Source organism: Exiguobacterium sp. SL-10 (assembly GCF_004337025.1).
Classification (GTDB): Bacteria; Bacillota; Bacilli; order Exiguobacteriales; family Exiguobacteriaceae; genus Exiguobacterium.
Window position 1 is genome coordinate 57,672 of the sequence record NZ_SJUP01000002.1, and the last position, 227,304, is coordinate 284,975.

The 227,304-nt window shown below is 51.9% G+C and carries 226 protein-coding genes, 1 pseudogene, 2 riboswitches and 2 other annotated features (2 of these 231 running past the window's edge); of the genes and pseudogenes, 118 read left to right on the forward strand and 109 right to left on the reverse strand.

From position 1 onward, the window contains the following. A protein-coding gene (locus tag EVJ33_RS03240) for a carbohydrate binding domain-containing protein (RefSeq protein ID WP_131434406.1) crosses the window boundary here: on the forward strand, positions 1–1,354 show its 3' portion. It extends 1,037 nt beyond the left edge of the window; 1,354 of the gene's 2,391 nt are visible here — the last part of the coding sequence; its start codon lies off the left edge, out of view; its stop codon occupies positions 1,352–1,354. Between the two features lie 49 nt (positions 1,355–1,403). Here EVJ33_RS03240 and mprF read toward each other — a convergent pair whose 3' ends face one another. Beyond that, the gene (gene mprF, locus EVJ33_RS03245; protein WP_131434408.1) at positions 1,404–3,902 is read right to left on the reverse strand and encodes a bifunctional lysylphosphatidylglycerol flippase/synthetase MprF; all 2,499 of its coding nucleotides are present in this window, start codon (positions 3,900–3,902) and stop codon (positions 1,404–1,406) included. Between the two features lie 208 nt (positions 3,903–4,110). Between mprF and EVJ33_RS03250 the strand changes: the two genes are divergently transcribed. The 4 genes from EVJ33_RS03250 (at position 4,111) to EVJ33_RS03265 (ending at position 7,007) form a co-directional block, all read left to right on the forward strand. Continuing rightward, positions 4,111–4,698, forward strand: coding sequence for a bifunctional transcriptional activator/DNA repair enzyme AdaA (locus tag EVJ33_RS03250; protein ID WP_131434410.1), 588 nt, complete (start codon positions 4,111–4,113; stop codon positions 4,696–4,698). Then, positions 4,655–5,554: a DNA-3-methyladenine glycosylase family protein gene (locus EVJ33_RS03255; RefSeq protein WP_131434412.1), complete on the forward strand. Its 900-nt coding sequence runs from the start codon at positions 4,655–4,657 to the stop codon at positions 5,552–5,554. The genes EVJ33_RS03250 and EVJ33_RS03255 overlap by 44 nt, the downstream gene beginning before the upstream one ends. Next, entirely contained in the window at positions 5,541–6,053 is a 513-nt protein-coding gene (locus EVJ33_RS03260) for a methylated-DNA--[protein]-cysteine S-methyltransferase (protein WP_131434414.1), read from the forward strand. Before EVJ33_RS03255 ends, EVJ33_RS03260 begins: the two co-directional genes overlap by 14 nt. 90 nt (positions 6,054–6,143) lie before the next feature. Continuing rightward, entirely contained in the window at positions 6,144–7,007 is an 864-nt protein-coding gene (locus EVJ33_RS03265; protein WP_131434416.1) for a DegV family protein, read from the forward strand. A gap of 48 nt (positions 7,008–7,055) precedes the next feature. On the opposite strand, the gene EVJ33_RS03270 is transcribed toward EVJ33_RS03265, so the two are convergent. Then, complete coding sequence (locus EVJ33_RS03270; protein ID WP_131434418.1) at positions 7,056–7,607, reverse strand: histidine phosphatase family protein; 552 nt, start codon at positions 7,605–7,607, stop codon at positions 7,056–7,058. Between the two features lie 111 nt (positions 7,608–7,718). Here EVJ33_RS03270 and EVJ33_RS03275 point away from each other — a divergent pair, with 111 nt between their 5' ends. Next, the gene (locus EVJ33_RS03275; RefSeq protein ID WP_131434420.1) at positions 7,719–10,598 is read left to right on the forward strand and encodes a DEAD/DEAH box helicase; all 2,880 of its coding nucleotides are present in this window, start codon (positions 7,719–7,721) and stop codon (positions 10,596–10,598) included. 22 nt (positions 10,599–10,620) lie between these two features. On the opposite strand, the gene EVJ33_RS03280 is transcribed toward EVJ33_RS03275, so the two are convergent. Further along, positions 10,621–11,034 carry a (deoxy)nucleoside triphosphate pyrophosphohydrolase gene (locus EVJ33_RS03280; RefSeq protein WP_131434422.1) on the reverse strand — a complete coding sequence of 138 codons (414 nt, stop codon included), beginning with the start codon at positions 11,032–11,034 and terminating at the stop codon, positions 10,621–10,623. 227 nt (positions 11,035–11,261) lie between these two features. On the opposite strand from EVJ33_RS03280, the gene mqo reads away from it, so the two are divergent. Further along, positions 11,262–12,761: a malate dehydrogenase (quinone) gene (gene mqo / locus EVJ33_RS03285; RefSeq protein WP_131434424.1), complete on the forward strand. Its 1,500-nt coding sequence runs from the start codon at positions 11,262–11,264 to the stop codon at positions 12,759–12,761. A gap of 88 nt (positions 12,762–12,849) precedes the next feature. Here the strand turns inward: mqo and EVJ33_RS03290 are convergent, their stop codons facing one another. Next, complete coding sequence (locus tag EVJ33_RS03290; RefSeq protein WP_131434426.1) at positions 12,850–13,374, reverse strand: CarD family transcriptional regulator; 525 nt, start codon at positions 13,372–13,374, stop codon at positions 12,850–12,852. A 106-nt stretch (positions 13,375–13,480) separates the two neighbouring features. Next, positions 13,481–13,909 carry a MarR family winged helix-turn-helix transcriptional regulator gene (locus EVJ33_RS03295; protein ID WP_131434428.1) on the reverse strand — a complete coding sequence of 143 codons (429 nt, stop codon included), beginning with the start codon at positions 13,907–13,909 and terminating at the stop codon, positions 13,481–13,483. 136 nt (positions 13,910–14,045) lie between these two features. Between EVJ33_RS03295 and EVJ33_RS03300 the strand changes: the two genes are divergently transcribed. The 4 genes from EVJ33_RS03300 (at position 14,046) to EVJ33_RS03315 (ending at position 17,153) form a co-directional block, all read left to right on the forward strand. Continuing rightward, a complete protein-coding gene (locus EVJ33_RS03300; RefSeq protein ID WP_131434430.1) occupies positions 14,046–14,792 on the forward strand; it encodes a hypothetical protein in 747 nt (248 codons plus the stop codon). Positions 14,793–14,907: 115 nt separating this feature from the next. Next, the gene (locus tag EVJ33_RS03305; protein WP_131434432.1) at positions 14,908–15,654 is read left to right on the forward strand and encodes a methionine ABC transporter ATP-binding protein; all 747 of its coding nucleotides are present in this window, start codon (positions 14,908–14,910) and stop codon (positions 15,652–15,654) included. Beyond that, positions 15,647–16,309 carry a methionine ABC transporter permease gene (locus tag EVJ33_RS03310; protein WP_131434434.1) on the forward strand — a complete coding sequence of 221 codons (663 nt, stop codon included), beginning with the start codon at positions 15,647–15,649 and terminating at the stop codon, positions 16,307–16,309. Before EVJ33_RS03305 ends, EVJ33_RS03310 begins: the two co-directional genes overlap by 8 nt. Before the next feature lie 25 nt (positions 16,310–16,334). Next, a complete protein-coding gene (locus EVJ33_RS03315) occupies positions 16,335–17,153 on the forward strand; it encodes a MetQ/NlpA family ABC transporter substrate-binding protein (RefSeq protein WP_131434436.1) in 819 nt (272 codons plus the stop codon). 34 nt (positions 17,154–17,187) lie between these two features. On the opposite strand, the gene EVJ33_RS03320 is transcribed toward EVJ33_RS03315, so the two are convergent. After that, positions 17,188–18,024, reverse strand: coding sequence for an aldo/keto reductase (locus tag EVJ33_RS03320; protein WP_131434438.1), 837 nt, complete (start codon positions 18,022–18,024; stop codon positions 17,188–17,190). 142 nt (positions 18,025–18,166) lie between these two features. Between EVJ33_RS03320 and EVJ33_RS03325 the strand changes: the two genes are divergently transcribed. Beyond that, a complete protein-coding gene (locus tag EVJ33_RS03325; protein WP_131434440.1) occupies positions 18,167–18,568 on the forward strand; it encodes a hypothetical protein in 402 nt (133 codons plus the stop codon). 35 nt (positions 18,569–18,603) lie between these two features. Here the strand turns inward: EVJ33_RS03325 and ahpF are convergent, their stop codons facing one another. The 4 genes from ahpF to htpG all read right to left on the reverse strand — a co-directional run bounded on the left by ahpF (position 18,604) and on the right by htpG (position 23,797). Further along, positions 18,604–20,127, reverse strand: a complete 1,524-nt coding sequence (ahpF, locus tag EVJ33_RS03330) for an alkyl hydroperoxide reductase subunit F (protein WP_131434442.1) — start codon at positions 20,125–20,127, stop codon at positions 18,604–18,606. A gap of 12 nt (positions 20,128–20,139) precedes the next feature. Then, the gene (gene ahpC, locus EVJ33_RS03335) at positions 20,140–20,703 is read right to left on the reverse strand and encodes an alkyl hydroperoxide reductase subunit C (RefSeq protein WP_034803599.1); all 564 of its coding nucleotides are present in this window, start codon (positions 20,701–20,703) and stop codon (positions 20,140–20,142) included. Positions 20,704–21,035: 332 nt separating this feature from the next. Further along, positions 21,036–21,833 (reverse strand): SRA domain-containing endonuclease, encoded by a 798-nt coding sequence (locus tag EVJ33_RS03340; protein ID WP_161566887.1) that lies wholly within the window; start codon positions 21,831–21,833, stop codon positions 21,036–21,038. Between the two features lie 95 nt (positions 21,834–21,928). After that, a complete protein-coding gene (gene htpG / locus EVJ33_RS03345) occupies positions 21,929–23,797 on the reverse strand; it encodes a molecular chaperone HtpG (RefSeq protein WP_131434446.1) in 1,869 nt (622 codons plus the stop codon). A 278-nt stretch (positions 23,798–24,075) separates the two neighbouring features. Here htpG and gloA2 point away from each other — a divergent pair, with 278 nt between their 5' ends. Then, positions 24,076–24,456 (forward strand): SMU1112c/YaeR family gloxylase I-like metalloprotein, encoded by a 381-nt coding sequence (gene gloA2 / locus EVJ33_RS03350; RefSeq protein WP_131434448.1) that lies wholly within the window; start codon positions 24,076–24,078, stop codon positions 24,454–24,456. A 26-nt stretch (positions 24,457–24,482) separates the two neighbouring features. Here gloA2 and EVJ33_RS03355 read toward each other — a convergent pair whose 3' ends face one another. Next, on the reverse strand, positions 24,483–25,109 hold the full coding sequence (locus EVJ33_RS03355; RefSeq protein WP_131434450.1) for a TetR/AcrR family transcriptional regulator: 627 nt from the start codon (positions 25,107–25,109) through the stop codon (positions 24,483–24,485). Positions 25,110–25,231: 122 nt separating this feature from the next. Here EVJ33_RS03355 and EVJ33_RS03360 point away from each other — a divergent pair, with 122 nt between their 5' ends. Then, positions 25,232–25,981 (forward strand): SDR family NAD(P)-dependent oxidoreductase, encoded by a 750-nt coding sequence (locus EVJ33_RS03360; RefSeq protein ID WP_131434452.1) that lies wholly within the window; start codon positions 25,232–25,234, stop codon positions 25,979–25,981. 220 nt (positions 25,982–26,201) lie between these two features. Next, entirely contained in the window at positions 26,202–28,823 is a 2,622-nt protein-coding gene (locus EVJ33_RS03365; RefSeq protein WP_131434454.1) for a S8 family peptidase, read from the forward strand. Between the two features lie 48 nt (positions 28,824–28,871). Here EVJ33_RS03365 and EVJ33_RS03370 read toward each other — a convergent pair whose 3' ends face one another. Beyond that, positions 28,872–29,198: a hypothetical protein gene (locus EVJ33_RS03370; RefSeq protein WP_131434456.1), complete on the reverse strand. Its 327-nt coding sequence runs from the start codon at positions 29,196–29,198 to the stop codon at positions 28,872–28,874. 113 nt (positions 29,199–29,311) lie between these two features. On the opposite strand from EVJ33_RS03370, the gene EVJ33_RS03375 reads away from it, so the two are divergent. Together EVJ33_RS03375 and EVJ33_RS03380 are read left to right on the forward strand one after the other, a co-directional pair. Beyond that, positions 29,312–29,731 (forward strand): hypothetical protein, encoded by a 420-nt coding sequence (locus tag EVJ33_RS03375; protein ID WP_131434458.1) that lies wholly within the window; start codon positions 29,312–29,314, stop codon positions 29,729–29,731. Positions 29,732–29,765: 34 nt separating this feature from the next. Continuing rightward, positions 29,766–30,200, forward strand: coding sequence for a hypothetical protein (locus tag EVJ33_RS03380; protein WP_131434460.1), 435 nt, complete (start codon positions 29,766–29,768; stop codon positions 30,198–30,200). Positions 30,201–30,230: 30 nt separating this feature from the next. Here EVJ33_RS03380 and rluF read toward each other — a convergent pair whose 3' ends face one another. Then, positions 30,231–30,941, reverse strand: coding sequence for a 23S rRNA pseudouridine(2604) synthase RluF (rluF, locus tag EVJ33_RS03385; protein WP_131434462.1), 711 nt, complete (start codon positions 30,939–30,941; stop codon positions 30,231–30,233). A 96-nt stretch (positions 30,942–31,037) separates the two neighbouring features. Between rluF and EVJ33_RS03390 the strand changes: the two genes are divergently transcribed. After that, positions 31,038–31,847: a hypothetical protein gene (locus EVJ33_RS03390; RefSeq protein WP_131434464.1), complete on the forward strand. Its 810-nt coding sequence runs from the start codon at positions 31,038–31,040 to the stop codon at positions 31,845–31,847. On the opposite strand, the gene EVJ33_RS03395 is transcribed toward EVJ33_RS03390, so the two are convergent. Next, positions 31,835–32,494: a C39 family peptidase gene (locus EVJ33_RS03395; protein ID WP_131434467.1), complete on the reverse strand. Its 660-nt coding sequence runs from the start codon at positions 32,492–32,494 to the stop codon at positions 31,835–31,837. The genes EVJ33_RS03390 and EVJ33_RS03395 overlap by 13 nt on opposite strands. Before the next feature lie 73 nt (positions 32,495–32,567). Next, positions 32,568–33,944 (reverse strand): YjiH family protein, encoded by a 1,377-nt coding sequence (locus EVJ33_RS03400; protein ID WP_236634519.1) that lies wholly within the window; start codon positions 33,942–33,944, stop codon positions 32,568–32,570. A 275-nt stretch (positions 33,945–34,219) separates the two neighbouring features. Between EVJ33_RS03400 and EVJ33_RS03405 the strand changes: the two genes are divergently transcribed. After that, positions 34,220–35,212 carry an LLM class flavin-dependent oxidoreductase gene (locus tag EVJ33_RS03405; protein ID WP_131434469.1) on the forward strand — a complete coding sequence of 331 codons (993 nt, stop codon included), beginning with the start codon at positions 34,220–34,222 and terminating at the stop codon, positions 35,210–35,212. A gap of 41 nt (positions 35,213–35,253) precedes the next feature. Here the strand turns inward: EVJ33_RS03405 and EVJ33_RS03410 are convergent, their stop codons facing one another. Next, entirely contained in the window at positions 35,254–35,565 is a 312-nt protein-coding gene (locus tag EVJ33_RS03410; RefSeq protein WP_131434471.1) for a hypothetical protein, read from the reverse strand. Positions 35,566–35,717: 152 nt separating this feature from the next. Here EVJ33_RS03410 and EVJ33_RS03415 point away from each other — a divergent pair, with 152 nt between their 5' ends. From EVJ33_RS03415 to EVJ33_RS03425, 3 genes are all read left to right on the forward strand, one after another. Next, the gene (locus EVJ33_RS03415) at positions 35,718–38,900 is read left to right on the forward strand and encodes an EAL domain-containing protein (RefSeq protein WP_131434473.1); all 3,183 of its coding nucleotides are present in this window, start codon (positions 35,718–35,720) and stop codon (positions 38,898–38,900) included. Positions 38,901–39,044: 144 nt separating this feature from the next. Further along, a complete protein-coding gene (locus tag EVJ33_RS03420; RefSeq protein WP_131434474.1) occupies positions 39,045–39,905 on the forward strand; it encodes an MBL fold metallo-hydrolase in 861 nt (286 codons plus the stop codon). Then, positions 39,905–40,333: a GNAT family N-acetyltransferase gene (locus tag EVJ33_RS03425; RefSeq protein WP_201739658.1), complete on the forward strand. Its 429-nt coding sequence runs from the start codon at positions 39,905–39,907 to the stop codon at positions 40,331–40,333. The genes EVJ33_RS03420 and EVJ33_RS03425 overlap by 1 nt, the downstream gene beginning before the upstream one ends. A 28-nt stretch (positions 40,334–40,361) precedes the next feature. Here the strand turns inward: EVJ33_RS03425 and guaC are convergent, their stop codons facing one another. The 8 genes from guaC to EVJ33_RS03465 form a co-directional block, all read right to left on the reverse strand. Then, a complete protein-coding gene (gene guaC / locus EVJ33_RS03430) occupies positions 40,362–41,345 on the reverse strand; it encodes a GMP reductase (RefSeq protein ID WP_131434477.1) in 984 nt (327 codons plus the stop codon). 202 nt (positions 41,346–41,547) lie between these two features. After that, positions 41,548–43,602: a PAS domain S-box protein gene (locus tag EVJ33_RS03435; protein WP_131434479.1), complete on the reverse strand. Its 2,055-nt coding sequence runs from the start codon at positions 43,600–43,602 to the stop codon at positions 41,548–41,550. 108 nt (positions 43,603–43,710) lie between these two features. Then, positions 43,711–44,895 carry an MFS transporter gene (locus EVJ33_RS03440; RefSeq protein ID WP_131434481.1) on the reverse strand — a complete coding sequence of 395 codons (1,185 nt, stop codon included), beginning with the start codon at positions 44,893–44,895 and terminating at the stop codon, positions 43,711–43,713. Between the two features lie 137 nt (positions 44,896–45,032). Further along, a complete protein-coding gene (locus EVJ33_RS03445) occupies positions 45,033–46,289 on the reverse strand; it encodes an MFS transporter (protein WP_131434483.1) in 1,257 nt (418 codons plus the stop codon). A gap of 125 nt (positions 46,290–46,414) precedes the next feature. Beyond that, entirely contained in the window at positions 46,415–48,424 is a 2,010-nt protein-coding gene (locus tag EVJ33_RS03450) for a catalase (protein WP_131434485.1), read from the reverse strand. Positions 48,425–48,558: 134 nt separating this feature from the next. Beyond that, a complete protein-coding gene (locus EVJ33_RS03455; RefSeq protein WP_131434487.1) occupies positions 48,559–49,221 on the reverse strand; it encodes a hypothetical protein in 663 nt (220 codons plus the stop codon). Between the two features lie 50 nt (positions 49,222–49,271). After that, positions 49,272–50,477 carry an NAD(P)/FAD-dependent oxidoreductase gene (locus EVJ33_RS03460; RefSeq protein ID WP_131434489.1) on the reverse strand — a complete coding sequence of 402 codons (1,206 nt, stop codon included), beginning with the start codon at positions 50,475–50,477 and terminating at the stop codon, positions 49,272–49,274. A 113-nt stretch (positions 50,478–50,590) separates the two neighbouring features. Next, positions 50,591–54,097 carry a chitobiase/beta-hexosaminidase C-terminal domain-containing protein gene (locus tag EVJ33_RS03465; protein WP_131434491.1) on the reverse strand — a complete coding sequence of 1,169 codons (3,507 nt, stop codon included), beginning with the start codon at positions 54,095–54,097 and terminating at the stop codon, positions 50,591–50,593. A gap of 383 nt (positions 54,098–54,480) precedes the next feature. Here EVJ33_RS03465 and EVJ33_RS03470 point away from each other — a divergent pair, with 383 nt between their 5' ends. The 6 genes from EVJ33_RS03470 to EVJ33_RS03490 all read left to right on the forward strand — a co-directional run bounded on the left by EVJ33_RS03470 (position 54,481) and on the right by EVJ33_RS03490 (position 59,710). Next, positions 54,481–55,236 (forward strand): alpha/beta hydrolase, encoded by a 756-nt coding sequence (locus tag EVJ33_RS03470; protein ID WP_131434493.1) that lies wholly within the window; start codon positions 54,481–54,483, stop codon positions 55,234–55,236. A 141-nt stretch (positions 55,237–55,377) separates the two neighbouring features. Next, entirely contained in the window at positions 55,378–57,075 is a 1,698-nt protein-coding gene (locus EVJ33_RS03475; protein ID WP_483297298.1) for a glycoside hydrolase family 13 protein, read from the forward strand. 47 nt (positions 57,076–57,122) lie between these two features. Then, positions 57,123–57,455, forward strand: coding sequence for a hypothetical protein (locus tag EVJ33_RS03480; protein WP_131434495.1), 333 nt, complete (start codon positions 57,123–57,125; stop codon positions 57,453–57,455). A 64-nt stretch (positions 57,456–57,519) separates the two neighbouring features. Next, positions 57,520–57,723, forward strand: a complete 204-nt coding sequence (locus tag EVJ33_RS03485) for a YwbE family protein (protein ID WP_131434498.1) — start codon at positions 57,520–57,522, stop codon at positions 57,721–57,723. Between the two features lies 1 nt (position 57,724). Then, on the forward strand, positions 57,725–57,892 hold the full coding sequence (locus tag EVJ33_RS15500; protein ID WP_198662215.1) for a hypothetical protein: 168 nt from the start codon (positions 57,725–57,727) through the stop codon (positions 57,890–57,892). A gap of 357 nt (positions 57,893–58,249) precedes the next feature. Then, a complete protein-coding gene (locus tag EVJ33_RS03490) occupies positions 58,250–59,710 on the forward strand; it encodes an alanine/glycine:cation symporter family protein (protein WP_131434500.1) in 1,461 nt (486 codons plus the stop codon). 46 nt (positions 59,711–59,756) lie between these two features. Here the strand turns inward: EVJ33_RS03490 and EVJ33_RS03495 are convergent, their stop codons facing one another. Both EVJ33_RS03495 and EVJ33_RS03500 read right to left on the reverse strand, forming a co-directional pair. Next, positions 59,757–60,557 carry a formate/nitrite transporter family protein gene (locus tag EVJ33_RS03495; RefSeq protein WP_131434502.1) on the reverse strand — a complete coding sequence of 267 codons (801 nt, stop codon included), beginning with the start codon at positions 60,555–60,557 and terminating at the stop codon, positions 59,757–59,759. A gap of 96 nt (positions 60,558–60,653) precedes the next feature. Further along, entirely contained in the window at positions 60,654–61,040 is a 387-nt protein-coding gene (locus EVJ33_RS03500) for a VOC family protein (protein ID WP_131434504.1), read from the reverse strand. 81 nt (positions 61,041–61,121) lie between these two features. On the opposite strand from EVJ33_RS03500, the gene EVJ33_RS03505 reads away from it, so the two are divergent. The 3 genes from EVJ33_RS03505 to EVJ33_RS03515 are packed head-to-tail and all read left to right on the forward strand — an operon-like array spanning position 61,122 to position 64,407. Beyond that, complete coding sequence (locus EVJ33_RS03505) at positions 61,122–62,240, forward strand: GTPase (RefSeq protein WP_131434506.1); 1,119 nt, start codon at positions 61,122–61,124, stop codon at positions 62,238–62,240. Positions 62,241–62,252: 12 nt separating this feature from the next. Then, positions 62,253–63,395: a YcjF family protein gene (locus EVJ33_RS03510; protein ID WP_131434508.1), complete on the forward strand. Its 1,143-nt coding sequence runs from the start codon at positions 62,253–62,255 to the stop codon at positions 63,393–63,395. Between the two features lie 49 nt (positions 63,396–63,444). After that, positions 63,445–64,407 carry a 2-hydroxyacid dehydrogenase gene (locus tag EVJ33_RS03515; protein WP_131434510.1) on the forward strand — a complete coding sequence of 321 codons (963 nt, stop codon included), beginning with the start codon at positions 63,445–63,447 and terminating at the stop codon, positions 64,405–64,407. A 40-nt stretch (positions 64,408–64,447) separates the two neighbouring features. On the opposite strand, the gene EVJ33_RS03520 is transcribed toward EVJ33_RS03515, so the two are convergent. From EVJ33_RS03520 to mgsA, 4 genes are all read right to left on the reverse strand, one after another. Continuing rightward, on the reverse strand, positions 64,448–65,215 hold the full coding sequence (locus EVJ33_RS03520) for a YflT domain-containing protein (protein WP_131434512.1): 768 nt from the start codon (positions 65,213–65,215) through the stop codon (positions 64,448–64,450). A 13-nt stretch (positions 65,216–65,228) separates the two neighbouring features. Further along, positions 65,229–65,744: a YflT domain-containing protein gene (locus EVJ33_RS03525; protein ID WP_131434513.1), complete on the reverse strand. Its 516-nt coding sequence runs from the start codon at positions 65,742–65,744 to the stop codon at positions 65,229–65,231. 112 nt (positions 65,745–65,856) lie between these two features. Next, on the reverse strand, positions 65,857–66,666 hold the full coding sequence (locus EVJ33_RS03530) for a hypothetical protein (RefSeq protein ID WP_236634520.1): 810 nt from the start codon (positions 66,664–66,666) through the stop codon (positions 65,857–65,859). A 94-nt stretch (positions 66,667–66,760) separates the two neighbouring features. Next, positions 66,761–67,174: a methylglyoxal synthase gene (gene mgsA, locus EVJ33_RS03535; RefSeq protein WP_131434515.1), complete on the reverse strand. Its 414-nt coding sequence runs from the start codon at positions 67,172–67,174 to the stop codon at positions 66,761–66,763. Between the two features lie 228 nt (positions 67,175–67,402). Here mgsA and EVJ33_RS03540 point away from each other — a divergent pair, with 228 nt between their 5' ends. Beyond that, entirely contained in the window at positions 67,403–69,190 is a 1,788-nt protein-coding gene (locus tag EVJ33_RS03540; RefSeq protein WP_131434517.1) for a mechanosensitive ion channel, read from the forward strand. A gap of 114 nt (positions 69,191–69,304) precedes the next feature. Then, positions 69,305–70,783: an HD domain-containing phosphohydrolase gene (locus tag EVJ33_RS03545; protein WP_131434519.1), complete on the forward strand. Its 1,479-nt coding sequence runs from the start codon at positions 69,305–69,307 to the stop codon at positions 70,781–70,783. Between the two features lie 36 nt (positions 70,784–70,819). Here the strand turns inward: EVJ33_RS03545 and EVJ33_RS03550 are convergent, their stop codons facing one another. Both EVJ33_RS03550 and EVJ33_RS03555 read right to left on the reverse strand, forming a co-directional pair. Next, positions 70,820–71,122 carry an AzlD domain-containing protein gene (locus tag EVJ33_RS03550; protein ID WP_131434520.1) on the reverse strand — a complete coding sequence of 101 codons (303 nt, stop codon included), beginning with the start codon at positions 71,120–71,122 and terminating at the stop codon, positions 70,820–70,822. Beyond that, complete coding sequence (locus tag EVJ33_RS03555) at positions 71,119–71,847, reverse strand: AzlC family ABC transporter permease (RefSeq protein WP_131434521.1); 729 nt, start codon at positions 71,845–71,847, stop codon at positions 71,119–71,121. The genes EVJ33_RS03550 and EVJ33_RS03555 overlap by 4 nt, the downstream gene beginning before the upstream one ends. Before the next feature lie 111 nt (positions 71,848–71,958). On the opposite strand from EVJ33_RS03555, the gene EVJ33_RS03560 reads away from it, so the two are divergent. Further along, positions 71,959–72,660, forward strand: coding sequence for a CBS domain-containing protein (locus tag EVJ33_RS03560; RefSeq protein WP_131434522.1), 702 nt, complete (start codon positions 71,959–71,961; stop codon positions 72,658–72,660). Here EVJ33_RS03560 and EVJ33_RS03565 read toward each other — a convergent pair. Both EVJ33_RS03565 and EVJ33_RS15405 read right to left on the reverse strand, forming a co-directional pair. Then, a complete protein-coding gene (locus EVJ33_RS03565; protein ID WP_131434523.1) occupies positions 72,643–72,978 on the reverse strand; it encodes an antibiotic biosynthesis monooxygenase in 336 nt (111 codons plus the stop codon). The genes EVJ33_RS03560 and EVJ33_RS03565 overlap by 18 nt on opposite strands. Before the next feature lie 35 nt (positions 72,979–73,013). Then, positions 73,014–73,175 carry a hypothetical protein gene (locus tag EVJ33_RS15405; protein WP_161566888.1) on the reverse strand — a complete coding sequence of 54 codons (162 nt, stop codon included), beginning with the start codon at positions 73,173–73,175 and terminating at the stop codon, positions 73,014–73,016. A 199-nt stretch (positions 73,176–73,374) separates the two neighbouring features. On the opposite strand from EVJ33_RS15405, the gene EVJ33_RS03570 reads away from it, so the two are divergent. Together EVJ33_RS03570 and EVJ33_RS03575 are read left to right on the forward strand one after the other, a co-directional pair. Further along, entirely contained in the window at positions 73,375–73,593 is a 219-nt protein-coding gene (locus EVJ33_RS03570) for a hypothetical protein (protein WP_131434524.1), read from the forward strand. A gap of 61 nt (positions 73,594–73,654) precedes the next feature. Then, positions 73,655–74,107 carry a hypothetical protein gene (locus tag EVJ33_RS03575; protein ID WP_131434525.1) on the forward strand — a complete coding sequence of 151 codons (453 nt, stop codon included), beginning with the start codon at positions 73,655–73,657 and terminating at the stop codon, positions 74,105–74,107. Between the two features lie 35 nt (positions 74,108–74,142). Here EVJ33_RS03575 and EVJ33_RS03580 read toward each other — a convergent pair whose 3' ends face one another. Then, positions 74,143–75,249: a glycerol dehydrogenase gene (locus EVJ33_RS03580; protein ID WP_131434526.1), complete on the reverse strand. Its 1,107-nt coding sequence runs from the start codon at positions 75,247–75,249 to the stop codon at positions 74,143–74,145. Between the two features lie 373 nt (positions 75,250–75,622). Between EVJ33_RS03580 and EVJ33_RS03585 the strand changes: the two genes are divergently transcribed. The 5 genes from EVJ33_RS03585 to EVJ33_RS03605 all read left to right on the forward strand — a co-directional run bounded on the left by EVJ33_RS03585 (position 75,623) and on the right by EVJ33_RS03605 (position 79,403). Then, a complete protein-coding gene (locus tag EVJ33_RS03585; protein ID WP_131434527.1) occupies positions 75,623–76,282 on the forward strand; it encodes a type 1 glutamine amidotransferase domain-containing protein in 660 nt (219 codons plus the stop codon). Between the two features lie 110 nt (positions 76,283–76,392). After that, the gene (locus EVJ33_RS03590) at positions 76,393–76,818 is read left to right on the forward strand and encodes a DMT family transporter (RefSeq protein ID WP_131434528.1); all 426 of its coding nucleotides are present in this window, start codon (positions 76,393–76,395) and stop codon (positions 76,816–76,818) included. 11 nt (positions 76,819–76,829) lie between these two features. Beyond that, positions 76,830–77,501 (forward strand): Crp/Fnr family transcriptional regulator, encoded by a 672-nt coding sequence (locus EVJ33_RS03595; RefSeq protein ID WP_236634521.1) that lies wholly within the window; start codon positions 76,830–76,832, stop codon positions 77,499–77,501. A gap of 11 nt (positions 77,502–77,512) precedes the next feature. Then, a complete protein-coding gene (locus EVJ33_RS03600; protein ID WP_131434530.1) occupies positions 77,513–77,989 on the forward strand; it encodes a DMT family transporter in 477 nt (158 codons plus the stop codon). Between the two features lie 88 nt (positions 77,990–78,077). Beyond that, positions 78,078–79,403: a hemolysin family protein gene (locus EVJ33_RS03605; protein WP_131434828.1), complete on the forward strand. Its 1,326-nt coding sequence runs from the start codon at positions 78,078–78,080 to the stop codon at positions 79,401–79,403. A gap of 10 nt (positions 79,404–79,413) precedes the next feature. Here EVJ33_RS03605 and EVJ33_RS03610 read toward each other — a convergent pair whose 3' ends face one another. Next, positions 79,414–80,598: a M20 metallopeptidase family protein gene (locus tag EVJ33_RS03610; protein WP_131434532.1), complete on the reverse strand. Its 1,185-nt coding sequence runs from the start codon at positions 80,596–80,598 to the stop codon at positions 79,414–79,416. A 203-nt stretch (positions 80,599–80,801) separates the two neighbouring features. Between EVJ33_RS03610 and EVJ33_RS03615 the strand changes: the two genes are divergently transcribed. The 3 genes from EVJ33_RS03615 (at position 80,802) to EVJ33_RS03625 (ending at position 82,800) form a co-directional block, all read left to right on the forward strand. Continuing rightward, positions 80,802–81,350 (forward strand): LemA family protein, encoded by a 549-nt coding sequence (locus EVJ33_RS03615; RefSeq protein ID WP_131434534.1) that lies wholly within the window; start codon positions 80,802–80,804, stop codon positions 81,348–81,350. 21 nt (positions 81,351–81,371) lie between these two features. Beyond that, the gene (gene htpX, locus EVJ33_RS03620) at positions 81,372–82,253 is read left to right on the forward strand and encodes a zinc metalloprotease HtpX (protein WP_236634531.1); all 882 of its coding nucleotides are present in this window, start codon (positions 81,372–81,374) and stop codon (positions 82,251–82,253) included. A 349-nt stretch (positions 82,254–82,602) separates the two neighbouring features. After that, a complete protein-coding gene (locus EVJ33_RS03625) occupies positions 82,603–82,800 on the forward strand; it encodes a hypothetical protein (RefSeq protein WP_131434538.1) in 198 nt (65 codons plus the stop codon). A gap of 35 nt (positions 82,801–82,835) precedes the next feature. Here the strand turns inward: EVJ33_RS03625 and nagE are convergent, their stop codons facing one another. Genes nagE through EVJ33_RS03640 form a run of 3 tightly spaced genes read right to left on the reverse strand, consistent with a single transcriptional unit; the run spans position 82,836 to position 85,676 of the window. Beyond that, positions 82,836–84,323, reverse strand: coding sequence for an N-acetylglucosamine-specific PTS transporter subunit IIBC (gene nagE / locus EVJ33_RS03630; protein WP_131434540.1), 1,488 nt, complete (start codon positions 84,321–84,323; stop codon positions 82,836–82,838). Further along, the gene (locus EVJ33_RS03635; protein ID WP_131434542.1) at positions 84,320–85,168 is read right to left on the reverse strand and encodes a PRD domain-containing protein; all 849 of its coding nucleotides are present in this window, start codon (positions 85,166–85,168) and stop codon (positions 84,320–84,322) included. Before EVJ33_RS03635 ends, nagE begins: the two co-directional genes overlap by 4 nt. Positions 85,169–85,187: 19 nt before the next feature. Continuing rightward, positions 85,188–85,676, reverse strand: a complete 489-nt coding sequence (locus EVJ33_RS03640; protein WP_236634522.1) for a PTS sugar transporter subunit IIA — start codon at positions 85,674–85,676, stop codon at positions 85,188–85,190. Positions 85,677–86,136: 460 nt separating this feature from the next. On the opposite strand from EVJ33_RS03640, the gene EVJ33_RS03645 reads away from it, so the two are divergent. Together EVJ33_RS03645 and EVJ33_RS03650 are read left to right on the forward strand one after the other, a co-directional pair. Continuing rightward, entirely contained in the window at positions 86,137–88,047 is a 1,911-nt protein-coding gene (locus EVJ33_RS03645) for an endonuclease MutS2 (protein WP_131434544.1), read from the forward strand. A 90-nt stretch (positions 88,048–88,137) separates the two neighbouring features. After that, positions 88,138–88,845: a hypothetical protein gene (locus EVJ33_RS03650; protein WP_131434546.1), complete on the forward strand. Its 708-nt coding sequence runs from the start codon at positions 88,138–88,140 to the stop codon at positions 88,843–88,845. Positions 88,846–88,873: 28 nt separating this feature from the next. Here the strand turns inward: EVJ33_RS03650 and EVJ33_RS03655 are convergent, their stop codons facing one another. After that, a complete protein-coding gene (locus EVJ33_RS03655; protein ID WP_131434548.1) occupies positions 88,874–89,443 on the reverse strand; it encodes a hypothetical protein in 570 nt (189 codons plus the stop codon). A 142-nt stretch (positions 89,444–89,585) separates the two neighbouring features. On the opposite strand from EVJ33_RS03655, the gene EVJ33_RS03660 reads away from it, so the two are divergent. The 7 genes and pseudogenes from EVJ33_RS03660 to EVJ33_RS03690 all read left to right on the forward strand — a co-directional run. Next, on the forward strand, positions 89,586–90,236 hold the full coding sequence (locus EVJ33_RS03660) for a response regulator transcription factor (RefSeq protein WP_131434550.1): 651 nt from the start codon (positions 89,586–89,588) through the stop codon (positions 90,234–90,236). Then, complete coding sequence (locus tag EVJ33_RS03665) at positions 90,233–91,501, forward strand: HAMP domain-containing sensor histidine kinase (protein WP_131434552.1); 1,269 nt, start codon at positions 90,233–90,235, stop codon at positions 91,499–91,501. The genes EVJ33_RS03660 and EVJ33_RS03665 overlap by 4 nt, the downstream gene beginning before the upstream one ends. Continuing rightward, on the forward strand, positions 91,492–92,232 hold the full coding sequence (locus EVJ33_RS03670) for an AAA family ATPase (RefSeq protein WP_131434832.1): 741 nt from the start codon (positions 91,492–91,494) through the stop codon (positions 92,230–92,232). Before EVJ33_RS03665 ends, EVJ33_RS03670 begins: the two co-directional genes overlap by 10 nt. Before the next feature lie 210 nt (positions 92,233–92,442). Then, the gene (licT, locus tag EVJ33_RS03675) at positions 92,443–93,294 is read left to right on the forward strand and encodes a BglG family transcription antiterminator LicT (RefSeq protein ID WP_131434554.1); all 852 of its coding nucleotides are present in this window, start codon (positions 92,443–92,445) and stop codon (positions 93,292–93,294) included. 99 nt (positions 93,295–93,393) lie between these two features. Continuing rightward, a complete protein-coding gene (locus EVJ33_RS03680) occupies positions 93,394–95,244 on the forward strand; it encodes a beta-glucoside-specific PTS transporter subunit IIABC (RefSeq protein WP_131434556.1) in 1,851 nt (616 codons plus the stop codon). A gap of 9 nt (positions 95,245–95,253) precedes the next feature. Beyond that, positions 95,254–96,705, forward strand: a complete 1,452-nt coding sequence (locus EVJ33_RS03685; protein ID WP_483297299.1) for a glycoside hydrolase family 1 protein — start codon at positions 95,254–95,256, stop codon at positions 96,703–96,705. A 320-nt stretch (positions 96,706–97,025) separates the two neighbouring features. Then, positions 97,026–98,371: pseudogene (locus tag EVJ33_RS03690) on the forward strand (IS1182 family transposase); the annotation flags it as partial. Between the two features lie 231 nt (positions 98,372–98,602). Here EVJ33_RS03690 and EVJ33_RS03695 read toward each other — a convergent pair. Further along, positions 98,603–99,037, reverse strand: a complete 435-nt coding sequence (locus EVJ33_RS03695; protein ID WP_131434560.1) for a DUF6188 family protein — start codon at positions 99,035–99,037, stop codon at positions 98,603–98,605. A gap of 236 nt (positions 99,038–99,273) precedes the next feature. Between EVJ33_RS03695 and EVJ33_RS03700 the strand changes: the two genes are divergently transcribed. Further along, a complete protein-coding gene (locus EVJ33_RS03700) occupies positions 99,274–100,791 on the forward strand; it encodes a sensor domain-containing diguanylate cyclase (protein ID WP_161566889.1) in 1,518 nt (505 codons plus the stop codon). Further along, the gene (locus EVJ33_RS03705) at positions 100,788–101,306 is read left to right on the forward strand and encodes a hypothetical protein (RefSeq protein WP_131434564.1); all 519 of its coding nucleotides are present in this window, start codon (positions 100,788–100,790) and stop codon (positions 101,304–101,306) included. The genes EVJ33_RS03700 and EVJ33_RS03705 overlap by 4 nt, the downstream gene beginning before the upstream one ends. A 13-nt stretch (positions 101,307–101,319) precedes the next feature. Here the strand turns inward: EVJ33_RS03705 and EVJ33_RS03710 are convergent, their stop codons facing one another. Further along, positions 101,320–102,192 carry an ROK family protein gene (locus tag EVJ33_RS03710; RefSeq protein WP_161566890.1) on the reverse strand — a complete coding sequence of 291 codons (873 nt, stop codon included), beginning with the start codon at positions 102,190–102,192 and terminating at the stop codon, positions 101,320–101,322. Positions 102,193–102,342: 150 nt separating this feature from the next. On the opposite strand from EVJ33_RS03710, the gene EVJ33_RS03715 reads away from it, so the two are divergent. Together EVJ33_RS03715 and EVJ33_RS03720 are read left to right on the forward strand one after the other, a co-directional pair. After that, complete coding sequence (locus tag EVJ33_RS03715) at positions 102,343–102,954, forward strand: class I SAM-dependent methyltransferase (protein ID WP_131434568.1); 612 nt, start codon at positions 102,343–102,345, stop codon at positions 102,952–102,954. Between the two features lie 17 nt (positions 102,955–102,971). After that, a complete protein-coding gene (locus EVJ33_RS03720; RefSeq protein WP_131434570.1) occupies positions 102,972–103,634 on the forward strand; it encodes an NAD(P)H-dependent oxidoreductase in 663 nt (220 codons plus the stop codon). A gap of 37 nt (positions 103,635–103,671) precedes the next feature. On the opposite strand, the gene EVJ33_RS03725 is transcribed toward EVJ33_RS03720, so the two are convergent. Together EVJ33_RS03725 and EVJ33_RS03730 are read right to left on the reverse strand one after the other, a co-directional pair. Further along, positions 103,672–104,301, reverse strand: coding sequence for a nitroreductase family protein (locus tag EVJ33_RS03725; RefSeq protein ID WP_483297301.1), 630 nt, complete (start codon positions 104,299–104,301; stop codon positions 103,672–103,674). A 2-nt stretch (positions 104,302–104,303) separates the two neighbouring features. Continuing rightward, the gene (locus EVJ33_RS03730; protein WP_131434574.1) at positions 104,304–104,750 is read right to left on the reverse strand and encodes a MarR family winged helix-turn-helix transcriptional regulator; all 447 of its coding nucleotides are present in this window, start codon (positions 104,748–104,750) and stop codon (positions 104,304–104,306) included. A gap of 183 nt (positions 104,751–104,933) precedes the next feature. Between EVJ33_RS03730 and EVJ33_RS03735 the strand changes: the two genes are divergently transcribed. The 3 genes from EVJ33_RS03735 to aceA all read left to right on the forward strand — a co-directional run bounded on the left by EVJ33_RS03735 (position 104,934) and on the right by aceA (position 108,760). After that, the gene (locus EVJ33_RS03735) at positions 104,934–107,126 is read left to right on the forward strand and encodes a malate synthase G (RefSeq protein ID WP_131434576.1); all 2,193 of its coding nucleotides are present in this window, start codon (positions 104,934–104,936) and stop codon (positions 107,124–107,126) included. Beyond that, positions 107,123–107,419: a hypothetical protein gene (locus EVJ33_RS03740; protein WP_131434578.1), complete on the forward strand. Its 297-nt coding sequence runs from the start codon at positions 107,123–107,125 to the stop codon at positions 107,417–107,419. The genes EVJ33_RS03735 and EVJ33_RS03740 overlap by 4 nt, the downstream gene beginning before the upstream one ends. Before the next feature lie 66 nt (positions 107,420–107,485). Further along, a complete protein-coding gene (gene aceA, locus EVJ33_RS03745; protein WP_131434580.1) occupies positions 107,486–108,760 on the forward strand; it encodes an isocitrate lyase in 1,275 nt (424 codons plus the stop codon). A 41-nt stretch (positions 108,761–108,801) separates the two neighbouring features. Here the strand turns inward: aceA and EVJ33_RS03750 are convergent, their stop codons facing one another. Beyond that, positions 108,802–109,998 (reverse strand): LysM peptidoglycan-binding domain-containing protein, encoded by a 1,197-nt coding sequence (locus EVJ33_RS03750; protein WP_131434582.1) that lies wholly within the window; start codon positions 109,996–109,998, stop codon positions 108,802–108,804. 278 nt (positions 109,999–110,276) lie between these two features. Here EVJ33_RS03750 and EVJ33_RS03755 point away from each other — a divergent pair, with 278 nt between their 5' ends. Beyond that, complete coding sequence (locus EVJ33_RS03755) at positions 110,277–111,026, forward strand: FixH family protein (RefSeq protein ID WP_131434584.1); 750 nt, start codon at positions 110,277–110,279, stop codon at positions 111,024–111,026. Positions 111,027–111,059: 33 nt separating this feature from the next. Here the strand turns inward: EVJ33_RS03755 and EVJ33_RS03760 are convergent, their stop codons facing one another. Next, positions 111,060–112,685, reverse strand: coding sequence for an ABC-F family ATP-binding cassette domain-containing protein (locus EVJ33_RS03760; RefSeq protein ID WP_131434586.1), 1,626 nt, complete (start codon positions 112,683–112,685; stop codon positions 111,060–111,062). A gap of 132 nt (positions 112,686–112,817) precedes the next feature. On the opposite strand from EVJ33_RS03760, the gene EVJ33_RS03765 reads away from it, so the two are divergent. After that, positions 112,818–113,429 (forward strand): stage II sporulation protein M, encoded by a 612-nt coding sequence (locus EVJ33_RS03765; RefSeq protein ID WP_131434588.1) that lies wholly within the window; start codon positions 112,818–112,820, stop codon positions 113,427–113,429. Between the two features lie 23 nt (positions 113,430–113,452). Here the strand turns inward: EVJ33_RS03765 and EVJ33_RS03770 are convergent, their stop codons facing one another. From EVJ33_RS03770 to EVJ33_RS03795, 6 genes are all read right to left on the reverse strand, one after another. After that, the gene (locus EVJ33_RS03770) at positions 113,453–114,136 is read right to left on the reverse strand and encodes a DNA/RNA nuclease SfsA (RefSeq protein WP_161566891.1); all 684 of its coding nucleotides are present in this window, start codon (positions 114,134–114,136) and stop codon (positions 113,453–113,455) included. A 41-nt stretch (positions 114,137–114,177) separates the two neighbouring features. Beyond that, positions 114,178–114,624 carry an OsmC family protein gene (locus tag EVJ33_RS03775; RefSeq protein WP_131434592.1) on the reverse strand — a complete coding sequence of 149 codons (447 nt, stop codon included), beginning with the start codon at positions 114,622–114,624 and terminating at the stop codon, positions 114,178–114,180. A 56-nt stretch (positions 114,625–114,680) separates the two neighbouring features. Beyond that, positions 114,681–115,919 (reverse strand): peptidase T, encoded by a 1,239-nt coding sequence (gene pepT / locus EVJ33_RS03780; RefSeq protein ID WP_131434594.1) that lies wholly within the window; start codon positions 115,917–115,919, stop codon positions 114,681–114,683. A gap of 111 nt (positions 115,920–116,030) precedes the next feature. Beyond that, positions 116,031–116,768, reverse strand: coding sequence for a glucose 1-dehydrogenase (locus tag EVJ33_RS03785; RefSeq protein ID WP_131434596.1), 738 nt, complete (start codon positions 116,766–116,768; stop codon positions 116,031–116,033). A gap of 92 nt (positions 116,769–116,860) precedes the next feature. Next, on the reverse strand, positions 116,861–117,535 hold the full coding sequence (locus EVJ33_RS03790) for an LrgB family protein (protein ID WP_131434599.1): 675 nt from the start codon (positions 117,533–117,535) through the stop codon (positions 116,861–116,863). Continuing rightward, a complete protein-coding gene (locus tag EVJ33_RS03795; protein ID WP_131434601.1) occupies positions 117,532–117,888 on the reverse strand; it encodes a CidA/LrgA family protein in 357 nt (118 codons plus the stop codon). The genes EVJ33_RS03790 and EVJ33_RS03795 overlap by 4 nt, the downstream gene beginning before the upstream one ends. A gap of 151 nt (positions 117,889–118,039) precedes the next feature. Here EVJ33_RS03795 and EVJ33_RS03800 point away from each other — a divergent pair, with 151 nt between their 5' ends. Further along, a complete protein-coding gene (locus EVJ33_RS03800) occupies positions 118,040–118,777 on the forward strand; it encodes a YwqG family protein (RefSeq protein ID WP_131434603.1) in 738 nt (245 codons plus the stop codon). A 43-nt stretch (positions 118,778–118,820) separates the two neighbouring features. Here EVJ33_RS03800 and EVJ33_RS03805 read toward each other — a convergent pair whose 3' ends face one another. After that, the gene (locus tag EVJ33_RS03805; RefSeq protein ID WP_131434605.1) at positions 118,821–121,964 is read right to left on the reverse strand and encodes an efflux RND transporter permease subunit; all 3,144 of its coding nucleotides are present in this window, start codon (positions 121,962–121,964) and stop codon (positions 118,821–118,823) included. A 24-nt stretch (positions 121,965–121,988) separates the two neighbouring features. Further along, complete coding sequence (locus EVJ33_RS03810; RefSeq protein WP_131434607.1) at positions 121,989–122,561, reverse strand: TetR/AcrR family transcriptional regulator; 573 nt, start codon at positions 122,559–122,561, stop codon at positions 121,989–121,991. Positions 122,562–122,789: 228 nt separating this feature from the next. On the opposite strand from EVJ33_RS03810, the gene EVJ33_RS03815 reads away from it, so the two are divergent. From EVJ33_RS03815 to EVJ33_RS03825, 3 genes are all read left to right on the forward strand, one after another. Continuing rightward, on the forward strand, positions 122,790–123,860 hold the full coding sequence (locus EVJ33_RS03815; RefSeq protein WP_131434609.1) for a Fe(3+) ABC transporter substrate-binding protein: 1,071 nt from the start codon (positions 122,790–122,792) through the stop codon (positions 123,858–123,860). 134 nt (positions 123,861–123,994) lie between these two features. Then, entirely contained in the window at positions 123,995–125,632 is a 1,638-nt protein-coding gene (locus tag EVJ33_RS03820; RefSeq protein ID WP_131434611.1) for an ABC transporter permease, read from the forward strand. Beyond that, positions 125,632–126,339 (forward strand): ABC transporter ATP-binding protein, encoded by a 708-nt coding sequence (locus EVJ33_RS03825; RefSeq protein ID WP_021068048.1) that lies wholly within the window; start codon positions 125,632–125,634, stop codon positions 126,337–126,339. The genes EVJ33_RS03820 and EVJ33_RS03825 overlap by 1 nt, the downstream gene beginning before the upstream one ends. Before the next feature lie 97 nt (positions 126,340–126,436). Here EVJ33_RS03825 and EVJ33_RS03830 read toward each other — a convergent pair whose 3' ends face one another. The 3 genes from EVJ33_RS03830 to EVJ33_RS03840 all read right to left on the reverse strand — a co-directional run bounded on the left by EVJ33_RS03830 (position 126,437) and on the right by EVJ33_RS03840 (position 129,601). Beyond that, positions 126,437–127,333: a class F sortase gene (locus tag EVJ33_RS03830; RefSeq protein WP_131434613.1), complete on the reverse strand. Its 897-nt coding sequence runs from the start codon at positions 127,331–127,333 to the stop codon at positions 126,437–126,439. A 20-nt stretch (positions 127,334–127,353) separates the two neighbouring features. After that, the gene (locus tag EVJ33_RS03835; protein WP_131434615.1) at positions 127,354–128,694 is read right to left on the reverse strand and encodes a globin family protein; all 1,341 of its coding nucleotides are present in this window, start codon (positions 128,692–128,694) and stop codon (positions 127,354–127,356) included. Between the two features lie 82 nt (positions 128,695–128,776). Next, complete coding sequence (locus tag EVJ33_RS03840; protein ID WP_330857557.1) at positions 128,777–129,601, reverse strand: helix-turn-helix domain-containing protein; 825 nt, start codon at positions 129,599–129,601, stop codon at positions 128,777–128,779. A gap of 69 nt (positions 129,602–129,670) precedes the next feature. Here EVJ33_RS03840 and EVJ33_RS03845 point away from each other — a divergent pair, with 69 nt between their 5' ends. Next, positions 129,671–131,320, forward strand: a complete 1,650-nt coding sequence (locus EVJ33_RS03845) for a glycoside hydrolase family 13 protein (RefSeq protein WP_131434619.1) — start codon at positions 129,671–129,673, stop codon at positions 131,318–131,320. Between the two features lie 102 nt (positions 131,321–131,422). Continuing rightward, the gene (locus tag EVJ33_RS03850; protein ID WP_131434621.1) at positions 131,423–131,929 is read left to right on the forward strand and encodes a flavodoxin domain-containing protein; all 507 of its coding nucleotides are present in this window, start codon (positions 131,423–131,425) and stop codon (positions 131,927–131,929) included. Here the strand turns inward: EVJ33_RS03850 and EVJ33_RS03855 are convergent. Continuing rightward, positions 131,893–133,491 (reverse strand): glycoside hydrolase family 55 protein, encoded by a 1,599-nt coding sequence (locus EVJ33_RS03855; RefSeq protein WP_131434623.1) that lies wholly within the window; start codon positions 133,489–133,491, stop codon positions 131,893–131,895. The genes EVJ33_RS03850 and EVJ33_RS03855 overlap by 37 nt on opposite strands. Positions 133,492–133,758: 267 nt before the next feature. On the opposite strand from EVJ33_RS03855, the gene EVJ33_RS03860 reads away from it, so the two are divergent. From EVJ33_RS03860 to EVJ33_RS03875, 4 genes are all read left to right on the forward strand, one after another. Then, positions 133,759–133,959 (forward strand): cold-shock protein, encoded by a 201-nt coding sequence (locus tag EVJ33_RS03860; protein ID WP_016507985.1) that lies wholly within the window; start codon positions 133,759–133,761, stop codon positions 133,957–133,959. A gap of 128 nt (positions 133,960–134,087) precedes the next feature. Then, a complete protein-coding gene (locus tag EVJ33_RS03865) occupies positions 134,088–134,501 on the forward strand; it encodes a pyridoxamine 5'-phosphate oxidase family protein (protein WP_131434625.1) in 414 nt (137 codons plus the stop codon). Positions 134,502–134,692: 191 nt separating this feature from the next. Continuing rightward, positions 134,693–135,196, forward strand: coding sequence for a DoxX family membrane protein (locus EVJ33_RS03870; protein ID WP_131434627.1), 504 nt, complete (start codon positions 134,693–134,695; stop codon positions 135,194–135,196). A gap of 82 nt (positions 135,197–135,278) precedes the next feature. After that, positions 135,279–135,575 carry a DUF3817 domain-containing protein gene (locus tag EVJ33_RS03875; protein ID WP_131434629.1) on the forward strand — a complete coding sequence of 99 codons (297 nt, stop codon included), beginning with the start codon at positions 135,279–135,281 and terminating at the stop codon, positions 135,573–135,575. 22 nt (positions 135,576–135,597) lie between these two features. Here the strand turns inward: EVJ33_RS03875 and EVJ33_RS03880 are convergent, their stop codons facing one another. Beyond that, complete coding sequence (locus EVJ33_RS03880; protein ID WP_131434631.1) at positions 135,598–136,863, reverse strand: MFS transporter; 1,266 nt, start codon at positions 136,861–136,863, stop codon at positions 135,598–135,600. A 111-nt stretch (positions 136,864–136,974) separates the two neighbouring features. Between EVJ33_RS03880 and EVJ33_RS03885 the strand changes: the two genes are divergently transcribed. After that, positions 136,975–138,165, forward strand: coding sequence for a helix-turn-helix domain-containing protein (locus EVJ33_RS03885; protein WP_131434633.1), 1,191 nt, complete (start codon positions 136,975–136,977; stop codon positions 138,163–138,165). Positions 138,166–138,169: 4 nt separating this feature from the next. Here the strand turns inward: EVJ33_RS03885 and EVJ33_RS03890 are convergent, their stop codons facing one another. Together EVJ33_RS03890 and EVJ33_RS03895 are read right to left on the reverse strand one after the other, a co-directional pair. After that, positions 138,170–139,177, reverse strand: a complete 1,008-nt coding sequence (locus EVJ33_RS03890) for a S66 family peptidase (RefSeq protein ID WP_131434635.1) — start codon at positions 139,175–139,177, stop codon at positions 138,170–138,172. Between the two features lie 63 nt (positions 139,178–139,240). Further along, a complete protein-coding gene (locus EVJ33_RS03895) occupies positions 139,241–139,567 on the reverse strand; it encodes a winged helix-turn-helix transcriptional regulator (RefSeq protein ID WP_034780682.1) in 327 nt (108 codons plus the stop codon). A 107-nt stretch (positions 139,568–139,674) separates the two neighbouring features. Here EVJ33_RS03895 and EVJ33_RS03900 point away from each other — a divergent pair, with 107 nt between their 5' ends. Then, on the forward strand, positions 139,675–140,475 hold the full coding sequence (locus tag EVJ33_RS03900) for a VOC family protein (protein WP_131434637.1): 801 nt from the start codon (positions 139,675–139,677) through the stop codon (positions 140,473–140,475). Positions 140,476–140,489: 14 nt separating this feature from the next. On the opposite strand, the gene EVJ33_RS03905 is transcribed toward EVJ33_RS03900, so the two are convergent. Next, entirely contained in the window at positions 140,490–141,482 is a 993-nt protein-coding gene (locus EVJ33_RS03905; protein WP_021068063.1) for a 5'-3' exonuclease, read from the reverse strand. Between the two features lie 192 nt (positions 141,483–141,674). Next, positions 141,675–142,997: a hemolysin family protein gene (locus tag EVJ33_RS03910; protein WP_236634523.1), complete on the reverse strand. Its 1,323-nt coding sequence runs from the start codon at positions 142,995–142,997 to the stop codon at positions 141,675–141,677. A 190-nt stretch (positions 142,998–143,187) separates the two neighbouring features. Between EVJ33_RS03910 and EVJ33_RS03915 the strand changes: the two genes are divergently transcribed. Next, complete coding sequence (locus EVJ33_RS03915; RefSeq protein ID WP_131434639.1) at positions 143,188–143,985, forward strand: glucose 1-dehydrogenase; 798 nt, start codon at positions 143,188–143,190, stop codon at positions 143,983–143,985. A 41-nt stretch (positions 143,986–144,026) separates the two neighbouring features. Here EVJ33_RS03915 and EVJ33_RS03920 read toward each other — a convergent pair whose 3' ends face one another. Beyond that, positions 144,027–145,982: a HAMP domain-containing sensor histidine kinase gene (locus EVJ33_RS03920; RefSeq protein ID WP_131434641.1), complete on the reverse strand. Its 1,956-nt coding sequence runs from the start codon at positions 145,980–145,982 to the stop codon at positions 144,027–144,029. Positions 145,983–146,172: 190 nt separating this feature from the next. Here EVJ33_RS03920 and EVJ33_RS03925 point away from each other — a divergent pair, with 190 nt between their 5' ends. Further along, entirely contained in the window at positions 146,173–146,493 is a 321-nt protein-coding gene (locus EVJ33_RS03925) for a PadR family transcriptional regulator (protein WP_131434643.1), read from the forward strand. Beyond that, complete coding sequence (locus EVJ33_RS03930) at positions 146,490–147,515, forward strand: DUF4097 family beta strand repeat-containing protein (protein WP_131434645.1); 1,026 nt, start codon at positions 146,490–146,492, stop codon at positions 147,513–147,515. Before EVJ33_RS03925 ends, EVJ33_RS03930 begins: the two co-directional genes overlap by 4 nt. A 48-nt stretch (positions 147,516–147,563) precedes the next feature. On the opposite strand, the gene EVJ33_RS03935 is transcribed toward EVJ33_RS03930, so the two are convergent. The 4 genes from EVJ33_RS03935 to EVJ33_RS03950 form a co-directional block, all read right to left on the reverse strand. After that, a complete protein-coding gene (locus EVJ33_RS03935) occupies positions 147,564–148,259 on the reverse strand; it encodes a LutC/YkgG family protein (protein ID WP_131434647.1) in 696 nt (231 codons plus the stop codon). Beyond that, a complete protein-coding gene (locus tag EVJ33_RS03940; protein ID WP_483297302.1) occupies positions 148,256–149,659 on the reverse strand; it encodes a LutB/LldF family L-lactate oxidation iron-sulfur protein in 1,404 nt (467 codons plus the stop codon). Before EVJ33_RS03940 ends, EVJ33_RS03935 begins: the two co-directional genes overlap by 4 nt. Before the next feature lie 2 nt (positions 149,660–149,661). Next, positions 149,662–150,399 carry a (Fe-S)-binding protein gene (locus EVJ33_RS03945; protein WP_131434836.1) on the reverse strand — a complete coding sequence of 246 codons (738 nt, stop codon included), beginning with the start codon at positions 150,397–150,399 and terminating at the stop codon, positions 149,662–149,664. Positions 150,400–150,638: 239 nt separating this feature from the next. After that, on the reverse strand, positions 150,639–151,928 hold the full coding sequence (locus tag EVJ33_RS03950) for an NCS2 family permease (RefSeq protein ID WP_131434651.1): 1,290 nt from the start codon (positions 151,926–151,928) through the stop codon (positions 150,639–150,641). A 236-nt stretch (positions 151,929–152,164) separates the two neighbouring features. Here EVJ33_RS03950 and EVJ33_RS03955 point away from each other — a divergent pair, with 236 nt between their 5' ends. The 5 genes from EVJ33_RS03955 to EVJ33_RS03970 all read left to right on the forward strand — a co-directional run bounded on the left by EVJ33_RS03955 (position 152,165) and on the right by EVJ33_RS03970 (position 154,981). Further along, complete coding sequence (locus EVJ33_RS03955) at positions 152,165–152,398, forward strand: hypothetical protein (protein WP_131434653.1); 234 nt, start codon at positions 152,165–152,167, stop codon at positions 152,396–152,398. A gap of 11 nt (positions 152,399–152,409) precedes the next feature. Continuing rightward, on the forward strand, positions 152,410–153,369 hold the full coding sequence (locus EVJ33_RS03960) for a LacI family DNA-binding transcriptional regulator (RefSeq protein WP_131434654.1): 960 nt from the start codon (positions 152,410–152,412) through the stop codon (positions 153,367–153,369). 67 nt (positions 153,370–153,436) lie between these two features. Continuing rightward, positions 153,437–153,721, forward strand: coding sequence for a HesB/YadR/YfhF family protein (locus EVJ33_RS03965; protein WP_131434656.1), 285 nt, complete (start codon positions 153,437–153,439; stop codon positions 153,719–153,721). Between the two features lie 96 nt (positions 153,722–153,817). Beyond that, positions 153,818–153,955: a hypothetical protein gene (locus EVJ33_RS15505; protein WP_021068076.1), complete on the forward strand. Its 138-nt coding sequence runs from the start codon at positions 153,818–153,820 to the stop codon at positions 153,953–153,955. Positions 153,956–154,051: 96 nt separating this feature from the next. Then, positions 154,052–154,981, forward strand: a complete 930-nt coding sequence (locus tag EVJ33_RS03970) for a manganese-dependent inorganic pyrophosphatase (RefSeq protein ID WP_131434658.1) — start codon at positions 154,052–154,054, stop codon at positions 154,979–154,981. A 46-nt stretch (positions 154,982–155,027) separates the two neighbouring features. On the opposite strand, the gene EVJ33_RS03975 is transcribed toward EVJ33_RS03970, so the two are convergent. Genes EVJ33_RS03975 through EVJ33_RS03985 form a run of 3 tightly spaced genes read right to left on the reverse strand, consistent with a single transcriptional unit; the run spans position 155,028 to position 158,396 of the window. Then, complete coding sequence (locus EVJ33_RS03975) at positions 155,028–156,152, reverse strand: DUF418 domain-containing protein (RefSeq protein WP_131434659.1); 1,125 nt, start codon at positions 156,150–156,152, stop codon at positions 155,028–155,030. Between the two features lie 21 nt (positions 156,153–156,173). Next, the gene (locus EVJ33_RS03980; protein WP_021068083.1) at positions 156,174–157,727 is read right to left on the reverse strand and encodes an ABC-F family ATP-binding cassette domain-containing protein; all 1,554 of its coding nucleotides are present in this window, start codon (positions 157,725–157,727) and stop codon (positions 156,174–156,176) included. A gap of 60 nt (positions 157,728–157,787) precedes the next feature. Then, positions 157,788–158,396 carry an NAD(P)-dependent oxidoreductase gene (locus EVJ33_RS03985; RefSeq protein WP_131434661.1) on the reverse strand — a complete coding sequence of 203 codons (609 nt, stop codon included), beginning with the start codon at positions 158,394–158,396 and terminating at the stop codon, positions 157,788–157,790. 131 nt (positions 158,397–158,527) lie between these two features. Then, positions 158,528–158,629: riboswitch (purine riboswitch) on the forward strand. A 77-nt stretch (positions 158,630–158,706) separates the two neighbouring features. Here EVJ33_RS03985 and EVJ33_RS03990 point away from each other — a divergent pair. Genes EVJ33_RS03990 through EVJ33_RS04005 form a run of 4 tightly spaced genes read left to right on the forward strand, consistent with a single transcriptional unit; the run spans position 158,707 to position 161,659 of the window. Beyond that, positions 158,707–159,288 carry a xanthine phosphoribosyltransferase gene (locus EVJ33_RS03990; protein ID WP_131434663.1) on the forward strand — a complete coding sequence of 194 codons (582 nt, stop codon included), beginning with the start codon at positions 158,707–158,709 and terminating at the stop codon, positions 159,286–159,288. After that, a complete protein-coding gene (locus EVJ33_RS03995) occupies positions 159,285–160,589 on the forward strand; it encodes a nucleobase:cation symporter-2 family protein (RefSeq protein ID WP_131434665.1) in 1,305 nt (434 codons plus the stop codon). Before EVJ33_RS03990 ends, EVJ33_RS03995 begins: the two co-directional genes overlap by 4 nt. Positions 160,590–160,622: 33 nt before the next feature. After that, on the forward strand, positions 160,623–161,270 hold the full coding sequence (locus EVJ33_RS04000; RefSeq protein WP_131434667.1) for an NAD(P)H-binding protein: 648 nt from the start codon (positions 160,623–160,625) through the stop codon (positions 161,268–161,270). Continuing rightward, positions 161,267–161,659 carry an RDD family protein gene (locus EVJ33_RS04005; RefSeq protein ID WP_131434669.1) on the forward strand — a complete coding sequence of 131 codons (393 nt, stop codon included), beginning with the start codon at positions 161,267–161,269 and terminating at the stop codon, positions 161,657–161,659. The genes EVJ33_RS04000 and EVJ33_RS04005 overlap by 4 nt, the downstream gene beginning before the upstream one ends. A gap of 19 nt (positions 161,660–161,678) precedes the next feature. Here the strand turns inward: EVJ33_RS04005 and EVJ33_RS04010 are convergent, their stop codons facing one another. Continuing rightward, on the reverse strand, positions 161,679–162,944 hold the full coding sequence (locus EVJ33_RS04010) for a purine/pyrimidine permease (RefSeq protein WP_131434671.1): 1,266 nt from the start codon (positions 162,942–162,944) through the stop codon (positions 161,679–161,681). Between the two features lie 76 nt (positions 162,945–163,020). Between EVJ33_RS04010 and EVJ33_RS04015 the strand changes: the two genes are divergently transcribed. Further along, on the forward strand, positions 163,021–163,725 hold the full coding sequence (locus tag EVJ33_RS04015; protein WP_131434673.1) for an alpha/beta family hydrolase: 705 nt from the start codon (positions 163,021–163,023) through the stop codon (positions 163,723–163,725). Positions 163,726–163,758: 33 nt separating this feature from the next. On the opposite strand, the gene EVJ33_RS04020 is transcribed toward EVJ33_RS04015, so the two are convergent. The 3 genes from EVJ33_RS04020 to EVJ33_RS04030 form a co-directional block, all read right to left on the reverse strand. Then, positions 163,759–164,943 carry an MFS transporter gene (locus tag EVJ33_RS04020; protein ID WP_131434675.1) on the reverse strand — a complete coding sequence of 395 codons (1,185 nt, stop codon included), beginning with the start codon at positions 164,941–164,943 and terminating at the stop codon, positions 163,759–163,761. Positions 164,944–165,055: 112 nt separating this feature from the next. After that, a complete protein-coding gene (locus EVJ33_RS04025; RefSeq protein WP_131434677.1) occupies positions 165,056–165,847 on the reverse strand; it encodes an endonuclease/exonuclease/phosphatase family protein in 792 nt (263 codons plus the stop codon). A 52-nt stretch (positions 165,848–165,899) separates the two neighbouring features. Further along, positions 165,900–167,528 carry a PTS transporter subunit IIBC gene (locus EVJ33_RS04030; protein WP_131434679.1) on the reverse strand — a complete coding sequence of 543 codons (1,629 nt, stop codon included), beginning with the start codon at positions 167,526–167,528 and terminating at the stop codon, positions 165,900–165,902. Positions 167,529–167,749: 221 nt separating this feature from the next. Here EVJ33_RS04030 and EVJ33_RS04035 point away from each other — a divergent pair, with 221 nt between their 5' ends. From EVJ33_RS04035 to EVJ33_RS04045, 3 genes are all read left to right on the forward strand, one after another. Beyond that, a complete protein-coding gene (locus tag EVJ33_RS04035) occupies positions 167,750–168,514 on the forward strand; it encodes a TrmH family RNA methyltransferase (protein WP_131434682.1) in 765 nt (254 codons plus the stop codon). Positions 168,515–168,572: 58 nt separating this feature from the next. Beyond that, positions 168,573–169,028 carry a GNAT family N-acetyltransferase gene (locus EVJ33_RS04040; RefSeq protein WP_021068095.1) on the forward strand — a complete coding sequence of 152 codons (456 nt, stop codon included), beginning with the start codon at positions 168,573–168,575 and terminating at the stop codon, positions 169,026–169,028. Between the two features lie 87 nt (positions 169,029–169,115). After that, positions 169,116–169,604: a hypothetical protein gene (locus EVJ33_RS04045; RefSeq protein WP_131434684.1), complete on the forward strand. Its 489-nt coding sequence runs from the start codon at positions 169,116–169,118 to the stop codon at positions 169,602–169,604. A 33-nt stretch (positions 169,605–169,637) separates the two neighbouring features. Here EVJ33_RS04045 and EVJ33_RS04050 read toward each other — a convergent pair whose 3' ends face one another. Then, entirely contained in the window at positions 169,638–170,147 is a 510-nt protein-coding gene (locus tag EVJ33_RS04050; protein ID WP_131434686.1) for a hypothetical protein, read from the reverse strand. A 115-nt stretch (positions 170,148–170,262) separates the two neighbouring features. Here EVJ33_RS04050 and EVJ33_RS04055 point away from each other — a divergent pair, with 115 nt between their 5' ends. After that, positions 170,263–170,919: a TVP38/TMEM64 family protein gene (locus tag EVJ33_RS04055; protein WP_131434688.1), complete on the forward strand. Its 657-nt coding sequence runs from the start codon at positions 170,263–170,265 to the stop codon at positions 170,917–170,919. 27 nt (positions 170,920–170,946) lie between these two features. On the opposite strand, the gene queF is transcribed toward EVJ33_RS04055, so the two are convergent. Genes queF through queC form a run of 4 tightly spaced genes read right to left on the reverse strand, consistent with a single transcriptional unit; the run spans position 170,947 to position 173,238 of the window. After that, positions 170,947–171,435, reverse strand: a complete 489-nt coding sequence (queF, locus tag EVJ33_RS04060; protein WP_021068099.1) for a preQ(1) synthase — start codon at positions 171,433–171,435, stop codon at positions 170,947–170,949. A gap of 11 nt (positions 171,436–171,446) precedes the next feature. Further along, positions 171,447–172,142, reverse strand: coding sequence for a 7-carboxy-7-deazaguanine synthase QueE (queE, locus tag EVJ33_RS04065; RefSeq protein ID WP_236634524.1), 696 nt, complete (start codon positions 172,140–172,142; stop codon positions 171,447–171,449). Then, positions 172,142–172,597, reverse strand: a complete 456-nt coding sequence (gene queD / locus EVJ33_RS04070; RefSeq protein ID WP_021068101.1) for a 6-carboxytetrahydropterin synthase QueD — start codon at positions 172,595–172,597, stop codon at positions 172,142–172,144. Before queD ends, queE begins: the two co-directional genes overlap by 1 nt. After that, positions 172,594–173,238, reverse strand: a complete 645-nt coding sequence (gene queC, locus EVJ33_RS04075) for a 7-cyano-7-deazaguanine synthase QueC (protein ID WP_131434692.1) — start codon at positions 173,236–173,238, stop codon at positions 172,594–172,596. The genes queD and queC overlap by 4 nt, the downstream gene beginning before the upstream one ends. Positions 173,239–173,446: 208 nt before the next feature. Between queC and nhaC the strand changes: the two genes are divergently transcribed. Then, positions 173,447–174,823 (forward strand): Na+/H+ antiporter NhaC, encoded by a 1,377-nt coding sequence (nhaC, locus tag EVJ33_RS04080; RefSeq protein WP_131434694.1) that lies wholly within the window; start codon positions 173,447–173,449, stop codon positions 174,821–174,823. 62 nt (positions 174,824–174,885) lie between these two features. On the opposite strand, the gene EVJ33_RS04085 is transcribed toward nhaC, so the two are convergent. Next, the gene (locus tag EVJ33_RS04085; protein ID WP_131434696.1) at positions 174,886–175,359 is read right to left on the reverse strand and encodes an NUDIX hydrolase; all 474 of its coding nucleotides are present in this window, start codon (positions 175,357–175,359) and stop codon (positions 174,886–174,888) included. Positions 175,360–175,493: 134 nt separating this feature from the next. Between EVJ33_RS04085 and EVJ33_RS04090 the strand changes: the two genes are divergently transcribed. The 4 genes from EVJ33_RS04090 (at position 175,494) to EVJ33_RS04105 (ending at position 178,851) form a co-directional block, all read left to right on the forward strand. After that, on the forward strand, positions 175,494–176,084 hold the full coding sequence (locus tag EVJ33_RS04090) for a DNA-3-methyladenine glycosylase (protein ID WP_131434698.1): 591 nt from the start codon (positions 175,494–175,496) through the stop codon (positions 176,082–176,084). Between the two features lie 72 nt (positions 176,085–176,156). Beyond that, a complete protein-coding gene (locus tag EVJ33_RS04095) occupies positions 176,157–176,669 on the forward strand; it encodes a type 1 glutamine amidotransferase domain-containing protein (protein WP_131434701.1) in 513 nt (170 codons plus the stop codon). 114 nt (positions 176,670–176,783) lie between these two features. Next, positions 176,784–177,926: an MFS transporter gene (locus EVJ33_RS04100; protein WP_236634525.1), complete on the forward strand. Its 1,143-nt coding sequence runs from the start codon at positions 176,784–176,786 to the stop codon at positions 177,924–177,926. A gap of 91 nt (positions 177,927–178,017) precedes the next feature. After that, positions 178,018–178,851: an undecaprenyl-diphosphate phosphatase gene (locus EVJ33_RS04105; RefSeq protein ID WP_131434703.1), complete on the forward strand. Its 834-nt coding sequence runs from the start codon at positions 178,018–178,020 to the stop codon at positions 178,849–178,851. 165 nt (positions 178,852–179,016) lie between these two features. Here EVJ33_RS04105 and bshB2 read toward each other — a convergent pair whose 3' ends face one another. The 3 genes from bshB2 to pdxK are packed head-to-tail and all read right to left on the reverse strand — an operon-like array spanning position 179,017 to position 180,916. Further along, a complete protein-coding gene (gene bshB2 / locus EVJ33_RS04110) occupies positions 179,017–179,670 on the reverse strand; it encodes a bacillithiol biosynthesis deacetylase BshB2 (protein ID WP_131434705.1) in 654 nt (217 codons plus the stop codon). Then, positions 179,667–180,038: a YojF family protein gene (locus EVJ33_RS04115; protein ID WP_034780768.1), complete on the reverse strand. Its 372-nt coding sequence runs from the start codon at positions 180,036–180,038 to the stop codon at positions 179,667–179,669. Before EVJ33_RS04115 ends, bshB2 begins: the two co-directional genes overlap by 4 nt. Before the next feature lie 53 nt (positions 180,039–180,091). Then, positions 180,092–180,916 (reverse strand): pyridoxine/pyridoxal/pyridoxamine kinase, encoded by an 825-nt coding sequence (gene pdxK, locus EVJ33_RS04120; protein ID WP_131434707.1) that lies wholly within the window; start codon positions 180,914–180,916, stop codon positions 180,092–180,094. Between the two features lie 187 nt (positions 180,917–181,103). On the opposite strand from pdxK, the gene cbpA reads away from it, so the two are divergent. Continuing rightward, the gene (gene cbpA, locus EVJ33_RS04125; protein ID WP_021068112.1) at positions 181,104–181,739 is read left to right on the forward strand and encodes a cyclic di-AMP binding protein CbpA; all 636 of its coding nucleotides are present in this window, start codon (positions 181,104–181,106) and stop codon (positions 181,737–181,739) included. Positions 181,740–181,773: 34 nt separating this feature from the next. Here the strand turns inward: cbpA and EVJ33_RS04130 are convergent, their stop codons facing one another. The 3 genes from EVJ33_RS04130 to EVJ33_RS04140 form a co-directional block, all read right to left on the reverse strand. Beyond that, on the reverse strand, positions 181,774–182,298 hold the full coding sequence (locus tag EVJ33_RS04130; RefSeq protein WP_131434709.1) for a GNAT family N-acetyltransferase: 525 nt from the start codon (positions 182,296–182,298) through the stop codon (positions 181,774–181,776). A gap of 55 nt (positions 182,299–182,353) precedes the next feature. Next, positions 182,354–183,241, reverse strand: a complete 888-nt coding sequence (locus EVJ33_RS04135) for a diacylglycerol/lipid kinase family protein (protein ID WP_131434711.1) — start codon at positions 183,239–183,241, stop codon at positions 182,354–182,356. A 92-nt stretch (positions 183,242–183,333) separates the two neighbouring features. After that, positions 183,334–183,708: a hypothetical protein gene (locus EVJ33_RS04140; RefSeq protein ID WP_131434713.1), complete on the reverse strand. Its 375-nt coding sequence runs from the start codon at positions 183,706–183,708 to the stop codon at positions 183,334–183,336. Positions 183,709–183,867: 159 nt separating this feature from the next. Here EVJ33_RS04140 and EVJ33_RS04145 point away from each other — a divergent pair, with 159 nt between their 5' ends. The 4 genes from EVJ33_RS04145 (at position 183,868) to EVJ33_RS04160 (ending at position 187,746) form a co-directional block, all read left to right on the forward strand. Beyond that, positions 183,868–184,299, forward strand: a complete 432-nt coding sequence (locus EVJ33_RS04145; RefSeq protein ID WP_131434715.1) for a MarR family winged helix-turn-helix transcriptional regulator — start codon at positions 183,868–183,870, stop codon at positions 184,297–184,299. Positions 184,300–184,418: 119 nt separating this feature from the next. Further along, positions 184,419–185,054: an FMN-dependent NADH-azoreductase gene (locus EVJ33_RS04150; RefSeq protein WP_131434717.1), complete on the forward strand. Its 636-nt coding sequence runs from the start codon at positions 184,419–184,421 to the stop codon at positions 185,052–185,054. A gap of 80 nt (positions 185,055–185,134) precedes the next feature. Continuing rightward, positions 185,135–185,812: a uracil-DNA glycosylase gene (locus EVJ33_RS04155; protein ID WP_236634526.1), complete on the forward strand. Its 678-nt coding sequence runs from the start codon at positions 185,135–185,137 to the stop codon at positions 185,810–185,812. A 122-nt stretch (positions 185,813–185,934) separates the two neighbouring features. Further along, positions 185,935–186,130, forward strand: a binding site (T-box leader). Between the two features lie 53 nt (positions 186,131–186,183). Beyond that, positions 186,184–187,746, forward strand: a complete 1,563-nt coding sequence (locus EVJ33_RS04160; RefSeq protein ID WP_131434721.1) for an aromatic amino acid hydroxylase — start codon at positions 186,184–186,186, stop codon at positions 187,744–187,746. 41 nt (positions 187,747–187,787) lie between these two features. Here the strand turns inward: EVJ33_RS04160 and EVJ33_RS04165 are convergent, their stop codons facing one another. Both EVJ33_RS04165 and EVJ33_RS04170 read right to left on the reverse strand, forming a co-directional pair. Continuing rightward, positions 187,788–188,777 carry an alpha/beta hydrolase gene (locus tag EVJ33_RS04165; protein ID WP_131434723.1) on the reverse strand — a complete coding sequence of 330 codons (990 nt, stop codon included), beginning with the start codon at positions 188,775–188,777 and terminating at the stop codon, positions 187,788–187,790. Positions 188,778–188,813: 36 nt separating this feature from the next. After that, a complete protein-coding gene (locus EVJ33_RS04170; protein ID WP_131434725.1) occupies positions 188,814–189,635 on the reverse strand; it encodes a Cof-type HAD-IIB family hydrolase in 822 nt (273 codons plus the stop codon). 123 nt (positions 189,636–189,758) lie between these two features. Here EVJ33_RS04170 and EVJ33_RS04175 point away from each other — a divergent pair, with 123 nt between their 5' ends. From EVJ33_RS04175 to EVJ33_RS04190, 4 genes are all read left to right on the forward strand, one after another. Beyond that, on the forward strand, positions 189,759–190,451 hold the full coding sequence (locus tag EVJ33_RS04175; RefSeq protein WP_131434727.1) for a response regulator transcription factor: 693 nt from the start codon (positions 189,759–189,761) through the stop codon (positions 190,449–190,451). Continuing rightward, positions 190,448–191,827, forward strand: coding sequence for a sensor histidine kinase (locus EVJ33_RS04180; protein ID WP_131434729.1), 1,380 nt, complete (start codon positions 190,448–190,450; stop codon positions 191,825–191,827). Before EVJ33_RS04175 ends, EVJ33_RS04180 begins: the two co-directional genes overlap by 4 nt. A 63-nt stretch (positions 191,828–191,890) precedes the next feature. After that, positions 191,891–192,256: a DUF1499 domain-containing protein gene (locus tag EVJ33_RS04185; RefSeq protein WP_131434730.1), complete on the forward strand. Its 366-nt coding sequence runs from the start codon at positions 191,891–191,893 to the stop codon at positions 192,254–192,256. Beyond that, positions 192,253–193,677, forward strand: a complete 1,425-nt coding sequence (locus EVJ33_RS04190; protein WP_131434731.1) for a dihydrolipoyl dehydrogenase family protein — start codon at positions 192,253–192,255, stop codon at positions 193,675–193,677. Before EVJ33_RS04185 ends, EVJ33_RS04190 begins: the two co-directional genes overlap by 4 nt. A gap of 34 nt (positions 193,678–193,711) precedes the next feature. Here EVJ33_RS04190 and EVJ33_RS04195 read toward each other — a convergent pair whose 3' ends face one another. The 3 genes from EVJ33_RS04195 to EVJ33_RS04205 all read right to left on the reverse strand — a co-directional run bounded on the left by EVJ33_RS04195 (position 193,712) and on the right by EVJ33_RS04205 (position 195,574). Beyond that, positions 193,712–194,488 carry a flagellar motor protein MotB gene (locus tag EVJ33_RS04195; protein WP_131434732.1) on the reverse strand — a complete coding sequence of 259 codons (777 nt, stop codon included), beginning with the start codon at positions 194,486–194,488 and terminating at the stop codon, positions 193,712–193,714. Then, complete coding sequence (gene motA, locus EVJ33_RS04200) at positions 194,466–195,248, reverse strand: flagellar motor stator protein MotA (protein ID WP_131434733.1); 783 nt, start codon at positions 195,246–195,248, stop codon at positions 194,466–194,468. Before motA ends, EVJ33_RS04195 begins: the two co-directional genes overlap by 23 nt. A gap of 86 nt (positions 195,249–195,334) precedes the next feature. Beyond that, positions 195,335–195,574: a hypothetical protein gene (locus tag EVJ33_RS04205; RefSeq protein WP_131434840.1), complete on the reverse strand. Its 240-nt coding sequence runs from the start codon at positions 195,572–195,574 to the stop codon at positions 195,335–195,337. 153 nt (positions 195,575–195,727) lie between these two features. Between EVJ33_RS04205 and EVJ33_RS04210 the strand changes: the two genes are divergently transcribed. Next, on the forward strand, positions 195,728–197,107 hold the full coding sequence (locus tag EVJ33_RS04210) for a TrkH family potassium uptake protein (protein WP_131434734.1): 1,380 nt from the start codon (positions 195,728–195,730) through the stop codon (positions 197,105–197,107). Positions 197,108–197,123: 16 nt separating this feature from the next. Here EVJ33_RS04210 and EVJ33_RS04215 read toward each other — a convergent pair whose 3' ends face one another. Together EVJ33_RS04215 and EVJ33_RS04220 are read right to left on the reverse strand one after the other, a co-directional pair. Beyond that, complete coding sequence (locus EVJ33_RS04215) at positions 197,124–198,194, reverse strand: SDR family oxidoreductase (protein WP_131434735.1); 1,071 nt, start codon at positions 198,192–198,194, stop codon at positions 197,124–197,126. Further along, complete coding sequence (locus EVJ33_RS04220; RefSeq protein WP_161566892.1) at positions 198,191–200,365, reverse strand: PAS domain-containing sensor histidine kinase; 2,175 nt, start codon at positions 200,363–200,365, stop codon at positions 198,191–198,193. The genes EVJ33_RS04215 and EVJ33_RS04220 overlap by 4 nt, the downstream gene beginning before the upstream one ends. A 119-nt stretch (positions 200,366–200,484) precedes the next feature. On the opposite strand from EVJ33_RS04220, the gene EVJ33_RS04225 reads away from it, so the two are divergent. Then, positions 200,485–200,985 carry a restriction endonuclease gene (locus EVJ33_RS04225; protein WP_236634527.1) on the forward strand — a complete coding sequence of 167 codons (501 nt, stop codon included), beginning with the start codon at positions 200,485–200,487 and terminating at the stop codon, positions 200,983–200,985. Positions 200,986–201,202: 217 nt separating this feature from the next. Then, a complete protein-coding gene (locus tag EVJ33_RS04230) occupies positions 201,203–201,682 on the forward strand; it encodes an LURP-one-related family protein (protein WP_034780813.1) in 480 nt (159 codons plus the stop codon). 66 nt (positions 201,683–201,748) lie between these two features. Here EVJ33_RS04230 and EVJ33_RS04235 read toward each other — a convergent pair whose 3' ends face one another. Continuing rightward, the gene (locus tag EVJ33_RS04235; RefSeq protein ID WP_131434737.1) at positions 201,749–202,372 is read right to left on the reverse strand and encodes a DUF1836 domain-containing protein; all 624 of its coding nucleotides are present in this window, start codon (positions 202,370–202,372) and stop codon (positions 201,749–201,751) included. 149 nt (positions 202,373–202,521) lie between these two features. Between EVJ33_RS04235 and EVJ33_RS04240 the strand changes: the two genes are divergently transcribed. Both EVJ33_RS04240 and murB read left to right on the forward strand, forming a co-directional pair. Beyond that, positions 202,522–203,172 carry a diacylglycerol/polyprenol kinase family protein gene (locus EVJ33_RS04240; protein WP_131434738.1) on the forward strand — a complete coding sequence of 217 codons (651 nt, stop codon included), beginning with the start codon at positions 202,522–202,524 and terminating at the stop codon, positions 203,170–203,172. A 155-nt stretch (positions 203,173–203,327) separates the two neighbouring features. Further along, positions 203,328–204,248 carry a UDP-N-acetylmuramate dehydrogenase gene (gene murB, locus EVJ33_RS04245; RefSeq protein ID WP_131434740.1) on the forward strand — a complete coding sequence of 307 codons (921 nt, stop codon included), beginning with the start codon at positions 203,328–203,330 and terminating at the stop codon, positions 204,246–204,248. 92 nt (positions 204,249–204,340) lie between these two features. On the opposite strand, the gene ald is transcribed toward murB, so the two are convergent. From ald to trhO, 4 genes are all read right to left on the reverse strand, one after another. After that, complete coding sequence (gene ald / locus EVJ33_RS04250) at positions 204,341–205,471, reverse strand: alanine dehydrogenase (protein WP_131434741.1); 1,131 nt, start codon at positions 205,469–205,471, stop codon at positions 204,341–204,343. Positions 205,472–205,602: 131 nt separating this feature from the next. Next, a complete protein-coding gene (locus EVJ33_RS04255) occupies positions 205,603–206,826 on the reverse strand; it encodes a PucR family transcriptional regulator (RefSeq protein ID WP_131434742.1) in 1,224 nt (407 codons plus the stop codon). Between the two features lie 101 nt (positions 206,827–206,927). Then, positions 206,928–207,353, reverse strand: a complete 426-nt coding sequence (locus tag EVJ33_RS04260) for a divergent PAP2 family protein (protein WP_131434844.1) — start codon at positions 207,351–207,353, stop codon at positions 206,928–206,930. A 117-nt stretch (positions 207,354–207,470) separates the two neighbouring features. Beyond that, the gene (trhO, locus tag EVJ33_RS04265; RefSeq protein ID WP_131434744.1) at positions 207,471–208,412 is read right to left on the reverse strand and encodes an oxygen-dependent tRNA uridine(34) hydroxylase TrhO; all 942 of its coding nucleotides are present in this window, start codon (positions 208,410–208,412) and stop codon (positions 207,471–207,473) included. Positions 208,413–208,636: 224 nt separating this feature from the next. Between trhO and EVJ33_RS04270 the strand changes: the two genes are divergently transcribed. Further along, a complete protein-coding gene (locus tag EVJ33_RS04270) occupies positions 208,637–209,287 on the forward strand; it encodes a TVP38/TMEM64 family protein (RefSeq protein ID WP_131434746.1) in 651 nt (216 codons plus the stop codon). A gap of 21 nt (positions 209,288–209,308) precedes the next feature. On the opposite strand, the gene EVJ33_RS04275 is transcribed toward EVJ33_RS04270, so the two are convergent. After that, positions 209,309–210,592, reverse strand: a complete 1,284-nt coding sequence (locus tag EVJ33_RS04275; protein WP_131434747.1) for a Na+/H+ antiporter NhaC family protein — start codon at positions 210,590–210,592, stop codon at positions 209,309–209,311. A gap of 72 nt (positions 210,593–210,664) precedes the next feature. Continuing rightward, positions 210,665–210,760: riboswitch (SAM riboswitch) on the reverse strand. A gap of 97 nt (positions 210,761–210,857) precedes the next feature. Continuing rightward, positions 210,858–212,537: a GGDEF domain-containing protein gene (locus tag EVJ33_RS04280; RefSeq protein ID WP_236634528.1), complete on the reverse strand. Its 1,680-nt coding sequence runs from the start codon at positions 212,535–212,537 to the stop codon at positions 210,858–210,860. 154 nt (positions 212,538–212,691) lie between these two features. Beyond that, positions 212,692–212,903, forward strand: a binding site (T-box leader). Positions 212,904–212,956: 53 nt separating this feature from the next. Here EVJ33_RS04280 and argS point away from each other — a divergent pair. After that, the gene (gene argS / locus EVJ33_RS04285; RefSeq protein ID WP_131434748.1) at positions 212,957–214,639 is read left to right on the forward strand and encodes an arginine--tRNA ligase; all 1,683 of its coding nucleotides are present in this window, start codon (positions 212,957–212,959) and stop codon (positions 214,637–214,639) included. Positions 214,640–214,676: 37 nt separating this feature from the next. Here the strand turns inward: argS and EVJ33_RS04290 are convergent, their stop codons facing one another. Beyond that, entirely contained in the window at positions 214,677–215,255 is a 579-nt protein-coding gene (locus EVJ33_RS04290; RefSeq protein ID WP_131434751.1) for a metallophosphoesterase family protein, read from the reverse strand. Beyond that, positions 215,252–215,743, reverse strand: a complete 492-nt coding sequence (locus EVJ33_RS04295; protein WP_021068146.1) for a YajQ family cyclic di-GMP-binding protein — start codon at positions 215,741–215,743, stop codon at positions 215,252–215,254. Before EVJ33_RS04295 ends, EVJ33_RS04290 begins: the two co-directional genes overlap by 4 nt. A 70-nt stretch (positions 215,744–215,813) precedes the next feature. On the opposite strand from EVJ33_RS04295, the gene pulA reads away from it, so the two are divergent. Continuing rightward, positions 215,814–217,808 (forward strand): type I pullulanase, encoded by a 1,995-nt coding sequence (pulA, locus tag EVJ33_RS04300; RefSeq protein WP_131434753.1) that lies wholly within the window; start codon positions 215,814–215,816, stop codon positions 217,806–217,808. 15 nt (positions 217,809–217,823) lie between these two features. Here the strand turns inward: pulA and EVJ33_RS04305 are convergent, their stop codons facing one another. Continuing rightward, positions 217,824–217,988 (reverse strand): YycC family protein, encoded by a 165-nt coding sequence (locus EVJ33_RS04305; RefSeq protein ID WP_131434755.1) that lies wholly within the window; start codon positions 217,986–217,988, stop codon positions 217,824–217,826. Between the two features lie 140 nt (positions 217,989–218,128). Here EVJ33_RS04305 and EVJ33_RS04310 point away from each other — a divergent pair, with 140 nt between their 5' ends. The 3 genes from EVJ33_RS04310 (at position 218,129) to EVJ33_RS04320 (ending at position 222,043) form a co-directional block, all read left to right on the forward strand. After that, on the forward strand, positions 218,129–218,920 hold the full coding sequence (locus EVJ33_RS04310; protein WP_131434757.1) for a hypothetical protein: 792 nt from the start codon (positions 218,129–218,131) through the stop codon (positions 218,918–218,920). Between the two features lie 102 nt (positions 218,921–219,022). Continuing rightward, positions 219,023–221,146, forward strand: coding sequence for an MMPL family transporter (locus EVJ33_RS04315; RefSeq protein WP_131434759.1), 2,124 nt, complete (start codon positions 219,023–219,025; stop codon positions 221,144–221,146). Positions 221,147–221,401: 255 nt separating this feature from the next. Further along, complete coding sequence (locus EVJ33_RS04320; RefSeq protein WP_131434761.1) at positions 221,402–222,043, forward strand: YitT family protein; 642 nt, start codon at positions 221,402–221,404, stop codon at positions 222,041–222,043. A gap of 42 nt (positions 222,044–222,085) precedes the next feature. Here EVJ33_RS04320 and EVJ33_RS04325 read toward each other — a convergent pair whose 3' ends face one another. Beyond that, the gene (locus tag EVJ33_RS04325; RefSeq protein WP_161566893.1) at positions 222,086–222,481 is read right to left on the reverse strand and encodes a DUF4367 domain-containing protein; all 396 of its coding nucleotides are present in this window, start codon (positions 222,479–222,481) and stop codon (positions 222,086–222,088) included. A gap of 230 nt (positions 222,482–222,711) precedes the next feature. On the opposite strand from EVJ33_RS04325, the gene EVJ33_RS04330 reads away from it, so the two are divergent. Next, entirely contained in the window at positions 222,712–223,434 is a 723-nt protein-coding gene (locus EVJ33_RS04330; protein WP_131434765.1) for a YwiC-like family protein, read from the forward strand. 21 nt (positions 223,435–223,455) lie between these two features. Here EVJ33_RS04330 and EVJ33_RS04335 read toward each other — a convergent pair whose 3' ends face one another. From EVJ33_RS04335 to EVJ33_RS04350, 4 genes are all read right to left on the reverse strand, one after another. Next, entirely contained in the window at positions 223,456–224,400 is a 945-nt protein-coding gene (locus EVJ33_RS04335) for a DUF4003 family protein (protein ID WP_236634529.1), read from the reverse strand. A 119-nt stretch (positions 224,401–224,519) separates the two neighbouring features. Continuing rightward, positions 224,520–226,090 (reverse strand): IS3 family transposase gene (locus EVJ33_RS04340; protein ID WP_131434767.1). Its coding sequence is split into 2 segments (ribosomal slippage): positions 224,520–225,451 and positions 225,451–226,090, totalling 1,572 coding nucleotides; the frame shifts between segments, so codons are not numbered across the junction. A gap of 91 nt (positions 226,091–226,181) precedes the next feature. Further along, positions 226,182–226,613, reverse strand: coding sequence for a type III secretion system chaperone family protein (locus tag EVJ33_RS04345; RefSeq protein WP_016509669.1), 432 nt, complete (start codon positions 226,611–226,613; stop codon positions 226,182–226,184). A 66-nt stretch (positions 226,614–226,679) separates the two neighbouring features. After that, the gene (locus EVJ33_RS04350) at positions 226,680–226,946 is read right to left on the reverse strand and encodes a metal-sensitive transcriptional regulator (RefSeq protein ID WP_021068154.1); all 267 of its coding nucleotides are present in this window, start codon (positions 226,944–226,946) and stop codon (positions 226,680–226,682) included. Positions 226,947–227,231: 285 nt separating this feature from the next. Between EVJ33_RS04350 and EVJ33_RS04355 the strand changes: the two genes are divergently transcribed. Continuing rightward, positions 227,232–227,304: the beginning of a rhodanese-like domain-containing protein gene (locus EVJ33_RS04355; protein WP_131434769.1), read on the forward strand. 233 nt of this gene lie beyond the right edge of the window; 73 of the gene's 306 nt are visible here — the first part of the coding sequence; it begins with the start codon at positions 227,232–227,234; its stop codon lies off the right edge, out of view.

Here is a 227,304-nt window from a genome sequence, read left to right on the forward strand (position 1 = left end):
CCCGGTGAATTGGAACTATGTGGCGCTACCGGACTTCGGTGGAGCCGGATCCATCGACGTGATGGAGCAAGCGGGTTCACGCTTCGCGGATATCTCGATCACGCAAGCGGGTAGTCAGCCGTACTCGCACCAATTGATTCAAAACGTGTCACTCGGCAAAGGCGGTCACTACAAAGTGACGTTCGACGCGAGTGCGGACTCGGCCCGCTCGATCGCTGTCAAAGTCGGCGGCGGACCAGACCGCGGTTACGCGAAGTATTCGGATGAAGGCTCGTTCGATTTGACGACCGACGTCCAAACGTATTCGATGACGTTCGACATGGCAGAAGACACAGACCTTGCGGCACGTCTCGAGTTCAACGTCGGTCTCAGCACGGCAGGCGTCCAAATCGGGAACGTCCGCGTCGAACAGACACCGCGTGAAGCGCTTGACCCGAACGCGACGAAGCCGGCGCTCGGAGACGGCAACCATGTCTATAACGCCACGTTCGATCAAGGGGCAATGGACCGTTTGACGTACTGGCAGTTCGACCCAGGCGCAACGAAAGGCACAGGCACGGTTGATGAGGAAGCTCGTCATTTCGAGTTCGTGACGAACGCGAAGAAAGGGCAACCGGCAACGCTCGTCCAAAACGGCATTCAATTGACAGAAGGCCGTGAGTACGTGCTTCGCTTCAACGCGAAATCGGAACGCATCAAATCGCTTCAAGTCGGCCTGAACGGATTGGACGGACAAGCGTATCTCCCGCTCCAAGACGTGGCGTTGACGCGCGACTTCCAATCAATTGAAATCCCGTTCACGATGGAGCAAGAGTCGGACTTGTTGAGCCAACTCCAATTCGTGCTTGGTTCGGCCAAAGGCAAAATCACACTCGATGATGTGCAATTATTCGATGTGACACCGGTCGAGGTTGATCCATCGCCACTCAAGAACGGTTCGTTCACTGAAGGATTGACGCATTGGGGCTCATACGTCCACTTTGACGCCCAAGCGGCGGTCGAAGCGGTGAACGAGGCGGCTCAGTTGTCAATCACGCAAGAAGGGCAAGAGCCGTGGAGCGTGCTCATGGAGCAAGGCGGCCTCGAGTTGCATGAAGGTCAAACGTACGTCGTGCGGTTTGACGCTAAATCGACAGTCTCCCGCAACATGGAAGTGACGATTGAGAACGCGGCGTACACGCGTTACTTGAGCGAAATCGTCCAAGTTACTCCTGAGACGAGCACGTATGAATTCGAGTTTGTCATGGGACAGACGGACATGACAGCGATGAAATTCTTGCTCGGCCGCACGGACGGCTCGCCGCTCGGCGCGCACGATGTGACGATTGATAACGTCAGCGTGACAACGAAATAACGGAACAAAAGGAGCGCCTCGATTATGTGGAGACGCTCCTTTCTTAATATCATTGTCCTTTTTTCCGGCTGATCAACCGCGCCGTCCGAAGCAAGGACGGGAGCAGTTTCCGACGCTTGCGGATGGCCAAATATCTGGCTTCCCACGTCGGTGTGAACTTACGTTTGAATTGACGGAGCCCGCTGAACGGATAGATGTAACTGATGTTCTCGAAGATGTCGGCCGCAATCCGTTCCGGCCAGTACGCGAACGTGTGCTCACCGACCGAGGCGAGCGGTGCCATGCCGAGGCCGACATGGGCGTAGTCATTTGACCGTGCCCACTCAATCACGTACAGAATCAGCACCTCGATCGATCCGGGCGGAGCCTCACCATGGGAACGCATCAAATCGATGGAGACGGTATCATTGCCGCGGAGCAACGTGATGAAGGCGACGACTTGTCCGGTCTCGTCACGAAGGAGGGCGACCGGATAGTGGACCAAAGCCTGCTCATTGAAAAAGCCGAGCGAGAAGCCTTTCTCGCTTCGATTGCCAAGCCAGTCGTCCGAGATGCCGCGCAGCGACGCCATCAACTCGGATGACGGGTTCATGACGATGTCGGTCGTATAGCCCCGCTTCGTGAATTGGTTATGGAGCGAGCGCATGTTGGCGCGCTTTTTTCCGGTGAGCGAGAACGTGGAGACGTCGACCGTCGCCTCTTCACCGAGCTTGAAGAATGTGAACCCGGCATCGTGCAGGCGCGGCATCCAGTCCGGGGTGACTTGATAAAAGAGCGGGATATAGCCGAGCCGGTCCGTCTCTTCGATAAAGGCGAGCAACAGCTGTGACGCGGCGTCTCTCACTCCTTGCACGTCACCGAGGACGATGGCGTGATTGCCGGATAAGGCGAACAACAGACACGCCTCGTCATCTGCTCCATAATAGATAAATTTGTCGTTCATATAGGCCAAATCGAACGCGCTCGTCGTCGCATGCGTGGCTTGAAACGCCGCGAAGCGGGACGGTTCGAACGACGAGCCGAGCTTCGGACGTTTCAACCGGTTGAACAGCGTGAATATGCCGATCAACAGCAGCCCGGACAAGACGACGGCGGTGAGGCTCAATGCAAAGGCCGCGTCCGGGTCAAAGAAAATCGTGTCGGTCTGACTGAACGACTGCAGCAAGAACGCATGCGTGCCGACGTATAGACTGACATAGGCGACGTTCCGGACGAAGCGGCTGACAGTCACGATCGAGCGATAGCGTTTATGCTGGGTCCGGGTCAACCAGACGAACAAGGCGAACGCGCCGACAACGAACGCTTCAAATAGATTGAAACCGCGCGCGATGACACCGATACTGGCAATGAAAACTGCGACGCCGACGAGCCAGAGTACGCGTTTCGTCCGGATATACATGCCGAACGTGGTCAGTAGCGTCAATAGACCAGCCGTGAACAGCGCGAGTGAGCCGATCCACTGCAACCAAAGGGCAGTCGAATAGAGCGGTGACACGCTCGGTAACAGTGTTTGGAACCAAAGGACGAGACTCGTCATCAACGCGATTAAGCTACCAGCAAGCCGTCCGGTCTTGGCGAGTGTGCGCGACACGATGCGCCAGACGACGGTCCCGATTTCATAGGACGACCCGATAATCGGTTTATATTCGATCTGTTTGACGACCTGGTCCCCGAAGACGAGCGCCGCCAAGAACAGGCCAATCATGAATGGGACGATGAAGTAGACGAAGCGATAGACGATCAAGGAAGACAAGACAATCTCTTGATCGATCCCAATCTGGGTCATCCCAACGAGGTATAATAAATCAAACGAACCGACACCTCCCGGGACGAGCGAGACGACTCCAACGATGGTCGCGACGATGAAGACACCCATCATGGCTGCGAGCGGTGCTTCGCCTCCAAGTAAATGCAGGGCATACAAGGCGACGAGTCCGGCCGTCACCCATTCGGCGAGCGACGTCGCGATATAGCCGAGCAATGTCGGCCAATCCAAGTTCGACCGCTTCCGCGTCACATATATGTAGAGCGGCAAGACGGCGAGTGTCGCGAAGAGAACCGGCCAAATCCACTGTTTCGTTTCGGTGAGCGCATCGGCCGGGAAGAGCCCGAGCAGCACCCCTGCAGCAAGCAGAGACAAGCCGCTGATGAGCGTCGGGGTCATCCACCCGATGGCCCGGAGCAACCGCTTCGTATCCGTATACGGCCGATACAGCGATGTCCGGAGCGCGATACCGATGACGCCGCCGAACCCGATCATGCCGTTCATCGAGTTTGTGATCCATGCCGCGCGAAGCAGTTTCGAGAGCGGGATATGGACGTCAAGCGAACGCAATAAAAAGTAGTCGTATCCGGTCATCGACAAGACCGCAATGAGGCCGAGGCTGATCAAGGCGATCTGTTCGAAGCCCGTCAACGCCTCTAACGTTTGAAACGCTGCGGCGAGCGACAAGTTTTGGAGCTCTTGACCGCTCTGATAAAGAATCAATCCAATCAATAGGAATGGAAGCAACCATTTCAGTTGTTTCCAGGAAAATCGCTTTTGCATCGTATGTGCTCCTTCTGAAAAACTATCGAAATCTTGATTAGCTAAAGTGTACTCAATCGAGTCGTGTAATCATAGTACGAGTCAGAAGCGAAGACGGATTCAAAATCAATGAGATTCGTGAATCGCGGGAATGTAGACTGTAAGCGCAAGAAACAGGACGAGTGAACGAAAATCAATCTGATACAGTAAAACAAAAGGGGGGACTGAGATGCTGACGTTTGAAGAGAAGTGGGAGAAAGTGCTCGCGTGTGACGCGGCGTATGACGGACAATTCTATACCGCGGTCAAGACGACCGGGATTTACTGTCGGCCCTCGTGCCGCTCACGGAAACCGAAACGGGAGAACGTCGATTTTTATGAGACGAAAGCGGAAGCGGAGTCGTTCGGTTTTCGGCCGTGCAAGCGATGTCAGCCCGAGGTTGACCGTAGTCCGGCGAGTGCGCTCGTCCATGACGTGACGGCGTTCGTGCTCACGCATTACAAACGGCCGCTCAAGCTCGAGGAAATTGCCGAGCATGTCAACTTGAGCCCGTTCTACGTCGAGCGGACGTTCACGCAAGCGACGGGCGAGACGCCGCGCCGTCTGCTCGAAAAGGTTCGCATCGACAAGGCGGCCCATTTGTTGCGGACGACGGACATGAGCAATCTCGCCATCTGTTATGAGGTCGGATTTCAAACCCCATCCAACTTTTATCGCGTCTTCCGACAGCTAAAGGGATGTTCACCGAGCCTATATCGAAAGGGGGGATCCGATGAGTCGCGCATCGTTCGAGATTCACGTCACCGCTCCGTTTGACTTTCAACAATGTCTGCAGTTTTTACGACGCTCAAACGATGAAGTGATGCATGTCGCCCGCGAAACGTCCGTCTTAAAGCTGTTCGATGTCGACGGACGATTGCTGCTAGGGGACATCAGGGAGACGTCCCAAGGGCTCGTCATCGTGTTCCCGGAAGACATCATCACGAGCGCGGAACAAGAACATGTGGAGCGATACGTCCGTGACTGGTTCGACCTCGACCAAGACGTCGCCGCGTTCGTGCGAATGGCTGAGACGGATGAACTGTTGCGTCCGCTCGTCCGAGAGTACGAGGGGCTACGCCTGATCGGGTTCCCGGACTTGTTCGAGGCGCTCGCGTGGGCCGTCATTGGCCAACAGATCACACTGTCGTTCGCCTATACGCTGAAACGACGGTTCGTCGAGCAATATGGACCATCCCGTAAGGTGGACGGCGTGACGTACTGGGCTTTCCCCAATCCTGAGACGATTGCGCTCCTCGATCCGAGTGAACTGAGACCACTTCAATTCAGCACCCGGAAAGCAGAATATATCATCGGCATCGCCCAGGAGATGACGGACGGACGATTGTCGAAACAGCAGTTACGGAACAAGTCATCCGACGTGATGCATGAACGGTTGCTGAGCTTACGCGGTGTCGGGGAGTGGACGGCCGCGTATGTAAGGATGAAGTGTTTCCAAGATCCGACGGCGTTTCCGGCTGCGGACGCTGGTTTGCATCAAGCGTTGAAGCATCACCTCGGGCGAAGCGACAAGTTGACGGCAGACGAAGTGAGGCAGTACGGGGAACGCTTTGCCGGATGGGAAGCGTACGCCACATTCTATCTATGGAGGTCCTTATATGGAGACGTATAGACTGGACTACGTGAGTCCGATTGGGATTCTGGAGATTGTCGGGACAGAGACGGCCATCCGCTCCATCCTGTTCGTCGAACGTGATGACGTCTGCTTTGAAGCGGAGGAGATGACGCCGGACGTGTTGAATACGTGCTACCGAGAAATCGAGGAGTATTTCAGCGGACGTCGCCGCGCGTTCACATTCCCGTATGAGGTGCAGGGGACGGTGTTTCAACAGGACGTGTGGCAGGCGCTGGTCATGATTCCATACGCCGAGACGACCTCGTATCGCGAACTGGCCGTGACACTCGGACGGGCCCGTGCCGTGCGGGCCGTCGGCAGCGCCAACGGGCGCAACCGATTGAGCATCGTCATCCCGTGCCATCGCGTCATCGGATCGAACGGGACGTTGACGGGTTATGCGGGCGGCCTCTGGCGGAAGGAATGGCTGCTTCGACACGAGCAAACAAGCGCATATTCGGGCCTGGCAAAAAAACATCTCCCCCTCCATATCTGATACAATGGAGAAGTCCTATCGTGACGTCTGAATCGACGTAGTGGTCTAGGACGATTCTCGTCATTTAAGGGCGATTATTTGGAGGGTACCATGATAAAATTACTAGCAGATTCAACTTGTGATTTATCCGATGACATTTTAGCAAAATATGAGATTGGCGTCGCACCGCTCATCATCACGATTGACAATAAATCGTATGAGGACCGTGTCGACATCCAGCCCGATGAGTTTTACGGAATGTTGGAAGCGCTACCGGAATTCCCGACGACGGGGATGCCGAGTCCGGCGACGTTCATGAGATTGATGGAAGAGGCCGTCGAGAGCGGACATGACGAGATTTTATGCATCTGTATGTCGAGTGGAACGAGCGGGTCGTATCAATCGGCCGTGCTCGGTAAAGAATATTTCGAAGAGGCGCATCCCGATTCGACGGTGAAGATTCATATCGTCGACTCACGTTCGATGAGCCACGGGAGCGGCTGGCTTTTGATGAAGAGTGCTCAGATGCGTGAAGCTGGGGCGACGTTCGAGGAACTTGTCGATTTCAACGAGAAGTACAAAATGAAAGTGAAGCACTTCTTGTCGGTCGACGACTTGGATCACTTGATCAAAAGCGGCCGCATCTCGAACGCGAGCGCGATCATCGGCAAGCTGTTGATGGTCAAACCGATCATGAGCATGAAGAACGGAAAAGGGGCCATCGTCGCCAAAGAGCGGGGAACGCGTAAAGTGCTCAAGCACTATACGGACGAGTTCATCAAACGCTGCGACAACGACATTACCAACTTCGTCATCATCGGCTATACGTCAGATCAAAAGATTGCCGAGAACTTGAAGGCGAAGATTCAAGCCGAATCCGACTTCAAAGGCGAGATTTATCTCATGCAGATGGGCGTCTCGGTCGGGACGCACGTCGGCCTCGGAGCCATCTCGATGTTCTTTGTGGAGAAATGAAAAACGAAAGCCGTCTCATTCACGAGGCGGCTTTTTCTGTGGATAACGTTATCCACAGGCAGGGACAGACCAGACACGATTCACGGACCAAGAGTTATCCACAATCTCGAGGCGATAGACGTCAGGATTGCTGAGATTACGCCACGTGTCGAAGTCATAGCGGTTATCCACATGTTGAAGAAGCAACGCGAGCAGGTTGCCGTGCGTCACGAGGACGGTCGCGCCGTTTACGTCGTCGAGTGGATCGATGACGCTCAAAATCCGGTCCGTCGCGTCTTGACCCGATTCGGCACCCGGCAAACGGAACGAGGTGTCGGTGAACGAATGACGGAGCAACTCGAACCAATCGTCTCGAGGTTCAAGCGAGAGGATGCGTTCGCGCAACTTCGGCTCCGTCTCGATGGTTAGCTGCTTGGACGTGGCGAGCGGTGTGATTGAGGCGAGGGCTCGCGTGTAGTCGCTCGAGATGATGCGATTGACGGGAGCGTCTTGAAAAAATTCAGCGAGTGCGAGTGCTTGCTGTTCGCCGGCCTCGGTAAGTAAGGCGTCCGGCTCTTGGCCGATGGCCGAGCAATGACGGATGAGATAGAACGTAGACATGAAGTTCCTCCTTGATCATTTTTATGCAGAAGCTAATAATGAAATATATGTAAAATGAAATCTTAGTATTGGAATTATTTGAATTCAGTATAAATCATGTTGGAGGTACGTATGACCCATTTTGCAGAACAACTTAAAAATTCGTTAGAAAAGGGTTTCATTGATAAGCATCATCATCACGTGAGTCCATTTAAACCTGAGTTATTAATGAATGAAAAGCATAAGCGACAAGATGTACTCACTTCGCTTCTAGATGAACTGAAGGGATGCCAATCTTTCTTATTCTCTGTTGCGTTTATTACGGAGGCTGGCTTAGCTACGTTAAAATCTACGCTTTCCGACTTACATAACAAAGGTATCCGGGGAAAAGTCATGACTTCGACGTACCAATACTTTAATCAACCTAAAGTCTTCAAAGAACTATTAAAACTGAAAAATGTAGATATTCGCATTTCAGAAGTTGAGGCATTCCACTCTAAGGGATACATTTTCCAACACAAGGAGTATTACTCATTAATTGTTGGAAGTTCTAATTTGACGTCTGGAGCGTTAAAGACAAATTACGAGTGGAATTTGAAGTTAACCTCTCACGAGAATGGCGAAATTGTCGGACACTTCCTCAATCAATTTGAAGAAATGTGGAATGTTGCAGTCCCGTTGACACCTGAATGGATATCAGCTTACGAACGTTCGTATCGCCCCGTCTTCGGAGAACGTGTAGCTGAGTTTCCAGACTCGTACGGAGTAAATCGATTAAAAGAAGCGTTACAAGTAGAACCTAATTCGATGCAACTCGCAGCTTTAAATGGAATTGAGGCCGTTCGTGCAAATGGAAATACAAGAGCGCTCGTCGTGTCAGCGACTGGTACAGGTAAAACATATTTAGCCGCGTTTGACGTTCGTCGCTATCGACCGAAGCGAATGCTATTTATCGTTCATCGGGAGCAAATTCTGCAAAAGGCAAAACAGGATTTCCAGCGAGTAGTCGGGGGGAAAGAAGAAGATTTTGGAGTTCTTTCTGGAACGAGTAGAGCTATACATGCTAAATACGTGTTTGCGACCATTCAAACGATTTCTAAACAAGAAACCCTAAATCAGTTTGACCAAAACGCATTCGATTATATCCTAATTGATGAAAGTCATCGGGCAGGAGCGACTACGTATCAACGAATTATTGAGCACTTTACGCCAGAATTTTTACTAGGAATGACGGCAACTCCTGAACGTTCAGACGGATATGATTTATTTAAGCTGTTTGATTACAACATTGCATATGAGATTCGATTGCAAGAAGCGCTTGAAGAAGATATGTTATGCCCTTTTCACTACTTTGGGGTGACAGATCTTGAGGTGAGTGGAGATCAAGTTGAGATTGATGTATTCAATCAGCTCGTGTCAGAGGAACGAGTGACAAGAATTATAGAAAAGATTGATTACTATGGTTTTTCGGGGGAGCGTTTGTGTGGTTTGATGTTCTGTAGTTCAAAACGAGAAGCGAAACGACTTTCTGAAGAATTGAATCGTCGAGGTTTTAGAACATGTGCTTTAACCGGAGATGATTCGCAAGAAAAAAGACAAGTAGAAGTGACTAACTTGGAAGAAGGTCGCTTAGATTACATTTTAACAGTTGATATATTCAACGAAGGAATTGATATTCCGAGCATCAATCAAGTTGTCATGTTACGTCAGACTGAATCTAGTATTATTTTTATTCAACAACTAGGACGAGGATTACGAAAGCATAGTTCAAAACAATACGTGACAGTTGTTGATTTTATTGCGAACTATAAGAATAACTATTTGATTCCAGTCGCCTTATCTGGAGACCGGTCTCAAAATAAAGATTCGATTCGGAGAAAAGTGATCGATCGTAGCTATATTTCTGGCACGTCGACTATTAATTTTGAAGCCATCGCAAAAGAGCGCATTTACGAATCGATAAATCAAGCAAAACTAACTGACTTAAAAGTGTTAAAAGAGGCTTATCACAATCTGAAAAATCGTTTAGGCAGACCTCCGATGCTAAGCGATTTTGTTGAACATTATTCAATGGATCCAATTGTTATTGGAACAAAGAAGGGTCATTACGGTGCATTTTTGAATATAGTGGAGCATGATCTCCCTGATCTTCCCTCCGTTCACTCTAAAATTCTGTTGATGGTGAGCCAAGAGTTATTATCAGGAAAACGAGTACATGAGACATTGTTAATGCAACTTCTATTGGAGCAGGAGAGCTTGAATAAAGAAGACTTTATTCATCATTTGCGTAAACATGAAATACGGAGTGACAAAGCTACCATTCACTCTTTAGAGAACGTATTGTCATTAAACTTTTTTAAAGATGCTGATCGCTTAAAGTATGGTGGAGAAACTCTAATTTCATGGGAGAATGAAATATATAAATTTTCATCTCATATGCAATTTTTATTAAAAAATGAGTGGTTTACTCAGCTGTTTAAAGATGTATTAACCGCCTCCTTAGCTAGAGGTCAACGATACGACCAAACAAAACCATTAACCCGACTTGAAAAGTACACGAGGAAAGATGCTTGCCGCTTGTTGAATTGGGATAAAGAAGAACAATCAACGATTTATGGCTATAAAATAAAACATCAAACTTGTCCAATTTTTGTCACGTACCATAAGGGTGAAGACATTGAAGCTAGCATCAATTACGGAGACTCCTTTATTAATCCAGAGGTATTTCATTGGTATACGAGAAGTAGAAGAACGACAAAATCGGAAGAAGTACGTAAAATCATTGAGGCACAGGAAAGAGAGATCGATATTCATCTCTTTGTGAAAAAGGATGATGATGAAGGCGGAGATTTCTACTATTTGGGTGAAGTCAAACCGGATCGCGAATCTGTTCAAGATACGACAATGCTGAATCAAGACGGACAAGAGTTATCGGTTGTCACGATGAACCTACTTCTTCAAGAAAGCGTTGACCAACAAATTTATGACTACTTACATGAACAAACGCATTAATAAAAGCCGAGACGTGAGGGGATTACACGTTCTCGGCTTTTGTCGTTTGCTTGATGACGTCGTTGACAGCGGGAATATCTGCCGGGGCCCAAACGAGGGAATGTAAGTTATCGCGTTTTAACCAAATTAACGCATCGTGTTCTGTTGCGGTAGGCGTTCCTGATTTTAACTCAGCACGCAATGAAATCAATTGAATGATGAACGTTTCATATTCATGTACATGTTCATTAATCACTTCGTGCGCAGTGATTTCACAAGCTAACTCTTCAGAAATCTCACGTTCGAGTGCTTCTTGCAAATTCTCACCGTCTTCAACTTTTCCACCAGGGAACTCCCACATATTTGGAATCAACATATTCGTTGAGCGAAGAGCGCAGAGAATTTCTTGATTTTCGTTTTCGATCACTGCTGCAACTACTTTAACTTTCTTTTTCATCATAGCTACCTCATTCTCTTTCATATTCATAGTTTTCATCATAACATCCCTAGTTAAGTAGAGCTGACTATACAAGAATCTCTAAAAAAGTTTTTCCGTACTTAACCCTTATCAAACATCACAAAAGCGTTATAATCAATATAACAATTATAAACGGGGCGAGTCGGCGAATGGGGATTTACCGAATCGTCTCATACACAAATCCAGGGGAGAAGGATGGGGTTTTCATGAGCAGTGTTCAAAAGAAAACAGACGTCATTTTGATTGGGGCAGGGATCATGAGTGCGACGCTCGGGTCGCTCTTTAAAGAGCTCGTACCAGAGTGGGAAGTCAAAGTGTTTGAGAAGCTCGAAAGTGCAGGGGAAGAGAGTTCGAACGAATGGAACAACGCCGGGACGGGGCATGCCGCTCTCTGCGAGTTGAACTATACGACCGAGAAGCCGGATGGCACGCTCGACATCTCGAAAGCGATCAACGTCAATGAGCAGTTCCAAATCTCGCGTCAGTTTTGGGCGCATCTCGTCAATAAAGGTTTGATTCAAAATCCGGAAGCGTTCATCCGTTCGATTCCACATATGAGTATGGTCCAAGGCGAGAACGATGTCCGCTTCTTGAAAAAACGTTTGGAAGCGCTAACAAATAATCCGTTGTTCGAAGGGATGGTTTTATCGGATGACCCGGAACAGCTCCGTGACTGGATGCCGATCGTCATGGAAGGGCGTTCCGTCGATGAGCCGATCGCGGCGACGAAAATCGATTCAGGCACCGACGTCAATTTCGGCGCGCTCACACGGATGCTGTTCGATCATTTGACCGGCCAAGGCGTCGAGGTCAATTACAAGCATAGTGTCGAAGACGTCAAACGGTTGGACAACGGATTATGGGAAGTGAAAGTAAGGGATATTCAGGCGAACACGATTGAAACGCACACAGCACCATTCCTGTTTATCGGTGGCGGTGGCGGCAGCCTGCCGCTCCTTCAGAAGACGGGCATCCCCGAATCGAAGCATATCGGTGGCTTCCCGGTGAGCGGTTTGTTCCTCGTCTGTAAGAACCGTGACGTCATCGAACAACACAACGCGAAAGTATATGGCAAAGCGAAAGTCGGCGCACCGCCGATGTCGGTGCCGCACCTCGACACGCGGTTCATCGAAGGGCGCAAAGAGTTGTTGTTCGGCCCGTTTGCCGGCTTTACGCCGAAGTTCTTGAAGACGGGCTCGAACCTCGACCTCATCCAATCGGTCAAACCATACAACGTCGTGACGATGCTCGCGGCCGGGGCGAAAGAGATGCCGCTCACGAAATATTTGATTGAGCAGGTGCTCTTGTCGCATGACAAACGAATGGACGAGCTCCGTGAGTTCATCCCGACTGCGAAGAACGAGGACTGGGAAATCGTCGTCGCCGGACAACGGGTCCAAGTCATCAAAGACACACCCGACGGCAAAGGGACACTCCAGTTCGGAACGGAAGTTGTCAGCGCGAAAGATGGATCGGTCGCAGCGTTGCTCGGTGCGTCACCGGGCGCCTCAACGGCCGTGCACGTCATGTTAAAAGTACTCGAGCAGTGCTTCCCAAGCCGGATGCCGGAATGGGAACCGAAAATCAAAGAGATGGTGCCGTCTTATGGCGTCTCGCTCTCGGATCACCCGGAACTATTCAAGACGATTCATGAATCGACAGCGATGGCGCTCGGTCTGAAAGAGAAAGGCGTCGTCCATAATTAAGCGAGTACAGGCGAGGATATGTTTATATTCTCGCTTTTTCTTTGTGATTTTTGCATAAAAAAAGACCTCTTCGCACGGAAGGGGCCAATCAAGTAGTGGCGACAGGTTCTTCGCTCAAATAAGCAACAATTTGTTGATCGATGATTTCTTCCGATAATTCAAGCGCGAGCGAAAGTTCTTTCACGAGGATCGTTTTAGCGTTCTCTAAAATCTTACGGTCCTGTTCATATAACTTTTTGTTCAACAAGAGAGCTTCGCTTTGGCGGCGGGCAAGCGTGTTGATGACTTGAGCGATGTCGTGGCGGTTACCCGAGTGCACGACGTTCAAGAATTCGCGATTGCGGTTGTTCGGATGGGGATTCCATTCGACACCTGGCGAGCGGAACGATTCGAGGATCTCTTTTGCTTCTTTCGCTTCGAGGAGCGTCAACATCATCACTTTGTCACTATCGACAGGGATACTGATTTGCAACTTCTGTGCGTTGTTGATGGGATGGAGCGTGTAGTACGACTTCGTCTCACCCGCGACCGTCATGTCGGAAATGTCGTCAATGCGGCAGACTCCGTGGGTCGAATAGATGATTAAATCACCAGTTTTGAACAAATCGATCACCTCTTCCTTTTATCAAGTATAGTAGTTCATGACACGAAATGTCAACTCGGTTGACATTTGAGGTGAGATATGACACAAAAAAATCCCTCCCAATCGTTAGGAGAGATTACAGATTCCAGTCGGCTTTCAACAACATTTTCAGTTGTCGGAACGCGTCGTCACCAAGTGAATCGGCTATTTTTTGTTCGAGTTCGGCTTTCAACGCCTCGTTCTGTTCATAACAACGAACACCGAGTTCGGTCAAGGCGATACATTTGTCTTTCCGGCTCGTTGGGTGATCGGTCACCGTGACGAGTTCTTTCGCTTTCAAGTTCTTGATGAGCTTATGGATCGCTTGACGGGAGATGTGGACGTTGCGCGTCACTTCGGCAATGGTCGGCTTCGTTTGATAAATCCGGGCGAGCACGTACCATTCGGAGTTGGAGATGTAGATATCGTGTTGCTCGTTCCAAGCCCGTTCACTGATACGGCGGATTTGGTCGTGTCGCTCACTGAGGAGGTCGAGGAGTCGTGTCGTCGGTTCTGTTGGAGTCAAAGTGGTCACTCCTATTCGTTTTTGTCGTTCCTAACTATACAAAAGCGGATGTGCCGCGTCAATGCGCGAGATGAGTTCGTGAAGCTTCGATAAGATCGACCGATTTAGGGAACAGAAAAACAGAGGAGGGACTTGCATGCCGACACGCACCGATTTGTTTCGACGCTATAAACAACATATTCTCGATCTACCCGATTTGGAAGAGGCGACACTGAAGAGTGAACCGTTCTTACTCGAGGAGGACTCGAACAAGCAACTCACGATTTATTATGCGCCGTTCGAATACATCAACCCGAACGCCAAAGTCGTCATCACCGGAATCACACCGGGACTGTACCAAATGCGGCAATCGTTCGAGGCGATTCGTGATTTAGCGGACGCGCCCGACGAGGAGGCGCTCCGAGCCGTCAAACAACGAGGCAGCTTCTCCGGACCGATTCGTAAGAACTTGGTGACGATGCTTGACGACTTGGAGTTGCATCACCACCTCGGTCTCCCGACGACGCTTGACCTGTTCGGCGAGGCGAACCATCTTGTGCAGAACACGGCGGTGTTGCCGTATCCGGTCTTCTATAAAGGGAAGAACTATAACGGATCGAGCCCAGACATGTTGAAGACGAACTTGTTCCGATCTTATGTCGAAGGTAGCTTCGCTGACGAAATGGCTGTCCTCGAGGACGCCCTTATCTTACCGATGGGGATTAACGTGCGCCGTGCCGTCGAGACGCTCGTCGACAAGCGGATCATCGCGCCGGAACGTGTCGTGAGCGGATTTCCCCATCCATCCGGAGGGAATGGACACCGGCATCGCATCTTTGCCGAAAATCGTGAATCGATGCGACGCCATATCGCCGAACATTTCAAACAGCACCCGCTGAAGTGAACCGCCCCGTGCGGTTCTTTTTTGTGAAGCACCTCAACTGACAAGTTTGCTTTAGTTCGCTAAAATGGAAAACGGTTATCATCCACTTTTTCATCACGAAAGAAAGGAACCGTCTATGATCACGTTAACGAATGTCAGCAAACAGTTTGGCCGTGATAAAGCCGTCCAAGACGTCTCACTTGAAATCAATCGCGGCGAGATTTATGGCGTCATTGGGGCGAGCGGGGCCGGCAAGTCGACGTTGCTCCGCTTGATGAACTTGCTCGAGACACCAGACGCGGGTCAAGTCACGGTCGATGGCGATGAGTTGACGGGCCTATCGAGTCGACAGCTGCGCGAGAAGCGCCACGTCATCGGCATGATTTTCCAACAGTTCAATCTCGTTGCGAACAAGACCGTCTATGACAATGTGGCCGCCTCGTTGAAACTGGCCGGCCGACCGCGCGCGACACATGAGGCTCGAGTGCTCGAGTGCCTTCGTTTCGTCGGGCTCGAGTCGTTCAAAGACAAGTACCCGGCGCAGCTCAGCGGTGGTCAAAAGCAACGCGTCGCCATCGCGCGGGCGCTCGCGAACGAACCGCACGTCTTGTTGTGCGACGAGCCGACGTCGTCGCTCGACCCGAACACGACGGCCGAAGTGCTCGGCGTGTTGAAGTCGATTAACGAGCGGCTCGGCGTCACGATTGTCATCGTCACACATGAGATGGACGTCATCAAGCAAGTGTGTGACCGCGTGACCGTCATGGCGGACGGCTCGGTGTATGAGACGATTGACGTCATTCCGAGCGGGGTCGCAGACATCGACGACAATCCGGCCTGGTTCGTCAATCAACTGAAGAAGGCGGGTGAGCCGAATGCCTGAGGTGCTCCTGCAATATCAGACCGAGATCTGGCAATCGATCGGGGAAACGTTCATCATGGTCGGCGTGTCGATTCTCGCGGCCGTCCTCCTCGGTCTGCCGCTCGGGACGTGGCTCTACTTGTCACGAAAAGGACAGCTGCTCGAGAATCGGGCCGTCTTCTCCGTGCTCAACTTGGTCGTCAATATCGTCCGCTCGTTCCCGTTCCTGTTACTCGTCGTGTTTTTGATTCCATTTACGCGGCTCATCATCGGAACGGCCATCGGGACGGCGGCGGCAACCGTGCCACTCGCCATCATCGCCATCGCCCATTACTCGCGTCTCGTCGAGCAGTCGCTCCTTGACGTCCCGCGCGGCGTCGTCGAAGCGGCCGTGTCGATGGGGGCGTCCATCAAAGACGTCATCTTCAAGTTCCTATACGTCGAGGCCCGTTCCGGTCTCGTCCTTGGGCTCACGACGTCGATCATCAGCTTCATCTCGTACTCGACCATCATGGGGGTGGTCGGGGGCGGCGGCATCGGAGACTTTGCTATCCGCTACGGCTATCAACAGTTCAAGACGGAGCTGATGATGTACATGATTCTCATCATGCTCGTCTTCGTCCAGATGATTCAGTTCACCGGTACGACGGTGGCCCGACTCATCGACAAACGCTAATCATCTACAGAAAGAAGGAGAACTTATGAAAAAATTAATGGCGCTTTTCGCCTCACTCACACTCGTCCTCGCGGCATGCGGGAACGACTCGGAAACATCTACGACGGAAGCCCCGTCAAACGAGCCACAGACACTCAAGGTCGCATCGCTCATCCCACCGATGACCGATATGCTTGAAATCGCGAAAGAACAGCTCGCAGAAGATAACATCGAGCTCGAAATCGTCGTCCTCGGCGACAACGTCCAACCGAACACGGCGCTCGCAGCGAAAGAAGTCGATGCGAACTTCTTCCAACACGTCCCGTACATGGAAGAGTTCAACCGCAGCAATGACGCCAACCTCGTCCCGATCGAACCGATTTACTTCGCCAACTACGGCGTCTACTCGAAAGAGTATGACAATATGGACGATATCCCGGAAGGCGCGACGCTCGCCATCGCCAATGACGTCTCAAACATCGACCGCTCGCTCTCGTTGCTCGCCCAACACGATGTGATTGAGCTCGGTGAGAAGAACGGTTCGTACTACACGCAAGCCGATATCACGGAAAACCCGAAGAACCTCAAGTTCGAGGAAGTCGATTTGCTTATGCTCGCGCGTGCGTATGACGACGTCGATGCGGTTCTCATGACGCCGGCTTATGCGGCTCCACTCGGCTTGACACCGAAGAGCGATGCGCTCTTGACGGAAGGTGTCGAGAACGACTTCGCGATCACGCTCGTGGCCCGTGAAGACAATAAAGACGAAGAAGCGATCCAGAAACTCGGCGAAGCGCTCACAAGTGACGAAGTCCGAGCGTTCTTGGAAGAGAATTACGAAGAAACGGCGATTCCGGCGTTTTAACGAAAAAAGATTGAGCCACGCGGCTCAATCTTTTTTAGTATTCCTCGTATTCTCTCGGGTCTTGGTTGTCGATGCGGCCGTCTAGCTTCGTGAGTGCGCTGAGCGTCTCCATCTCGTCCTCGGTCAGTTCGAAGTTGAAGACGTCGAGATTCTCCTTTTGGTGCAACTCGCTCGATGAACGCGGGAGCGGGATGACACCGAGTTGGACGTGCCAACGCAAGATGACTTGGGACACAGTCTTGCCTTTTTGTCGCGCTAACTCGGCGATTGTCTCGTCATGCGTGACGGTCCGGACTCGGCTCAAAGGGCTCCATGCTTCGGTGATGATGCCGCGCTCTTTGTCGGCCTGACGCTGCTCGACTTGGGAGAAGTAGGGGTGCATCTCGATTTGGTTGATGACCGGTGTCTCACCCGTCTCCTCGATCAAACGATCGAGGTGCTCGGGCATGAAGTTCGAGACGCCGATGGAGCGGATCCATCCGTTCTCTTTCGCTTGGATGAGGGCGCGCCACGCCTCGACGTACTTGTCTTGTTTCGGGTTCGGCCAATGCAACAGGAACAAGTCCCAATAGTCGAGATTCGCCCGATAGAGCGACTCGCGAATCATTTCCAGCGCGGCATCGTAGTCGAAGTATTGTGCGCGGAGCTTCGACGTCAAGAACAGCTGCTCGCGCGGGATGCCGGATTGACGGACAGCCTCGCCGACTGCCCCTTCATTGTCATAACGAATCGCTGAGTCGATGAGCCGATAGCCGTTGCGAATGGCGCTCGTGATGGCGTCGACGCCCGGTTCGCCTCGTAAATAGACGGTGCCGAGCCCGATAGACGGAATCTCGTAGCCGTCATGCAGTTTGATGGTTGGGATATTCATAAAATGCCTCCTCATTCAAAATCCGTTCTCTTGTCCGCTATTCCACTTTCCGGGGAAATGAAACGTTTGAAGCGGTTGGTTTGGATTAAAATGAAGTTGCCTATTTTCCTGTTTTTGGGATAATTGAAGTGAGGTGATAGGGATGAAGTGGTGGTGGATGAGTGGGTTGATTGTGGCGATTGCTTTGTTTTATGTGAATGACAGGTGGTACGGACAGGCAGCGACGTTTTGGGTGCCGATTAGTTGGATGGTTTCAATATTGATCTTAGTGAGAATCACGTATCCGAAACGCAAATGGTGGTCTGGTTTTGTTGCGATATTTTTAGTCGGTGCGTCGATTGTCCTTTCAATTCCGACTTACTCAGTCGCTGCAGCGGAACAAGAACTATTTACAACGTATGGGAACGTTACTTATACGGAAAGTGTACGCACAAGCGGAGATGATTGGAATCCGTTTATTCCAAGTGTGGCTTATGTATTTAAAACTGAAACCGGTCAATCGATTTTGTTCATCCCGGACTCCGGAAAAACATTCGAAATCTAAAAAACGCGTCCTCGAAGCTGAGGACGCGTTCTCTATTAGTTGCGAATCATATAATCGAAAGCACCAAGTGCGGCAGTCGCACCAGAACCCATCGAGATGATGATCTGTTTGTAGGCGCTGTTCGTGCAGTCGCCTGCTGCGAACACGCCTGGAATATTTGTCGAGCCGTGACGGTCGACGACGATCTCACCGAAGTTGTTGCGTTCGACCGAGTCGAGCCAGTCCGTGTTCGGGACGAGGCCGATTTGGACGAAGACGCCTTCGAGTTCGACGTGATGTGTTTCGTTCGTCTCACGCGACAAGTACGAGATGCCGTTCACTTTGTCCGTACCCGTGATTTCTGTCGTCTGAGCGTTCGTGACGACGGTCACGTTCGGGAGGCTGTGGAGACGGTCTTGAAGCACTTGGTCGGCTTTGAGTTCAGAAGCGAACTCGAGCACCGTCACGTGTTTGACGATCCCAGCGAGGTCGATGGCTGCTTCAATCCCAGAGTTACCGCCACCGATGACCGCGACGCGCTTGCCTTCGAAGAGAGGGCCATCACAGTGCGGGCAGTAGGCGACACCTTTGTTTTTGAACTCGGCTTCCCCTGGTACGTTGACGTTGCGCCAGCGTGCACCTGTCGAGAGGATGACGCTCTTACTCTTCAAGACGGCACCGTTCTCAAGTTCGACTTCGACGAGGTCTTTCTTCTCGAGGCGCTTCGCGCGTTGGAGGTTCATGACGTCGATGCCGTACTCTTTCACGTGCTCTTCCAAGCTCGCAACGAGTTTCGGGCCTTCCGTGTAAGAGGTGCCGATGAAGTTCTCAATCCCCATCGTATCCATCACTTGACCACCGAAGCGTTCTGCGACGATGCCGGTCCGGATGCCTTTACGAGCCGCGTAAACTGCTGCGCTTGAACCGGCCGGGCCACCACCGATAACAAGGACGTCATACGGCTCTTTGTTTTCAAACGCTGAAGCGTCCGGGCCAGTACCGAGTTTCGCCAAAATCTCTTCAAGTGACATGCGTCCGTTGCCGAACGCCTCACCGTTCAAGAAGACGGTCGGGACAGCCATAATTTCTTTCGCTTCCACCTCTGCCTTGAACGCGCCACCGTCGATCATCGTGTGTGAGATGTTCGGGTTGAGAACGCTCATGACGTTGAGTGCTTGGACGACGTCCGGGCAGTTGTGGCAGCTGAGGCTGATATACGATTCGAAGTGGTACGTGCCTTGAATGTTTTGAATCTGTTTGATCGCATCCGCGTCCACTTTCGGCGCCCGGCCGCTCACTTGGAGCAACGCGAGGACGAGTGAGGTGAACTCATGACCGAGCGGAATCCCTGCGAAGACAATCCCTGTCTCTTCAGACGGACGGCTCACACTGAAGCTCGGTGTGCGTTCGAGCGTGACGTTCTCGACTGAGATGCGTGACGACATGCTTGCGAGTTCGTTCACGAGGTCGAGCATCTCTTTTGAGACCGCGTCGTCTCCAGCGCTGACACGGAGGACGACATCGCCCTCCATGAGCTGGAGATATTGATCCAACTGTTGCTTAATATCTGCTTCTAACATGTAATCCGCTCCTTACAACTTGCCGACGAGGTCGAGGCTCGGGCGAAGTGTTTCAGAACCTTCTTCCCATTTCGCCGGGCAAACTTCGCCTGGGTTGTTGCGGACGTATTGTGCCGCTTTGACTTTGTTGACGAGTGTGCTCGCGTCACGGCCGATGCCGCCTGCGTTGATTTCAACAGTTTGGATGACGCCGTCTGGGTCGATGATGAACGTACCGCGGTCAGCAAGGCCATCTTCTTCGTTCAAGACGTCGAAGTTACGTGAGATTGTGTGTGATGGGTCACCAATCATGATGTACTCGATTTTGCCGATTTTCTCTGATGTTTCGTGCCATGCTTTGTGCGTGAAGTGTGTGTCCGTCGATACAGAGTAGACTTCAACACCGAGATTTTTCAATGTAGCGTATTCGTTTTGAAGGTCTTCAAGTTCAGTCGGGCAGACGAATGTGAAGTCAGCTGGGTAGAAGCAAACGACGCTCCATTGACCTTTGAAGTCGTTGTCTGATACTTCGAGGAATTCACCTGTTTGGAATGCTTGTGCTTTGAAAGGTAAGATTTCTTTGCCGATTAATGACATGGGATATGTCCTCCTTGGTTTTTTACTCTAGTGGACTTTCGTCTCTACTAGAATAATTATAATGTAATACTAACTTCATATAACCCGCCAAAAATGTCAAGGCGTTTGCATGTCTGGTAAAATGTTGATATATCAACGTTAAATGGGTAAATCGCTTGATGAAAGGAAAGAAAACGATTACAAAACAAATGTGTTTTTGTTTTCAATAACCTATGCGAAAAAAATAAAACCTAATTCATCGGCATGGGTTTGATGAAAAAATGAATCTATGATTCTCGTCATAAATCACTAGATTATCAATTACAAATAAAGAAACCTCGATCTGAAGTAGATCAAGGTTGCTGACTTGTATTTATAATGTGTTGATTAAATTCTGCTCGGTCTTTTCCTTTATGAAGGCGAGCGTGGCAGTTTGGACAAACCGCTACAACTTGATCAGGTCGTGACAAACCGTCATCTGATTCTTTATAAAGTGAGTGGAGTTCGAGGTAGGGACCTTCTTCTGTTTCAAAAGGAGCCGGTTGCCCACAGGCTTCACAGCAATCATTGGCACGAGCTAGCACATAATAATGAAGTGCCGCTGTTTGTTCGCGAACTTGTAACTTTCGTGCCGACATACTTAAACCAGTAGCTCGTTTTGGATCACGAGAAGCGATTTCTTCTAAGTCTTCAATCGTTTTATAGCGCATCGTCGATGAGAATTGATGAGCTTCTTCCTGAATCACGTGTAATGGTTCAAAAGCAAAGACGATGACTTCGCGCTGGTTATGATGTTTATCGATTCCAAATTGAATATCGTAGCCAATTAAAATGAGTTGATCGACAAAGCGGTAGGTCCCTCGTCCGAGCGATTCGAATAAATAAACGTCTTCGCCATTCTCTATATGATTGAGGAGTGCTTTATTCCCAAACGAAAACGATTGATTTCCTTCCTGTCCCTCACCACTGTAATAGTAGAGACCGTCATCTTCGTTCCAACCATTTTTATATCCAAACTCTTCATCCATCCCACTATCGAACATAAAAATGAGTTTATGTTTATTTGGGGTACTAATTCCACGTTGACGGCTCCCACCGTAATGGTCATGGAGTTCAGAACGCTTGTATAATTTATTCTTTTCGAACAGCATACGACACCTCATTCCTAAGAATTTCATCTACATAAATTGTATCACGTCTCTCACTGAATAAATGAAAAAGACAGAGGTCGCCCTCTGTCTTTCCATTATTCAGCCATCAACGCACACACCGCATTCGAATAGGCGACTGGATCTTCAATCGGTAGCCCTTCGATAAGGAGCGCTTGCTGATAGAGCAAATCGGTATACTGTTTCGCTTTCGCTTCATCTTCCTTATAGGTGCGCTGTAACGTCTGGAAGATGGCGTGATCGGCGTTCACTTCAAGCACTTTCTCGGCTTTCATGCCGCCGCCATTCGGCATCGTGTTCAAAATCTTCTCCATCTCGATCGAGACGTCGCCGGCGACCGTCAAGCAAACCGGATGTGACTTGAGGCGTGTCGACGCGCGCACTTCTTTGACGCGGTCCCCGAGTTCATCCTTCATGAAGGCGAACAAGTCCTTGTTTTCCTCGTTGAGCGACTTGGCCGCCTCGTCATCAAGCCCGAGGTCACCGCTCGCGATCGACTTGAACTCTTTGTCGTCATACGACTGGAGCATCTTGATCGCGAACTCGTCGATTTCTTCAGTGAAGTAGAGAATCTCAAATCCTTCTTCTTTCAAGCGCTCCGCCTGTGGCAACAGGTCGATTCGATGAATCGATTCGCCCGTCGCGTAATAGATGTACTTCTGGTCGTCTTTCATGCGCTCGACGTACTCTTTGAGCGTGACGAGCTTGTTCTCGTTCGATGAGTGGAACAAGAGCAAGTCTTTCAACTCGTCCTTGGCGGCGCCGAATTGGTCGTAGACGCCGAACTTGATTTGACGGCCGAATGACTCGAAGAACTTCTCGTAATTCTCACGCTCGTTTTGGAGCATCTTCTCGAGCATGCCTTTGATTTTCGACTTCACGTTCTTCGCGATGACGCGAAGTTGGCGGTCTTGTTGCAACATTTCCCGGGAAATGTTGAGCGATAGGTCTTCCGAGTCGACCATTCCTTTGACGAAACCGAAATAGTCCGGAAGCAGGTCAGGCGACTTCTCCATGATCAAGACGCCGTTCGAATACAGCTCGAGTCCTTTCTCGAACTCTTTCGTGTAATAGTCAAACGGGACCGTTGATGGGATGTAGAGGATCGACTGATACCGGATCGTGCCGTCGACGTTCAAGTGGAGGTGCTTGAGCGGCTCGTCGAAGCCGTAGCGTTTCTCATGATAGAACGCCTTGTAGTCTTCGTCCGAGAGCTCGCTCTTCCGTTTGCGCCAAATCGGCACCATGCTGTTGATTGTCTCTTCTTCGATATAGTCCTCGTACTCTTCTGAATCGTCTTTTTGACGGTGCTTCGTCACATCGAGCTTGATCGGATAGCGGATGAAATCCGAGTGCTTCTTGATGAGCGAGCGAATCTCGTACTCCTCGAGGAATGATGAGTACGTCTCGTCGTCCGTATCGGCTTTCACGTGCAACGTGATCTCGGTCCCGATGTCGGTCTTGTCCGTCGGCTCGATTGTATAGCCGTCCGTGCCTTCTGATTCCCACAAGTAACCTTGTTCGCTGTCGACCGAGCGGGTACGGACCGTCACGCGGTCGGCGACCATGAACGCCGAGTAGAACCCGACACCGAACTGACCGATGAGGCTGTGATCTTCTTCCATCTTCGTCGCCTGCTTCATCGCGAGCGAGCCACTCTTGGCGATGATCCCAAGGTTCGATTCGAGCTCGTCGGCCGTCATCCCGATTCCGGTGTCGCGGATGGTGATCGTACGAGCGTCCTTGTCGAGCTCGACTTTGACGAAGTAATCATCTTTGTTGAAGTCAATTGCCTCGTCCGACAGGGCCCGGTAATACATCTTGTCGATGGCGTCACTCGCGTTCGAGATGAGCTCACGGAGGAAGATGTCCTTATGCGTATAGATTGAGTGGACCATCAACTCTAAAATTCGTTTCGATTCGGCTTGAAACTGTTTCTTTGTCATGATCGTTCTCCTTTTTTTTGTTCATTTTTGGCACTCTGGTTACAAGAGTGCTAACACTATTGATTATCCTAATTTTTAGGAAGATGTCAACCCGATTCAAACAAAAGATTGACGCGGGGTCCGGATTCGCCTATAGTTGAGTACATGCGATGAGCTGGTCTATGTAAGACGGCGGACATTCCTTCGGGAGCACGTTGTGGAGCGTGGTTCGACGCGGTAGACTTTTCGAGAGCACCTCTAGTGAGAGGTGCTCATTTTTTTGTATATGGGGGATTTTTATGGAATTACATACAATCCATCACGTGGCGATTATCGCCTCGAACTATGACCAGGCAAAGCGGTTCTACATCGACATCCTCGGTTTCGGTGTCATCCGCGAGCATCATCGTCCGGACAAGGGCGACCACAAGATCGACCTGCGGCTCGGTACGTATGAGCTCGAGCTGTTTATCAAACCGGATAGCCCGAAACGGCCGAGCTTCCCGGAGGCGTGCGGATTGCGTCATCTCGCCTTCAAAGTCGACGACATCGAGTCGGTCGTCGCCGAACTGAATACGCACGGTGTCACGACAGAACCGATCCGGGTTGATACGTTCACGGGCGAGAAGATGACGTTCTTCTTTGACCCGGACGGTCTGCCGCTCGAACTGCACGAATAAAGCCCCTTCACGCGAAGGGGCTTTCGTTATGGGCGCACATACGACAAGAGCATCTCTCGCAACACCCGTTGTTGGATCAATGGCTCGATATCGTCTTCTAAATAACTGATGTGGGACTTCAAAATGATATTGTTGCCGAACGTCCCGAACGCGTTGATGATGGTGACGACGGTCGTTTTCACGTCGATGTCGCCTCGAAGCGAGCCGTCCGTCTTCCCGGCTTCGATGAGCGGTTCGAGCGTCTCCATGATCTCGCGTTGTAACTCGATGTAATCGTCAATCCCTGGTAGGGGAGTTGGAACGAACGACGCGTAACTCTCGAACGCTTCACGGAAACGAGAATGGCTCGTCCGTTTCATTTGTTGGTCGAGCAAATAGTCTACGATCGCCTTGAGTCGCGAGTAGGCGTCTCCCGACTGACTCGTTAGCTCCTTGAATGCGTCGAGCGTCGGTGTCAAGTTGCGGACAGCCGCGGCGACGATCAATTGGTCTTTTTTCGGGAAATAGCGAAACAGTGTCGCGACACCGATTTCGGCGGCATCAGCGATGTCCTGCATTTGGACGCGCTCGAACCCGTCTTTCAGAAACAGGATTTCAGCTTGGCTGATAATGCGATTTAACCGTTCTTCTTTGTTTTGTTGACGTTTACTCATGTCATCACCTCTTTGTTCTCTTGTCATTATAACGCGTTGAAGCAGTTTCGTTGAGAATCGAATGTGCATCGACTATTATTATGATAGTTAGACTATCATGATATAAGATTGGAGCTGGAACAATGCGGTTAACGGGGAAAGTAGCGGTCATTACGGGGGCAGGAAGTGGTATGGGTGAGGAGACAGCCAAGCTGTTCGCACGCGAAGGGGCGACTGTTGTCGCGACCGACATTAATTTACAGGCCGTGACGAACGTCGTCGAAACGATTCGGTCAAGCGGGGGCGAGGCGCTCGCGCTTCAGCACGACGTCACCTCGCGTGGTGACTGGGAAAGAATTTACGATGAAGTCCAATCCGTGTGCGGCAAACTCGATGTGCTCGTCAACAATGCGGGCATCGCGCTCGCGAAGCCGTTCTTAGACCAGACGGAGGAAGACTGGGCCCGGACGTACCGGATCAACATCGATGGTGTCATGCTCGGTACGCAATATGCGATCCCGCTCATGGAACAAAATGGTGGGGGTTCAATCGTCAATATCTCGTCAATCTCGGCATTAACCGGTATGGCAGGTGCCGGTGCCTATACAGCCTCAAAAGGAGCCGTGCGTTCACTTACGAAGGCGGCGGCCGTCGACTATGGGAAACACAACATTCGCGTCAACTCGGTTCATCCGGGCTATATCGTGACGCCGATGAGCGCGCCACACATGGAGCATCCGGACTATAAACAGCATTTTTTGAATCAAATTGCCCTGCCACATCTCGGTCAGGCGGGGGAAGTGGCGGCAGCCGTCCTCTTCCTCGCATCGGACGAGGCGAATCACATCACGGGAATCGAACTCCCCGTCGATGGGGGCGTCACAGCAAAATAAACGTAAATGTACATCTAGGTCAGAGGACGATCCTCTGGCCTTTTTAAATTTTTTTTCAAAAAAAATAGATTAGAGATAGACAAAATACTCATTTCCTAAAATAATGAAATTAAGTGATTTTTTGTAGTTAATTGTTGGAACCTTCAAGCCATTATCACGTATACATGAATTGACGGATCCGTCGGTTGAAGCTTTGGACATATAGAAATGAGGAAAACAGATGAAAGCAACATGGAAACAAATTTTATCGATTGTCACGGTGCTTATGCTTGTCTTGGCCTTGATTCCACCCCACGTGAGTGCGGACGCCGGAGCGGGCATGCAAGAGGCGAAGACGCTCAGTCCGGGGATAGAGGTCACGTTTGAGACCGGGACGGACGCAACGAATACATATTGGTTCAAGATGGAACGGGGTACCCCGTCATCGATGACGCATATGGAAGTCCAGTTCGAGTCAACAAAGCTCGCGAACATCTCCGTCTATCCAAGTGCCGACATGGCAGCGAAAGATGAGACGTTCGAGCCGTATCGAGCGAGTGCGACGCAGGAAGAAGATGCGCAGACGGCGACGATTCGTCTTCCGTATGCGTGGGAAGGGCCGTACTATATCAAAGTCGAGTATCTGCCCATGACAGAAGAGGCAGAAGCCGCCGCGTCTGACATCAAGCTCGTCTACAACCCGGTCAAATTGCCGGTTAAATACGAGAACATCGAGACCGAGGCTGGCATGTGCGCGGTTGAGTCAATTTTGAATCCAACGCCGGAGCGCGACTCGATGTTAAAACTCATCCGTCGCATTCAGACGGATGTGTTATCACAGTCTGAGGCTGGGAACGATTTGGCTGCTTTGTACTATCGCACGTCACCATACTTGATCAAAGCGATCGTGAAAGATGGAGCCAAACGCCAACAAGCGTACAATGATTTGAAGACGTTACAGCCGCTTATGAACGCGCTCGTCGACCGTAAGGCGTACACGCTCACGAAAGCAGATGAGGCTGCCATCAAGAGCTTGCAGGCGTTCGTGATGACAAACGTCCCGAAAGCGTTGCAAACAGAAGTAAACAAGGTAGCAGCCACACTCGGCACCGATGCACTTGCCGATACGCCGCTTCAAGACGTGATGGGTAAGTTCGGGATGTCAATTGAAATCGATGACGCCCCGCGTTATATCGTCAAATATAAGTCGTCACCGAGCAAGTCCATCGGCAAGATCAACGCATTGTCGAACGTCTCGGCGGAGCAGGTAGACCTCGGCCGTCCGGGTGACCACTTCGCGGTCGTCGATGTCGAAGCGGCGAGCACGAAAACGCAGGCGACGGCCAAGTCGACGCTTGAGCGTGATGCGAACGTCGAATTCATTGAGCCGGTCCAAACGTATCAAGCGTTCATGGCCGACACAAGCTACGACTATCAATGGTCACTCAACCCGAAGTCAGTATTGCAGCCGTTCCAAGAGGCTGGAATCGGACTTGATGGATTCGAGTCGCTCAACTTACCGGCTCGATCGGTCAAAGTAGCTGTACTCGACACAGGTGTCGATTATCGCCTCCTTGACTTCAAAGGGCGTGTCGATATCGCCAATGAGAAAAACTTTGTCGACCCGAACGGGGAAGGGAGTGCCCTCGATGACCATGGACACGGGACACACGTGGCCGGTGTCATCGGTGCCATTCAAAACAACGGGACATCGATGCGCGGAATCATGCCGGCTGTCTCGATTCTTCCGGTCAAAGTGCTCGACGCGAGCGGTTCAGGTGATACAGAACAAATTGCGCTTGGGATTAAATATGCCGTCGATGCAGGTGCCAAAGTCATTAACATGAGTCTTGGCGGAAGTCAGAGTCGAACAATCGGTTATATGCTGAAGTACGCCTATGACCGCGGCGTCGTCGTCGTAGCAGCTACTGGAAACGAGGGAGATTCAAACCTCTCGTACCCTGCCTCATCGAAATATACGATTTCAGTCGGCGCAACCAACACGTTCGGTATCGTCTCGGATTACTCGAACTATGGCCGCGGTGTCGATGTCGTAGCGCCAGGAACGAAAGTCGCGAGTCTTATTCCGAACGGGAATGTCGTCTATATGGACGGGACGAGTATGGCGACCCCGCACGTCTCAGCTGTTGTGGGATTATTGTTGTCGACCCGCCCGACGCTCAAAGTGGAAGAAGTACGTCAGTTGCTCCATCGAACAGCGGAACCCCTTGCTTTCTCAGGGGGGGATGCGCCAGGCGGAATCAGTTATGAAGACGGACTGGACTACTTCATGGATGATCCTGAAGAAGAACTTCCGTTCAACTATGACTACATCAGTGGCTACGGTAAGGTCAACGTACATCACGCAGCGTCGATGCTAAGCCTCAATGCTAAGCCTAGTGTGGTTCGTGATAATTCGACAGTGTTTGCTGCTAGTGTGAAGAGTGGAACAAAAGTAACCGTCTATAAAGGTGAGAAACGTCTGGCGACAGGCACGTCGAAACAAGCTCGTGTCGCGTTGAAGATTGGGGCTCAAAAACAAGATACGGTGCTCCGTGTTGTGTATAGCAATGGGAAGTTCGTCTCGAGCGAGCGTCTTCTTGTTATGAAAGGTGCCCGTGCGAAACGCCCGACGGTCTCGACCCCTCGAGCGAATGCGAAGCAAGTGACAGGACGTGGGGACGCCGGGATGACGGTCATCGTCCGCGACGCGAAGCGCCGCGTCATCGGAAAAGGGACGACCGGACTTACAGGTACATTCGTCACGAAGACACGCACCCTCAAAAAAGGGGAGCGTCTCTCGGTACACATCGAGGATGCAAAAGGTCACGTGAGTCAAACGAAGTACGTCTTCGTCCGCTAAACCATCATAAACAAGGAGTCCGCCACGGCGAACTCCTTGTTTTGTCTTCTACTCGATGATACCGAGGAGCTCCATGACCAATAAAATGAAGAGTCCGGAGCCGAGCACGGCCGCGAAGAAGACGAGCACGGCATACTCTTTTTGTTTCAAGATGGCCCACCACCCGGTCACGAACGCTCCGAGCCCGAGGACGAAGAACGTGGTCATATAGCTGAGCCGAAGCATGTTCGCGGCGTTGTCGCTCCAAAGCGTCGAATGAAAGGTCGTATCGAAGTTATCGAGCAGGAGGAACGGCACGTACATGGCCAGGAACAAGCCGATGAGGATAATCGACCACTTGCCGATCGAGGTGCGAGGGAACAAGGCGCCATTCATGACGATTCACCTCTTTTCGTTTCAAAATCGTCTGTATAAGTCTATTCCCGTTTTGGTGAAAAGTTGACGGATTTCGTTGAAACGACATGATATAGTCGAAATGAGAGTGGGGGATGGCTATGGTCGAACAGTTCAAGATGAGACGCGTTTGGGAGGATGCGCGCGAGATGAATGTGGCATTGACGTTAAAAGCAAAATGGTGCGAGGTCACGGTGGACGAGTATGTCACCGCATCCGATATCGACGCGCTCGTCTCTATGTTATCCGCGTTCAATGCACGAAATGGGAAGTCGCCCAAGACGTGGACACTCGATGTTCCGCTCGTCCACGTCTCCTTGACGTTCGAACTTGCGTATGCGAGAGGGACCGTTCGGGTCAATGTCGATATTGAACAAATGAAAGGCGATGGCGGGGACATGAAGGCGACGTTCTCGTTCGAGACGACGATGGGTCAGATGGATGAGTTGCAGCGACAATTGTCGGCTTTCTTGGCACGCGAAACCGATCTCGTCGAATCGCTTCGTCCGGAGTAAGCAAAGCGCGTTACACGAGAGGCAGGTATAGAGAATGAAAACCCAATTCGAGATGGAACGAATTTGGATGGATGAGACCGAACTGTTTTATCAGATTAGGCTTTACCTCCATGCATCCGTCTGTTCGAGCACTCAAGATGTATATATGCAGGACGAGACACTGCAAGAACTGATTGACTCGATTGCTGGATTCAATAACACCTGGGGGAAGGAACCCGTGATTTGGCAGTTAGTGGACCCGGATGCGGATTACCAAAAAATCAACCTCACCTTCACGCGGATTGATCGGACAGGCACGATTCAAGTCGACGTCTTCATCCATGACGAGTGGCCACACGATCCGTTCGACCATTTCCATGCAGTCTTCAAGTTCAAGACAACGATGGGGCAACTCGATGATCTGAGCGCCCAGCTCAAACGTTTCATTCTTCGTGAGACCGACCACGTCGCATCACTCTATGAACGATGACAAACCCAGACAAAAGCGTCTGGGCTTGTTTTAATACCATTCTTTCGGTTCGTAGTTCAATTCGCGGAACAACTGCTCGCGCTCTTTCTTCGACAGATCGCGCCATTGTCCGGGCGGGAGCTTGCCGAGTGTGATGTTCATGACACGTACGCGTTGAAGCCGGTACACCTCGTAACCGAGCACTTCACACATGCGACGGATTTGGCGGTTGAGACCTTGCGTCAGCGTGATGTTGAAATCGAACTTCGACAGTTGGTGGACTTTACACGGCAACGTCTTCTGGCCGAGGATTTTGACGCCGGCTTCCATTTGTTCGACGAACTCCGGGGTAATCGGCTTATCGACCGAGACGATGTATTCTTTCTCGTGCTCACCCTCTGCGCGAAGGATTTCGTTGACGATATCGCCATCATTCGTCATCAAGATGAGCCCTTCCGAATCTTTATCGAGGCGACCAATATTGAAGATGCGGAGCGGGTGGTTGACGAGGTCGACCAAGTTGCCTTTAACTTTCTTCTCGGTCGTGCTCGTGATGCCGACCGGTTTATGGACGGCGATATAAACGTTGTTTCGGGCGACGCGGGCGGCCGAACCGTTGACGAGCACTTCGTCTCCTGGGTTCACTTGGTCGCCGATTTTCGCTTTCTTCCCGTTGATGGTGACCCGTCCCTCTTCGACGAGACGGTCGGCTTGGCGGCGGGACGCCTTGCCGGATTCACTGATGAATTTATTGATACGCATAGATCCACGTCCTTTTTTTGGCTTCGTCCTCTCACTATAACGTATTTTACATGTGCCTGAAAGCGGGAAACGACCGAGTAGAGAGGATGTGGCACGATGGATCAGGTACGTGTGCTATTGCAAGATGCGATTCGATTTCAACAAGCGCTCATGACGTCGTCGTTTCAGACGGAGCTGATTGAGGGGGCATCCCCGGTCTTATGGTACGGGAGGCCGACAGAGAAACAGTGGCTCACCATCGGGACGAATCCGTCGCGCGGCGAATTTTTCGAACGGGACGGGACCGTTCGTAAAGGAGAGTCACAAAAGTTCTATTGGCGTGACGAATCACTCGATGTCTACTTACAAGATGAACGTGCGCTCGAAGCGACGCTTGACTACGCCGCGACTTACTTCGAGGCCGGACGGGCGACGACGAGCTGGTTCGGCAAACCGGGAGGGGCGAAGCTCGAAGCCATACTTGAAGGAATGGGCCGCTCATTTTACGACGGATCCGCGCTTCATGTCGACTTCTTCAAATATGCGACGTGGGGTCAGATGGGTCAATTGCGAACGGGACGTCAATGGATGGAGCACCCGACATCGCTCGATTTGCTCGAACGGACGATTCGTCATGTCAATCCGTCCCGTGTGATCGTCCTTGGGCGAGAAAACTGCGCCGTGTTCCCGGGTTTCACAGATCAAGGGGAAGTCGAGGCGTATCCGAGTGCCCGGTTCGAACTCGGCTATCATGCGACGCTCGGTATCCCGATGATCGGGTTACATTTCAAACCGTCCGAAGTGTTCGTCGGTCTCGGGAACGGTCGAGATGCGTTCGGGCTCCACCATGGTTCGTATGCGAAACGGGAGCATATCATCCGAATCGCAGCGGCAATCGAGGCGAGCGCTCGTCATTATTTCGGCTGAACGTCAAGCTTTGGCGGATGAACGCGCGTGATGCTGCCCCAAAAGTTGAACTCGTTGAAATCGATATAGCGAATATCACGTGACCGGTTATCGAGCACCTCGAGCAAGATGACGTCGGGAAAGCCGGGTTTGCGGAAGATGATGTACCCGATTCCAGTCACAGAATGGTTCTTATAAAAACCGTTCGCCATATTCAAGATGAAGGGACGGTTTGCCGCGAGTTCACGCTCGAACGTCGACCATTTCCATAAATAACGTGAGCTGCTGTGCCCGTTGTAGCCGTAATGGGCCCACAGTTTTGTGACGATTGTACTGATTCGTGTCGGCGGTGTGCCTTTCTCGTCTTTAAATTGATGGGCGAGCGCAATCTTACGCGCATCTCGTTGAATCTCGATCACGTCCTCAGGGATGCGTTCATAGCCAAGGTCATGGTAATAGCGAAAAATGGCCGTCATCGAGGTAAGCGTACAATTGTTCTTGCCGCCGTTGAACGCTTTTTGAAGTAACACCGGAACCCCGCTGATGTGTTTCTCGCTCTTGACCGTCCAATGGCCATGATAGCGGTCGTTCACATAAGCGACAGGGTCGACGATGCCGGCATAGCCTTTTTTCGCGAGCTCGAGCTGACCTGCGTAATGATGTTCCATGACGTACCTCCTTTTTCTTTAGTATACAAACAACGCCTCTTCTCAGGAAACGATGAGAAGAGGCGTTGTGACGTCAGAAGACCAAGTGGGCAATCCCGACGATGATTGGTAAGGTGATAAACGTCCGAAGCAAGAAGATGAGGACGAGGTCAAAGAATGAAATCGGCAGTTTCGACCCGAGGAGTAATCCACCGACTTCCGACATGAAGATGAGCTGCGTGACCGATACCGTGGCGATGACGAACCGCGTCAACTCGCTCTCGATCCCGCTTCCGAGCACAGCCGGCAAGAACATGTCGGCGAACCCGACGACCATCGTCTGGGCCGCGGCTTCGGCTTCCGGAACTTGGAGCAACATCAAAATCGGTTCGAACGGTTTACCGAGAATCGTGAAGAGTGGCGTATATTCTGCAATGACGAGCGCGATCGTCCCGACCGCCATGACGACCGGCAAGATGCCGAGCCACATGTCGAGCACGTTTTGGAAACCGTCTTTGAGCGTGGCGACGGCCCCTTTGCTCGATTTAGACTTCAAGAGTGCTTGGCGCAACGCCCATGTGCGCATCTTCACGTTAGCCGGCACCGGTTCTTCTGGTTTTAATTCAGTTTCTTCGTACGGTGTATCCGCCTTTTTCGACAACGGATAAATTCGAGGCATAATCAACGCTGCGACAATCCCGGATAAGACAATCGCGCCGTAGTATTGCAAGAAGTAAGCGTCGAGCTCCATATACGATAAGATGACGATGGTGAACGTGATCGAGACGACGGAGAATGTCGTGGCGATGACGGCGGCTTCTCGTTTTGTATAGTAGCCGTTTTCATATTGTTTCGTCGTTAACAAAATCCCAATCGTCGCATCTCCGACCCAAGATGCGAGCGAGTCGAGCGAGGCCCGTCCTGGAAGTTTGAAGAGCGGACGCATCACTTTAGTGAGCATCGTCCCGACATATTCGAGCAACCCGAAGTTCAACAGGAGCGGGAGCAACATCCCGGCAAATAAAAACGTCGCGAATAAAATCGGAATCAAATCATACAACAAGAGTCCGCCTGTAAATTCGGATGTGATCATCTCCGGTCCAATCACGAGAAGCGTCATCATTCCGGCAATAAAACCGACGACTCGCATCCCGAACCAGAACGGTGTGACGTTGAACAGTGAATTGAAGTGCGGTCGCTCTAAAATGAACGCCGGTTTAGCCAAATACGTCCACAATGACCCAAGCACCGAGATGCCCATCATGATGACGGCAAGCGTCGGAACGGTCCCGCCGATGAGGTCGATCAGCTGATTCGACAAGAGTGCGACCGGAATCGTAAATCCGTCCTCGGTCGGGACAGGCACGATGAAGAATAAAGTACCAATCAGTGATGGAAAGATGAACTTAAAATAATCCCAGGATGTGAACATCGGCCCGCCTTGACCAGGCCTGTTTGGTGTCTGATTCATGTTTTTTACCCCTTTTCCCCGAAAAAAGTAGTTGGCGCGCTTCACTTGCATGTCCCCATCATGCTTGAATGAATCGCTATAAAAGAATAGTTTCTTCTCGTTCATTATAGAGAAGAGGATACGTAGCAGGCAACAACTCGTTGCAATTTTCTGAAAAAAGAGAACGCTCTCACGAGCGAACTGCTCGTATTCTCGTGCTCACTTTAGTATGATGACGGCGAGTCTTACAAATTCGAGATATTCACCATATATACTTTAAGAACGGAGCGATACAGATGAGATTAAGTGTACTCGATCAAGCGCCAGTGACATCTGGCCATACGTCAGAACACGCGCTGCAAAGTGCGGTCGAACTCGCCCAAGTGGCAGAGGAACTAGGTTATTACCGGATGTGGATGGCCGAACATCACGGCGGTATGTCGTTCGCGAGCTCGGCACCGGAAGTCGTTGCGGCTTATATCGCGGCGAAAACAGAACGGATTCGTCTCGGATCCGGTGGGATCATGATGATGCACTATTCGCCGCTCAAAATGGCGGAAGTGTTCAAGACGCTCAGCGCGCTAGCGCCGGGACGGATCGACTTCGGGGTCGGCCGGGCACCGGGCGGGGATTCTAACGCCATCTACGCGATGTCGCAAGGTCAAAAGCCGATGATGGACGGTCTATATGAGAAACTCGGGACGACGTTGCAACTGATCAACGATGAGGCACCAGACGAACGGTGGTACAAGAATACGCCGGCCGCTCCGACCGGAGTGACGCTTCCAGAGGCGTGGCTCCTCGGGTCGAGCGGGAACAGCGCCATCCAAGCAGGACGGATGGGGCTCGGCTATTCGTTCGCTCAGTTCTTTAATGGGGAGTTAAGCGTCGCTGCGCTCGATGCGTATCGTCATCACTTCACCCCGTCCGCATTCATGGAGAAGCCGGACATCAGCGTGACGTATCTCGTCACGACGGCTGAGACGGAAGAAGAGGCCGAGTATTTGGCCCGCCCGTCGGATTTGTCGCGCCTGTTTTTGATGAAGGGCCAGCTCCGGCAATTGCTTAGCCCGGAGGCAGCGCGCGATTATCCGCTCACCGAGATCGACAAGATTCAAATCGCCAACAACCGGAAGATTCATCTTGTCGGGACACCGAAGCAGATTGCGACACAACTGCAAGAAGAGTCGGCCCATTATGGATTTGATGAGGCGATGATTTGCAGCATCCAACATACACAAGAGAGTCGACTGAACGTCTATCGTCTCCTCGCGAAAGAGCTTCTCTGACCAAAACGCACCTGTCCTAAAATGGATAGGTGCGTTTTTGATTAAAGAAACAGTTGCATGAGGACGAACAAGGCGACAAGTCCGCCAATCGAGACGGTAAAGAAGACGGCGGCCGAGCGTTCGTGGTTGCGGAAGATGGTATAGAGTCCTACGATAAACGCTCCAAACGCGGCGGCGATAGCTAAGATCGATACGACGGCAGCCCACCCGTTGTCAAATAGCGTGTCGAGATTGAACGGTTGACCCGATTGGACGATGAGGGCAAAAACGATTAAGAGAGAGAACACAGCGAGCAACAAGAGGACCGACCATTTCCCTGGGCGTGTCTGTGGATAGACGTTTCGACTGAGCATGATGGTTCACCTCGCTTTTGCGACTTTTACCTATCTATACCCGTTTTCCCGTACACCTTAAAAAATGTTTTCCCTTTTTTTGAACGGTTTCGTGAACAACATCGTCTAAAACAACTAAACTAGAAGAAACGGAGATTGGCTGGAGGTACAGTATGCAGCAGATGAAGATTGATCCGCATTACTTGTTTGATGTTTTCGTTCATCTATACCGGATGGTGTTTTTGATGGAAGTGACGCCTGACGGTTATCGTTACGTGCGTGTCAGTGAACAGGGGAAACTGGCGTCCTCGCTTCCGGACGACGTAGGCGGACGTTACTTGCACGACATGTATGCGGCCGAGGTCGCCAACGAGCTGATTATGCATTATGACGAGGTCGTCGCCTCGAACGAACCGGTGTATTTCATATCGAAAATGAATATTGACGTCAATACGGCCCGTTTCGCCTCATCCGTGCTCATGCCACTCGAGGACGAGGCTGGAGAGGTCCGGTACGTCCTCGGATTGACGACCGATTTATCGGAAGAGGCGGAAATGAAACTGTTGAGCAGTATCGAAAATATCGACTACTTGACCGGAATGCCGAACTTGATGAAAGTGAAACTCGAGCTTGAGAAGTTATTCCTTCGGCAAGAAACGGAAGCGACGAGCGTCATGCGCCTACACATCAATCGATTCAAGATTATCTTATCCCTCCAAGGCGTGGAACAGTCATATCGCTTGATCAAAGAGATGACTCGGCACTTGTCGAATCTATTGCCGAAAGGCTCGATCATCGGTCGCGTCGACGGGGAAGATTTTATCGTCGTCTTGCCGTACACATCAATTGAGACGGCGACGATCCATGGGGAGCGATTGCTCGCGGCCATTGCCGACTACACGTACCAAGTTGCCGAGACGGAATTCGCCTTGTCCGGCTGTCTCGGCATCAGCGCGGGGATCGAGGATGCTGACCGGGTCATCATGAACGCATCGACGGCGCTCCTCGAAGCGAGGCAGGCTGGGAAACAAATCATCAAAGTGTACGAGAAAGATGATTACGTGCAGCACTATATCGATGAGATGACGATTGAGATGGAACTCGCCAAAGGATTGAAGGCGGATGAACTGAGCGTCGTCTATCAGCCGAAAGTCAGGTGTCAGGACGGGATGGTTCATTTTGAGGCGCTCGTACGTTGGCAAAGCGCGGCACTTGGGAACGTCTCGCCGGAAACGTTTATTAAGATTGCTGAAAAGTCACTTTTGATTGAGGACATTACCGAGTTCGTCTTGGACCGGGTCTGTCGTGACATGATCGATCAGCCCGACTTGTTTGAAGGACGGCGTGTCGCAGTCAACGTCTCGCCGATATTGTTCCGCCAAGACTATATGAAGCAGCTACTGCCAATCCTCTCGACATATGGGCTGCTCCCGGAGCAGTTCGAGTTTGAGATCACAGAACATACGCTCATGCAAGAACCGCTCCTCGGCATTCAAACGGTGGATTATTTGAAAGTGGAAGGGTTCCGGATTTTAATTGACGATTTCGGGGTCAGCTATTCATCGCTCAACTACTTGAAGATGTTTGATATCGATGGCATCAAGATTGACCGTTCGTTCATCAATCAATTGGATCAAGACAACGGGTTGAAAGAGTACGAGATCGTCAAACTGATCGTCTCACTCGCCAAGAAATTGAGTTTAGAGGTCACGGCTGAAGGTGTGGAGACCGAGGTGCAGTATCGCACGATTGATCAGCTCGGATGTGATGAAGTCCAAGGATACTTCTTCAGTCGCCCCCTTTTACCATCTGGACTCAAGCAGGCGCTTGAAGCGCTCGTCGCGCAACATGCGGCACTACGTCACGAACAGCCTGACCCAACCTTACTGATGACGTCACTCGATGAGACGGAGGCCGAACGGTTAAAGGCGATTCTTCGTCTTGAAATTTTAAACACCCCGCGAGAAGAACGGTACGACCGGATTTCACGGCTTGTTGCCCGCACGTTGGACATGCCGGTCGCACTGATTTCGATTTTGACGACAGATCAACAATGGATTAAATCCTGCCAAGGGGTCGCGCTTGAAAGTCCGAGCGTGGAACGGAAGTGGACGTTGTGCGATCGTGTCGTGACAGGAAAATCAGCGCTCGTCATCGAGGATGTACGAACGTTCGAGGCGATGACAGTCAGCCCGTTATTCGAAGGAGTCGGTTTTTATGCCGGTGTGCCGCTCTTGACGCGAAGCGGTCACGTCATCGGGACGTTATGCGTGACCGACGAACGGTCGCGTCGCTTCGATGCCGAGGCCCTGCAAACACTCGAAGATTTCGCCAGATGGATCATGGCGGAAATCGAATTGACCGAGCAAGCGCGGGCGCAAACCCGGCGTCAACAGACACTCGAGTCACTCTATGAAGTGACGGCCATCCACGAACCGTTCAGCGATAAATTGAAACGGATCCAGACGGTGCTCCGTGAATGGATCGGGTATTCCCACGCGCTTGTTTTCTCGACGGAGTCCACACATCGCATCTTATCAAAGGATGGGGAAAGCAAACTCGATTGGAAGAGAGACGAATTGCAGCAACTGCACGCCTTGACGACGATCGGTCATCAAAAGTTGGACCGGAACGAACTCGTCATTGAAGGTGTCGAGTTTGCCTCGATGGTCAGCCTGCCTCTAGCGAATGAAGGGAAGACGTTCGGATGGATTGTCTTTTTAGCTGAACAAGGGAGCTTGGACGATGTCGCCGATTCGGTGACGATCAACGAGATGACCGATACAATCATGCTCGTGACCCGTTGGATGGAAAACGAGATTCGGCGTGAACGCAAACATCAAGAAGTGATCGAGCTCATTACCCAAGACGGGCTGACGAAGCTGGCGAACCGTCATTCGCTCATGACCGATTTGAGACAGAAAATGAATCGGAAACAGGCGGTCGCCCTCCTGTTTATCGATTTGGATGATTTTAAACAAGTGAATGATTCCTATGGTCACTTGATTGGGGATGAAGTGCTCATCGAGACGGCGAAACGAATTCGCGCATTCAGCCAAACGGTTTCAGGGAAAGCGTATCGATTTGCGGGCGACGAGTTTTTAATCGTCACCGAAGCGGAGCCAGAAGCGCTCGATCCAAACAAGTTTTGTGAGTTGAACCATATCATTTCCCAGGAAATGATGGTCGGGAACGGCTTGAGGCTAGGATTGTCTGCAAGTGTCGGTGTCGCCTACTCTAAGATGGACCAAACCTCGCTCGACACGATCATCCACCATTCGGACGCGGCGATGTATGTCGCGAAAAGCTGCGGTGGGGACGGATACTACGTTTACGACTCATATCATGAGGGCTGAAAAGGAGATGGGAAATGAGTAAACTATGGTTGATTGAAAGGTTACCGGGGAGCGGGAAGACGACATTCACCGAACACGCGTCAACGATAGACGGAATGTGTATGAAACGTTGAATGTATGATGGAGAAAGGAGTGAGCAAGGATATGCAGATACTGAAACAACATTCTGACCACTTTTGGTATATGACCCCCGTCGCCGAGACCGATCGTCCGATTTTAGGAGCTGTTGTCGGCGATACGCATACGCTCATGATTGATGCGGGAAACTCCGAGGCACATACGAACTTGTTTTTAGATGCTTTGGCCGGACAAGGAATCAAACGTCCGACGCTCGTCGTATTGACGCATTGGCATTGGGACCATATTTTCGGATTGTCAGCGCTGACGGACACCGTCTCCATCGCGAGCACGGCGACAAAGGCAGGGATCGAGCGACTGCTCCCCTATTCGTGGGACGATGTGGCGTTGGCTGAACGGGTCGAGGATGGGCGTGAGATCGCATTTTGCGCGGAGGCGATTCAACTCGAGTACGGTGAGGACCGATCGATGCGAGTCGTCTTACCGACCGTGACGTTCGAAGATACGCTCACGCTCGACCTCGGTGGGGTCCACGTCCTCTTGAAGCATGTCGGTGGAGATCATGCCGCCGATGCAGTCGTGGCCTATGTGCCGGAGGGAAAAGTGTTGTTTTTAGGGGACGCCTTGTATGCGAACCTTTACGCACCGTCTTGGCGGATGACACCAGGACAGACGCTTCGTCTGTTAGACGTACTCGACCAGTTCGATGCCGAGGCGTATGTTTGGTCCCACGGTCAAGTCGTGACTCGTCCCGAATACGAAAAAGATCGCGACGTATTACGTAGTTTGGCCCAGATTACTCTTGATTTCCCAGGAAATAAAGAGTTAATAACCGCTCAGTACGAACATTTGACGGAGTGCAAAGTCGACGAAGAAGAGGAAGAACTGATTTCGTTCTTTGTGAACGGTTCAAACGGTGAAGCATAATGGAGATTAAACGGATTCATGATGAAGACGAGGCGTTCCAACAATTACTGACGAATCGATTGCGGACGTTCAATGACGTTCATTCGCTCCACCATCGCGAGATTCGAAATACGGATGTCCCGGTCGTCCAATTGAAAGTGGAGCAGGACGGGGACATGATCGCGGGGTTGTTCGGGAGCGTGTATTGGGATTGGTTCGACTTAGACCGACTATGGGTCGCGTCAGAACATGTGGGAGCAGGCCTAGGGAGCCGTCTGCTCGAGGAAGGGGAGCGGTTGGCCCGTGAACTCGGGGCGACGCGCGTCAAGTTGACGACGTTCTCCTTTCAAGCGAAGACGTTTTATGAGCGCTTCGGCTATGAAGTCGCCGGCGTGCTCCATGATTATCCGCCGGGATCGGACTACTATATGATGACGAAGCAGTTATAAAAAGGCGACTCGCGCGAGTCGCCTTTTTTCAATATACTTTATCCCCGTTAAAGATTGAATTTTTTACCATGACGTAATCGACGGTGCGCAAGGCATCTAGATTGTCCCCACCCGAGTAGGAGATGGCCGATTGGAGGTCTTGTTCCATCTCAGTCAACGTGTCCTGGAGCGCCCCTTTATGCTCGACGAACACTTTCTTGCCTTCGACGTTTTTCCGTTCCCCTTTTTGGAATTCAGAAGCCGAACCGAAGTATTCTTTGAGCAGCTTCCCGTCCTGCTCGAACGTCTCACCTGGAGATTCGTCGTGGCCGGCGAACAACGAGCCGATCATGACCATCGATGCGCCGAATCGAATCGATTTGGCGATGTCCCCATGTGTCCGGATGCCCCCATCCGCGATAATCGGTTTTGTCGCCGCCTTGGCACACCAACGAAGCGCGGCGAGTTGCCAACCGCCCGTGCCGAAGCCTGTCTTGATTTTCGTGATGCACACTTTACCTGGTCCGATCCCGACCTTCGTCGCATCCGCCCCGGCATGTTCAAGTTCCCGGACCGCTTCCGGTGTCCCGACGTTGCCGGCGATGACGAACGAGCCTGGAAGGTGGTGTTTGATATGTTGAATCATCCGGATGACTGCATTCGAGTGGCCGTGCGCGATATCAATCGTGATGAATTCTGGCGTATGTCCCGTTTCGGCGAGCATCTCGACGAACCGATACTCATCTTCTTTCACACCGACACTGATCGATGCATACAAACCGCGTGCATGCATGTCTTCGATAAACGTCAGTCGCGTCTCGGGATGGAAGCGATGCATGATGTAGAAGTAACCGTTCTCGGCGAGCGAGAGTGCCACGTTCTCATCGATGATGGTTTGCATATTGGCCGGAACAACCGGAAGGCGGAACGTGAAGCCACCGAGTGTGACGCTTGCATCACATTCAGAACGACTATCGACGACACATTTTGCAGGAATCAATTGAATATCTTCATAATCAAACACTTTATCCATTGCATACACCCCTATTTACGAACATTATTATTGGTTTGACTAAAAATACTTCGCCCATTCGGTAATGTAACGTATATTCTGCTGAAAGTCAAAGGAATATAGTAAATAATCGTATTTTTACGATACAATAACCCATTTTTCATTAATAATGTTCGTGTTTAGTCCGAAAATATTAATGTTTCACGTGAAAAAAGACCGCTTGTCAGCGGTCCTGAAAAATGACGTATTGGTTTCGGCCGTTCAATTTTGCTTCATACAAGGCGAGATCGGCTTGTTTGAGTAGGCGTTTTATTGTCACAGCAGATTGATAACACGCGACGCCCACACTCGACGTCGTGGTAAACGTATGCCCTTCGATTTGCCACGGGTGTTGAAGCGAGGCGATTAGTTTTTCGGCGACAAGGTCAGGTGCTGACGGATTGGTATAGCGAATCAGCACAGAGAATTCATCGCCGCCGAAGCGCGCGATGATGTCTTGTTTACGCAGCGTCTGTGTAAGGCGATGTGAGAACTGTCGAAGCAGTTCGTCTCCAATATCATGTCCGAGCGTATCATTGATTTGTTTAAAATGATCGATATCGAGGGAGAGGATAGCCAATTCTTCATCGTCCTCATCGATTCTCGAGAGCGCCTCTTCCAAATACGCCAGGAAGTAACGGCGGTTCGGGAGAACGGTCAACGGATCATGATAGGCTAAGTGCTTTAATTGTTTTTCGAGTACTTTTCGCTGCATGATCTCACGAGTGACCGTCAAATAGTGGAGCAACGTCGTGTCTTTGTAGATGGCTTGAATTTTCGTTTCAAGCCAAATCCAACTGCCGTCGTGGTGGAGGTGACGAAACTCGAGTGTGAGCGGTTCACTACCTTCTGTCATCGCTTGGAGCTGCTGTCTTGTGGCCAAGACGTCCTCCGGGTGGATGAAGTCGAGTGTGTTCTTTCCTTCGTAGAACGTAGGGGCATATCCGAGGACGCTCTGATGCGACGGCGAGGCGTAACGGACACGTCCGTTACGCTCGAGGATACAGACGAGGTCACTCATATTTTCGGTAATCAACCGGTATTGCGTCTCACTTTGACGCAACGCTCGTTCCATCTCCCGCTTCTCGGTCATATCACGAAGCACGGTCATCACCGCGGTCGTTCCTTCATAATCAATCAATAAACTGCCGATATCCATATGTAAGTGCTGACCAATAGGCGTGACAAGGACGATTTCTGTATCTTGTACGGAATCGCCAAGTTGCAAGGTGGCAAGGCGTTTTTTTGTCGACTCATGATATTCCACAGCGACATAAGTAAAGATGGAGGTATTTTTAACGTCTGCCTCCCCGATTGTCTTTAACGCCAAAGCGTTCGCATATAAAACGATTCCGTCTTTATGGACGATAATCCCTTCTGGAATTGTCTCGATGAGCTGACGATAGCGGCGTTCGCTCTCTTGTAGAGCCCGTTCGGCGTTTTTCTCCGGTGTATGGTCGATGATGATGGCAAATAAGCCGGTAATGTTGCCGCCGACCTCGATCGGGATATTCAAGATGGCGAGGTCGAGCGCTTCACCCGTCTTTTGATGTGCCGTAATCCCGTACTTGTGGGGTTTTCCGGATAAAGCAAACTGCAGTCCTTCACAGACGAGCGATTGTTCCGAATCCGGTAGCCAGTCGAGGAACGAACGGTTGATGAAATCGGCCTCGCCATAGCCGGTGATGTTTGTAGCGGCGGGATTGATTGATTTGACCCGAAGCTCCGGGTCGAGCACAAAAATACCGTGGGGCGAGTAACGGCGCAACGATTCGTGCTGGTCACGTAAAATCGATAGCTCGAGTTCACGCCGTTTCCGCTCCGTCACTTCCCGGACGACCGAGATGATATGGGTGCAGGCACCGGATTCGTTAAATACTGGCGTCACTTCAGATTCGAAATAATGAAGTGGCAACAAGATTACATCTTGGTACTCGAGTGTTTCCGAGTAGAACGAATCCGCGAGACGATAGTCTTCATAAACGATGCTCTTTCGTGCGCGAATCGCCTCGTCATAATGGTGGATAACGAGTGCGGCCGTTTCGGCCGACACCATGTCGCCGACACACTTTCCGACGTCAGCGTCTGTCCAACCGATGGCACGTTTCCCCGGCTCGTTCACAAACACATAGCGATAGGTGGAACCGTCCACTTCCATGAAGAACACCAAATCTGAGATTTTGTCGAACGTCTGGAGCAGGATGGAAGAATGGTGTTGGATCGTCTGATCGGCGCGCATAATGTCCCTCATTTCCGTTAATTTTTTGACACGTCATTTTTATAGTACAACAATCATTCGAAAAGATGTGTGAACATTCAAAAAAAGACAGGACTATGGAAAGTCCTGTCAGGCGGCTTGCTTGAGGCGATCTCGCTCTTGGCGGCCGTTCATCATGTAATACAAGAAAATCGTGAACGTGACGACACCGGCGAGCAACAGATAGATGGTCGAGAAACCGGTCAGCGGGATGAGTAGCCCGATGAAATAAGGACCGAAGCCGAGACCGGCGTCGAGGGCGATGAAGAATGTCGACGTCGCCATCCCCATCCGTCCAGGTGAAGCCGCCTTGACGGCGATGGCCTGCGTCCCGGACTGGATATTGCCGAAGCCGAGTCCGATCAACGCGCCGGCGAGCAAAAGGCCCAAAGCGCTCGTCGCTTGACTAAGGATGAACAGTCCGACTGCAAAGATGAAGATGGCCGGATACATGACGACGTTGGCGCCACGTGCGTCCATGAGCCGTCCCGTGATCGGACGTGACAACAAGACGGAAATCGAATAGACGAGGAAGAAGACGCTCGCCGCCTCGACGAGGTCGAGTTCGGTCGCGTAAAAGTTGATGTAAGACAAGACACTCGAAAAACTGAGGGCGGCGATCGCGATAATGAGCGCGATCGGTAACGCCTTCGGTTCGACGAACGCTTTTAATGACAACCCGCGGACGATTTCCGGATTGTCAGCTTCCGGGACGTTGACGAACAAGGCACTTACTAAACTGACGACACCGACAACGAGACAGGCGATAAAGATGGTCGAGAAACTCGTATATTGGCTCATCAGCAAGCCGACGAACGGACCGATGGCAGTGGCGAGTGTCGAGCTCATGCTGTAATACCCGATGCCTTCGCCCTTACGTGCACTAGGGATGATCTGGGCGACGATTGTCCCGGTCGCCGTACTTGATAGTCCCATACCGAGACCGTGTACGAAACGGGTGAATAGTAAGAAGCCGACACCGAGGTCGACGAAATAGAGCAGGATTGTGGCCGTGAAGAAAGTCAACCCGATGACCAGCGTCTTTCGCCGACCGATCGAGTCGATCAATCGACCGATGAATAGTCGACCAACGAGCGTCCCGATGATAAAGATCCCGGTTACGAGTCCGGCCTCACTTGTCGTTGCACCGTACGTCTCAACGGCATGGACGCCAATCGTTACCATGAGGAGGAAGAAGATGAGCGTCAAGAAGAAGTTGACGAGCGAGATGATGAGGAAGTCTTTCGTCCATAATTTTTGTGCGGTCAGTTGCATCGGCGATGACGCCTCCTTATTTGTTTGAATCTAAATAGTTAGTAAACATAACTAAAGGAGTATAGCAAATTGAGAGAAACTTGTCAGAGGAGACGCATTTTGCATAAAAAAACCGATGCGCGCGAGCGCATCGGTCATCAGGAGAGGTGACGGCGGTACCAAAGGACGATCGGTACGAGAACGAGTGAAACGATTCCGCCAAGCAGAGATAGCATCAAATAGCTCGACTGGGACGCGATGATCCCGGACAGCATGCCACCCGAAGCACCGGATAAAGCGATCCACACGTCAATCGACCCTTGCGTTTTGGCCCTCGTCTCAGGTGTCGTCGCATCGATCAAGATAGCGGTTCCGCTGATCAGGCCGAAGTTCCAACCGACACCGAGCAGGACGAGTCCGACAATCAATAAGAACAGCGAGTCAGCCGGGGCGAATGCCGCGACGACACCGGCGAAGAATAAGGTCACCCCCGAAGCGATCGCCATGACTTCGCGACCGACTTTGTCGACGAGCACGCCGGTCACGAGCGACGGTAAATACATCGCTCCAATGTGGAACCCGATGACGAGCCCGACGGCGCCGAGCTCGTGACCATGGTGGCGCATATGAACGGGTGTCATCGTCATGATGGCGACCATCACAATTTGGCTGAGGATCATGACGAATGCACCGACGTAAACACCACGGCTGTCATGCGTCGATTCAGCCGGATGGACAGACGTGTCGATGGTTTCTTGCCGTTTCGACTCGATGGCACGGGCGACGAGGAGCGGGTCGGGGTTCAAGAATACGAGCAAGATGAGGCCGGCGAACAAGTAGGCTACTCCGGCGAGTAAAAAGGGTCCCGATAGTGTCGGCAACCCGAGCCCATCGGCGACACGTCCCATCGGCTCGACCAAGTTCGGCCCGGCGACAGCCCCGAACGTCGTCGAGACCATCGCGATGCTGACTGCGGTCGCTCGCTCGTTCGCATGCGCTAGATCAGTCCCAGCGTAACGGGCTTGGAGGTTTGTCGCTGTCCCAGCCCCGTAAACGAGGAGTGAGAGGAATAAGAGCGTTACGCTCTCGAACGTGGCAGCAATGATGACACCGACAGCTCCGACAGCCCCGGTCAAGAATCCGGTCGCCAGTCCGAAACGGCGTCCGACTCGCTGCGACATCATCCCGATCAAAAAGGCGGCAGCGGCGGAACCGAGCGTGAACAGCGCCGTCGGTACGCCCGCGTATGCGTCGGTTCCGAGTAAATCACGGGCCAGCAAGGCGCCGACTGTGATCCCGGCGGCGAGTCCGGCCCCGCCAAAGATTTGAGACAACACGACGACGAACAACGTCCGTTTATACAGTCGGCGTTGTTGCGCGGTGTCGCTCACATAAGGATCGATCTTATTCCGCATGATAGGATTCCTCCTCGATAGATATATACCCCACCTAGTATATCGCTAGAGCGGAGGAGAAGGAAGGGAAGCGCATAAAAAGGATTCGATCCGTCGAATTGGGTCGAATCCTTCAATTGTTCAGATTAAGCGCGGTCCCAGAACCGCCCTTGCGCGATGCCATCGATAAACGTATCGAAGCCATCGAGACTGTGCTCTTTGAATGTATAGACACCTGGTTGGTCCGTCTTGACGCGGCACTGGTTGAGCACCGAATCATCATGCAAGTGAAGCGCGAGTGGCTTGAAGTGCTTATACGTATTCTCGATAAATTCGAGGACGTCGTCTTCGACCGAAGTCGCGGTGCTGACGAGGAAAGCCGCATCGAACAGGCTCGAGTCGACCGTATCGTACGTCTCTTTCACTTTGAGGTCGCCGAGCGTATACGACTTCTTCCCGACGAGACTGTAATTGACGTTGTTGTCAGCGAGCACTTGGACCCACGCCTTCACTTGTGCGGCATCGACGTCTCCGGCGAGCAGGACAGCGACGCTCTTCGTGTCCGGTTTCGCGATTGTATTGGCCATGCTGAGCGCAGGTGATTTTTTGTCCGAGACGACTTCATTGTTCTCGGCGGGTAACTCGACACCGAGGTTGTCCGCGACGACCGAGGCGAGGTGACGGTCGATGTGATTCAATAGGTCGACGGCGTTCTCTTTCACCATGTCCGACTCACACTTGCCGAGCTCAAAGCTGTAGGCGGCTTGAATGTGTTGTTTCTCGACGTCGGTCATACTGCTATAAAACATTTTGGCTTGCGAGTAGAAGTCGAGGAAGCTGTCGCTCCGGCCACGAATTTTATGCCCGTCTACCTTCTCTTGATAGTGCTCGAACCCGCCTTGATCGGCTGGAACGGGCTCCGGTTGATTGTTGTTGAGCGCGTTTTTATGGTAGCTTGTCTGTCCTTTATGGACAGCCATCTGATGCATGCCGTCGCGCTGGTTGTTATGGAACGGACAGACCGGCTTATTGATCGGGAGTTGATGGAAGTTCGGTCCGCCGAGACGTGATAACTGGGTATCCGTGTACGAGAACAGGCGCCCTTGGAGGAGCGGGTCGTTCGAGAAGTCGATACCCGGCACAAGGTGGCCCGGGTGGAACGCGACTTGCTCCGTCTCGGCGAAGAAGTTGTCGACGTTGCGGTTGAGCGTCATCTTGCCGACGAGTTTGACCGGCACGTCTTCTTCCGGCCAGAGTTTCGTCGGGTCGAGGAGATCGAAGTCGAACTTGAACTCATCTTCTTCCGCGATGATTTGAAGTCCGAGCTCCCATTCCGGATAATCGCCTTTATCGATGGCCTCGTACAAATCGACACGGTGGAAGTCGGCGTTCTTGCCGAGCGCCTTCTGCGCCTCGTCCCACACTAGTGAATGGACGCCGAGTTTCGGTTTCCAATGGAACTTGACGAAATGCGCCTTGCCATCTTTGTTGACGAGTCGGAACGTATGCACACCGAATCCTTCCATCATACGCAGGCTACGCGGGATGCCCCGGTCGCTCATCGCCCACATGACGTGATGAGCCGTCTCATGGTTTTGACCGACGAAGTCCCAGAACGTGTCGTGGGCACTGCCGCCTTGCGGTACTTCCGTGTGCGGCTCTGGTTTCACGGCATGGACGAGGTCCGGGAATTTAATCGCGTCTTGGATGAAGAAGACGGGCATATTGTTCCCGACGAGGTCGTAGTTGCCTTCATCGGTGTAGAACTTCGTCGCGAATCCGCGAACGTCGCGGACGGTGTCCCCAGAACCGCGCGAACCTTGCACCGTTGAAAAACGGACGAATACAGGCGTCACTTTCGACGGGTCGTTCAAGAAGTCGGCTTTCGTATAGTCGGCGAGCGACTCGTACACTTGGAATTCCCCGTGGGCCCCGACACCGCGCGCATGCACGATCCGCTCCGGAATCCGTTCGTGGTCGAAATGCGTCATCTTCTCACGGAAATGGAAGTCCTCGATGAGCGTTGGTCCGCGGCGCCCCGCTTTGAGCGAAAACTCATCCTCCGCCATCTTCAGACCTTGGTTCGTTGTGAGCCCAGCTTTCTGCTCGTTGTCGATCATATGTTGTTTTAACTGTTCTTCTTTCTTGTTCCCCATGTTGTTGCCTCCCCTTTAAGTATGCACGCACGCTGTAAACCACGATTTGGCCTACGTAACGAGTTTTCCCTAACGAACTGAGAAAAAACCCCCATTTTTAAAATGGGGGATGAATGTAATACGCAAGGTCAACATTATAAGGCGGCCCAAACGTTCTGCTTTAAAACGATTTGCTGGACGGTTTCCGGATTCAAGTCGTATTTGGTGGAAATGGTGCGGGTCACTTTCGCTTTCAAGTCAGGGTCATCTGATTGCTCCGCTTCATAGACACGATTCCAAGCGTGCCAGACGCGTGCTTCCTTGTCTGAAAGTTGTGTGTCCCACTCCTTCTCTTTCAATTGCCAGCCGAACGTCATGTCCTCATAAGCGCCAGGGTCTACCTGATCAGCCAGACTCCAATCACCTTCAGGGGAAAATACGGCCTCACCGAGCGGGGAGGCTGTACCGACATAGGCTTCGTGGTCATAGAAACGGATGAGGGCGGCTTGGAACGTATCGCGCGCGGTCACCTCATCAATGACATCCTGACTGATGGACTGGAGCATCTCGACGTCGGGTTGGCCGTGGACGACGACGTCATACGCATAGCGGACGGCCTCGTCTTCTTGCACGGGCTGTCTCGCTTCGATTGTATAACTGCCTTCGTCATGCGTCTCCTCGGTCTGCGCGACCGTGTCATCGATCCCATCTTTGGCAGGTTCATGTGGCCAGGCGTAAACGGTCAAGGCGATGGCGGGGATAAAGAGCAACCCTCGCCTCAGGCGGTACACCCATTTCGGTTTTCGTTTCGTCGTCATGATGATCACTCCAATTCATATGTATAGAAAAATCCCCTGATGTCAGGGGATCAACGTGTCCGATCTAATCGTACAATGCGAGCATCTGGATTCTCGATTCCGCGCACTAACTCACTCAAAATTTTAGAACCTAGCATGCTGTAGACTGTTCCGTTGCCTCCATACCCGAGTAAATAAAACAGGTTCGGACGGTCCGGATGTTCCCCGATAAAAGGTAGCTGGTCGATCGACTCACCGAACAGGGCCACCCAGGCGTATTCAACTGTCAACTCATACATCGGGAACAAAGTCTCGACTTCTTGTCGCAACCGCTCGGCCCGCTTTTGAATGAGCGCCTCATTATGTGGCGTCTCTGCTTTTTCTTCATCGAGCCCGCCGGCGATGATGCGGCCGTCCACGGTCGTCCGTAAATAGAGATACGGTCGTTTCGTTTCCCAAATGAGCGCTTGTCCGTCCCACTCTTTAAAATCAGGCAGTGGATTCGTGGCGATGGCATAGGAACGATTGAGCTCGATCCGATGCGTGTCGAGGAGCGGGGCCGGACGATAGCCGGTCGCAAAGATGACGTGTCCCGCCTTGAACGTTCCTGCTGGTGTCAGCACGAGCCAGTCGTCTCCGTCGGCGACGACTTCCGTGACGTCCGTCTCTTCAAAGATGGGGACGTTCTGTGTCGACAAGTAACGGACGACCTGTCGGCTGAGTGTGAGTGGATTGACCTCAGCATCGTCGTTCGTGATCAAGCCGGCCGGTTTATCGAACGGGTAGCGTTCTTGTAACGCCTCCCGGTCGAGCCATTCGGCCGCGAGTCCGTGTTTCGTCAGCATCTCATACTCCCGTTTCAATTTGGAGACATCTGCCTCGCTGCTGGCGAAGCAAAGACTGTCACGCCGGATATAGACGTCTTTGGCGTCGACGGTCTCGGCGACCTCGTCGAGCGCATCGACCGCCTCGGCACACAGTTTATAGAAGCGGACCGCATCTTCTTCACCGATTTGTTCAGCGAGTTCATGCAACATGATGTCGTTCGAGTATTGGATGAGTCCCGTGTTCGCGGCCGTGCTCCCGGCCCCGACTTTCCCTTGGTCGATGACGGCGAAATCGACACCGTCCTTGTGAAGCGTATAGGCCGTCAGCGTCCCGGACATGCCCGCGCCGATGACGAGTACGTCGTAGCGCTCTTTCTTAATCGGTTTTTGTAAGACAATCTGTTCCGATTCTGTGACCGGCCAATATAAATTCCCATTATGCATCTCCATGACGTCATCCTCCGATAATCAGCATCTTCTACTTAATCCCCGAATTTCACGAATGAAAACGCCAAAAACCGCAGACGACGTGTCTGCGGTCTCATAAATCTTATATGCGTGCGTTACTTCTTAATGACGACCGAGTTAGCGGATGCGCCTTTTGTATAGCTGATTTTCTTCACGTTTTTTGCCCCGCGGATTTCAGCTAAGTTCGTTCCATCTACTACAACTTCTTTGACCGTTGCGCCGTCAAAGTCGATGATGGCGCCGGCGGCTTTCGGTTTCACTTGAACGACGACATTTTTGAGCGGCTCACCTGTCAATTCCGTGTAAGCGCCACGGACGAAGATGCCGTTCTTGAAGTTCGTGCCTTTGCCAATCGTCACGCCGATGAAGTCGTCTTGAAGGACGAGACGAGCGGCACGGTTATTTTCGACCGTGTAGCGCGTCAATTCAACTTCTGGCTCTGGAGTGAGGTCGATTTGAGCGAGGACCGGATCGTGGTCACTCGCGCGGCCCGACATCTCCGTGAAGTCAGCGTTGACGTGAATCATATCGATCTCGGTCGTCGCCGCTAAACGGTTCGATACGAGGATATGGTCGAGCACTTGCGAGTTCCCTTGATAGACGTACGAGTACCGGTCGACGGCAGGCACTTTTTCGACCATGTTCGTCATCAAGTCGCCTTTGAAGATTTGCATGGCGTCTGAGAATTCGAAGTCGTTGAAATCGCCGAGGGCGACAACGTTCGCATCCGGGTTGTCCGTCTTCACGTCAGCGACGAAATCATGGACGATTTGAGCGATTTGTTTCCGTTGGACCTCACTGCCAAGGACGACCGGCTGTTTCGAGCCGAAGAAACCAGTGTCGCCACCTTTCGAGTTCCAGTGGTTGGCGATGACGACGACGTTCTCACCTTGGAAATCGAACTGGGCCGCAAGCGGTTTACGTGAGCTATCGAACGCCGGGTTGAGCGGATCGATGCGACCTGGGTTGTGCGTCAACTTGCCGTTCTCATAATCGACCGCTGTCGTTGCGTCACCGGCAGGGATGCCTTCTGTGAGCGACACGCGTTCTGGGTCATACAAGAAGCCGACACGGATGTTGGCGTTCGGTGCGCCACCATCTTTATTGTTTTCAGGGTCGATGTTGACGTATTTGTACGACTTGCCGCCGACCGAGACGATATTGTCGATCAAGCGTTGGTAGCTTTGGTCGGCCGCAGAATCGCCAGTGCCTTGGCCATTGTTGTCCTGGACCTCGGTCACACCGATGATGTCCGGGCTGTTCAACTCCTCGACGAACGCTTTCGCGAGTTTGAGGGCTTTCTCATCTGACGTCTCTTTGACGTTGTTCGAGAAGTTCTCGAGGTTGTAAGAGGCGATCGTCAATTTATCATCTTCCGCTTCGATGAACGTCGTCTCACGCTTGGCGTCGCCTTTGACGAAGGCAGCCTTCATCTCGTCGAGTGAGGTTTGAATCTTATAGTTTCCAAACGAATATCCGACGATTCCGACGATTGGTCCATTGAAGCGGTCACCGGTCGCGACGTCGAATTCACGCGCTTCCGCGTTCGGCTCGAGACGGAATTGGATCCGTTCCGGGTTGGCATCGTCTTTTTTAAGGAGCACACCACCGTTGAACGTCTCAGTCGGTGTTCCTTCGAGCACGGTCACGAGGTCGCCGTACTGTTGTGGCGATACCGATTTGAGGTTGCCCGTCTCGACGCGCATCCCTTCGAGGCTCTCCCAGAAATCGATGGCATCTTTATCCGGATTGAAGACGGCGAGGGCATCGCTGTCGATGAACTCGGTCGGTAAGTTCGACGCGTCAATCTTCACCGGCGTCGGGAGGGCGACACCGCTCTTGACGATGTTGACGCTGCCGTTGCGCGTGTCGATTTGCGTCATCTTCATATCCGTCTGTTGACGGTCGCTGTATCCTTCGATGGCGTACTCACTGACGAGACCTTTCACGTTGACGAGGTCACCGACTTGGATGCCGGCGATCGAGCGGCCGCCATACAAGATGATTCCTTCTGACGTACGCGCATCTTGGTCGGCTTCCATGTCAGGCGTTTGGATGTAGTAATACGTCGTACCCATCGACACGAACGAGTACGTGACGACGCCTTCGACGCCTTCAACGGTCTGTCCGTTCATCGGTGACGTGTGGCTCGCGCCTTGGATATCATGGATCCGGATCTTGTCCGTGATCTTGTATTCGAACGTCGTCACGGCGCTGAATACATCACCTGATTTGACGGCCGTTTTAAGCGTCATCGTCTCTTCAATACGGACTGGTGACGTATAAAGCGTGCCGTTCGCTTTCGGGTCCGATCCGTCGAGTGTGTAATAGATGTCCGCGCCCGCTGTCGTCGTCGAGAGCGTCACGTCTTGTGGTCCGACGAACGTGCCCGCGCCTGGCTTCGCTGTTGCCGGACGGAGTACCGATGCGTCGATGACCGTGTCCGACACGTCACGGGGGATGATTTGATAGGTGTTATCAAACTGTTGCACGATACCCGTGATTGACGAGTAGTTGACATCCGTCTGTAAATCGAGAATGCCGCGCTCATCACGGACGATGAACTCTTTCGTGCCGTCTGTCGCCGTCAAGTTTTGACCACTACCTGAGAGCGTGACGTTGTTCACGGTAACGAGTTCAGACTCGACGTCTTCATTGATCTGTTCGCCTGTGAGAACTTGCGCAGCTGGGACGCTTGTCGCTTGTTTTGAAACGACGACGGCGCTGTTCAATTGAAGAAGTTCACGATACGAACCGATTGCACCCGTGACGACAACTTCATCACCGACGTTGACGGCGAGTGACGTCGGACGGACCGAGAGTCCGCCTGTCGCATCTTGAATCGAAATCGTGTTGGCCAGCTTAGCTGTGACGACACCTTTAATCGTGACCGTTTCGCCTTCGGCTTTCGACCGGGCATCACTAATTGAAATCGGAGTGACCGGCGCCGGTGGTTCGACCGTACCGCCATCGCCGTAGTCGACGCCTTGGAACGTGTGTGATCCGAGGTTCGTGAACGTATCGATCGGTTGTGAGTTCCATTCAGTGGCCGGGTCGAACGCATCCGCGCCGTTCGCATCCCCTGTCGTGACCGTATCTTTCCGAACTAACGACTGGTCAGCAGTGGCGACACTCGTTCCCCATTTCGTGCCTGGGTCGAATCCGACTTGACCGAAGACGTCGAGCACCGTGTCCCCTTTTTTCAAGACGAGCGTGTCGTCGCCGTTAAAGTTCGTCACACCGCTCGTCGTGTTCGCCTTGGCTTTCAAGGTTTCGCTCGCGCTACCGTTGACGATGACATACGTGCCACCTGGCTCGAGCGTCCCCGTCAAATTGAGCGTCGTGCCTGGAGCGGTCCCTCCGTTTGAATACAGTTCGAGCTTATAGGCCGAGAGATCGATGGCCGCGTTCGTCCCGTTGAACAGCTCAATCGCTTTGTTGTTGCTCGATCCTTCCACGTATTCCGAGATGAATAGGTCTGAAGCGTTCAACGTCTCTGCGTGTACGTTTGCCGCAATCGGCGTCATGCTGCTGACGATGAGTCCGGCTGATAAGGCGAGGCCGGTCATTTGTTTGAATGAACGTGCTTGTGGTTTCCCCATGTGTTAGTCTCCCTTTGATTATGTAGATGGCCGATACGATGTCCCAATTCGTGTGGTCCTTTATTTGAACGAATGCCCCCTTAGTCCAAACGAAATGATAGCGCTTACATAACGGTTCTTGTCGCAACGAAAAGTCGCTTATACGCCCCATCGTTTGACGAATTTCACTATCATTTACCAACTTTTCAACTACATGTTAAACATAACCAAGCAGACGTCAGAACTCAATCGACTTAATAAGAAGTTCATATTACAGTTTGATGACAAGAAGGAAGAGACGAGGGAGGAGGCCAATCGGGTTGACGGAACGACGCACAACTCTTACAATTCATTAATACTATTAAATGAATCGGTTAACTGTGTATTAAACAGGGAGGAAACGAATGACAACAATTACTTATCCGGTCATCCCGGGAGCGGGTGCGTTTTATTATGAAGGAAATGAAATAGGAATCTTATTGTGTCACGGCTTCAACGGGACGCCCCAAAGTGTGCGCGACGTTGGGATTTCCTTGATGGAGAAAGGGTTCACCGTCTATGCCCCTCGGCTCAAAGGACATGGCACGGACCCGGAAGAGTTTCGACAATCGACCCGCCGCTGCTGGTATGAGTCGATGGAAGCCGGCATCCGTCTATTACGTGAGCGATGTCGACACGTCATCGTCGTCGGGCAGTCAATGGGTGGAACATTGGCGATGAAGGCCGCCTTGTCCGGTCATGCCGATGCAATCGTCACGATCAATGCGGCGCTGTCGGTGCCGGGCTATGCCTGTCACGCCAAGGATGATGTCTGTCGTTTCATCGATGAAGACGAACCGGACATCTGTGCACCGGGTGTGTACGAGATCGTCTACGACAAAGTGCCGACGTCAGCCATTCGTGAACTGCTCGCACTCATCGAGGAGGTGCGACCGAGAGCAGCCGAGGTGACGGTGCCGACGTGCGTCATCCATTCCTCCATCGACAACGTCGTCCCGCCTGAAGATTCGATGTGGCTGTACGATATCATTCAAGCCCCGAAGCAACGAGAGGTACTCGAACGTTCGTATCATGTCGCCACGATGGACCATGACCGGGAGCGGTTGGCCGACGTCATCGGAACATTTTGTGAACAAGTTGCGACTGTCTCTGAAATGTAGTCCTTGGACTGCATTTTTTAATATCTCATTATTTGCAAACGCTTGCACAAATGCTATTGTAGGGTTAGATTCAGCCCAAAACAGGTATTGCTGTTCAAGTATAGTAAGTATATATGATGACATATAGGAGGCAAGCAGCGTATGGAGTCGATGGTCAGTAGACAACAAGTAAAGAAGAAAACGGTCACCCGCGCGTGGTGGAAAGAAGCAATCGCTTATCAGATTTACCCGCGCAGTTTCAAAGATTCGAACGGGGATGGGATTGGCGATCTTCGAGGTATCATTGAAAAGTTAGATTACTTAGAAGACCTTGGCATCGACGTGATCTGGCTTTGTCCGATGTACAAATCACCGAACGATGACAATGGTTACGACATCTCAGACTATCATGGGATTATGGAAGAGTTTGGAACGATGGAAGATTTCGATGCGTTGCTCAAAGCTGTCCATGCGCGCGGTATGAAGTTGCTTTTGGACCTCGTTGTCAACCACACGTCCGATGAGCATCCATGGTTCGTCGAATCGAAGCGGTCAAAAGACGACCCGAAACGCGACTGGTATATCTGGCGCGACGGGGCAGATGGGGGTCCCCCGAACAACTGGGCGAGCATCTTTGGCGGTTCGGCTTGGGAGCTTGATGAGGCGACCGAACAGTACTATTTGCATGTCTTCTCGAAAAAGCAGCCAGACTTGAACTGGGAAAATGAAGAAGTGCGTGGCGCCGTCTATGACATGATCAACTGGTGGCTCGACAAAGGCATCGATGGATTCCGGGTCGATGCGATCAGCCATATCAAGAAGATGCCGACCGAGACGATGTTGCCGTCTCCGGACGGGAAGCCGTACGTCACGGCGTTCTCGATGTATTCGAACATTGACGGGATCCACGACTATCTTCAAGAGATGAAACAAGCGACGTTCGCCCATTACGACATTATGACAGTCGGCGAGACGAACGGGATTGAGCCACAAGCGGCCGATTTATGGATGGGACCAGAAAACGGGGCGATGAACATGGCGTTCCATTTTGACCATGTCGATATCATGCGCAAGTCGCGCTTAGCACCGCTCGATGTCGTCGAATTGAAACGAATTTTTGACAAGTGGCAACAAGGACTGCTCGAGACCGGATGGAACGCGCTCTATATCGAGAACCATGACATGGTTCGCGCCGTCTCGCTCGTCGGGGACGAAAACCATTACTGGCGCGAAAGTGCGACTGCCCTTGGTATGATGTATTTCTTCATGCACGGGACACCGTTCATCTATCAAGGACAGGAAATCGGCATGAAGAACGTACCGCTCCCGTCAATCCACGATTATGATGATGTTGCGACGAAAAATGAATATTTCGAACGAATCGCCCACGGGATGAGTGAGACCGATTCGATGCAACACGTATGGGGCACGTCACGCGATAACGTCCGAACTCCAATCCAATGGGATGCGTCACCGTACGCTGGTTTTTCAACAGCGACACCGTGGATGCCAATCCATGAAGAATATGAGACGCTCAACGTCGACGCCCAATCGAAAGATGCCCATTCGATTTTGTCGTTCTATAAAGCGATGATCCGTCTCCGTCGGACGGAAGACACGTTCACGTACGGCAGTTACCGCGATTTGTTACCGGATCATCTGCAAGTGTTCGCCTATGAGCGCGCGTTTGAAGAACAAACGTTTTATGTCGTCGTCAACTTGACGGCAAACCCTGCCGAGACGACACTGCCTGGTCTCGATAAGGCGACGCTCGTGTTAACGAATGAGATGGATCCCGAGACAATCGAGACGGATACGTTTATGCTGCGGCCGTTCGAAGCGAGACTGTACCGCTTATAATGAGAAGACACCTTCCCGGCGAAGGTGTCTTTTTAGGAGGTAGGAACATGCATCACATCGAGATTGGGAACGATGAGACGATATTCGAGTTTAGTATCATAGAAGCGTCACGCGAGACGTTACGGCTCGCCCACGGTCTAGTCATCGAGATCGTCCGGACCGAGGCGTATGTCCGGTTCGCGCGGGACTTGACCGATGCCTTTCATACGCTGGCAGGAGTTTGTCGACTGTGGAATGAGGACGGACGAGCGATTTTGACAATCTCGTTCGACCGAGGCCGCGTCGAGGTCGAGACGGCCTGGGGGCAGGTGACGAGACGATTCGTAACCGACCAAAGTTATGTGACGAGGACGGTCGGCCAAGTCGGCATCGTGGAATAGATTGTGACAAACGCGGGAAAAGAGCATATGATAGAGGTTGACTATACGGAAAGGGGTGTCGGGTATGGATGGCACGAAACGCGCGGACATTCGCCCAGGGCTCCACGTCCAGATTGTCCTAAAACAAGATCAGCGGAGTGGGAAGTTGACGCCAGGCATCGTCAAAGACATTTTGACGAACTCGCCGCGTCACCCGCACGGCATTAAAGTACGCTTAAGCGATGGACAGGTCGGTCGGGTGAAAGTGATCGAAGCTGGAGGTGAATGACATGAGTGAAAAGAAATTAAGTTTTCAAGAGGCGATGAAGCAAAAACTCGCCGAGAAGAAACAGAACGAGACGAAAGTGCCGACAGGACTTCGTGGGACGAAGCAGAAACCGTTGACGAACCAGTTGACGAAGAAGCCGAACAACCAGAAGAAACGGACGGGCATCTAAAAAGCAGCCGCTCATAGGAGCGACTGCTTTTTTATTTCCCATCGTATTAGATATATAGTCTACATAAAATCAATATTTGTTACACAATAAAACCTATTCATAAAGCGAAAGATTCGAAAAAGTTGAATGTAGACATCAAAAATCAGTCGGGAAATAAAGATTTATTATTTCATAGGTTTAACATTGTAAGCGCTTTAAATAAAGCTATTACTCACTTTTTGTTATATAACATATGAAATTTGTGTGAACTGACCTGTAAAAAAATTATTGCTAATTGTCAGAATCTTTGTATAATTCAAAACAAGACATCATACAACATTTCAACTTTAGATTCACACAACAGGGAGGAACTTATTCATGGAAGCCGTACAAAGCTTATTGCAAGGAAGCGTCGACTACTTGAACAACATCTTATGGACGTACGTGTTGATCGTCGCGCTCGTCGGGGCAGGGATTTATTTCACGGTCAAAACACGATTTATGCAATTCCGCTACTTAAAAGAGATGTTCCGAGTCGTCACGGAAAAATCAGATGCGACAGACAGTAAGAGCATCAGCTCGGCGAAGTCGTTCTTTATCGGAGCGGCAACGCGAATCGGTACAGGTAACTTGGCCGGGGTCACAGTCGCTATCACACTCGGTGGACCGGGAGCGGTTTTCTGGATGTGGATCGTCGCACTCCTCGGTGGAGCGACCGCAATGATCGAGAGCACGCTCGCTCAAGTATATAAAGTAAAAGATGACGTCGCCTACCGCGGTGGTCCAGCTTACTACATCGAAAAAGGCTTGAACAACCGTTTCCTTGGAATTGTGTTCGCGGTCTTGATTGCATTCACATTCGGTCTCATCTTCAACTCGGTTCAATCAAACACAATCGCAGCAGCATTCGATAACGCGTTTGGCCTCGAAGCCGCAGTCGGTGGCGCAATCCTCGTCGTCTTGACAGGACTTGTCATCTTCGGTGGGGTTCAACGGGTCGCCAACTTCTCGGCAATCGTTGTTCCAATCATGGCAGTCCTTTACTTGGTCGTTGCGCTTTACGTCGTCGTTGTCAACATCACAGAAATGCCAGCTGTTATCGGAATGATCTTCCAGAGCGCGTTCGGTCTCGAGCAAGCGTTCGGCGGATCGGTCGGAGCGGCAATCATGATGGGTGTACGTCGCGGTCTCTTCTCGAACGAAGCAGGTATGGGTTCGGCTCCGAACGCAGCAGCGACGGCAGAAGTATCACACCCAGCAAAACAAGGTTTCATGCAGACACTCGGTGTCTTCTTGGATACATTGATCGTCTGTACGGCAACAGCTGCCATCGTCCTTCTCTCAGACAGCTACGCAGCTGGTAACGGTGAAGGAATCGCACTTCTTCAAAATGCATTAGCTGAGCAAATCGGATCGTGGGCACCTGCCTTCATCGCCATCAGCGTTCTCTTGTTCGCCTTCAGTTCGATCGTCGGTAGCTACTACTACGGTGAAACGAACATCGAGTTCATCAAGAAGAGTAAAGCAGCCGTCTTCGGTTTCCGTTTACTCACAATGGGCTTCGTCTTCATCGGAGCAGTCGCTAGCCTCGGCTTCGTCTGGAGCCTTGCTGACTTGTTCATGGCGGGCATGACGCTCATCAACTTGGCAGCCATCACGTTACTCGGTGGCGTTGCCTTCAAAGTCCTTCGTGACTACGAAGAACAGCGTGCACAAGGCCTCAACCCACGCTTCTCGGCTCGTAAGCTCGGTATCGAGAATACAGAATGCTGGGACGTCGAAGAGGACGAGGTTGCAGAAGGTACAGTCCAAGTGGCTGCTGCAGACTCATCAAAATAATTAGTTAGGCAACAACAGGGACCCTGCTCATCGGGGTCCCTGTCTTTTATGCGTTCTGACGGATTGACGCTACATTTTCCTCGGTAGGCTTCGCGTTCAAATGGACATACGTTCCAGCGACGAACAAGGCGCCCCCGACGATGTTGCCGAGTGTGGCGAACAAGAGGTTGTTCAACGCAAGCCCGAGGTTGATCGCCTCAGATGGAGCGTAATAGAGCGCGAGTCCGAAGATGCCCATATTGGCGATCGAGTGCTCGAAACCGGCGGCGAAAAAGACGACGACTGGTAGCATCGTGAGCATGATTTTGGCGACGTCATTTTTTGTCTTCAATGGCATGAAAATAGCGATGCAGACAAGGATGTTACACAAAATCCCTTTCAAAAAAATCGCTAGCGCCTCGCCGCCCATCTTTTTGGCGGCGACGACCGATAACAGATGGTCGGCACTGACATCACCCATGCTGTGGGCCCCGATGACGAGCCCGACGAGGATGAGCGCACCGAACAAATTACCGATCCAGCTCACGGCCCAGACAGCAGCGAGGTCACGCCAGTCGACACGGCCACGTTTCGTCCCGGTGTATAAATACATCGTATTGCTCGTGAACAGTTCCCCACCCATCCAGACGATAAAGACGAGCGCAACCGAGAAACTCATCCCCGCGAACAGCATTGTCCCAGGGACGTCGATGAACATGTTTCCGACAGAGAAGGCGAAGACGACTCCGATCCCGATTAGGAAACCAGCGACGATGGAGCGGATTGCGTAGTGACCGAACGCATGACGCAACAGCGTCGCTTTTTTATATGCGGCTTCTTCCATATACTCGACAGCTTGTTTTTCCATTTGAATACGGCCTCCTTTAGACAACTTAAGTCTAGGAGGTCCACAAAAAGTTTGCAATTGTTTTCACAAACTTTTTTTGAAAGCCGTTCCAACTGTTCACATCGTTGCCACGAGTTCGACTTTCATACGGTCGGGATCCTCGAAATAAAGAGCGATATAGTTCGGACCACCGGCGTAAGGGAATCGGTCGGCATAGAGCTCCGTGAATCCGTGCTGAGGCAATTGCGAGCGCAGTCGCTCGAGTTGCTCCAACGACGCGGCATGAAAGGCGAGGTGGTTCAACCCTGTCTTTTTACGATGATAGGACGGTTCGAGGTGGTCGGCCTCGGTTTGGACGAAGACGAGATACGTGTCACCGAAACGGTAACTCCTCCCTTCATCCCATTGTTGGTAAACGGTATAGCCGAGTTCCGTGAGGAGCCAGCCCCAAGCAGAAAGGCTCTTGTTCAAATCAGAAACGTACAATTCAACATGATGCAACATCGGTCTCATCCTTCCGTCGGACGTTTCAAATCCGTCCGTTTAGTATAATGGTAATTATATAACGAATGCAGGGGGAACCATATGGACAACACGGGGCTTGTCTCGAACATATTGATCGCGGGAAAGACGGGGGTCGGCAAGAGCGCTTTTCTAAATTACATTTATGGGCGTGACGTCGCCGAGTCGCGTGCCGGAAGCCCGGTGACGGCCGAGGGGTTACATGAATATGAATACTACGATCTCGAGCGAGGTATTTTGTTCCGTTTCTTCGATACGTGGGGACTCGAAGCGGACCGCTCCGACGAATGGCACGAAGCGGTCCTGTCGATCGTCAATCAACGGGAAGGTGCGCTCGATATCGCCGACTGGTTCCATACAATCTATTACTTATTGTCTATCAACTCAGGACGCGTCGAGGCGTATGAGTTAGAATCCATTTTAAAACCGCTCTACGCGAAGCGAAGCAATGTCACCATCATTTTGACGAACTATAATCCGGATAGCGCCATGAATGTCGAGAAAGTAGAAGCGATGGAAGAGGTGCTCATGCGCGAACTTGGAATTTCACGGGACGCGATGATTCGCGTCAACAGTGTGGAAAAGAAGTTGCTCGGCGGACAAGTCGTACCCCATATCGGCTATGAGGCGGTGTGGCAACGCAATCGGACCAACCTGTGGCGAGACGTCGAACGAAAACTGCCGCACAACTTGACGCATCATTTATTGACCGAGTTGGCGGCATGGCGAGACCGGAGCAATCGTTCCGCTGAGACGATTCGTATGATCACACCGCAAGTGATGATCAGCTGGAAAGCCCGCCAAATCGAAAAAGATTTGGAACGAACGCTCGAGGAGGCCGCCGAGACGACAGAGGAGGCGATGGCTCAAGGCGTTCGTCACTACATCCAACTGATGGAGCGCTATCCGCTCGTCGGTGCCCCGTCCGACCTCGTCTTCAAAACGCGCCGGGTCGAGCTCGGGTTTGATTATTCATTCAATCGCACCGTTCGGAAGATGGTGCTCGGGATGATTCCGGGCGTCCATTTCATCTATTGGGCGTTCAAGCGCAGAACGGCGGAGCGTGGTATCAAAAAAGCCGTCAATCAGCAGTATGAACTGGTCAAGCAGACAATCGAATTGGATGTGCGCCGCGGATTCGAGGAAGAGATGCGACGGCTCGGCCAGACGCTCAATCAATGAGGAGGAATAGATATGGAGAAAAAAGTTCCGTTCAATTTGGATACGTACGATTTGAAAGAAGAACTCGATCGGTTGCGCGGCAAAGTCAAGAAACCGAACATCTTGATTGCGGGAGCGACCGGGTCGGGCAAAAGTTCCGTCGTCAATCATGTGTTCGGGCGTGATTTGACGAAAGTCGCCGCCGGTGAGCCGGTGACGCGTGGGATTCATCAGTTCATGAGTGACGACATCGCCATCGTGCTCTATGACAGTGAAGGGTATGAGATTGGGAGTGCCCGGCAACAAGCGTACGCCGACGAAGTCATCGGCTTCGTCGAAAAGGCCCAGACGAAAGAGGTGGCCGAACAGATTCATCTCGTTTGGTACGCCATCAACGCCTCAATGAAACGAGTCACACCGCTCGACCGGGCGCTCATCAAACAGTTGAACGAAGCGACATCGGTCGCCGTGCTGTTGACACAAATCGACCAAGTCGACCTAGATGAACTGACGGCGCTCCGGAATGAACTGGCGGACGTCGTCCCGGAACAGGCCGTGTTTCAAGTCAGTGTCGCCGAAGAACTGTTACACGACCCAGAACTTCGGGCTCATCTCGATTGGGAGCGTCTCGTGACGTGGTCCGTCGAGCAACTCGACCAATCGCTCCAAGAAGGACTGCTCATGGAGGTCCATGCCGAGAGTGAGGCGATGCTCAAGTTGAAACGGAAGAAAGCGAACCGAATCATCTCGGGTTATGTCGCTAGTGCCGGGACGGCTGCCGCGGTCCCACTCCCATTCGCTGATGCGATTGCGCTCACACCGATTCAAGTGACGATGAGCGTTCACTTGTTCCGCTATTGGGGTGTGAAAGCGAACGACGATATGCTGAAGACACTGATCGGTAGCACCATCATCCCGCAAATCGGACGGGCGCTCTCAAAGACGATTTTACTGAACGTCATGAAGTTCTTCCCGGGTGCGAACGCGGCCGCGAGTGTCATCAATGCGACTGTCGCATCAGGCATCACGTGGGCGATTGGACTTGCCATCAACGAAGTCGCGTACCGGAATGCGATGGATTCATCGAAAACGATCGAGCAATTGCTCAACAGCGACTTTGGCTCACTGTTCGAACAGTTCATGGAGCAAAATCCGGTCACGAAAAAGAAGGCTTGATTCGACACGTTTGATACACTGATCGAGACGAGACAAAGGGGGAAACGGAATGAAGAAACGAATTTACATTACGAGACGTTTACCGGAAGAAGCGGTGGCACCGCTACGGGACAACTATGAGGTCCGGATGTGGGAAGAAGAGGCGAAGAGCGTCCCACGCGACATCTTGTTAAACGAAGCATCGTCGGCGCATGCGCTCTGGACGATGCTCAGTGATACGATTGACCGGGAAGTGATTGAACAGGCGCCGCAACTTGAGGTCATCTCGAATTTGGCGGTCGGCTATAACAATATCGATCTTGGAGCGGCCAAGGAGCGAGGCATCATCGTGACGAACACGCCAGACGTGTTGACGGAGACGACGGCCGATCTCGCATTCGGATTGATGATGATGACAGCGCGTCGGCTCGGAGAAGCAGAGCGTGATTTACGAGCCGGCGAATGGAAATCATGGACACCGATGGGTTACGTCGGGATGGATTTGTACCGGGCCAAACTCGGGATTATCGGCATGGGCCGTATCGGGGAGGCAGTCGCGCGCCGGGCCCGTGGTTTTGATATGGATGTGTTGTACCACAATCGGACGCGTCGTCATGAATCGGAATCGATGTACGGTTTCGTCTACGCGGAACTCGACGAGTTGCTCGAGCAATCAGATTTCGTCGTCGTCCTCGCCCCCCTCACCGAAGAGACACGTGGGATGTTAGGGGCGGAACAGTTCGCGAAAATGAAAGAGACAGCGGTCTTCATCAATGTCGCTCGTGGTGAAATCATCGATGAGGCTGCGCTCTATGAAGCGTTGAAAGAACAGCGGATTTGGGCGGCAGGGCTCGATGTGTTCGCCAAAGAGCCGGTGGCGATGGACCATCCGCTCTTGACGCTTCCGAACGTAACGACGTTGCCGCATATCGGTAGTGCCTCAATTAAGACCCGACTTGCGATGATGGCGCTCAATCGGGACGCCATCGTGAACGTGCTCGAAGGGGCAGAACCGAAAAATCGGCTGACGTAAAATAAGGACCTGACCGCACGCGGTCAGGTCCTTATTTAAATTAGAAACGGCGGATATTATCTGGATCTTCATAATCGTTTCGTAGTGCCCGGTCATCGAGTCCACGTAACTTGTTCTCACGGTCAGTCAACTCTGCTTTTTTATCCAATTTGTCCTGTTCAGGGTCGACGGCCCGATTCGGATTGTCGGCAGTCGATTCATTGAACGGTTTCGAATCGATTTCTACACCGTCAGACGTGTGACGCTCGTCGGTCCGGCTCGTATCACGGTGTTTCGGATCGTTATATGGTTCCGAATCAATTTCTACACCGTCGGACGTGTGCTGATTTGAATGGGGCGTATCGGGTTTTGATTCATTGTATGGCTTCGAATCGATTTCAAGACCGTCGGCCGTATGGTGACCTTGATGGCTCGTATCATGTTTCGAATCATTATATGGTGTCGAATCGACCGTCAATCCTTCAGTATGGCGACGCTCGAAGTCTTCATCCACATAGATTAAAATCTTTCCGGCTTCGACGTCACTGTAATGACGTTTCACCTCGTCCTCGCTCAAGCCCATATTGCGAAGTCCGGCATGAACATCCTCGTGTCCGCTCAAGAAAGCCCGGACTTTATCGAACCATCCGGTATGGTGCGCCGCTTCAGTATGGACGTCTGTCTGACGACGCAAAATCGAGACATTGTCCTCGTGTTTCGCGACGACGTAGATATCTGAATCTTTGTAGCCCTTCGCACGCAACTCCTCCACTTTCCCGAGTGCCGCGTCTTGCGTGTCATACATGCTGATGAATCGTTTCTCACTCATATCGTTTTCCTCCTTATAGTCGGCGATGGTCTTCTAAGCCAGAGTGTCCGCGGACGATCGGGTCGTCCTTCGTACCATGCGGTTCTTCGTCATGATCATTGAACGGCTTCGCATCGAAGGCGATGCCATCCGCTTCTTCGCCTTTATCATGATCGAGTTCACTATCTTTCTTATACATGTTCGGATAGCGCTCATAAGAGTGTTGATCGATGTAAAGCAGTAATTTGCCGTCGTCGATCGACGTATAATATTCTTCAGCCTCCGCATCACTGAGCCCCATGTTCCGCAATTCATCCCGAATGCGGTCACTTCCGTGAAGGAACGCTTTCACACGGTCCAACCAGTTGACATCACGAATCCCCGATTCGGCGTTCACATCGGTATGGTAGCGCAAGGCAGAAATTTCCCCGTCCCGCTTGGCCACGACGTGCATGTTTTTCTCAGCTTCCCCAGCTTGTTTGAGTTCGTTCACCTTATCCATCACTTCTTGCTCGTTATGGAACAACCCAATAATTTTACGATCCGACATGTTGTGCCTCCTTCGATTTCGTTTCATTTTTAATTGACGTCACCCTATTAGTAATTTCCGTTCTCACAAAGGTTCAAACAAAAAACGCCATCTCAAGGCGAGAATGACGTGATCAATAATAAATCATCAATGTTTCGTTTCCGAGATGGCATCGCGTGTTTTTCCAGACGAACTCGACCAACGTCCACATGGCCATGAATCCACTGATTCCGAGAAGGACGAGTGCATACACAGGTGTCAATTGAATCAAGAACGACCACCCGAGTGCGAATAAGATGGGCTGGGTCAACAAGACGAAACCGACGTACACGCCTACGATGAGAAGTGCGAATAAAATCCGCCGTCCTAACGTTTGGAAATGGTGTCGGAATCGCGTCAATAGGCCAAACACGGCTCCGGTCAACAGCACAGGGAGGACGAACGCGAAGTAGTCGAGCGGATAAGACGTGGCGGGTGCCGTGAAGAGGCGCAAGCTGAACACGTCGTCCATCACGAGCAACAAGTTCGCGTAGGCGAACGCCAAAATCATACCGAGCAGCCAACCGAATTGATTCCAGACACGACGTGACGATTTGATGGCCTCGATTTTCGTATAGGCTAAAAAGGAGACATCTCGCATCTCGACATCTTGGAGTTTGACTTGAACTTCATTGAGCCGTTCGATCGCCCAGTCGAACTCCCGATTGGCCTGCACTTTCTCATGAGGCTTCAATTCGTCTGTCGCCTCAATCATCAGATGGTAACGACGTTGATATTCTTCATTTGTCTTCGGCTGTTCAATCAAAAATCGAGCATAATCTTGCGGGTCTTGTTTTGTGAGTCCTTCCAGGGACTGCTCGTTCTTTTCAGATTGTTGAATATAACCGGCCAAACTGTCGAGTAATCGGTCGACTTGCTGCTTGTCATCTAATAGGTCGTTCAAATGCGTGCGGACTTGATCGTAAAACTGTTGAACGACCGGATCGTTCGATACGTGTGGTTTCAGAAAAATTCCTCTCTTCTACTTAATAAGTTATTCATACAGGGGGACTGTCATTATGGGTCAAGGTCAGTGAGTCAAAATCACCTTGCTCGATGCTACGGATGAGAATCTCACTTCCGCCCATATTGGTCGCCAAGGGGATGGAATAGACATCACAGAGGCGCATTAAGGCGCTCACATCGGGCTCGTGCGGTTGAGCTGTCAACGGGTCACGGAAGAAAATAATCATATCCATTTCACCCCGGGCGACGGCGGCGCCGATTTCCTGGTCGCCGCCGAGCGGACCGGACTGGAAGCAATGGACAGGCAAGCCTGTCGCCTCGGCGATGCGCTTACCGGTCGTGCCAGTCGCGAACAGATGGTGGTTTTCTAAAACGTGGGCGTAAGCTTTCACGAGTACGATTAAATCATCCTTCTTCTTGTCATGGGCAATCAGGGCGATGTTCATCCTACTTCCTCCTCTAAAAGACTTCTTCTTTTAATTCGTATCACATTTGACTTAGAAAAACACGCCTTCTTTCTTTAAGGACGCCTACTAAAGAATTGTTTTCTTATGAATCCGTTATAGGGAGATAGGAAATGGAAAGGTTTAGGTAGATGAAAATGTTGGTATTTATACAAAGAGTCAAATAGATGAAATCAATTCAATTCAAAAAGAGATAGGAGGAAGATGTAAATGAACAATACTACGTATAACTTCAACACGTTCATGTCATGGTTGCCTGAGCTTTTGCTCGCATTAGTCATTCTAGTCGTCGGATTCATTTTGGCGAAAGTTCTGGAAAACGTGACGCGCAAAGCGCTTCGCAAAGCACGCCTTGACGACCGTGTTGGTGTCAAACAAGAAGGTGAACCTGGAAAACCGGGCAAAGAAGAGAAACGGTGGACGCCTGAACGGATCATCGGTAAAGTCGTCTTCTTTGGGGTATTGCTTCTCGCATTCTTAATCATTTTTGAATTCATGAACGTGCCTGCGATTACGCAACCGTTCAGCCAAATCTATGCCGGGTTCTCTGGCTTGATCACAGGCGTCATCAAAGCGGGGCTCATTCTGCTCGTTGCTTGGATTATCGCGACACTTTTGAAGAAGGCCATTCAAATGGCGGGTCATCGCCTCAACTTGAACAAGTTGATGGAGAAGACAGGACAAGAGTCGACAAGTGTCAATCAGACAAAATGGGTCGACACGGTCGCCAATATCGTCTTCTATCTTGTTTTATTGTTAGCCCTTCCGGCGGTACTTGACGCGCTTGGTTTACAGGGCATCAGTGGACCGTTTGAAGACTTGTTGAACAGTTTCCTCGCCTTCATTCCGAAGCTTGTCGCGGCGGCACTCATCTTCGCGATTGGATATATCGTTGCGAAAATCGTCCGCGATATCTTGACGAAGTTTTTGGAAGCAGCGGGTCTCAACCGTTTTGCTGAAAAACTTCATTTAGCGGATTACGTGAAAGGATCAAGTCTTGCGAAAGCAGTCGGCACGATTGTCTTCATCTTGATTATGATCCCGGTCACCATTTCGGCACTTGAGGCACTCGATATTCGTGGAATCTCGGATCCGGCCATCTCGATGCTTAACGATGTCTTGGCGATGATTCCAAATATCATCGTGGCCATCGTCTTAATTCTCGCCGGTGTGTTCATTGCCAAGTGGTTGAAAGGCGTTGTTGTCTCACTCCTTGAAAACTTAGGCGTCAACTCACTTGCTAGCAAGATGGGTCTCGGTGGTCGCTCGTCATCATCGACATCAATCGCGCAAGTCATCGGAACCATCGTTCAAATCATCATTATTCTGTTGTTCGTCTCAGAAGCCCTTCAAGTCGCGAACCTCGACTTCATGGCTTCGCTTGCGACAGCGATCTTTGCCTACTTGCCAATGGTCATTGCGGCCGTCATCATCTTGGCAGTCGGTTTCTGGCTCGCGAACATGGCAGAACGTCTCGTTGGCAGTGTGCTCGTAGATGGAGCAGGTCAACCTAGCGTCTTGCGTCACGTCGCGAAATATGCGATTCTCGGTATCGCCTTCTTCATGGCAATCAGCCAGCTCGGTATTGCTCCGATGATTGTCAACACGGCATTCTTGCTTATCCTCGGTGCGGTCGCCCTCGCCTTCGGTCTTGCCTTCGGTCTAGGCGGACGTGAGACAGCGGCTCGCTATTTGAAGAAAGCAGAGCAACGGATTGATGAGACAGAAGTATCGAAAGAAGGTCTCGAACAAGAGAAAGCACAAATGAACCAAGAAACCGAAGTTGCGAAGCAACAGGCAAAACAAGGTATGGAGCAGTCGAAGCGGGAAGCGGATCAAACGAAACAAGAGTTGAAACGTGAAACGAATCGTCCGCAAGCCTCGCAATCTGACGTGACGAACGTGGACGGTCCAGAGCCGAACCCGTTCCATGAAAATGTCACACCAGATCAAGACAACCGTTCACTCGATGACAACGAAGGCCCACTTCGTCCATAATCGTGAATGACGGGTCCCTGCTCAAGGGACCCGTTTTTGTATTGCTGTAAACAGGTGTCACTTTTGTCGATATAATAAAAAACAGATCGGCAAGAAGGCAGGAGTGAAACGAAGATGTTCAAACAGTTTCAAAATACGCTCGTCATGAACTACATATGGGGCTCGGGCATCGCCGTGTTTGGGGTCGGGGGGCTATTTATCTTCCAGACGCTCGACCTATCCAAGACGGAGATGCTCATCCTATTAGTCATCATGGGACTGTCCGGAATGATAATGATTTGGCTCGAACTGCTCCTCTACCGGCGTCACATCCGACCAATCCGTCACGTGTTTCAAACAGAGATACCGACATATGAGGCGCTTCAACAGGCGTTCAATCAAACGAGTCACTTTCCCACGTTGACGGTGAAACGGATTCTCGGTCCGCATTTGTTCGGCTTGTCTGTCCCGGCGATGAGTATGACGGCCCTCGCTATCGAGCGAGGATGGATCGACTTGCCGTATCGGTTGATTGGACTGGCAGCGTTCGGTGCCATTTTAATTGCCATCTTGCACGCCTTGATTGAATTCTTTCTAACCTATCGTTCGGTTGAACCGCTGTTGCTTCATTTGCAGGAGACGAGCGAAAGCTCGTATGGGCGCCCGCTCCAAGCGACGTATCGGTCCATCAGCGTCCGGACAAAATTATTAATCAGCATGCTCGTCATCGGCGTGTTCCCGGTCGCCTTGTTCATTCTTGCGTCTGGGGTACAACTGTCGACCGTCAATCAAGTCGATGCGTACTGGCAGTGGGCAGCTCTGATTTTAGTCGTCATCATCGGCGTGGCGACATTCAGTAGCTTTTTGCTTTACGACAATATCAAACGTCCCATTAGCGCGTTAACGGAAGGGGTCGCCGCATTAGATGCCGGAAAATTGAATCCCATCGACAACCCTTACTCGGATGAGTTCGCCCAACTTGTCACAGGCTTCAATCAAATGGTCACGAACGTCACGCATCGGGATGCAGAGAACGAGCAGTTATTGAATAGTCTGTTCGTCTTGTTCGCCGCGACGCTCGATGCCCGGGATTCATATACGGCCGGACATTCCGAGCGGGTTGCCGCTTATTCCGTCGAGCTGGCACAGGCGCTCCAGTTGCCGAATGAACAGATTGAACTGCTCCGCAAATCGGCGCTCCTTCATGATATCGGGAAAATTGGCATCCGTGACGATGTGCTGTTGAAAGAAGGAAGGTTGACGGACCACGAGTTCGCCCAAATTCAAGAACACCCGACCATCGGGATTCATATTTTGAATCAAATTTCCCTACCGGCTACGTTACAGCCGATTTTGGCCGGTGTCCGGTCCCATCATGAACGGATGGATGGGCGCGGGTATCCGGACCGCTTGGTCGGAGAGGCGATTCCACTCTTCGGTCGTATTATGGCAATCGCCGACGCATATGACGCGATGACCTCCAATCGCCCATACCGGGACGGGATGCCAGTCGAGAAGGCACTATCGATTTTGGAGAGCGGACGCGGTACCCAGTGGGACGCGGCGTTCGTTGATGTGTTCGTTCAGTTACGACGCGAGGCTATCTCCGCCTAAGCAAACAGGTCCGTCCAATTTGGGCGGACCTGTTTGTTAGAGGAACGTTTCGACGAGATAGACCCCGGCGATGCCGCCGATGACGACGAGCATCAAATTGACACGGAGGAATGCGAGTGATGCGGCGACCGCCCCACCCACTAAAGCGGACGTGAGACTGGTCGTTGCCTGCAGGATACCCGGGAAAATGAGACTGGCGAGCACCGCATAAGGCGTGAACAGTAAAAATCGCTTCACGAACGGTGGTAATTTCAAGTCCCGGAGCCAAAGTAGCGGAACGAGCCGTGGGATGTACGTGACGAGCGCCATGGCGAGGACGAGTAAGAACAGACTGATCATGCTTCATCCTCCTTGTATACCAAGGCACCGAAACCGGCTGCGACGATCGTAGCCAAGATGATGCTCAAGCCGGATGACAGCGGGATAAATGGGGAGACGCCGTAGTAGAGGACGGCTTGTGTCAAGACGGCGATGGCTGAAACGACGATGACCGGTTTGCGGGTGAGTGATGGGACGAGTAGCCCAATGAACATGGCGTATAAGGCGATGCCCATACTCGTTTGGACCGATGTGGGCAGGCCAAAGGCGAGAAAGACGCCAATCCATGTCCCGACGTTCCAAGCGAGAAAAGCGATCATGTTTAGCCCGAGCACAAAGTGTCCGCGCGCCGACTCATCACGGGTTGACGCGACACTGAACGTCTCATCGGTCACCCCGAACGCGATGGCGGCCAGAAATCGATTCGAAGTCGTCTCGAGACGCTGCGACAATGCCGCCGACATGAGGAAGTGCCGTAAGTTCAAAATGAACGTCGTCAAAATGATTTCCCAATACATCGAACCGGCCATAATCAATTGGACACCGATGAACTGACTGGCGCCCGCAAAGATGAATAATGACATGGCGAGCGTGATGACGTTCGGCATATCGAAAGATTTCGCAAGCAGGCCGAAGGCGATGGCGATCGGGATGTAGCCGACGGCGACGGGAATACCGGCCCGCATGCCAGAACGGAAGGCGTCCTTATTCGAGATCGGTGTCATTTGCGGGACCGTAGTTGCCATGAGACTTCCTCCATTTCATAGATAATTTATTGTTGATTCGAGATTGGATCACCGTTTCCTGCTCGGACTCGAAAAAATAGGGTATAGATAGGCGATAAGGAGTGTGAATGTATGAGTCGAGCTGAAGAATTTATCGCATCGTATCACCGGATTGAGGATTATTTGAGTCGAGAGATGGGAGACGGCCAGCATTTCAGTTTTAGCAACATGGTTAACCGTCTTGCCAAACATAACCCAATCATTGAACGTTACAAAGAAGATTTACATCAAATGAGCCAATTGCGAAACGCCATCGTCCACGAGCGGCGCGAGCCAGATTTCATCATCGCGGAACCGCATGAATCGCTCGTCAATTTGATTCTCGAGGTGGAGAAAGAACTCCTCCATCCGCGTCAAGTCATCCCGCTGTTTCGTAAAATCGTGACGACGTTCGACGCCGACGACTCGTTGGTCGACGTCCTCGGTGAGATTCGGGATAAAAACTATTCGCAGTTCCCGGTCTATAACCATGACGGGTCATGGCGCGGTTTATTGACAAAAAAAGGAGTGACCAGCTGGCTTGCCGAAACGGTCGACGGGCCGCATGTGTCACTCGAAAGCATTCAAGTCAAGCACGTGCTCCATCACGACCCGCACCTGCGACGGTATCGGTTTATCGCGAAAGAGACGTCGGTCATCGAGGCACACCATCATTTCATCAACATGAAAGACGGGGTCCGGCTCGATGCGTTGTTGATCACTGAGACGGGACAAGAAGATGAACCGCTGCTCGGTATTATCCGACCGCAAGATATTTTATACGTTATCGGTTGAGGCGCCGTGCTCGATGGCGACCTCATATTGGGTGACCGTATTGCCAAGGACGATGGGCTTCACTTCAGAAGTGCCGTCGTCCCGTTTTTTATGGGCATGTTTATACGCTCCGCTATCGCGCCAATTCTCAAAGCTCGCCGCATCGCGCCACGTCGTCATGATGACGACTTGATCTTTCATTTCGTCCGACGTATCCGTCAACACTTGCATCCGAACGAACCCATCCATCGACTCGATACCTTTCGTCGTCTGGAAACGGGCCGTGACCGCAGCGACCTTCCCTTTTTCAACGTCTAGCTTGTTCATGACAATCCACATATACATGTCCTCCTCTGCGATTTCGTACGCGTCCATTATACCTTGAACGCATTCATTGATTCGCTCGAGATGCTCGCGTCAACGTTTCGCCCACTATTCCTCGAACGTCCAGTTTTTTGATAGATGATTGTCGCTATGAAGGCGGACGTGACGGGGAAGAGGAGCGGCAGGACGAAGCGTAAACGGATGAGCTTCACAGGAAAGACCCCTTTTTATGGGCTACTCCTCTTCTCTCGGTTTTCGAAAGGATGAAAAGAAGAGAAATTGGGGAATAATGAACAAGACCGTCTCCGCCTCATGGCCTGCTTCCTGTACTGCGCGAGCCCGATGTTTCGTGCAACTGGAAAGGGTACACTAAATATAAGAGAATGGTTGAGACTAGAAAGGAGTGAGCGTATGGAACTCATTTTTGGTTTACCGTTATTGTTGCTCGTCTTGTTCTTCGCCTTTTTGTACTTCAACATCAAAGGGTTATCGAACATGTGGAAAGATTATAATCGGACAAAATCGCTGATGCCGCTCGGGTTCTTTATCGTCGGAATCATCGGGATCTTCACCGGCGTTTGGACGTGGCTCGTCATTTTGATTTATTATGCCGTCCGTCCGAAAGACTGACCCTGACACCGTGTGCGAAAGCGCATGGTGTTTTTTGCTATACTGAAGACGAGGTGTTGTCATGGAGAAATTGATCAAGGCGTGGTTCATCATCACGCTCATTACGTTTGTATTATTCAAACTCGGCGAGACGATGACCGCTGCTTATACAGAAGCGCCGGATGAAGGAAATCCATACGTGCTCGTCTTGCTCATCGGTTGGCCGTTCGTCCTGTTGTTCATCTGGATCACCGTCCGGCTTGCACGGCGTGCGGTCGAATCGGTTCATCGGCTGGTACGGATCGGTCTTTTAGTCGGGAGCCTCGTCATGGCGGGAGTCGGTTTATCAATCAATGCCGGTCAAGCGGCTTCGCTCCGGGCCGGCATCCGCGCTTCTGAGAACGCGGCGTACGCATCTGGATGGAACCAGTTCACGAATATCATCTATGCGAACCAGTTGACGTTTTTCGTTTTGACGGTCAGTTGTATGGCGATTGGGGTGGCGCTATCCTTCGTCACCCGCAAACAAAAATGAGGAACGGCTAATTGAGCCGTTCCTCATTCGTTTATTTAGCGGAGTTTACTTTGATACAGGCGGGCGTAGCGATCGGCCGCGATAATGGCATCGGCGACTTGTTCAGCGGTCACATCGAATCCACTGTGGATCGTCTCACCTTCTGCCGTTGCCGCTTGACCGACTTTAAGGATATCTTCGCGGGAAGCGTCTTTTAACTTCACGTCTTCGAGTGTGACCGGTAACTCGAGCGCCATATACAAGGCGACGTAGCGATCAAACTCTTCTTGCGTCCGGCCTTCAAGGGCGAGTTGCACGAGTGTGCCGAACGCAACTTTTTCCCCGTGCGTCAAATGATGGATCTCTCCGTGGAGGGCGGTGAAGCCGTTATGGATGGCGTGGGCCGCAGCGAGACCACCGCTCTCGAAACCGAGTCCGCTCAGGAGCGTATTCGCTTCGACGACAGACTCGAGCGCCGGTGTGACGACTTTGGCCTTTACAGATTCATAGGCGGGGATTCCGTAATCGAACAGCACCTCTTCGCAGCGTTTGGCGATGGCTTCCGCCGCAATCGTCGGGACACCACCCGCCATCGTCTTACCGCCGAAGGCGAGGACACTGCGGACCTCGACCCACGTGGCAAGCGCGTCCGCAATCCCTGAGGCGATGAAACGGGCCGGTGCCTCGGCAATCAATTTCGTATCGACGAGAACCAAATCCGGATTCTTTTTATAGAAGCGATAACTCTCAAAGTTTCCTTCATCCGTATAGATGACGGACAGGGCGCTCGTCGGCGCATCCGTCGAGGCGATGGTCGGAACGATGACGATGCGAGCGTCTAGTTCATCGGCAACGGCTTTCGCCGTATCGAGCGTCTTCCCGCCGCCCATTCCGATGACGAAGGCGGTATGGCTCTCTGCTGCCGCTTTGGCGATTCGTTCAATCTCATGACGAGACGCCTCTCCTACGAAATCGGCCTTTTCAGCGTTCACACCACTTGCCTTGAGTGAATCGGTCACCCGTTCCCCAATCAAGCGCCAGACGATGTCATCGGCGATTAAGAGAGCCTGTGACCCGAAATGGTTAACGTGGTCCCCGATGCGATCGATTGTATTTTTTCCTTGCACGTACTTGGCCGGACTGATAAATACGCGTTCTGACATATTCAACATCCTTTCTGAAGGAACTGTGACGATAGGACAACAGTAAGTTTCTTCCCGATACACCCCCTCTTTCAAACAGTCCTACATGTGACATCTCAGTGAAACAGCTCTGCGCTTGTTTCACATCTCACCGAATATCACGCATAACACAATCAAAGCGACGACGGCGAGAAATCCCCAGTCGAGTATATACTTCATCACGGTCGTTCCCTCCTGCCAGCTGATGAGACCAGTATAGTCGGTTGGCCAGTCCTTGCCGTTTCAAAAATAGGACCGGGTCAAAAAAAGAGTACCGTCACGTATTGAAAGGTTTGAATGGAATCATAGCGGGAACAACTCTTTCGTATGCTTAATTTAGAAGGAGGAATTTACAATGTCTAAACATGTACTGATTGTCACGACATCTGCGGATCAATTAGAGAACGGTCACGCAACGGGGCTTTGGCTCGAGGAGTTTGCCTCACCTTACCTTCAATTCGAGAAGCAAGGTTATAAAGTCACGGTAGCGAGCATCGAAGGTGGAGACGTGCCAATCGATGCGAACAGCTTAGAAGGGGAGTTGCCGCAAGAGGTGTTGGATACGAAGCATCTCTTAAAAGATACGGTGCGACTCGATCAAGTGGCAGATGATACGTATGACGCAGTCTTCCTTCCAGGCGGACACGGGACGGTCGTCGACTTCCCGAACAGTGAGACGCTACAGCGTGTCATCCGTGACACGTATGAAGGCGGAAACGTCGTCGCGGCTGTATGTCATGGCCCGATTGGTCTCGTCAACGTCAAGTTGAGCAACGGAGAGCCGCTCGTCAAAGACAAGCGTGTCACTGGTTTCACGGACGCTGAGGAACGGGAGATGCAACTCGACTCAGCGGTACCGTTCTTGCTTGAATCAGCAATGCGTGAGCGTGGCGGAAAGTTCGATCACGCCGACAACTGGGCCGTCAACGTAGCCGTGGACGAACGCCTAGTCACCGGTCAGAACCCGCAATCGTCAGAACAAGTCGGAGCAGAAATCGTCAAATTGCTCGGTTAATCCCACAGACAGCTTAGGTTATTCCTAAGTTGTCTTTTTTTCGGACATATGTCCTTTTCAAAGTCTTTCATCTCACGTACAGTCAGACGAGGAGATAGGAGGAGATTTGTTTGGGTATTTTATTTGCCGTGCTCTCGGGCACGTTCATCGCGTTGCAAGGTATTTTCAACGCCAAACTCGGCTACGCGGTCGGTGCTTGGATGTCGGTCACGGTCGTCCACCTCGTCGGTCTCGTGCTCGCGCTCCTCATTTACGCATTTAAGCGTGACGCCGATCTGACTGCGTTTCGGCGTGTGCCTTGGTACTACAGTTTAGGCGGTCTCTTCGGTGTGTTCGTCGTCTTTGGGGAGTTGACGGCTATCCAACAACTCGGTGTGACATGGGCCATCTGTGTCCTGCTCGTCGCGCAATTGGTTGGAGCGTTTTTGATCGATGTGAACGGATGGTTCGGCGTGAAACAAAAACCGGTCAACCAAGGTCAACTCATGGGACTTGCCTTGATGGTTGTCGGCATCGGGATTTATACGTTCACGTGAGGGGGGAGAATATGGGAGTTGAAGCTGCGTTAACACGCCTGAACTGGCATCATCTTTTCTTGGCACAGACGCTCGCGGCGTCGTCGATCATGACGTTTCCATCCGGTGCGATGTTGTGTGCCAACGACCAAACGATCGAATCGTTGTTCGTTGTGTTAGAAGGACGTGTCAAAATTTATACGTTGAGCGAAGAGGGCAAGTTACGTTTACTGCGTTTAAAGATGGCCCCCACGTTAATCGGAGATATCGAATACGCCAGCGGACGGAATGTACTCCACACGGTCGAGGCGGTCGGGGCGGTGACGTGTCTACGCATCCCGTTTGACGTGCTGCGCACGCATAACCGGACAATCGAGTTCACGGAACATCTTCTGCGTGGCGTATCTGAGAAATTGTTCATCGAGGCGAACGCCTCGTCGAATCATCTCATGTCGACACTCGAAGAACGCCTGGCGGGGTATCTCGTCTCGCTCAGTGAATCAGGGAACGACTTGTTTCAAGATGAGATGAGTCAATTGAAACGGAAAGAAGTGGCGGAATGGCTCGGAACGAGTTATCGTCACTTGAATCGGACACTACAAGCGTTCGCGGACGAGGGGCTCGTTGAGAGAACGCGGACGAAAGTGACGATTTTAGACGCGACACGATTAAAAGAACGTGCCAATGGCATGTTGTACGAATAAGGAGGCCATTCATGATAGTAGGAATTATCTGTTCGGCAGTGGCCGGTGCATTCATCAGTGTACAGGCGGCGGTCAACGCAAAAATGAACGTTTATCTAGGAGCATGGGCGACGACGGTGCTCGTCTTTATCGTTGGGTTACTTGGTTCACTCGTTCCACTTGTTCTATTTGGTGGCAATCTGCAAGGACTGTTTGACATCTCACCGATTTACGCGCTCGGAGGGTTGCTTGGCGTCGGTGTCGTCTTCTGTGTCATGCGAAGCATTCAATTGCTCGGACCGACGCTGTCGGTGTCGATCATTCTCGTTTCTCAGTTGATTTGGGCGCTTGGTGTCGACCTAACAGGAGCGTTCGGGATGCCCCAATTGTCCTTGTCACCAGGTCAAGTCATCGGGTTGATGGTGCTGCTCCTCGGCGTCATCGTCTTCAAGCAATCACAGGCGGCTGCCCTGCAACAGGAAACCTCGAACGAAGCCACTTCACGTTGAAGGGGCTTTTTTCTTGAGTGAAACGGGTACAGGTGAGTAACGAATCTCTGATATGATGAGATGGTAGTACGAAATATACACAGAGGTGATGAAAACGGTGGATTCTTCCATAGTAATCGATTTACTGATTGTTTTATTCTTGATCGTGTTGAACGGGATTTTTGCGATGACGGAAATCGCGCTCATCTCGTCCAAACCGGCCAAACTTGAGGTCGAGGCGAACCGCGGCAAACGCAGCGCTGAGATTGCGCTCAAGTACTCAAAAGACCCGACCGACCTGTTATCAACGGTTCAAGTCGGGATCACGTTGATCGGGATCATCAACGGGGCTTACGGGGGTGCACGTTTCTCGGCACCGCTCGCTGATGTGTTCGCGCAACTCGGTATGAGTGCCCAATACGCGCCAACCGTCGGTTACGTCGTCGTCGTCACGATCATCACGTACTTGTCGCTCATTATCGGTGAACTCGTGCCGAAACGAATCGCGCTCGTGTCGCCGGAGAAAGTCACGATGGCGATCATTCCGGCACTCGACTTGTTTAGCAAAGTGATGCGGCCGTTCATTTGGGTCTTGTCGAAATCGACGCTGTTCCTCTTCAAATTGCTCGGCTTGAAAGCGGAACAATCAAGTGGCGAGACGGAGCTCGAAATCAAGCAGCTCTTGTTCGAAGGTGCCCAACAAGGAGCATTCGCCCATGAAGAAGTGCAACAAGTCGAGCGCGTGTTTGCGTTCCATGACCAGTTGATCTATGAGTTGATGCAACCGCGGACGACGCTTGAATGGGTTGACCTCGAGGATGATATGGACGATATCAAGAAATCGATTTATGAAAGTAAACACAATAAACTCCCGGTCGGTCGCGACACGCTCGACGAATTTGTCGGTTATATCGATGTCCGTGACATCTTAACGTTACCGACGCTTCGGGAGCCGTCACAAATTTTGAAACGGATTAAACAACCGCTCATCGTGCCGAAACAGCGCGAAGCGAGCCAAGTGTTGCAGATGATGCAAAAAAATGGCGTCGAGATCGCCTTCGTGCTCGATGAGTATGGTGGGTTCCTTGGGATGGTCACGTTGTTCGATATTTTGGAAGAAATCGTCGGCGAAGTGATGATCGAAGAAGAGACACCGGAAGTCGTGCGCCGTGAAGACGGAACATACTTGGCCGACGGTCTGCTCGGCATCGAAGATTTGAAACGGACGTTCGGAATTCGAGACAATCGTTTTGACGAAGGACGGAACTCGTACCATACGCTTGCCGGGCTCGTCATTTACTCACTCGGCGACTTCCCGAAACGAGGAGACGTCGTCGAAGCATACGGCCTTCGATTCGAGGTCGTCGATATGGACGGTAAACGCGTCGACCAAGTGCTCGTGTCGATGTTGCCTGAACAAACAGAAGAAGACTGACGCTGCGGCGTCAGTCTTCTTTTTTGTGCGTGTTCCATGTCTCAAACGCCGCCTGCATGAGGACGCGGGCAGTATGGAGCATCGCCCGTTCATCCACATCGAAGCGAGGATGATGGTGAGGGAAGACGGCCCCGACTTCGGGATTCCCAGCTCCAGTAAAGAAGAAGCTGCCCGGTACGTGTTGCATGTAGTACGCAAAGTCTTCTCCGACCATGAGCGGTGCCATCTCGATGACCCCATCGGCACCAACGACGCGCGCGGCGCTTCGACGGACGTGATCCGTCTCATTGGGATGGTTGATCACGGCGGGATAGCCCCGGATATAGTCAAGTTCGTATTGCGCTTCGCTCGCCGAACAGATATGGGAGATGGTCCGCTCCATCTCGGCGATGATGCGCGTTTGCGTCTCCGGTGTGAACGTCCGTACCGTGCCGGACAGCTTCGCTTCATCGGCGATGACGTTGAACGCCTGACCGGCAACGAACGTGCCGACGGTCAAGACGGCCGGTTCGAGCGGGTCGATGCGACGGCTGATGACTTGTTGTAATTGGCTGACGATGTTCGTCCCGACCATGACGGCATCGACCGTGTGTTGCGGAATGGCGCCGTGGCCGCCTTTGCCTTTGATCGTCAGTTCGAAGCGATCGGCCGCGGCCATGATCGGTCCCGTCTTCACACCAATCGTCCCATACGGAAGCGGGGTCCAAATATGAGAACCATATATATAATCGACACCGTCGAGGCATCCGTCTTCAATCATTGGTTTGGCCCCACCCGGTGCAAGTTCTTCCGCGAACTGGTGAATCAAGACGACGTCTCCTGGAAGGTCGATCTCACTCAGTACTTTCGCGAGAACGAGCAACGTCGCCGTATGGGCGTCATGACCGCAAGCGTGCATCGAACCGTTCACTTTCGAGCGGTACGGGACGTCTTTTAAATCTTGAATCGGCAAGGCGTCAAAGTCCGCCCGAAACGCGATGGTTGGTCCATTGCCGCCTCGGATGCGCGCGACGACACCGTTACCACCGACATGTTCGCGCACGTCAAGACCGAGGTCACGTAAATAAGCTGCAATCGTCCGAGGTGTCTCTCGTTCTTCGAATGAGAGTTCGGGATGTTGATGAAAGTGGCGACGGAGCGTCACCATCTCGTCGTATAGCTCCGTCAAGCGTGAATTGAGGTCAGTCACAAGCATGATTTGAACTCCTGTCTAATAATCATTTTTTAGAAACCAACTGCATGAATTATGCGTATCTAATTAGTAAGCGTTCCTAATCGTCTGAGTGGTGTTTCACACGATTGCCACGAGTCATTGGCTACATTTTTCCTGAGTTATGCTTATGGTATACGACGAAAGGGAATTAATACAGAAGTAAATACATGAAATGAGGTGTCGAAATGGGTTGGATTATCGCAATTGGAATCATCGCCGTCTTGGTGGTCATCTATTTCTCGATGTACAACGGACTTGTCAAATATCGGAACTGGGTCGACGAGTCGTGGGCACAGATTGATGTGCAGCTGAAACGGCGTTACGATTTGATCCCGAACTTGGTCGAGACGGTGAAGGGTTATGCCAAGCATGAGCAAGAGACGCTCGGCAAAGTCGTTGAGCTACGGAATCAGCTCGGTTCGAAGACGAGTCGTCAAGAACAGATGGAAGTGAACGATCAACTGAGCGGCGCTTTGAAGAATTTGTTCGCTCTTCGTGAGGCGTATCCAGATTTGAAAGCGAACGAAAACTTCAAGATGTTACAAGAAGAATTGACACAGACGGAAAACAAAGTTGCTTATTCACGACAGCTTTATAACAATACGGTCATGAAATATAACACGAAAGTCGAATCAGTACCGACGAACATCATCGCCTCCGTCCACAACTTTGAAAAACGTGACATGCTTGAGGCGCGTGAGGAAGAACGCGAGAATGTGCGCGTCTCATTCTAATGGATTGGAGTGGCGACGATGATTCTGTACGAACAGATTCGTAAAAACAAAATCAAGACCGTGTTCATCGTGGCCGGGTTCGTCCTCCTCGTCTTGGCTGTCGGGGTGGTGATCTCGTATTTGAACTATGGTGACCCGCTCCCGGGGCTCATCTTCACTCCGGTATTCTCGCTCTTTTATATCGGGATTGTCATCATGTCGAGTACGAACATTGTCATGAAGATGAATCACGCCCAAGAGATCACGTCGGTCGATCAACATCGTTTCCTCTGGCATACGGTCGAGAACATGGCCATGGTCGCCCGCATCCCGATGCCGCGGATTTTTATCATCAACGATGCGTCGCCGAACGCGTTCGCGACGGGTCTGAAGCCAGAGAAGGCGGCCGTCGCCGTGACGACCGGACTACTCGACCAGTTGACGCGGGAAGAAGTTGAAGGCGTCATCGCCCACGAAGTCGCCCACATTAAAAATTATGATGTGCGATTGGCGACGGTGACGCTCGCCCTGGTCTCGGTCATCGCCATCATGAGCGATATCGGCTCACGGATGCTGTTTTTCCGAAATGTCGGCGGGAGACGGGACAACAACCAAAATCCGATCTTTATGATCGTCGGGCTCGTCCTGTTGATTTTAGCTCCAATCATCGCAACGCTCGTCAACCTCGCCATCTCGCGAAACCGTGAGTTTCTAGCGGACGCGAGCGGGGCCGAGCTGACGCGTAATCCGGATGCGCTCGCTTCAGCGCTCGAGAAAATCTCGGGCGTCAAAACTCCAGTGAAAGAGGCGTCACGGGCGTCGGCATCGCTTTATTTTTCAGATCCTATGAAGAAAAAGCTGAGCGGACTGTTCTCGACGCACCCGAATCCAGAAGAACGGATTGCCAGACTTCGCAGTATGTAACAGCATCACAAGAGTCCTCTTTTTAGAAAGAGGGCTTTTTTGTGTGAATCGGTCTGTGAATGGGACGAGTGCATTTTGCAAATCCAGTTTGTATGAATTATAAATAGGAATGATAGTAAAAAGAAAACGGATTGGAGGGGACGTCATGTTTGAGTCGGCACTCGAGTTAGGCATTGTCATCTTTTTATTGATGTATTCCATTACGGTTTCACTCATGTTGATGTCAGTCAAAAAGAAGAGCTAAGTAGGAGCGGTCACACGATTTAAAACGGTCAAACGTCTGTATGGATCGGTCATGAACACGGCCGATTTTTTGTATGATATCATGGAGAAAATGGAAGAGGAGTGAGTGACGATTCAAACATTTATCAAATACATAGGCATCGGACTAGCACTGTTCATCGGACTGTCTGTCCTCGGTTTTTTCGGATTTAACCCGTGGCGATTACTCATCGAGTTATTCATGTGGATGACGACATACGTGTTGCCATGGATCTTTCTTTACTTTTTTATCCGGTTCTACAAAACATATGAGCAAAGACAGTAAAAAAGCCACCTCGCGCACGAGGTGGCTTTCGTCAGTTACCCGGCGCGGTGGCTCCGGAGTTTTTCAATCTCTTCGAGGACGAATTGGACGTTCGTTCCGACGATGACTTGAATATGGGTCGGGCTGACGACTTTAATGCCTGGAATGCCCGCTTTCTTGATTTGAGTTTGATCGACCGTATCCATGTCTTTCACATCGACGCGGAGGCGCGTGACACACGATTCGATGCCGGTGACGTTTTGATCGCCGCCGAGACCGTCGTAAATCATTGCTGCCATCGCTGAATATTGACCGCCTGCTGCGACGGGAGCTGTCTTCGTTTCTCCTTCAGGAGTCGTTTCCGTTGCGACAGCATCAACCGCTTCGTCTGACTCGCGGCCAGGTGTCGCCAAGTTAAATTTGACGATCATGAAGCGGAAGACGAAGTAGTAAATGACCGCAAACACAAGACCTTGAACGATTAACATATACGGTTGGTTCGCGAGTGGTAGCCGTGAGCTGAGGAAGAAATCCACGAAACCAGCACTGAAGGCAAAGCCTGCTGTCCATTGGAACGTCGCCGCGATAAAGAGCGACAGTCCTGTCAAGACTGCGTGAACAAGGTAAAGAACTGGTGCGAGGAACATGAACGAGAATTCGAGTGGTTCCGTGACACCTGTGAAGAAGGCTGCAAATCCAGCTGCGAGAAGAAGTGAGGCTGCTTGTTTCTTCCGTTTCGTTTTCGCAGTGTGGTACATCGCGAGGGCCGCGGCCGGAAGACCGAACATCATGATTGGGAAGAACCCAGCTTGATAGCGACCCGTAATCCCTTTCTCCCCTTCACCTGACCAGAAGTTCCCGATATCGTTAATACCGGCCACGTCAAACCAGAATACCGAGTTCAAGGCGTGGTGAAGACCAGTCGGGATTAACAGACGGTTGAAGAAGCCGTAAAGACCGGCCCCGACTGCGCCCATTTTCGAAATGGTTTCCCCGAAGCCGACGAGTCCTGTATACACGACCGGCCAGATAAAGTAAAGGGCGACCGAGACGAGGATCATCGAGAACGCCGTCATGATCGGGACGAGACGTTTACCGCTAAAGAAAGCGAGCGCGTCAGGCAATTGCACATGACTAAAGCGATTATACATTGATGCGGCAACAAGCCCTGATAAAATTCCGATAAATGCATTCTCAATTCGACCAAATGCAGGGTTGACTGCTTCTACATCGATGCTTTGGAAGAGGGCGACTGATCCTGCAGAAAGAAGAGTCGTGATAGTAAGGAACGCGACAAGTCCGCTTAGTGCCGCCGAACCGTCACGATTTTTCGCCATTCCCAATCCGACCCCGACTGCGAAGAGAATTGGAATATTATCGATAATGGCAGCGCCGGCTTTAATGAGGAAGGCGGCGGCCACGTTACCAGACCCCCAACCTGATGGGTCGATCCAATAACCGATTCCCATGAGGATGGCAGCTGCAGGAAGTACCGCGACCGGCAACATGAGGGAACGTCCGAGACGTTGTAAATAGTTCATCATTGTGAATGTCCTCCTTTTTGATGGTGTTGATCTTGTAAGCGTTGAATGTGGAGCGAGATATAACCAAGCTCTGATTCGGGCAAGACGATGCCGTATAAGTCTTCCATTTCGTTGGCGACGTCAGACGCACATGCATAGGCCGACGAAAATTTCGTTTGAATCATCAAAAGCATATCTTCGTCGATCGTATGGTGATCGTAATGGTTGACCCGATCCATGACGAATCGTAAATGAGTTAATAAGCGTTGATAGGATAAGTCATCTTCTTCAATAGATAAGTCGAGTCGTCGTGAAATCGATTGAATCATGTCCCTTACGATTGTCGTCTGCTTGACCGTCTTGCGTAAATCACCTCCTTTCACTTTAAGTGTATGGATATGGAGCGCGATGAAAGCTGCTTCGTCTTTCGGCATTTTGACACCGAGTTTGTCCTCGATGAGTTGAAGCGCCCATAACCCGATCTCGTATTCGTTCCGATATAAAATTTTTATCTCGTTCAACAGCTTGTTTCGAAGCGAGATGCCTTCTTGCTCACGTTCGATGGCGAACGAGATGTGATCGGTGAGGACGATATGGATATGTTCGTTGAACGTCGTCTCGAGCCGTTTTTCCGCATACGTGATGATTTCTTCTGAAATCGTGAAGTGCTCGATTGGAATCCGTGTGAGCAGTTGTTGAAATTTATCATTCTCGGACATGACGAATAACTTTTCCACCTTATGGGGATTGACGATATCGTTGCGTGCCTTCTTGAACGCGACGCCAGGACCGATGGCGATCTTTTCTTCGCCCTCGTCCGAGACAATGACCGCGTTGTTGTTTAAAATCTTTTTAATTTTTAACATGTGTCCTCCTATCGAGGAGTCATTGTTCCGCTTGAGCGACGACAGTCTTTCCAGAAATCGAAGGCCCGCCTACGTGAAACGAGTAGGGGTGAGGCAAGTCGTTTCCATTCGTGACAATCATCGGAGTGACTGTATCTTTCCCGGCTTGATGAATTTTCTCCAAGTCGGCGGTTAAGAGTGACTGCCCGACCGAGACCGTATCGTCGACTTCGACGTGGACTGTGAAGTGGGCGCCATTCAGTTCGACCGTGTCTAACCCGACATGAATCAAAATTTCAGCTCCGTCTTCTGTCCGAATACCGATGGCGTGTTTCGTCGGTGCAACCTGGACGATTGTTCCATTAGCGGGTGCTACGACCGTACCGTTTGTCGGCTTAATGGCAATCCCGTCGCCCATCATCTTCTCGCTGAAGACAGGATCGGTCACTTCCTCAAGTGGAATGATGTCTCCTTCCATGGGTGCATAAAGTGTCAGTGTATGTCTCTTCATCCACTTATTCAATAACATATTCGAATCATCCTTTCGCTTGAAAAATGATTGTGAAAAAACAAAACAGGCATGGAGTATAGACGGGTGGCGTGAGCCTTTCGTCTTACCCCATGCCTGATCGAATCAGTCACATGTGATCATTATTCGTTTTGTCACCTTCAAGATAGCACGCCAATGTATAGATATCAAGACCTAATTTGAAAGCGTTCTCTAGAAATTTTACTTCTTCGAAAATCTGTTGTATAGTAAGGGCGAAACTGAATGAGAAAGGTGTTGCATGTTAATGAGTGAGGTTGTATCTGCCTAACGAACTGAAAAATGTTGGATGACACATGTTTTTGTCATGCCTTCATGTTCTGTTACAGATACCGCCCATCCTAAACTGCCAGACACCGGTCTGTCTTTTTGCGTTGGTCGTCATCGGCCGACGCTTTTTGTTTGCGCGGTATCTCCAACCTAATTTTAAGGAGAGATCACCATGAACGAACAAACATTAGAGAAATTACAATATAACGACTTGATTCAACACGTTGAGCGCTACTGCATCAGCGGATTCGGCCGTCACTTGCTCCGGAACCAACGTCCGACGAGTCATCTGCAGACGGTAAAAAAACGGCTCCAAGAGACATCGGAGGCACGTGCGATTCTCGACGCGACGTCACACGTTCCTTTTATTGGCGTGTCTGCTATGGAACCGCTCATCGGTAAAATCAGTCGTGGCATCCAGCTCGAGGCGAGCGAACTCGAAGCCGTCGCTGAATTTTTCCGAGGTGCCCGTAAGTTGAAACGCTTCATGGCCGAGCAGGCGTTCTTCGCCCCGCTCCTGTCTCTTTATGCGGGCGAAATGAGCGAATGGCGCAGCATCGAGGAAGACATCGTCCAAGCGATCCGCGGGGGACGTGTCGTCGATGAGGCGTCCAAAGAATTGAAGCGGGTCCGCAAACAAATCGATATTCTCGAAGGACGAATCGAGGAGCGGTTGAACAAGTTCTTGAAGAGCGCCGCGAACCGAGAGGCGATTCAAGACGGATTTGTGACGAAGAAACAAGATCGATTCACGATTCCAATCAAAGCTTCATATAAGCACAAAGTCGCCGGGGCGATCATCGATACGTCCAGCCGGGGGACGACGGTCTTCATCGAACCGGAAGCGGTCGCGAAGTTGAACGCGGAACTCGTCGTCAGACGAACCGAGGAAGCGGTCGAAATCTATCAAGTGCTCGCCACGCTCACCGGTATGGTTGCGGAAGTATTGCCGACAATCGAGGCGACGCTCGACGTCATCGCGCAATATGACATGGTGTTCGCGAAAGGAAAGTATAGCCAAACCATCGACGGCATCGCCCCGCGTGTGAACGGTGTCGGGAGAATCCGTTTGAAACAAGTCCGGCATCCGCTCCTCGAAGGTGCGGTCCCGCTCGACTTCTCGCTTGGGGAGACGTACCGTGGACTCATCATCACTGGACCGAACGCAGGCGGGAAGACGGTCGTCTTGAAGACGATCGGGCTGCTCAGCTTGATGACGATGAGCGGCCTTCATATCCCAGCTCATCCCGACACGGACATCTCGACGTTTGACGACGTGTTCGTCGACATCGGGGACAACCAGGACATGGGTTCGGCGCTCAGCACGTTCTCGGCCCATATGCATAACGTGGCAAGTATCATGCAAAAGGCGGGGAAACGGTCGCTCCTGTTATTCGATGAGATTGGGAGCGGGACCGAACCGAACGAAGGAGCCGCGCTCGCCATCGCGATTTTAGAAGAAGCGTACAAACGAGGTTGTCTCGTCGTCGCTTCGACCCATTACGGGGAAATCAAAGCGTATTCCGAGACGCATCCGGACTTCATGAATGCTGCCATGCAGTTCGACCCCGACACGCTCGAACCGAAATATCGGTTGTTGATCGGACAGTCGGGTGACAGCAACGCCTTGTTCATTGCCCGGAAAATGAAGCTACCTGAATCGATTTTGAAGCAAGCGGCCCGTTATATGCACGACAAGACGTACGACCAGTCGCTCCTTGATGCGACGCGTCTGACACAAGAAGTCGTCCGCCCAGTCGTCGAACCAGATCAAGTCTTGTCGAAAGGGGACCGAGTCCGTCTGCTCGAGACGGATCAAGTCGGTCTTGTCTATGCGATGGACGAATCGCTGCGTCAAGTCACTGTGTATGTTGACGGTGTTTTCAGCGAGCATCCGCTCCGTCGGGTCCGGCGTGAGGCGAAAGCGCTCGACTTGTATCCGGCTGGTTACGACCTGGAAACGTTGTTCGTCGATTATCGGGACCGGAAAGAAGCCCATGACTTTGCCCGCGGTTCGAAGAAGGCGCTCCGTCGTGTCGAGAAAGAGATTCGGGCACGTCAGCGTGCCGAACGAGGCGAATGAGTGTATGTAACAAGGCACTCGGGTAAGGAACAAGGACCGGGGGTCACCATGTATCATTCGGCTTTCGGGTAACGTGTTGGAGGTGACTGGATGTTTTGGTTAAGCTTGTTGTTTGCCATCGGATTTGCTTTGATTCATTATTTCTCCGGACAATTGATTCATGTGCGGGAGACACCGCGGAGCCGCTTTATGTCGCTCGCCGGCGGTATCGCCGTCGCTTATGTGTTTCTGCATCTTTTGCCTGAGCTGAACGAATATCAACAAGAACTTGAAGGGCATCTTGAGAGCGGCCTGTTCGCCTCGATTGAGAATCATATCCTCGTCGTCAGTATGCTCGGGTTAGCCGTCTTTTATGGATTGGAACGAGTGGCCACACAAATGAAAAACCGTGGGCGCGGCAACGTGTTTTGGATTCATATGGCGTTGTTCGTCGTGTACAACTTCAGTATCGGTTACGTGCTCGCAGAAAGTGAATTCGATACGCCATGGGCGATGACGCTCTACTTTCTTGCGTTAGGGATTCACTTTATCACGGTCGATCAGGGCCTGAGGCATCATCATCGCGAGCAGTATGACAAGCGTGGCCGATTGTGGCTGTCGTTGGCCGTGCTCGCCGGATGGGGAATCGGGACATTCTCGGCGCTCCATGAAGTGACACTGTCAATGATTGTCGCGTTCTTGGCTGGGGGAATCATCTTGAACGTCATGAAAGAAGAGCTGCCAGAAGAGCGGGACAGCAGTTTTCGCGCCTTTGCCGTTGGGCTGATCGGATACGCATTACTGTTATTGGTCATATGAAAAGGCAACCACGTGGTTGCCTTTTTGTTTATAAGGAATTGGTGCTCTGATTGTCTACGTTATCATCGGTCGCAGGTGTGTCCTCATCTTGATTTGATCCACCGAATGGACCACCGTGATGAGGGCCGTGTCCACCTCCGTGACGTCCACCACCAAAGCCGCGCATATCGCCTAAGTCGTCGTAACTCGTGACGTCGGCAAAACGCTCTTCGTGGTCGGCAAGAATCGCGTCGGCCTCCTCTTGCGTCAAGTCACCGGATTCGACGGCTGCCTCAAGTTTCACTTCATGAGAAGTGATCATCCCTTCGATGAACTGTTCGATGGTGATCCCTTTTTCTTCTGCGAGTTCAGGAAGCGATTGTCCTTCTTCTCGCGCAGCTTCCACTTCGGCTTCGGTCAAACCGAGTGCCTCGAGCAAAGCGGCCTGCCCCGCTGCCCGGTCACCGAACATACCCCGCTCACCGCGTTCACCGCGTTCGCATTGTGTCGTCGTTTCCGTTCCTTCTGTCGTGGTCGTATCGTTCGTGGCGGCGTAGACGCCGGTGCCTGAGACGGCAAGTAGGCCGGCCAGGGCGATTGCTAATTTAGATGTCTTCATGTCAATCTCCTCCTTTACTACCTCAAGTGTAGGACGTGGGCGTTCAAAAGTTGTGAGGGAGTTGCAAGGTTTCTGCAAATTGTCTTTGGGAAATGATGGGTTCGTTTCGCGATGCGATATAATGAGAGTGGAGGCGATAAAGATGAACGTACTCGTAGTCGAAGATGAACCGAAATTAGCGGACGGGCTCGCCCGCTTTTTAACGTACGCGGGGTTTCACGTCAGTGTGGCTAGTACGCTCGCCGAAGCGAAACGACAGCTCGGACAACCGTTTGATGCGGTCCTGTTAGACGTGCGTTTGCCGGACGGGGAAGGATGGACGCTCATTCCAAAACTGAAGACGCTAAAGCCGCGGCCGGCCATCATCTTGACGACGGCACGGGGAGAGGCAGATGACCGTGTGTTCGGCCTCGAGCTCGGAGCCGACGATTATTTGGTCAAACCGATTGTATTAAAAGAACTCGAAATCCGTCTGAAGCGTCTCGTCAAGCAGACGGATGAGCTGTCGTTCGGCGACATGACGGTGGACGTTCGCTCCCGCACGGTGACGGACGCTGGGCAAGCGATTCGCGTGACCAATAAAGAGTATGAGTTGTTGCTCTACTTGTTGAAGCATAGCGGAGAAGCGCTCGATCGGAACCGTCTACTTGACGAGGTGTGGGACTATACGTTCGCCGGAGACACACGGACGGTCGATACGCACGTCAAACAGTTGCGCGACAAATCGCCGACGATGAAACGGCAATTGAAGACGGTGCACCGCGTCGGTTATCGATTGGAGGACATCCGATGAGCCGGTTGATGAAAAAATTGCTCTGGACGGCAATCCTCCCCCTCGTTGTCATGGCGTTGCTCACGTTTGGCCTGACATCGCTATTGATTGGACGTTTCGCTGAGACGGAGAGCTATGACCAACTCGAGCGTGAGGCGGATATCGTGTATGAGGCACTCGTGGATGGTCGAGGCATCCCGGGTCAACTCGACGTTCTTGTGTTTCAGGACGGGGAGGCGGTCAACCTTGACCGTGGAGGCAGGATGCGACGTCATATGACGCCAGTCCTCGATCCAGACTCACTTTCCGAACGAGATGAGGTCAGCGCGAACGGGTCAAGGTTATTGACGTTCCTTCGAGAAGAAGGGGATGTGCAAATCGTGACGTATGCACCCGTCCCGCTGTCGACCCCTCAGTTTCGCCAAATTTACGTCATTCTCGGGAGTGGTTTCTTGCTGGCACTCCTCGTCGCCATCGGTGTGACGTATTGGATGGGGCTTCGCTTGACGTCCCCGCTCATCAAATTGAAACAGGCGACCGCGTCCATCATGTCGGGCAGGCATGACATCGCGCTACCGCCTGTCACCGACGATGAGATTGGCGATTTGACGGAAGCGGTCCGTCAGATGAACACGTCGCTCGAAGAGAAAGAACGACTGCAAAATACGTTCATCTCAGGGGTTACGCACGATGTCCGGACGCCGCTTGCCATCGTACGAAACGAGGCCGAAATGCTTGAACTCGGTGTCGTCAAACAAGAAGATGTGGCGGCGACGGGTCGAAGTTTAACTGAAGAAGTCGATCGCATCGATCGGCTCGTCAGTCAGATGCTTGAGTACTCGAAGTTATCGGCGGGCAAGCTGGCGCTCACGATGGGGTCCGTCCACGTGAGCCAATTAATTGAAGAGACCGTCTTGCGGATGGATGACTGGTTCCTTCAAAAAGAGGTCGCGGTTGTACTCGAACTTGAGGACGTGACAATCCAGGCGGACCGGTTGGCGATGGAACGTGTGCTGTCGAACTTTCTTCAAAACGCATACCACGCCAGTCCAATTGGAGGCGTGATCACCATCAGGCTATCCGAGCGACGACTGGAAATCGAAGACGAAGGGCCGGGTATTGCCGAGACGATGCGCGCCAACATTTGGGACATGTATGTGAAAGGCGATCGTTCGAACGGGCATGGTCTCGGTCTTGCTATCAATAAGCTGTTGCTTGAAGCGCAACAACTCACTTACGGGGTTGAATCAAACGAGGGGGCGATTTTTTGGATCGAATGGGACTGAACTTGTTTTTACGAGGTGTCCGCTTAGAGCGAGATCGGATTGAGACGCCAGGTTACCCGTTCTCGCTCCCGATTTTTGAAGGATTTGACGAGTTGACGCTGACGAAGCCGGTCACGTTTTTAGTCGGAGAAAATGGTAGTGGCAAGTCGACGTTGATCGAAGGGATGGCCATCGCCGCCGGATTCAATCCGGAAGGTGGTGCGACGACGTTCCGATTTGAGACCGAGTCGACACATAGCCCGCTGTTCGAGGCGTTACGTCCGATTCGTGGCGCCTATCGCCCGAAGGACGGTTTTTTCCTTCGGGCCGAGACGGCGTATCAACTGTCGAGTTATGTGGATGAAATTGCACGGACGTCTCCTGACCCGGAACGGTTTTATGCGTCCTACGGGGGGCGGTCGCTCCATGAGCAGTCACACGGTGAGGCGTTCTTGTCGCTCATGCTTCACCGATTCCGGGACGGGGGACTATATATTTTAGATGAGCCCGAGGCCGCCTTGTCGCCGATGCGGCAGTTGACGATGCTCGCACGGATGCATGAACTCGTGCAAACTGGGAGCCAATTTATCATTGCGACCCACTCGCCAATCCTCATGTCGTATCCGGACGCCGACATACTCCAAGTCGAGACAGGACTCCAACTGACGACGTTCGATGAACTCGAGCATGTTCGTGTCATGCGTGACTTTTTAGCGGCACCAGAACGAATGCAACGCATCCTGTTCGAGTGAAAACGGTCACGGTGTAAGCGTTTTATTTTTATGTTGACGTCAAGATTTCAACGGAGTATGCTAGTAGCGAGAAGAAGAAAATCCATTTTGGGATTGTTACTGGTCAAGCAGGCAAAACCTAAATTGATGCCGTTCATCCAAATTTGGGGACCGGTGTGAATTTAGGTTTTTTTCTTTTCATTCGAACTTGAGCGGAGGTGAATTGATTCCATGCAGATTTCAAAAGTGTTCAACAACAACGTCGTGGCCATTCAAGCGAACGGTCAAGAGCAAGTCGTCATGGGACGGGGGATTGCGTTTCAAAAGCGTCCGGGCGATGCGATCGATCAAGCGCGGATTGAAAAGGTCTTTACGCTCGAGAGTAAAGAGAGCCACGAACGGTTCGTTCATTTTTTGAATGAGATGCCAGCTGCTGAGATGGATACGGTCAAAGAAATCGTCAAGCTCGCGGAGACGCGACTTGAGAAGCCGGTCCATGATTCGCTATACGTGACCCTCGCCGATCACATCCATTTCGCCCTCAGTCGGTATCGGGATGGGATCATCATTCGGAACCCGCTCGTTTGGGAAGTGAAACGATTTTATGGACCCGAGTTCGTAATCGGGAAAGAAGCGGTCGCCCTCATCAACGAGCGACATGACGTCAAGTTAGACGAAGACGAGGCGGTCGCCATCGCCCTTCATCTCGTCAACGCGACGATGTCAGGCGCCAAAGGTGAGAATTTGCATCTTGTCACCGAGATGACACGCGCCACACAAGCGATCCTCACCATCATCACGTACCACTTTCAAATTGATTTGGATGAAGAGTCATACGCTTACTCACGGTTTTTGACCCACTTGAAGTATTTCGTCCAACGACTTGCCTCAGGGGAGCAGATTAAGCCAGGTGGCGACGAGACGCTGTTCGAGATGGTGAAGCTGCGTTATCCGGACGCTTACGAATGTGTCGAGAAAATCGCCGGTCTGATTGCCACGAAGTACAATTACGAGGTCTCGACCGATGAACGCTTGTATATGATGATTCATATCGAAAACTTAATGAAAGAACGACGATCCTAAGGATGGTTACTGATGATGCAGGCCAAACCTAAATGACGACACCTCCCGTGTGCGTTCATTTAGGTTTTTCTTTTTACCCAAATTGAAGGAGTGAATAGCATGAGCCAAACAAAAACGCTCGCCGCGGACATCATTCGTCACGTCGGCGGGAAAGACAACGTCAAAAGCGTGTTCCATTGTGCGACACGGCTACGTTTTAAATTGAAAGATGAACAGAAAGCGAATCCCGAGGCATTAAAAAACCATGACGGTGTCATCACGGTCGTCCAAAGCGGTGGTCAGTTCCAAGTCGTCATCGGCAACAACGTTCCTTACGTCTACCAAGACGTGGTCGAGGCAGGTGGATTCCAGACGTCATCGAACGACGATACGGAAAAAACGGGTGTCTTTAACCGTTTGATTGATGTGATTGCGGGGATTTTCACCCCGATTCTCGGTCCGATGGCCGGTAGCGGTCTATTGAAAGGATTGCTCGCCATTCTTGTCGCCCTCGGCTTGCTCACGCAAGACATGGGCACGTACATCGTCTTGAACGCAGCGGCCGACGCGCTCTTCTACTTCTTACCGGTCATTCTTGGCCATTCGGCAGCGAAGAAGTTCGGCGGCAATCCGTATATCGGGATGATCATCGGGGGTGCGCTCGTCTACCCGGCCATCGTCGCGATGCAAGGGGCAGGCGAGTCACTCTCGTTCCTCACGGTTCCGGTCGTCTTGATGAGCTACGCGTCTTCGGTCATTCCGATTATCTTGGCGGCGTACGTGTCATCGAAAGTCGAGACGTTCTTCAACAAACACACGCATGAGGCGGTCCGTAACTTCACGACCCCGATGATGGCCCTCTTGATCGTCGTCCCGCTCACGTTCCTCGCAATCGGTCCGGTCGCGACATACGCGAGCCAAGGACTCGCCGGCGGCTATTCGTTCTTATATGAACTTAGCCCGGTCGTCGCCATCGCCTTCATCGGCGCGTTCTGGCAAGTGCTCGTCATGTTCGGTCTCCACTGGGGGCTCGTGCCGATTATCATCAACAACTTGGCGGTCGTCGGCATGGATACGATTGTCGTCGGGGTCCTCATGGCGACATTCGGTCAAGTCGGAGCGACACTTGCCATCACATTGAAGGCGCGTGACGCGAAAACAAAAGGGCTCGGGACATCATCGACGATTGCCGGCGTGTTCGGCATCACCGAACCGGCGATTTATGGATTGACGCTCCCACGTAAAAAACCGTTCGTCTTCGGGATGGTTGGCGGTGCGGCCGGCGGGGTCGTCGGCGGTATGCTCGGTACGGCAGCTTATGCGATGGGTGGCCTCGGTGTGTTCAGCATCCCGGTCATGATTCCGGCGACGGGCCTCGATATGACATTCTATGGTGCGTTAATTGGGATGGCAGTCGCCACACTCGTCTCGTTCGGACTCACGTTCGTATTCCATAAAGAAGTCGAGACAGGTGAAGCGACAACGGCAGAAGTAGCACCGGCCGTCTCAAAACACGTCGGTTTCCCGGTATCGGCTCCAGTCAGAGGAGAAGCGGTTTCCCTCGAGACCGTTCGCGATGAAGTGTTCTCAAGCGGCGCGATGGGGAAAGGACTTGCCATCATGCCGACAGAAGGGATCGTCTATGCCCCATTCGATGGTGAAGTCGTCACAGTCTTCCAATCGAAGCACGCCATCGGCCTCCGCTCGAATGGCGGCGTCGAAGTATTGATCCATGTCGGAATCGATACGGTCCAACTCGGTGGAAAACATTTTGAAACGTTTGTCCAAGCTGGACAGCGTGTGACCGAGGGTGATGTATTGGTGAAATTTGATTTAGAGGCTATCGCCCAAGCCGGTTATGACACGATTACCCCGGTCATTGTCACGAATACAGGGAATTACTTAGATGTCTTGCCGACACATGTCGGCATTGTCGAACCAAACCACGACGTCTTGCGCGTCTTAGCCTAAAAGGAGGAAATGAACATGAAACAAGTAGCGAAAAACTTTTTATGGGGTGGCGCCACGGCGGCGAACCAATTTGAAGGTGGGTACCAAGAAGGTGGCAAAGGGCTCTCGATTGCGGATGTGATGCCAGGGGGCAAGGATCGGATGAAAATCATCCATGACCCGACGTTCGATTTCGAGTTGCATGACGAGTACACGTACCCGAACCATGAAGGGATCGACTTCTATCATCACTACAAGGAAGATATCGCCCTCTTCAAAGAGATGGGCTTCAAGACGTTCCGCATGTCGATTGCGTGGTCGCGCATCTTCCCGAACGGGGATGAGCTCGAGCCGAACGAGGAAGGGCTCAAATTCTATGACCGCGTCATCGATGAGCTCGTCGCACAAGGAATCGAGCCACTCGTCACAATCTCACATTACGAGTTGCCACTCCATTTGGCGACAGCATACGGGGGTTGGCGCGATCGTCGCCTCGTGACATGCTTCGAACGGTACAGCCGTGTCTTGTTCGAACGTTACAAAGGTAAGGTCAAATATTGGCTCACGTTCAATGAAATCAACGGGGCCCAGTTCATGCCGATGCTCAGTCTCGGGATGGCGATCCGCGAAGGGGACGACCAGTTGCAATTGACGTACCAAGGTTTGCACCATCAGCTCGTCGCGAGCGCGCTCGCGACAAAAGCGGCGAAAGAAATCGATCCGTCGATGCAAATCGGCTGCATGCTCATCGCAGCGCCGGTCTATCCGTACAGCTCGAATCCGGAAGACATCTGGTATGCACACGACGCCGAGCGTATGATGAACTTCTTCTGCGGCGACGTTCACGTCCGCGGTGAATATCCGTCGTTCGCGAAACGATTCTTCCGTGAGAACGGGATCGAACTCGTGATGGAAGATGAGGACCTTGAGACGCTGAAAGCGAACACGGTCGACTTCTTCTCGCTCAGCTACTATATGTCACGTACCGAGAAAGCAGAGAAGACGGAAGAAGAGGCAGCAGGGAACATCATGAGCGGAATAAAAAACCCTTACCTCAAGGCGAGCGACTGGGGTTGGGAGATCGATCCGATGGGACTTCGTGTCATTTTGAATAAACTGTATGAGCGCTATGAATTACCGCTCTTCATCGTCGAGAACGGTCTCGGCGCTTATGACAAAGTCGAAGCGGACGGTTCGGTCCATGACGATTACCGGATCGAGTACTTGCGTGACCATTTGAAAGCGATGGTGGAGGCAATTGAAGATGGAGTCGACGTCATCGGTTATACGAGCTGGGGTTGTATCGATCTCGTGAGCGCGTCGACCGGGGAATATAGCAAGCGTTACGGCTTCATCTACGTCGATAAGCATGACGACGGGTCGGGAACGCTCGAGCGTTCGCGGAAAGACTCGTTCTTCTGGTATCAAGACGTCATCCAGACGAACGGAGCGAGCTTGTTCGAAGATGAGACGGTAAAATAAAAAAGAGCGGCCGTGGCCGCTCAGCTTGTTGACTAACATCAATAGAATCGCTCGTCCTTCCGGCGCCCACGCTTTCCGCAGGCAATCCCGGAGCCGCATCGCGACTTGCGTCGCTGCTGGGTCTCCGTTGGATTGCTCTCCTGCAGGAGTCGGGGCGCCGTCGGGCGAGCAATGCAAACGGTCGCCGTCAGGTGGCCGTTTGTCTTTTTCTGAGGCCTCGATGGCTGAAGAAAAAGTCCAGGACATGTTCTTCGAACCGGGGAAAACGGGAAAAGGCAGATAGACACCGAACCCGTCCGATGACTAGGGAGGAACCCGACATGTACCGTGCCCATCCGGAGAAGAGACATGAACCGATCCAGACGCAGACCACCTTGGACCAATTGGTCCCGCAGGACCACCTCGTCCGAAAGCTCGACCGCCACATCGATTTCTCGATCGTGCACCGCCTTTGCGCGCCCCTGTACTCGAACACCGGAACGCCCGGCATCGATCCCGAGATCATCATCAAGATCATCCTCCTCGGCCCGCTGTTCAACATCCGTTCCGTCCGCCAGACGGTCAAGGAGGTCCAGACGAACCTCGCCTATCGCTGGTTCCTCGGGCTCGGGATCGACGAGAAGGTACCCGACCATTCGACGATCAGCCAGGCCTATCGGCGCCGCTTCCAGGGGAACGACGTCTTCCAACAGATTTTCGAGGACATCGTGGGCCAGGCCGAAGCCCACGGCTTCGTGTCAGGGCGCATCCTGATCACCGACTCGACCCATATCCGTGCCAACGCGAACAAGAAGAAGTTCGACAAGGTCGAGGTCGAGCGTGTGGTGAACGCGATCGAGGGCGAGCTTCTCGACCGGGTGAACGAGGAACGGTCGGACCGGGGAAAAAAGCCCTGAAGCCCGCATCACCGAAACGGGAGAGCCGGTTCATCAAGGTGAGCCGGACCGACCCGGACGCGGGCTACATGTATCGTGACCAGAAGCCGGAAGGCTTTTTCTGGCTGGCGCACCGGACGGTCGACGCCAAACACAACTTCATCGTCGACGTGCACGTCACGCCCGGGAACGTGTCGGACAGCACCGTCTACGTCGCCCGTCTCGAGCACATCCTCGGCCGGTTCGCCTTTCCGTTAGAAGCGGTCGCCCTGGATGCCGGGTACTTCACGACCGAGATCGCGAAGGCGCTCGTCGAGCACGGTGTCTTCGGCGTCATCGCCCGGCGTCGCTTCGGCGGGAAGAAGGGGATGTACCGGAAGACGAGCTTCAACTATGTATCAGAAGAGGACGTCTATGTCTGCCCGGCGAAACAGCGTCTCACCTATCGCACGACCGACCGACACGGCTATCGCCACTACGCCTCCGACCCCGCCATCTGCCAGAACTGTCCGCTTCTCGAGAAGTGTACGTCCAATCGCGCCCACCGGCGCGTCATCACCCGTCATCTTGACGAAAGCTACCGCGAAGCGGTGAACCAGAACCGGCTGTCCGCATCCGGACGAACCCTCTATCGCCTCCGGCCCCAGACCGTGGAGCGCTCGTTCGCCGACGCGAAAGAGCTTCACGGGCTCCGGTTCACGTTCTACCGAGGGACCGATAAGGTCCAGCGCGCCAACCTTGTGGCAGCCATCGCACAAAACATGAAGAAGCTGGCCAACCTGTTGGCCGAGAAAGACCGTCTACATAGCATTTCTTCAATTTTATGTCGGGCAGAGCGCCTCGAGCACATGGAACACAAAAAAAGACGAACCAAATCGCGATGGGCGATTTGGTTCGTCAACAGCCTGAGCGGCCGTGGCCGCTCTTTTCTTATGCTTTCGTGACTTTGCGTAAGAGGATGATGGCGAGACTGACGCCACCGGCAATCAACATATATGTGAGAATCTCCGTCCAGGCTGCCATCAGACATCTTCCTCGGCAAAAACGGCCAAGTCCCCTTGAGGCATGGCGACGAGTAAGAAATGTTCGCCTCCGAGCGGACGGGCGTCTCCGGCCTGCCAACTTTCATACTGTTCGTGATAGCCGTTCACGAACAAGACGGCTCCAGATTCAAATGTTAGTTCAAGGTTGGGGTTGTCTTCAGATAACCGGATGGAACGGACACGTTCACGCCGGAGTCCGACGAGGTGATGGAGTTGTTCATCTTCGTTGAACGATGGACCGGATGAATGGACGTACCAAGGTCCTTCAATCGAGAGCCATGACTCGTTGCCGTCTCGGTTGAAATAGAGGAGATGATGGTTGGGGCCGGAGCCAAAATCGATTCCAACGAAGGAAGACGCGTTAAATAGATGCTGTAAAATCTGTGTTGCTTCAAGATGTTCGGTACGGGTCACGCTTCCACCTCACTTTAATGGGTTAGTTAATTCCATCATTTCACGTTACTCCGCTAAAGTAAATGAAAGGATTATGTGAAATCACTCATACGTAAAAAAACGTCAGCTCTACATTTTTTGGGAAATATTGCAATCGATTTAAAAAATTGGTCAGTGATTGGACGAATAAAGTCCCGGTTTCGATGATTCGACTTATAATCAAATAGTTAGATGAATTGATGAAACGAGGGGTAACCATGGTTTATGGCTTATTGATTGGCGGCATCGTCCTCATCACGATCGTCCTCAACGTCCTCCGGTTGATGACGACCCCCGCTCTGAATCGCTGGCTGCTGGCCGGTACGAGCAGTCTTGTTGTGATGTGGCACGGGGTGTTGTTCGATTTTTATGATTTGCATTGGTCCGTGCTGTTATTGATGATGACGGGACTCGTCTGCTTTCACTGGAAAGGCATGGTTGCAGCCATTTTGGTCGGGTGGATCTTGGTGTACAGCCAATCGGGAACGTTGTCGTTTCCGCTCTTACTCAGTTATATCTTCTTCGGATTAGGCGCCGCGTTGCTCTTCGGTTACGTCAAGCAGTTGAAGCGTGAGCGGTCGGGACGGTTACGGATGTTGACGGCGAGTTCTCGCCAATTGAACGTGTTCCGGGAAGTCAGTTTTACGATGCAAGACACGCTCGATCCGGATCGGTTGCTACAAACAATCTTGACATCGGTGACAGCCGGGCACGGGCTCGGATTTAACCGATCGATCATCTTCTTCGCGGATTTAGAAAAGGATAGCATCTACGGAGTCATGGGAATGGGACCGATGAATCCAGAGGACGGTTTTCAGATTTGGGAAGAAATCACGAAACAACACATTGACCTTCAAGGACTGATTGATGAGAAAGAGACGGACTCGACGCACGATGAGCAGTTGAACGAACGGATTCGGAAAATGACGATCCCATTTCATGGAGATCATCTGTTCAAACAGGCACTCGACTCTGGGCGGCCGCTCCACGTCTACGCAAGCATCACCGACGATCCTGTGCTGCGGATGTTACATACCGATTTGCAAATGGATGAGTGTACGATTTTCCCGCTCCATCATCAAGGTATCCCATACGGACTCCTCGTGATCGATAACGTCGTCAACAAGAAACCGATCACCCCTCAAAAGATTGATAGCGTTCGCCCAATCGCGGAACAAGCCTCGCTTGCCCTTCATCAAACGACGCTCTATCAGCGGATTGAGACGTTGGCGCTTCGTGACGGCTTGACGCGTCTCAAAAACCATCGCTCATTCGAACAAGATTTGGACGTCTTGTTCCGGGAATGCGAAACAGACGAACTATCATTGATTGTCATGGATATTGACCATTTTAAACACTTCAACGATACGAACGGTCACTTGGCCGGAAACGAGTTGCTCACGCGACTCGCGAGTGTCATTCGCCGAAGTGTGCCGGATGAACAGATGGCCTATCGGTTCGGGGGCGAAGAGTTTGTCGTCCTGTTGCCGCAGTATGACGAGGTCGAGGCGGCACAGGTGGCGGAGACAATCCGTACCGCCGTGCTCAAAACGAACTTTATGAATGGAGAAAGTCAACCGGGTGGGCAGTTGACGCTCAGCTTCGGTGTCGCTTCGAAGCACACGCTTCATGAACAGTCCCTCGAACAGTTGATTGAGTGCGCCGATCAAGCGTTGTATGCAGCCAAATCAAAAGGGAAAAACCAAGTCTGTCGTTGGGAAGGGGTGCCGTTATGACCGAATTTAGCGTTATGATCATGACCGTCGCCTTTATCGGTTCGATTTTATTAACGAGTCAGCCGTGTTATCGTTTGGTGACAGGTAACCTTGCGAAACGACACGCTGCGACGCTCGGTGTATCATTGAAAGACGTCTCATTCTCGTTCGACCAAATGGTGTATTTCATCGCGTTGCCGACGACGATTCCAGAGGTCCGCGATGCGGCGAAAGAGGAATTGGTCGTCGAACCATATTATGAGTCTTACTTCTTTCCGGAAGTGAACGGCGTGCAAGTCTCCGTAAAATCGGAATCAGCAGTGATTCCCATCGCCTATTTGCCGATTGACGACTTCAGCCTTCCTGTGCTGGATCGATATTTAGAGACCGGCAAAATCAATGAGCGCGTCAACCGGACGATTCGGGAACATATGATTGTCCATGGCCGCACGCTCGAAGCAATTCGAGACGAGGTGTATCATCAACTTCATGAAGACCGCCTGGCACAATTAAAGGGTTTCCATCTCAGACCGTGATGGAAACCCTTTTTTACTTCGTCAACATATGAAACCGTGCGGCACCAATCAAATTGGCCTCGTTGAAATGGGCGCACGTCTCGAGATCGATGCGGAACGTCCCAAACGCGTCGCACAGTGCGTCCAAGTGTCGCTTGATGCCGTCCCGCACTTCAGGACGTCGGCTGATGCCGCCCCCGATTAAGATCAGATCCGGGTCGAGCCCGAACTGGAGATTGTAGATGCCGATCGCGTTCCAGCGATAGAAGCGCTCTAATTCTGTATGGATGACCGGATTGGTTTGAAGCGCGAACACATCTTTTCCGGTGAGCGGGCGACCGAGTTGCTCGCTGCAACGCTTGACGAGAGCGGCGGTAGCGCCGATTTTACTCCACGTCCCATCTGGATGGGGAAGAGACGGGTCGAGAATCCAATAGCCGAACTCCCCTCCGTGGAAATGGGAACCGACCATGAGGACGTCCGAATCGACGAAGGCTCCGCCGATGCCTGTTCCGATGACGACCGTCGCATACCGTTTCACGGATGCGGCCGCGCCGGTCCATCCTTCCGCGAGTGCTGCCGCATTGGCATCGTTCAAGACGGTGACGGGCAAGTCGTACCGGTCTGCGAACGCTTGTAAGAAAGGGCGATTATGGATATACGGCAATGCGCTGATTCCATGAATCACGCCGGTCGTCGAGTCGACAGAGCCGGGCGCGCTGAAGGCGATTCCGTCGAGCGGGGCCTCGCCGGTCGCTTCGTTAAATATCACATCGACTTGTTCGAGCAAGCCTTCCCACGTCGCAGGGGTGGGGACGTGTTTGTTCGACAAGAGGTTGCCGTCGGCTTGGACGACTCCGTATTTGATACTAGTACCACCAATATCGATGGCTAAATAATGTTGCATACTGCTCGACTCCTTTATGTGGGGGATGACAAAAGTATTATGACACATTTCAAGGTCAAAATATGATAAATTTATAGGTACAAATTTATGTCATAGACAGTTCTACAAATCAAAAGAAAATGGCCGCGCCATCCAAGAAAGGACACATTCATGACTGAACAAGACTATGAACGATTGCTTCAAATCGAGACGGCGAAACCGCAACAAGGGTTCCCGGCCTCGGCCGAATATCATCGTTATGAACCGACCCCATACGAGGCGCTCGACTTGTTGCGTGACGCGTATCCGCTCGCGGCCACGGATACGGTCGTCGATTTTGGTTCGGGCAAGGGACGCCTCCCGTTTTATCTCGCTTATACGTTCCGAGTCCGAGCCATCGGTATCGAGATGGACGGTGGCTTCCACGAGGCGGCGCTCGCGAACTGGATGAATTACGCCAAGAAATACAGGACGCGGGGAAGTGTCCAGCTCGTCCGCGGCTACGCCGAACAGTTTGAGGTGCCGGTTGAGGCGAACCGCTTTTATTTCTTCAACCCGTTCTCGGTGAACGTGTTCCGGCAGGTCGTTGCGAACATCATCGACTCGGTCGAACGCGAGCCGCGACCGGTCGATCTCATCCTCTATTATCCAGCCGACGAGTACTTACATTTTTTGAATGACGAGACGCCTTTCCGCTACGTACAGGACGTTCGCTTGCCGTTAAAGAATCTTCATGAGCGCTTTCTTATTTATCGGTTTGATATGATGGAGTCATCTTGGTAAATGGGGAGTGGATCATCGTGAAAAAAGAAGAGATTTTAGATGCGTATCGTTGGCGACAAGCGACGAAAGAGTTCGACGCGGACCGAAAAATCGATGAGGAAGATTTCGAATTCATCTTGGAGACAGGCCGCCTGTCACCAAGTTCCTTCGGCTTCGAGCCTTGGCAGTTCGTCGTCATTCGCCGCGAGGACTTACTCCAAAAGATCAAAGACCATGCGTGGGGTGCGCAAGGACAGGCGTTGACGGCGAGCCATTTCGTATTGATTTTGGCGCGGACGCCTGAAGCGATGCGTTATGATTCGGAATACTTGCGCCACATCATTACGGGCGTCCAAGGACGGACCGAAGACGAGTACGCCCTCCGGGTGAAACGTGTCCGTGAGTTCCAAGAACAAGATTATCGACTGTTGGACGACGAGCGTGTGTTCCAAGAGTGGATTAAGCGTCAGACGTACATCCCGCTCGGCAACATGATGACGGCCGCCGCCCAAATCGGTGTCGACTCGTGCCCGATTGAAGGATTCAATCAAGCGGAAATCGATGAATTATTGATCTCGGAAGGTGTCATGGAACGAGGCGCCTGGTCGCTCTCGGTCATGGTCGCGTTCGGACATCGGGCCCGCGACTTCGCGCCGAAAACACGTCGCGATTTCAATGAAGTCGTCAAATATATCGGATGAAAAAAAGCTCAGCAACGTGACGTTGCTGAGCTTTTGCTTATTTCCAGTCGGTGATGCGATCGATTGGGAAGCGGACCGATTGGTAACCGTCTTCCGCTGCTTTTCCGATTGAGAGGAGCATGACCGGAAGATAGCGCTCTTTCTCAAGACCGAACGCTTCCGCGATATTCGCTTTGTCATAGCCGCCGATCGGGTTCGTATCGTAGCCGTGGGCGCGGGCGACGAGCATGAGTTGCATCGCGACGAGACCTGAGTCGAGCAAGATGCTGTCTTTGACAGACTCTTTCGGGGCGTCTTTGAAGATGCCTTTAATCATCTCAACTTGACGGTCGCGGACTTCTGGTGGCATGAGGCCACGCTCGACAGCCGTATCAAAGATTTCTTGTGTGTAATCGGCCATCTGGTAGTCGGCAAAGATGGCAATCACAGCAGATGACGTCTCGACTTGGCGTTTATTGAAACTTGCGAGCGGGAGGAGCGTGTCTTTGCCTTCCGCGCTATCGATGACGACGAAGCGCCACGGTTGAAGGTTGAGTGATGACGGTGCCGTCGTCGCTTCCTCCAGAATTTGTGTCATCTCTTCTTTCGAGATTTTGACGTTCTCATCATAGACGCGAATCGAGCGGCGTCCCTTGACGATTTCCATAAAGTCTTTCTGTGTTGTCATGTTCATATAAAAGTCTTCCTTTCATGTTGAATGTTAGTTTGTAACGTATTTAAAAGTTCGAGTAACTGTCGTTGCTCCTCTACCTTCATGTTTACAAAAAGTCGGTCCGATAAGCACTTCTTTTGCTCGGTCCAATGTGCAATCCGCTCCCGACCGACATCGGTCAAGTCGACATAAATGACCCGATTGTCTTGGAGGCAGCGTTCGCGCGTGATCAACCCTTGTGTCTCGAGCTGTTTCAAATGTCGCGTGATGGCGGCATGGTCGACCCCGACCCGTTGTTGCAGTTCACGCTGACGCAAAGAGCCGACGTGATGCAAGTTGCTTAAAATATCGAAGCGAGTCGAGCTGAGCCCGTCCATTTCCGTATCGAACAGTTGGGCCAGTTCTTTTTGTACGGTGATGACGTGGTAGAGAATCTCATCGCTGAGCGAACAAGCGTCGCGCATCGGGTATCCTCCTTTAAAAAACTAATTGATAAATCAATCATTGATAGGTCACACATGTATAGTAATCGGTTTTGAGAGAGAACACAAATAAAAAGTTTCAAAAAAACTGTTGTCAAACTGTTATATAATAGTCTATATTATAGTCAACTGATATATAACAATTGGATGGGAGGATGTGACGGCTTGGAACATTACAAACAAGTAGGTACTTATCACGTACATGAAACACTGCTCGACTTCATCTCGGCTCGCATACTACCTGAAGAAGAGGCACGGCAACACTTTTGGCATGGGGTCGAACGTATACTCGATGTGTTCATTCCTCGAAATGAATCACTGCTTCAAGAACGCGAGTCATATGAGCGACTATTACAGGAATGGTACAGCGAGCACAAGCAAACCTTTGATCTCACAGATTACGAGCGTTTTCTTCGATCTATCGATTACATCGAAGCAACCGTCCCTGATTTTAATATCGACGTTTCTGGTGTCGATTTAGAAATAACAAGACAAGCTGGACCACAACTCGTCGTTCCACTCGACAATGCGCGCTATGCGTTGAATGCGGCAAACGCCCGCTGGGGGAGTCTCTATGACGCCTTGTACGGAACGGACGTCATCGACGAAGAGGACGGAAAAACGAAGTCGAGCGGCTATAATCCGATTCGAGGAGCGGCGGTCATCGCGTACGCCAAACAATACCTCGACGAGACGTTCCCGCTTCGAACAGGTTCACATCGGGACGCGGAAGGGTATACGGTTCGCGCCGATGAACCATATGCCATCATCAATGGACGAGACGTCCCATTCGCAACCGATTGTTTCATCGGTTACGTCGGGAATCCAAATCATCCAACGAGCTTGGTGCTCGTCCATAACGGGCTCCACGCTGAACTGAAATTTGACCGGAATCACCCGATCGGCCGTACGGATGGCGCAGGGCTAACCGATATTGAACTCGAGTCGGCCTTGTCGGCCATCGTCGACTGTGAGGATTCGGTCGCGGCCGTCAACGCTTGGGACAAGGTCCACCTCTACAAAAACTGGCTCGGACTGATGGATGGTACGCTCGAAGCAACATTCTCAAAAGAAGGTCGACCGCTCACTCGGAAGTTGAACCCTGACCGGAAGTATATCGGGAAAGATGGGCGTGAAGTCACGCTTCCGGGCCGATCGCTCCTCTTTATTCGAAACGTCGGTCACTTGATGACGACAGACTTGATGCTCGACGCGGAAGGACATGAAGTACCGGAAGGCATTTTGGACGGGATTTTCACCGCGCTCATCGCGAGCCGCCACCTCGATACCAGACAAAATTCCCGTGAACGCTCCATCTATATCGTCAAACCGAAGATGCACGGCTCGAAAGAAGTGGCGTTCACAAATGATTTGTTCAACGCGATTGAAGATGTACTCGAGTTGCCGCGTCATACGCTCAAAGTCGGCGTGATGGACGAGGAGCGGCGCACGTCGCTTAATTTGAAAAACTGCATCGAGCAAGTGAAGGAACGCATCGTCTTCATCAATACCGGATTCCTCGACCGGACCGGCGATGAGATTCATTCGTCGCTCACCTTCGGACCGATGCGAAAGAAAGGCGAGATGAAGACATCGGAGTGGCTTGACGCTTATGAACGTCTGAATGTCCAAATTGGACTTGACACAGGATTCCATCAACGCGGACAGATCGGGAAAGGGATGTGGGCGATGCCCGATCGGATGCGCGATATGATGCGTGAAAAAATCAATCATGTCCGGTCCGGGGCGACGACAGCCTGGGTCCCATCGCCGACAGCCGCGACGCTCCACGCGCTACACTACCATCAAATGGATGCGTTCGGGGTCCAACGTGAGTTCATCGGTCGTTCATTTGATCCAACCACCGAGCGGGGCCGTCTGCTTGAAGTACCACTTGCCACACGTCTTTATACAGATGAAGAAGTGAACGAGGAGCTCGAGAACAATTTGCAAGGGTTGCTCGGTTACGTCGTCCGTTGGGTCGAGCAAGGTGTCGGTTGCTCCAAAGTGCCCGATATCCATCATGTCGGCTTAATGGAAGACCGAGCAACGCTCCGTATTTCGAGTCAACATGTCGCTAACTGGCTATACCATGGAATTTGTAGCCGGGACCAAGTCGAAGCGACACTTTACCGGATGGCCGAGGTCGTCGACGCGCAAAACGCAGCGGATCCTCACTATCGTCCGATGACGCCAGAGGTAGACCGCTCGATCGCCTATCAAGCGGCGAGAGACTTAGTGTTCGAAGGAGATGCGTCGCCAAACGGGTATACGGAACCGATCTTGCATCGGCGGCGTCGAGAATTTTTAGGTCAAATATCATTAGAACCGAATTTAAAAGGAGGAGCATCATCATGACAACGAAAAAAATCGAAAGTGAACAGTTGATTGAACGTTGGGTCGTCCGGCGGATCGTCTCGGGAGAATCGACCTCGGCGCTCGCCAACACGGCGTTCGTCTACGGGAACGATTTGATGCGCCTCGTCCTCGACCGGACCGATGGGTCGCTTCAAATCATGAGAGAGCCGGTCGAAGAAGTCGTCGTGTTCCGCAAACCAGAGGAACGGGATGAGGAAAACGTCTGTCGTTGCTGCGGCATGGAGCACTCGTCATTCAAAGCGGCACTCGAATGCTGCGCCTACTTGGATTAAATGTGCACTATCTGTTATATAACAAATTAAATTTATTAAATCTAATATGATACAGGAGGAACGGATATGAATGAGCAACGCATGCAACTCGAGGAGATTTTTCAATCAGAACGGTTTGACGGGGTCGAGCGTCCTTATGGAGTCGACGACGTCATGAAGCTTCGTGGATCGGTCTTAATTGAGCATACGCTCGCGACAAAAGGGGCCGAACGATTATGGAAGTTACTCCATGAACGAGACTACGTCCACGCACTTGGAGCGCTCACTGGCAATCAGGCGATCCAACAAGTGAAGGCGGGGCTTGAGGCCATTTATTTGAGTGGCTGGCAAGTCGCTGCCGATGCGAACTTGTCGGGGCATATGTACCCGGATCAAAGCCTGTACCCAGCCAACTCGGTGCCGAGCGTCGTCAAACGGATCAATCAGGCGTTACAACGGGCCGACCAAATCCAAACGGCGGAAGGAAAAGGGGACACGCAATGGTTCGCTCCGATTGTCGCCGACATGGAGGCTGGTTTCGGCGGTGTGCTCAACGTGTTCGAATTGACGAAAGCGATGATTGAAGCGGGTGCGGCCGGTGTCCACTTAGAGGATCAACTGTCTTCAGAGAAGAAGTGCGGTCACCTCGGTGGGAAAGTGTTGCTCCCGACACAGACGGCCGTGAAAAACTTGATTGCGGCACGTCTCGCGGCAGACGTCATGGGCGTCTCGACGATTATCGTCGCCCGGACCGATGCCCACGCTGCGAACTTGATTACGAGCGATATCGACCCAATCGACCATCCGTTCATCGTCGGTGACCGGACGCCAGAAGGATTTTATCGGACCGAGGCCGGCATCGAGCAGGCAATCGCCCGCGGTCTCGCTTATGCGCCTTATGCCGATCTTGTCTGGTGCGAGACGTCTGAACCTGATTTGGATGAGGCGCGTCAATTTGCGGACGCGATTCACGCAAAATATCCAGGGAAACTGCTCGCTTACAACTGCTCACCTTCGTTCAACTGGAAGAAGAAGCTGTCGGACGAGGAGATTGCGACATTCCAGCAAGAGATTGGTGCGATGGGGTACAAGTTCCAGTTCGTCACACTCGCTGGCTTCCACTCGCTCAACTTCGGCATGTTCGAACTTGCGCGCGGCTACAAAGACCGTGGGATGGCCGCCTATTCCGAGTTGCAACAAGCCGAGTTCAGTGCAGAACAGCACGGTTACACGGCGACACGTCACCAGCGCGAGGTCGGGACAGGGTATTTCGATGAGGTGTCTCTCGTCATCTCGAGCGGTCAGTCGTCAACGACGGCACTGGCCGGATCGACCGAGGCAGAGCAGTTTGAAGTGAAATAAAGCAATCAAAAAGATGATGCCGCGGCATCATCTTTTTGCATTCAACGCGGAATCGTGAGTACTTGCCCGACGCTGATCAAGCTGACGTTCGTAATATTGTTAGCGGCCGCGATTTTCGCGACAGTGGTGTTATACATCGTCGCAATCTTGTAGAGTGTGTCCCCTGATTTGACGGTATATTTCACGGTCGTCGCAGGTGGTGGTGTGACGGTCATACCTGGGATGACGAGCACTTGTCCGACGTAAATGGAGTTGACGTTCGTAATGTTGTTGGCGGCGGCAATTTTAGCGACGGTCGTTTTATACAGAGTGGCAATCTTATAGAGCGTGTCGCCAGATTTGACCGTATATTTGACGGTCGTCGTAGGTGGAGGAGTTACAGTCGTACCTGGGATGACGAGTACTTGTCCGACATAGATGAGACTATAGTTTGTAATTTTGTTGGCAGCGGCGAGCGCCGAGACAGTGACGCCGTAAGTCCGGGCGATGCTGTAAAGGGTATCACCTGACTTGACAGTATACGTTTTGCTGGTAGATGTGTTTTGGTAAGCGAGCAATTGGGAGACGGTGACGAACTTGTAGCCTTTCGCTTTCAGTTGCGAAATCATCGTCGGCAAGGCGAGCGGTGTACCTGGCGCACCAGCACCGGTGTGCATCAAGACGATTGAACCAGGTTTAATGTTCGTTTGGACTTTGGTGTTAATCTGAGTGGCAGTGAGTCCTTTCCAATCAATCGTGTCAATATTCCATTGGATTGTATAGCCGTAGCCGGCAGCGCCGACTCCGCTTAAGACAGCGCTATTGACGGCGCCGAACGGTGCCCGGAAAATCGGTTTCGTCGTTTTACCGGTAATGGATTTGATTTTTGCTTCCGTCCGATCAAGTTCTGATTTCATTTGCGTGGCGGTCAACTTTGTGAAGTCTGGATGGGTATACGAGTGGTTACCGAGTTGGTGACCTTTAGCTGCGATGTTTTTAATGTATTGGGGATGGTTAGCGGCGCCCGATCCAGTCAAAAAGAAAGTGGCTTTGACATTGTTCTTGGCAAGTATGTCCAAAATCTTATTCGTATTCGCACCATCCGCTCCGTCATCGAACGTCAATGCCACGACTTTACTCGTCGTGTTCACACTCGTGATGAATTTCGAAGCGGCGGCGTCAGCCGATTTTGGATAAGCGACTAACGGTGCCAACATGATCAATACAGCCATCAACATGCGCACAAATTTGCTTTTCATTTTGGTTTCGCCTCCAGTCTTAGGTGTATGTATCTTGATGTTAAGGCTTTCCAAATATTTACCTGTGTATATATTTTATATACCCTTCTTTCGATGTAAGATGTCGTAAAGTCTCATAATAGGTAAAGGAATTTTTGGATAATGACCCTCAATATTTGTGTTCAATTTATGAGTGATAAACGCGTCAAATATCACACAATTCTCACACATTTCCTAATAAAGGGTGCTATCATGAACAATGTGTGAAGAATGTAAGCGATTGAATAGGGGGATTCATGATGAGACAAACAGTGAAACGAATCGGGATGGCGACCGGAATAATTGGTTTGTTCGTCCTTGGGGCGTGCGGGGCAGATGAAGCGACTAACAGTACGGAGACGGTGCAGTCGATGGAACCAGTCGAAGCAGAATTAAACGTGCCGGCGACAGCCGACAAAGACGAAGCGGTCACGTTGGCCGTTCGTGTCACTCAAGAGGGAAAAGCGGTCGATGACGCGGACGAGATTAAGTTCGAGGTCTGGAAAAATGGCGCCAAGGAAGAGAGCGAGATGATGAAAGCGTCGCTCACAGAAGATGGCGTTTATGAGGTGGAGACGACGTTTGCTGAAGAGGCGGTCTACACGGTGCAAGTCCATGTGACGGCCCGTGCGATGCACACGATGCCGACGACGAACGTGACGGTCGGTCATCCGGAGACAGCAGCGGAAGCCGAGGCTGAAGAAGATCATCACCATCACGCCGGAGCGGATATCGTCCTCGATCCAAAGCAAGCTGTTGCCAATGAAGTACAACCGTTCACTGTCAACGTCGAGATTGAGCACGAGGCGTTAACGGGTGCGGACGTCCAACTCGAAGTGTTTAAAGACGGGGCGGACAAGCACGACTGGGTGAAGCTCGAGGAAACGGAAGGCGGAAGTTATGCAGGTGAGCATACGTTCCCTGAAGCGGGCACATACAACGTTCAAGTCCACGTGACAAAAGGACACGACATCCATGAACACATCATGGAGACGGTCGAGGTCAAATAAAAAAATCGATCGGCCGCGGCCGATCGATTTTTCTTATGCGTTCTGATAGAGTGATTCGACTTGCTGTTGGAGCGATTCGTTCTCGAGGAACTCGTCGTACGTCGCTTCTTTGTCGACAATCCCGTTCGGCGTCACTTCGATGATGCGTGTGGCAATCGTCGAGATGAGCTGATGGTCATGTGAGCTGAAGAGGAGTACGCCTTTGAACGTCTCGAGCCCATTGTTGAGCGCCGTGATCGACTCGAGGTCCAAGTGGTTCGTCGGATCGTCGAGGACGAGGACGTTCGAGTTCGAGAGCATCATTTTCGAGAGCATGCAACGCACTTTCTCTCCCCCTGAGAGGACAGATGCTTTCTTCATGACTTCTTCGCCTGAGAAGAGCATACGACCGAGGAAGCCGCGAAGGAACGTATCCGACTCGTCGGCTGGAGAGAACTGGCGTAACCAATCCAAGATGCTCTTATCCGAGCCTTCGAAGTATTCCGAGTTATCTTTCGGGAAGTACGACTGTGTCGTCGTCACACCCCATTTGACCGTACCTGCGTCCGGTTCCATCTCGCCCATGATGATTTTGAAGAGTGTCGTGATGGCGACGTCTGAACGGCCGACGAATGCGACTTTGTCCGTCTTGTTCAGTGAGAACGTGACGTTGTCGAGCACTTTGACGCCGTCGATTGTTTTCGAGATGTTGTCGACGTAGAGCACGTCGTTCCCGATTTCACGTTCCATCGAGAACCCGACGAACGGGTAGCGGCGTGACGACGGACGGATATCGTCGAGCGTGATTTTATCGAGCAACTTCTTACGCGACGTCGCTTGACGCGCCTTCGAGGCGTTCGAGCTGAAACGGGCGATGAAGTTTTGAAGCTCTTTGATCTTCTCTTCTTTTTTCTTGTTCTGGTCGTTGGCCATGCGTGAAGCAAGTTGGCTCGACTCGTACCAGAAGTCATAGTTCCCGACGTACAATTGAATCTTGCCGAAGTCGAGGTCGGCCATGTGCGTACAGACTTTGTTCAAGAAGTGACGGTCGTGGGATACGACGATGACGGTGTTCTCGAAGTTGATCAAGAACTCTTCGAGCCACTGGATCGCTTTGAGGTCAAGACCGTTCGTCGGCTCATCGAGGAGAAGAATATCAGGTTTGCCAAACAATGCTTGAGCAAGGAGGACTTTGACTTTCTCGCCACCTGTGAGCTCGCTCATGAGCTTGTGGTGGGATGCGTCGGTGATACCGAGTCCTTGAAGGACCATGGCAGCTTCCGATTCGGCTTCCCAACCATTCATCTCGGCGAATTCGCCTTCGAGTTCAGCAGCGCGCATGCCATCTTCGTCAGAGAAATCTTCTTTCATGTAGATGGCGTCTTTCTCTTTCATGACTTGATACAAACGCTCATGGCCCATGATGACCGTCTCGAGTACCGCTTGGTCTTCGTACGCGTAATGGTCCTGTTTGAGGACAGCGAGGCGTTCGCCAGGTGAAAAGCTGACGTCACCTGTTGTCGTGTCTTGCTCACCGGCAAGAATTTTTAAAAATGTTGACTTCCCGGCGCCGTTTGCGCCGATCAAGCCGTAACAGTTGCCTGGTGTGAACTTGATGTTCACGTCTTCGAACAACTTGCGCCCACCGAATTGGAGACTTACGTTATTTACTGTAATCATGTATAGGATCCCTCGTTTTTCTGATTAGTTTACGACGTGTATTGTATCACGTTTTTTGAAAACGCGCAGTCGTGGGTAAAAATGAAACAAACGTTGACGAGATTCGTATAGCTTGATAAGGGAGGAATTCAAATGAAAACATCGCTATCCATTCGCGAGGCGTGGTCGAACTATTATCGGAACGACTTTCTGCGTCTGTGGATTCTTTTCATCGTCACCGGCATCGGGTCGTATTTTCTATTCCGAGCTGTCATCGCCCCTGAACAAGTGGACGAAATTTTAGCCCAGCTCGGCGAATCGTTTGAATCACAAGGATTGACGTTTGATTCGAGCGCACGCGAGACGATGATCGCCCTATTCGTGAACAATACGCGCGTCACGTTGCTCGCTTTCCTGCTCGGGATGATTCCGCTCTTCATCCCGTACGTGTTCGTCGTCATCAACGCCGCGGTCATCGGCCTAGTCGCCATGCTCGTCGGATTTGCCGGAGAATCCGTGATTCAGGTCATCGTGCTCGGGATTTTGCCGCACGGTGTCACTGAAATTTCTGCCATCTTGCTCGGGGCGGCGATGGGGTTGTCGCTTAACCGGTACATCTGGAAGAAACTGCGTGGGAAAGAAACGGACGTCACGTTCAAGGCGTTGTTCGTGGTAGGCGTGAAAATGTTCTTCGTCGTCGCGGTACCACTCCTCGCCATCTCTGCTGTCATCGAGGCATACGTGACACCGCTGTTATTACAGTAAAAAAGCCATCAGCGATGGCTTTTTTATTTAAAATGAGGCGTCGTCTCGACACAGCTGTTCAAACGAATCCCTTCCGCCGATATGGCAGCGTTCACTTGCCAGATTTCAAGCCCGTCCGCAATCGCGTCGCGAATCAGCTGGCGAATTTTTGAGTCATGTCTCCGATTCGGATTGCCGGTGAAGACGGGCGCATCATACAAGAAGACATACAGCAGGACGGCCCGTTTGGTTTCCGGCAACGTCGCAATGAGCGTCTCGAGATGCCGCATCAACCGTTCGCTCTCGACCGGTCTCGTCACCGCACGTCGCTCAACGTGAGGGAGCGGCGTCACAAACAATTCAGCTAGGGGCGCCTTCACTTCCATGTAGACGCCATCGACCTTGAAATCAATCCGTGACGCACCGACGACCGTCTCTCGTTCCACATGTCTCGGAGAAGGAAAAGCTGAAATCACGTTCGTCTGCAAACAATGTTCGACGAAATCGTTGACGCGCCCTTGATGAATTCCGATCCATTGTCGGTCCGCGTCAATCGAGATGGCCTCCACCGTGAAGGCGGTGTTCCGTCGCGGGTCGTCCGTCGTGGAGACGAGGCAAGGGACCCCGTCAAAGACGAGGTCACCGATGCGGCCGGTGACCGGACAGTGACAGGCGACGACGGTGTCGCCGAGCAACACGTCCATCAGGAACCGATTGCGGCGTTTCAAGATGACCCCTTCCTGCAAGGGGGATACAAAGCGATACATCGTCAGACGACGCGCGTGACCGTCGTGTCGAGCTCGAACGTGACATTGCCGGCCAAGGCGCGTGAAATCATACAAGAGTCCTTCGCTTTTTTAGCAATCCGTTCGACGATTGTGATGTCACGGTCTGTGGCCGTTTTGGGGACGTTGATACGTGTCGTGTAGCGAATCGTCTCATACGTGAAGACTCCGTTTGTCACGTCGACGATGCCTTCGGCGTCAATCGTGATGCCTTGATGCGGCAGGTCACTCCGTCCGAGCATAGCCGCAAGTGTGATGATATAACAGGTCGCCGCGGCACCGAGCAGCATCTCATCCGGGTTCGTGCCGATGCCAGGACCGTCCATTTCCGGGGGAATCGAAATTTGTGTCTTTAACCGTTCGGCCTCGAGCGTCCCGACGTCGTTGCGTCCGCCGGTCCAGTCGAGGTTCATTTGAAACGTATGCTTCATAAAAAAATCGCCTCCAATGTCTCTATTCTAAAAGAGAACGGTTGGAGGCGCATGTGTTATGCTCGCGCGCGTTCAGCGAACGTGCGGAGCGTCCCGATGATGACGTGGGTCGCTTTTTCCATGTTGTTGACGGAGACGTACTCGAACTTGCCGTGATAGTTCTCGCCGCCCGTGAAGATGTTCGGGGTCGGGAGTCCCATATACGACAGTTGTGAACCGTCCGTCCCGCCGCGAATCGGCTCAATTTTCGGATCGATGTCGAGTTCGCGCATGACGTCGGCGACGGTGTCAACGATGTGTTTCACCGGCTCGATTTTCTCGGCCATGTTGTAGTATTGATCGTCCATCTTCAAGTCGACGCGCGCTTCGCCGTATTTCTGTTTCCATTCGACGACAAGCTTTTCAAGCAACGCTTTGCGTGCCTCGAACTTCGTTCGGTCGTGGTCACGGATGATGTATTGCAGCGTCGTCGTCTCTACGTCGCCAGAGAAGCCGTTCAGATGGAAGAAGCCTTCATAGTCGCTCGTATGCTCTGGTGCCTCATCGGCCGGAAGGCGGTTGTGGAACGCCATTGCCAGTTTCATCGAGTTCACCATCTTGTTTTTAGCACTGCCCGGGTGAACGTTCGTCCCGTGGAACGTGACCGTCGCCCCGGCGGCATTGAAGCTCTCGTATTGCAGTTCGCCGAGCGGACCGCCGTCCATCGTATAGGCGAAGTCGGCGTTGAAGCGGGCGACGTCGAATTTATGTGGTCCTCGTCCGATCTCTTCGTCCGGTGTGAAGGCGATTCGGACCGGTCCGTGCGGAATCTCCGGATGGGCCAGTAAGTATTCGATCGCGGTGACGATCTCGGCCATGCCGGCTTTGTCATCGGCACCGAGGAGCGTCGTCCCGTCTGTCGTGATGAGCGTATGCCCGACGTAGCCGTCAAGTTCAGGGAAGTCGCGTGGGGACAAGATGACATTGAGTGCCTCGTTCAAGACGATATCGCCGCCCTCGTAATGCTCGACGAGTTGCGGGTTGACGTTCGTCCCGGTGAAGTCGGTCGCCGTATCGACGTGGGCAAGCAGGCCGATTGTCGGAACGTCATGGTCGACGTTACTCGGAAGGGTGGCGAACAAGTAGCCATATTCATCCGTCTCGACGTCTTCGAGTCCAATCGCTTTCAACTCAGCCTCGAGATGACGAATCAAGTCCCACTGTTTCGCCGTTGAGGGTGTCGTTTCACTCGTAAAGTCGGACTGTGTATCAATTTTTGCATACGTGATTAAACGTTCAATTAATTTCGATTGCATGGTCTGCCTCCTCTAATGAATCTATCTCATTTAGTGTAGCATGAGAGCCGTTTTGTGAAGTATCGAAATTGTTTGAAAATAAAAAGAGAGGCGCGATGGCCTCTCCCTGGATTACTGGACGATGACGCCGCCATCGATGACGAACTCGGCCGCGGTAAAGTAACTCGATTCTTCTGATGCGAGGAACAAGACGAGGTTCGAGACGTCGCCCGGTGTGCCGATTCGTTTAAGCGGTACCGTCTCTGCCATCTGTCTGACGATTTCTTCGACACCCGGTTGCATAATCATCGGTGTCTCAATTAAGCCCGGGTGAATCGAGTTGACGCGAATCCCATCAGCTGCGACTTCAAGCGCGATCGCTTTCGTCATCCCTCGCACCGCGAATTTCGAGGCGACGTATGCGGCCCCACCCAGACCAAGAATGCCTGAAATGGACGAGATATTGATAATCGATCCATGTCCTGCTTTCCGCATCGATGGAATGACCGATTTCATACCGAGGAACACACCGACTTGGTTAATGTCGATGACTTTGCGGTAATCGGCTTCGGACAACTCGTCAAGTGTATGCGTCAATGCGATGCCGGCGTTGTTGACGAGAATCGTGATCGGGCCAAACTTTGCTTCGGCGGTCTTCACCGCACTCTCCCAGTCTTCTAGTTTGGTGACGTCGTGTTTCAAGAAAACGACAGCCTCACCGAGTTCTTTGGCGAGCGCTTCGCCTTCATCCACTAAAATGTCGGTAAACAATACGTGTGCACCTTCCGCTACGAGCTTCCGTACGTGGGAGGCACCCATTCCGCGGGCCCCACCGGTCACAAATGCGACTTCACCTTGTACACGTCCCATTGTCCTTCCTCCTTTTCAAACAAGAAAGCACCGTCTCTCTATATTATAATATGCGTTATTACATATTATGAAGTAGTTTGACCGTGAAATAGTTAGAAAAGAAGGGGGAGGAGAAACGGCAACACAAATGACGTGAAGATGGCAGATAGACCCATCGCGGCGCCGCCTGTCGCCCCAGACAGTGGATGTTCTGTGGCGGCTTGGGCCGTTCCGATGCCGTGGCTGAGCGTTCCGAGCGCCAATCCGCGCGTGAACGGGTCGGTCACGTTGAAGAGTGTGAGAATCGTCGGACCGAGCATGGCCCCGAGGATTCCGCAAGCGACGGCGACCGACGCGGCGAGCGCGGCATCACCTTGTAGTTGCCGCGCCAATTCCAGTGCGATCGGTGACGTCACCGATTTGACGGACAAGGCGAGCAAGACGTGATCTGTCAATTGGAGCGCGGTCCCTAACCCGACAGCGACGAAAATCGTCGACAGCGTCCCGAGCATAATGGCCCCGAGTGCCCGTTTCGCGCGCGCGAGCAAGATGGGCAAGTTGCGATAGAGTGGTAATCCGAGTGCGACCGTGGCTGGTCCGAGCAACGTTGTGATGGCGTCCCGGGCCGGTGCGTACGTACCATACGTCTGTCCGGACAAAAGTAACACCACAATCAACGTCGCCGTACTCAAGAAGACAACGTTCGTGAACGGGGACGCCCATTTGAAGGACAGTTTGCGGCTCAACATATAGACACCGATAGTGACGAGCACCCAAAATAACGTCATGACGCTTCACCTCGTCTTCCTGAGATGAGTGCGGTGACGATGAGGCCGACGAATAGACTGATGATCAAGGCGGCAAAGAGCGGCACACCTTCCGCCTTTAATAAATCACTGTACGACATGAGTCCGACCGCAATCGGGATGAAGAAGAAGGCGAGATGCTTCGTTAAAAAACCAGCGCTGTCTTCAATCCACTCGACCCGGATCAGTTTGGTCATCAATAAGAGCAACAAAAGCACCATGCCGATGACACTTCCAGGAATTTTTAAATCAAGCGTAGCGACGATCCAATTTCCGAGTGTGCTCAAGCCAAACAAGAGCGAAAGGCCAATCACCCATTTGATGAGACGTTGCATATATGACATCCTTTCGCGAATAAGTTCAAAACGTATGCATTTTCTCAAGTTTCCTTCGTTCGGTCAAGATAAAGGCTATATCAAAAACGATCAAGGGTACACACGTTCGGTATGGTAGACTACTTTTATCATATCTGAATGAGGTGTTCGAATGGAACTTCAATCAATCAAACAGTTTATTGAACAACACGGGCTTGAACAGGGGGACGACATCTTAGCGGCATTCACGAAGCGCATCAACTTGAAGCTTGTACCCCGAACGACACGAGAAGAAGTCGCAATCGGTCACTCGAAATTTGGTGGCTATCCGGATTTACCGAGTGCGTCGGACCATCCAGGAGAGAATTTGACGTTTTTGGCGCAATTTCGCTTGAGCGACTTCGCGGGCTATGAGTCGGTCGAGGCGCTTCCGAAAGAAGGACTCCTGTCTTTCTTTTACGATATGGAAGAACAACCGTGGGGTGACGCGGACGAACGTCACTTATGGTGCGTCATTTATACGGAAGAGACGAGATTAGAACGCATCCGCGTCGGTGAAGCACTCAATGAGCGAGCCGTCGCGTTCGAGGAGTCCTACGCCCCGAACGTTGATACACTATTCAATCTCATGACGGAAGACGAGTACATCATCCTCGAAGAGTTGTTCGATGAAGGCGAGGTGCACGCGATTGGCGGACATCCGGACGAAATACAAAACGATGTGTTCGAAGAAATTGAAGACGCGTACGGTGACCGTTTCAGCGACCCGTTTCTTCTCTTCCAGATGGACTCGACAGAAGAACTCGACGTCATGTTCGGTGACGCCGGGACTCTCTATTTCCTCATTCCGACCGATGCACTCCGCGCTAAACGGTTTGAAGAAACTGAAATCATCATGCAATGTCACTGAACACAAAAAGAGAGTTGACCACGGCGGTCAACTCTCTTTCAGTTTATGCTTGTTGTTTTTTACGGAACCGTGCGAAGAACTCATACACGATTGGGACAATGAGGAGCGTCAAGAGCGTTGAACTTGTCAATCCACCGATGACGGTTACACCGAGACCTTTCGAGATCAAGGCACCACCTTCAAGGCCGAGCGCGAGCGGTGCGAGGGCACCAATCGTCGCGAGTGCCGTCATAAGGATTGGACGGAGTCGCGTACCCGCTGCCTCAAGTAAGGCATCACGTGTCGAGAGACCAGCTGCTTCTTTATGAATGACACGGTCAATCAAGACGATGGCGTTCGTGACGACGATCCCAATCAACATGAGTGCCCCGATCAAAGCTGATACGGAGATCGTTTCGCCTGTGATGAGAAGGGCGACGAGTCCCCCGATAATCGCATACGGGAGCGAGAATAGGACGACGAACGGTGTGACGGCACCGCCGAACGTGATGACGAGCACCAAGTAGACGATGGCGATAGCCGCGAGCATCGCGAGACCGAGCTGAGTGAACGATTCTTGAATCTGTTCAGTGACACCACCGACGTCATAGGTGACACCTGTCGGTAGCTCGATGTCAGACACACGTTCTTCAATGGCAGCCGAAGCTTCCGTCGCTTTGTCGGTGCTGAGTTCGACGTTGACGCGAGCGAGGAGCTTCCCGTCACGTTGAACGAGCGTATCCGGTGTCGTACCTTCCTCGACTTCGATGAAGTCTGAGATTGGACGTGGTCCGAACGGTGTCGTCACTTCTTGTTCCTGCAAATCTTCAATGCTGTCGTACGTGACTTGTTCGGTTGGAATGATGACGTCGAGTTGCTTGTCATCAATCGTCACCGTCGAGAGCGGACTTTGCTGTGCTTGGAACTGCCCGATCGTCTGGGCGAGCTGAGCGGCCGACACACCTGCTTCAGCAGCTTCTTGCTGGTCGACGTTGAACGTGTACTGGACGTATGATTCACGAAGGTCAGACGTCGCTTGGCGGACGTAATCCGTCTCTTCTTCAATCGTCTCAATGAACGTCGGAACGATGGCTTCGAGGTCCTCGAGTGAGTTGGCGTAGACGTTGTATGTCACACCGCTCGTTCCGGCACCGCCGGCGAAGTCTTGTTCTTTCCATTCGCCACCTGAGGCGAGTTCGTTCAATTGTTCGATGTCGGCCAACTTGACGTCGGCAAAGTCTTCTGTGTCCGGATCGTACTGGACGATGAAAATTCCTTGTTTGTTATTACCTGGGTTAAGCGGGTTCTCGCCACCGACCGTGAATTGAACGTCGGTCGCGTTCGCTTGCTCTTCCATGAAATATGTTTCAGCAATTTCTGCTGCCGCGATCGAATCATCGAGCGTCTGGCCTGGCTCTGGGTCGAACGTGACGTAAAGCGTCTTCTCAGACTCTTGGTTCAAGAAGTTGACGCCGATGGCCGGGACGAGGGCGAAGCTTCCGATTAAGAGCGCTGTCGCTAGTCCGAAGACGACGAGTTTATGGTTGAGCGACCAGTTGAGGACGCCGCGATACCATTCGGCTAGTTTTCCTGGTCCTTCTTCCGGTTTCAACTTGTCGCGGTTTTTAAAGAACGAGTCGGCCATCATCGGTACGACTGTGATTGCGACAAGTAATGACGCGAGCAAGGCGAAGACGACGGTCAAGGCGAACGGTAAGAACAGTTCCCCGACGAAGCCCGTGACGAATCCGAGTGGCAAGAAGACGGCAATCGTAACGATTGTCGACGACGCGATCGGGACGAACATTTCCTTCGTCGCGGCAACCATCAATTCTTTACCGCGTAACGTCTCGTTCGGACGGGTAAGACGACGATAAATGTTTTCGATGACGACGATGGAATCGTCAACGACCCGCCCAATGGCGACAGTCATCGCGCCGAGCGTCATGATATTGAGCGTGATATCGAGCTGCTTCAAGACGATCAATGCCATCAAAAGCGAGAGCGGGATGGAGATGACCGCAATAATCGTCGAGCGGAAGTTACGAAGGAACACGAGAATGATCAAGATCGCGAATAGACCACCGAGTAACGCTTTCGATACCATCGTTTCGACCGATTCTTCAATCGGTTGACCTTGGTCGAGCGTGACCGACACTTTAGCCGTGTCATAGTCGGCTTCGAAATCAGCGAGCACCTCTTTGACGGCGTTGACGACGTCAACGGTGTTCGCGTCTTGTGTTTTCGTCACTTGAATCCCGATGGAACGTTCCCCGTTCGACCGTGAAATGGACTCCTCGATACCACGGTCTTCAATCGTCGCGAGTTCGCTCAAGGCGACGGTCGGGACGGTTGTCGGAATGTTAGCAGGTGGGACGGCACCTGGTCCTTCAGTCGGTACCTGTGGTGTCTCGCCGGTCGGAAGTTCCGTCGGCGCACCTGGCACAGGCTGTTCCGTTTGAGCTGGAGAATACGGGATTTGCAGGTCACGGAACGCTTCGAGCGTCTCTGACTTCCCGTCGATGACGACGGCTTGCTCCGTATCACCGAGTTCATATAAACCGAGCGCGATGCGAGCATCATTCGCTTGAATCAACTGTTTGACCGTATCTTCCGTCAAGTTGTATTCGGCGAGGGCGTCCGCGTCGAACTGCAACTCGACGCGACGAATCTCTTGTCCGGCGATTTGGACGGTCTGGGCACCTTCGATTCCTTCAAGGGCCGGTTGTAATTCTTCTTCGACCAATTTCGTCAATTCGGCCAAATCAAGGCTCTCATCCGAGACGGCCGCACCTACAACTGGGAACGCATCAAAGCTGAGACGCGATACTTGTGGGTCTTGGGCGGCTTCAGGCAACTCGACATTGCTGAGCGCATCTTTGACAAGTTGTTCAGCTTCTTCCATGTCGGTGCTGAAGTCGTAATCAATTTGAATGTTTGAGGCGTTCTGGAACGAGCTCGAACGGACTTGTTCGACTCCGTTCAAGCTCTTCAAACGTTCTTCGAGCACGGTGCTCACTTCGTCGAGCACTTGTTCAGGTGAGGCTCCTGGATAAATCGTCGTCACCGAGACGGTCGGTGTCGTGATGTCAGGCAATGTTTCTAGTTTCATCGTCAAGCCGGCGAAAATTCCGGCGGCCGTCAAGATGATCGTCATCAACCAGACGGCGAACTTGTTGTTGACGGAGAAGGACGTGATTTTCTGCATGGGGTTCATTTCTCCTCTGATGGGTTAGTCTGTTTTACCCGAATCGATGTTCCGGGCTCGCTCGATCAAGCGAGCGATAATGTCTTGTTTTAAGGCGGGAGGGGCAACGCCGACGTTGAAGTGCTCGGACATCATCATCCCTTCGAGTGCGTAGCGGATAATCATCGTCTCGACGGGGTCGCTCGTCTGTTGAAACGCTGCGAAGAACGTGTCGAGGTCGTGCTTCCACCGTTCGGCATACTCTTGATCGACAGCGAACAACGTCAAAAAGGCAATCATTTTCTCGGCGTCGATGTGAATCGCTGAGCGCTCCGGATGAAGTTTCGTCTCGTCAAACAGGCGAACGAATGCTTCGACAGGGCCATTCCCTTCAGTTTGAAGCGATTCGTACAACTCATTTTGCTCGGTTTGAAGTCGTTCGACGATTGCGGTCAATAGCGCTTCTTTGGACGGATAGTGATACAAAAGACCACCTTTTGACACACCGGCTGTCTTCGCGACTTCATCTAATGTCAGATGATGCACACCTTGCTCCATAATGATATCCGTCGCTGCATCCAACAGTTTTTGTTTAGTGAGTAGTGATCGGTTTGTCATGTCACACCTTCTTTCTGTACCGACCAGACGGTTTGTTCTCCTCCACTATAGTCGCTCTATCATTTTGAAGTCAAGACATGATGACGACAAAACTGTTAAGTTATAATTTTATAACTACTGTAAACGATTTCAAAAAAAGGTTGACGTGAGAATGATTATCAGTGATGATAGTAACTGAGAGTAATTATCATTACCGATAGTAGAGATGAATAAGTGGGGGATGATCAAATGAACAAAAAGTATATGGCGCTCGGTCTATCAGCGGCGCTCACGACATCACTTTTGGCCGCTTGTGCGAGCACGGAAGAAACAACGAATTCAAATGATAACGAGACAGCAGAGGCGTCGAAAGTCGTCAACGTGTACTCGAGCCGTCACTATGACGTCGATAAAGAGCTTTACAAGCAGTTTGAAGAAGAGACCGGTGTGAAAGTCAACGTTGTTGAAGGGAAAAGCGATGAGCTTCTCGAGCGCTTGAACACGGAAGGTGAGAGCACAGAGGCTGACCTCTTTATTACTGCAGATGCAGGAAACTTGTATCAAGCGAAAGATGCGGGACATCTCCAAGCGGTCGATAGCGACGTGCTTGAATCGAACGTCCCTGAAAAATATCGTGATACGGACAACGAATGGTTTGGTCTCACGAAACGAGCACGTGTCATCGTCTATGCGAAAGACCGCGTGAAGCCTGAAGACTTATCAACGTACGAAGCGCTCACAGAAGAAGAATGGAATGGGGAAGTGCTCGTTCGTCCGTCTGAGAACATGTACAACATCTCACTCCTCGCTTCATTCATCGAAGTGAACGGTGTCGACCAAGCGAAAGAGTGGGCGAAAGGTATGGTCAATAACTTCGCACGCGACCCACAAGGGAACGACCGTGATCAAGCGAAAGCAGTCGTCGCAGGCGAAGGCGATGTCGCCATCATGAACACATACTACATGGGACTCATGTTGAACTCGGAAGACGCGGAAGAGAAGAAAGTGGCTGAACAGCTCGGCGTATTCTTCCCGAACCAAGATACAACGGGGACACATGTGAACATCTCGGGGATTGCGATGACGAAAGCATCGAAAAACTCAGAGAACGCGAAGAAGCTCATGGAGTTCATGTCTGATCCATCAGCACAAGAACAGTTTGCAAGCGTGAACTACGAGTATCCGGTCAATGAATCGGTTGAGCCGAACGAGCTTCTCCAATCATGGGGTGAGTTTAAAGAGCAGGACATCAACTTGTCTGTCCTCGGTGAAAATCAGCAAGAAGCCATCCGTCTCTTCAACGAAGCGGGCTGGAAATAAGACGACTTCGGCTTGAACAGATGTTCAGGCCGAAGGTTTTTGCGTTTCCCGGCATGCTGACGGTACACCGGCGACGAGGAAACTGATATGATGGGACAGGAAGTGACTGAACGAAAGAACGGGAGTTGTACGACATGAACTGGTATGCGATCAAACGACAACTGAATGGATGGGCCATCCTGAGCTTTATCGCGCTGTTGTTTATCGTCCTACCAGGGATCGTCGTCTTGGTCGAGCTGTTCGCACCGGTCAACGAGAACTGGCAACATATTCGTGAGTACTTATTGCCGACCTATGTGCGCAATACGCTGTTCATCATGCTCGCGACCGGAGTGTTGACGACTGTCATCGGGACGAGCTTAGCCTGGTTCGTCACGGTGTACGAGTTCCCGTTCCGTCGGTTCTTCAAATGGGGGCTCATCTTACCGCTCGCCATTCCGCCTTATATCGGGGCTTACACGTATCATGGGATTTTGAACTATACAGGCGTCATCCAGACGACGCTGCGCAACGAATTCGGCATCACGGTCGACCAGACGTATTTCAACATCATGACGATTCAAGGGACCGTGTTCATCTTTACGCTGTTCTTGTATCCGTATATCTACACGATCACGCGGGCCTTCCTGCACAACCAATCGTCCTCGATGATCGAGAACGCCCGTATCCTCGGACGCGGGTCATGGGACATCTTCTTTACCGTCGTCATCCCAATCTCGCGCGTCGCTATCATCGGTGGGGTCAGCCTCGTCTTGATGGAAGTGCTGAACGATTATGGGGTCGTCAAATATTTCGGGATTCAGACGTTCAGTACCGCCATCTTCAGTACGTGGTTCGGAATGAAAGATACGTCCTCGGCGCTCAAACTGGCCGGGACGCTCATGATTCTCGTCATCGCCATCTTGACGATGGAACGGCTCGTCCGCGGGCGGAAGCAGTTCAGTTATGCGACGACGAAAGTGAAACCGCTCAAACCGAGACAACTGAACGGCTGGCATCGTTACGCTGTATTCGGTTATGTGGCTACAATCTTTGGGATTGCATTTCTCATTCCGTTCGTTCAACTCGTCGCATGGACCGTATTGACCTTTGAACAAGTGTTCACGGCCGAGTTTTTCCGCCTCGTCTGGAACACGGTGAGCGTCGCTTTCATCGCGACGGTGATCATTCTCGTGTTCGCGTTGATTATCGCCAACTATACGCGCCTGTTCCCGTCGAACATGACGCGCGTCATCTCGAAAGTGACGACGCTCGGCTATTCGATTCCGGGAGCGGCCATCGCCATCGCCGTCATCACGTTGTTCTTGCTGCTTGATGAGTGGGTGCTGAACGTGGCGCTCGCTTTGGATTTAGGCCAGACGTTCGTGTTCAGGACGACACTCATCATGCTCATCTTTGCCTACGTCATCCGTTTCCTCGCCATCGGCTACAACTCGATCGAGAGCGGATTTGAGAAAGTCGGCAAGTCGTTCACGGAAGCGTCGCGCATGCTCGGATGGGGGACGGTGCAGACGTTCTTCCGGGTCGATATCCCGATGATTAAAGGGGCGATCATGAGCGCGTTCATCCTCGTCTTTATCGATATTATGAAAGAATTGCCGCTGACGCTGTTTTTACAGCCATTCAATTTTTCGACGCTCGCTACACAAGCGTTCAAATATGTCAGTGACGAGAAGATTCATGAGGCAGCGCTCGCCTCGATCGTCATCGTGCTCATGAGCGGGCTGTTGATTTTTGTTTTCCACAAGGTGCTTGATAAGGAGGCCGACTAATGTTTGTTCAAATCAACGATTTACACTTCAGCTATAAAGGTGCGCAAGCAGAGACGATCAAAGGGTTCTCGATTTCGATCACAAAAGGTGAAATCGTATCGCTTCTCGGCGACAGCGGCTCTGGAAAGAGTACGATTTTACGCCTTATTGCAGGGCTCGAGATGCCGAACCAAGGGGTCGTCGTCGTCAACGACTGTGTTTGTTGCGACGATTGTCAGTTCATGCCGCCTGAACAGCGTGGTGTCGGGATGGTGTTTCAAGATTATGCGCTCTTCCCGCATATGACCGTTGAGAAGAACATTCGCTTCGGTCTGCATAAATTGAGCCGGAAAGAGCGGAACGAACGCGTTGAAGAAATGTTGACGCTCGTGAACTTATCCGAGTTCCGTCATCGCTATCCGTATGAGCTCAGTGGCGGTCAGCAACAGCGTGTCGCGCTCGCGCGTGCGTTGGCACCGAAACCGTCGCTTCTCATCTTAGATGAGCCGTTCAGCAACTTGGACACGTCGCTCCAACATCGCATTCGGGACGATTTGCGCCGTCTCCTCAAACAGACGGGGACGACGACAATCTTCGTCACCCACGATGAAGAGGACGCGGAGGCGCTCGCCGACCGTATCGTCTATCTCGGCGAAGGCAAGATTAAAAAACAGATCATGACGGAGAACAATAAGACGTTCAACCCGCAGATTCCTTGTTTCGTCTAAATAAAAAAGCATTCCTCGGTCGAGGGATGCTTTTTTGCTTGAAGTTACAAGTTGGTAAAAAGCACCCACGGATGGCGGTCTGTGGGTGCTTCGGTCATCATTTTGTCTGTGCGGAAGGACTGGACTCATTCCCGAGCTGATCGATGGCTGTCACGTAATAAGTGGCCTGTTCGTTCATGACCTCGATACTCTTCCGAGCGTGCGACGGGATACTCTCGATATGCGTCGCTTCACCTTCGACGACTTCATAGACGCGATAGCCGATGACGGCGTCGTCACGGACGGCGTGCCACGTCAACAAGTTCCCGCGGAGTTCGACGCTCGTCGGTGCGTCGAGTTCGACTTCGGTATTGATTTCGGTATCGACAAGCTCGGTATAGACGACGAAACGCTCGTCATAACCGCCGTCACCGAACGTACCGGAACACGTGATCAAATTCAAATGTCGACTCGATGTGGCCCCGAAGATATCTTCGATTGGTGCGTTTTTCGTATCATAGCTCTCTGTCTTTGTGACACGAAACGTCAACGTGTTGCCGTTCTCGTCGATGATCGTTACGTCATCGCCTTTCTTCAGCTGATCGAGTTCATAAAAGACAGCGGGTCCTGTCTTACTATCGACGTGTCCTGCGATGACGGCATTCCCTTTACTGCCGGGTTTGACGCCCGGTTCGAACCAACCGACTTGGTTCTCGTCTTTCGGGACGCCCATCTGTCCATTATCGAGTACGCCGACTTGTTCAATTGCGGTATCGACGTTGATGCTTGGAATTTGAAGTTGGACGGGTGTCGCGGCCTTGGCACTTTCCTCTTCCTCGGCTAATCGGAGCTTCTTCACCTCTTCCTGTAGAAGTGAGAATTCGGCCGATAAATCTGGGCTCTCCTCTATTTGTTTTTCTTCTACAGGTGGTGACGACGATTCTTGGGCGCTCGTCCACGTCCAGAAGCCAAAACAAAAGAGAGAGAGCGCCAGAAACAAATGGCGCTTGTTCATGGGGCTCCCTCCTTATTGAATTATTGTTCAGACACTTTACGGTTGCGAAGCGTTACGAAGGCGAGTAAGATTCCGCCAAGTACAGCAAGGCCAGCGTAGAGCGTGTTCATTGATTGTTCTTGTGCACCACCGAGACCTGTTTCAGGCATCTCTTCAGGCATTGTTGTTTCAGCGAACTTGTCAGGCATTTGTGTCACGATCGCGTTACCGAGTGTCTCACCAACACCGAACATGAACGCGTATCCTTCACGGAATGACATCCAAGCTGCATCCGCATCACCGGCTACATACTGATCGAACGTTTGAAGCACGAGTGCCTCATGTTGTTTGATCGCTTCTTGGCCAGCTTCTTGTGGCAAGTTACCTTCTGTCGCTGCATCAAGGAATGTGCTGAAATCGACAGCGAACTGGTCGAGCTTCATGCGTGCTTCTTCAATTTTAGCTTCATCGCCTTCGAGTGTAGCAGCAACGATGTCACCTTGTGCTGTGATGTGGTTCCCGTTCCATACTTTTTCGAATTGGGCCGCACCTTCGTCACCGTAGACTGAACCGATAGCTGCTTTGAAGTCGAGTGTGTTCTGATCTTCAGCCCAGCTCACGTAGTCGAAGTCTTCCGCTTTATCGTAGCCTTTTTGCATGCCGATCGCAGCGAGTGCGAAGTGCTCACCAGCAAGGCTGTTCAATGTTGAACGAAGTTCGACGGCTGGTGTGTCAGCAGCAGTCTCAAACTTGTCAGGCATCTGTGTGACGACCGCTCCAGAGAGGGCTTTACTGATGTCGAACATGAGCTTGTATCCTTCACGGTACGTCATGTAAGCCGACTCGTAGTCACCGGCGACGTAGTTGTCAAATACCGAGAGAACTTGATCTTCGTGAAGCTCAAGTACGTCAGCAGCTGCATCTTTTGGTAAGTTCCCTTCTGTTGCGGCATCGAGGAATGTCGAGAACTCTTCGACAAATTCATCGACTTCTGCTTCAGCTTCGGCGCGAAGTTCTTTGTCTTCTGATTTAGCTGCTTCGACGAAGTCAGCTGAGTAGTCGTTATGGCCGGCGAAGATATCTTCGAACTGAGCTGCGCCTTCGTCTCCGTAAATTGAAGCGATGGCCGGTGTCATATCGAGTGCGTTTTGATCGAGTGCTTTCATCGCGACTTCCGCGTCTGGCGCTCCGTCGTATGCTTTCATCATCGATGTGACGGCTAAGACGTAATGCTCAGACAAGAGTTGGTCGAGCGTGGCTCGTAAGTCACCTGCTGGTGTGCTTGCTGTCGGCGCGTGATCTGCTGCCTGTGCATTCAATGGTACGAGTAAGCCGAGTGCGAGTGCCGGTGCTACAATCTTGTTCATCGTTTTCTTCTTCATGGGTAATCGCTCCTTTTTTTGAGTGGTTGTCGTTGTTTACACCCATCTAACGGAGCGGTTCAAAAAATGGATCACTCTTTTTTTATTTTTTTTCGTTTTTTTGTTGGAGTGTGCGATAAACACCTGGTGCGACGCCATATTTTCGTTTAAAGATGCGATGAAAATATGGATAGGTGCGAAATCCGGACAGCTCGGCGATGCGTTCGAGGGAGTGTTGCGTATAGCGCATCTGCTCTTCGGCGAGCTGGAGCCGGATCGACTGGGCATAGGCGACAATCGTCATGCCGGTCACTTCTTTGAACAAGTGGACGGTCCGCGATACGCTGAGTCCGACTGAATCGGCGACGTCTATGATTTTAAAGTCGTTTGTGACGTTTCCTTCTATATAACGCATCATACGTGACACGACTGGGGGCCTCATGTTCGTTTGAACTTCTCGGAGCGACCGGTCAATCATGAGAAGCAAGGCTTCGATCAACGTTTCAATCAAATCGTGACTTTGTTCAGTCGTCGGGCGTCGTGCCTCTTCGGTGATGTGTTGCCAGAGCGACAACAACCGAGGGTCGATTGAAATGGACGTGATGTGGGAACGAGTGGCCCCGGTCCACCACGCATCAAGTGACGAACCGTTGCAGAAGAGATGGTAATCCCCACTCGCCGGGTTGTCGACATGTAGTTCGTACTCATCACCGGGTTTGACGAGTAACAAATCGCCAGGCTGCGCCTCATACGTCTTCCCATTGATGCCGATTCGCGCCGTCCCTTCCGTCTGCAACCGAATCAAATATGTGTCTAAGCGATTAGGTGAGGGAAATGTGTAGGTTGTTGTGTGATATGAATAGCCACAAAAGCCGACCTCCATCGAATCATCCTTTCTTAATAGCAAAATCGTGCATATTCTCATCATATCATGGATAGAAAAAAGGGCGAGGAGCGGGTACGATGATATCGACAGAACGTATGAGGAGGATGAAACATGAAACAATGGTGGAAAGAAGCAGTCGTGTATCAAATTTATCCGCGTAGCTTTAATGACTCGAACGGCGACGGGATTGGGGACATCCCTGGGATCACCGAAAAGATGTCGTATTTGGCGGAACTCGGAATCGATGTCATTTGGCTGTCGCCGGTGTACGATTCACCGAACGACGACAACGGATACGACATCCGCGATTACCGGGCCATCATGGATGAGTTCGGGACGATGGACGACTTCGACGCGATGCTCGAAGAGGCGCATCGTCACGGCATCAAAATCATGATGGACCTCGTCGTCAACCACTCGTCGGACGAACACCAATGGTTCATGGAGTCGCGCTCCTCAAAAGACAGCCCGTACCGGGACTATTATATTTGGAAAAAAGGCGAGAACGGTCAGCCGCCGACGAACTGGGGCGCTTTCTTTGGAGGGAGTGCGTGGCAATACGATGAGGCAAGTGACGAATACTACTTGCATCTGTTCAGCAAAAAGCAGCCGGATTTAAACTGGGAGTCGGAGACGCTACGGCGTGAAGTGTACGATTTGATGACGTACTGGCTCGATAAAGGGGTCGACGGCTTCCGAATGGACGTCATCAACATGATTTCGAAAGATCCGAGTTATCCAGATGGCGCGACGCGGGGGACGGGTTACGGGGACGGTACACCGTTCTTCTTCAACGGACCGCGCATCCATGAGTTTATGCAGGAGATGAATCGTGAGGTCCTGTCGAAATACGATACGATCACAGTCGGTGAGATGCCGGGCGTCAGCGTCGACGAGGCGAAGCTTTATACGGGAGAAGACCGTGACGAGCTGAACATGGTGTTCCACTTCGAGCATGTCGACGTCGGCAACGGCAGTTTCGGCAAATGGAACCCGACGGACTGGAAGTTGACGGACTTGAAGACGATCTTCTCGCGTTGGCAAGAAGGTCTTGAAGAAGATGGGTGGAACAGTCTCTACTGGAGCAACCATGACCAACCGCGGGCCATCTCACGATTCGGGAACGACTCGGACGAGTATCGTGTCGTCTCTGGAAAGATGCTGGCGACGCTCCTGCACATGTTGAAAGGGACGCCGTACATCTATCAAGGTGAAGAGTTCGGGATGACGAACGTGGCGTTCGACTCGATTGATGAGTACCGTGACATCGAGACGCTCAACGCGTATCGAGATTACACGACGAACGGGCTGTTGACGCATGAGGAGATTTTCCGCGGCATTCACGCACGTGGGCGCGATAACTCACGGACACCGGTCCAGTGGTCGTCAGAGCCGCAAGGCGGATTCACGTCAGGGACACCGTGGATTGGAGTCAACCCGAACTACGTGACGGTGAACGCGGAAGCGGCGCGACTTGATCCGGACTCGCTCTTCCATTACTATCGCCAATTGATTCAGCTTCGAAAACAAAATCCAATCGTCGTTTACGGGAAGTATGAGTTGTTACTCCCGGACGATGAAGCGGTATACGCCTTCACGCGTACGTTCGAAGGGGAGACGTGGCTCGTGCTCTGTAACTTCTCGGCAGAAACGGTGACACGTGAGCTCCCGTATGACGTGACAGAACGCGTCATCGGCAACATGGAACCGATTGAACCGTTCACGCTTCGTCCGTATGAAGCCCAAGTGTATAAAGTGTGACCAAAAAACTCGCCTCCGTGGCGAGTTTTTTTGTGGTCACTAGTAAACGTGAATGCTTTCGGGAATAGAGATAGTAGAGACTGACCGAAAGGGGGAAACGCGATGAATACGTTAATTGCATACTCGACCCGTTACGGTACGAGTGAGAAAGTCGCCCATTTGTTGGCCGAACGGCTTCCGGGGGACGTCCACATTCAAAACGTGGTCGAACAGCCGGACGTCGAGTGGGGGACGGTTGACCATGTGATTGTCGGCAGCTCGATCCGGATGGGGAAAATTCAAGACGAGATGAAGGCTTGGCTCCACATGAACGAAGTACAACTGCTCAAACGACCGCTCGGCCTCTATCTCTGTGCCGGTACACCGACCGCGGGCGAACGGCAACGTGAACTCGAAGACGTTTATCGAGAAGTGTTGCGGACACACGCCTATTTCGTTGAAGTCGTCGGCAACGGCTATGACTTCGAACGGATGGGCTTTCTCGACAAAGCGATCGTCCGCATGATGGCGAAACAGACGGTGAGCTCGCTCAATTTAGACGAGGCGATGCTCGACGAACTCGTCGAGTCGGCTCAAGCATTATTACGCATGCGTTCGGAGAACCCGTAAGCGAATAAGTCGTGAGCCTCGAGCGGGCTACTAGTGGAGATGAGTACGTCTCCACTTTTTTGTTCGCCTTCAATCCGGCGGATCATGACGTTCGTCAGCTGTCCGCCGACTTTCAACACGATGGGGGCCGAGTTACGGCAAATGACGTCTTCAATTGTGACGTGATCGGTCCGGTTATCTCCGCCGAACAGTTCGATATCGGCCCGGCCCGAAGTAAACCCGCTCGCCGCAATCCGTTTTAGGCGGACGTTCCGGGATTTGTATTGAATGGCCAGCGCCGGATTTCCACGATAGTCGTATTCAGGATTGCCAATCGCCGTGAACCCGTGAATGAACACGTCTTGATACGCCGATACGACCAGGCTACGCGCAGAAGACTTCTTATAAAGCTTCGAGCGGACCGGCTCCATCGAGACGAGATTCGTCCCCGAAATGAAGCGTGCCGTCTTCGACTGCGGATCATCGGCCAAGTGATGGCTGATATGGCGGAAGTTGAATGAACGATTGTCATGATACGAGAAATGTCCGAATATGTGGACGTCATGAGCGGCCGAAGACGTCCCGTGGGCTTTCACTTCGACTCCTCCGAAACAACCTTCGCTCATATTGTTGACGAGCGTGATGTGGCGTGACCCATCATCGATTTCAATCCCGTTCGAGTTTGAGAACCCATAGGCATGCGTACGTCCGTGAGGATGATGACAGTAGCAGTTCGTGATATAGATGGCGTCGCTATGATGGGTCGTAATGCCATCGTCCCCGTAGTTCGTCGCCTCGCAGTGGTCGAGCCACACGTAGCGGCTACCTTTTTTGGCACGTAACCCGTCTCCCAAGTAATGATAATGGGGAGAGGTGATGTCGAACGCATGCAATCCCGCATTTTTCGCTGTAACGTGGTGAATCCAGCCGAATTTGACGTGCGCGAACGTCAACGCACTTGAAGCCGTATCACCACTCGACGTGCGAGCGACGTGACCGAGGCGCTCCACGTTCCAGTCGAGCGTCACATGCGCGACTTCGATATGATGGTTTCCGGAAAACGGTGTCATATTTCGAAGCAACCGGCGATGTTTCGGGGCTCGGTCCGAAAGTTTGATAATCGTTTCTTGCTGGCCGGCACCTTCGAGCACACAGTTCGACGGGATACGGATGCCGCGGACGATGTATACGCCGGCCGGTACGTGGACGTGACGGTTCGATCTGAGGGCGAGCCGGAAAGCGAGTGTACAATCCGTCTGTCCGTCCCCGACGGCTCCATAATCAGTGACATCGACGTGATGGTGCGCCCGTTGTCTCAAGTTCAAGTGCTCGGCATCGAGTCGGCGCATCCACACTGGGCGGACGATTTCGTCTACCGTCTCGAGTGGCAACGAACTCGTTACCGGGACGATGCGTTCGGTCATCGGTAAATGGGAAAGATAAGTTTTCGCTTGCTCGGGATAGGTGGTACGTCGAGTCGACTCATGCCAATCGAGAGATTCCGTCAATAGCTCATCCATCGTCCAATTCGAGTGATGGGCGATTGTGGCAGCAATGTTCGAGCGATCAATGTATGCGGTCATATGGTTCATCCTCCTAGCGTTCACTACAATTGGATGTACCCGTTTTAGAAGTATTTTTAGCAAACCGAAGTATTTAGTAGACAGAAGCATTTATCCATGGTATATTCTATATGTGCTTAATTAAGAATAGCTGGAAACATAATTCACAAAACGCTTTGGATTATTTTTCGTTTAAGATAATCCTAGAGGTTTGTGATTTTTTATTGGTCAGTTTTTTCTAGTAAGGCACTACTAGAACGCACAGCGTTTATTTCAGGAGGGTTCATTATGAACACAGGTAAAGTAAAATGGTTTAACTCAGAAAAAGGTTACGGCTTCATCGAAATGGAAGGCGGAGACGACGTATTCGTACACTTCTCAGCAATCCAAGGCGACGGCTTCAAGACACTTGAAGAAGGCCAAGCAGTAACTTTCGAAATCACTGACGGAGCTCGTGGACCACAAGCTTCTAACGTTGAAAAAATCTAATCTTCCTTATCTCAAGGAATTTTATAACCTGCTCGCTTCGGCGAGCAGGTTTTTTGTTGTCCGCGTGTTTAATCACTCGTCCCCGGGGAATGAATATACGAGTGACTACCACAAGGAGGTTTTTCAGAATGGATGCAATGCAAACGGCAAAACAGATTTTGGATCATAGTAACGTTGGGACAATGGCGACGGTTTACAAAGGGAAGCCACACAGTCGCTATATGACTTTTTTCCATGATGATTTGACGCTCTATACCGCGACTTCGAAAGACACGGATAAAGTGGACGAACTGAAGAACAATCCGTATACGCATATTCTAATCGGCTATGACGGCGATGGTGTCGGAGACACGTACCTTGAGATTTTAGGGGAGACGAGTGTATCGGACGATGAGTCGATGAAAGAAAAAGTATGGAACGATAAACTTGAAGGCTGGTTCGACGGTCCAGACGATCCAAAACTCGTTATTTTAAAAATCACACCGCAGTCGATGCGCGTGATGAATAAAAAAGGTCAATCCCCTCAAGAAGTAAACCTTTAAATCAACCCAAGACGTCCCGCGTGGGCGTCTTTTATCATGGACTGATTTCCAAAAAGTGACTGACCTGTGACATACATATTAACGAAACGTGAACTCTTATCCTAATCTATGTGAAAAGTTGAACATGAGTGGTATATTGTGAATGTAATCACATATAAGTCATTATTCACTCATTCAAAGGAGGAATGATCATGTTCACAAAATTTTGGCAGAATCATAATATCGCTACCGGTATTTTGACAGTCCTTCGTCTCTGGCTCGGATATGAATGGCTCACAGCAGGTTGGGGAAAAATCACAGGTGGATTCGCTTCGGAAGGTTTCCTCAATAATGCGCTGACTCTTGCCACGGGTGACCACCCAGCGGTTGCTGGTTGGTGGGCAGCGTTCCTTGAAAACTTTGCAATTCCGAACGCAGCTTTGTTCGATGTGTTAATTCCATACGGTGAATTTTTAGTCGGTCTCGGTCTCTTGCTCGGTGCCCTTACACGCAGCGCAGCCTTTTTCGGGCTCGTGATGAACATGGCATTCTTGCTCTCAGGTACGGTCAGCACGAACCCGACGATGTTAATCGTCTCTGTCTTAATTCTCGTCGCGGGTTATAACGCTGGTAAACTTGGTGTCGATGGCTTGTTCCTACGCAAATTCGTGGAGACGAAAGTGTTGCATCGTTCACCAAATCGTCAAATAGCCTAACGATTTTCTAACGTTCTCCTGTGACAAGGCTCACCGTTATCGGCTACGATAAACATAGCATCGATTGAAAAGGAGAACGGATATGAACGCAACTCAATTTAAATGGCTTGGTTATACAGAGGGGACATCATTCCTGCTCTTATTATTGATTGCAATGCCACTCAAGTATTTGGCTGGTATGCCGCTGGCTGTCAGTATCGTCGGTGCGGCCCATGGATTCTTGTTTGTTGCTTATGTGATAGCTGCTGTCTATATGGCATGGCGCTTCAACTGGGGCTTCAAAGTGTTAGTCCTCGCCGTCACGGCGTCGGTCATTCCGCTCGGACCGTTCTTGTTAGAGAAACGAGTCCTTCCATCAACAGAGAAGACATCGAACTGAAACGTTCGATGTCTTTTTTCGTTCACTGATGTGCCGACGCGCTTTCGGCATTGGCGAACGCATCAGCTTTTTCGCCTACGATATCATGACGGATTCGATGCATCGCGAATAACGTGATCGACAGCAGACAGACCATGCAAATGGTATAGAGGTATGCGACGGACACCCATTCGCTCAATGCGCCGAATAAGATAAATCCGAGTGGCGTGATGCCCATAGCGAGTGCTTCGAGGACGCCCATGACGCGACCGAGATAACTCGGTTCCGTGTTTGTCTGTAAATACAGTTGCATCGGGATGTTGACGCGGAGAATGAAGAAGCCGCTCAATAAAGCGAAACTTGTGAACAAGACGATGGCCGGCGTGACCGAGAAGTCAAAATAGATGGGCATGGCCGGTACAATAAAGAGACAACTCATGACAATGAGCGACGTGCGAACGGTCGCAAGGCGATACTTGATTGCAAAGACCGGTAACGCATGGGCGAGCGAGGCGACTAAAAAGCCGACGGCGAACATGCTCTCTAAAAAACCGAACTGGAGGGGACTGACTCCGATTTCCTGTAAAGCAACAATAGGAAACAAGATTTCTGAGGCGACGAAGAAGAAGTTGAGAAAGGCGGCAAGAACGGTCAATGTCCATAACACGCGTTGTTGTTTCAAATAGCGGAAGCCGGAGCGGACGTCGTCCCATGTCGATTGATCGGAAGAGACGCGTTCATATGTTTGGAACGTGAGGCGAGAGGCGACAAGGGCGGCGATAACAAATAAGAGGGATGAACTGAGTAGGAAGGCCGAGATTGGTAACAGTTTGAACAAGGCACCCGCTAACAATGGTGTACCGATGCTCGAAACGGAAATGACAGTTTGAATCAATGAGTTGGCGCGTTGAAGTTCGTTCTGATTGAACAAGAGCGGAATCGAACTCGATAACGTGACCGATAAGAAAGTCGAGACGACAGAGAGCAGACATGTGATAATCAAGAAAGCAGGGACGCCGAATGTCCAAACGAGACTCGCGGCCCCGGCCAAGCAAAATAAGGCAGCGTTAAGTGATTCCATCGTGATAATCACACGTTTGCGATCCAGTTTGTCGGCGAATGCCCCAGCAAATGGTGATAATAAAACGCGTGGTACTGTACCGGCGAGTAGGACGAGCGCGAACTGGAGCCCCGAGCCGGATGTTGTCAGCACGGTCAAGCCGGCGACGAAGGTGAAGAGACTTGATGCAAATAGCGACATGAATTTTCCAAGCAACAGTACATACAAATTTGATGATGTGGTCGTCATATCAATTCTCCTTTACTAATAAGTTCAACATGATTTAACTTTATAGTAAGTGAAACAGACGAAAATGTAAACAATAAGTTCAATTCAATTTAACTTTTGGGAGGTGCCCTTATGATTGGACAACGGATTAAAGCGTTACGAAAAGACAAAAAGTTGACGCAAAGTCAACTGGCCGAAGGCATCATCACAAAATCGATGCTCAGTATGATTGAAAACGGAAAGGCAGAGGCGTCGATGCGCAGTCTTCGTGAGATTGCGAAACGACTGGACGTATCGGTGCAGTCATTGCTCGTCGATCCGCGCGAGGCGGAACTACAGAAAATTGTCGAGGAGATTGAATATGCGCAATTGACGCTTGATCCGTGGACTGAGAAAGCCACGCATGAAGCACTCATTCCGTACCTAGAGCCCGAGATGAACTCAGTATGGCAAGGTCGTGCCTATATCATTATGGGAGACCAATTGAGGTATAGCGACAAACGAGCCGAACTGTTATCGTTTTATGAGCGTGCCATCACCTTATTTGAGCGACTTGGCGAACGAGATGAGCTAGCGATGGCGCTTGTTGGAAAAGCGTTTTATCACATTTTATGGAATGAGTTCGAGGAAGCAAGCGCACAAATCGATCGGATGGAATGGTTAGATGTGCGAAACATGTCTTCGAGAACCCGGATTGAATATGCGATGCTACTCGTTATGAAAGAGCTGACGTATGACGGTGATTTGTCAGGAGCAATTCGTCATTTAGATGCTGCCCTCGTTCATATGCACCAGACGAGAACATATTATCGAGCGGACGATGTATATCGGACTATCGCGTTATGTTCGCTGTATTTGAAGGACGAACAACGAATCGATGAAGCATTCGTGAAAGCGAGACAGTACATTCAGTTCACTAACGATCACGTCGCAAAAGTAAGACTCTCATTGTCAGAAGCTCTCTATGCCATCCACTATCGTCGTGAAGAACACTTAGGGCGACACATCGAAGAAATGGAACGACTGCTAGCTGAAGATTATCCATTCATCGCCGCGATTGAAATGTCAAAAGGCGTCTACTATGCGATGAAAGGGGACAAAGAAACAGGGGACAAGGCGTTCGACCGTCTATGGGAAGGAATGGATGATTGGAAGGCACATAGTTTGATTGACCAGGCCGTGTATTTCGAAGGTGTGCTGATTGGGGCGAGCTATGGATGTGGGGAGAAGTTAATCCCGTTTATACGTGAAGCCGTCGAAAAGCTCCCAGAAGGATTCTACCGGACGCATTTGACCGAGCTATTAAAAAAAATCAAGGGCTGACGTGTCAGCCCTTGAACGTTTGAATGAGTGTCCCTTTCCCATCTTCGACTTGAATCGAGGCGTGGGCACCGTTGATGAGTGTCATTTGCGGTGGGACGTGCCCGCAGTCGATATCGTAAATGACAGGTACGTCGAGTAATGCTTGCAGTTCTGCATACACGTCTTCTGCCGTGTAGCCTTGGACGGGTTGTTGGGCCGCGCTGCGCCCGAACAGAATGCCAGACGTATGATTGAACCAACCGGCCCACTTCATTTGAAGCAGGGTCCGTTTGAGTGCCGGGACGTCGAGCTCGGCGTTCTCGAAATACCAAAGAATTGGCTCCCCGCTCAAATGGGTCTGTTGGAACGTGGCGACGTCGCCGTACGGTGTGCCGATCGTATGCATCAGGACATCGATACAGCCGCCGAGCAGTCGTCCGGTCGCTTCTGTCCCGCCGAGTGATTTCCACTCCGTCGGTTCGGTCAAATGATAGACGTGCGGGCTTGGGTTCTCATGCTGCCACTCTTTTTGGAACTGCTCCGAGGCAAGTTGGATGACCGTCTCGCCTTCTTTCGCCGATACGACGTCAAGCCAACGCGAGCTCGTCGCATCCCACTCTTCGCCGCGCAAATCGACGAGGTTCGTCCCGTGTGCCGAAGCGATACCGGTCTTGAGCGTGTAGACGAATAAAAACAGGCTGACGTCCGAATAACCGAGCATCCACTTCGGCGGGAGGCTAGCCCAGTCGATGCGGTCTAATAACTCGATCAATAAGACGCCGCCCCACGGTGGGATAATCAAATCGATGGCCTCGTCATGGAACAAGCGCGTCAACTCATCAGCCCGGACTTCTGCCGGTGCCGATTTTGCTTTGTCCTGCGTCCAGACCGAGGGTTCAAATTGAAGGGTGAACCCGTGACGGGTGAATGTGGCTTCGGCCTCGTGGAGCAGCTTGTGCAATTCAGCGGGAACTCCAGATGAAGGGGCCGTCACACCGAAGTGATGTCCGGTTAACTGTGGATAACGAATCATGTGAACCTCCTGTGGATAAGTGATGGTTTAAGTTGCGGAAATAGGTTATCCACATGTGGACAATTACTTGTTGCGCATACGTTCGGCGTGTTGAATGCCCCAAGCGTTCATCGTCTCGAGCACCGGGATGAGCGTCTTCCCGTACTCGCTCAAGCGATAGTCCACACGAGGCGGCACTTCGGGATAGACGGTCCGGATGATGAGGTCCTGCTCTTCTAAATCGCGGAGCTGGGCCGTTAAAATCTTTTGGCTGATGTTCGGGAGCGAGCGTTTCAACTCGCTGAACCGTAACGTGTCTTCGTTGATGAGCGCGAGTAAAATCGATGGTTTCCATTTTCCCGTAATCATCTCCAGTGCGGTATCGACTTCACAACTTGAAATCAGTGGCATCCGTCTCACTCCTCTCTGCAGTATCCTTGAGGTAACTATACCACCTTTTTGTGCCGTCTTCTGTCAATCTTACTTAGCGAGTATACTGAGGACAGAGGTGAGGAAATATGAAACTATCAAACATTAAACTCGGCGCCGTCACGTTGCGCGTCAACGATTTAGCAACGATGAAAACATTCTACGAACGTGTCATTGGAATGGACGTCATTGAAGTAGGACTCGACCGTATCACGCTAGGTGCACCGAATACACCGCTCGTCGTCTTACATGAAGTGAAAGGCGTTCGTCAGAGTCCACGAGCAGCCGGTCTGTTCCATATGGCCATCCTACTGCCAGACCGCGTCGAACTCGGACGGATGCTTCGTCATTTGATTGAGCAACGAATCGAAGTCGGCCAAGGCGATCATTTAGTCAGCGAGGCGTTTTATTTGAGCGACCCGGAAGGGAACGGCATCGAGCTCTACGCGGATCGTCCCCGGGAGCAGTGGGAATATGAAGCGAACGGTCACGTGAAGATGGCGACGGATCCGGTTGAATATGAATCGATGCTCGAGGCGGCAGCCGACCGTCCGTTCACGGGTCTTCCGACCGGGACGACGATGGGGCATGTCCACTTCAAAGTACGTTCCCTAGAAGCGGCAAAATTATTCTATCAAAATCGTCTCGGTTTCGCGGTGACGACCGATTCGTATCCGGGTGCCTTATTTTTCGCGGCCGACGGGTATCATCACCACATCGGAACGAACGTCTGGGCCCGTCCGAATGAGCCGATGAGAGAAGCGGCCGGCCTAGAGGCGTGGACGCTTTTGATCGATGCGGCCACGAATCGCGAACTCGGCGGGACGACACCGGAATGGTCGCTCACCGATGACGACGGCATCACGGTAAATATAAAAAGCGTGGACTAATTGTCCGCGCTTTTTTAGCGTGCTGAAATTTTCTTTTGACTCGAATCAAACGAGAGGCGAATGCCGCGTTTTTGATACGCTTGTTCGACACGTTTTGAATTGATGCTGAGCTCGAGATGAGCCAGTTTCAAATGTTCAAGTTCTGGCACCGTGACATCGAGACGGACGAGCTCCATGTTGCGCTCGGCCTTTTTACGTGTGCGTCTCAAGTTACGGGGCACTTCTTCTGACGTCAGTGCCGCGATCGTTTCATTGATCAATTGTCGTTTGTCGCCTTTGACGCTTAGCGCCGTATAGAGCTTATCGAGCGAACCGAAGCGCTTGATTAATTGGACCGATTGACTTTCGTCCAATCCGGCCACAGGTGGAATCCCGTCTGAACGGTCTCCTGTCAATGCTTTGACTGCTGAGAGCTGTTTTGGCTTCAATCCCTCGTACAATGCCGCAATCTCCTCAGGGCGAATCTCGAGATGTCGCTTGAGCGGGAGTGGACGATTGTCTTTGATGTCGCAACGAGCCTGCATTTGTTGCAACTCCTGCGTTTGAAGCCAGACGGTGATGCGTGGGCTCACGAGCTGAAGCAAGTCTTTGTCCTTCGTCATGATGACGACAGGGGCGCTACAGCTAAACTTCCGAGCGATATGAGCGATCAAATCTTCTCCTTCATAGCCTTCGACTTGATATTGCGGGATTCCGCTCTCTTCAAGCAATTGGCGCATGAGTTCCATTTGAGCTTTCAACTCGGGTGGTGTCTGGCGGCGACGGCGTTTATAGCCTGGGTAAAGCTCGCGGCGCCATAATGTTTCACGTGAGACGTCCCACACGACGACAAAATGAGTTGGACGATGTCTGCGCAGAATCGTCCGGATGAGGCCGGTCATACCGATGACGGCACTCCGATCGTTTTTAGATACCTCGCGTCCTTTTTTCGTTCGGCTCGCGGCGGCACCATAGTAGGCACTGGCCAGCATGGAGTTTCCGTCAATTAAAAATAGTTTACGTTCCATGCGTAACCTTCTTTCTGCAGTTGTTGGACCGAACATTGATGAACTGTTCGGTGATGTTGTGTCAATGAGTGACACGCACTCAAATAAGCAACATATGTGCAGTATATCACGACAAGGCTTGAAAATATAGCGACAGTTCGAACGGCCCACGAAAAGCCCTCCCCGAAAATTCGGGGAGGGCGGTCAAATCGGTCAGTCGAGTTTAGGTTGAATCTCGTCTTTATGAGCTAAAATCAAGTCGACGAAAACGATGCGGTGATTGTCGATTTCACGGACGATCAACTCGTGTTCGCCCGGCAATATGAAGCGTTCGCCAGTGCGTGCATTCGCTTTTTGTGACAAGACGAAGCCGCCGATCGTATCGACGTCATCCTCAATCTCGATGCCGAACCGTTCTTCAATCTCTTGCGTTAAGACGAGGCCAGACAGGCGATAATGGCCGGGTGTGACCTCGGTGATTTCAGCCTGCTCGTCGCGGTCAAACTCGTCTCGAATCTCTCCGACGATTTCCTCGAGGATGTCTTCAATCGTGAGAAGTCCGGCCGTGCCTCCGTACTCGTCGATGACGAGACACATCATCGTTCGAGCGTTTTGCATTTTCACCATCGCCTCTTGTAGCGGCGTGAACTCCGTCACGAGCGGGAGTTGATGGATGAACGATTCGAACGGGGCGTCGCTCTTGACGAGTTGGGCGGTAAATAACTGCTTGGCGTTAATAAAGCCAAGCACATCATCACGGTCACCGTCACGTGTGACGGGGTAGCGTGTATATTGGTGTTCTTGGACGGTAGCGATAATCGTCTCGATCGGGTCCTCTTCGTCGATGGTCACCATGTTCATCCGTGGGACCATCGCATCTTTGGCGATACGTTCGTCGAAAGAGAAGATATTTTGAACGTAGGCGAGCTCATTCTCGTTAATTTCTCCACTTCGGAAACTCTCGGTCATAATGATTTTCAGTTCTTCTTCCGAGTGCGCCGTCTCTTGTGCCGTCGTCTGTACGCCGAACAAGCGGAGTGTCAGCCGGGCCGTCCCGTTCAGCACGTGGATGAACGGATACAATAACTTCGTGAAGAAATAAAGCGGTCGGGCGACGAGCAGTGTCAAGCGCTCGGCTTCATGCACGGCAAGTGTTTTCGGGACAAGTTCTCCGAGGACGACGTGCAAGAAGGCGATCAGTAAAAAGGCGATCAAAAAGGACAGGACGGTCGCGAGCGACGCCGATACGTTCAAGCGGTCGACAAGCGGTTGAATCATCCCTTCGATTTGATCCGCACCGATCCAACCGAGACCGAGGGCGGCGAGCGTGATGCCGAACTGTGAAGCCGACAGCGAGTCGTCAAGGTTTTCAATTACCTTTTTGGCGACAGAGGCCCGTTTGTTTCCCTCGAGCACGAGTTGGTCAAGACGGGCGCCGCGCACTTTGACGATTGAGAATTCAGCCGCTACAAAAAAGGCGGTCATGAAAATGAGCAGGGCGACAATCAATAAGCTGAATAACATGGGACTGTCCAAAAATTCCCCCAAAAATCGGGGAGTCACCTCCATTAGAGTAAGTTATATGCGTTCAGGAGAATCCCTGAAAACGAATAGTTTGTTTCAGTATAGTAGATTTGACACAAATATTCAAAAAACAGCCTAAAAGGTTTCACGAAGAGGGGAATGAGGGAAGTACAAATCGAGAAGAGACGAAGGAGGAATTCATATGGCGAACTATCCAGAGTTACAAGGTAAAGTCGCAGTCATCACCGGCAGTTCGAAAGGACTCGGTCGAGCGATTGCCGAGCGCTACGCGAAAGAAGGGGTCCATGTCGTCCTGAACTATCGAAGCAGCGAAGACGAGATGAACAAAGTCATCCAAGGCATCGAGGAGGCTGGCGGTAAGGCGGTCGCGGTGAAAGGTGACGTCGCGGAAGAAGGGCTCGCCGAGAAGATGATTGAGACGGCCGTGTCCGAGTTCGGAAAGATGGACATCTTCGTCAACAACGCAGGCGTGCAAGTCGAAGCGAAAACGCATGAGATGGAACTCGACAACTGGAAGAAAATCATCGACACGAACTTGACCGGAACGTTCCTTGGCGTGCGGGCCGCCCTCAAGTACTTCGTCGAGCATGAAATTCAAGGAAACATCATCAACATGTCCTCGGTGCACGAAGTAATCCCGCGTCCTGGCTATACGCATTATGCGGCGAGTAAAGGTGGCGTCAAGATGTTCACGAAATCGGTCGCGCTCGAGTACGCACCGAACAAGATTCGTGTCAACGGCATCGCGCCGGGTGCGATCGACACACCGATCAACGAAGAGACAATGCAAGACCCGGAAGAGAAGAAAGGACTCGAGGCACTCATCCCGACGCATGAGATCGGGCGTCCTGAACAGATTGCGGCCGTGGCGGCCTGGCTTGCTTCTGACGAGTCGTCGTATGTCACAGGCGCGACGATTTTCGCGGATGGCGGGCTATCGCTGTACCCGGCTTTCGGTCCTGAAAATAAAGTACAATGACGAAAGGGAGGGCTCGCTTTGCGCGAGTCCTCCCTTGTTCGTTAACTGCTCATCTGGTCTTCCATACTATACTTTGGCAAGATAATCGTGAACGTCGAGCCATGGCCAACGCTAGAATCGACTCGAATCGAGCCGCCGTGCCCTTCAGCAATCTCTTTACAGATGGCGAGGCCGAGGCCCGTGCCGCCGATTTTACGGCTGGCCGAATTGTCGACACGATAAAACTTGTCGAACAGTTTCGGTAACGCCGCCATCGGAATCCCGATGCCTGTATCCTGGATTGAAATTTCAATGACGTCGGACTTGTCATTTGTAACGCAGACGGCCACTTTCCCGCCATCCGGCGAGTACTTGATCGCATTGTGGAGCAAGTTCGTGAACAGCTGACTGAGCCGATCTCGGTCACCATATACATAGAGATTTGTGTCACATTCGAGGGCGAGCTGATGATGTTCGCTCGCGCCTTGGTGGACGGCAATCGTCTCTTTCAAGATCTCATGCAGGCTCTCCGGTTGGCTATGGTACGTCTGTTTGCCGGACTCCATCCGTTGCACGTCCAATAAGTTTGAAATCAAGTCCTCGAGACGTAGCGTCTCTTGGTGAATCATCCCTAAATATTGGTCGGTGCGTTCGGCAGGCATCGTTCGATAACGCAACAGCTCGGTGAAGCCGATGATGCTCGTGAGCGGTGTGCGCAGTTCATGCGACACGGTCGATACGAGCTCTGTCTTCAATCGGTCGACCTCGGTCTCTTGTGTCACGTCCCGGAAGACGAGCATCGTGCCGTGCCGGGTGCCGCGCAAGTGGATTTTTTCCGCGTACATCTGGATGAATCGTGCGTCTTGATTCATCGAGAACGTCACGCTTTCTTCCATACTCTCGCCATCAAACGCACGGCGCATGAATGAGAAGAACGAGTCTTTCTGATCGACTTGAAGACCGAGTTCTTCTAGATCGGCGTCCAAGCGGTACAAGTCCATCTCGTTCCGTTTCGTGGCGGCTTGATTGAACATGATGAAGAGGGCCTGGTTGGCGAACTTCTCATGTGTCGTATGCTCCACATAAATAACTGCATCACGAATCGAGTGCAGGAGACGTGCCGTTTTCTCGCGTTCTTCCTCGACTTGATGGCGTTGAGTCGCGAGCGAAGAGGCCATTTGACGGAAGGAGTTCGTCAACTGTCCGACCTCGTTTCGCGAAGATACAGCCGCTGGAATCGGAATGATCCGTTCATCCGCCAATCGATCACTGTTGATGATCAGCTCATGAAGTTGACCGGTCAGGCGTTGGACGTAAGGTCGGGCGGCGATAAAGAGGACGAGCAAGACCGCTAGGAGTGAGAGGAGCCATAACACTTGGGCCCACTTCGTATGTGTGGCCAGTTGTTCGCGTAGCTGATTCTCTTCTTCGTTCAACGAGTTGCGATATTCCGTGAACACCGTCTCCATGTCGACGATGCTCGCGCTCATGTCAGCCGCACTTTTCGAGTTGATCTTGAATTTGCGCTCGGCAGGTGGTTCCGCTTGCGGATTCACTTTACCGAGCGTCGGCATTTTCAAGAACGGTTCGGTGACCGTTCCTTCGCGTTTGGCGACGACGTAACGCTCAAGGCTCGGCATGACGCGTTGTTGATAGGCCGAGAAGAGCGTCCGGGCGTCACTGGCATACGTTTTTTCTTTTTCCGTGACCGCGTTCGTCTCGAACCAGGCGGTCTGCGTTTCAATCAATTCTTGTTTATCTTTGACGCGGGCGAGCATCGCCTCGTCGCCGAGGATGACGTACCCGCGCATTTCATATTGCATCGACTGCCATGTCTCGAATAGCTCGGTCGCGTTCGTGCGCCGTTCGCTAATGTTCTCGAGCGATGACGTCGTCTGCTCGATTCGGTTTTCCGTATACATATAGACGGCGAGCGAGGTCAGGAGGATCAGTCCGATGAATAAATAGAAGACGAATAAAAACTGTCTTCCGATCCGCTGGTCAATCCATGCTTTCATAAAGACCGGTCCTTCCCGGAACTGCGTACATTCCTACTGTGACAAATATCCTGCGAGTGTCGTTCTTTCATTGTACAGATTTGAACCAGTTGTTTCCACCAATCAAGAAATATGCGGAAATTCACTATTATTTATTGAATAATAGTGAATGATAAGCTATTGTTTAATATATAGTAGAGGAGGCGAGGGAATGAATCCTCAATTTAAGAAAGGCGTGCTCAACTTGTGCGTGCTCGCACTTGTCGAGACACATGATCGCTACGGCTATGAGCTCGTGCAAGCCATTTCGGCGAAAGTCGCCATCTCGGAAGGGGCCGTCTATCCGCTCCTCAGGCGCCTCACGTCAGACGGATACTTCACGACGTACTTAAAAGAGTCGGCAGAAGGACCACCGCGGAAGTATTACGCGATCACGGAGCAAGGGAAGGGCCATTTGGCGGAATTGCGCGCGGAGTGGGAGGTGTTCACGACCGGCGTCAACGAATTGATCGAAGGGGGAACGGACAAATGACAGAAGAGCAGTATTTATTGGAACTCGAACGGTTGCTGATGGGGATGAGCGTCATCGACCGGGTCGATATTTTACGGGATGTGTCGGAGTACTTTGCGAGCGGGCGACTCGATGGGAAAAGTGACGCTGCGATGGTCGAAGAGCTCGGGACGCCGGATGCGCTTGCGAATGAGTTACTCGGCACGGTCGAGCCACTCATTGAAGAGCGTAAAGAACCGGCTATGGTGAAAAGTCCAAACGTGGCGTTCCGTAACGTCTCCATCAACGTCCTGCAAGCGCACGTCAAAGTCGTTCCATCTGATGACGGTTTTGCCTACGCGACGCTTGAGACAGAACGAGATCACGGGGTGACGATGGAGATTGTCGGGGACACCCTGGAGATTCGAATCGAATCAGAGCGCCGGTTCGGTCTGTCGAACTTGTTCGCCTGGGCAGTGACGAAGGCACCGGTGTTACACGTCGAGCTACCACGCCATGCGTATGAGCAAGTCGTCTTGAAAAATCGTCTCGGCTCCTGTGATGTGCGCAATCTCGAGGCCGCATCGGTCGAAGTTGAGAGCGAGAACGGGACCATCACGGCCCATACCGTTAGCGCCAAGCGAGGCTCGTTCCGCTCTTCGAACGGAAAAGTCAGTCTCACGTCGATGACAGGCCAGGACCTTGACGCGCAATCGTCGAACGGACGCGTGGAAGTTCTTGGCTCGACTGTGGATCGTCTCGAGATTCAGTCGTCGAACGGCCGTCTCGATATCCATGACGTGACAGGGGCAGTCGAGGCGAAGACATCGAACGGACGCATCGACTGTGTCATCGATGTGCTCGAGCATCCGGTCCGTCTGAAAACGAACAACGGGCGCATCGATGTGCGTCTGAATCGAGATCCGCGTGACGCCGTCATCCGGGCGAAGACAAGAAACGGCAAAGTCGAGCTGTTCGGGGATCGGGCGAACGAGCGGACGTTCGGGGACGGAACGGTCGAACTCAAACTGACGAGCTCGAACGGGAGTATCACCGTCGAATAAGCAATAAAAAGACTCGCGCGTGAGCCGTTCACGTGCGAGTCTTTTGGTTTACAAATCGTGGACGAGCAAGTAGGCGACACGGACCGGTCCGTGCACCCCGACAATCAAATTCATCTCGATATCGGCCGAGTTCGATGGGCCGGAGATGAAATTGACCCCGTTCGGCGAGTTGAGGTCACCGGTGCGGTCAAGTTCGGCTAATTTTTTAGCTGCCTGTGTCATCCGCGGCACGAGCACCGATTTCGGGATGATGGCGATATGGTCGCGGGGCAATAAGCTGATCGTACGTGACTTCCCAGGAGCCGCGTATTGGACGATGGTCGCACTCTCGGCGAGGGCCTGGTCGGCGATGGTGATCCCGATATCTGCTTTTATGGCGAGGGCACGGCTGTCTTCCGGTCGCTCCGCATCCCACCAGTCGAATGACTCACTCGTCTGTGGCGCCCACGCCTGAATGCGATCGTCATGTTCGGCGATGATGGTGCTCCCGTCATACCGTTCAATCAACAGCCGGAGCGTATCGTCGAGGTTGGCGGATTCACATTCGATGACGTCGGTGTGGATGCGCGTCGCGACCATCCGGAACGTCTCGAGCAGCTCCTCATCAGAGGCGTCCTTCAACACCTCGTCTTGTGGCCGGTGCTTGTACACGCGTTTCGGCGGCGTCAAGTCGACGTCACGTCCGAGCTGTCCCGCGATTCGTTTTAGAAAATCTTCGCGATTGGTGATCGTTCCTGGATTCATTCTGCATTCCCCCGTTTCTTGAACCAATCCCGTACCGTCTGCTTGGCCGGTTGTGGCAAGTTTTTCGAATCCGTCCACGCCGGCAACCCTTTGTCGATTTGTCCCGCTTTCGTGAACGGGGACGATGCGAACGGCGCGATGTGTTCGGCCGCTTCGAACAAGAACGGACTCGACGACGTGACCGCGAAGCCTTTCATGGCGATACGCTCGACGAACGGTGACTGTTTTCTCTCTTCGACGATGACACGGCGATGTTCGATCAATAGCTCGTGGAGCGGAATCTTGACCGGGCAGGCTTCCGTACAGGCACCGCATAGACTCGAGGCGTACGGCAACTCTTTATAATTCTCGTAGCCGTCGAGGAGCGGAGCGAGCACAGCGCCAATCGGACCCGGATAAATCGAGCCGTAGGCATGACCACCGATGTGGCGGTACACGGGACAGACGTTAATACAGGCCGCACAACGGATGCATTGGAGCACCGATTGGAACTGTGTGCCGAGGATGCCGGAACGTTTGTTGTCGACGATGACGAGATGGAACTCCTCGGGTCCATCAACTTCGCCGTGCCAGCGCGTGCCAGCGAACGTCGTGATGTATGAGGTGAGTCGTTGACCGACAGCGCTCCGGCACAACATATTGACGAGCACCTCGAACTCCTCGTACGACGGGACGATCCGTTCCATCCCCATGACGGAAATGACCGTGTCCGGAAGCGACGTCACCATGCGGCCGTTCCCTTCGTTCGTCACGAGCCCGACGGCACCGCTCTCGGCGATGGCGAAGTTACAGCCGGTGATGCCGACCTCCGCTTTCAAAAAGTCTTTCCGCAACTCACGGCGTGCATAGCGCCCGAGCTCGGTCGGGTCGTTTGATCCTTCGTAGCCGTGGGCCGTAAACGTCTCGTGGACCGCATTTCGGTCTTTGTGCAAGGCCGGGGCGACGATATGAGACGGCGGATCATTATCGAGTTGAAGGATCCATTCCCCGAGGTCGGACTCGACGACCGTGCACCCTTCCTCATGGAGCGCCTCGTTCAAGCCAATCTCTTCTGTCACCATCGACTTTGATTTGACGACGTGTTTGGCATTCTTAGCGCGCACGACTTCCCGGATATAGCGGTTCGCTTCTTCCGGTGTCTCGGCGAAGAAGACGTTGCCACCTCGTTTCGAGATGTTCTCGCTCAATTGATATAAGTAATAGTCGAGATGTTCGAGCACGTGTTGGCGAATCTCTTCCGAATGGTCCCGGAACGCTTCCCAATCCCCGAGTTCACCTGCCGCGTTTAAACGACCGTCACGCAGACGGTTTTGCGCCGAACTGACAGCCTGACGCATGAACGGATTGTCGATTCCGTCTTTGCGTCGATCCTGAAACTTCTCATCTAACCGAATACCCATACTCATGCTTGTCTCACCCCTTCGTTCAACACTTCCGCGATATGCATCACTTTGATTGGGTGCCCTTGTTTATGCAGACGCCCCCCGATATTCATCAGACACGACGCGTCAGCCCCAATCAATACCTCGGCCCCCGAGTTCAAAATCGACTCGACTTTCTCATCGACCATCTGCACCGACACATCTGGCATTTTGACGGAGAACGTTCCCCCGAAGCCGCAACAGTTATGGACGTTGTCGAGCGGGAGCATCGTCAAGCCGTCGACATTTTTGAGCAACTGGCCTGGAGCCGCCTCGATCCCAAGCAACCGTGTCATATGGCACGAAGCGTGATATGTCGCCTTGGCCGGAAACTTGGCCCCGACGTCCGTCACTTCAAGTACGTCGACGATGAACTGCGTCAACTCGAACGTCTTCGCCGCATGAGCCTCGGCCCGCGCCTTCCAAGCGGGATCATCTTTAAATAGATGTGGATAGTCGCGCATCATCATGACACACGAGCCGGACGGACCGACGATGTACTCGGCATCCGCCTTCTCGAACGTCTCAATCATATGCTTCGCAATCTTTTTCGTCTCTTCATGGTAGCCACTGTTGTAGGCGGGCTGCCCGCAACATGTTTGCTCAAACGGAAAACTGACGTCACAACCGAGATGTTCTAATAGTTCGACCGTCGCTTGTCCTACCGATGGGAATAACGTATCAGAGAGACAAGTGACGAACAGCGCCACGTTAGGCATGTCCATTCCTTCTTTCCTGTTCATTAGCTAAATTCGAAAACGGTTTCACAGTTATTATTCCATAACAAACAAGGTCAAAACAGAAAAATGGAAAGATTCTCTCAAAAAATTGTCAAATCCTGTCTAATTGAGAACGAAATGATAATGAATCAATATTCAGAAGACAACTGCTATAAAACAGCATTACCCTGCTTGATAACAGAAAAACCCTCGTCGGTCGACGAGGGTTCGAATCTAACTTATAAGAAAAACATTTCTAGTATGAATAGCGCGCCGAACAAGTAGATGAGCGGGTGGACCGTCTCTTTGTTCATCGCTTTAAAGATCGGATACAGGATGAACCCAAAAGCGATTCCGCGTTCGATACTGCCTGAGAGCGGCATGATGAGAATCGTCATGAACGCTGGGAAGTATTCGCTGAAGTCGGTCCAGTCGATGTAACGGACGTTCGTCAACATGAGCGCGCCGACGATGATCAAGGCCGGTGCCGTGATGGCAGCAACGCCAGAGATGGCACCAATGAGCGGACTGAAGAACAACGTCAATCCGAACAAACCGGCAACGACCGCTGTCGTGAGACCGGTCCGTCCACCTTGAGCGACACCGGCAGCTGATTCAATGTAAGCCGTCGACGGGCTCGTTCCTACGAGCGAACCACCCATCGTCGCGAGTGAATCGGCGAACAAGGCGCGGTGCCCGTTCTCGATCGTCCCATCTTCTTTCAACAGGTTGGCCTGTTTTCCGACTCCGACGAGCGTCCCCGTCGTATCGAACAACGTGACGAGGAAGAACGACAAGACGGCACCGAACAAACCGTATTGGATGACGTCCGAGAACGCCGTGAGCGGATTGACCATGAGTCCTTCCGGCAACGTCGGCATCGCCGTCACGCCTTCAATCTTCAATAGACCCATGAAATAGGCCGCGATGCCCGTGAGTACCATCCCGATGAGGAGTGAGCCCGGGACGTTCCGTGAGAACAAGAGGGCCGAGACGATCAACCCACCGAGGACGAGCAGGACGCTTGGCGACGATAAGTCCCCAAGACGAACGAGATTCGCCTCATCGGCGACGATGAGACCTGATAACTTCAACCCGAGCGAGGCGATGAACAAGCCGATGCCGGTCGTGATTGCGTGCTTGAGTGACGCCGGGATCGCTTGAATCAGTTTCGTCCGAATCGGTGACAACGACAAAATCAAGAAGAAGACCGACGACACGAAGACGACGCCGAGCGCTGCGGACGGCGTGATCTGTTGCTGGGCGACGAGCGTATACGCAAAGAACGCGTTCAGTCCCATCCCTGGGGCGACGGCAATCGGAAGGTTGGCATAGAACGCCATGAGCCCTGTACCGATCAAGATGGCGATGATCGTCGCCGTGAACGCCTGTGCGAACGGGATGCCGGCATCTGACAGAATTGCCGGGTTGACGACAGAGATGTAAGCCATCGTCACGAACGTTGTGATACCCGCCATCACTTCTTGTTTAACGTTCGTTCCATGTTGTTTCAATTGAAAAAAGTTCATGAATAAAACTCCCTATAGTTAGTAATTTCCGAACATTCTTATTCGTTAATCGTTGAATAAACGTTATCAACCTGATGACTATACAAAATGAAGCGGCTATCGTCAATGATTTCGAACGAAAAAACCTGAAATTTTATTATTTTACTATTGAATGTTCGGAATTAGACGAAATGAAAATAGTACTTGCTCTGAAACGCGTTTCAGACTGTACGGTTAAGTCAAAGGAGGGATTGCTCATGAATCCGACAACGTGGAAAACATGGTGCAGTGGGGTCGTCTACGAACTCGTCATCAATCGGTTGTATACGCCGCTCGGAAGAATGTTGTGCGCCCGTTTCCAAGACGAGTTTCTTCATTTACCAATCGAAGAACGGTTTCGTCTCGTCCAAGCCATCCGGAAACAAGTGATTGCGAAAGGTGACAGTCAGGAGGCAGAGTGGGTACACTATATGCAAAGACTGACAGATTGAGGTGAAACGAGATGGCGAACATTCGAGATATCGCAAAATACGCAGACGTATCCGTGACGACGGTGTCGCGCGTGCTCAATGAGCACCCGTACGTGTCGAAAGAGAAGCGGGAACGGGTGCGACAGGCGATGGCCGAACTCGGCTATTTACGGAATCAGCAGGCGCTGACGTTATCGACCGGTCGCACGCAGCGTTTCGTCGTCGTGTTGCCGTATTTGGATCATCCGTATTATGGACTGTTCGTCAACGGGCTCGCGAAAGCTGCCCTCCAAAGAGATTACCGACTCGTCATGTGGCAGACCGAGTATCAACTCGACCAAGAACGGCAAGCGCTTGATTTATTGAAGCACCGTGAAGTCGATGGGGCGATTCTGTTATCCCATACGATGTCATTCGATGAAATGGAAATGTATCGGCAGTTCGGCCCAATCGCGGTCGCGACCGTCGGGGCACCAGAGACGATTTCTTCGGTTCACGTCGATCACTATGCCGCCTTCGTCGCCGGTTTAAACGTGCTGGCGCAAGCTGGATATATTGAAATCGGCATCGTGTTGTCACGACAAGACAGTCCAAGCTCGATCGCGCGTCAGCAAGCGTACTTCGATGAAGTCGAACTTGCGCGTGAGCGATGGGTCTGGACCGGCTACTTGACGAGCGAGGACGGAATCCGGCTTGCCGATGAATTTCTGCGTCAACAAGAGCGTCCTCGAGCGCTCTTTTTCTCGTCAGATTATGTGGCGCTCGGTTTTTTAGGAGAGTTGCGCCGTCGCGGTGTCCGCATCCCGGATGAAGTCGCCATCCTTGGCTTCGATGGCCATCCGATCGGTCAGGCGTTCGGGTTATCAACGATGTATTCGCCAAACGAAGACATCGGCCGGACGTTGTTCGATGTGACGTTCGAAGAGATGAACGGGGCCACTTCTATCACAAACAGTTTGACGGTCACCTACTTACCAGGTACGACGCTCTAGGCAACTTCCTCGCTCGGTTTTTCTGAAACGATTAGAATGAAGACAGAAGTCGAGAGGAGGATGACAGATGAAGATTAACGTGACAGATGAAGCACTCCAGTTTTTCAAAGATGAGATGGAGGTCGAGGCAGGCCAGACGGTGCGCCTATTCGCCAAATATGGGGGTTCGACCGATTTGACGCACGGTTTCTCGGTGGGCGTCATCACAGAAGACATCGACAACGCGGCCGTTGAAACGGAAGCGGACGGCATTCGCTTCGTCGTGGCTGAACAGGACGAATGGTTATTCCAAGGACAAGACGTCAACGTCGAAATCCGTGGCGACGAGGTTGTGTTCGTTCAAGCCGACTGATATGACAGTTTGTTTACGGATGAGAGACATCTGTTTGGCTAGAGCGCGCTCAGGGAACAGTCTACGACAAGACTCAGTACCGAAAGGATGAGACAGATGTCAGAACAAGATAAAAAACGTGAACAAGAAGAACAAGAGAAGTTAAAACGAGACCAACCGGATATTTCGCATGAAGAAGATTCAAAAGGCGATCATTCGGACCTCGAAGAGACGGACGAAGACGAACAAGCATAAGAGCCCTTGCTGGCTCTTTTTTGTTTGGGAATTGAAAGAATGAGTAGAGACGGTATAATGGATAAGGGAAAACTATCATAGTGAGGAGAATGTATCATGAGTACAGTACTAGTCTTCGGACATAAAAATCCAGACACGGATACGATTTGTTCGGCGCTCGCTTACGCGGAGCTGAAGAAAAAGTTAGGGATGGACGCTGAAGCGGTTCGACTCGGCGAAGTGAACGGAGAGACGCAATATGCGCTCGACCACTTCCGTGTCAAAGCACCGCGCCTCGTAGAACGCGTGTCAGACGAAGTAGAATCTGTCATCTTGGTCGACCATAACGAGTTCCAACAAAGCGCGGAAGACATCGCAGACGTGCGTATCCTCGAAGTCGTCGACCACCACCGGATCGCCAACTTCCAAACAGCGGATGCGCTCTATTACCGTGCGGAGCCGGTCGGTTGTACGGCAACGATCTTGCTCAAACTCTATAAAGAGCACGGTGTCGAAATCGCACCTGACATGGCAGGATTGATGCTATCGGCCATTATCTCGGACTCACTCTTGTTCAAGTCACCGACGTGCACGGACGAGGACATCAAGGCGGCAAAAGAACTCGCAGCCATCTCGGGCACAGACATCGAGACATACGGTCTTGAGATGTTGAAAGCGGGAGCGGACCTTAGCCAAAAAACAATCCCAGAACTCATCTCGCTCGACGCGAAAGAGTTTGCGATGGGCGACTACCGCATTGAGATTGCTCAAGTGAACACGGTCGACGCAAACGATGTGTTGAGCCGTAAAGACGCTGTTGAATCGGCGATGGCAATCAAGATGTTAGATAAAGAGCTCGACTTGTTCGTCTTCGCCATCACGAACATCTTGACGAACGACTCGGAGGTTCTCGTTGTCGGTAAGAAGACTGACCTATTCGAGCAGGCGTTCAACGTCAAATTGGTCGATGGTCTGGCGACACTTCCTGGTGTCGTTTCACGCAAAAAGCAAATCGTACCGGTGCTCACAGCAGCGGCGACGAACTAAGAAACGAGAAAGGCCCGAAGCAGACGCTTCGAGCCTTTTTTTGTGGTTAAGATGCTTGTTTTTGTCGTCCATACGTTCCGATGCGCCATAATTTCTCGAACGGACCGTATCGATGCGATTTCAGCCACCACATCGAGAAGAACGCTTGGGCGATCAAAATCGCGATACTCAAGAACAATCCTTCCGTCAACGACAGGCGACCGTAGTAGCCGAGGGCGATGACCGGGATGACGACGACGAGCGTGTGCGTCAAATAGTTCGTCAGTGCCATACGGCCGAGCGCCTGCAACGGACGGAATGCGCGCCCGTTGCGGACGGCGATCGTGAACAGACAGACGTACGTCGTCGCGAGCAGTTTGCCGGAGACGAGGACGGCCGCAGAGTTCGTCGCCGAATACTCGGCACCGCCACCGTAGTGGTGCCAAATAATGACTGCGAAGAACGGCAGGGCCGCTACCGTACAGATGATAGCCGTCCGCGTCAATCCTCGGATACTCCACGTGAGGAGTTTCCGTTCCCGTCCGATATAAAGTCCGAACAAGAACAGGCTGAAGATTTCAAAATCGGCGAACAACGAGTTTTGGAACATGTCAAAAATCTCATTATCCAAGCGATAGTCGAACCAAGGTCCGAATCCGGAATTGAATGCGGTCGGGAATGGTCCTGCAATAGACGTATAACCTAACGCCCATTCCAGATAGATTGATGAGCCATAAAACAATACATAGCTTGTGATCAACAAACCCCATGCCCACGTTAAAATCGCCCGGTTGCTCAATCCATAAAACAACGGGAGCAACAAGCCCCACATCGCATACGTATGTAAGATGTCACCCGACCAAATGGCCAGGTGAGCGAGTCCGAATAGAAACAAAATGGCGATGCGGCGAATATAACGGCCGACCGAGTCCCCGCGCGCATACGAGCGCTCCAGGAAAATCGAGAAGCCGATTCCAAACAAGAGTGAGAAGATCGTGTAAAACTTCGTCTGGACGAACAAGTCGAACAGCGTCCTGACGAAGAGGTCGCTTCCTTCATATATCGGATTACCGAAAATCCAGTCGCTCCCGAGCATGCTTGGGATGTTGACGAGGAAAATGCCGCACAGGGCAAACCCTCGAATGATGTCATATAGAACGATGCGTTCATTTACTTGAATCGGGCCAGCCATACGCCACTTCCTCTACACGGATTAGAATACTTTTGTCGTCCACGATTCACAGTTCCAGACGTCGGTGACGATGTCTTGATAGAACTCCGGTTCGTGACTGATGAGTAGGATACTGCCTTTATATTCTTTCAATGCGCGCTTCAACTCTTCCTTCGCGTCGACGTCCAAGTGGTTCGTCGGCTCATCGAGGAGGAGCAAGTTCGATTCGTTGTTTTGGAGCTTACAGAGACGGACCTTCGCCTTCTCTCCACCACTGAGGACCGCGATTTTACTCTCGATATGCTTCGTCATGAGACCGCATTTCGCGAGCATGGCACGGACTTGTTGCTGGTTGAGTGATGGGAACTCGCTCCAAATCTCTTCGATACACGTGTTGTTGCTGACGGCCGCTTCTTGTTCGAAGTACCCGATCTCCAAGAACTCACCGCGTTCGACGGTTCCTTCAAGCGGGTTGATCATGCCAAGAAGGCTCTTCAACAGTGTCGTCTTCCCGATTCCGTTCGCACCGACGAGGGCAATCTTCTGACCGCGCTCCATTTGGAGGTCGAGCGGGCGTGAGAGCGGCTCATCGTAACCGATGACGAGATTTTTGGCGTCAAAGATGAGACGACCTGACGTGCGGGCCTGCAAGAATCGGAACTCTGGTTTCGGACGTTCCGCGCTCAATTCGATGACATCCATCTTATCGAGTTTCTTCTGGCGCGACATCGCCATGTTCCGTGTCGAGACACGGGCCTTGTTGCGGGCGACGAAGTCTTTCAAATCGGCGATTTCAGCCTGCTGGCGTTTATAAGCCGATTCGAGCTGCGAACGTTTCATCTCATACACTTCCATGAACTTGTCGTAGTCCCCGACATAGCGTGACAAGTCTTGGTTCTCCATATGGTAGACCAAGTTGATGACGCTGTTTAAGAACGGGATATCGTGCGAAATCAAGATGAAGGCGTTGTCGTAGTTCTGGAGATAACGCTTCAACCACTCGATGTGGGCCTCGTCCAAATAGTTGGTCGGCTCATCGAGGAGCAGGATGTCCGGCTTCTCAAGGAGCAATTTCGCGAGCAATACTTTCGTCCGCTGACCACCTGAGAGGTCCGTGACGTCACGGTCGAGTCCGACATCTAAAATACCGAGACCGCGAGCGACTTCTTCGACTTTCGCATCGATGATATAAAAGTCGTTCGAATCGAGCATTTCCTGAAGTTCGCCGACTTCGGCGAGCATGTCGTCCATCTGTTCAGGCGTCGCATCGCCCATCTCCATATAAAGCTCACCGATTCGTGTTTCGGTGTCAATCAAGTATTGGAACGCGCTCTTTAACACGTCCCGAATCGTCATCCCGCGCTCGAGGACGGCGTGCTGGTCGAGGTAACCGACACGGACGTTTTTCGCCCACTCGATTTTGCCTTCGTCCGGCTGGAGCTTACGCGTGATGATGTTCATAAACGTTGATTTTCCTTCACCGTTCGCTCCGATGAGACCGATGTGTTCGCCTTTCAATAGACGGAAAGACACATCATTCAAAATGGCGCGGTCACCGAAACCGTGGCTCAAGTTTTGTACTGTTAATATACTCATAGTTCTTATTCGTTCCCTTCAAAGTTGACTATCCGATATTGTAGCATGGAATCAAAAAAATTAGTACGCCAGTCCGATCGATTGGCGGATGAAGAGTTGGTCTTCGACGGCGTTCAGCATGAACTGGGCAACATCGGCCCGTGAAATCTGTTTTCCGTTGTCTGGAATGCTGTCGAGGGACGTGCGATACACGGAAGTCCGGGGACCGTCCGTCAATTGCATCGGCCGCACGATCGTATAATCGAACGACGAGTTGCGCCACAGATCGACCGCGGCCCGGTGGTCACGGAGCGGCTTCCGAAGCATGAACGTCACGACCGTACCAGCAAGGCCCGGAATTTCTTTATCAATCCCAGCCGAGGCGAGATAGACGACGCGGGTGATGCCGTTCGCTTTCAGTGCCGGGACGAGCGCATCGGTGACACGGGCCAAGAAGTCCGAGTCGCTCAAGTCAGTCCCGAGACAGCTGATGACAGCGTCATGACCAGCTACAGCGTCTGTCAAAGAGACACTGTCCTTGACATCGCCTTCGATGATTTCAAGTTGCGGCGTCGGAATCAATTTTTTCTGTTCCCGCACGAAAGCGGTCACGTGGTGGCCATGCTCGATGGCCTGGTCGACAAACTGATGACCGGTCCGGCCGGTGGCACCTAAAACGAATAGCTTCATAATGGATGTGGCTCCTCTCGATTTTCCAGTATCTTTAGTATACAGCAGTTTCAGAAAAATCGAACTTTTAGCCGTCTTTTCGGAAACGGGTTGCATTTTACGAAATATCGTCTAGAATAAGTCCTATCTTATATAAATAAAAGATTCGCACTCGTATATCAGCGGGAATATGGCCCGCAAGTCTCTACCGAACCACCGTAAATGGTTCGACTACGGGTGACGCTTGTCGTGTGCATTCGTTTTGTTTCCATGCGGTTCGTCGTCCCCGGGTTGGGGTGACGAATCGCATTTTTTTGTTGGAGGGAAAACAATGAAGCAGCTAGAAGACAAAATCAGAAATGAAGGACAAGCGTTGTCCGAACACGTATTGAAAGTCGATGCCTTCTTGAACCATCAAGTCGATCCTGTCTTGATGCAGGCGATTGGTCGTGAGTTCGCGGACCGGTTCCGTGACGCCAGAATCGACCGCATTGTCACATTGGAGTCGAGTGGGATCGCTCCGGCGATGATGACGGCACTTGAGATGGACATTCCGTTCGTCTTCGCCCGCAAACGCAAATCACTCACGCTTCAAGACGATCTCGTCGAAGCCGACGTCTATTCGTTCACGAAACAAGAAACGAATCGCATCAGTTTGAGCCGTCGCTTCGTCCAACCTGGGGAGCGCGTGCTCGTCATCGACGATTTCCTCGCCAACGGCGAAGCAGCACTCGGTTTGACACAACTCGTTGAGTCGGCTGGTGCGGTCGTCGCCGGTGTCGGCATCGTCATCGAGAAGTCGTTCCAACCAGGACGGGACAAGCTGCTCGAGCGAGGCTATCAAGTCGAGTCACTCGCCCGGATCGCCAAACTTGAAGCGGGTGAGATTTCCTTCGTGGAGGTGGTCCAATGAATACGTTCAAGACAGCCAGCCTCGGATTCCAACATTTACTCGCCATGTACACGGGCGCGGCCATCGTCCCGCTCATCGTCGGCGGAGCCATCGGGCTCGGTCCGACAGAACTCGCTTACCTCGTCGCGATTGATTTGTTCATGTGCGGCGTCGCGACACTGTTGCAAGTATGGACGACTCGTTTCACCGGTGTTGGTCTGCCAGTCGTACTCGGTTGTACGTTCACCGCGGTCGGTCCGATGATTGCCATCGGTAGTTCGAGCGGCATCACCGCTATTTACGGGGCACTCATCGCGAGCGGAATCATTGTCATCTTCATTTCAGGCTTTGTCGGGAAACTGGCCCGTTTCTTCCCGCCGGTCGTGCTAGGCTCGGTCGTGACGATTATCGGTCTCTCGCTCATCCCAGTCGCTGTCAATGACATCGGTGGCGGGATGCCGGGTGAGCCCGGCTTCGCTTCGATGCAAAACTTAGCGCTCGGTGGCTTGACTATCGGTTTGATTCTCATCTTGAACCGAATCGGTACCGTGTTCACACGGGCGGCCGCAGTCTTGTTCGCGGTCTTGATCGGCACAGGTGTCGCCGCGTTCCTCGGTCTCGTCGACTTCAGCCCGGTCCGTGAGGCAGGCTGGTTCCAAATGGTGCAACCGTTCTACTTCGGGATGCCGACGTTTGACGTCTCGGCCATCCTCGTCATGACGCTCGTGGCCATCATCTCGATGATTGAATCGACGGGTGTCTTCTTGGCATTGAGCGATATTACAAAAAAACCGATTGGCTCGAACGAGTTGACGAAAGGGTATCGGGCTGAAGGTGTGGCGACGATTCTCGGTGGGATTTTCAACAGCTTCCCATACACGACGTTCAGTCAAAACGTCGGACTCGTCCAATTGTCAGGCGTCAAATCGCGTCGCGTCATCTTCTGGACGAGTGGACTATTGATTTTACTCGGCTTCTTGCCGAAAGTCGCGACGTTCACGACATTGATCCCGAAACCGGTACTCGGTGGGGCGATGCTCGTCATGTTCGGTACCGTCGCCGCGTCAGGGATTCGCATCCTCAGTCAAGTCGATTTTGCGAAAAATGAGAACTTGATCACGATCGCACTCTCAATCGGCATCGGGCTTGGTATCACGGCCAACCCAGGCATTGTCGCCAATATGCCGGAATCGATTCAACTGTTCACCGATAGCGCCATCGTTGCTGGCTCATTCACAGCCCTGTTCTTGAACGGGTTCTTCCGTCTCGTCGACCGATTCCGTCCGGACGAGGTCGTTGCCGATAACCGGCAAGTCAGCTAGACTGAAAGGAGCACGTATCAAGGGGGAAATAGGATGGGAAAAACAGCACTCGTTGTCGGCGCGACCGGTTTAATTGGACGCGAGCTCGTCGAACAGTTACTCGAACAGGAACGGTATGATCAAGTCTGGATTGTCGTCCGTCGCTCGAAACGATGGAGTCACCCGAAACTGCATGAAGTCGTCGGGTTCGAAGGGATGGACGAGGCGTTGCCGCACATTGATGACGTCTACTGTGCACTCGGGACGACGATTGCCGTCGCCGGCTCACGTCAGGCGTTCAAACACGTCGACCTCGAGTTGCCGCTCGAAGTGGCGCGCGTCGCGAAGCAGCACGGTGCGACACGTTATGCCGTCGTCTCGGCACAAGGCGCGTCACTTCGGTCACCTTTTTTCTACAACCGGGTGAAAGGAGAGCTCGAGAACGGGCTCAAAGTGTTCGGCTTCGAACACTTGATTATCGCCCGTCCGTCGCTCCTGCTCGGAGATCGGGAAGAGTTCCGTCTCGGCGAGAAAGCGGCCGAAGTCGTCAGCCGTCCGCTCCAACCGTTGTTACTCGATAAACTACCGGATGCCGCACCGATTCAAGCGCTCCACGTGGCGCGTGCCTTGATCATGGCCGCGGAAGAAGGACAAGGCACTGAAGTGCTGACGTCTGGCATGATGCAGGGGATGAGCCAATGAAGCGAGTGACGAGCAAACGCACGAAAGCCGCCTTAATCGACGGCGTCATTGCCGGATTGGTCAGTTTCGGTGTCGAACAGCTCGTTCGGAAGAAAGTGAAAAGTGAGTTCGTCCACACCGTCATCACCCCGATGCTCGTTTCTTACGCGCTCGAGGCGTGTCAGATGCGCCGTGGCGGCCAGACGCTCGGATATAAGCTGATGGGACTCGAGTTGAAGAATGACGACGGGACCCCGGTCACGGCTGAGCAAGCGTTCAAACGGGCGCTTCACCGCGATACGCGCTCGATTGCCGCCTACGTCAAGGACCGCGCGCACTTCGAGGCCGAAGCCGGTGCCGTCTTGCCGCACGACGCAGCGTTCCATATGCACGTAATCGAAAAAAACTGACCTCGCGAGGTCAGTTTTTTTAGTCTTTGATGCGGCTGAGAATGGCCGTCGTCAAGGCGACGATCGTTCCGAGGACGAGTCCGTTCGAGAATACGGTCGCCAAGAGCGGTGGCAAATCGTTCATTGCCCCAGGTGGGAGCAACATCGCGCCGGCTCCGATCACGAGCGGGAGACCGACAGTGAGTGACGCCGTCTTTTGGTTCAATTCGAACGCCGCCTCGTTGATTCCGATGATGATCATCGTCGCGATGAGCGGGGTGACGATGGCGTATCCGACGGCGGCCGGGATGCTCGCGATGAGCGAGACGAACGGACCGATAAGGGCGAGCACCATCATCACAGCGTGGGCCACGAGATGTGGTGAGCGATGGACGCTCTCCGTCGAGGATAAGAAACCAGCCGTTCCAGAGATGGCGACCGGTCCCGGTGTCCCGAACATGCCCGCGACCATTTGACTGATGCCGCTGACGACACCGGACGCCGGGACGTTGCCTTCGATTTGACGCTTCTCGCGCGAGCTGACGATGCGTTCAATCAACTTGATATTGGCGAGGACGTTCGTCATGAGCAGGAGCGTGATGACGAAAGCCGTCGGGAGCAAGTTCCAATCCCACACCCACGTTCCGAACGGGAATAGTTCAGGTACGAGGAAGAATGACTCGGAACGGACGATCGGGTTGCCGAGTCCGAGCAGGTTGAACAACCAAAATCCGGCGATGAGCGTCATGACGAGTCCGTACTGTTTGAACCGGCTCCGCTCGAGCGTGAGCGCGAACAACACGAGACCGGCCGTCGCGACGGCCTGAACGACGTTAATGCCGTCCTCGGTCACGCCGAAGCCACCTTTAATGACGGCGCCCGACAGTTGCAAGACGAGCAGAATCATATAGACGCCGAGTACTTGTGGGGTGAACAACGACAGCATCCGTCGCAACAGGCCGGTGACGGTCATGACTACACCGAGCACACCACTCAAGAACAACATGAAACCGAGCGCTTGGAGTGTCTCTTGTCCGCTACCGTAAAGCGCCGGACCGATGGAGGCATAGAGTGTGAACACGCCCCACCATATCCCGGCCGGTCCTTCTAAAATCGGTAGACGGTGGCCGAGCAGTGTTTGGATGATGCTGAAGAGGGCGAAGATGAACAGCGAGCGCGAGATGAACGTCATCGTCTCGGCTGGTGACAGTTCAAATAAGGCAGCGATCGAGAGCGGTGGTACAATGTTTGTAGCTAAAATAAAAATAAACCACTGAATCGTCGTGGTTACAGAACTTTTCGTCATGGTGTCCCCCTGATATTTCCCTTTTTTACTACTAGTGTACCGTGACGAGGAAGTGGATGCAAATGGAGGTCTTATAATGAAGAAAAAATTGAAGTGGATTGGCCTTGGCCTATTAGGAATCATCTTGGTCGCCATCATCGGATTCATTGTGTGGACACAACTGACGTATGGACCGACGGATGAGGCGCTCAGCTACGCGGCGGAGGCGACGGAAGTGGACAATCGTCTCGAGTTCGGGCAGACGGACAGCGAGGTTGGGTTCATCCTGTATCCGGGAGCGAAAGTCGAGAAAGAGGCATACGCCTATTATGGCACCAGACTGGCGGAAGAAGGTGTCTTCGTCGCCATCCCATCGTTGCGCTTAAATCTCGGGATAGCAGATATCGATGCAGCAGAAGAGATCATCGCCGCCCATCCAGACATCGAACGTTGGGTCGTCGGGGGGCATTCACTCGGTGGCTCGGCTGCGTCCGGTTACGCGCTTGAGCATGAGGAGCAAGTCGACGGGGTCATCTTCCTCGCCTCGTATCCAATCAGCACGATGGCGGACAGTGATTTACGTGTCTTGTCCGTCTCCGGGGAAATCGACGGTCTCGCCACACCGGCTGATATCGAGGCGAGTCGTGACAACATGCCGGATGACGCCGTCTTCCATCAAATCAAAGACGGCAACCACGCTAACTTCGGGATGTACGGACCGCAGGACGGGGACAACGACAGCCCGCTCAGCGCCAAACAACAACTTGACGAGACGATCGATCACATCATTGATTGGTTATAAAAACAGCGTGCCCACATCAAGGGGCACGCTGTTTTAACGTTGGTCGAGCTGATGACTGACCGCGGTCAACAAAGCTGTCACGAGCGCGACGGCGCCACCGACGAGGGCGAGCGTCATGACGGGTGCGTTGGCATAGACAAGACCACCAAGCGCTGAGCCCATTCCGATCCCGACGTTGCTTGCGACCGGCATGAGCGATGAGGCCAGGCCTTTGGCGTCCGGATTGAACTTCTCGGCCAAATCGATCAAATAGATTTGCGTCGACGTCGTCAGTAGAATCGCCATGAACGACATGAGCGCGATATTGATGAGACCGAGCGTCACGCTCGATGTCGTCACATACAAGGCCGCTAAGACGAGCGCTTGGATGAGAAAGACGAACCGTAGCCGTCCGATCGGATTATGGCTCGCGATCTTTCCAGCCGCCAGATTGCTGAAGATGGAGATGAACCCGTAAGCGAACAAGATCGGGCTGACCCAAGCGACAGGTACGCCGAGGACATCTTTTAAGATTGGGACGAGATATGTATAGACGACGTACGTTGCACCGAAGCCGAACGCGGGGATGAAGAACGCGATTAAAATTCGCGGGTTCGTCAAGAGGCGCAATTGATCGGCAATCGACGTTTTGCCGCTCGTTAAATGGCTCGGCACGACACGGTAGACGGCGAGAAATGCGACGACGCCTAAAGCGGTCGTCAACAGGAATGTCGTTTCCCATCCGGTCCGTTGCCCGATGAACGTACCGAGCGGAACGCCAAATACGTTCGCCATCGTGAAACCGCCGAAGATGAATGAGACAGCGATGCCGCGCTTCCCGGTTGGTACCGATTCACTGGCGACGAGCATGGCGAGTGAGATGAGTACGCCGGTCACGACGGCGGTCATCATCCGGAGCACGAGCAATATCCCGTACGTCGGAGCGAGGCTGCTGAATAAGTTGAAGACGATGAACCCAGCTGTGAGCGTGAGCATCAATTTTCGTTTCGGCAAATGGCTCGTGAACGACATCGTGAGCGGGGTCCCAATGGCAAAGGTGATGGCGAACGCCGAGACGAGCGTTCCGGCCGTGGCAATCGAAATCGATAGGCCATCGGCGATATCGGGTAAAATCCCGACGATGACAAATTCACTCGTTCCGAGCACGAACGTGAGCAGGGCGAGCGATAAGATCAGCGTCCAGTCGGTCCGACTGAGCGATGGGGTGGTCGTCAAAATAAATCACTACTTTCAGAAATATAGTCATTAGACATCAGTCGTTTCCAACCATACCGAATTTTCGCCAAAAGCAAAACCCTTTTCTCTCACATTGTGAAAGAAAAGGGTTAAATTAACGCCAGAATGCAGTCGCTTCGACACCGGCATGATCCGAGACGATCGGACCGTTCTCGCCGTCAAAGACGACGGCATGGCGCGAGACGTGAATCGGGGCGTTCGTCAGCATCAAGTCGATGCGAAGCGCCTGCTTGTTCTCGTCCCAGCCGGCAATCTTGCCTTGGACGGTCGCATCGCCTTCACGCTCGGTCGCCAAATGGAACAAGTCTTGGAGACCGTGCTCAACCAAGTAATCGTACCCTTCGCCACGAATGAACGCATCGTTATTGAAGTCGCCGAGCAGTAAGGCGCGATCGTCATCTTCGACGCGACGAAGTAGTTCATCGAGCTGATGGCGTACCGGTTCATCGGCATCATGCCACCAACCAAGGTGACAGGAGTAAATCGCCGTCGGCGCGTCCATACCGTCTACGACCGCCTTGACGATTTTCCGAGATTTGTAATCGTTCGGGTCGGTCGTCTGGGAGACGAAGAACGATTCGGTCGACACGAACGGAGTGCGCGATAAAATCGCGACGCCTTCTTCGTAGATATCATAGCCATAATGAGCAAAGTCCCACGTCATGTAGTAATCGACGCCTTGCTCTTTCAAACGCTCGACGAGCACGTAGGCGAAGTTGTTCTCTCGAATCAAGCCGTCGATGAGTGGGGCCTCTTTATGTTGATTCACTTCTTGGAGTGCGATGATGTCGTATTCCTCGCTCGCGATCCGTTCGACGATCGAGTCGATTTTCTCTTGTTGACGATCTTCTAACCAGGCGTGACAGTTCAGCGTTAAAATATTCACGATAGTCCTCCTTTAGAAAAAACAGGCCAACTCGTACGAGCTGGCCTGTTGATTATGCACCGATGACGTCTTGAATATCAGACTTCAATACGTCGGCTTTCGGGCCGTAGATTGCTTGGACACCACGGTCTTTCAAGATGAGACCCATGGCGCCGTTCTTTTTCCACTCGCTCTCTTCTGAGACGAGCGACATGTCTTTGACTGTGACACGGAGACGCGTCATGCAGGCATCGACGTCCTCGATGTTCTCTTCCCCACCGAGTAGCGCGATAATCCCCATGACCTGCTCGTTGCCTGTCACGTTCGATTTCTCTGTCACTTCTTCCATATAGTTCCCGTTACGGCCAGGCGTCGGGAGGTTCATCTTCTTGATAAAGAAGTTGAACACACCGAAGTTCAAGAAGAAGAAGGCAGCCGAAACGAGGAAGAAGTTAATCAAGTCTTGCAAGAGTCCCGCTTTGACAATCATCGGGATGCGTGTGAGCAATTCAATCGCACCGAACGCGTGGACACGAAGATCGATGACATCCGCTAAAGCGAAGGCGGCACCGGCCATGAGCGCGTAGACGACGTAAAGGACTGGAGCGACGAACATGAACATAAATTCGATTGGTTCTGTGACACCCGTCAAGAAGACGGCGAGACCAGCCGACAAGAACATCGGCTTGTATTGTGCTTTCTTGTCTTCGTCGACGTTGCGGTACATTGCGTAAGCGGCACCGATCAAGGCAGCGAATGACAAGATGACTTGACCGACTTTGAAGCGGGCTGGGACGACGTCAGCGAGCAAAGCGTTGTAAGCAGCCGTATCACCAGCAGCGCGCAGGTTAACGAGGTCTGTGACCCAAGCCAACCAGAGCGGATCTTGACCCGCAACGACCGAACCGGCTGTTGCACCTGTCAAAATCGTGTATGTCCCGCCGAGCTCCGTGTAGTTCATCGGTACAGTGAGCATGTGGTGAAGTCCGAACGGCAAGAGGAGACGCTCGAGTGCACCGTAGATGAACGGCGCGAGAACCGGCGCCGTGTTGCGCGACGTCGCGATCCATTCACCGAAGCTGTTGAGCGCGCCTTGAATCGTCGGCCAAATGATGGACAACGCGATTGCGGCAACGACCGAACCGAGGATGACGACGAATGGGACGAAACGCTTCCCGTTGAAGAACGAGAGGGCGTTCGGCAATTTGTTGAAGTTATAGAAGCGGTTGTAAAGTGCGCCACCGAGGAAACCGGCGATGATCCCGACGAACACGCCCATGTTGAGGGCAGGTGAACCAAGTACAGATGTGAAGTAGTCAGCGACGACAAGGTCAGCTCCGAAGAGTGACTGGACTGTCGCTTCCGGGTCTTGGAGCATCGTTCCGTTGACGGCGAAGATGGCGCCTGTGACACGGTTGATCAAGATGAAGGCGATCAGCGCAGCGAAGGCACCGCCGGCTTTATCTTTCGCCCATGAGCCACCGATAGCGACTGCGAACAAGATATGTAAGTTGACGATGATTCCCCAACCGAGGTCTTCAATGATGCGGGCCGTCGTGAGCAAGATGCTGACGTCTCCGGCTGACATGCCAATCAATTTACCAATCGAGATCATGAGACCTGCGGCTGGCATGACGGCGATGACGACCATTAAGGCCTTACCGAGTTTCTGCCAAAAGTCGAACGAGATGAGTTGTTTCATGTGATACGCTTCCTTCCTATACGGAACTTTTTATCTGTCTATGGCGACTGTCAATGCAATCGCTTGCATAGATGATTGTAATCGATTGCATAAATTTGTGCAACCGTTTTCCTAATTTTCATAGATTTTCATACCGAGAGGATATTCGAGTCGTTTCTCGCCCAACTTGTCAGTCGGAACGAATCTCGCTACAATACTAGAGGTCGAAAGGGGCGAGAACGATGGGATGGAGACAGACGACATCGGCATTATCAAAAGAAGAGCAGGCGGCACTACTCGATGAATTGTTGCAGTCGGGCCTGTTATTAGAAGAGGACCGACTGCTGTACAGCATGTTGATGCCAGACCGGGTCAAACGGATGCAGGAAGTATTGGAGTTACGGACGAACCATATCACGATTTTGACGGAAGGGGTCGATGACCCGCACAATCAGTCGGCCGTGCTCCGTTCGGCGGATGCGTTCGGTGTCCAGACGTTGCACGTCGTCGAGGGCCGGGCCAAGTTCAAGCCGAACTCGATTATCGCCAAAAGCGCCGATCGTTGGGTCGACGTGGTCGAACATCCTTCGATTGAGGACGCGATCGATCGGTTGAAGGCGGACGGTTATCAAGTGCTTGCGACGGCACTCAGTGAAGAGGCAGTCCCGCTCGAGGACATCGATGTATCGAAACCGACCGTGCTCTTGTTCGGGAATGAACATCACGGCGTGTCAGAACGAGCACTCGCCAAAGCGGACGGGAACTATTTGATTCCGATGCAAGGATACGTTCAAAGCTTGAACATCTCGGTCGCTGCCGCCATCTCGTTGTACGATGTGACGACGCGGGCGCGCCACGTCGTGACGGACGGCTACCGACTGAAGGCGAAAGACAAGCAGCGCATCTTAAAAAATTGGATGGTGAAGAGCCTTCCGAAGCGGTCGCTCGGCGTGTATAAGCAAAAAGGTTTGACCGCTTTTGCGCGCGAGACAGGAAAAACGGAGTAAACGGCGAAAGGTACAGGCGTACGAACAACTTGTCCATATACTGAAAGGGGATGGAAAGATGAGTACGACCAGTTCATTTATCGTGAAAGATGTGACGACGAATTTCAAAGACTATGAAGAGGAATTCTTTAATCTGTACCGGACGCTTTACGGGGACATCGATCAACTGCGTTTTAAAGAACGGCTGTATCGTCATGCGAACCCGCTCGTGTTGCTCGCGTTTTCAGACGAGCGACTCGTCGGTTTTAAAATCGGTTATGAGGCCGAGCCGTATCGCTTCTATAGCTGGGCCGGCGGTGTCCACCCTGAGTTTCAAAAGCATGGCATCGGCCGCAAGCTGATGGACACGCAACTCGAATGGGTGAAGGCGCAAGGGTTCCACTCGATTCGAACGAAGGCACGCAATACGAACAAAGGGGTCATCATCTTGAACCTGTTGTGCGGATACGACATCATGGGGGCGTATACAGAGGATAACGAGCCTCGTATCATGATGGAGAAACAATTGAACTGACCAAGCCGTGGCGCATGCCACGGTTTTTTTATTGGCATGAAACCAAATGGGGCTACATTCGTATGATAGAAAAAAGGGGGAGACATTATGGTTCATGCGTTTGCATTTGGAGAAGAAGTATACATCGATTCGGGAGGAATGGGGGATTCATTTTTTAGTGGCGTGCCCATCATTTTTCCGATTTTCTTTTTCTTGATTATCGGTATTATCGTATTCGCTGTTATCGGGGGGATCGGTAAGCAAGTAAAGACGAACAGCCTGTTGAAAGATATGCAACAGTTCGCGTCAGACTTGGCCGACGATCCGAGTGACGAGTCGGCGAACCGTCTCGCTGACTACTTGAGAGACGTGACGTCGTTCCCGGTCGAGCGGACACAGATGGAGCCGTTCCGGGTCGCGCTTGGCAGTTACCATTTGGTCATGGAGTCGCCGCACGTGCACGACGAGACGAAAGAGCGGGTCGACCGCCAATATAAACGGCTCGGCATCTTGGACGGGGAGAAGTTCGCCGATGAGCCGGTCCCGCGACGCCGTTCGAGCTCACATCATCACGACCACCATAATCATCACATGTAAAAACGCGCCGGGAAAAATCCCAGCGCGTTTTCGTTACATATAACGACTTGCGTCAAACTCGATCTCGGTCCGGTGATTGGCGGAGTCGATGGCACTTCCGATGCGGGTAGCCCGTTTCTCGACATCGCGGGCTTTCAAGCGATACAGTTCCGGGTCATAGAGCGCATGCTTGATGATGGTCGTCGCTTCACCGTAACCGGTTTGAAATTCACGTTTCGGCCGCTCGGCCAAATCTTGATACATCCGGGCTTGGGCCCGTAATTGAACGGCGAACTCCATCGCTTCGACGAGTGGGAGCGGTCCGTCATTCGTCTCGATGATGGTATGCAGGTTCGCCTCACAGACGAGGCGGTCGAGGCGACGTAAATCGGTCCGAATCGCCTCGAGCTCAACTTCGATGTCTTCGAGTGAGCGGGATTGAATCGTCGGGAGTGGTTCGTCTTTCTCGAGTTCGATGAACGCGACACGTTCGATTTCTTCAACAAGTTTATCAATCTGCTTGAGGAGCAGGCTCTTCAGTTTAATGGCATCTGCCAAGTACATAGGGATTCCTCCTTCTGCTTTTTCTAACCGTACCATAATGTGATTCCTAAAAAAAGGAAGGCGTTACTTTTCCAAGAGGAGGCGATATGATGAAAGAAAGAGAGGAGGTCGACCGATGAACAAGTGGAAAACGCAGTGGATCATTGCCATCGTCTTGCTCATCTTCGGTATCGCGACGTTCCTTTATCAGTGGATTGATTTGCGACCGGGTGAGATTCGCGATTATATCGTTCAATTCGGTTGGCTCGCCCCGCTCGTCTATATTTTACTGTTCACCGTTCGTCCGTTGATCTTATTCCCGACGTCGGTCTTGTCCGTCGCCGGTGGGTTGGCGTTCGGGACGTTGCCTGGTGTCGTCTATACGGTCATCGGGGCCACACTCAGCGCGCTCGTCGCTTATTATATTGCGATTCGTTTCGGCGACCGTTTTCTCCACCATTTCGAGACGAGTAGCTATGAGAAGGTGCAACATAAGATTGAAGAGGACGGGTTCTTCTACGTCTTGATTTTGCGCTTGATCCCGCTCGTCAACTTTGACTTGGTCAGCTACGCCTCAGGTTTGGCGAAAGTGAAACTCCCGGGTTATGTCTTTGCGACCATGGTCGGGATGATCCCAGGAGCGTTCGCCAACAACTTCCTCGGCAGTAGCCTCGCGAGCGGAGACGTTAAGCTAATCATCCTCGCCCTCGTCGTCTTTGTCGTCCTGACGCTCGTGGCGACCGTCTTCCGCGAACCAATCAAACGACAAATTAATCGCTATAAAAAGAAGTAGGCGCTCATCGGCGCCTACTTCTTCAATTTATCGGTTGTCGACCGTCTCCGGATACAAGTCGTGATTGAACAAGCGATGCTCCGCCATTCTTTCGTATTTCGTGCCCGGCTTGCCGTAGTTGTAATATGGATCGATCGAGATGCCGCCGCGTGGCGTGAACTTGCCCCACACTTCGAGATAGCGTGGCTCCATCAATTTGACGAGGTCTTTCCCGATGACGTTGATGCAGTTCTCATGGAAGTCACCATGGTTACGGAAGCTGAACAAGTACAGCTTGAGTGATTTCGACTCGACGAGTTTCTCGTCTGGGATGTATGAGATGTAAATCGTCGCGAAGTCCGGTTGGTTCGTGATCGGGCAGAGTGACGTGAACTCCGGTGCGTTGAACTTCACGAAGTAGTCGTTCTCCGGGTGACGGTTCGGGAACGCTTCGAGGACGTCCGGTGCGTATTCAAAAATGTATGGGACGCTCTTCTGTCCGAGGAGCGACAAGTCTTGTAAGTCTTCTGGTCTCATAGAGATTCTCCTTAGACGCCACGTTCGTTGGCGTATAGTAATGTGTGCAGTTGCGGCAGGACACGGACGCTTTGCCATGACGGGTCACGGGCGACGTCCTCCCACAATTCTTTTAAGCGACGGAGCTGGGCGTCGGTGATGTCACCGTCCGCACCGGGCTCAGGATTGCCGGCCGATAAGTACATGACGTCCGGCGTGTAACGCGTTTGGACCGATTTCGCATAGGCGAGGTCAATCTCGTCAAAGACGGCGACTTTGAATGTTGTCTGATCAGGGCGCAGCCGTTCGACGATGGCATCGAGTTTCTCCCAGTCGGTCGCCATGCCGGAAGACGGTGGTTTCGGGCTGAGCGTCACGTCGTCGATGTCAGCGAGCCAGTCCTGATAGCGACTGCCTTGCGTCTCGACGGCGAGTTTGACGTCACGCGCCTTCAATTTCGTCACCAAGTCTTTCATCGCGGCGATGAGGAGCGGGTTGCCTCCCGAGATGGTCACGTAGTCGTAACTACCTAGGGCATCGAGTTGATCGATGATCTCATCGGCCGTGAGCATATCTGGTTTCTCCGAGCCGTCCCACGTGAAGGCGGAGTCGCACCATGAACAGCGATAATCGCAACCGGCGGTCCGGACGAACATCGTCTTTTGTCCGATGGCACGACCTTCACCTTGAAACGTCGGTCCGAACACTTCGAGGACAGGGATTTTCATCAGTCCACCAACCATTCGCGTCGGAACTCGGCGTACGATGTCGGTGTCTCGTACAATTTGACGAACTCGACACGGACGTCACGCTCGTCAGGTAAGTGTTTGGCGAGCTGCTCGAAAATCCAGTAGCACATATTTTCAGCGGTTGTATTCATATAAGGTAACGACTCATTCAAATAACGATGGTCGAGGTATGGTTCGAGTTCTTCTTTAAAGATGGCTTTCAGGTCGCCAAAGTCGAGCGTCATGCCGCGGTTATCGAGAAAACCGCTGATGCCCATTTGCAATTTATACGTATGTCCGTGCAGCGCGCGGCATTTACCGTCGTAATCGAACAAATGATGCGCGGCATCGAATGTCACTTCTTTGACGATTTGGACGCGGTGCGGACAGTAGATGAGCGAGCCGTCTTGTTTGGCTTCGACACTCGTCGGGGCGAGGAATGGAGCGTTCTTCATACGCGCACCTCCTCATAAGCGGCGAGGCCGTTTTGACGGAGCACGCACGCCGGACATTCGCCACAACCTGATCCGAGGATACCGTTATAGCACGTGAGCGTCCGTTCTTTGACGAAGTCGAACGCACCGAGTCGGTCCGCGAGTTCCCACGTCTGTTTTTTGTCGAGCCACATGAGTGGTGTGTCGATGACGAACGGATAGTCCATCGCCAAGTTGAGCGTCACGTTCAGTGATTTGACGAATTGGTCCCGGCAATCCGGATAACCAGAAAAATCGGTCTCACATACGCCGGTGACGATGTGATGCATACCGAGTTGTTTGGCCATGACGGCCGCAAAGGATAAGAATAAGTGATTGCGTCCATCGACGAACGTGTTTGGGACGTCCGCATTGTCGATGTCGAGATCGTGTCTCGTCAACGCATTGGAGGTGAGTTGTCCGAGTAAGGACAAGTCGAGGATGTGGTGCGGGACATCGAGTTCGGCCGCAATTTCTTTCGCGACCTCGATTTCCGCGTCATGGCGCTGCCCGTAGGCGAACGTCACCGCTTCCACATGAGAGAATTGTTGTTTTGCCCAGAACAGGCAAGTGGTAGAATCTTGACCGCCACTAAAGACGACCAATGCTTTTTCGTGTTGCAACGTGCACACTTCCTTTTTCGCTAGTTTTGATGTCGGAGGAGGTTACGAACTCCGGAGGTCACCCTCGAGCGTCTACTTTACCATAAAAAGACGTTTGACAGGGAAAAGAGAAGCAGGTATAGTAAAGAACATCACTGAAACACTTTCGCGCATAAAAGCGTTTAAGCGGTTAGGTAGAAAATAATGGAACTGAAAGGAGGGGACGTCGATGCAGATGAAAGGAAAAGAGGCTGTATTCGTCGTGCTGCTGAGCGGTATTTCCCTGCTCGCACTGATGTTTTTGGCCAAAGCGACGCCACATATGGCGATCTTTGGCACAATGGTATTAATAGGAGGTTACGCGTATTATCGCACGCGTGATTTCAAACGAATCGAAGCCGCGATGATTAGCGGGATTCGCGAAGCCATCATGCCGGTCTTGATTTTATTGTTGATCGGGATGTTGATTGGCGTATGGCAAATGTCTGGCACGGTGGCGACAATCCTCTCCATCGGTTTAGATACAATTTCAGCGCAATGGTTCTTGCCGAGCGTCCTGCTCATCACGATGATCGTCTCGTCGTTTACGGGTAGTGCCTTCACGACAGTCGGTACGGTCGGGGTCGCCTTGTTCGGAATCGGGATGGCGCTCGGGATCTCTCCGGCGCTTGCCGCCGGGGCAATCGTTTCGGGTGCATTGTTCGGCGATAAAATGAGTCCATTGTCAGATACGACGAACTTTGCGCCGGCCGTGGCCGGTGTCAAACTGTTTGATCATATCCGCTTCATGATGGGAACGACCGTCCCAGCCTTCCTCATCACACTCGTCTTATTTACGATTCTCGGTCGGAGCGGTCAAGCAGCGGATACGGCCCAAATCGCTGAAGCACAGGCGGCACTCGCCGGGCGGTTCAACTTATCTTGGTTGACACTCCTCGCACCTGTTCTCGTCGCGGTGCTTGCGTTCCGCCGGATGCCGGTCTTGCCGACGATGCTCGTCGGGATGTTCGCCGGTGTGTTGACGGCAGGGTTTGTTCAAGGTAACTGGAACGTCACGAACTGGTTCGGCGTCATGCAGGCCGGCTTCAAGTCGGGCGTCGAGAACGAGACGATTGCGGCCGTACTGGACCGTGGTGGACTCGAGTCGATGCTCTGGTCGGTCAGCCTCGTCTTGATTGCGCTCGCCTTCGGTGGGTTGCTCCGTGAACTCGGTGTGTTCCAAGCGATTGTCGACGCATTGCTCGAACGATTGAAGTCACCGGGCAGTTCCGTGCTCTCGGTCGTCCTCAGCTCGATTGGTGTCAACTTGCTCGCGGGCGAGCAGTACTTGTCAATCTTGCTCCCAGGTCAGGCGTTCAAGCAAGGGTTTATCGACCGCGGCATCGATCCCCGTTACTTGTCACGTGCCCTCGAAGATGGCGGGACGGTCATCAACCCGCTCATCCCATGGGGCGTGTCGGGTGCGTTCTTCGCGGCCACGCTCGGGGTACCGGTGCTTGAATACGCACCGTTCGCCTTCTTCCTCTGGCTCAGCCCAATCTTCTCGATTATTCTCGGATACGTGAAGTTGGGAAAGCAACGTGAGGCGATGCGAATCGCATCTTAATCGAATGATTCCAAAAAGACCATCCAGGACAATGATATGTCCTGGATGGTTTTTTAAATGTCTCAGATAAACGAGTTCTCGAGTTGCCATAACGCATCCCCGAACTGGTCGATGAGCGCCTGCGCTCTGGATTCGATATCCATCGGCAAATCAGCTCTTGAGAAATACTGCAAGTCCAGACTTTCTCCGTCGTTCATGGCTAACGTCCCTTGCACTTGCTTCGCATGGAAGAGGTTGATGACACTGTGCGTCTCATCCCCGTTCGGATACTTGAAGTAAAACTTCGGCCCCGAACAGACACCGACGAGTTCAAATTGATTCGTTTCAAGACCAGTCTCTTCATGCAATTCACGAGCAGCGACGTCTTCTAACGTCTCGTTCAACTCCATCGATCCTCCGGGCAATCCCCAATCATGCGTATCGGAACGATGCTGAAACAATAGCTCATGCCTGTCATTCAAGACGAGCACGGTCGCCCCGACAGTGATTAATGGCCTGTTGCCGACTGTCTTTCTTAATTCTAATAGATATCCCACCTTGGTTCGCCTCACTTTCCTGTACATACATTCCGGTCATACCCTTGAAACTCCTGCCTGAGCAGACTTGATTGTCATAGGGCATCTTTTTTGTGTCTTTCCGCCTTCATTTGAGAAAATGAGACCGAGGAGGGATGACGATGAAACGACTTGATCCATCATTTTATGAGCAACCGACGCTTGAATTGGCCCGGTCGCTGCTTGGTCACTATCTCGTCCACGATCATCTCGACGGTCAAATTGTCGGGAAAATCGTCGAGACGGAAGCGTACCTTGGTGCCATCGATCGAGCGGCCCATAGCTTCGGGGGCAGACGGACGAATCGGACCGAGGTCATGTTCGGGTTACCGGGACATGTCTATACGTATCAGATGCACACGCATACGCTATTGAACGTCGTGAGCGGTCCGGTCGGCACGCCGGAAGCCGTCCTCATCCGAGCCATCGAGCCGATTGAAGGACAGGCCATCATCGACATGAATCGACCTGGCATCAAACGGTTCGATCAGACGAACGGTCCCGGCAAGCTGACGAAAGCGCTCGGGATCACGATGGACCTGTATGGGCATTCGCTTCAACATGAACCGCTTTATATCGTCGAAGGGAGCGCCATCCCGGATATCGAGGCCGGTCCGCGGGTCGGCATTCCGAATACGGGCGAAGCGCGTGACTACCCGTACCGCTTCTTCGAACGAGCCAATCCGTACGTCTCGAAGTTCCACTGAATGTTTAATGGTCCGTTACGGGTGGAACAAGTCCTTATGTGCATAAAACAAAAACTAAGGAGTGTTTCCGATATGGCAAAAGTAGCAACGCTAATCACAGATATGTTTGAAGACGTAGAGTTTACAGGTCCACGCGACGCATTGGTGGAAGCGGGGCACGACGTTGTCACGATCGAGAAGAAAGCCGGCAACACGGTCGAAGGCAAACAAGGCGAGGCGAAAGTTAATATCGACAAAGCCATCGATGACGTGTCACCGGAAGATTTTGACGCACTACTGTTACCGGGCGGATTCTCACCTGACTTGTTACGCGAAGATGACCGTTTCGTCCAATTCGCCAAGGCGTTCATGGACGCGAAAAAGCCGGTATTCGCCATCTGTCACGGCCCACAGCTGTTGATTACGGCGAAGACGCTCGAAGGACGCGACGCGACCGGCTACAAGTCGATTAAAGTCGACATGGAATATGCCGGTGCGAAGTATGCCGACAAAGAAGTCGTTGTCTGCCAAGAACAGCTCGTGACGAGCCGTCAACCGGATGACATCCCGGCGTTCAATCGCGAGATGCTCAATCTGCTTAAATAATGTGCAAGCCACGGAATTTTTCCGTGGCTTTTTTTGTGGAAGCGGGAATAGGTGAATAAGGAGGAGATTCAGATGAAACGAGCACGTTCACCTAGTTAAGTCGGTCGAAATGTCGTGTTGCTCGGCTGGATGCGTTGGTTCGATGCGCTCATCCCAGCCTACACGATTGAACGTCTGTTTTGGGAGTCGCGGACGATCACGCTTCAAGAGGTTGTCTATCTCGAGATGATTTATGCCGTCCTCGTCGTGATGCTCGAAGTGCCGACAGGTGTGTTGGCTGATCGCTTGGAACGCCGACGTCTGTTGCAAATCGGGACTGCGCTCGAGTGGGGTTCCTTTGTCGTGTTGCTTGTTTCCTTTTCGTTTGGCGGTTTCGCCTTAGCCATCGCCTTATCAGGCATTGGGGCGGCGCTCCGGAGTGGGGCGGAGAATGCACTGCTCTATGAGACGCTTGAGCAAGATGGGAAGACGGAGACGTTCGAGCGCTCGGTCGGCCGATTGAATGTCATCGGAATCGTTGCGGCCGTTCTCGCTGCCATCAGTGGTAGTCTGCTGGCCACACGCTTCCCGTTCGAGCTGAATTACGTGCTGTCGATTGTCAGTTTGTTCATCGCGACGTGTTGCAGTTGCGGGCTCGTCGAACCGAAACGAGTCATGTCAGACGAGCGGTTGACGTGGGCGGATATCGAGGCCGGTTTCCGCTTCGTCTGGCAGCATCGGCAATTGCTCATCATGACGTCATTGTTTGTTGTGACGTTTGCCGCCTTCAATTTCATCGATGAGTTTTGGCAGGTATACGCCCGCGACGTCGAGGTGCCCATCTATTGGTTCGGAATGATATCGACCGTTCTGTTGCTCATTCAAGTACCGGGGCAACTGCTCGCACCGATCCTGTTACAAATCGCGACGGCCGATCGCTGGTTGCACGGAATCGGCTGGGGCATCGGCATCGGTTTCGTCCTACTGGGCCTTTTCCCGGGACAAGCCGGTCTCGTCTGGATGGCAGGCATGGCGTTTCTTGTCGGCATGGTCGAGCCGCTCTATCTCGGCGTGCTGCATCACCGTGTCCCGTCCGTCATCCGGGCGACGACCGAGTCATCCGTTTCGATGTTGCTACACGGGAGCATCATTCTCATCGGACTAGTGTTTATTGTTGGAGCTGGTATGACGCTATTCATCGCATTTTTGTTCATCGGTGTGGTCGTCTGTATGCATCAGCTGGTCGTCATATTCATAGGATGGAGAGGGGATGCGTAAGCGAGCATCCTCTTTTTTACGCCTCAAGACCGAGGCGGGCGGAGAAGCAACCGTGTATGATAAGAAACAATACAGAAGTAGGAGACAGAAGATGGAATGGTATGAACTACTGATTGGGTTTTTGTTAGGTGTCGTCGAAGGACTGACAGAGTTTGCTCCGGTATCGTCAACGGGACATATGATTCTCGTGGACGACCTATGGCTCAACTCGAGTAGTTTCCTCGGTCAAGAGGTGGCGAACACATTTAAGATCGTCATTCAGCTCGGTTCGATTTTAGCGGTCATCGTCGTATTTCGAAATCGGTTCAAGGAGTTGTTGAATCCGAAGGAGTTGCTCGCGATTCGCAGCAGCGGGCCGACAAAGAAACTGAACTTGCTACATATCTTCATCGGTCTGCTCCCGGCAGGCGTGCTCGGGCTATTGTTTGAAGACTATATCGATGAGAACTTGTTCTCGATCAAAACCGTCTTAATCGGACTTGTCATCGGGGCATTCTTCATGATTGCCGCGGACTTGTCAGGCGTAAAGCGTCAAACGACTGCAACGCTCGATGAAATTTCGTATAAACAAGCGCTCGGGGTAGGCTTGATTCAATGTTTCTCGCTCTGGCCAGGTTTTTCACGCTCAGGTTCGACCATCTCGGGAGGTGTCCTCTTAGGGATGAGTCACCGGGCAGCGGCAGACTTTACATTCATCATGGCTGTACCGATTATGTTCGGTGCTAGTGCGCTGTCGCTCTACAGCAAATGGGAGTACTTTACGATGGCGACCCTCCCGGTCTTCGTCGTCGGATTCATTAGCGCGTTCTTATTCGCGCTGTTGTCGATTAAATTCTTCTTGAAGTTGATCAACAAAGTGAAGTTGACGCCGTTCGCGGTGTATCGCATCGTGCTGGCGGCTGTGATTTACTTCTTGTACTTCTAAGCAAAAAAGCGCATGTCAGCACATGCGCTTTGAAACCAATGATCCATCAAGTTCGTATAACCAAGTAGAGGTGAGAACATGGAACATATCGTTGTCGTATTGGGAACGTTGATCGGCCTCGGGGCTGTCGGTGCACTATTGTACATGACACGTCTCGCCTACGAATCATGAGAACGGATAGTGATAGAAGCGCTCACGTTGGAGTAACTCCATGACGTGGGCGTTTTCTGCGTTATCAATCGCACGGAGCAGACCTTCCGTCTGGGAGCGGTGGGCGAGCAACGCCTCGCGTTTCGCGGTGCTCTCGTCACCGACTTCGATGATGACGTGCGGTTTTCCGAGTTCTGCTTCGGTGCGGTGGTCGAATGCGACTCCTAAAAACTCAGGACGATTCGCTTCATCTATCTCTTGGAGTGCTCGAACGACCGCCCGTGCCGTCGCCTCGTGATCGGGGTGGACGGCGTAACCCGGGTAGAACGAGATGACACGAGCAGGATTCACTTCTTCAATCAAGGCACTAAACCGTCCGGCAAGTTCCGCTTCGTCTTCGAATTCGACGGTCTTGTCGCGGAGTCCCCACATGCGGAGATCGTCGATGCCCATGACGGCACACGCTTCCTCGAGCTCATGCTTGCGAATCTTCGGTAACTCTTCTCGCGTCGTGAAAATCGGCGAACCCATATTGCGGCCCATCTCACCGAGCGTCAAGCAGACGTACGTGACCGGGAATCCGTTTTTTTGATGTTGGATGATCGTCCCGGCGGAGCTGAACGCTTCATCATCGGGATGCGGAAAAATGACGAGTAATGGTCCATTCATTGGCTTTCCACCTCCGAGGCTCCTTGTGGGAGCGGTTTGATGTCTAAATGTAGGGCACAGGCGAGCCGACCGAGCCGATCATGACCGGCGAGCAGGAGTTGATCCCCATGCTGTTCGTAGTCGGTCAAGCCTTCGACGTAAAGCCACCCGTGATCAAGCTTCAAGCCGACCCGGTATGGGCCGTTGCCTTTGATTTGGCCGATGCTATATTCGATGACGACGTTGCGAATAAACATGCCGGCGTTATGGAAATCAGGGTCGTTATGCGTCGCATACGCACCGTTCGTCGTCTCGACATGGACATAGAGCGGCATGGATACATGCGCGTCTAAGTAGGTCTGGATGGTTGTAGGTTGAATCGATTTCACGCGGTTCCCTCCAATGGAAACGATGACCCGAGACATGCGTCCCGGGCCACCCGTTAAGATTGTGTTGCTAATTTTTTACGGTACCCGGTATGGTTCGTCGGACCAACGTATTGGTTGAGACGGAACGAATGACGGACCGCTTCCGTGATGAACTCTTTTCCGATTTGAATCGCCTCGTCGACAGAGTGACCGTTCGCGAGTGATGCCGCAATTGCTGATGAGAACGTGCAACCCCCACCATGTGTGAAAGCAGGTTCGATTTTCTCACTCTCAAGGAGACGGTACTCGTTGCCGTCGTAAAGCACGTCGAACGCTGTATCGAAGCCGAGCTTGCCACCGACTTTGACGATGACGATTTCAGCGCCGAGTTCATGGATCAAGCGTGCGGCCTCTTTGATTTCTTCCATCGTTGAAGGTGTTTTATCAAGGCCAGCGAGCATACGCGCCTCGAACAAGTTCGGTGTGATGATTTTAGCGACCGGCACGAGGTGCTTGCGCATCGCGACCGCGACGTCCGGATTGAGAATTTCATCAGCACCTTTGCATGCCATGACCGGATCGACGACCGCGTTTTGGATGCCGTACTCTTTAATTTTACGAGCGGCGAGTTCGATGATCTCTGGCGTCGGGAGCATGCCGGTCTTGACAGCATCAACCCCGATTCCGGCGAGGACCGTATCGATTTGTTTCTCGATCAACGTCGTGTCAATCGGGAACACTTCGTGGTGCCACGCGTTATGCGGGTCTTGCGCTACGATGACTGTGAGTGCGGTCATCCCGTAAACACCGAGCTCTTCCATCGTCTTCAAATCAGCCTGGATGCCTGCACCGCCGCTCGTATCCGAGCCGGCGATCGTTAACGCTTTTTTCATTGTCATAGTCGTTCAATCCCCTTTGTCTGTTTGGATAGTTTCACTATAACGACTTTTTGACGATACGACAAATCCCGAGGTCGCATCGAGACAGGAATAAGTTTTGAAATTTGGTGGCAGGATTTCAATCATATTTGGGGAATAGTAATGAATAGGGTGTAGACCACTTTCAATTGGCTAGGAGGAAAACCGCATGTTAGTGCATAGCTTATGCATTCCGAAGAAAGATGTCGTCACAATCAGTGAAAAGGCGACATTACGCGAGGCGCTCGACACGCTCGAAAAGACAGGCTACCGCTGTGTCCCTGTGCTCGATGAGACGGGAACGTTTTTCCGCGGTAATATTTATAAAATGCATATTTATCGCCACGGGATGAGTGGGGCGAGCCTAGACGATAACGTCATGGAGCTCATCAAGAACACGCAAAAGTACGTCCATGAATCGGACGGCTTCTTCAAAGTGTTCTTCTCGATCAAAGAATTACCGTATATCGCTGTTTTGAAAGATGAGAGCAACGAATTCTACGGGATTTTGCCGCACGGGAAGATGCTCGGCATGCTCGAAGAGGCATGGAGCCGTGATACGGGGAGTTATGTTGTCACAATCGCACTTAGTGAGCAGGCAGGGGCGCTTGAGAAAATCACGAAAGTCATCAGCAAATATTCATCGATCGCTAGTCTCATGACGCTTGACGCCAAGAGTAAAGTCTTGCGCCGGGTATTGATCACGTTGCCACCGGACTGTGACGAGAAGACGAAGGACAAAATCGTCGCGAAACTTGAACAAAAAGGGTTCCGCGTCGTCGAAGTCGAAAACTTGAACAACTGATTAAAGACCTTCCTCGTGCTTGAGGAAGGTCTTTTCAGTCCAATCGTTTTTCCATTCGAATATCTGGCCAAAACCGGCCGTTCCAATAGGTGAACGCCTCGATGCGGGCAATTTCCGTGTAGCCGACCTTTCGATAAAGGTGATGAGCCGCTTCATTGAACCCAAACACACCGAGCTCGATGCGAGGCACGCCTTGCGCACGCAGTCGTTCTTCTAACAGGGCGAGGGCCGTTGTGCCGACACCTCTCCCGCGACCGCTCGGTTCTCCAATCACAAGCCCGAGCCAAGCGCTTCCGGGCTCTTTGTCGTACAGATGCGGGGCATCATAGATGACGTTCACCTCCCCAACGAGCGTGTCGTTTGTGTAGATGAGGAAGATGTCATGCGTCTGGAGGCGGTTCGTCAAATCGTGTACCGTCATGTACTGTTCGGCGACGAGCTCTTCTTCCGACCGGGCCGGACGAATCAAATGGACGATTGTCGGGTCATTGTTCCAGCGATTAAACGTCGCGACGATGGCGTCCGACGCTTCTTGTAAAGGGACGAGCGAGATGGTCATCATTTCCCCTCCTTTCCGTAACATGCTTTCGCGCTTGAGAGGAAAAGTCCTTGTCTCACTCGATCGGTTTCAAGACGTTCAAATGGCTCGGGAGCACTTCAAACGTGAGTGGGAGCTTGCCACCTGTGTCGCCGTCGGCATTGACTGGGAGTGACTCTGGTGAGTCGACATGGATTCGTTTCGTCGTGAACGATGTGACGCTGTCCGTCTCTTTCAATTTTCCTGTGAACAGGGCCGGGGCAAGTTGGACCGCGTCTTTGAAGCCGAGGTTTTCAAATAAGTAAACGTGAAGCAAGCCATCGTTCAGTTCAGCATCTGGTTCGAAGTTCTCAAATCCGCCGACCGAGTTCGTGAGGGCGATGACGACCAAATACGCGTCTCCGTCGAACGTATGCTCGTCCGATTGGACCGACAGCGCGTATGGGCTATGTTCGCGGAACGCTTTGATGCCTTCAATCAAGTAGGCGAACGGTCCCCATTTTGTTTTCTCCTCGACACTGACCTCATCGACCGCCTCGGCGATGAGACCGATGGCGATGACATTCATAAAGTAGCCATTCTCATATTTGCCGATATCCATCGGTGTCGGTTGCGCGGTTTTTAGCGCCTCAATTGCCGCCTCGGGATCGCTCGGGACTCCGAGGGCGCGGGCGAGATCGTTGACGGTACCGAGCGGGATGATCCCGAAATCGGGACGGTGGTCGGCTTCGGCGAGACCGGTCACCGCCTCGTTCAACGTTCCGTCGCCACCCATCGCGATGACGGCTTGATAGTGTTTCGCTGCCGCTTCTCGGGCGAACTCGGTCGCGTCATCTGCTTTTTTCGTAAAGCGGACATCGACGTTGCCGTACCGTTCCCGCAGCACTTCTTCAGCGAAGGCAGCGTGCTCGTTTCCTAACTCTTTCCCAGACGATGGGTTAACGATTAACATGACTGTATCCATCTAACAACATTCTCCTTTTCACATTCGGATATTGTCATCTATTCCCGTCATGTGACTCGACTAGTCATAAAAAAACAACACAGACGTGTTGTTCAGTAGTGCCGGAACGCCGACATATCGAGATGGCTTGCATCCGACTCGTCGACGGCGAGTTCGATTTTCAAATGTTCATGGAACGGTGAGTCGAACGCGCCCATACAGGCGACCGGTTCATGGTCAGGGACGGGAGACTTACGTTTCGTTTTGACGAACAAGTAGTCCTCACGTGATAACGTCAACAAGAAACGTTCGACCGCGTGGGGCTCGCGTGTGACGTTTGGCCATGGTAAGTGGTTGAACAATAAAAAGACCGCTCCTTCTTTTTCGAGCGCATAATCTGGAGCAATCCCTTCCCGGTTCAACAACTCGATGACCGTACCCAAATAGGCTTGTTTAATCGTCAATGAAATTTCATAATACTCGCGCATACCGTCCATCCTTTCTAAAAATCGCAATAATTCCATTCTAAACGTTTCAGACAGGGGCGACAATGAAGAAGTTTCTTGACGAAGTGTTTTTCCCACCGTATACTGCTCATGTCCTGCTATACTAAAGATAAATGATGAACGAATTGAGGTGAAACCGACATGATTGAATCACTCGAATTGAAGGCATGGATCGTTTTGGCACGGACAATGGACGCAATCAGTGACCGTGTAAAAGACGACCTGAGACGCCACCAATTGAATTCAACAGAGTTCGGTGTTTTATCCGTATTGTATAAACGAGGGGATACCCCGCTCCAGCAAATCGGAGATCAAATTTTGATTACGAGCGGCAGCGTCACATACGTCATTGATAAGCTTGAAAAACGTGGCTTGATTGAGCGTGTGGCTTGTCCGTCTGACCGACGTGTCACGTATGCCTCGCTGACCGAGGAAGGCAAGCGCTTGATGGACGTCGTCTATCCGGAGCATATTGAAATCTTTAAAGATATTTACGGTCCACTCAGTGAAGAGGAGACGGAAATGCTGATCGACTTATTGAAACGGGTCGGTTATAACGCGGCAGGCAAATGACGCCTGCCTGTTTTTTTACCAATTTATCTTGAAGTTAAAATAATTGACTGTGAGATATACAGGTGATATAGTTCATACTGTTGTTACAAATAGAGATTACATTTATGGAGGAACCCATTATGAAAAAGGTATTATACGTATCGGCTAACCCGAAACCGACAGAATTGTCATACAGCAAACAAGTCGCTGAAACGTTCATGACGACACTCACGAACGAGAACGCGTCACTCGAAGTCGAAGCGATCGAACTTTACGATGTCGATGTCCAAGAAATCGACGGCGACGTCCTCAGCGCATGGGGCAAATTCGCATCAGGCGAAGCCCTCACAGACGTTGAAGCGTCTAAAGTCGCGACGATGAGCGGCATGCTTGAGAAGTTCATGGAAGCTGACATGTATGTGTTCGCGACACCGATGTGGAACTTCTTCTTCCCAGCACGCATGAAGATGTTCCTCGATAGCGTCTTGACTGCTGGTAAAACGTTCCGTTACACAGAGCAAGGTCCAGTCGGCCTTCTCGAGAACAAACAAGCGATCCACATCCAAGGTACGGGTGGTATCTACACAGGTACGGACCTCAACTTCGCAGACGCTTACCTCCGTCAAGCACTCGCATTCGTAGGCGTGACAGAAGTGACGACACTTCCGGTTGAAGGCATGAACCAATACCCAGACAAAATCGAAGAAATCGTTGCTGACGCAAAAGCGAAAGCCGAAGCACTTGCGAAAGAAGTCGCAGGCGCAATCACAGTATAATCATCAAGGCGAGTCCAATCGGGCTCGTCTTTTTCTGTGCCATCGATTCGGGTATGATAAGACGGAAAGGGGAGAAGAACATGGGAGAACCGTTATCAGATCGCTTGCTCGGCGATTGGAGCGACATCATCGCGACCGAGATGAGCGAGCCATATTTTGCTGACTTAAAGACGTTCGTCGATGAGGCGTATGCCACATCGACCGTGTATCCGGTCCGAGAAGACATTTGGAACGCATTCGTCTACACGAAGTTCAAGGACGTCAAATGCGTCATTCTCGGACAAGATCCATACCATGGGCCGAACCAAGCGCATGGACTCAGTTTCTCGGTCCAAGACGGCGTCCGCCTTCCACCGTCACTCCGTAACATTTTTAAAGAATTGCAGGACGATATCGGTTGTCCAGTGCCGACTAGCGGGAATTTGGAAAAATGGGCCCGACAAGGTGTGCTGTTGCTCAACACCGCGCTCACGGTCGAAGCGGGTAAGGCCGGGTCACATCGCGGGCAGGGATGGGAGCAGTTCACTGATTCCATCATCGAGCGACTCGGGCAGCGGGAAGAGCCGATCGTATTCGTCTTATGGGGCAACGACGCGAAGAAGAAACAGAAATGGATTGGCCCGCAACACGCTGTCTTGACGTCGGTCCATCCGAGTCCGCTCTCGTCCCATCGCGGCTTTTTCGGATCGAAACCGTTCTCGCAAGTGAACGCCAAGCTGAAGGTGTGGGGACAATCGGAAATCGATTGGTGTTTGTAACAGTCTGCAGATGCGGACTGTTTTTTTGTTGACGGCGTCCGAATCGTCTGTTATTGTTACTAGCAACAAGACGCTTTAGCACTTAAAAGCGAATGTGCATAGAAGCATAACTGTATAACAGTATAAAAGCAACGACCAAACCGAAGTAGAGACATCTTCCCTGGCCCAGAGAGCGTGTGGTGCTGTGAACACGCCCAAAGGATGAATCGAATTACAGTTTGCGAGCTCTCACTTGTTGAGCGGTCCCCCGTTATCGGATTAGAGTGACTAGACTCCGTCTAGTAATCAGGGTGGTACCGCGGCAAAGTCGTCCCTATCGAGTAAATCGATAGGGACTTTTTTACGTTCATTCAATCAAAGGAGGAAACATCATGCTCACACAATCAATCCCACGCCATTTGGCCCCTCATATTTCACCACAGTTCTACGACGAGTACACGCCGACCGACCATGCCGTCTGGCGCTTCGTGCTACGCCTGAATTTGCATACGCTCGAAGGAAAGGCCCATCCGTTCTACATCGAAGGCCTAAAGAAGACAGGCATGGGGCCCAATCGTCTTCCTGACGTTGAAAAAATGACCGAGGAGATGCGGACGGCCGGTTGGTCGACGGTCGCGGTCGATGGACTCATTCCAGGCGTCGCTTTCTTTGATTTCCAAGGGAACGGGATGTTGCCGGTCGCGACCGACATTCGGAAAGTCGAGAATATCTTGTACAGCCCGGCCCCGGACATTATCCATGAGGCGGCCGGTCACGCACCGATGTTGATGGATCCGGAGTTCTCACAAATTGTGAAGCGGTTCGGTCAGCTTGGGGCGAAAGCGTTCATGAATCGGGAAGAACACGCCTCGTTTGCAGCACTAAAACGATTGACCGTCGTGAAGGAGAATGCGAACTCGACGGATGAAGAGATCGCGGCAGCCGAAGCGGCGGTCCATGCGGCCAAAGCGCAAGTGACCGGTTTCTCTGAAGCGCAACAAGTGGCCCGCATCTTTTGGTGGACGGTCGAGTTTGGTCTCATCGGTGATGTGGACAGTCCGCTCATTTACGGGGCTGGTCTGTTATCTTCGGTCGGAGAGAGCCGTCACTGTTTGACCGACGCCGTCACGAAACATCCGTTCGACTTGGAGCACGCACTTGAGACGAAGCAGGACGTGACGAATATGCAACGCGAACTGTTCGTCATTCCAGACTTTGAGGCGTTGAAGGACGCGCTGGATGAGCTCGAGTCACGGATGGCGGTCAACAAAGGTGGCATCGCCTCGCTCGAGAAGGCGCTCGCCTCGGGCAGTCAATCGACCGTCCGACTTGAGGACGGGACAGACCGCGTCGGTGTGATTCGTCATGTGACGCGCTCTGGGGCGCACGCGCTCGTCCAATGGGACGACTGCGTGAACGTCAACCACGGTCAATTGACGAACTTACACAATCACGGCCTACTCGTTCTCGACGGACCGCTTCAAGAGGTGTTGGCGACAGCGGGAATCCAGTTAGATGGTCAAGTCGTTAACGAGACGGCAGAAGCGTTGCGGCTTGAAGACGTCGTCGTGACCATCGAAGGCCGACAGATTAAACTGGCCACACTTGAAGTGAGACAAGATACGCTCCCATCGATTTTCCCGGGCACCGAGATTGACGAACTCGTCATCTTGGAGAAACCGGTCCACATCGAGCGTGACGCACGTGTCTGGACGAAGGATGACCCGATGTTCAATCAAGTTCGTAATATGCGGGAGCAAGGTGAATCGATTGATGAGCTCGTACCGACGATTCTGGCCGACCATCCCGATGCATGGCTGCTCCACATCGAATGCTTGGAGCTCGTCGAGTCCATCGAACTTCGACAGGCGTTGACAGAACGCCTTCACGCGTTACGTGAGACGTCACCGTCGCGGCATGAGTTGATTGGCCGCGCGCTTCGCTTACTCAACTGACAAAAAGAATCCCCGCCCTGTGATGGGCGGGGATTCTTTGTTTAGCGTGTCGTCTCACGCAAAAACGTGATCAAACGGCGATACGTCGCACTAGCGGCTGGTTGATCCATCTCGAAATGGTAGTCATGGCCCAGTGTGTGTTCGTTTCGGTCGTAAAAGACGCTCGTGACGTCAGTACGACCTGAAAGAATCGTCGCGAACTCTTTCGCTTGAATCTCGAACGACCCGCTGTTGCCGTCAGTGATAAACGTCGGAACGAACGTGGCCGGGATGTTCACGAGCGGCGACGCCTCGGCGACGACCGGCAAGTCTTCCCAGTTGTATGTCCCAAAGTAAGCCCAACCGATCCGTTTGAACAAGAAGCGATTGAGCGCCTTCGATGACTCGACGATGCTTCGTTTCAAGTCGTACGGCCCCGACATGAGAACCGTGCCGAGGATGGACGATTTCGGGACGACTTGATTCACTTCGGCAGACGGCGCGTAGTCGTCATTCAATTGAATACCGACGAACTGGGCGACGAGTTGTGCACCGTTCGAATCGCCCGCAAAAAAGACGCGGTCGAGGTCGAGCCGGAAGCGGTCATTGTTTTCAGCGATATACGTGTACGCCTCTTCGAGTTGTTGGAGCGGTACCGGGTACGTGACGTCAGGGGCGAGCGCATAATTGACGCTAACGACGTTATAACCGTTGCTCGCGATCGATGTCGCATACTTGAAGACGTCGGCCTTATCGCCACCGACGAACGAACCACCGTGCACCCAAAAGATGGTCGGGACAATCTGTTTCTCGCCTTCATAACGAATCAAGTCGAACGTCCCGTGCTCATAAGCAGAATGGTAGTCGATGTCTTTCCGGACCGACGTTTTTTGAACGACCTCCTCAAACCCTTTGATGGCCACTTCGTTCCCGCCGGCAAATGAGGTCTTGACGAGGCGTGAGGTCGGTTTCGGGGACAAGAATACATAAGCGGCACCGGCGACAGCCGTCCCGATCAGTCCAAGTCCTGCTCGTTTCAATCCTTTATTCATCGTAATTCCTCCTTCAGTTCAACCTAAGCTGTCCGCTTACCGATCGGCGAGGACAGTTCCCATGAATGTTTCGACGACGTGCGCGATCCCGTCTTCATTGTTTGATTTCGTGATGAAGTCGGCTTTGCCTTTGACCGTCGCGTTAGCATTACCCATCGCGACACCGAGGCCGGCCCATTCGATCATCGTCAAGTCATTGTTTCCGTCACCACAAGCGATGACGTGGGCTTGCTCGATCCCGACGTGTTCGGCGAGGAAGGCAAGACTCGTCCCTTTGGTCACACCCGCTTCTGTGAACTCCAGGAAGAACGGCTTCGATCGTGCGACGGCGAGTTTTCCTTCGAGCTCGACTTGAAGTTTCGTTTCAATCGGGGCGAGCGTGTCTCCGTCACCGAGCATAAGACACTTGACGACAGGCGTCGTGACCGCTTCTTTGAAGTCATCGACATGGATGACCGGCATACCTGTCAACTCACCTTCGATATCGGTATATGGGTTCGGTTGATCGGTTACGATTTCGTTACCGATGTACGTATGAATCGCGATTTCTTCCCGGACACTGATATCATGGAGATGGGCGACCGTTTCCGGAAGCAACGTACTCGAAAAGATTTCTTCATTTGTCTCACAGTTGATGATTGAGGCACCGTTAAATGAGAGAATATAGCTGCCGTATTTGGCGAGCTCTAGCTCTCGGGCTGCTTCCCACATCGCGTACGTCGGACGTCCGCTCGCGAGCACGACCTTGTGTCCACGTTCTTGTACATCCAGCAATGCCGCTTTCGTCTTGGCGGAAATCGTGTGATCGCTCGTGAGGAGCGTATCGTCCATATCTAAAACAATCATCTTGTAACTCATAATGGTAAGGAGTCCTCCTTCAGAATCTAATGACTCCATCCTAATACGATTTGAGGTCAATTGACAACCTTGTCGCAAAAACGTAACTATTAAGAAGTAGTGAACTTCAGAAGAGGTGGAATGATGAATCGAATATTAGTAGCCGAAGATGAGCATGCGATTCGCAGCTTTATCATCGTTAATTTAAAGCGAGCCGGATTTGACGTCTTTGAGGCGACGAACGGACGCGAGGCGGTCACGGCGTTCGATCGTGAACCGTTTGATATCGTGTTATTGGATGTGATGATGCCCGAGATGGACGGGTTCGAAGCTTGTGCGGCCATTCGCGACTTAGATGAGAACGTCGGCATCATCATGCTGACGGCGCGCACACTCGAAGAAGATAAAATCGAGGGACTGGGCAGAGGGGCGGACGACTATATCGCCAAGCCGTTCAGTCCGGGTGAGCTCGTCGCACGGATTCAAGCGCTCCTCCGACGTGTCGAGAAAGTGAAACGTAAAGAGAAGAAACGATTGAAGTCAGGGCCGTTCGCGATCGATTTGGCGGCGAAGCAAGTGACGAAGTATGGACAGTCCATCGATTTGACCCCGACCGAATACGATTTGATTTGTCATCTCGTTCAAAACGAGGAAGTCGTCTTATCGCGTGACGCGTTGTTGGATGCTGTTTGGGGCATCAATTACTTCGGAGACAGAAAGACGGTCGACGTCAATATTCGTCGTCTCCGTCAAAAAATTGAAGACGACCCGAGTCATCCGGCTTATATCGAGACGCTTTGGGGACACGGGTACAAATGGCGGAGACATGACGGATGAAGCAACAGCTCGTCATTCGGATTATGCTCGTCATGACGCTCGTGCTCGTCTTGCTCATGAGCGTCTTGTCGTACGGAACGTACCGCTACTACTATGAATATGAATCAGAGGCCTTACTTAGCCATGCGACGACGAGTGCCTATCTCTATCCGCAGGCGCAGGTCGGTTTTGAGACACCGAGCGCGTTCTCGGTTCTCGTCCGGACGTTCGGGTATCCCGGCACCGATTTGACGATTGTCGACCGCGCCGGTCAAATTATAAAAACGACGGGACAACGTGTGCAACAGTCGGCTTTCACGCCGGAACAATTGCAAGACCTCGCACGCGGCGAGTCCGTCGTCCAAGATTACGATGCGGAAGGGAACCACTACTTGTCGGTGACGAGTCCCATTATGACGGACGGCACAAGTGAGTTCGCCATCAGCTTCACGCGACCGCTCGCCGATCTCGACACGTTAATCCGTGAGATTTGGATGGCTGTTGTCATGATTGGGGTTTTGATTTGGCTGGTCGCACTCTATGCCGTCATTCGGATTGCAGACCGCTTCGTACGACCGATTCGGGACATCATTGAAACGGCCGATGAGATGGCGCAAGGTGATTTCGACGTCGAAGTCTATTCCAATGAAAAACATGAGCTCGGGGCACTGGCTCGGACACTCACGTATTTAGGGGCAAAAGTACAGCAGCACCAGTCGACGCGAAATGAATTTCTATCAAACGTGTCGCACGAGTTGCGGACACCGCTCACTTCAATCAAAGGATGGACCGAAACGATTCGCGGCGGGGACGAGAAAGTATCGGATGAGACCGAACTCGGTTTGAGCATCATTCACTCGGAGACAGAGCGGATGATCGGGCTCGTCGAGCAGTTGCTCGATTACACAAAAATCGAAGAGAGCCGTCTCGTCTTGTATCGGCAAGAACTCGATCTCGTATCGCTGTTACGGAAAGTGACAATTCAGTTGAAACAGTCGCTCGAAGACAAACAGATCACGCTCATCGAACGGTACCCGCAAAAATCGATCGGTCTGTTTGATGAGAACCGGTTGAAACAAGTATTTTTGAACTTGCTCGAGAACGCGATTCGCTTCTCGCCGGAAGGTGGGACGTTGACGGTACGCTTTGTTCAGTCGGAACGGGTCGCGTTCATCTCAATCATTGATGAGGGGCCTGGTATCTCACGGGAGCATCTGCAGCGCATCACGGAAATGTTCTATCAGGCACAAGTGACGAAAGGAAGCAGTGGTCTTGGTCTCGCCATCGCCAAAGAGTTGATTGAGGCGCACGAAGGGAAGCTCGTCATCGAAAGTGAAGTCGGTCATGGGACGACGGTGACCGTTTTATTACCACTTGACCCGAGTGAACTGCATTAAAAGGGTTAAACTTCCCGAATTCAGGATACATGTAATTGTATGTAGAATGAGGGAGGTTTTTTTGTGGCAACGAAACCGTTGAAACCGTTAAAAGGTAGTCCGAACGCTGTCTCGACCGAAACAACAATCGAAGCGCTGCGCATGGACCCGCTCCCATACAGGGGAGACCGCGCTGAGAGCATCGAGACAATAAAGATGGTCATGGGGCAACTGCCTCGGACCGAGCTCGTCAAGGAGACCGATGACACGCTCCATTATGTCGTCACGTCGAAATTGATGCGCTTTAAGGATGACGTTGAATTCCGATTCGACGATGAGACGAGACAAATTGAATTTCGCTCGGCATCACGACTTGGCCATTCTGATTTTGGGGTGAACCGGAACCGGATGCAAGATGTAAGTGAACGCTATCGGAGGTTGATGAGATGAAGGATTATCAGTTGATTGTGATCGGTGGTGGCGCGGCTGGAATGACGGTCGCGGCTGGTGCCGCCAACTTAGGTGCAAAAGTCGCCTTGGTTGAAAAGAAAAAGCACCTTGGTGGTGACTGTCTACACGTCGGATGTGTCCCGTCGAAAGCGCTGATTGCCGCTTCGAAAGAAGCGAGTAGCATGATGCAGGCGGCCCGTGTGCTCGGAGCTGAGTTTGACGGCCGCGACCATTACCAGACGACGAAGGCGCGTGTCGATCGTGCTCGTGCCATCATCCAAGATCATGACGGCACGGAGCGTTTCGAAAAACTTGGTGTCGATGTGTATATCGGCGAGGCGTCATTCCAAAGCCCGTATGAACTTAAAGTCGGAGACGACTTATTGATTGGGAAAAAATTCGTCATCGCGACCGGGTCGAAACCGACGGTGCCGCCGATTGATGGCTTGGACAGTGTGCCGTACTTAACGAATGAACAAGTCTTTGAAGAAGAGACGTTGCCAGAAAGTATTATCGTTATCGGTGCCGGTACGGTCGGACTTGAACTTGCCCAATCGTTCGCTCGTCTCGGAAGCCAAGTGACCGTGCTCGAGGCACAGGACACATTCTTGCCGAAAGAAGACGAGTCTGTCAGCAAGTTGCTCCGCTCACAGCTCGAGATGGCGATGCGCCTTAAAATCGGGGTGAAGGTGAAGCAGATTGCAGAAGCGGGGGGACGTATTCACGTCACGACTGAAGTCGATGGCGAGACCGTAACGTATGAGGCCGACAAACTGCTCATGGCGACGGGGCGTAAACCGCGAATCGATGAATTACGGCTCGACCGGGCCCATGTGAATGTGAAAGACGGATATATCGATGTCTCTTCGACATATCGGACGTCCCAACCGCATATTTTTGCGATCGGCGATACGATCAAGACGTTACCGTTCACCCACGCGGCCGGAGAAGAAGGGAAGGCGGTCGTGGCGAACGCCTTGTTCGGACTTTGGAACAAGGTCGACTACACGAAAATGCCGTGGATTACGTTCACCGAACCGGAAGTATTCCACGTCGGCATGACCGAGGCCGAGGCACGTGAGCGTCACGGCGACGACGTCGAGGTGTTTGAAGCAAAACTGTCCGATGTCGATCGGTTCGTCGCGGATCGTCAAGAAACAGGATTCGTCAAAATCATCACCCGGAAGAACGGCAAAATCATCGGCGGACACGCGGTCGGAATGACGGCCGGGGATTGGATGCAAATTGTCGTCTATGCGATGCAGCGGGGCGATAAGATCGGCAAACTATCACGCATGATTTATCCGTATCCATCGCGGAGCGAGGCCGTGAAAAAAGTGTCCGACCTTTATTGGCGGAAGCGCTTGTTCAACAGCCCACTCACGGATTTGTCCCGCAAATACTTTGAATGGACCCGTTAACGAAAAATCCCACTCTCGACAGAGTGGGATTTTTTTATGGCAAGACGATCGTTTCAATCATTTTAGGTGATCCTTCTGATAAATCGACGAGTGGTTTAATCAACACTTCGACGCGGCGGTTTTTTGAACGTCCGTCTTCCGTGTCGTTCGTCGCAATTGGTTTATATTCTCCGTAGCTCGCAAGTGTGAATTGGCTAGGGTTCAAGGCGTCGTTCGTCAACAAACCACGCATGAAAGCCGTGGCCCGGGCCGAACTGAGTTCCCAGTTCGACGGGAAACGGGCCGTGTTAATCGGGATGTTATCCGTATGACCCGATACGACGATTTCACGATTGCCGGCTTGTTCGAGAATCCCGCTGATAGAACGGGCGACCGCTCTAGCATCGGCGTCGAGTGTCGCTTCCCCCATACTGAACAGAGCTCGGTCCTGAATCGTTAAGACGAGACCGCTCGAGTTAATGGTCGCTTTGATTTCATCCTCGAGTCCATTCTTTTGAATGTATTGATTGACCTCTTCTTTCAGCTCATCAAGTTTGGCGAGTTCGTATGTCCGTGGGTTCGAAGTCGTGTCCGTTTTAGTCGTGCGGCTAATATCGCTATTCGAGGCGGTTGAGGCTTGAAACACGCTCGTCCCGCCCGAGAACACTTGACTAAAAGACTGGGACATCTTTTCGAGTTTTGTCTGGTCGACGTTACTTGAGGCGAACAAGACGATAAACAAAGCGAGCAGAAGCGTCAGGAGATCGGCATAAGGGATGAGCCAGCCTTCAGGGATATGTTCTTCATGATCATGCTTCTTTTTGCGCTTCATAGGTCGCTCGCTCCTTTGGAGACAAATACACGGCTAACTTATCTTCTAACGTCTTTGGTGATTCTCCGCCTTGGATGGATAAAATCCCTTCAATCATCATTTCTTTGACGACGACTTCGCTCTTCGAATATTGCTTTAACTTGTTGGCGAATGGGAACCACAAGACATACCCACTGAAAATACCGAACAACGTCGCGACGAAGGCGGCTGAGATGGCATATCCGAGTTTATCGATGTCCGATAAATCTTTTAGTGCGGCGACGAGTCCGATTACGGCCCCGAGTACTCCGAGTGTCGGGGCGTAGGTACCCGCTTGCGTGAACACATCGGCGTTCGCTTTATGACGTATTTCCATATTCTCGATATCACGAGACATCACTTCGGCGATGTACTCGGACGGTTGGCCATCGATGACCATCATCATGCCTTGTTTCAAGAACGGTTCTTCGACTTGTTCTAAGGCAGTCTCAAGCGATAACAGTCCTTCTTTACGTGCTTGCGTCGATAAATCGACGAATTGTGTCAACAGTCCAGCTTTACTCGGCAACTCTTGCTTCTTGAATAAAATTTTAAAGAGTTGCGGTACCGTTTGTAATTGTTCTTTTGATACGGCGATACTGACCGCGGCGGCTGTACCGACAAAAATGATGACGAGTGCTGCCGGGTTGATGAGCGGGGCGACCCCCGCGCCTTTCAAAATCATTCCACCTATAAGCGTGAAGAAACCGAGTAAAAGTCCTATTAAAGTGACGACATCCATGTCTATGTTTTCCACCTTTCTAAAGAGATCGGGAGACAAAAAAAGCGAGAGACTTAACTCGTCTCCCGCAAATGCGTTCCCGATGGTTAAGCGCCGTTTTCGTCAATCAGCAGTTGGATGCTGATATTTCGTTCTTCACGCTCTATATCGGTTAACACGTCGTATTTTTTTAATAATGCGTACAATTGATTCACAACTTCTTGATCGAGTGACCAATGCAGCAGTTCTTCAAGTTGGAAATAAAGATGGGCGGGCATACATTGTGACTGACGCTCCAACCTTCGCGAGACATCCGTTAGCGAATGATCCACCGTACTAGGGTCCACGGTTTCATTCAACCTCCTCAACTATCTAAAAGTCTATCTCTCATATTACCAAAAAATCGAACGAACAGTTAGTGATTCATTTTTCTAGTTGGCAATTTTAAACGTGAGGAGTAATATGAGCCTTAGAAAACTTGATGCGAAGGAGATTGCGAGATGCGACATCGATTGACCGTGCGTGAGATGCGCTTAAAGCGGATTGAAGCGCTGTACCGGCTTGTGTTTGAGAAGCCGGCCCGTTTTATCGCGACAGGATTTTTGCTCGCCATCTTGACGGGGGCGACATTACTTTATATGCCATTCGCACAGACGCAGCCCGTGTCGTGGATTGACTGTCTATTTATCGCAACGTCGGCCGGCACAGTAACAGGATTATCGACAATTGATATCGGTTCTTCCTTCAACACGTTCGGGGAGCTCGTCATCGTCGCGTTGATTCAAATCGGCGGGTTAGGTTTCATGACGGTCGCCCTCATGTTGCTCAGTGTGCTCGGCAAGAAAATCGGCTTGAAACAGCGGATCCTTCTCCAAGAGTCGCTCAACTTGTCGGGGCCCGGGGGCACGGTCCGTCTCGTCCGCAACATCGTCTTTACGACACTTATCGTCCAATTTATCGGCATGCTGTTTTTGACATTCGAACTGTACAGCACCGGTGATTATCGTTTTGGCGAGGCGCTTTATTATGGCTTCTTCCATGCGGTGTCGGCGTTCAACAACGCCGGGTTCGCGCTTTGGCCCGACAGTTTGATGCAGTTCGAACAAAATACGGCCATCGTCGTCACGATTGCCGTCCTTTTGATGGTCGGGGGTCTCGGATTTACGACAATCGCGGACGCGACCGAGGTGAAACGTTGGAAACGGCTCGCGCTCCATTCGAAAATTATGATCGCCTCGCTCGCCATCGTCAACGGGATTGCCTGGTTCGCACTTATGCTGTTCGAGTGGGTATCGGCTGAAGGGAGCTTATATGGTCGCCCGTTCGGTGAAGCGTTGCACGTCACCTTTTTCCAGGCGGTGACGACACGGACAGCCGGCTTCAACACGATTGATATCTCGATGATGGCTCCTGTCTCCATCGGCGCCATCTTGATTCTCATGTACATCGGAGCGGGGGCCGCTTCTACCGGGTCCGGAATCAAAGTGACGACCGTGGCCGTCATCTTGGCGGATATGTGGGCGTTCATCGTCGGCAAAAAAGAGACGGTCATCTTGGAACGGACGATTGATGCGTTCCAAATCAAAAAAGCATATATGGTGGCCATTACAAGTTTCTTCTTTATCTTATTGATCACCGCGCTGACCATTTTGACGAACGGGCACATTCCGGCAACGGCACTCTTGTTTGAGACGGTGTCGGCGTTCGGGACGGTCGGGTTATCGCTCGGGATCACAGCGGAACTGAACGGTGCAGGGAAGAGCTTCATCATGTTCATGATGTTACTCGGACGCGTCGGATCATTGACGATTCTATTCACGGTCGCGCGACAAATGGACCGGAAGATTCGCTATCCAAAAGAGAAGCTGTTAATCGGATGACACACAAAAAGCCCTGTTAGGGCTTTTTGTGTGTCTCGTAATAGGACACGACCTTCGGCAAGTAGTCTTTCAAGTCGGGACAGACGATATCTGTCCCACTCAGTGCGCGGAGCGTCTGGGTCGTATCGAAATGGACTTGATGTTTGAAGTAGGCGAGCAGCTCGCGCGGAACACCGTAACGTTCTGATAGGTGTAATGCCGAAAAACCGGTCTCGGCGACCGTATGCGGGATCGTCCCGCGTGGTGGCCGATCGAACATCGCTTCGTGAATCATGCGGTACACTTCGCGTGCGCCGTGTGGGAACGGGTCCGTCAAATGGAACGTCCGCTTTAAACCGACCGGGGCGTGGGCGAGATAAGCGGTCGCCTCGACGACGTAATCGTACGGGACGAGATTCACTTCGATGTTTTGGCGACCGATGTACGGCAGCGGCGCCGCTTGGCGGAGCTGGTCCATCAGTTTCAAGACGAAGTAGACGCCGTCAAATTTTTTCGTCTCGCCCGTCTGGCTATGGCCGATGACGATGCCGGGACGGATGATGGTCACAGGCATCGAGCCGAGCTCGCGCGAGACGATGGCCTCGGCTTCATACTTCGTCGCCTCATAATGGTTTTTAAAGCGGACGCGGTGCCACAACTCATTTTCGTAGACGGTGCCTTGACGCCGCCCGGACACGTAGGCGGTGCTGAAGTAGACGTAGCGCTTCAAATGTAGGGCCCGTTTCGCGAGCGAAGTGATGTGTTTCGTCCCGAGCAGGTTGATGCGATACCCGACGTCATACGGGATGCTCAAATCGTAGGCGGCGGCCAAATGGAACACATAGTTCACTTCACGCTCGATGACAGAGCGCATGATTGGATCGAGCACGACTTCCGGCAGTGTGATATCGGCCTCGACGAGCACGAGCTGGTCGTCTCGTAACGACGTGGTATCCAATAGCTCCTGTTTTAAAGCGAGTGCACCAGAACGTTCGGTCGGGAGGTGGAGCGCGTAAATCGTCCCGATTTGATGCGGCAATGACGCGAGATGTGTAATCATCTTCCCGGCTAAAAAGCCGGGGAAACCGGTGAAAGCGTAATGGTTCATGGTGTCTCCTCCGCTAAGTCCAACGTGAACGTGAATGTCGAGCCAACTCCTACACTCGACTCGACCTCGATACTACCGCCGTGTGATTCGATAATCTCCTTACAAATCGATAAACCGAGTCCGGTTCCACCGATTTGGCGCGTATCTGAGTTATCGACGCGATAAAATTTCTTGAATAATTCGTCAAACGCATGCTCGGGAATCCCGATGCCGAAGTCTTGAATGGAGACGTGGGCTTGGTTCTGTTCACGGCGGACCCGTACCTCGACTTCATGGTGATGAGGCGAGTATTTGATCGCGTTCGAGAGCAGGTTGATGATGACTTGCTCGATGCGATCTTTATCGGCGATCAGGTGAAGCGATTCATCGGCATCATCGAAATGAATCGAGTGATTGCTCGTCTCGCGGAATCGTTCGACGACCTCACGGACGAGTACGTTTAAGATAAAGTGATCTTTTTTATACTCTTGATTGCCGTCTTCCATCCGTTGAATGTCGAGAAAATCGTTCAACAGGTCGGTCAGGCGCTTCGCTTCTTTCGCCATTGTCTTTAAGTAGCGCTCGCGCTTCTCCGGGTTCAAGTCGCGAGTGAGCATCAATTCGATATAGCCTGACAGCGACGAGAGTGGGGTTCTCAGTTCGTGTGACACGGTGCTGACCAATTCGTTTTTAATTTGGTCCATCCGTTCTTCCTCGGTCCGGTTACGGAACACGAATAAGAAGCCACTGTCCATTCCGATTTGGCGTTTCGTGTCCATGCCCGTCCCATACATCTCGTAATATTGTTCGTCCCGGTCGTTCGGTTGCGGGATCGAGAAGCGCATCGACACTTCGCGAGCCGAGCCGTCGAGCAACAAATCGATTTTTTTCAACATCTCGGTCCGATCGCGCGCATGGAACGTCGTCAAGAGTGGGATTCGCTCTTGCATCTTATTCGGGGCGATACCCGGTAAGTCGAGCAGACGACGGGCGTGTACGTTCATGAACAGGACGCTACCGTTCGACTCGGTCAACACGAACGCTTCATTGGATGCCTGTAAAATCGATTGGATGATATCCCGTTGCCGAGCGATGGCATTCTTCTCCCGTTCAAGCATCCGCTCGACTTTCTTCCGATCGCTGATGTCACGCATGACGGCGACGCGGAGCGTCTGGCCTTGGAACGTCACTTCTTTCGGGTACACTTCCATCTCGAGAAACGTCCCGTCCTCACGACGACCGATGACCTCATACGGTGTTTGGATATGGTTCCGGATTCGGCGCAACACGTCGGCCCGGTACCCTTCGGCGATAAACTCGATTGTTTGGCGACCGACCATCTGTTCGGCCGGGATTCGGAAAATCGTCTCGGCGGCCTTGTTTGCGTCTAAGATCGTCCCACCTTCGTGGAAAAGGACGGCTTCGATGACTGATTCGGCAAACATACGATAACGCTGTTCTTTATGAAGTAACTCGCCTTTCAGCGCCATCTCAGGACTGACATCGAATACGAAAAAGAAAAAGCCGATGACACGTGCTTGTTCATAGACAGGGTGCATGAACAGTTTTCCGACGAAATGGGTCCGGTCTTTTCGTTGGAACTTCCATTCACGGTCGCCTCGATCTAACGCCACACGAAGCATCTGTTCAAATGACAACAATCGCTCCGTCTTGTCTTGGTAATAAGTCCGCTTCTCGCTCAGTTCTCTTGACTCGAATAGACCGAACGGGGTCATTTCATAAAGTACTTCGTGCGGCGCATACCCGAATAGCTCGGTCGCGCCTTTATTGAAGCGACTGATTAACAGGTTCGCATCGGTCATGATCATCGCCATATCAAGTTCGGTGTGCATCATCGCCTCGAACGCGTTGTGTTGCACCGTCACCCGTGTATCGAGCGGGAGTGGCTCGATTGAGAGGATGTAGACGTCGCCGTTCGGGATGGCATGAATCCGGATTGTCGGCATCTCATACGTCCAAGAGCGTCCTTGCTCCATCCGTCGTGACAGTTCCATCGTGATGGGTGACTGGTTCACCATATGAAAGATGTTTGATCGCGATTGTAAGTCTTCAGGGAATTGCTCTAAAAACGGACGGTTTGCTTGCACAATCGTCCCATCCGTCGTGATTAATGCTACACCGTAAGGCAAGGCGTGCAGCAGTTCGCTTTGGAGATGTCCTCGGTTCTCCATTAACGATGATCCCTCCTTCTCTATATCAAACGGGTACATCTTCAATACATTCGACAGCTCCCCCTTTGTTTTCCTGCCTTCAAACGGTAAAGTGAAGACAAGCACACATAGAGAGGACGATGGACGTGAAAGGAATGGGGCTCAGCTTGTTGATTGCCCTCGGATTATGGTGGTGGGACGCGCCGATTTGGAGCATCATCGTATGCGTAGTCGTCGGTCTGCTCTGGCTCATTTGGCGGATGCGTCTCTCGACGATCGATCGCATCGATCGGATGGACGGTCGTGAATTTGAATTATTTTTAGAGGAAGTGTTCACCGCACTCGGTTACACGGTGACGGTGACACCGGCGTCACGTGATTTCGGGGCGGACTTGCTCCTTGAAGCAGAAGACGGATGGACGATTGCGGTCCAAGCAAAACGGTATGAAAAGGCGGTCGGACTCGAAGCGGTCCAGCAAGTGGCGGCGTCCGTTCCGTACTACGGCGTGAACGAAGGCTGGGTCGTGACGAACTCCTCTTACACCGACAGTGCGTACGAATTGGCAGAACCGAATCAAGTTCGTCTGATTGCAAGAATGGAGCTCGAACAGCTGCTGAAAGAGGCCGGTTTCAAGCGATAACATGAGGCGTGTTCACAACTTTGACAGAATGGCGGATTGTGTCGAAGAAAAAGGGGTTGTCTTTTTCATCAATCGATGCAATAATCATCTTCGTCATATGAAATATGTAGTCGCTGAAACGAGAAAAGGCGGCTGACAGTACCAATTTGGGGGTTTCATAGAAAGACCAACCAAACACACACAAATTCAAGGTTGGAACGTATTAGGAGGAAAAGCGGTGCGCAAATTAATTTATGTAAAAGGTTGCGTCTTTACGCAAGGCGAAGCAACCATTTATGACGAGACAAATGATGCGATCGGATCTGTTCACCGCGACGCGGAGGGCAGTGTTCAAGTGCACAACTTGTCAGGCCGTCAAATCGCTCACGGGAAGTACATCCCGAACTGTCAAAAGTGGGTCGTCATGAACCACGACGGGCAAGCGATCGGTCAATTGAAGGACAAATTCTCGTTATTCGGGAAAAAGTGTGAGTACAACGTCTATGAACGCGGTCTCTATACGATTCAATACGATGTCGAGCGTTATAAGTTTAGCGTTCGGGACAAAGCGGGCAAGCTTGTAGCGGAACTTCGCAAACAAGAGGATGACTGCTTCTGTTTGACGAAAGAGGCCGATCAACTCTCGATGTTCGAGTTGTTGTCTGTCCTTAAAACGTTAACAGTCAAATCACGGATGCCAATCGCGGTATCGGTGTAACCAATATGACGAACACCAGTCACCGAGACTGGTGTTTTTTTATAAAAAAAGCTCCATTCGACGAGGTCAAATGAAGCGGTTCAAATAATGTTTGGCCTCAATCTCGAGCGTCGTCACGCGGTGCGCGTATAAACAGAGTTTAAGGACGTGCAAGATGTTCGGGTGGGTGTAGCCTATCTTCTCAATCGAACGCTTCGCACGGGTGTCTAGGAGCTCGATGGGGCTCGTTGATTTGGCGTACTCGGCGTAGAGGCGATAAAAGTCGATCGGTGAGATGAGGTCGTCTTCATCACGATCAGGGTTGTTGAAAATGAGCGCGAGGAGCGAACTCGTCTCTTCTAGCGAGAACAAGTGCTTCAAGTCATCCAGTAAATAAATGATGGCCGCTTGTTGGAGCGAGTATTTTTTGCCAACCCGAGGCACGCCGATGATTTTCCGGACTTCTCGTTTCGTCCAGTTTTGAATCGTGGTGGCAGATAAATGTTCCCCCGTCAACGTGTTCGCCAAAGCGACGATTTGATTGATCGACAATCCGTTCTTTTCAATATGAAACAAATGGATTTTACGCAGTTCTTTCGGGAAATGCTCACGCACGTCCTCGGGGAAGAGGGAGATGGCCCGGTCTACGTCGCCAACCCGCATATAGTGAAGGCAATCAGCCAAAGTTTGAATCGAAATTGCGTCGCGCATACAGGCATCCTTTCTATAGCCACCTACGTCCGTTGGCTATACAGTCATTTGACCTCATTCTACCAAATGTTTGAAAAGGAAGCTAGGCTATCGCCTGATTAAGGTATAATGGAAACGTATAAAAAATTGTAGATAAAGGTGGTGCTACGATGAATGAATGGGTCAGTTCCATCCTGTCCATCGTCATTGTCCTAGTGTTTCTCGTCGGTCTTGAACAGATTGGCAAACGCCTCGGCTGGACGGATGAGACAATTCGTAAGAGTGTACATATCGCGGTCGGTCATTGGTCGCTGCTCGCAGTCTGGTTAATGGAGACATGGTACATCGCTGCTGTTCCGCTCGTCTTTTTCACGTTCGCGAACGCGTTCCTTCTTTATAAGAGTCCGTCACCGGTTCACCAGACGGAGCGTAAATCACTCGGTACCGTCTATTATCCGATCGCCTTGCTCGTCATCCTGTACTTTTTCTTCGAATCCGAGCCGCTCGCCTTTTTAGCGGGATCACTCGTTTTGGCTTGGGGCGACGGCTTGGCCGCTCTGATCGGACGCAAATACGGTACAGTGACGTACGACCTATACGGACAGAAGCGATCGTTTCAAGGCAGTATGGCCATGTTCCTCAGTTCATACGCTGTCCTCTTTTTATTATTTTTGTGGGATGATATTCCACTGTGGCAAGTGGTAACATATGGATTTATTATCTCCATTATCGCTACGCTAACAGAAGCGATTTCATATCGAGATTGGGATAACTTTACAATTCCGATTGTCGTAGCGGTAGCGACATCACTATTGCTCTAAACTAATTGCTTTATTGTAAAGAAAACGTTGCTTGTCACCCCTGTCAAAGATTTGTATACTGTGTTTCGTACTGAAATCATTCAGTGACGTGCCTGCCTCTCTCTTGACGAACCGAGGCATGCTTTAAAATTGAACGTAAAGGATTGAGGCAACGCATGAGCTTTTTAGATCAACTACTCACTATCATTCCGGCCGATCGCGTGAAGCAAGATGAACCGCTGTCGGCACACACGTATACAAAATTAGGTGGGCAGGCCGATTATTTTGTGGCCCCGCACACGTATGAAGAAGTTCAAGCCGTGCTTGAGCTCGCCCATCGCGAGGGCGTGCCGTTCATGATTCTTGGCTTTGGATCGAACTTGATTGTCCGTGACGGAGGCCTTCGTGGCATCGTCTTAAACTTGAACGAGTTGAAAACGATTCGTCGAGACGGGAATCAACTGATCGCTCAAGCTGGCGCGGCCATCATCGACGTCTCGCGTCAAGCGTTGACGGAGGAGTTATCAGGCTTAGAATTCGCCTGCGGCATCCCGGGAACGGTCGGTGGAGCGGTGTATATGAACGCAGGTGCTTACGGAGGAGAGACGAAAGACGTCATCATAAGCGCGGTCGTGTTGTCGCCTGAAGGCCAACTCATGACGCTCACGAAAGATGAACTCGATCTCGACTACCGGACGAGCCGGATCTCGAGAGAGGGCTTGATCGTACTTGAAGCGACGTTCGAACTCGAACCGCTCGGCTACGAGGCGATCAAAGAAGTGATGGATGACTTGACGTACAAGCGCGAGTCGAAACAACCGCTCGAATATCCGTCATGCGGCAGCGTCTTTAAACGACCGCCGGGTTATTTCGCCGGTAAGTTGATTCAAGACTGCGGCCTGCAAGGGAAGCGGATCGGTGGAGCGGAAGTCTCGCTCAAACATGCCGGATTCATCGTTAATATCGACGAGGCGACGGCGACCGAGTACATCTCGCTCATTCGTCACGTCCAAGCGACCGTGAAGGAGAAGTTCAAGATTGAGCTTGAGCCTGAAGTGAAAATCATCGGTGAGGACATCGCCGTCGAGAACGCATAAATACACAAAACGCTCGAACCGATCGGTTCGAGCGTTTTTAATGGGGTGACGACATCAAAAAGCCGCCAGCATCGTAGCTGGCGGCTTGACGTTTACGCTTGTAATTGCTTCGTGATCGCTTCAGCAGGCGCGACGAACGTGTAGCCGAGGTCACGCGCGACAGCCTCGTACGTGACCGTCCCGTCGATGACGTTCAAGCCTTTGAGCAAGGCGGCGTTTTCACGGAGCGCCGGGAAGATTCCTTTTTGTGCACACTCGACGATATATGGCATCGTCGCGTTCGTCAAACCGAGTGTTGACGTACGTGGGACGGCGCCTGGCATGTTGGCGACCGCATAGTGTTGTACCCCGTAACGCTCATACGTCGGCGCGTCATGCGTCGTAATATGGTCGATTGTCTCGCAAATCCCGCCTTGGTCGATGGCGACATCGACGATGACCGATCCCGGTGACATCTGTTGGACCATTTCTTTTGTGACAAGCTTCGGTGCTTTCGCGCCCGGGATGAGGACGGCCCCGATGACGAGGTCACTCTCGGCTACTTGTTTGGCGATGTTGTAGCTGTTCGAGATGAGCGTGTTGATCGTATTGCCAAACTGGTCATCGATTTGGCGCAAGCGGGCCGGGCTGATGTCCATGATCGTGACGTTGGCACCGAGACCGATGGCGATGCGAGCTGCGTTCATTCCGACGACACCGCCCCCGATAACGGTGACGTTCGCGCGAGGTACACCAGGCAGGCCAGACAACAGAATCCCTTTTCCGCCGTGTGGCTTTTCAAGGATTTGTGCTCCGATTTGGGCGGCCATCCGTCCTGCGACTTCGCTCATCGGTGTGAGGAGCGGTAACGTCCGATCGACTTCGACCGTCTCGTAAGCAATCGCCGTCATCCCTGAATCGACGAGTGCTTTCGTAAGTTCTGGTTCGGCCGCCAAGTGCAAGTACGTGAAGAGCGTCAAGTCCGGACGGAAATGACGGTATTCAGATGGTTGCGGTTCTTTTACTTTCAACGCCAATTCGACGTTTCCCCAAACATCCGCGGCTGTATCGACAATCGTCGCCCCGGCATCGATATATTCCATGTTCGTGAAACCGCTCCCGACTCCGGCTTCGGTCTCGACGAGTACCTCATGTCCAAGTTCTGTTAACATGGATGCACCCATCGGCGTCAAAGCGACGCGGTTCTCGTTATTTTTAATCTCTTTCAATACCCCGATTTTCATGTATAGCTCCCCTTTCTCTCTACTGACACAATTTGTTCACACTTCTAGTATAGACCCATCCGAAAACGCTGTCTTTAGCATGGATTCTAAAAATGACAACGTCCACTTTGTGAAAAAACACAAAGTGGACGTTAATCGTCTTGTCGGTATTGGCCAGCCTTGATGGCGAGGTAGACGGCGGCTCGTTCGGGAAGGGAGACTTGCGTAATATTCGTCAGCTCCTCGATGCGTCGAATCCGATAGAGCACGGTGTTCGGGTGGATATGAAGATGAGATGCGACACGTTTGACGTTCCCATCAAAATAGAAATACCATTCGAGCGTCGTGACGAGCTCGGTATGATGGGCGACATCATATGTTTGCAAACGTTCGATGGTCGGATGCGTCTCGAGTCGCAGCCCGATGCGGCGAGCGAGATCTGGGACGAGTTGATAGATGCCAATCTGTTCGAACGTGTGCGTCGTGGCAAGTTCATACGGAAACTTCCGGCGAAGTGATGTGACCCGTCGTGCCTCTTCCATCGCGGCATACAACATGTCGCTCTCAAAGAAACGCCGGCTGACACCAAGACGCGGCTCCACCTCGTTAAATTTATCTCGCAGCTGGGTCTCGAAGCGGTCGGCCCATTGCAAGAGGGCCGTCTCTTCCTCGGCCAACTCCGATTTCATATAATGCCAGACGAGTAACTGTTGACCATCGATTGCATGTAACACGACCTCAATCGCTTGTTGGGTCGCGAGGACGTAAAACAATCGTTCCGCCAGCTGTGGGGTGATCGGTTGACTGCACTCGATGATTGTGAGTCGGCTGGCGACGGCAATTGGGGCGAGTTCATCTAAGCGCTCGCGATGAGCGGACGACAAGTTAGGGGTGGCCAACACTTCTAAAAAGAAACGCTCGAGCTCGGCATCGATGCGTCGTTCATGCATGGCGATGGTCATCAGCAGCTTTTTAGCGATACTTGCCCCTTCTTTCAACACGGTGAGCTCTTGGTCAGAAAACGGGGTCGTTCGGGCGAGACTCCAAATATAACCGAGCACATCGTCCTGTTGCTTGATGACGACAGCGGCACGCTCCCCGAGACCGACGGCCATCCGGGCCGGGATGACGACCGGTTCGTCGCAATCGATCACTTCTTGCAGGATTCCACTTTCCCATAAATCCTCGATGACGGCTTCCGGGACGCGGCGACCGATAATCGTCGCGATTCGTGCCGGGTCGGTCGAGTCGGGATGGGTGCTATAGGCGAGCAACTGGTGGTGGCGATTTTCAATCGTGATCGGAGCCCGAATCGCCTGTCCGATGGCTTCGGCGAGCGTATCGAGCGATTCGTAAGATTTCTGCAAAAAAGGCATGTCGATTCCTCCTCTCTCTCACTATACCGTCTCTGTTGTGAAAGTTCACAAAAAGATGAGGCGTTTGGAGAAGAAGGGGCGACATGCCTCCACAATTCATATTAAATCGGGAAAAACAATCCGATGACGAGACCGAGCAAGGCACCGACAATGACTTGGAACGGGGTGTGACCGACCAACTCATTTAAGATCGGCGTCTCATGTTTGATGCCTTTGAAATAGTCGTTCAATAAACGAGCCTGGAATCCGACCGCTTGCCGGACGCCTGTCGCGTCGTACATGACGATCGTCGCGAAAATCAAGGCGAGGGCGAACATACTGGAGTCGAGTCCTTCGATGCGCCCGATGACGGTCGTCAATGCGACGACGGTCGAGGAGTGGGAGCTTGGCATCCCACCTGAGGCAAACATGATTTCGAGTTCAAAATCTCGTGTTTTAATGAGTTCGGTTACGAGCTTGGCCGCTTGGGCGATGAACCACGCGAGCAAGGCGGCGAGTAAAGGTTCGTTAAAGAGCAATCGATTCACTTCCTGTCTGACAATGGTATCTACACTATACCCGATTCTGTCAGGCACTAGACGTAAAGTTTTTGTCAAAAAAAGCACCCCGAGCATAGGCTCGAAGTGCTTTTCGGTCGATTTTTGTTACCCGACGACGCCTTCAGTCTCCTGAAGTTTGTCCGCGATATTCTCGATGATATAGCGGTTACGTGGATGCTCCTGGCACTCTTTCGAGCATGAACGCATTTGCTTCGGTTCACACGCTTCACAGCAGAAATGTTGAGCATTACACACCGGGTTGGCACAATTAACGTAACGGACCGTCTTCGTCCCGCAGTGCATGCACTCAGAGACAATCGACGGGTTGACCGTGTTGACGGGGACGTTGATGCGCTCGTCAAAGACGTAAAGCTCGCCTTCCCAGTCTTCGCCTTTCGTAGCGTCGTCTTTGCCGTACATGGCGACGCCGCCTTTAAGGTGGAAAATGTTGTCGTGACCTTGGTCACGCATATATGCGGTAAATTTCTCGCAACGGACGCCTCCGGTACAGTACGTGAGTAACGTTTTCCCTTCGTAGAGGTCCTTGTTCTCTTCGAGCCAATCTGGCATGTAACGAGAAGCCTCTACATCGATTTTGATCGCATTTTTAAAGTGACCAAGATCGTACTCGTAGTTGTTACGAACATCGAGGATGACGACATCGTCGCGATTCATCATCTCTTTCCATTCTGCCGGTTCGAGGTACGCACCGTGCTGTTTAGGCACGTCGAATTCCCCATCAAAGCGCCACGTCACAAGTTCTTTTTTATGACGGACAAAAATTTTCGAGAACGCATGTTCTTCGACTTCATCGATTTTGAACTCGATGTCGCTGAAGTACGGGTTCGCTTTCAAGTCGTTCATGTACTGCTCGGTCTGTTCCCAAGTCCCAGAGCACGTGCCGTTGATTCCTTCGGAAGAAATCAAGATGCGTCCTTTGATTCCAAGGTCCTTGCAATACTTCAGATGCTCTTGTGTGAGCGTTTCTGGGTCTTCGATATTGACGTACTTATAGTACAGCAAGACCCGCATTGGTTTTGTTTCCATTTGTGTTACTCCCCTGTGTTCAGTTTTTTGCAGGAAAACGAACGTTGGGTTGTGTCGTTCGACAAACGGACTTGCCTGCAACCACAAGTCCATATTATATGATAGATATCACAGCGGAATTTCGCAAATACTTTTTATTTTTTTTGAAGGCGTGCAGGGGGATGCGTCTTCCTGAGCGAAATCGGGTAAAAAGGTATTAATGAAAGTCGAAGGTGGAAACTGATATGCTCACATCACTCCAACAATGGATTATCCAATTGATTGAATGGCTTCAAGAACTTCCGGGAGGCCCCTGGGCAGGACTCGGAGCACCGTTCCTTGAAGCGATCTTCCCATTTCTTCCGCTCGTGCTCATCATTTCAGCGAATGCAGCCACGTACGGGTTCTTGCTCGGGACGTTATTGTCTTGGGTCGGCAGTTTACTTGGGACCATTCTTGTCTTCGCGGCCGTGCGCTACGTATTCCGAAAACCGATGACGCGGTGGCTCGAGAGGCACAAACAAGGAGTATACTGGCTTGAACGAATCAATCATATGAGTCCGATCTCGCTTGGCTTTTTATATTCACTCCCGTTCATCCCCGTCAGCTTGATCACGTACTTACTCGCCCTCATTCAAATGCCGCTCCGGACGTTTATCATGGCGGCCGGGTTTGGAAAATTGCTTGTCGTCTTGATTTTCTCCGTCATTGGCGACCAGTGGGAGGAGTTTATTCAAAGTCCGCTCCGCTTATCGATACTTGGACTGTTGCTGTTCGTCCTTTGGGCGATCAGCCGTGGTCTCGAAGAACTGCTCAAGCGGCGCGCCTTCAAAAAACGAAACGAACAACTGAAACGTGAACGTGACGCAAAACGTCAAACGACCCTTCGAAGCTAATGCTTCAAAGGGTCGTTTTGGTTAGGCGCGCTTTTTGAAACGCGGGAAGTTAAAGACAATCGCCAATCCGCCACAAATGAAGAGGAGGAACGGATAGAACATATACGGGACGAGTGCCGGTGACGCCGTGTTCGTCAGTTCGGCGGCGATGAGGAGCTGCGCGCCATAAGGCAACAGGCCTTGGACGCCGCACGAGAAGATGTCGAGTACACTCGCTGACTTTTTACGCTCGATGTCATAATCGTCGGCGATGTTCGCCGCGAGCGGTCCGGCGACGAGAATCGAAATCGTGTTGTTCGCCGTCGCGACGTTCGTCGCACTGACGAGCCCGGCGATGCTCCATTCGGCGCCGGCCCGTTTTTGAATCCGCGACGTGAGCGTGTCACGCAAATAAGTGAGTCCGCCGTTATGCGAAATCAGTCCGACGAGTCCGCCCATGAGGAGCGTCAAGATTGAGATTTCGGCCATACCCATCATTCCGTCGGCCATAGCCGTGACGTATGACGTGACAGCCAAACTCCCATCGATCAACCCGATGATGCCGGTCAAGGCGATGCCGCCGAGCAAGACGAGGATGACGTTCAACCCGGTCAAGGCGAGAGCGATGACGGCGAGATAGGGGATCAGCTTGTACCATTCAAACGCGGCCGCATCGACAGTCGATTCACCGCTCGACAAGATGGATAAGAGCACGATTGTGATGAGTGCGGCCGGTAGGACGATCCAAAAGTTGGTCCGAAATTTATCGCGCATATTTGTGCGTTGGGTCCGGACGGCGGCGATCGTCGTGTCCGAGATGAACGACAAGTTATCCCCGAACATGGCACCGCCGACGACGGCTGCCGCCGCGATGGCGATATTGACGCCGCTCTCTTCATGGATACCGAGTGCGATTGGGGCGAGGGCGGCAATTGTGCCCGTCGATGTTCCCATCGCCATCGAGATGAAAGCCGCGATGACGAATAGACCGCTCAGTAAGAGCGAGGACGGTAAAAACGTCAGTGCCGCATTGACGGTCGCATCGATTGCGCCGATTGCTTCCGCGACGTTCGAGAACGCCCCGGCGAGCAAGAAGATGAAGACCATGATCAAAATACCAGGGTTCCCCGCGCCTTGGGCGACGCGTTCAACCGTCTGGGTGACGCTACCTTTCGTCATCATCGCCGCGACGATGACCGCGATTAATGCCGCGATCAAGACCGGAAATTTATAAAAGTCGTCATAGTAGATGCCTGCCCCAATAAAGAAGACGAGGAAGACGAGTAAAGGCAAGAGCGCCCATTTGTTAGCTGTTGGTTGTTCCAATCGATTCACCTCATTTGATTAAAATAAAAAGAGAGCCTTCTGAAAAAAGGCCCCCTCTACAAGAAAACACTTTTTTCATCTTTCGAGCAGACTGCTCGCTGGATTTGGCACAGGTTACCCGCTGCCGAGACGTCACTGGGCCAGTCCCTCAGTCTCTCTTGATAAAAAAGTTGTGATATTTAGTTATTAGACACGTTCCCTAACGTACCTGTTTCACATCCGCTTGTCAATAGCAAACCCCCACGCGGTGAACGTGGGGGATACGTCAAGTCGTCAAGAAATTGTAATGGGCGACACGGTTGCGTCCGGCGTATTTGCCGCCGACGTAGAGGGCCCGGTCAGCGTTACGAATCGTATCATCGAGGCGTTTGTCACCGAACATCAGAATCGTATCAACACCGATCGAAGCGGTTACCGAGATGTCAATCCCGTCGACATGGAACGGTTTGCTCTCGATTTGTTGACGAATCCGTTCGGCGATCTCGATGGCTTGTTCGACATCGCATCGGTTCAACAGCAAGATGAACTCCTCGCCGCCGTAACGGGCGGCAAAGTCGTCGGTACGCAATACTTGGCGAATCCGTCGCCCGAACTCTTGGAGCACACGATCCCCGACTTGATGTCCATGCGTGTCGTTGATTTTCTTGAAAAAGTCGATGTCGAGCATCGCGACCGAAATCGGATACATCGACCCATCCGAGATTTGTTGAATCCCGTATTCATAAAAAGCCCGCGCATTGGCGAGAAGCGTCAAACTGTCCGTCCGGCTCTCCGTGTAGAGACGGTCGCGTTCGTGGCAACGACTGATCGTCCGGTTGAACGACTTGAGCAGTTTGACGATCTCGCGTTGAATGATCGGAGGATAGCCGTAGACGTGCTCGCCGGTCATGACGAGCCACGTGCGAATTCCTTCAATCTCCTCGGATCGGACCGAGATGAAACTGTGATAGTCGTCGTTAAATTCCTTCGACAGCGGTGCGTCCCATTCGAAGCGCATCTCATACTCGACTGAGGCTTCGTTCGGATAAGCGTGATCGAGCAAATCAAACACGAGGTGACGGTCAATCGGCTGACGCGTCTTCAAATCAAAGTACAGCGTGCGGTCGAACAATTTAAACTCGACGAACCCCTCGTCATAGTGATTGAGTCGCTCGCATTGACTGAGAAACACTTCGATGGCTTGGGCCTCGCTCTGCGAGAGCGACACGGCTTCTTTCGCTTCATCATACTGCTCAATCAATGACTTGAAAGCGTCTTGTCGACCTTTTTGGATGACGAGCCGCTTGATCAAAAACGTGAGCGCGGCGGCGATGCTGCTGACGACGAGCAAGTTCGTCTCTCGGAAGAACGATGCCGCCAAAATGAAGATGAGACTGACGATATACGTATAAAACGCGATGTTCAAAAAATCGCGGACCGGGATATCGACCCGGAACCACCAACCGACTTGATACTTTTGGATCACCGTATTCAAAATGATGGCAACAATCAAACCGGCGAGCGGGAGAAACGAGTCTTGGGAATAAAAGCCGAGACCGGTCTCACCGCCGAGTGCAACATACACGCTGGCCGGGATCGCGATTTCTAAAAACGATGTGATCGCGTTCCACGGATACGTGAAGCGGAAGCGCCGAAGCGCGACGCGTGGTTTCAAGTTGACGAACTGAAAGACGAGTAGGCCGATTTGGTTGACGAACAGGGCCGTCTCGAAATCGAAAAACAAGAAAATGATGAGGACGATACTTTCTGAAAATGTGAAATAGACACCTTTCCGTTCGATGGAGTCCATTTGAAAAATGATGACGAGCAACGCGATTAAAAAGAAATGCAACGGCTCGATGGCCGGTATGTTCAATACGCCTGTCGCGAACAAGGAAATCGTCAAGATGAATAAAGCACTCCAAATACTCCAACCGAGGACGGACATCTTGCGAAAATAGTTCATGGTTCCCTCCTATGTGGGAAAAATTCAATTATGTATGGTAGAAGATTCGGCACTAGCGCGCCATAGTCCTGCCTATCCACCATAATGGCGGAATTCTAGCATTGAGTCTATATGAAATTTCCTCTATAATGAAATTGCTTTTCAACCACATAGACGAAAGTCGATGAAAAAGAGAGTAACGATCGTTCCGTCAACAAAGCGACCTAGGAATTGGTGAGAGCCTAGGCTGACAAACATCGCGAAACGCACTTTTGAGATGCTATCCGAAGCGAGTAGGCGTAGCCGGGGGACCCCCGTTATCACCGATAAAGCGGTCTGTGTCAAACAGGCAAGAAGAGTGGTACCGCGGGTCATCCCGTCTCTTTGCATCTGTGCAAAGGGCGTTTTTTTTATGAAGAATTTATTAAGGAGGAATTGTAATGAGTTATGAACGCAAATATGCAGAAGCCTTGTCCCGTGTCATCGGAGACGAGTTGACGCTCGACCAAATCGAAGCTTTGATTGAAAAACCAAAACATGAGGCGCACGGTGACCTTGCTTTCCCTTGTTTCCAACTTGCGAAAGCCTACCGGAAAGCGCCGGTCATGATCGCGACGGATATCGCAAACGACTTGAACGACGAATTGTTCACGAAAGTCGAGGCGGCCGGCCCGTACGTGAACGTCTTCTTGAGCCGTGACGTCGTATCACAAGAAATCATCAACACCGTGCTCGACGAAAAAGCGGACTATGCGACGCACGCGACCCGCAACGAGACAATCGTGACCGACTTCTCGTCACCGAACATCGCTAAGCCGTTCTCGATGGGACACCTCCGTTCAACTGTGATCGGGAACGCCATTAACCAAATCGCCCGTAAGAACGGCTACGATGTCGTCGGGGTCAACCACCTCGGAGACTGGGGGACACAGTTCGGAAAACTGATGGTCGCCTACAAAAAGTGGGGCAATGAGGAAGCAGTCCGTGAGAATCCGATTGCTGAGCTCTTGAAGCTTTACGTCCATTTCCATGAAGAAGCGAAGACGCAACCGGAACTTGAGGATGAAGGCCGTGCGTGGTTCAAGAAACTTGAAGACGGCAATGAGGAAGCGACAGAGCTTTGGACGTGGTTCCGCGAAGAATCACTCAAGGAGTTCCAAAAAGTATATGACCTCCTCGGTGTCGAATTCGATAGCTTTAACGGGGAAGCGTTCTATAACGACAAGATGGACCGCGTCGTCACTATGCTCGAAGAGAAAAACCTTCTCGTCGAAAGTGAAGGGGCGATGGTCGTTTCACTCGAGGACGAGAACTTGCCACCATGCTTGATCAAAAAGAAAGACGGCGCGACGCTTTATGCGACACGCGACTTGGCAGCTGCCGTCTATCGTCATGAGACGTACAACTTCGTCCAAGCGAACTACGTCGTCGGCGGCGAGCAGGCGCTTCACTTCAAACAACTGTTCTCAGTTCTGCGCAAGCTCGGCTATGACTTCGTCGATGGCATGCATCACGTGCCATTCGGCTTGATTTTGCAAGAAGGGAAGAAGATGTCGACACGTAAAGGTCGCATCGTCTTGCTCGAAGAAGTGCTGAAAGAAGCGATTGAGAAAGCTCAAGGCAACATCGCCCAGAAGAACCCGGAACTTGCGAACGCGGACGATGTGGCACGCATGGTCGGTGTCGGCGCGGTCATCTTCCACGATTTGAAGAACGAGCGCATCAACAACATCGAGTTCGACCTCGACAGCATGCTCAAATTCGAAGGGGAGACAGGGCCATACGTGCAGTATACGAACGCGCGTGCGAACTCACTCCTCCGTAAAGGCAACTACGACGGCTCGACGTTCACCGGTGCAGACGACGACCACACATGGGGTGTCGTGACGATGCTCAACGCGTTCCCACATGTAATCACGCGTGCCCATGAGCGCCGTGAACCATCGATCATCAGCCGTTACGTCCTCGACTTGGCGCAAGCGTTCAACAAGTATTACGGTCATGTCCGTGTCCTTGAAGAAGATGCAGGCAAACAATCGCGTCTCGCCCTCGTCAAAGCAGTGACGATCGTATTGACAGAAGGACTCCGTTTGATTGGCGTTCAAGCTCCAGAAGAAATGTAAGCACAAAGAAGGGACCCTTTTGAGGGGGTCCCTTTTCTTACGCCTTCATTCGTGTGACCGTCCGGGCTTTCGTATCATACAAACACCATTCCCGGTCGAAGATGACGGCACCGACGTTAATGACGTAACGCTTTTTCTTTAACGTGAACGGCTTCCCGATTTCCCAGGGGATCGAGCGGCCTTTCCGGTAAATTCCCGGGATGTGGCTGTGTCCGATAAAGACGAGCGGATACTTGCCCTTCTCGACGATCGGTTCCCAGGCTGGGCTCCAGTTCACTTGATGACCATGTAAGAACAACGCCTCATCGAGCGTCGTCTGTTCCGGTAATAACGAAATCCGGGTCTTGATCGGATGCGACACGACGAGCACCTCATCAATTCGTTCCTCTTGATTGCCACGCAGGCTCGGGAACGTGAGCAGCGCCTCGTAGTCCGGGTCGTACGACACGACGTCGGATACTTCGTGGAACCGTTCGTTCCGTCGCTTCTTGCCGATATGACATTCATACAAATCGCCGAGGCAGAGGATATGTTCCGTCTCACGCCGGACCGCATCGAGGACGGCCTTCAAATCATCAAACGAACCATGCGGGTCACTGATGATGGCGAGTTTCATCGGTAGTTCGTGAATTGGGCATCGACGGACAATTCGAGCTCACGAACGAGTTGCATGACGGCTTGGAGATCGTCGCGTGACTTGGCCGTCACTCGGATTTGATCGTCTTGGATTTGCGACTTCACTTTCAATTTCGATTCTTTAATGGCGTTGTTAATCTTTTTCGCATCGTCTTTATCGATGCCGCTCTTCAGCTTGACGCGTTGGCGTACGGTGCCACCGAGGGCGCGCTCGACTTTTTGATAGTCGAGGTTTTTTGTCGGCACGCCGCGTTTGATCAGTTTCGTGATCATGACGTCCTTCAATTGCTCGAGCTTATAGTCGTCATCTGAGACGAGGACGAGATCGCCGTTGTCGAGTGACATCTCACTCTTCGATCCTTTAAAGTCGTAACGGTTTAAAATTTCTTTCTCCGCGATTTGAATCGCGTTCTTTACTTCTTCGAGGTTCATTTCTGACACGATATCAAAAGAATTGTCTTTTGCCATGTTTCATCCATCCTTTACAAGGGTTTTGTTATAATGATAGCAGATTTGAAGTAGTGAAGGAGTGAAAGAGATGGAACATACTATCGATCAACAGACAAATGTAGATTTAGACCATATGGCGTATCACGGCAAAGACCTTGGGGTGACGTTTAAAGGTGATATCATCCGGTTGCGGGTCTGGTCGCCAGTCGCCGAAGCGATGACCGTAAAATTATACCGGACGCCGCGAGCACGAAAGTTCGAACGGATTGAACTCGAACGGGCTGAGAAAGGGACGTGGGTCCTTGAACTCGACCGCGCCTCATTCGAAGGATATTTTTACGTGTTTGAAGCGGTCGTCGCCGGCAAGCGCGTCGAGTCGCTCGATCCGTATGCGAAAGTCGTTGGTGTCAATGGGAAGCGCGGGTGTCTGCTCGACCCGTCAGCGCTCAACCCGGACCATTGGGTCAAAGAACGTCCGCTCTTCCACTCTTCACAAGAGGCGGTCATTTATGAGGCGCACGTCCGTGATTTGACAAGCCATCCGGATAGCGGCGTCATGCATCGCGGGAAATTCCTCGGGATGACCGAGGTCGGCACGAAAACGTCGAACGGTTATCCGACCGCACTCGACTATATCACCGCGCTCGGTGTCACCCATCTTCAACTTATGCCGTTCTTCGATTACGGTTCAGTGAACGAGTCACGCGAGAGCGAGGCGAATTATAACTGGGGCTATGACCCGGTCCATTACTTCGCTGTCGAAGGGTCGTACGCCTCGTCCGCCGATGACCCGGCCGCTCGCATCATCGAATTGAAGGCGATGATTCAGGCACTGCACGACCGTGGCATCCGTGTCATCATGGACGTCGTGTTCAACCACACGTACGACGCCTTGACGACACCGCTCGGCCAGTTCGTACCGGATTACTATTACCGGTTGAACGAGGACGGGACGCTGGCCGATGGTTCGGCGTGTGGAAACGATACGGCGTCAGAACGCGCGATGATGCGTAAATTGATTGTCGAATGCGTCTCATACTGGGCGAAAGAGTTCATGATTGATGGCTTCCGCTTCGATTTGATGGGTCTCCATGACGTCAAGACGATGAATCAAGTCCGGAAAGCGCTCGACCGCATCGACCCATCGATTCTCGTCACCGGGGAAGGGTGGGACCTTGACACGCCGCTCTCGGTCCGCAAGAAAGCGAACCAACATAATGCCCATAAGATGCCACGCATCGCTCAGTTCAACGACGCGATTCGCGACGGCGTGCGAGGGGATGTGTTCATCGAGGACTTGCCAGGCTGGATCAGTGGCAACACGGATTTGACGGCGGACGTCAAGCGCGGTATTGCGGGCGCGGTCACGAGCCAGAGTTTTGCTGATGAACCGAACCAAGTCGTGAACTATGTCGAGTGCCATGACAACTTGACGCTTTGGGACAAGCTTGCCGCCACGAACCCGGACGATGATGAGACGACACGTCGCCGCCGGCATCGCCTCGCGACATCAATCGTGTTGCTCAGTCAAGGTCTTCCGTTCCTGCATAGCGGTCAAGAGTTCTTCCGCACGAAAGACGGGGACGAGAACAGTTTCAACTCGGGTGAGGTCGTCAACCGATTGGATTGGACACGTGCCGAACAAGAGACGCCGAGCGTCGAGTACGTGAAAGGATTGATCAGTCTACGCAAACAATATCCGTTGTTCCGTCTCGAGAACGCGGAGCAGATTCGTAAACACTTGCGCTTCTTCGACGAAGAAGAAGGCGTGATCGCCTTTGAATTGAGCCGCCACCTCGAAGGATACGTCGAACGTCACCTCGTCTACCATAACGGGCTCGAGGAAGCGGTTGAGGTGAAACTGCCGGCCGGTAAGTTCGAGGTTCACGTCGAAGACCATACCGTCAATTTGACAGCGCCGCGCCTGATTGAAGAGCGTCACGTCACGGTGGCACCGCTATCGACGCTCGTCGTGACGGAACGCCGCCCGGATTACAGCAAATATGCGGTCGCCGGTGGGGCTGCCTTGGCCATCCTCGGCCTCTGGTACGTCGCGAAGAAACGCAAGAACAAACAACAGTAAACAAAAAAGGAGACGTTATTCCGTCTCCTTTTCCTCGTTTGTTTCAGTATTGGCTGCCTCGAGTTCCATCATCTTCTTGACGAGGATGTGTTTTGGCATATGCATGAGCTCCTCGAGCGGAACGTTCAGCTTGTTCGCAAGCTCGACCGCCGTCTCGGGAGAGAGTTGAAGTGGGCGCATGGAGGTCCCTCCTTTCTACTTACAAGTCTGTTACTGCCAGTATACAGGAAAATCAGACGTATTGAGAATGTGTTCGGTGAACACATTCAAAATCGAAAAATACGTCGGGCGTTGCTAAGCTGAAACTAGGAAGTGATCAAATGTACAAACAAGTAGCAGACTATCAATTTCATCAAACGGTTGAATGGTTGGAGCGCGTTGGTGAAGGATGGATGTTGTATTTGGCGCAAACGGGTTTTCTGTTTTTCGATGAGACGTTCCAAATCCGATGGGACCTCGAGTGGAAATGGGCACCGTGCGCACTATATATTGAACCACATGGAAGAAGAGCCATCGCGCTGTTTCGAGATTTACAGACTTACGGAGTCATGGATGTAACAAATGGGACGATGGAACAATATCCGATTCCACGGACGTTTCATGACGATTGTTTCAGTAACCTGTACCATTGGTCAGGAGACGACTTGTATCTTTACTCAGCCGAGTCAGATATCGTCGCCTTGAACTTGAACGACCACACGTTCCGGTATAGCCGCTACGAAGAAGTTCCAGAGTTCGGAAATATCCTTGAGCTTGCTTATCAGCCAACCTATGATTTCGAACGATTCACGGCACCTGGCCTTGTGACCTTGTACGATGAACCCAATCAACAGTTCATGGTCGAAAACGTCACAGCAGGGGAGCGTTGGACGATTCCGTACGGGGGTGACCGCGATTTGGTCATCGTCGATCAAATCGGCGAAACGACCGCGATTACTTCGATGACGTCGTTCCAACTGTTTGAGCGCGATCGTGAAGTGTTCTCATCTGAAGTGTGTGCTGAAACTGAATTACTGAAAGTCGTCTTATTGGACGAACCGGGCGACCGACTTGTCGTCTTGTCAACACCTCGCCACTTTTGCCATTGTTGGCTTCAAGTGTTCGAACGTTGACGCTCCTGGACCAGACCATGGTTCAGGATTTTTTTACGAAGGCTGACAGAATCTCGTCTCAAAACGGGAACAGTCTTCTTAGATGGAGAGGAGTGGACAGGGATGGAACGATTGGGAAAAAACTTGGTTCGATGGCGCTATGCTGTCGTGTTGATTTGGACGGTGTTACTCGCCGTATCGGTTTATTTCGGACTGCAGTTGCCAAGTGAGTTACGCGGTAACGGTTTCGCCATTCAAGACGGGCGTTTCGCCCAAGTGGAAGACAAATTGAACGACCGGTTCGACCGGGCCGGTGCCTCGATGATCGTCTTGCTCGAAGGTGGGGATTTGGACACGATCATTGAACAGCAACGCGATCAACTCGTAGAGGTCGATGGGGTCGACGGCGTGATTACGCCTGCCGAGAATCCGGAGGCCCGCGATGGGGACGTCGCTTACTTATTGCTCGAGTTCGAGGACTACGATACGGCTGAGGCGTCGATTGAGGACGTTCGCAGCGCCTTGATTCGCGACACGGATACAGACGTGCGGCTGACCGGAGAGCCGGTCTTCGCCGATGACTTGAACGAGGCATCAAAAAATGACTTGATTCGGGCCGAGTTGATTGGGATCCCGGTCGCGTTGCTCGTGCTCTTGCTCGTCTTCGGGACACCGCTCGCCGCCTTCATGCCTTTATTTGTCGGGTTAATCACGTTCATCGTGGCGGCGGGTTCGCTATTCTTCTTTGCCCAGACGATGGAACTGTCCATTTTCGTGTTGAATGCGGTCGCGATGATCGCCATCGCGCTCGGAATCGACTTCTCCTTGCTGCTCGTCAATCGATACCGGGAAGAACTCGTGACAGGGAAGTCGCGTGAGGCCGCCATCGTCCGAACGGTCGCGACGGCCGGACGTTCGATTTTATTCTCAGGACTTTGTGTCTTCGTCGGACTGGCTGGACTTTTATTCATCCAAGTCGACGTGTTTCAAGCGATCGCCCTCGGTGCGTTGATTGCCGTGGCGGGTGCGGTCTTGTCGGCGCTCACGCTATTGCCATCTGCTCTGTACATCGTTGGGGACGCGATTAATAAAGGACGTCTCGTCAAAACGAACGAGACGCGCTCTGAAGTGCGCTGGCAAAAGTTGGCCCGTTTCGTGATGAGACGTCCCGTCACGATGACACTCGTGGCACTCTTGCTGTTACTACCGAGCCTTTGGTTCGTCCGTGACCTCGAACTGAACATCCCAGATGCCGATGCGCTCCCGACCTCGTATGAGTCGCGGGCCGCCCTTGAACGGTGGGACGATGTATTTGGCGAGACGTCGACCGATGCGGTGCTCTTATTTGAGACGAATGATTTGACCGATCCGATGATTCTCGACGAATTGACGGCGCTCACTGAGGAACTGTCTGCCGATCCGATTGTCGATAACGTCACGACGTTCCTCACTGCTTCCGGGCTCGAACCGGCTGAATTCCAACAGCTCGTCGAAGTGGCACCCGAACAACTAGAGGCGTTCGATCGTCTCGTCACGCTAGAAGGGAATACAGACCTCGCGCTCGTCAACATCAGCTTCGACGTCCCGCCGAGCGACAAGGATGCTCAGGCGTTCGTCCGTGATTGGCGCGAGAACGGCTTCGACGTCGGGGGACCGGCCGCGTTCAACGAAGAGATTTATGAAGAGATTTACGACAGTATCCCGTATGCGGTCATCACTGTCATTTTGGCGACGATGGTCATTCTCATGTGGGCGTTCCGTTCTGTCTTGATCCCAATCAAAGCGATCATCATGAACGTGCTTGGTCTCGGAGCGACGTTCGGACTGCTCGTCATCATCTTCGAATCCGGTTACGTATATGACGCCGAGACGATCAGTATTTTGACCCCAGTGTTCATCTTCTCGCTCGTGTTTGGCCTGTCGATGGACTATGAGGTGTTCCTCGTATCACGGATCGAAGAATATTACCGGGAGACTGGGGATAATGATTACGCGACGGAGATGGGTCTCGCGAAAACGAGCAAAATCATCACATCGGCCGCAGTCATCATGATCGTCGTCACGGGAGCGTTCGCCTTCACCGGCGTCAGCCCAATCAAACAGCTCGGGGTCGGCATCGCGCTCGCCATCTTTATCGACGCGACAATCATCCGCATCTTGCTCGTACCGTCCTTGATGAAACTGTTCGGGAACTGGAACTGGTGGTGGTTCGGGAAGAAAGATTTACCGAAACGTAACCTACACTAAATATACATTTAATGAAATAGTCATGAAAATGTGTTAAAATAGTTTCATGATTACGCGCAATTTGGGAAAGGAAGGTCTTTATGGATACCGAGAGGACATGGCCTCTGTTTCAATTACCGGACTTCTAGCGTTGAGCTTTTTACAGGCGACATCATTGTAAAAAATCAACAAACGGAAGATCGGAGATGGAACAGATGGAACCGCGGCTACGACTGAGGATCCTCCTCTCCGTTGAAAACGGGGAGGACAATCGGAATGAAACGAGTTGCTACCATAGTGCTCGGAACGCTGATCATGGCGTTCGGTTATTATTATTTGAATGAACAGTTTGGTTTGGCAGAAGGGGGCTTTGTCGGGTTAGCATTACTCGGCCGCTATCTATTTGATATCGATCCAGCGATTTCGATGATCGTGCTCGACATCCCCTTCTTTTTAATCGCCCTTTGGTGGAAAGGCTGGCGCTTCGTCGGACAAGCCGTGCTTGCCGCGGCGTCGTTATCGCTCAGCTACGCGATGTGGGACCGCTTGGATTTACTCACATTCGACATCCAAGTCTGGCCGGCGACGTTGTTTGCCGCTATCGCCAGCGGGATTGTCACCGGGTACGGGCTCGGTCTCGTCTTGAAGTCAGGCGGGGCGACCGGGGGCGACGATTTATTCGCTCTTGGCCTATCTAAATGGACCGGCGTATCGGTCGGGACGATTCTCATCATATTTGATGTCATCGTCTTGGCGATCTCGCTCATCTATTTGCCGCTCTCGAACGCGCTCTACACGCTTCTCGCAGTCTCGATCGCGGGTCGTGTCGTCACGAAGATGTTGGCGGACGACGTGGTCGAACAGCCTGCACCGGCAGTGATTAAACCTAAGCTTGCACCAAAAAACGATCTCGCGTGAGATCGTTTTTTTAATGGTGTATGTAAAGGAGCTTGTCATTACTTACTTTTCGATTGAACTCGCAATTTTCAATAACTCTTCTTTCGAAAGACGACTCCCTGAATAGTCGATTGCGTATTCAACATTTTCGTGTTGCCAACTGACCATTTTTGTTTGATCAACCTCTGTATAATATCCACTCGAGCCATCTAGTAACTCGATAGACTCGTCCCAACTAGTGACGTGATTCCAGCCGAGGTTTGTCGTGGTCCATATCGTCAACGATTCGACGTCGTTCTCGTATACAAGCTTGACTTGACTCAAATTGACGAGATTGGAGTACTGATTCGTTGTTTCAATCGGAAGATAATTAGGTTCATTGACTTTGAACGGAACGAACGATGTCGTGAATGTGAGTGGTAATGGAGCCCGTCCGGCAATCAGAAGAATAAAAATCAAGCCAAATATGACTTTGAATATGGGCCGGCTGGTTCTTTGATTTGTTTGACGGGTCACTGGTCTGTCTCCTCTCATTCTAATCACTTCTAGCATACCGAAATAACATTCTAAATAGACGATTGTTTTATGTAACAGGGATATGAGAAATCAAATCTGCGGAGAACAGTAACAAACGTCACAGCGCTTTCTGGAGCTGTTGCTCTACACTAAACATAGAAGGAGGGAGTCACATGACATGGATGATTCCAAAACAGCACGGCGCTTGGTCGATGCTGATCTTACCGTTCTTACTCGGCGGCATTGTCGGAGGGTGGACGCTCGCGCACATCCCGTTCGCCATCGCCTGGTTGTTCGTCTATATGGGAACATTTTTCTTGTTCCAATACATTAAGCAACGAAAGAAGTCTAAGGAGCTGTTGCGTACGGTCGTGACGTATTTGACGATTGCGACCGTCGCCGCCATCCCGGTGTTTCTATCCGAGTGGCGTCTCGTCTGGTTCGTCCTCACCATGATCCCGTGTGGACTCGTCAACGCCTATTTCGCCAAAATCAAAGACGAGCGTAACGTCTGGAACGACGTCAGCGCCGTCACCTCATTTTGTATCGGCGGGATGGCGAGTTATTATCTCGGGGCACATGCCTTGGATGGGACGATGATGTGGATGTTCGCTTTGCCGTACTTATATTTCCTCGGAAGTATCTTTTTCGTCAAGACGATGATTCGAGAGAAGAAGAGTCTATTCTATCGAAACGTATCATGGGGGTATCACTCCTTGCTTGTCGTCATCTTCATCGCGTTCGGCTATCCGATTTTGGCACTCGCTTACGCGCCAAGTCTCGTCCGGGCGGTGACGTTCTACGGCAAAAAGATCCCTATCATGAAGATCGGGATCGTCGAAATCGCCAACTCGGTGTTCGTGCTCGGTTGTCTCAGTTGGTATTTATTTAGTTGAGAAGGGGAAACCCTTCTTTTTTTAGTCGCTCGAAGATGTGCTCGAAATGATAGCCACGGTCGTCGCGGCCGTTGCTGCTTGTTGCATGGCGAGCAGATGAGCGAACGTACCGTGTAACAGTAAATCGCTCGCGTCTTCCTTGATGTTGTTCGCCGCGACGAGTTGCAGGGCGACCGTCAACGCGTGGGCGTGGAACCAGCGATGCTTTTCCTTCTCGGCGTTCGTGATGTCGATCAGGTCACGCTCATCGTTGTCGTTCGGGGCCGCGACGATGGCCAAGAGGGCGAGCGCTGGCAGATGCTCGTTTTTGAAGGCGATTGCTTGTCCTTGGAGCCGCGTGCGCCACACGAGGAGGCGGTTGACGACCTCGTCTGAAGGCAAGTCGCTAAAAGCAAGCAGATGGGAGACGAGTTGGAGCTCGTTTGAGCGGGGTAACTCGGCCTTCAACGCTTCGTAATACGTCTCAATCCGTTGACTCAACGCATCGTGGTCATCGAACGCTTGCACCAGGACGAGGGCGGACAAGAGGTCTTCTTCACTCGTCAGCCAAGGATGGTTTCGTTTGAACGTCTGATAGAGTGCGCTCGCCTCATCAAGTCGGCGCTCGGGCTCATCGACGTTAATCAGTTGGCTCGCGATGAAGGGGCGCAACATACTGAAGCGGAAGTGTTTCCGGTCGAGCAACGTGTCGAGCCGGAGTGCCTCGTCGATGGCTGGTTCGATGTCTTCGTACTTGGCATCGAGAAACGACAGCCAGACGAAATTAGTGCTGCCGCGAAATTTCGAGAACATGCCGGTCTTCTGTTTCAGAATCGCTTGAGCGTGCTCGAACCGTTCCGAATCGAACGGGGTATCGTGCATGGCGTAGTTGATGGCCATCAAACGTCGGAAATCGTCAGTGAACCACTTTGTCGCTCCCCTGATTCCTTCGAGTGCTTCGAGGTAACGGGTGTAACGTGTCATCATCAGCAATTCCTCCTTTTTCTCCTTATACGAGCTTAATCGAAAGAATGATTCAAAAAAAAGCCGCCCTGGATTCTGAACTGCTCCCCGTCAAGTAGACAGTGTAAATAATGAAAACCAACCTAGGCGGCTTGAGACCTGTATTCGACAGGGCTCAGGCCGTTTAGTCGTTTCTGGAAACGGTCGTGGTTGTAGAACGCTATGTAGTTCTCGATTGCCTTCGTCAGTTCGCTATAGGCCTGGAACTCACGCAAATAGTACATCTCCACTTTCAGGGTGCCCCAGAAACTCTCGATTGGGGCGTTGTCGATACAGCGTCCCACGCGGGACATGCTGTGGGTCAGTCCCGCGTCCTCTACCATGCGTTTGAACCCTCTCGAGGTGTATTGGAACCCTCGGTCGCTATGGATCATCAGACTCGCTTCTGTACGTAGACCCGCGATGGCTGGCATCATCGTTTTAAAGACGAGCCCGTTGTTGTTGGACTTCCCGACACGATAGGCGACGATCGAGCCGTCGTACAGGTCGATAATCGCGCTAAGGTACGCCTTCTTCCCGGCACCGTATTTGAACTCGGTGACGTCGGTGCACCATTTCTCGTCCGGCCGGGCCGCGCTGAACTCTCGGTTCATCAAGTTCTCGGCCACATGCTGTGGCGTTGACTTCTTATATTTCCTCCGCTTCCGGCGGATGATCGATTGAATCCCATGGCTATGCATCAAACGATAGATTCGCTTTTCATTGAACGGGGACAAGTTTTGTTGCCGGCGTAGCCGATTGATGGTCATCGTGATCCGACGGTACCCGTATGTCCCGTTCGCCTGATCATAGAGTAGACGGATGTCCTCCAGGAGCTTCTCGTTCTCTTCTTGACGCACCGATATGGTGCGATTCAACCATTTGTAATAGGCCGCCCGTGAGATGCCGGCGACCCGGCAGAGGAGCACAATCGAGAGAGCTTCCTCTCCGTTCAATTCTTTGATGGCGATATATCTTTGCTGTAGCCGTACCTGGCTGATCACGACCTCCTCTCGATCTCCTCTAACTTTTTTAGGAACAGGTTGTCCGCACGAAGAAGTTCGTTCTCAAGCTCCATTTGCTGGATACGACGTTTCAGCTTCTCTTCTTCACTTAGTTCATCCTCTGGCTTCGTACGCCCACGGCGGTCTAGGAGCGCTTCTGCCCCGGTCGTGTCATACTTCTTGACCCAGCCATAGACCTGGGCATAGGATACCTGATATTGTTCCGCGGTCTGCTGGTAGTTGCGACCATTCTCCAAACAGTATTTCACGATCTCAAAGCGCTCTTCAAATGTAGTTTTTCTTCCTTTTGTCATAGCTAGACCCATCCCTTTTCTCGAATCTGTTAACTCGCTATGACTAGTATACTTCCTAATCCATCTGTGAAGAACAGACCAGTGACTGATTTGATGTTTGGAGAGTGTCTCTAGTTTAGTGAGACCACCGAGATAGTCACGGACCGCCGCAATCTTCAGTTCCTTGGTGTAGGGCTTCCATGTCCTCGATTGCTTCAACGCGTCAATACCGCCGGTATCGAATTTTACTTTCCATAACTTAAGGGTGTCCATAGAGACGTCATGTGCCTCCCTGATTTCCTTCCAGGTATATGTGCCTTGATCCATCATGCGCAGCGCGCTCAGTTTTTGTTCGATCGTATGTCGACTTCTCGTCATAAAAAAAACACTCCCCAATCAGATAAACAGATTTGTTATTTCATCTGTCTACTTATTGGGGAGCATATCATTCGTCCGGGGCGGCTGCTTGTTATTGGACTTGCGTATACAACTTCTGCATGTACTCGTTCACTTCGTCGGCCGCTTGGAACATCATGAATGAATGTTGCAAGATGATCTCTGGTGAGAAACCGAGGTCGAGGTCGAGCGTCGAGGCGAGCGTGACATCACGGTCGCTGTCGAGTACGCAACGGAAGTATTTGAACTCTTGGTTGAACTCGTTCAAGGCGTTCAGAATTGGTAGGTCTTCGACGTAATCCGGCACGTGAGTGACCGTCGCGGCATACAATTCCGCATCTGTCGTCTTTTTATTGAAGGCGATAATCATAACGGGCTGAGCCCCGGATTTAGTCGTTTCACGTGTCAAGAATGTGACGTGTGTTTCGGTCTCGCTCTCTTTGAACGTCATATTGCGTTCAGCGACGAGCGCTTTAAATGATTCTACTTTTTCTTCGAAGTTCACAAACAAGTCCCCCTTAAAAGTCGTTACTCTAACTTTCGCCCATTTGCGGAGGGAAAGCAAGGGGAACTAGCGTTTCATCAACATTTTGATGGCTTCTTCAACGGTTTCTGACGTATCTTCGCCATCTTGTTGGGCGGTAATGATACACTGCTCCAAGTTCTTGGCGACGATAATCGTCGAGGCCCGGTCGAGCGCCGATCGAGCCGCGCTCAACTGCGTCACGACGTCGCGGCATTCTTTTCCTTCTTCCATCATCCGGATGATGGCCCGGATTTGACCTTCGACCCGTTTCATCCGGTTCAACACTTTTGCATCGTATTGATACTGTTCCATTAGATTCACCTCTATATTCAAATCGTTCAGTAACCCAACTATTTTATGTGTAGTCTCATCTTAATACGTGGGGGAGTATGTGTCGAGCCACAACGTTTGAAGTGAAGATTTTTAAAAGTTTACCGATTCGACAAACAAATCCCTTGCAATCAAATACCATAGGGGGTATATTAATGACGTGGAAGCGATATGTTCAACGAATCACAAAGATTCATCGGACGCCCGCTGCCAAACTGACTATGAAACAAGTGAAGCATCATAGATGAAAAGGATGGGTAAACGAACATGAAAGCATCTGCTTTAAAACGTCAAATGGACTTTGAAGTACCGGTGAACATCGTCGACGTTCGTGAACGTG

Coding starts and splice junctions, on each gene's coding strand:
- mprF (WP_131434408.1), bottom strand. CDS start 3,902: ATGCAAAAGCGATTTTCCTGGAAACAACTGAAATGGTTGCTTCCATTC.
- EVJ33_RS03250 (WP_131434410.1), top strand. CDS start 4,111: ATGCTGACGTTTGAAGAGAAGTGGGAGAAAGTGCTCGCGTGTGACGCG.
- EVJ33_RS03255 (WP_131434412.1), top strand. CDS start 4,655: ATGAGTCGCGCATCGTTCGAGATTCACGTCACCGCTCCGTTTGACTTT.
- EVJ33_RS03260 (WP_131434414.1), top strand. CDS start 5,541: ATGGAGACGTATAGACTGGACTACGTGAGTCCGATTGGGATTCTGGAG.
- EVJ33_RS03265 (WP_131434416.1), top strand. CDS start 6,144: ATGATAAAATTACTAGCAGATTCAACTTGTGATTTATCCGATGACATT.
- EVJ33_RS03270 (WP_131434418.1), bottom strand. CDS start 7,607: ATGTCTACGTTCTATCTCATCCGTCATTGCTCGGCCATCGGCCAAGAG.
- EVJ33_RS03275 (WP_131434420.1), top strand. CDS start 7,719: ATGACCCATTTTGCAGAACAACTTAAAAATTCGTTAGAAAAGGGTTTC.
- EVJ33_RS03280 (WP_131434422.1), bottom strand. CDS start 11,034: ATGAAAAAGAAAGTTAAAGTAGTTGCAGCAGTGATCGAAAACGAAAAT.
- mqo (WP_131434424.1), top strand. CDS start 11,262: ATGAGCAGTGTTCAAAAGAAAACAGACGTCATTTTGATTGGGGCAGGG.
- EVJ33_RS03300 (WP_131434430.1), top strand. CDS start 14,046: ATGCCGACACGCACCGATTTGTTTCGACGCTATAAACAACATATTCTC.
- EVJ33_RS03305 (WP_131434432.1), top strand. CDS start 14,908: ATGATCACGTTAACGAATGTCAGCAAACAGTTTGGCCGTGATAAAGCC.
- EVJ33_RS03310 (WP_131434434.1), top strand. CDS start 15,647: ATGCCTGAGGTGCTCCTGCAATATCAGACCGAGATCTGGCAATCGATC.
- EVJ33_RS03315 (WP_131434436.1), top strand. CDS start 16,335: ATGAAAAAATTAATGGCGCTTTTCGCCTCACTCACACTCGTCCTCGCG.
- EVJ33_RS03320 (WP_131434438.1), bottom strand. CDS start 18,024: ATGAATATCCCAACCATCAAACTGCATGACGGCTACGAGATTCCGTCT.
- EVJ33_RS03325 (WP_131434440.1), top strand. CDS start 18,167: ATGAAGTGGTGGTGGATGAGTGGGTTGATTGTGGCGATTGCTTTGTTT.
- ahpF (WP_131434442.1), bottom strand. CDS start 20,127: ATGTTAGAAGCAGATATTAAGCAACAGTTGGATCAATATCTCCAGCTC.
- ahpC (WP_034803599.1), bottom strand. CDS start 20,703: ATGTCATTAATCGGCAAAGAAATCTTACCTTTCAAAGCACAAGCATTC.
- EVJ33_RS03340 (WP_161566887.1), bottom strand. CDS start 21,833: ATGCTGTTCGAAAAGAATAAATTATACAAGCGTTCTGAACTCCATGAC.
- htpG (WP_131434446.1), bottom strand. CDS start 23,797: ATGACAAAGAAACAGTTTCAAGCCGAATCGAAACGAATTTTAGAGTTG.
- gloA2 (WP_131434448.1), top strand. CDS start 24,076: ATGGAATTACATACAATCCATCACGTGGCGATTATCGCCTCGAACTAT.
- EVJ33_RS03355 (WP_131434450.1), bottom strand. CDS start 25,109: ATGAGTAAACGTCAACAAAACAAAGAAGAACGGTTAAATCGCATTATC.
- EVJ33_RS03360 (WP_131434452.1), top strand. CDS start 25,232: ATGCGGTTAACGGGGAAAGTAGCGGTCATTACGGGGGCAGGAAGTGGT.
- EVJ33_RS03365 (WP_131434454.1), top strand. CDS start 26,202: ATGAAAGCAACATGGAAACAAATTTTATCGATTGTCACGGTGCTTATG.
- EVJ33_RS03370 (WP_131434456.1), bottom strand. CDS start 29,198: ATGAATGGCGCCTTGTTCCCTCGCACCTCGATCGGCAAGTGGTCGATT.
- EVJ33_RS03375 (WP_131434458.1), top strand. CDS start 29,312: ATGGCTATGGTCGAACAGTTCAAGATGAGACGCGTTTGGGAGGATGCG.
- EVJ33_RS03380 (WP_131434460.1), top strand. CDS start 29,766: ATGAAAACCCAATTCGAGATGGAACGAATTTGGATGGATGAGACCGAA.
- rluF (WP_131434462.1), bottom strand. CDS start 30,941: ATGCGTATCAATAAATTCATCAGTGAATCCGGCAAGGCGTCCCGCCGC.
- EVJ33_RS03390 (WP_131434464.1), top strand. CDS start 31,038: ATGGATCAGGTACGTGTGCTATTGCAAGATGCGATTCGATTTCAACAA.
- EVJ33_RS03395 (WP_131434467.1), bottom strand. CDS start 32,494: ATGGAACATCATTACGCAGGTCAGCTCGAGCTCGCGAAAAAAGGCTAT.
- EVJ33_RS03400 (WP_236634519.1), bottom strand. CDS start 33,944: ATGAATCAGACACCAAACAGGCCTGGTCAAGGCGGGCCGATGTTCACA.
- EVJ33_RS03405 (WP_131434469.1), top strand. CDS start 34,220: ATGAGATTAAGTGTACTCGATCAAGCGCCAGTGACATCTGGCCATACG.
- EVJ33_RS03410 (WP_131434471.1), bottom strand. CDS start 35,565: ATGCTCAGTCGAAACGTCTATCCACAGACACGCCCAGGGAAATGGTCG.
- EVJ33_RS03415 (WP_131434473.1), top strand. CDS start 35,718: ATGCAGCAGATGAAGATTGATCCGCATTACTTGTTTGATGTTTTCGTT.
- EVJ33_RS03420 (WP_131434474.1), top strand. CDS start 39,045: ATGCAGATACTGAAACAACATTCTGACCACTTTTGGTATATGACCCCC.
- EVJ33_RS03425 (WP_201739658.1), top strand. CDS start 39,905: ATGGAGATTAAACGGATTCATGATGAAGACGAGGCGTTCCAACAATTA.
- guaC (WP_131434477.1), bottom strand. CDS start 41,345: ATGGATAAAGTGTTTGATTATGAAGATATTCAATTGATTCCTGCAAAA.
- EVJ33_RS03435 (WP_131434479.1), bottom strand. CDS start 43,602: ATGCGCGCCGATCAGACGATCCAACACCATTCTTCCATCCTGCTCCAG.
- EVJ33_RS03440 (WP_131434481.1), bottom strand. CDS start 44,895: ATGCAACTGACCGCACAAAAATTATGGACGAAAGACTTCCTCATCATC.
- EVJ33_RS03445 (WP_131434483.1), bottom strand. CDS start 46,289: ATGCGGAATAAGATCGATCCTTATGTGAGCGACACCGCGCAACAACGC.
- EVJ33_RS03450 (WP_131434485.1), bottom strand. CDS start 48,424: ATGGGGAACAAGAAAGAAGAACAGTTAAAACAACATATGATCGACAAC.
- EVJ33_RS03455 (WP_131434487.1), bottom strand. CDS start 49,221: ATGACGACGAAACGAAAACCGAAATGGGTGTACCGCCTGAGGCGAGGG.
- EVJ33_RS03460 (WP_131434489.1), bottom strand. CDS start 50,477: ATGGAGATGCATAATGGGAATTTATATTGGCCGGTCACAGAATCGGAA.
- EVJ33_RS03465 (WP_131434491.1), bottom strand. CDS start 54,097: ATGGGGAAACCACAAGCACGTTCATTCAAACAAATGACCGGCCTCGCC.
- EVJ33_RS03470 (WP_131434493.1), top strand. CDS start 54,481: ATGACAACAATTACTTATCCGGTCATCCCGGGAGCGGGTGCGTTTTAT.
- EVJ33_RS03475 (WP_483297298.1), top strand. CDS start 55,378: ATGGAGTCGATGGTCAGTAGACAACAAGTAAAGAAGAAAACGGTCACC.
- EVJ33_RS03480 (WP_131434495.1), top strand. CDS start 57,123: ATGCATCACATCGAGATTGGGAACGATGAGACGATATTCGAGTTTAGT.
- EVJ33_RS03485 (WP_131434498.1), top strand. CDS start 57,520: ATGGATGGCACGAAACGCGCGGACATTCGCCCAGGGCTCCACGTCCAG.
- EVJ33_RS15500 (WP_198662215.1), top strand. CDS start 57,725: ATGAGTGAAAAGAAATTAAGTTTTCAAGAGGCGATGAAGCAAAAACTC.
- EVJ33_RS03490 (WP_131434500.1), top strand. CDS start 58,250: ATGGAAGCCGTACAAAGCTTATTGCAAGGAAGCGTCGACTACTTGAAC.
- EVJ33_RS03495 (WP_131434502.1), bottom strand. CDS start 60,557: ATGGAAAAACAAGCTGTCGAGTATATGGAAGAAGCCGCATATAAAAAA.
- EVJ33_RS03500 (WP_131434504.1), bottom strand. CDS start 61,040: ATGTTGCATCATGTTGAATTGTACGTTTCTGATTTGAACAAGAGCCTT.
- EVJ33_RS03505 (WP_131434506.1), top strand. CDS start 61,122: ATGGACAACACGGGGCTTGTCTCGAACATATTGATCGCGGGAAAGACG.
- EVJ33_RS03510 (WP_131434508.1), top strand. CDS start 62,253: ATGGAGAAAAAAGTTCCGTTCAATTTGGATACGTACGATTTGAAAGAA.
- EVJ33_RS03515 (WP_131434510.1), top strand. CDS start 63,445: ATGAAGAAACGAATTTACATTACGAGACGTTTACCGGAAGAAGCGGTG.
- EVJ33_RS03520 (WP_131434512.1), bottom strand. CDS start 65,215: ATGAGTGAGAAACGATTCATCAGCATGTATGACACGCAAGACGCGGCA.
- EVJ33_RS03525 (WP_131434513.1), bottom strand. CDS start 65,744: ATGTCGGATCGTAAAATTATTGGGTTGTTCCATAACGAGCAAGAAGTG.
- mgsA (WP_131434515.1), bottom strand. CDS start 67,174: ATGAACATCGCCCTGATTGCCCATGACAAGAAGAAGGATGATTTAATC.
- EVJ33_RS03540 (WP_131434517.1), top strand. CDS start 67,403: ATGAACAATACTACGTATAACTTCAACACGTTCATGTCATGGTTGCCT.
- EVJ33_RS03545 (WP_131434519.1), top strand. CDS start 69,305: ATGTTCAAACAGTTTCAAAATACGCTCGTCATGAACTACATATGGGGC.
- EVJ33_RS03550 (WP_131434520.1), bottom strand. CDS start 71,122: ATGATCAGTCTGTTCTTACTCGTCCTCGCCATGGCGCTCGTCACGTAC.
- EVJ33_RS03555 (WP_131434521.1), bottom strand. CDS start 71,847: ATGGCAACTACGGTCCCGCAAATGACACCGATCTCGAATAAGGACGCC.
- EVJ33_RS03560 (WP_131434522.1), top strand. CDS start 71,959: ATGAGTCGAGCTGAAGAATTTATCGCATCGTATCACCGGATTGAGGAT.
- EVJ33_RS03565 (WP_131434523.1), bottom strand. CDS start 72,978: ATGTGGATTGTCATGAACAAGCTAGACGTTGAAAAAGGGAAGGTCGCT.
- EVJ33_RS03570 (WP_131434524.1), top strand. CDS start 73,375: ATGGAACTCATTTTTGGTTTACCGTTATTGTTGCTCGTCTTGTTCTTC.
- EVJ33_RS03575 (WP_131434525.1), top strand. CDS start 73,655: ATGGAGAAATTGATCAAGGCGTGGTTCATCATCACGCTCATTACGTTT.
- EVJ33_RS03580 (WP_131434526.1), bottom strand. CDS start 75,249: ATGTCAGAACGCGTATTTATCAGTCCGGCCAAGTACGTGCAAGGAAAA.
- EVJ33_RS03585 (WP_131434527.1), top strand. CDS start 75,623: ATGTCTAAACATGTACTGATTGTCACGACATCTGCGGATCAATTAGAG.
- EVJ33_RS03595 (WP_236634521.1), top strand. CDS start 76,830: ATGGGAGTTGAAGCTGCGTTAACACGCCTGAACTGGCATCATCTTTTC.
- EVJ33_RS03600 (WP_131434530.1), top strand. CDS start 77,513: ATGATAGTAGGAATTATCTGTTCGGCAGTGGCCGGTGCATTCATCAGT.
- EVJ33_RS03605 (WP_131434828.1), top strand. CDS start 78,078: ATGAAAACGGTGGATTCTTCCATAGTAATCGATTTACTGATTGTTTTA.
- EVJ33_RS03610 (WP_131434532.1), bottom strand. CDS start 80,598: ATGCTTGTGACTGACCTCAATTCACGCTTGACGGAGCTATACGACGAG.
- EVJ33_RS03615 (WP_131434534.1), top strand. CDS start 80,802: ATGGGTTGGATTATCGCAATTGGAATCATCGCCGTCTTGGTGGTCATC.
- nagE (WP_131434540.1), bottom strand. CDS start 84,323: ATGATGAACTATTTACAACGTCTCGGACGTTCCCTCATGTTGCCGGTC.
- EVJ33_RS03635 (WP_131434542.1), bottom strand. CDS start 85,168: ATGTTAAAAATTAAAAAGATTTTAAACAACAACGCGGTCATTGTCTCG.
- EVJ33_RS03640 (WP_236634522.1), bottom strand. CDS start 85,676: ATGTTATTGAATAAGTGGATGAAGAGACATACACTGACACTTTATGCA.
- EVJ33_RS03645 (WP_131434544.1), top strand. CDS start 86,137: ATGAACGAACAAACATTAGAGAAATTACAATATAACGACTTGATTCAA.
- EVJ33_RS03650 (WP_131434546.1), top strand. CDS start 88,138: ATGTTTTGGTTAAGCTTGTTGTTTGCCATCGGATTTGCTTTGATTCAT.
- EVJ33_RS03655 (WP_131434548.1), bottom strand. CDS start 89,443: ATGAAGACATCTAAATTAGCAATCGCCCTGGCCGGCCTACTTGCCGTC.
- EVJ33_RS03660 (WP_131434550.1), top strand. CDS start 89,586: ATGAACGTACTCGTAGTCGAAGATGAACCGAAATTAGCGGACGGGCTC.
- EVJ33_RS03665 (WP_131434552.1), top strand. CDS start 90,233: ATGAGCCGGTTGATGAAAAAATTGCTCTGGACGGCAATCCTCCCCCTC.
- EVJ33_RS03670 (WP_131434832.1), top strand. CDS start 91,492: ATGGGACTGAACTTGTTTTTACGAGGTGTCCGCTTAGAGCGAGATCGG.
- licT (WP_131434554.1), top strand. CDS start 92,443: ATGCAGATTTCAAAAGTGTTCAACAACAACGTCGTGGCCATTCAAGCG.
- EVJ33_RS03680 (WP_131434556.1), top strand. CDS start 93,394: ATGAGCCAAACAAAAACGCTCGCCGCGGACATCATTCGTCACGTCGGC.
- EVJ33_RS03685 (WP_483297299.1), top strand. CDS start 95,254: ATGAACATGAAACAAGTAGCGAAAAACTTTTTATGGGGTGGCGCCACG.
- EVJ33_RS03700 (WP_161566889.1), top strand. CDS start 99,274: ATGGTTTATGGCTTATTGATTGGCGGCATCGTCCTCATCACGATCGTC.
- EVJ33_RS03705 (WP_131434564.1), top strand. CDS start 100,788: ATGACCGAATTTAGCGTTATGATCATGACCGTCGCCTTTATCGGTTCG.
- EVJ33_RS03710 (WP_161566890.1), bottom strand. CDS start 102,192: ATGCAACATTATTTAGCCATCGATATTGGTGGTACTAGTATCAAATAC.
- EVJ33_RS03715 (WP_131434568.1), top strand. CDS start 102,343: ATGACTGAACAAGACTATGAACGATTGCTTCAAATCGAGACGGCGAAA.
- EVJ33_RS03725 (WP_483297301.1), bottom strand. CDS start 104,301: ATGACAACACAGAAAGACTTTATGGAAATCGTCAAGGGACGCCGCTCG.
- EVJ33_RS03730 (WP_131434574.1), bottom strand. CDS start 104,750: ATGCGCGACGCTTGTTCGCTCAGCGATGAGATTCTCTACCACGTCATC.
- EVJ33_RS03740 (WP_131434578.1), top strand. CDS start 107,123: ATGACAACGAAAAAAATCGAAAGTGAACAGTTGATTGAACGTTGGGTC.
- aceA (WP_131434580.1), top strand. CDS start 107,486: ATGAATGAGCAACGCATGCAACTCGAGGAGATTTTTCAATCAGAACGG.
- EVJ33_RS03750 (WP_131434582.1), bottom strand. CDS start 109,998: ATGAAAAGCAAATTTGTGCGCATGTTGATGGCTGTATTGATCATGTTG.
- EVJ33_RS03755 (WP_131434584.1), top strand. CDS start 110,277: ATGAGACAAACAGTGAAACGAATCGGGATGGCGACCGGAATAATTGGT.
- EVJ33_RS03760 (WP_131434586.1), bottom strand. CDS start 112,685: ATGATTACAGTAAATAACGTAAGTCTCCAATTCGGTGGGCGCAAGTTG.
- EVJ33_RS03765 (WP_131434588.1), top strand. CDS start 112,818: ATGAAAACATCGCTATCCATTCGCGAGGCGTGGTCGAACTATTATCGG.
- EVJ33_RS03775 (WP_131434592.1), bottom strand. CDS start 114,624: ATGAAGCATACGTTTCAAATGAACCTCGACTGGACCGGCGGACGCAAC.
- pepT (WP_131434594.1), bottom strand. CDS start 115,919: ATGCAATCGAAATTAATTGAACGTTTAATCACGTATGCAAAAATTGAT.
- EVJ33_RS03785 (WP_131434596.1), bottom strand. CDS start 116,768: ATGGGACGTGTACAAGGTGAAGTCGCATTTGTGACCGGTGGGGCCCGC.
- EVJ33_RS03790 (WP_131434599.1), bottom strand. CDS start 117,535: ATGACGTTATTTTGGGTGCTCGTCACTATCGGTGTCTATATGTTGAGC.
- EVJ33_RS03795 (WP_131434601.1), bottom strand. CDS start 117,888: ATGCAACGTCTCATCAAATGGGTGATTGGCCTTTCGCTCTTGTTTGGC.
- EVJ33_RS03800 (WP_131434603.1), top strand. CDS start 118,040: ATGGAACTTCAATCAATCAAACAGTTTATTGAACAACACGGGCTTGAA.
- EVJ33_RS03805 (WP_131434605.1), bottom strand. CDS start 121,964: ATGCAGAAAATCACGTCCTTCTCCGTCAACAACAAGTTCGCCGTCTGG.
- EVJ33_RS03810 (WP_131434607.1), bottom strand. CDS start 122,561: ATGACAAACCGATCACTACTCACTAAACAAAAACTGTTGGATGCAGCG.
- EVJ33_RS03815 (WP_131434609.1), top strand. CDS start 122,790: ATGAACAAAAAGTATATGGCGCTCGGTCTATCAGCGGCGCTCACGACA.
- EVJ33_RS03820 (WP_131434611.1), top strand. CDS start 123,995: ATGAACTGGTATGCGATCAAACGACAACTGAATGGATGGGCCATCCTG.
- EVJ33_RS03825 (WP_021068048.1), top strand. CDS start 125,632: ATGTTTGTTCAAATCAACGATTTACACTTCAGCTATAAAGGTGCGCAA.
- EVJ33_RS03830 (WP_131434613.1), bottom strand. CDS start 127,333: ATGAACAAGCGCCATTTGTTTCTGGCGCTCTCTCTCTTTTGTTTTGGC.
- EVJ33_RS03835 (WP_131434615.1), bottom strand. CDS start 128,694: ATGAAGAAGAAAACGATGAACAAGATTGTAGCACCGGCACTCGCACTC.
- EVJ33_RS03840 (WP_330857557.1), bottom strand. CDS start 129,601: ATGATGAGAATATGCACGATTTTGCTATTAAGAAAGGATGATTCGATG.
- EVJ33_RS03845 (WP_131434619.1), top strand. CDS start 129,671: ATGAAACAATGGTGGAAAGAAGCAGTCGTGTATCAAATTTATCCGCGT.
- EVJ33_RS03850 (WP_131434621.1), top strand. CDS start 131,423: ATGAATACGTTAATTGCATACTCGACCCGTTACGGTACGAGTGAGAAA.
- EVJ33_RS03855 (WP_131434623.1), bottom strand. CDS start 133,491: ATGACCGCATACATTGATCGCTCGAACATTGCTGCCACAATCGCCCAT.
- EVJ33_RS03860 (WP_016507985.1), top strand. CDS start 133,759: ATGAACACAGGTAAAGTAAAATGGTTTAACTCAGAAAAAGGTTACGGC.
- EVJ33_RS03865 (WP_131434625.1), top strand. CDS start 134,088: ATGGATGCAATGCAAACGGCAAAACAGATTTTGGATCATAGTAACGTT.
- EVJ33_RS03870 (WP_131434627.1), top strand. CDS start 134,693: ATGTTCACAAAATTTTGGCAGAATCATAATATCGCTACCGGTATTTTG.
- EVJ33_RS03875 (WP_131434629.1), top strand. CDS start 135,279: ATGAACGCAACTCAATTTAAATGGCTTGGTTATACAGAGGGGACATCA.
- EVJ33_RS03880 (WP_131434631.1), bottom strand. CDS start 136,863: ATGACGACCACATCATCAAATTTGTATGTACTGTTGCTTGGAAAATTC.
- EVJ33_RS03885 (WP_131434633.1), top strand. CDS start 136,975: ATGATTGGACAACGGATTAAAGCGTTACGAAAAGACAAAAAGTTGACG.
- EVJ33_RS03890 (WP_131434635.1), bottom strand. CDS start 139,177: ATGATTCGTTATCCACAGTTAACCGGACATCACTTCGGTGTGACGGCC.
- EVJ33_RS03895 (WP_034780682.1), bottom strand. CDS start 139,567: ATGCCACTGATTTCAAGTTGTGAAGTCGATACCGCACTGGAGATGATT.
- EVJ33_RS03900 (WP_131434637.1), top strand. CDS start 139,675: ATGAAACTATCAAACATTAAACTCGGCGCCGTCACGTTGCGCGTCAAC.
- EVJ33_RS03905 (WP_021068063.1), bottom strand. CDS start 141,482: ATGGAACGTAAACTATTTTTAATTGACGGAAACTCCATGCTGGCCAGT.
- EVJ33_RS03915 (WP_131434639.1), top strand. CDS start 143,188: ATGGCGAACTATCCAGAGTTACAAGGTAAAGTCGCAGTCATCACCGGC.
- EVJ33_RS03920 (WP_131434641.1), bottom strand. CDS start 145,982: ATGAAAGCATGGATTGACCAGCGGATCGGAAGACAGTTTTTATTCGTC.
- EVJ33_RS03925 (WP_131434643.1), top strand. CDS start 146,173: ATGAATCCTCAATTTAAGAAAGGCGTGCTCAACTTGTGCGTGCTCGCA.
- EVJ33_RS03930 (WP_131434645.1), top strand. CDS start 146,490: ATGACAGAAGAGCAGTATTTATTGGAACTCGAACGGTTGCTGATGGGG.
- EVJ33_RS03935 (WP_131434647.1), bottom strand. CDS start 148,259: ATGAATCCAGGAACGATCACCAATCGCGAAGATTTTCTAAAACGAATC.
- EVJ33_RS03940 (WP_483297302.1), bottom strand. CDS start 149,659: ATGGGTATTCGGTTAGATGAGAAGTTTCAGGATCGACGCAAAGACGGA.
- EVJ33_RS03945 (WP_131434836.1), bottom strand. CDS start 150,399: ATGCCTAACGTGGCGCTGTTCGTCACTTGTCTCTCTGATACGTTATTC.
- EVJ33_RS03950 (WP_131434651.1), bottom strand. CDS start 151,928: ATGAACTTTTTTCAATTGAAACAACATGGAACGAACGTTAAACAAGAA.
- EVJ33_RS03955 (WP_131434653.1), top strand. CDS start 152,165: ATGAATCCGACAACGTGGAAAACATGGTGCAGTGGGGTCGTCTACGAA.
- EVJ33_RS03960 (WP_131434654.1), top strand. CDS start 152,410: ATGGCGAACATTCGAGATATCGCAAAATACGCAGACGTATCCGTGACG.
- EVJ33_RS03965 (WP_131434656.1), top strand. CDS start 153,437: ATGAAGATTAACGTGACAGATGAAGCACTCCAGTTTTTCAAAGATGAG.
- EVJ33_RS15505 (WP_021068076.1), top strand. CDS start 153,818: ATGTCAGAACAAGATAAAAAACGTGAACAAGAAGAACAAGAGAAGTTA.
- EVJ33_RS03970 (WP_131434658.1), top strand. CDS start 154,052: ATGAGTACAGTACTAGTCTTCGGACATAAAAATCCAGACACGGATACG.
- EVJ33_RS03975 (WP_131434659.1), bottom strand. CDS start 156,152: ATGGCTGGCCCGATTCAAGTAAATGAACGCATCGTTCTATATGACATC.
- EVJ33_RS03980 (WP_021068083.1), bottom strand. CDS start 157,727: ATGAGTATATTAACAGTACAAAACTTGAGCCACGGTTTCGGTGACCGC.
- EVJ33_RS03985 (WP_131434661.1), bottom strand. CDS start 158,396: ATGAAGCTATTCGTTTTAGGTGCCACCGGCCGGACCGGTCATCAGTTT.
- EVJ33_RS03990 (WP_131434663.1), top strand. CDS start 158,707: ATGAAGCAGCTAGAAGACAAAATCAGAAATGAAGGACAAGCGTTGTCC.
- EVJ33_RS03995 (WP_131434665.1), top strand. CDS start 159,285: ATGAATACGTTCAAGACAGCCAGCCTCGGATTCCAACATTTACTCGCC.
- EVJ33_RS04000 (WP_131434667.1), top strand. CDS start 160,623: ATGGGAAAAACAGCACTCGTTGTCGGCGCGACCGGTTTAATTGGACGC.
- EVJ33_RS04005 (WP_131434669.1), top strand. CDS start 161,267: ATGAAGCGAGTGACGAGCAAACGCACGAAAGCCGCCTTAATCGACGGC.
- EVJ33_RS04010 (WP_131434671.1), bottom strand. CDS start 162,944: ATGACGAAAAGTTCTGTAACCACGACGATTCAGTGGTTTATTTTTATT.
- EVJ33_RS04015 (WP_131434673.1), top strand. CDS start 163,021: ATGAAGAAAAAATTGAAGTGGATTGGCCTTGGCCTATTAGGAATCATC.
- EVJ33_RS04030 (WP_131434679.1), bottom strand. CDS start 167,528: ATGAAACAACTCATCTCGTTCGACTTTTGGCAGAAACTCGGTAAGGCC.
- EVJ33_RS04035 (WP_131434682.1), top strand. CDS start 167,750: ATGGGATGGAGACAGACGACATCGGCATTATCAAAAGAAGAGCAGGCG.
- EVJ33_RS04040 (WP_021068095.1), top strand. CDS start 168,573: ATGAGTACGACCAGTTCATTTATCGTGAAAGATGTGACGACGAATTTC.
- EVJ33_RS04045 (WP_131434684.1), top strand. CDS start 169,116: ATGGTTCATGCGTTTGCATTTGGAGAAGAAGTATACATCGATTCGGGA.
- EVJ33_RS04050 (WP_131434686.1), bottom strand. CDS start 170,147: ATGTACTTGGCAGATGCCATTAAACTGAAGAGCCTGCTCCTCAAGCAG.
- EVJ33_RS04055 (WP_131434688.1), top strand. CDS start 170,263: ATGAACAAGTGGAAAACGCAGTGGATCATTGCCATCGTCTTGCTCATC.
- queF (WP_021068099.1), bottom strand. CDS start 171,435: ATGAGACCAGAAGACTTACAAGACTTGTCGCTCCTCGGACAGAAGAGC.
- queE (WP_236634524.1), bottom strand. CDS start 172,142: ATGAAAATCCCTGTCCTCGAAGTGTTCGGACCGACGTTTCAAGGTGAA.
- queD (WP_021068101.1), bottom strand. CDS start 172,597: ATGAAGAACGCTCCATTCCTCGCCCCGACGAGTGTCGAAGCCAAACAA.
- nhaC (WP_131434694.1), top strand. CDS start 173,447: ATGCAGATGAAAGGAAAAGAGGCTGTATTCGTCGTGCTGCTGAGCGGT.
- EVJ33_RS04090 (WP_131434698.1), top strand. CDS start 175,494: ATGACGATGAAACGACTTGATCCATCATTTTATGAGCAACCGACGCTT.
- EVJ33_RS04095 (WP_131434701.1), top strand. CDS start 176,157: ATGGCAAAAGTAGCAACGCTAATCACAGATATGTTTGAAGACGTAGAG.
- EVJ33_RS04105 (WP_131434703.1), top strand. CDS start 178,018: ATGGAATGGTATGAACTACTGATTGGGTTTTTGTTAGGTGTCGTCGAA.
- bshB2 (WP_131434705.1), bottom strand. CDS start 179,670: ATGAATGGACCATTACTCGTCATTTTTCCGCATCCCGATGATGAAGCG.
- pdxK (WP_131434707.1), bottom strand. CDS start 180,916: ATGACAATGAAAAAAGCGTTAACGATCGCCGGCTCGGATACGAGCGGC.
- cbpA (WP_021068112.1), top strand. CDS start 181,104: ATGTTAGTGCATAGCTTATGCATTCCGAAGAAAGATGTCGTCACAATC.
- EVJ33_RS04130 (WP_131434709.1), bottom strand. CDS start 182,298: ATGACCATCTCGCTCGTCCCTTTACAAGAAGCGTCGGACGCCATCGTC.
- EVJ33_RS04135 (WP_131434711.1), bottom strand. CDS start 183,241: ATGGATACAGTCATGTTAATCGTTAACCCATCGTCTGGGAAAGAGTTA.
- EVJ33_RS04140 (WP_131434713.1), bottom strand. CDS start 183,708: ATGCGCGAGTATTATGAAATTTCATTGACGATTAAACAAGCCTATTTG.
- EVJ33_RS04145 (WP_131434715.1), top strand. CDS start 183,868: ATGATTGAATCACTCGAATTGAAGGCATGGATCGTTTTGGCACGGACA.
- EVJ33_RS04150 (WP_131434717.1), top strand. CDS start 184,419: ATGAAAAAGGTATTATACGTATCGGCTAACCCGAAACCGACAGAATTG.
- EVJ33_RS04155 (WP_236634526.1), top strand. CDS start 185,135: ATGGGAGAACCGTTATCAGATCGCTTGCTCGGCGATTGGAGCGACATC.
- EVJ33_RS04160 (WP_131434721.1), top strand. CDS start 186,184: ATGCTCACACAATCAATCCCACGCCATTTGGCCCCTCATATTTCACCA.
- EVJ33_RS04165 (WP_131434723.1), bottom strand. CDS start 188,777: ATGAATAAAGGATTGAAACGAGCAGGACTTGGACTGATCGGGACGGCT.
- EVJ33_RS04170 (WP_131434725.1), bottom strand. CDS start 189,635: ATGAGTTACAAGATGATTGTTTTAGATATGGACGATACGCTCCTCACG.
- EVJ33_RS04175 (WP_131434727.1), top strand. CDS start 189,759: ATGAATCGAATATTAGTAGCCGAAGATGAGCATGCGATTCGCAGCTTT.
- EVJ33_RS04180 (WP_131434729.1), top strand. CDS start 190,448: ATGAAGCAACAGCTCGTCATTCGGATTATGCTCGTCATGACGCTCGTG.
- EVJ33_RS04190 (WP_131434731.1), top strand. CDS start 192,253: ATGAAGGATTATCAGTTGATTGTGATCGGTGGTGGCGCGGCTGGAATG.
- EVJ33_RS04195 (WP_131434732.1), bottom strand. CDS start 194,488: ATGAAGCGCAAAAAGAAGCATGATCATGAAGAACATATCCCTGAAGGC.
- motA (WP_131434733.1), bottom strand. CDS start 195,248: ATGGATGTCGTCACTTTAATAGGACTTTTACTCGGTTTCTTCACGCTT.
- EVJ33_RS04210 (WP_131434734.1), top strand. CDS start 195,728: ATGCGACATCGATTGACCGTGCGTGAGATGCGCTTAAAGCGGATTGAA.
- EVJ33_RS04215 (WP_131434735.1), bottom strand. CDS start 198,194: ATGAACCATTACGCTTTCACCGGTTTCCCCGGCTTTTTAGCCGGGAAG.
- EVJ33_RS04220 (WP_161566892.1), bottom strand. CDS start 200,365: ATGGAGAACCGAGGACATCTCCAAAGCGAACTGCTGCACGCCTTGCCT.
- EVJ33_RS04225 (WP_236634527.1), top strand. CDS start 200,485: ATGGACGTGAAAGGAATGGGGCTCAGCTTGTTGATTGCCCTCGGATTA.
- EVJ33_RS04235 (WP_131434737.1), bottom strand. CDS start 202,372: ATGCGCGACGCAATTTCGATTCAAACTTTGGCTGATTGCCTTCACTAT.
- EVJ33_RS04240 (WP_131434738.1), top strand. CDS start 202,522: ATGAATGAATGGGTCAGTTCCATCCTGTCCATCGTCATTGTCCTAGTG.
- murB (WP_131434740.1), top strand. CDS start 203,328: ATGAGCTTTTTAGATCAACTACTCACTATCATTCCGGCCGATCGCGTG.
- ald (WP_131434741.1), bottom strand. CDS start 205,471: ATGAAAATCGGGGTATTGAAAGAGATTAAAAATAACGAGAACCGCGTC.
- EVJ33_RS04255 (WP_131434742.1), bottom strand. CDS start 206,826: ATGCCTTTTTTGCAGAAATCTTACGAATCGCTCGATACGCTCGCCGAA.
- trhO (WP_131434744.1), bottom strand. CDS start 208,412: ATGGAAACAAAACCAATGCGGGTCTTGCTGTACTATAAGTACGTCAAT.
- EVJ33_RS04270 (WP_131434746.1), top strand. CDS start 208,637: ATGCTCACATCACTCCAACAATGGATTATCCAATTGATTGAATGGCTT.
- EVJ33_RS04280 (WP_236634528.1), bottom strand. CDS start 212,537: ATGAACTATTTTCGCAAGATGTCCGTCCTCGGTTGGAGTATTTGGAGT.
- argS (WP_131434748.1), top strand. CDS start 212,957: ATGAGTTATGAACGCAAATATGCAGAAGCCTTGTCCCGTGTCATCGGA.
- EVJ33_RS04290 (WP_131434751.1), bottom strand. CDS start 215,255: ATGAAACTCGCCATCATCAGTGACCCGCATGGTTCGTTTGATGATTTG.
- EVJ33_RS04295 (WP_021068146.1), bottom strand. CDS start 215,743: ATGGCAAAAGACAATTCTTTTGATATCGTGTCAGAAATGAACCTCGAA.
- pulA (WP_131434753.1), top strand. CDS start 215,814: ATGGAACATACTATCGATCAACAGACAAATGTAGATTTAGACCATATG.
- EVJ33_RS04305 (WP_131434755.1), bottom strand. CDS start 217,988: ATGCGCCCACTTCAACTCTCTCCCGAGACGGCGGTCGAGCTTGCGAAC.
- EVJ33_RS04310 (WP_131434757.1), top strand. CDS start 218,129: ATGTACAAACAAGTAGCAGACTATCAATTTCATCAAACGGTTGAATGG.
- EVJ33_RS04315 (WP_131434759.1), top strand. CDS start 219,023: ATGGAACGATTGGGAAAAAACTTGGTTCGATGGCGCTATGCTGTCGTG.
- EVJ33_RS04320 (WP_131434761.1), top strand. CDS start 221,402: ATGAAACGAGTTGCTACCATAGTGCTCGGAACGCTGATCATGGCGTTC.
- EVJ33_RS04330 (WP_131434765.1), top strand. CDS start 222,712: ATGACATGGATGATTCCAAAACAGCACGGCGCTTGGTCGATGCTGATC.
- EVJ33_RS04335 (WP_236634529.1), bottom strand. CDS start 224,400: ATGATGACACGTTACACCCGTTACCTCGAAGCACTCGAAGGAATCAGG.
- EVJ33_RS04350 (WP_021068154.1), bottom strand. CDS start 226,946: ATGGAACAGTATCAATACGATGCAAAAGTGTTGAACCGGATGAAACGG.